Origin of the sequence: Streptomyces sp. NPDC058464 (genome assembly GCF_042721035.1) — a bacterium.
Classification (GTDB): Bacteria; Actinomycetota; Actinomycetes; order Streptomycetales; family Streptomycetaceae; genus Streptomyces.
On the sequence record NZ_JBHXMA010000004.1, the window covers coordinates 56,127 to 283,537 of the forward strand.

At 70.6% G+C, this 227,411-nt stretch carries 203 protein-coding genes, 5 tRNA genes, 1 pseudogene and 1 riboswitch (2 of these 210 cut by a window edge); of the genes and pseudogenes, 102 read left to right on the forward strand and 107 right to left on the reverse strand.

Annotated features, from left to right (window positions below):
* Positions 1–271, reverse strand: partial view of a tetratricopeptide repeat protein gene (locus ACFWPQ_RS07270; RefSeq protein ID WP_384030854.1) — the beginning only. Its footprint begins 1,226 nt before the window's first position; the window shows 271 of its 1,497 coding nt (coding positions 1–271); it begins with the start codon at positions 269–271; its stop codon lies beyond the left edge, outside the window.
* A gap of 92 nt (positions 272–363) precedes the next feature.
* Between ACFWPQ_RS07270 and ACFWPQ_RS07275 the strand changes: the two genes are divergently transcribed.
* The gene (locus ACFWPQ_RS07275; RefSeq protein ID WP_384030856.1) at positions 364–1,770 is read left to right on the forward strand and encodes an FAD-binding oxidoreductase; all 1,407 of its coding nucleotides are present in this window, start codon (positions 364–366) and stop codon (positions 1,768–1,770) included.
* Between the two features lie 49 nt (positions 1,771–1,819).
* On the opposite strand, the gene ACFWPQ_RS07280 is transcribed toward ACFWPQ_RS07275, so the two are convergent.
* On the reverse strand, positions 1,820–2,233 hold the full coding sequence (locus ACFWPQ_RS07280; protein ID WP_361288346.1) for an SsgA family sporulation/cell division regulator: 414 nt from the start codon (positions 2,231–2,233) through the stop codon (positions 1,820–1,822).
* Between the two features lie 242 nt (positions 2,234–2,475).
* Between ACFWPQ_RS07280 and ACFWPQ_RS07285 the strand changes: the two genes are divergently transcribed.
* Both ACFWPQ_RS07285 and ACFWPQ_RS07290 read left to right on the forward strand, forming a co-directional pair.
* Positions 2,476–3,885: an RDD family protein gene (locus ACFWPQ_RS07285; protein WP_384030858.1), complete on the forward strand. Its 1,410-nt coding sequence runs from the start codon at positions 2,476–2,478 to the stop codon at positions 3,883–3,885.
* Between the two features lie 200 nt (positions 3,886–4,085).
* Positions 4,086–4,835 carry an RDD family protein gene (locus ACFWPQ_RS07290; protein WP_384030860.1) on the forward strand — a complete coding sequence of 250 codons (750 nt, stop codon included), beginning with the start codon at positions 4,086–4,088 and terminating at the stop codon, positions 4,833–4,835.
* A 97-nt stretch (positions 4,836–4,932) separates the two neighbouring features.
* Here ACFWPQ_RS07290 and ACFWPQ_RS07295 read toward each other — a convergent pair whose 3' ends face one another.
* Positions 4,933–5,226 (reverse strand): hypothetical protein, encoded by a 294-nt coding sequence (locus tag ACFWPQ_RS07295; RefSeq protein WP_361288337.1) that lies wholly within the window; start codon positions 5,224–5,226, stop codon positions 4,933–4,935.
* Between the two features lie 424 nt (positions 5,227–5,650).
* On the opposite strand from ACFWPQ_RS07295, the gene ACFWPQ_RS07300 reads away from it, so the two are divergent.
* Positions 5,651–8,002 (forward strand): immune inhibitor A domain-containing protein, encoded by a 2,352-nt coding sequence (locus ACFWPQ_RS07300; RefSeq protein WP_384030862.1) that lies wholly within the window; start codon positions 5,651–5,653, stop codon positions 8,000–8,002.
* A 121-nt stretch (positions 8,003–8,123) separates the two neighbouring features.
* Entirely contained in the window at positions 8,124–8,453 is a 330-nt protein-coding gene (locus ACFWPQ_RS07305; RefSeq protein ID WP_361288328.1) for a hypothetical protein, read from the forward strand.
* 325 nt (positions 8,454–8,778) lie between these two features.
* On the opposite strand, the gene ACFWPQ_RS07310 is transcribed toward ACFWPQ_RS07305, so the two are convergent.
* Both ACFWPQ_RS07310 and ACFWPQ_RS07315 read right to left on the reverse strand, forming a co-directional pair.
* On the reverse strand, positions 8,779–9,363 hold the full coding sequence (locus ACFWPQ_RS07310; RefSeq protein ID WP_089106660.1) for a nicotinamidase: 585 nt from the start codon (positions 9,361–9,363) through the stop codon (positions 8,779–8,781).
* 148 nt (positions 9,364–9,511) lie between these two features.
* Positions 9,512–10,858, reverse strand: a complete 1,347-nt coding sequence (locus ACFWPQ_RS07315) for a nicotinate phosphoribosyltransferase (protein ID WP_384030865.1) — start codon at positions 10,856–10,858, stop codon at positions 9,512–9,514.
* Positions 10,859–10,997: 139 nt separating this feature from the next.
* Between ACFWPQ_RS07315 and clpS the strand changes: the two genes are divergently transcribed.
* From clpS to ACFWPQ_RS07360, 9 genes are all read left to right on the forward strand, one after another.
* Positions 10,998–11,315: an ATP-dependent Clp protease adapter ClpS gene (gene clpS, locus ACFWPQ_RS07320; RefSeq protein WP_217545442.1), complete on the forward strand. Its 318-nt coding sequence runs from the start codon at positions 10,998–11,000 to the stop codon at positions 11,313–11,315.
* 102 nt (positions 11,316–11,417) lie between these two features.
* A complete protein-coding gene (locus ACFWPQ_RS07325) occupies positions 11,418–12,023 on the forward strand; it encodes a DUF2017 domain-containing protein (protein ID WP_361288320.1) in 606 nt (201 codons plus the stop codon).
* Positions 12,024–12,355: 332 nt separating this feature from the next.
* Positions 12,356–13,804 (forward strand): amino acid permease, encoded by a 1,449-nt coding sequence (locus tag ACFWPQ_RS07330; protein ID WP_384030867.1) that lies wholly within the window; start codon positions 12,356–12,358, stop codon positions 13,802–13,804.
* 142 nt (positions 13,805–13,946) lie between these two features.
* The gene (locus ACFWPQ_RS07335) at positions 13,947–14,369 is read left to right on the forward strand and encodes a Mov34/MPN/PAD-1 family protein (RefSeq protein WP_384030869.1); all 423 of its coding nucleotides are present in this window, start codon (positions 13,947–13,949) and stop codon (positions 14,367–14,369) included.
* A 249-nt stretch (positions 14,370–14,618) separates the two neighbouring features.
* On the forward strand, positions 14,619–14,714 hold the full coding sequence (locus ACFWPQ_RS07340; protein WP_350784557.1) for a putative leader peptide: 96 nt from the start codon (positions 14,619–14,621) through the stop codon (positions 14,712–14,714).
* An 87-nt stretch (positions 14,715–14,801) separates the two neighbouring features.
* Positions 14,802–15,080 (forward strand): MoaD/ThiS family protein, encoded by a 279-nt coding sequence (locus ACFWPQ_RS07345; protein ID WP_089106666.1) that lies wholly within the window; start codon positions 14,802–14,804, stop codon positions 15,078–15,080.
* 7 nt (positions 15,081–15,087) lie between these two features.
* Positions 15,088–16,038 carry a PLP-dependent cysteine synthase family protein gene (locus ACFWPQ_RS07350; protein ID WP_384030872.1) on the forward strand — a complete coding sequence of 317 codons (951 nt, stop codon included), beginning with the start codon at positions 15,088–15,090 and terminating at the stop codon, positions 16,036–16,038.
* A gap of 245 nt (positions 16,039–16,283) precedes the next feature.
* On the forward strand, positions 16,284–18,362 hold the full coding sequence (locus ACFWPQ_RS07355) for a putative Ig domain-containing protein (RefSeq protein WP_384030874.1): 2,079 nt from the start codon (positions 16,284–16,286) through the stop codon (positions 18,360–18,362).
* 122 nt (positions 18,363–18,484) lie between these two features.
* Complete coding sequence (locus ACFWPQ_RS07360; protein WP_384030876.1) at positions 18,485–18,991, forward strand: hypothetical protein; 507 nt, start codon at positions 18,485–18,487, stop codon at positions 18,989–18,991.
* A gap of 3 nt (positions 18,992–18,994) precedes the next feature.
* Here ACFWPQ_RS07360 and ACFWPQ_RS07365 read toward each other — a convergent pair whose 3' ends face one another.
* A complete protein-coding gene (locus ACFWPQ_RS07365; RefSeq protein WP_384030878.1) occupies positions 18,995–19,453 on the reverse strand; it encodes a type II toxin-antitoxin system PemK/MazF family toxin in 459 nt (152 codons plus the stop codon).
* Positions 19,454–19,690: 237 nt separating this feature from the next.
* Between ACFWPQ_RS07365 and ACFWPQ_RS07370 the strand changes: the two genes are divergently transcribed.
* Positions 19,691–20,443, forward strand: a complete 753-nt coding sequence (locus tag ACFWPQ_RS07370; protein ID WP_361288296.1) for an MBL fold metallo-hydrolase — start codon at positions 19,691–19,693, stop codon at positions 20,441–20,443.
* 86 nt (positions 20,444–20,529) lie between these two features.
* On the opposite strand, the gene ACFWPQ_RS07375 is transcribed toward ACFWPQ_RS07370, so the two are convergent.
* A complete protein-coding gene (locus tag ACFWPQ_RS07375; protein WP_384030880.1) occupies positions 20,530–21,777 on the reverse strand; it encodes a PTS transporter subunit EIIC in 1,248 nt (415 codons plus the stop codon).
* Between the two features lie 132 nt (positions 21,778–21,909).
* A complete protein-coding gene (locus ACFWPQ_RS07380; protein ID WP_384030882.1) occupies positions 21,910–23,208 on the reverse strand; it encodes a PTS transporter subunit EIIC in 1,299 nt (432 codons plus the stop codon).
* A 200-nt stretch (positions 23,209–23,408) separates the two neighbouring features.
* Here ACFWPQ_RS07380 and ACFWPQ_RS07385 point away from each other — a divergent pair, with 200 nt between their 5' ends.
* From ACFWPQ_RS07385 to rdgB, 4 genes are all read left to right on the forward strand, one after another.
* Positions 23,409–23,642: a glucose PTS transporter subunit EIIB gene (locus tag ACFWPQ_RS07385; RefSeq protein ID WP_089106674.1), complete on the forward strand. Its 234-nt coding sequence runs from the start codon at positions 23,409–23,411 to the stop codon at positions 23,640–23,642.
* 84 nt (positions 23,643–23,726) lie between these two features.
* Positions 23,727–24,464, forward strand: a complete 738-nt coding sequence (rph, locus tag ACFWPQ_RS07390) for a ribonuclease PH (RefSeq protein WP_384030884.1) — start codon at positions 23,727–23,729, stop codon at positions 24,462–24,464.
* A gap of 128 nt (positions 24,465–24,592) precedes the next feature.
* A complete protein-coding gene (locus tag ACFWPQ_RS07395) occupies positions 24,593–25,000 on the forward strand; it encodes a hypothetical protein (protein WP_384030886.1) in 408 nt (135 codons plus the stop codon).
* Between the two features lie 36 nt (positions 25,001–25,036).
* On the forward strand, positions 25,037–25,639 hold the full coding sequence (rdgB, locus tag ACFWPQ_RS07400) for an RdgB/HAM1 family non-canonical purine NTP pyrophosphatase (protein ID WP_384030888.1): 603 nt from the start codon (positions 25,037–25,039) through the stop codon (positions 25,637–25,639).
* Positions 25,640–25,680: 41 nt separating this feature from the next.
* Here rdgB and ACFWPQ_RS07405 read toward each other — a convergent pair.
* The 4 genes from ACFWPQ_RS07405 to bcp form a co-directional block, all read right to left on the reverse strand.
* Positions 25,681–25,765, reverse strand: a tRNA-Leu gene (locus ACFWPQ_RS07405).
* A gap of 53 nt (positions 25,766–25,818) precedes the next feature.
* On the reverse strand, positions 25,819–26,472 hold the full coding sequence (locus tag ACFWPQ_RS07410; RefSeq protein ID WP_384030890.1) for an HNH endonuclease: 654 nt from the start codon (positions 26,470–26,472) through the stop codon (positions 25,819–25,821).
* Positions 26,469–27,122, reverse strand: a complete 654-nt coding sequence (locus tag ACFWPQ_RS07415) for an HNH endonuclease signature motif containing protein (RefSeq protein WP_384030892.1) — start codon at positions 27,120–27,122, stop codon at positions 26,469–26,471. The genes ACFWPQ_RS07410 and ACFWPQ_RS07415 overlap by 4 nt, the downstream gene beginning before the upstream one ends.
* 158 nt (positions 27,123–27,280) lie before the next feature.
* Entirely contained in the window at positions 27,281–27,748 is a 468-nt protein-coding gene (gene bcp, locus ACFWPQ_RS07420; RefSeq protein ID WP_384030893.1) for a thioredoxin-dependent thiol peroxidase, read from the reverse strand.
* A 96-nt stretch (positions 27,749–27,844) separates the two neighbouring features.
* On the opposite strand from bcp, the gene ACFWPQ_RS07425 reads away from it, so the two are divergent.
* The 3 genes and pseudogenes from ACFWPQ_RS07425 to ACFWPQ_RS07435 form a co-directional block, all read left to right on the forward strand.
* Complete coding sequence (locus ACFWPQ_RS07425) at positions 27,845–28,177, forward strand: DUF3618 domain-containing protein (RefSeq protein WP_384030895.1); 333 nt, start codon at positions 27,845–27,847, stop codon at positions 28,175–28,177.
* Positions 28,178–28,201: 24 nt separating this feature from the next.
* Positions 28,202–28,558: a co-chaperone GroES gene (locus ACFWPQ_RS07430; protein WP_189261159.1), complete on the forward strand. Its 357-nt coding sequence runs from the start codon at positions 28,202–28,204 to the stop codon at positions 28,556–28,558.
* A gap of 58 nt (positions 28,559–28,616) precedes the next feature.
* A riboswitch (guanidine-III (ykkC-III) riboswitch) is annotated at positions 28,617–28,685 on the forward strand.
* Between the two features lie 48 nt (positions 28,686–28,733).
* Positions 28,734–28,946 (forward strand): annotated as a pseudogene (locus tag ACFWPQ_RS07435) (DMT family transporter); the annotation flags it as partial.
* A 21-nt stretch (positions 28,947–28,967) separates the two neighbouring features.
* Here ACFWPQ_RS07435 and ACFWPQ_RS07440 read toward each other — a convergent pair.
* Positions 28,968–31,289, reverse strand: a complete 2,322-nt coding sequence (locus tag ACFWPQ_RS07440) for a transglycosylase domain-containing protein (RefSeq protein WP_384031365.1) — start codon at positions 31,287–31,289, stop codon at positions 28,968–28,970.
* Between the two features lie 779 nt (positions 31,290–32,068).
* On the opposite strand from ACFWPQ_RS07440, the gene ACFWPQ_RS07445 reads away from it, so the two are divergent.
* From ACFWPQ_RS07445 to ACFWPQ_RS07470, 6 genes are all read left to right on the forward strand, one after another.
* Positions 32,069–32,869, forward strand: a complete 801-nt coding sequence (locus ACFWPQ_RS07445; protein WP_384030897.1) for an ABC transporter permease — start codon at positions 32,069–32,071, stop codon at positions 32,867–32,869.
* Positions 32,870–33,044: 175 nt separating this feature from the next.
* The gene (locus ACFWPQ_RS07450) at positions 33,045–33,809 is read left to right on the forward strand and encodes an ABC transporter permease (protein ID WP_384031367.1); all 765 of its coding nucleotides are present in this window, start codon (positions 33,045–33,047) and stop codon (positions 33,807–33,809) included.
* Between the two features lie 4 nt (positions 33,810–33,813).
* Positions 33,814–34,821, forward strand: coding sequence for an ATP-binding cassette domain-containing protein (locus ACFWPQ_RS07455; RefSeq protein ID WP_384030899.1), 1,008 nt, complete (start codon positions 33,814–33,816; stop codon positions 34,819–34,821).
* A gap of 32 nt (positions 34,822–34,853) precedes the next feature.
* Entirely contained in the window at positions 34,854–35,627 is a 774-nt protein-coding gene (locus tag ACFWPQ_RS07460; protein WP_384030901.1) for a DUF1707 domain-containing protein, read from the forward strand.
* A gap of 522 nt (positions 35,628–36,149) precedes the next feature.
* Positions 36,150–37,412, forward strand: coding sequence for a DUF445 domain-containing protein (locus ACFWPQ_RS07465; RefSeq protein WP_384031369.1), 1,263 nt, complete (start codon positions 36,150–36,152; stop codon positions 37,410–37,412).
* A 61-nt stretch (positions 37,413–37,473) separates the two neighbouring features.
* Positions 37,474–39,063 (forward strand): MFS transporter, encoded by a 1,590-nt coding sequence (locus tag ACFWPQ_RS07470; RefSeq protein ID WP_384030903.1) that lies wholly within the window; start codon positions 37,474–37,476, stop codon positions 39,061–39,063.
* Here ACFWPQ_RS07470 and ACFWPQ_RS07475 read toward each other — a convergent pair.
* Positions 39,060–39,953, reverse strand: a complete 894-nt coding sequence (locus ACFWPQ_RS07475; RefSeq protein WP_384030905.1) for an MBL fold metallo-hydrolase — start codon at positions 39,951–39,953, stop codon at positions 39,060–39,062. The two genes, ACFWPQ_RS07470 and ACFWPQ_RS07475, sit on opposite strands and share 4 nt — an antisense overlap.
* A gap of 155 nt (positions 39,954–40,108) precedes the next feature.
* Here ACFWPQ_RS07475 and ACFWPQ_RS07480 point away from each other — a divergent pair, with 155 nt between their 5' ends.
* Positions 40,109–41,095: an SDR family NAD(P)-dependent oxidoreductase gene (locus tag ACFWPQ_RS07480; protein ID WP_384030907.1), complete on the forward strand. Its 987-nt coding sequence runs from the start codon at positions 40,109–40,111 to the stop codon at positions 41,093–41,095.
* A gap of 49 nt (positions 41,096–41,144) precedes the next feature.
* Here the strand turns inward: ACFWPQ_RS07480 and ACFWPQ_RS07485 are convergent, their stop codons facing one another.
* Positions 41,145–42,692 carry an alginate lyase family protein gene (locus ACFWPQ_RS07485; protein WP_384031371.1) on the reverse strand — a complete coding sequence of 516 codons (1,548 nt, stop codon included), beginning with the start codon at positions 42,690–42,692 and terminating at the stop codon, positions 41,145–41,147.
* A gap of 124 nt (positions 42,693–42,816) precedes the next feature.
* Complete coding sequence (locus tag ACFWPQ_RS07490; RefSeq protein WP_384030909.1) at positions 42,817–43,275, reverse strand: hypothetical protein; 459 nt, start codon at positions 43,273–43,275, stop codon at positions 42,817–42,819.
* Between the two features lie 144 nt (positions 43,276–43,419).
* Here ACFWPQ_RS07490 and ACFWPQ_RS07495 point away from each other — a divergent pair, with 144 nt between their 5' ends.
* Positions 43,420–44,373: a GlxA family transcriptional regulator gene (locus tag ACFWPQ_RS07495; protein ID WP_384030911.1), complete on the forward strand. Its 954-nt coding sequence runs from the start codon at positions 43,420–43,422 to the stop codon at positions 44,371–44,373.
* 6 nt (positions 44,374–44,379) lie between these two features.
* Here the strand turns inward: ACFWPQ_RS07495 and ACFWPQ_RS07500 are convergent, their stop codons facing one another.
* The 4 genes from ACFWPQ_RS07500 to ACFWPQ_RS07515 form a co-directional block, all read right to left on the reverse strand.
* Positions 44,380–44,682, reverse strand: coding sequence for a hypothetical protein (locus ACFWPQ_RS07500; protein ID WP_355711324.1), 303 nt, complete (start codon positions 44,680–44,682; stop codon positions 44,380–44,382).
* A gap of 166 nt (positions 44,683–44,848) precedes the next feature.
* On the reverse strand, positions 44,849–46,132 hold the full coding sequence (locus tag ACFWPQ_RS07505) for a hypothetical protein (protein ID WP_384030913.1): 1,284 nt from the start codon (positions 46,130–46,132) through the stop codon (positions 44,849–44,851).
* A gap of 41 nt (positions 46,133–46,173) precedes the next feature.
* Positions 46,174–46,695 carry a SigE family RNA polymerase sigma factor gene (locus tag ACFWPQ_RS07510; protein WP_384030915.1) on the reverse strand — a complete coding sequence of 174 codons (522 nt, stop codon included), beginning with the start codon at positions 46,693–46,695 and terminating at the stop codon, positions 46,174–46,176.
* Positions 46,696–46,791: 96 nt separating this feature from the next.
* Positions 46,792–47,361, reverse strand: a complete 570-nt coding sequence (locus ACFWPQ_RS07515; RefSeq protein ID WP_384031373.1) for a TetR/AcrR family transcriptional regulator — start codon at positions 47,359–47,361, stop codon at positions 46,792–46,794.
* 144 nt (positions 47,362–47,505) lie between these two features.
* On the opposite strand from ACFWPQ_RS07515, the gene ACFWPQ_RS07520 reads away from it, so the two are divergent.
* Positions 47,506–48,372, forward strand: coding sequence for an SDR family oxidoreductase (locus tag ACFWPQ_RS07520; protein WP_384030917.1), 867 nt, complete (start codon positions 47,506–47,508; stop codon positions 48,370–48,372).
* Between the two features lie 86 nt (positions 48,373–48,458).
* On the opposite strand, the gene ACFWPQ_RS07525 is transcribed toward ACFWPQ_RS07520, so the two are convergent.
* Positions 48,459–49,628 carry a serine hydrolase domain-containing protein gene (locus ACFWPQ_RS07525; RefSeq protein ID WP_384030919.1) on the reverse strand — a complete coding sequence of 390 codons (1,170 nt, stop codon included), beginning with the start codon at positions 49,626–49,628 and terminating at the stop codon, positions 48,459–48,461.
* Between the two features lie 149 nt (positions 49,629–49,777).
* Between ACFWPQ_RS07525 and ACFWPQ_RS07530 the strand changes: the two genes are divergently transcribed.
* Positions 49,778–50,482 carry a Clp protease N-terminal domain-containing protein gene (locus tag ACFWPQ_RS07530; RefSeq protein ID WP_384030921.1) on the forward strand — a complete coding sequence of 235 codons (705 nt, stop codon included), beginning with the start codon at positions 49,778–49,780 and terminating at the stop codon, positions 50,480–50,482.
* Positions 50,483–50,554: 72 nt separating this feature from the next.
* Here the strand turns inward: ACFWPQ_RS07530 and ACFWPQ_RS07535 are convergent, their stop codons facing one another.
* On the reverse strand, positions 50,555–52,450 hold the full coding sequence (locus ACFWPQ_RS07535; protein WP_384030923.1) for an N-acetylmuramoyl-L-alanine amidase: 1,896 nt from the start codon (positions 52,448–52,450) through the stop codon (positions 50,555–50,557).
* Between the two features lie 418 nt (positions 52,451–52,868).
* Between ACFWPQ_RS07535 and ACFWPQ_RS07540 the strand changes: the two genes are divergently transcribed.
* Positions 52,869–53,321, forward strand: a complete 453-nt coding sequence (locus ACFWPQ_RS07540; RefSeq protein ID WP_384030925.1) for a hypothetical protein — start codon at positions 52,869–52,871, stop codon at positions 53,319–53,321.
* Positions 53,322–53,724: 403 nt separating this feature from the next.
* On the opposite strand, the gene tgmC is transcribed toward ACFWPQ_RS07540, so the two are convergent.
* Genes tgmC through ACFWPQ_RS07560 form a run of 4 tightly spaced genes read right to left on the reverse strand, consistent with a single transcriptional unit; the run spans position 53,725 to position 56,714 of the window.
* Complete coding sequence (tgmC, locus tag ACFWPQ_RS07545; protein ID WP_384030927.1) at positions 53,725–54,927, reverse strand: ATP-grasp peptide maturase system methyltransferase; 1,203 nt, start codon at positions 54,925–54,927, stop codon at positions 53,725–53,727.
* The gene (gene tgmB / locus ACFWPQ_RS07550) at positions 54,911–55,909 is read right to left on the reverse strand and encodes an ATP-grasp ribosomal peptide maturase (RefSeq protein WP_384030929.1); all 999 of its coding nucleotides are present in this window, start codon (positions 55,907–55,909) and stop codon (positions 54,911–54,913) included. The genes tgmC and tgmB overlap by 17 nt, the downstream gene beginning before the upstream one ends.
* Before the next feature lie 3 nt (positions 55,910–55,912).
* Positions 55,913–56,179 (reverse strand): putative ATP-grasp-modified RiPP, encoded by a 267-nt coding sequence (gene tgmA / locus ACFWPQ_RS07555; protein ID WP_384030931.1) that lies wholly within the window; start codon positions 56,177–56,179, stop codon positions 55,913–55,915.
* A gap of 43 nt (positions 56,180–56,222) precedes the next feature.
* The gene (locus ACFWPQ_RS07560) at positions 56,223–56,714 is read right to left on the reverse strand and encodes a hypothetical protein (protein WP_384030933.1); all 492 of its coding nucleotides are present in this window, start codon (positions 56,712–56,714) and stop codon (positions 56,223–56,225) included.
* Between the two features lie 181 nt (positions 56,715–56,895).
* On the opposite strand from ACFWPQ_RS07560, the gene ACFWPQ_RS07565 reads away from it, so the two are divergent.
* Positions 56,896–58,176 (forward strand): transcriptional regulator, encoded by a 1,281-nt coding sequence (locus ACFWPQ_RS07565; protein WP_384030935.1) that lies wholly within the window; start codon positions 56,896–56,898, stop codon positions 58,174–58,176.
* On the opposite strand, the gene ACFWPQ_RS07570 is transcribed toward ACFWPQ_RS07565, so the two are convergent.
* The 6 genes from ACFWPQ_RS07570 to ACFWPQ_RS07595 all read right to left on the reverse strand — a co-directional run bounded on the left by ACFWPQ_RS07570 (position 58,157) and on the right by ACFWPQ_RS07595 (position 71,121).
* Positions 58,157–58,819 (reverse strand): HAD family hydrolase, encoded by a 663-nt coding sequence (locus ACFWPQ_RS07570; protein ID WP_384030936.1) that lies wholly within the window; start codon positions 58,817–58,819, stop codon positions 58,157–58,159. The genes ACFWPQ_RS07565 and ACFWPQ_RS07570 overlap by 20 nt on opposite strands.
* A 113-nt stretch (positions 58,820–58,932) precedes the next feature.
* Positions 58,933–60,801, reverse strand: a complete 1,869-nt coding sequence (gene drmB / locus ACFWPQ_RS07575; protein WP_384030938.1) for a DrmB family protein — start codon at positions 60,799–60,801, stop codon at positions 58,933–58,935.
* Positions 60,798–64,052 carry a helicase-related protein gene (locus tag ACFWPQ_RS07580; protein ID WP_384030940.1) on the reverse strand — a complete coding sequence of 1,085 codons (3,255 nt, stop codon included), beginning with the start codon at positions 64,050–64,052 and terminating at the stop codon, positions 60,798–60,800. The genes drmB and ACFWPQ_RS07580 overlap by 4 nt, the downstream gene beginning before the upstream one ends.
* Positions 64,049–65,953 (reverse strand): UvrD-helicase domain-containing protein, encoded by a 1,905-nt coding sequence (locus ACFWPQ_RS07585; RefSeq protein ID WP_384030942.1) that lies wholly within the window; start codon positions 65,951–65,953, stop codon positions 64,049–64,051. The genes ACFWPQ_RS07580 and ACFWPQ_RS07585 overlap by 4 nt, the downstream gene beginning before the upstream one ends.
* Positions 65,950–70,722, reverse strand: coding sequence for a DEAD/DEAH box helicase (locus tag ACFWPQ_RS07590; RefSeq protein ID WP_384030944.1), 4,773 nt, complete (start codon positions 70,720–70,722; stop codon positions 65,950–65,952). Before ACFWPQ_RS07590 ends, ACFWPQ_RS07585 begins: the two co-directional genes overlap by 4 nt.
* 192 nt (positions 70,723–70,914) lie before the next feature.
* Positions 70,915–71,121 (reverse strand): hypothetical protein, encoded by a 207-nt coding sequence (locus ACFWPQ_RS07595; protein WP_384030946.1) that lies wholly within the window; start codon positions 71,119–71,121, stop codon positions 70,915–70,917.
* A 535-nt stretch (positions 71,122–71,656) separates the two neighbouring features.
* Between ACFWPQ_RS07595 and ACFWPQ_RS07600 the strand changes: the two genes are divergently transcribed.
* From ACFWPQ_RS07600 to ACFWPQ_RS07610, 3 genes are read left to right on the forward strand one after another with little or no spacing between them, the layout of a single operon-like run.
* On the forward strand, positions 71,657–73,810 hold the full coding sequence (locus ACFWPQ_RS07600; protein WP_384030948.1) for a helix-turn-helix transcriptional regulator: 2,154 nt from the start codon (positions 71,657–71,659) through the stop codon (positions 73,808–73,810).
* A 3-nt stretch (positions 73,811–73,813) separates the two neighbouring features.
* Complete coding sequence (locus tag ACFWPQ_RS07605; RefSeq protein WP_384030950.1) at positions 73,814–74,809, forward strand: hypothetical protein; 996 nt, start codon at positions 73,814–73,816, stop codon at positions 74,807–74,809.
* Positions 74,806–75,684, forward strand: a complete 879-nt coding sequence (locus ACFWPQ_RS07610) for a DUF6339 family protein (protein WP_384030952.1) — start codon at positions 74,806–74,808, stop codon at positions 75,682–75,684. The genes ACFWPQ_RS07605 and ACFWPQ_RS07610 overlap by 4 nt, the downstream gene beginning before the upstream one ends.
* Before the next feature lie 24 nt (positions 75,685–75,708).
* On the opposite strand, the gene ACFWPQ_RS07615 is transcribed toward ACFWPQ_RS07610, so the two are convergent.
* From ACFWPQ_RS07615 to ACFWPQ_RS07630, 4 genes are all read right to left on the reverse strand, one after another.
* Positions 75,709–77,094 (reverse strand): DNA cytosine methyltransferase, encoded by a 1,386-nt coding sequence (locus tag ACFWPQ_RS07615; protein ID WP_384030954.1) that lies wholly within the window; start codon positions 77,092–77,094, stop codon positions 75,709–75,711.
* Positions 77,095–77,103: 9 nt separating this feature from the next.
* Positions 77,104–78,099, reverse strand: coding sequence for a DNA cytosine methyltransferase (locus ACFWPQ_RS07620; protein WP_384030956.1), 996 nt, complete (start codon positions 78,097–78,099; stop codon positions 77,104–77,106).
* On the reverse strand, positions 78,096–78,497 hold the full coding sequence (locus tag ACFWPQ_RS07625) for a very short patch repair endonuclease (protein WP_384031375.1): 402 nt from the start codon (positions 78,495–78,497) through the stop codon (positions 78,096–78,098). Before ACFWPQ_RS07625 ends, ACFWPQ_RS07620 begins: the two co-directional genes overlap by 4 nt.
* 404 nt (positions 78,498–78,901) lie before the next feature.
* A complete protein-coding gene (locus ACFWPQ_RS07630; RefSeq protein ID WP_384030958.1) occupies positions 78,902–79,912 on the reverse strand; it encodes a hypothetical protein in 1,011 nt (336 codons plus the stop codon).
* Between the two features lie 77 nt (positions 79,913–79,989).
* Between ACFWPQ_RS07630 and ACFWPQ_RS07635 the strand changes: the two genes are divergently transcribed.
* Positions 79,990–80,280 (forward strand): DUF1905 domain-containing protein, encoded by a 291-nt coding sequence (locus tag ACFWPQ_RS07635; RefSeq protein WP_350778096.1) that lies wholly within the window; start codon positions 79,990–79,992, stop codon positions 80,278–80,280.
* Between the two features lie 92 nt (positions 80,281–80,372).
* Here the strand turns inward: ACFWPQ_RS07635 and ACFWPQ_RS07640 are convergent, their stop codons facing one another.
* Positions 80,373–81,845 (reverse strand): beta-1,6-galactanase, encoded by a 1,473-nt coding sequence (locus tag ACFWPQ_RS07640; protein ID WP_384030961.1) that lies wholly within the window; start codon positions 81,843–81,845, stop codon positions 80,373–80,375.
* A 273-nt stretch (positions 81,846–82,118) separates the two neighbouring features.
* Here ACFWPQ_RS07640 and ACFWPQ_RS07645 point away from each other — a divergent pair, with 273 nt between their 5' ends.
* Both ACFWPQ_RS07645 and ACFWPQ_RS07650 read left to right on the forward strand, forming a co-directional pair.
* Entirely contained in the window at positions 82,119–82,898 is a 780-nt protein-coding gene (locus ACFWPQ_RS07645; RefSeq protein WP_384030963.1) for a class E sortase, read from the forward strand.
* 423 nt (positions 82,899–83,321) lie between these two features.
* Positions 83,322–83,927: a hypothetical protein gene (locus ACFWPQ_RS07650; protein ID WP_384030965.1), complete on the forward strand. Its 606-nt coding sequence runs from the start codon at positions 83,322–83,324 to the stop codon at positions 83,925–83,927.
* 81 nt (positions 83,928–84,008) lie between these two features.
* Here the strand turns inward: ACFWPQ_RS07650 and ACFWPQ_RS07655 are convergent, their stop codons facing one another.
* Complete coding sequence (locus ACFWPQ_RS07655) at positions 84,009–85,451, reverse strand: MFS transporter (protein ID WP_384030967.1); 1,443 nt, start codon at positions 85,449–85,451, stop codon at positions 84,009–84,011.
* A 68-nt stretch (positions 85,452–85,519) separates the two neighbouring features.
* Here ACFWPQ_RS07655 and ACFWPQ_RS07660 point away from each other — a divergent pair, with 68 nt between their 5' ends.
* Entirely contained in the window at positions 85,520–86,047 is a 528-nt protein-coding gene (locus ACFWPQ_RS07660; protein WP_384030970.1) for a winged helix-turn-helix transcriptional regulator, read from the forward strand.
* A 157-nt stretch (positions 86,048–86,204) separates the two neighbouring features.
* Positions 86,205–87,062, forward strand: coding sequence for a fumarylacetoacetate hydrolase family protein (locus ACFWPQ_RS07665; RefSeq protein WP_384030972.1), 858 nt, complete (start codon positions 86,205–86,207; stop codon positions 87,060–87,062).
* A 96-nt stretch (positions 87,063–87,158) separates the two neighbouring features.
* On the opposite strand, the gene ACFWPQ_RS07670 is transcribed toward ACFWPQ_RS07665, so the two are convergent.
* Positions 87,159–87,659 carry a heme-degrading domain-containing protein gene (locus ACFWPQ_RS07670; protein ID WP_384030974.1) on the reverse strand — a complete coding sequence of 167 codons (501 nt, stop codon included), beginning with the start codon at positions 87,657–87,659 and terminating at the stop codon, positions 87,159–87,161.
* A complete protein-coding gene (locus ACFWPQ_RS07675; RefSeq protein WP_384030976.1) occupies positions 87,659–88,735 on the reverse strand; it encodes a Gfo/Idh/MocA family oxidoreductase in 1,077 nt (358 codons plus the stop codon). Before ACFWPQ_RS07675 ends, ACFWPQ_RS07670 begins: the two co-directional genes overlap by 1 nt.
* A 48-nt stretch (positions 88,736–88,783) precedes the next feature.
* On the opposite strand from ACFWPQ_RS07675, the gene ACFWPQ_RS07680 reads away from it, so the two are divergent.
* The 12 genes from ACFWPQ_RS07680 to ACFWPQ_RS07735 all read left to right on the forward strand — a co-directional run bounded on the left by ACFWPQ_RS07680 (position 88,784) and on the right by ACFWPQ_RS07735 (position 101,450).
* Positions 88,784–89,944: an ROK family protein gene (locus tag ACFWPQ_RS07680; RefSeq protein WP_384030978.1), complete on the forward strand. Its 1,161-nt coding sequence runs from the start codon at positions 88,784–88,786 to the stop codon at positions 89,942–89,944.
* A 345-nt stretch (positions 89,945–90,289) separates the two neighbouring features.
* Complete coding sequence (locus ACFWPQ_RS07685; protein ID WP_384030980.1) at positions 90,290–91,300, forward strand: hypothetical protein; 1,011 nt, start codon at positions 90,290–90,292, stop codon at positions 91,298–91,300.
* 42 nt (positions 91,301–91,342) lie between these two features.
* The gene (locus tag ACFWPQ_RS07690) at positions 91,343–92,098 is read left to right on the forward strand and encodes a GntR family transcriptional regulator (RefSeq protein WP_384030982.1); all 756 of its coding nucleotides are present in this window, start codon (positions 91,343–91,345) and stop codon (positions 92,096–92,098) included.
* Positions 92,099–92,239: 141 nt separating this feature from the next.
* The gene (locus ACFWPQ_RS07695) at positions 92,240–93,364 is read left to right on the forward strand and encodes a TIGR03364 family FAD-dependent oxidoreductase (RefSeq protein ID WP_384030984.1); all 1,125 of its coding nucleotides are present in this window, start codon (positions 92,240–92,242) and stop codon (positions 93,362–93,364) included.
* Between the two features lie 23 nt (positions 93,365–93,387).
* Positions 93,388–94,059: a phosphonatase-like hydrolase gene (locus ACFWPQ_RS07700; protein ID WP_384030986.1), complete on the forward strand. Its 672-nt coding sequence runs from the start codon at positions 93,388–93,390 to the stop codon at positions 94,057–94,059.
* On the forward strand, positions 94,056–95,834 hold the full coding sequence (locus ACFWPQ_RS07705) for a 2-aminoethylphosphonate ABC transporter permease subunit (protein WP_384030988.1): 1,779 nt from the start codon (positions 94,056–94,058) through the stop codon (positions 95,832–95,834). The genes ACFWPQ_RS07700 and ACFWPQ_RS07705 overlap by 4 nt, the downstream gene beginning before the upstream one ends.
* The gene (locus tag ACFWPQ_RS07710) at positions 95,821–96,618 is read left to right on the forward strand and encodes an ABC transporter permease (RefSeq protein WP_384030990.1); all 798 of its coding nucleotides are present in this window, start codon (positions 95,821–95,823) and stop codon (positions 96,616–96,618) included. The genes ACFWPQ_RS07705 and ACFWPQ_RS07710 overlap by 14 nt, the downstream gene beginning before the upstream one ends.
* A 55-nt stretch (positions 96,619–96,673) precedes the next feature.
* Positions 96,674–97,729, forward strand: coding sequence for a 2-aminoethylphosphonate ABC transporter substrate-binding protein (locus ACFWPQ_RS07715; protein WP_384030992.1), 1,056 nt, complete (start codon positions 96,674–96,676; stop codon positions 97,727–97,729).
* 119 nt (positions 97,730–97,848) lie between these two features.
* Positions 97,849–98,628 (forward strand): HAD-IIA family hydrolase, encoded by a 780-nt coding sequence (locus ACFWPQ_RS07720; protein WP_217545503.1) that lies wholly within the window; start codon positions 97,849–97,851, stop codon positions 98,626–98,628.
* Positions 98,629–98,806: 178 nt separating this feature from the next.
* On the forward strand, positions 98,807–99,355 hold the full coding sequence (locus tag ACFWPQ_RS07725) for a hypothetical protein (RefSeq protein ID WP_384030994.1): 549 nt from the start codon (positions 98,807–98,809) through the stop codon (positions 99,353–99,355).
* Between the two features lie 12 nt (positions 99,356–99,367).
* Complete coding sequence (locus ACFWPQ_RS07730) at positions 99,368–100,039, forward strand: class F sortase (protein WP_384030996.1); 672 nt, start codon at positions 99,368–99,370, stop codon at positions 100,037–100,039.
* A 382-nt stretch (positions 100,040–100,421) separates the two neighbouring features.
* Positions 100,422–101,450 (forward strand): glycoside hydrolase family 6 protein, encoded by a 1,029-nt coding sequence (locus ACFWPQ_RS07735; protein ID WP_384030998.1) that lies wholly within the window; start codon positions 100,422–100,424, stop codon positions 101,448–101,450.
* 108 nt (positions 101,451–101,558) lie between these two features.
* Here the strand turns inward: ACFWPQ_RS07735 and ACFWPQ_RS07740 are convergent, their stop codons facing one another.
* The 4 genes from ACFWPQ_RS07740 to ACFWPQ_RS07755 all read right to left on the reverse strand — a co-directional run bounded on the left by ACFWPQ_RS07740 (position 101,559) and on the right by ACFWPQ_RS07755 (position 107,729).
* Complete coding sequence (locus ACFWPQ_RS07740; protein WP_384031000.1) at positions 101,559–103,496, reverse strand: galactose oxidase-like domain-containing protein; 1,938 nt, start codon at positions 103,494–103,496, stop codon at positions 101,559–101,561.
* Positions 103,493–105,487, reverse strand: coding sequence for a glycosyltransferase family 2 protein (locus ACFWPQ_RS07745; protein ID WP_384031002.1), 1,995 nt, complete (start codon positions 105,485–105,487; stop codon positions 103,493–103,495). Before ACFWPQ_RS07745 ends, ACFWPQ_RS07740 begins: the two co-directional genes overlap by 4 nt.
* A gap of 397 nt (positions 105,488–105,884) precedes the next feature.
* A complete protein-coding gene (locus ACFWPQ_RS07750) occupies positions 105,885–107,195 on the reverse strand; it encodes a Dyp-type peroxidase (protein ID WP_384031004.1) in 1,311 nt (436 codons plus the stop codon).
* Between the two features lie 75 nt (positions 107,196–107,270).
* Positions 107,271–107,729 carry a hypothetical protein gene (locus tag ACFWPQ_RS07755; protein ID WP_384031006.1) on the reverse strand — a complete coding sequence of 153 codons (459 nt, stop codon included), beginning with the start codon at positions 107,727–107,729 and terminating at the stop codon, positions 107,271–107,273.
* 85 nt (positions 107,730–107,814) lie between these two features.
* Between ACFWPQ_RS07755 and ACFWPQ_RS07760 the strand changes: the two genes are divergently transcribed.
* Positions 107,815–108,450, forward strand: a complete 636-nt coding sequence (locus tag ACFWPQ_RS07760) for a TetR-like C-terminal domain-containing protein (RefSeq protein WP_384031008.1) — start codon at positions 107,815–107,817, stop codon at positions 108,448–108,450.
* A 71-nt stretch (positions 108,451–108,521) separates the two neighbouring features.
* On the opposite strand, the gene ACFWPQ_RS07765 is transcribed toward ACFWPQ_RS07760, so the two are convergent.
* Positions 108,522–108,595, reverse strand: a tRNA-Lys gene (locus ACFWPQ_RS07765).
* A gap of 186 nt (positions 108,596–108,781) precedes the next feature.
* Here ACFWPQ_RS07765 and ACFWPQ_RS07770 point away from each other — a divergent pair.
* The 6 genes from ACFWPQ_RS07770 (at position 108,782) to ACFWPQ_RS07795 (ending at position 115,352) form a co-directional block, all read left to right on the forward strand.
* The gene (locus ACFWPQ_RS07770) at positions 108,782–110,083 is read left to right on the forward strand and encodes a peptidoglycan-binding protein (protein WP_384031010.1); all 1,302 of its coding nucleotides are present in this window, start codon (positions 108,782–108,784) and stop codon (positions 110,081–110,083) included.
* A gap of 55 nt (positions 110,084–110,138) precedes the next feature.
* A complete protein-coding gene (locus tag ACFWPQ_RS07775) occupies positions 110,139–111,269 on the forward strand; it encodes an SPFH domain-containing protein (protein ID WP_384031012.1) in 1,131 nt (376 codons plus the stop codon).
* A gap of 114 nt (positions 111,270–111,383) precedes the next feature.
* Complete coding sequence (locus ACFWPQ_RS07780) at positions 111,384–111,989, forward strand: lytic polysaccharide monooxygenase (RefSeq protein WP_361288083.1); 606 nt, start codon at positions 111,384–111,386, stop codon at positions 111,987–111,989.
* A 129-nt stretch (positions 111,990–112,118) separates the two neighbouring features.
* Positions 112,119–112,592 (forward strand): DUF3592 domain-containing protein, encoded by a 474-nt coding sequence (locus ACFWPQ_RS07785; protein WP_384031014.1) that lies wholly within the window; start codon positions 112,119–112,121, stop codon positions 112,590–112,592.
* Positions 112,593–112,684: 92 nt separating this feature from the next.
* Entirely contained in the window at positions 112,685–114,337 is a 1,653-nt protein-coding gene (locus ACFWPQ_RS07790) for a long-chain-fatty-acid--CoA ligase (protein ID WP_384031016.1), read from the forward strand.
* Positions 114,338–114,395: 58 nt separating this feature from the next.
* Complete coding sequence (locus ACFWPQ_RS07795) at positions 114,396–115,352, forward strand: DUF4331 family protein (RefSeq protein WP_384031018.1); 957 nt, start codon at positions 114,396–114,398, stop codon at positions 115,350–115,352.
* A 57-nt stretch (positions 115,353–115,409) separates the two neighbouring features.
* On the opposite strand, the gene ACFWPQ_RS07800 is transcribed toward ACFWPQ_RS07795, so the two are convergent.
* From ACFWPQ_RS07800 to ACFWPQ_RS07835, 8 genes are all read right to left on the reverse strand, one after another.
* Positions 115,410–115,483: transfer RNA gene (locus tag ACFWPQ_RS07800), tRNA-Lys, on the reverse strand.
* 110 nt (positions 115,484–115,593) lie between these two features.
* A complete protein-coding gene (locus ACFWPQ_RS07805) occupies positions 115,594–116,352 on the reverse strand; it encodes an IclR family transcriptional regulator (protein ID WP_384031020.1) in 759 nt (252 codons plus the stop codon).
* Positions 116,353–116,621: 269 nt separating this feature from the next.
* Positions 116,622–117,404 carry an ectoine/hydroxyectoine ABC transporter ATP-binding protein EhuA gene (gene ehuA, locus ACFWPQ_RS07810; RefSeq protein WP_384031022.1) on the reverse strand — a complete coding sequence of 261 codons (783 nt, stop codon included), beginning with the start codon at positions 117,402–117,404 and terminating at the stop codon, positions 116,622–116,624.
* Complete coding sequence (ehuD, locus tag ACFWPQ_RS07815; protein ID WP_384031024.1) at positions 117,394–118,044, reverse strand: ectoine/hydroxyectoine ABC transporter permease subunit EhuD; 651 nt, start codon at positions 118,042–118,044, stop codon at positions 117,394–117,396. Before ehuD ends, ehuA begins: the two co-directional genes overlap by 11 nt.
* Positions 118,041–118,688 carry an ectoine/hydroxyectoine ABC transporter permease subunit EhuC gene (ehuC, locus tag ACFWPQ_RS07820; protein WP_384031026.1) on the reverse strand — a complete coding sequence of 216 codons (648 nt, stop codon included), beginning with the start codon at positions 118,686–118,688 and terminating at the stop codon, positions 118,041–118,043. Before ehuC ends, ehuD begins: the two co-directional genes overlap by 4 nt.
* Positions 118,685–119,614, reverse strand: coding sequence for an ectoine/hydroxyectoine ABC transporter substrate-binding protein EhuB (gene ehuB, locus ACFWPQ_RS07825; protein ID WP_384031028.1), 930 nt, complete (start codon positions 119,612–119,614; stop codon positions 118,685–118,687). Before ehuB ends, ehuC begins: the two co-directional genes overlap by 4 nt.
* Before the next feature lie 173 nt (positions 119,615–119,787).
* On the reverse strand, positions 119,788–120,843 hold the full coding sequence (locus tag ACFWPQ_RS07830) for a tartrate dehydrogenase (protein ID WP_384031030.1): 1,056 nt from the start codon (positions 120,841–120,843) through the stop codon (positions 119,788–119,790).
* Positions 120,844–120,900: 57 nt separating this feature from the next.
* A complete protein-coding gene (locus ACFWPQ_RS07835; RefSeq protein ID WP_384031031.1) occupies positions 120,901–121,803 on the reverse strand; it encodes a LysR family transcriptional regulator in 903 nt (300 codons plus the stop codon).
* 105 nt (positions 121,804–121,908) lie between these two features.
* Between ACFWPQ_RS07835 and ACFWPQ_RS07840 the strand changes: the two genes are divergently transcribed.
* Positions 121,909–122,823 carry an alpha/beta fold hydrolase gene (locus ACFWPQ_RS07840; protein ID WP_384031033.1) on the forward strand — a complete coding sequence of 305 codons (915 nt, stop codon included), beginning with the start codon at positions 121,909–121,911 and terminating at the stop codon, positions 122,821–122,823.
* Between the two features lie 18 nt (positions 122,824–122,841).
* Here ACFWPQ_RS07840 and ACFWPQ_RS07845 read toward each other — a convergent pair whose 3' ends face one another.
* Entirely contained in the window at positions 122,842–123,795 is a 954-nt protein-coding gene (locus ACFWPQ_RS07845) for a D-2-hydroxyacid dehydrogenase (protein ID WP_384031035.1), read from the reverse strand.
* 229 nt (positions 123,796–124,024) lie between these two features.
* Between ACFWPQ_RS07845 and ACFWPQ_RS07850 the strand changes: the two genes are divergently transcribed.
* On the forward strand, positions 124,025–124,723 hold the full coding sequence (locus ACFWPQ_RS07850) for a decarboxylase (RefSeq protein WP_384031037.1): 699 nt from the start codon (positions 124,025–124,027) through the stop codon (positions 124,721–124,723).
* A 192-nt stretch (positions 124,724–124,915) separates the two neighbouring features.
* Positions 124,916–126,013 carry an LLM class flavin-dependent oxidoreductase gene (locus tag ACFWPQ_RS07855; RefSeq protein WP_384031039.1) on the forward strand — a complete coding sequence of 366 codons (1,098 nt, stop codon included), beginning with the start codon at positions 124,916–124,918 and terminating at the stop codon, positions 126,011–126,013.
* On the opposite strand, the gene ACFWPQ_RS07860 is transcribed toward ACFWPQ_RS07855, so the two are convergent.
* On the reverse strand, positions 125,983–127,824 hold the full coding sequence (locus tag ACFWPQ_RS07860) for a putative bifunctional diguanylate cyclase/phosphodiesterase (protein WP_384031041.1): 1,842 nt from the start codon (positions 127,822–127,824) through the stop codon (positions 125,983–125,985). The genes ACFWPQ_RS07855 and ACFWPQ_RS07860 overlap by 31 nt on opposite strands.
* Positions 127,825–128,196: 372 nt before the next feature.
* Between ACFWPQ_RS07860 and ACFWPQ_RS07865 the strand changes: the two genes are divergently transcribed.
* Entirely contained in the window at positions 128,197–129,417 is a 1,221-nt protein-coding gene (locus ACFWPQ_RS07865; RefSeq protein WP_384031377.1) for a M6 family metalloprotease domain-containing protein, read from the forward strand.
* A 68-nt stretch (positions 129,418–129,485) separates the two neighbouring features.
* Here ACFWPQ_RS07865 and ACFWPQ_RS07870 read toward each other — a convergent pair.
* From ACFWPQ_RS07870 to ACFWPQ_RS07905, 8 genes are all read right to left on the reverse strand, one after another.
* Positions 129,486–129,559: transfer RNA gene (locus tag ACFWPQ_RS07870), tRNA-Lys, on the reverse strand.
* Positions 129,550–130,149: a bifunctional DNA primase/polymerase gene (locus tag ACFWPQ_RS07875; RefSeq protein WP_384031043.1), complete on the reverse strand. Its 600-nt coding sequence runs from the start codon at positions 130,147–130,149 to the stop codon at positions 129,550–129,552. The genes ACFWPQ_RS07870 and ACFWPQ_RS07875 overlap by 10 nt, the downstream gene beginning before the upstream one ends.
* A gap of 105 nt (positions 130,150–130,254) precedes the next feature.
* The gene (locus tag ACFWPQ_RS07880; RefSeq protein WP_384031045.1) at positions 130,255–130,617 is read right to left on the reverse strand and encodes a hypothetical protein; all 363 of its coding nucleotides are present in this window, start codon (positions 130,615–130,617) and stop codon (positions 130,255–130,257) included.
* Between the two features lie 167 nt (positions 130,618–130,784).
* Positions 130,785–130,922 (reverse strand): hypothetical protein, encoded by a 138-nt coding sequence (locus ACFWPQ_RS07885; RefSeq protein WP_384031047.1) that lies wholly within the window; start codon positions 130,920–130,922, stop codon positions 130,785–130,787.
* Positions 130,910–132,247 carry an AAA family ATPase gene (locus tag ACFWPQ_RS07890; protein WP_384031049.1) on the reverse strand — a complete coding sequence of 446 codons (1,338 nt, stop codon included), beginning with the start codon at positions 132,245–132,247 and terminating at the stop codon, positions 130,910–130,912. Before ACFWPQ_RS07890 ends, ACFWPQ_RS07885 begins: the two co-directional genes overlap by 13 nt.
* Positions 132,244–133,833: a hypothetical protein gene (locus tag ACFWPQ_RS07895; RefSeq protein ID WP_384031051.1), complete on the reverse strand. Its 1,590-nt coding sequence runs from the start codon at positions 133,831–133,833 to the stop codon at positions 132,244–132,246. Before ACFWPQ_RS07895 ends, ACFWPQ_RS07890 begins: the two co-directional genes overlap by 4 nt.
* On the reverse strand, positions 133,824–135,056 hold the full coding sequence (locus ACFWPQ_RS07900) for a hypothetical protein (RefSeq protein ID WP_384031053.1): 1,233 nt from the start codon (positions 135,054–135,056) through the stop codon (positions 133,824–133,826). The genes ACFWPQ_RS07895 and ACFWPQ_RS07900 overlap by 10 nt, the downstream gene beginning before the upstream one ends.
* Positions 134,953–135,906, reverse strand: a complete 954-nt coding sequence (locus tag ACFWPQ_RS07905; RefSeq protein WP_384031055.1) for a phosphatase PAP2 family protein — start codon at positions 135,904–135,906, stop codon at positions 134,953–134,955. Before ACFWPQ_RS07905 ends, ACFWPQ_RS07900 begins: the two co-directional genes overlap by 104 nt.
* Before the next feature lie 223 nt (positions 135,907–136,129).
* Here ACFWPQ_RS07905 and ACFWPQ_RS07910 point away from each other — a divergent pair, with 223 nt between their 5' ends.
* Positions 136,130–136,726: a histidine phosphatase family protein gene (locus ACFWPQ_RS07910; protein WP_384031057.1), complete on the forward strand. Its 597-nt coding sequence runs from the start codon at positions 136,130–136,132 to the stop codon at positions 136,724–136,726.
* Positions 136,727–136,954: 228 nt separating this feature from the next.
* Here ACFWPQ_RS07910 and ACFWPQ_RS07915 read toward each other — a convergent pair whose 3' ends face one another.
* On the reverse strand, positions 136,955–138,379 hold the full coding sequence (locus ACFWPQ_RS07915; protein WP_384031059.1) for a hypothetical protein: 1,425 nt from the start codon (positions 138,377–138,379) through the stop codon (positions 136,955–136,957).
* A 255-nt stretch (positions 138,380–138,634) separates the two neighbouring features.
* Here ACFWPQ_RS07915 and ACFWPQ_RS07920 point away from each other — a divergent pair, with 255 nt between their 5' ends.
* Both ACFWPQ_RS07920 and ACFWPQ_RS07925 read left to right on the forward strand, forming a co-directional pair.
* The gene (locus ACFWPQ_RS07920; protein ID WP_384031060.1) at positions 138,635–139,039 is read left to right on the forward strand and encodes a hypothetical protein; all 405 of its coding nucleotides are present in this window, start codon (positions 138,635–138,637) and stop codon (positions 139,037–139,039) included.
* Positions 139,040–139,090: 51 nt separating this feature from the next.
* A complete protein-coding gene (locus tag ACFWPQ_RS07925; RefSeq protein ID WP_384031062.1) occupies positions 139,091–139,963 on the forward strand; it encodes a spermidine synthase in 873 nt (290 codons plus the stop codon).
* Between the two features lie 184 nt (positions 139,964–140,147).
* On the opposite strand, the gene ACFWPQ_RS07930 is transcribed toward ACFWPQ_RS07925, so the two are convergent.
* A complete protein-coding gene (locus ACFWPQ_RS07930) occupies positions 140,148–140,684 on the reverse strand; it encodes a hypothetical protein (RefSeq protein ID WP_384031064.1) in 537 nt (178 codons plus the stop codon).
* A 98-nt stretch (positions 140,685–140,782) separates the two neighbouring features.
* Here ACFWPQ_RS07930 and ACFWPQ_RS07935 point away from each other — a divergent pair, with 98 nt between their 5' ends.
* From ACFWPQ_RS07935 to ACFWPQ_RS07945, 3 genes are all read left to right on the forward strand, one after another.
* Entirely contained in the window at positions 140,783–141,493 is a 711-nt protein-coding gene (locus ACFWPQ_RS07935; RefSeq protein ID WP_089105154.1) for a response regulator transcription factor, read from the forward strand.
* Positions 141,490–142,929 carry a sensor histidine kinase gene (locus ACFWPQ_RS07940; protein ID WP_384031066.1) on the forward strand — a complete coding sequence of 480 codons (1,440 nt, stop codon included), beginning with the start codon at positions 141,490–141,492 and terminating at the stop codon, positions 142,927–142,929. The genes ACFWPQ_RS07935 and ACFWPQ_RS07940 overlap by 4 nt, the downstream gene beginning before the upstream one ends.
* Before the next feature lie 132 nt (positions 142,930–143,061).
* Positions 143,062–144,546 carry a cellulose binding domain-containing protein gene (locus ACFWPQ_RS07945; protein ID WP_384031068.1) on the forward strand — a complete coding sequence of 495 codons (1,485 nt, stop codon included), beginning with the start codon at positions 143,062–143,064 and terminating at the stop codon, positions 144,544–144,546.
* A gap of 27 nt (positions 144,547–144,573) precedes the next feature.
* On the opposite strand, the gene ACFWPQ_RS07950 is transcribed toward ACFWPQ_RS07945, so the two are convergent.
* From ACFWPQ_RS07950 to ACFWPQ_RS07970, 5 genes are all read right to left on the reverse strand, one after another.
* Positions 144,574–145,293 carry a hypothetical protein gene (locus ACFWPQ_RS07950; RefSeq protein ID WP_384031070.1) on the reverse strand — a complete coding sequence of 240 codons (720 nt, stop codon included), beginning with the start codon at positions 145,291–145,293 and terminating at the stop codon, positions 144,574–144,576.
* A gap of 167 nt (positions 145,294–145,460) precedes the next feature.
* Positions 145,461–146,894 (reverse strand): GH1 family beta-glucosidase, encoded by a 1,434-nt coding sequence (locus ACFWPQ_RS07955; protein ID WP_384031071.1) that lies wholly within the window; start codon positions 146,892–146,894, stop codon positions 145,461–145,463.
* A gap of 106 nt (positions 146,895–147,000) precedes the next feature.
* Complete coding sequence (locus ACFWPQ_RS07960; RefSeq protein WP_384031073.1) at positions 147,001–147,900, reverse strand: carbohydrate ABC transporter permease; 900 nt, start codon at positions 147,898–147,900, stop codon at positions 147,001–147,003.
* 10 nt (positions 147,901–147,910) lie between these two features.
* Positions 147,911–148,921, reverse strand: coding sequence for a carbohydrate ABC transporter permease (locus ACFWPQ_RS07965; protein ID WP_384031379.1), 1,011 nt, complete (start codon positions 148,919–148,921; stop codon positions 147,911–147,913).
* Positions 148,922–148,926: 5 nt separating this feature from the next.
* Positions 148,927–150,252, reverse strand: coding sequence for an ABC transporter substrate-binding protein (locus ACFWPQ_RS07970; RefSeq protein WP_384031075.1), 1,326 nt, complete (start codon positions 150,250–150,252; stop codon positions 148,927–148,929).
* A 340-nt stretch (positions 150,253–150,592) separates the two neighbouring features.
* Here ACFWPQ_RS07970 and ACFWPQ_RS07975 point away from each other — a divergent pair, with 340 nt between their 5' ends.
* The gene (locus tag ACFWPQ_RS07975) at positions 150,593–151,648 is read left to right on the forward strand and encodes a LacI family DNA-binding transcriptional regulator (protein WP_384031077.1); all 1,056 of its coding nucleotides are present in this window, start codon (positions 150,593–150,595) and stop codon (positions 151,646–151,648) included.
* Here the strand turns inward: ACFWPQ_RS07975 and ACFWPQ_RS07980 are convergent.
* From ACFWPQ_RS07980 to ACFWPQ_RS08000, 5 genes are all read right to left on the reverse strand, one after another.
* A complete protein-coding gene (locus tag ACFWPQ_RS07980; RefSeq protein WP_384031078.1) occupies positions 151,645–151,770 on the reverse strand; it encodes a hypothetical protein in 126 nt (41 codons plus the stop codon). The two genes, ACFWPQ_RS07975 and ACFWPQ_RS07980, sit on opposite strands and share 4 nt — an antisense overlap.
* Before the next feature lie 74 nt (positions 151,771–151,844).
* A complete protein-coding gene (locus ACFWPQ_RS07985; protein ID WP_384031080.1) occupies positions 151,845–152,639 on the reverse strand; it encodes an SDR family NAD(P)-dependent oxidoreductase in 795 nt (264 codons plus the stop codon).
* 88 nt (positions 152,640–152,727) lie between these two features.
* Positions 152,728–153,303 (reverse strand): TetR/AcrR family transcriptional regulator, encoded by a 576-nt coding sequence (locus ACFWPQ_RS07990; RefSeq protein WP_384031082.1) that lies wholly within the window; start codon positions 153,301–153,303, stop codon positions 152,728–152,730.
* 177 nt (positions 153,304–153,480) lie between these two features.
* Positions 153,481–154,314 (reverse strand): alpha/beta fold hydrolase, encoded by an 834-nt coding sequence (locus ACFWPQ_RS07995; RefSeq protein WP_384031083.1) that lies wholly within the window; start codon positions 154,312–154,314, stop codon positions 153,481–153,483.
* Between the two features lie 607 nt (positions 154,315–154,921).
* Entirely contained in the window at positions 154,922–157,102 is a 2,181-nt protein-coding gene (locus ACFWPQ_RS08000; RefSeq protein WP_384031085.1) for a LuxR C-terminal-related transcriptional regulator, read from the reverse strand.
* Positions 157,103–157,494: 392 nt separating this feature from the next.
* On the opposite strand from ACFWPQ_RS08000, the gene ACFWPQ_RS08005 reads away from it, so the two are divergent.
* The 15 genes from ACFWPQ_RS08005 (at position 157,495) to ACFWPQ_RS08075 (ending at position 172,232) form a co-directional block, all read left to right on the forward strand.
* Positions 157,495–159,102 (forward strand): phage tail sheath family protein, encoded by a 1,608-nt coding sequence (locus ACFWPQ_RS08005; RefSeq protein ID WP_384031087.1) that lies wholly within the window; start codon positions 157,495–157,497, stop codon positions 159,100–159,102.
* Positions 159,103–159,139: 37 nt separating this feature from the next.
* Complete coding sequence (locus tag ACFWPQ_RS08010) at positions 159,140–159,655, forward strand: phage tail protein (protein WP_384031089.1); 516 nt, start codon at positions 159,140–159,142, stop codon at positions 159,653–159,655.
* A 62-nt stretch (positions 159,656–159,717) separates the two neighbouring features.
* Entirely contained in the window at positions 159,718–160,185 is a 468-nt protein-coding gene (locus tag ACFWPQ_RS08015; protein WP_384031091.1) for a phage tail protein, read from the forward strand.
* Between the two features lie 13 nt (positions 160,186–160,198).
* Entirely contained in the window at positions 160,199–160,627 is a 429-nt protein-coding gene (locus ACFWPQ_RS08020) for a hypothetical protein (RefSeq protein ID WP_384031093.1), read from the forward strand.
* Entirely contained in the window at positions 160,627–160,803 is a 177-nt protein-coding gene (locus tag ACFWPQ_RS08025) for a DUF6760 family protein (RefSeq protein ID WP_384031095.1), read from the forward strand. The genes ACFWPQ_RS08020 and ACFWPQ_RS08025 overlap by 1 nt, the downstream gene beginning before the upstream one ends.
* 37 nt (positions 160,804–160,840) lie before the next feature.
* Positions 160,841–163,171 (forward strand): DUF4157 domain-containing protein, encoded by a 2,331-nt coding sequence (locus tag ACFWPQ_RS08030; RefSeq protein WP_384031097.1) that lies wholly within the window; start codon positions 160,841–160,843, stop codon positions 163,169–163,171.
* Positions 163,172–163,212: 41 nt separating this feature from the next.
* Positions 163,213–163,746 carry a phage tail protein gene (locus ACFWPQ_RS08035; protein ID WP_384031099.1) on the forward strand — a complete coding sequence of 178 codons (534 nt, stop codon included), beginning with the start codon at positions 163,213–163,215 and terminating at the stop codon, positions 163,744–163,746.
* Positions 163,747–163,782: 36 nt separating this feature from the next.
* Entirely contained in the window at positions 163,783–164,397 is a 615-nt protein-coding gene (locus ACFWPQ_RS08040; protein WP_384031101.1) for a phage tail protein, read from the forward strand.
* An 11-nt stretch (positions 164,398–164,408) separates the two neighbouring features.
* Complete coding sequence (locus tag ACFWPQ_RS08045) at positions 164,409–165,200, forward strand: hypothetical protein (protein WP_384031103.1); 792 nt, start codon at positions 164,409–164,411, stop codon at positions 165,198–165,200.
* The gene (locus ACFWPQ_RS08050) at positions 165,197–167,065 is read left to right on the forward strand and encodes a phage baseplate assembly protein V (protein ID WP_384031105.1); all 1,869 of its coding nucleotides are present in this window, start codon (positions 165,197–165,199) and stop codon (positions 167,063–167,065) included. The genes ACFWPQ_RS08045 and ACFWPQ_RS08050 overlap by 4 nt, the downstream gene beginning before the upstream one ends.
* A 9-nt stretch (positions 167,066–167,074) precedes the next feature.
* Positions 167,075–167,482, forward strand: a complete 408-nt coding sequence (locus tag ACFWPQ_RS08055; RefSeq protein ID WP_384031107.1) for a GPW/gp25 family protein — start codon at positions 167,075–167,077, stop codon at positions 167,480–167,482.
* Positions 167,482–169,482, forward strand: coding sequence for a putative baseplate assembly protein (locus ACFWPQ_RS08060; RefSeq protein ID WP_384031109.1), 2,001 nt, complete (start codon positions 167,482–167,484; stop codon positions 169,480–169,482). Before ACFWPQ_RS08055 ends, ACFWPQ_RS08060 begins: the two co-directional genes overlap by 1 nt.
* Complete coding sequence (locus ACFWPQ_RS08065) at positions 169,482–170,021, forward strand: phage tail protein (protein WP_384031111.1); 540 nt, start codon at positions 169,482–169,484, stop codon at positions 170,019–170,021. The genes ACFWPQ_RS08060 and ACFWPQ_RS08065 overlap by 1 nt, the downstream gene beginning before the upstream one ends.
* A 1,067-nt stretch (positions 170,022–171,088) precedes the next feature.
* Positions 171,089–171,772 (forward strand): discoidin domain-containing protein, encoded by a 684-nt coding sequence (locus ACFWPQ_RS08070; RefSeq protein ID WP_384031113.1) that lies wholly within the window; start codon positions 171,089–171,091, stop codon positions 171,770–171,772.
* 28 nt (positions 171,773–171,800) lie between these two features.
* Positions 171,801–172,232, forward strand: coding sequence for a hypothetical protein (locus ACFWPQ_RS08075; protein ID WP_384031115.1), 432 nt, complete (start codon positions 171,801–171,803; stop codon positions 172,230–172,232).
* Positions 172,233–172,294: 62 nt separating this feature from the next.
* Here ACFWPQ_RS08075 and ACFWPQ_RS08080 read toward each other — a convergent pair whose 3' ends face one another.
* From ACFWPQ_RS08080 to ACFWPQ_RS08105, 6 genes are all read right to left on the reverse strand, one after another.
* Positions 172,295–173,062 carry a Pvc16 family protein gene (locus ACFWPQ_RS08080; RefSeq protein WP_384031117.1) on the reverse strand — a complete coding sequence of 256 codons (768 nt, stop codon included), beginning with the start codon at positions 173,060–173,062 and terminating at the stop codon, positions 172,295–172,297.
* A gap of 41 nt (positions 173,063–173,103) precedes the next feature.
* Positions 173,104–175,329, reverse strand: a complete 2,226-nt coding sequence (locus ACFWPQ_RS08085) for a hypothetical protein (RefSeq protein WP_384031119.1) — start codon at positions 175,327–175,329, stop codon at positions 173,104–173,106.
* Between the two features lie 55 nt (positions 175,330–175,384).
* Positions 175,385–176,365, reverse strand: a complete 981-nt coding sequence (locus tag ACFWPQ_RS08090) for a hypothetical protein (RefSeq protein WP_384031121.1) — start codon at positions 176,363–176,365, stop codon at positions 175,385–175,387.
* A 66-nt stretch (positions 176,366–176,431) separates the two neighbouring features.
* Positions 176,432–177,187 carry a ferritin-like domain-containing protein gene (locus tag ACFWPQ_RS08095; RefSeq protein WP_384031122.1) on the reverse strand — a complete coding sequence of 252 codons (756 nt, stop codon included), beginning with the start codon at positions 177,185–177,187 and terminating at the stop codon, positions 176,432–176,434.
* Positions 177,184–177,825 carry a ferritin-like domain-containing protein gene (locus tag ACFWPQ_RS08100; RefSeq protein WP_384031124.1) on the reverse strand — a complete coding sequence of 214 codons (642 nt, stop codon included), beginning with the start codon at positions 177,823–177,825 and terminating at the stop codon, positions 177,184–177,186. Before ACFWPQ_RS08100 ends, ACFWPQ_RS08095 begins: the two co-directional genes overlap by 4 nt.
* Entirely contained in the window at positions 177,822–181,397 is a 3,576-nt protein-coding gene (locus ACFWPQ_RS08105) for a putative Ig domain-containing protein (protein WP_384031126.1), read from the reverse strand. The genes ACFWPQ_RS08100 and ACFWPQ_RS08105 overlap by 4 nt, the downstream gene beginning before the upstream one ends.
* Before the next feature lie 444 nt (positions 181,398–181,841).
* On the opposite strand from ACFWPQ_RS08105, the gene ACFWPQ_RS08110 reads away from it, so the two are divergent.
* Positions 181,842–182,471, forward strand: coding sequence for a response regulator transcription factor (locus ACFWPQ_RS08110; protein ID WP_384031128.1), 630 nt, complete (start codon positions 181,842–181,844; stop codon positions 182,469–182,471).
* Between the two features lie 24 nt (positions 182,472–182,495).
* On the opposite strand, the gene ACFWPQ_RS08115 is transcribed toward ACFWPQ_RS08110, so the two are convergent.
* The 6 genes from ACFWPQ_RS08115 to ACFWPQ_RS08140 all read right to left on the reverse strand — a co-directional run bounded on the left by ACFWPQ_RS08115 (position 182,496) and on the right by ACFWPQ_RS08140 (position 188,610).
* Entirely contained in the window at positions 182,496–182,696 is a 201-nt protein-coding gene (locus ACFWPQ_RS08115) for a hypothetical protein (protein ID WP_384031130.1), read from the reverse strand.
* A gap of 173 nt (positions 182,697–182,869) precedes the next feature.
* The gene (locus ACFWPQ_RS08120; RefSeq protein ID WP_384031132.1) at positions 182,870–185,035 is read right to left on the reverse strand and encodes a LuxR C-terminal-related transcriptional regulator; all 2,166 of its coding nucleotides are present in this window, start codon (positions 185,033–185,035) and stop codon (positions 182,870–182,872) included.
* A gap of 584 nt (positions 185,036–185,619) precedes the next feature.
* A tRNA-His gene (locus tag ACFWPQ_RS08125) sits at positions 185,620–185,692 on the reverse strand.
* A 124-nt stretch (positions 185,693–185,816) separates the two neighbouring features.
* Positions 185,817–186,419 (reverse strand): oligoribonuclease, encoded by a 603-nt coding sequence (gene orn, locus ACFWPQ_RS08130; RefSeq protein ID WP_089105167.1) that lies wholly within the window; start codon positions 186,417–186,419, stop codon positions 185,817–185,819.
* 287 nt (positions 186,420–186,706) lie between these two features.
* Entirely contained in the window at positions 186,707–187,879 is a 1,173-nt protein-coding gene (locus ACFWPQ_RS08135; protein ID WP_361288768.1) for a helix-turn-helix domain-containing protein, read from the reverse strand.
* Positions 187,880–188,256: 377 nt separating this feature from the next.
* Entirely contained in the window at positions 188,257–188,610 is a 354-nt protein-coding gene (locus ACFWPQ_RS08140; RefSeq protein WP_384031134.1) for a hypothetical protein, read from the reverse strand.
* A 351-nt stretch (positions 188,611–188,961) separates the two neighbouring features.
* On the opposite strand from ACFWPQ_RS08140, the gene ACFWPQ_RS08145 reads away from it, so the two are divergent.
* Complete coding sequence (locus ACFWPQ_RS08145) at positions 188,962–189,489, forward strand: universal stress protein (RefSeq protein WP_089105170.1); 528 nt, start codon at positions 188,962–188,964, stop codon at positions 189,487–189,489.
* A gap of 154 nt (positions 189,490–189,643) precedes the next feature.
* Positions 189,644–190,210: a GPR1/FUN34/YaaH family transporter gene (locus ACFWPQ_RS08150; RefSeq protein ID WP_361288774.1), complete on the forward strand. Its 567-nt coding sequence runs from the start codon at positions 189,644–189,646 to the stop codon at positions 190,208–190,210.
* Positions 190,211–190,450: 240 nt separating this feature from the next.
* Here the strand turns inward: ACFWPQ_RS08150 and glmS are convergent, their stop codons facing one another.
* A complete protein-coding gene (glmS, locus tag ACFWPQ_RS08155) occupies positions 190,451–192,268 on the reverse strand; it encodes a glutamine--fructose-6-phosphate transaminase (isomerizing) (RefSeq protein ID WP_384031136.1) in 1,818 nt (605 codons plus the stop codon).
* Positions 192,269–192,298: 30 nt separating this feature from the next.
* Complete coding sequence (locus tag ACFWPQ_RS08160) at positions 192,299–192,556, reverse strand: hypothetical protein (RefSeq protein WP_361288780.1); 258 nt, start codon at positions 192,554–192,556, stop codon at positions 192,299–192,301.
* A gap of 165 nt (positions 192,557–192,721) precedes the next feature.
* Between ACFWPQ_RS08160 and ACFWPQ_RS08165 the strand changes: the two genes are divergently transcribed.
* Complete coding sequence (locus ACFWPQ_RS08165) at positions 192,722–194,287, forward strand: purple acid phosphatase family protein (protein ID WP_384031138.1); 1,566 nt, start codon at positions 192,722–192,724, stop codon at positions 194,285–194,287.
* Between the two features lie 94 nt (positions 194,288–194,381).
* On the opposite strand, the gene ACFWPQ_RS08170 is transcribed toward ACFWPQ_RS08165, so the two are convergent.
* Positions 194,382–195,254: a DUF4429 domain-containing protein gene (locus ACFWPQ_RS08170; protein ID WP_384031140.1), complete on the reverse strand. Its 873-nt coding sequence runs from the start codon at positions 195,252–195,254 to the stop codon at positions 194,382–194,384.
* Positions 195,255–195,412: 158 nt separating this feature from the next.
* Here ACFWPQ_RS08170 and ACFWPQ_RS08175 point away from each other — a divergent pair, with 158 nt between their 5' ends.
* A complete protein-coding gene (locus ACFWPQ_RS08175) occupies positions 195,413–196,996 on the forward strand; it encodes a beta-N-acetylhexosaminidase (protein ID WP_384031381.1) in 1,584 nt (527 codons plus the stop codon).
* A gap of 81 nt (positions 196,997–197,077) precedes the next feature.
* On the opposite strand, the gene ACFWPQ_RS08180 is transcribed toward ACFWPQ_RS08175, so the two are convergent.
* A complete protein-coding gene (locus ACFWPQ_RS08180) occupies positions 197,078–198,847 on the reverse strand; it encodes an IucA/IucC family protein (protein ID WP_384031142.1) in 1,770 nt (589 codons plus the stop codon).
* Positions 198,844–199,395, reverse strand: coding sequence for a GNAT family N-acetyltransferase (locus tag ACFWPQ_RS08185; RefSeq protein WP_384031144.1), 552 nt, complete (start codon positions 199,393–199,395; stop codon positions 198,844–198,846). Before ACFWPQ_RS08185 ends, ACFWPQ_RS08180 begins: the two co-directional genes overlap by 4 nt.
* 123 nt (positions 199,396–199,518) lie before the next feature.
* On the opposite strand from ACFWPQ_RS08185, the gene ACFWPQ_RS08190 reads away from it, so the two are divergent.
* Positions 199,519–200,823 carry an RNA-guided endonuclease InsQ/TnpB family protein gene (locus ACFWPQ_RS08190; RefSeq protein ID WP_384031146.1) on the forward strand — a complete coding sequence of 435 codons (1,305 nt, stop codon included), beginning with the start codon at positions 199,519–199,521 and terminating at the stop codon, positions 200,821–200,823.
* Here ACFWPQ_RS08190 and ACFWPQ_RS08195 read toward each other — a convergent pair.
* The 8 genes from ACFWPQ_RS08195 to ACFWPQ_RS08230 form a co-directional block, all read right to left on the reverse strand.
* Positions 200,750–202,027: a lysine N(6)-hydroxylase/L-ornithine N(5)-oxygenase family protein gene (locus ACFWPQ_RS08195; RefSeq protein WP_384031148.1), complete on the reverse strand. Its 1,278-nt coding sequence runs from the start codon at positions 202,025–202,027 to the stop codon at positions 200,750–200,752. The two genes, ACFWPQ_RS08190 and ACFWPQ_RS08195, sit on opposite strands and share 74 nt — an antisense overlap.
* Positions 202,011–203,477: a lysine decarboxylase DesA gene (desA, locus tag ACFWPQ_RS08200; RefSeq protein WP_384031150.1), complete on the reverse strand. Its 1,467-nt coding sequence runs from the start codon at positions 203,475–203,477 to the stop codon at positions 202,011–202,013. The genes ACFWPQ_RS08195 and desA overlap by 17 nt, the downstream gene beginning before the upstream one ends.
* 127 nt (positions 203,478–203,604) lie before the next feature.
* Positions 203,605–204,477 (reverse strand): siderophore-interacting protein, encoded by an 873-nt coding sequence (locus ACFWPQ_RS08205; protein ID WP_384031152.1) that lies wholly within the window; start codon positions 204,475–204,477, stop codon positions 203,605–203,607.
* A gap of 61 nt (positions 204,478–204,538) precedes the next feature.
* Positions 204,539–205,585 (reverse strand): ABC transporter substrate-binding protein, encoded by a 1,047-nt coding sequence (locus ACFWPQ_RS08210; RefSeq protein WP_384031154.1) that lies wholly within the window; start codon positions 205,583–205,585, stop codon positions 204,539–204,541.
* A 171-nt stretch (positions 205,586–205,756) separates the two neighbouring features.
* Positions 205,757–206,830: a sugar ABC transporter substrate-binding protein gene (locus ACFWPQ_RS08215; RefSeq protein ID WP_384031156.1), complete on the reverse strand. Its 1,074-nt coding sequence runs from the start codon at positions 206,828–206,830 to the stop codon at positions 205,757–205,759.
* A 178-nt stretch (positions 206,831–207,008) separates the two neighbouring features.
* Positions 207,009–208,280: a sugar ABC transporter permease gene (locus ACFWPQ_RS08220; RefSeq protein ID WP_384031158.1), complete on the reverse strand. Its 1,272-nt coding sequence runs from the start codon at positions 208,278–208,280 to the stop codon at positions 207,009–207,011.
* Positions 208,273–209,067, reverse strand: coding sequence for an ATP-binding cassette domain-containing protein (locus ACFWPQ_RS08225; protein WP_384031383.1), 795 nt, complete (start codon positions 209,065–209,067; stop codon positions 208,273–208,275). Before ACFWPQ_RS08225 ends, ACFWPQ_RS08220 begins: the two co-directional genes overlap by 8 nt.
* Before the next feature lie 36 nt (positions 209,068–209,103).
* The gene (locus ACFWPQ_RS08230) at positions 209,104–210,192 is read right to left on the reverse strand and encodes a substrate-binding domain-containing protein (RefSeq protein ID WP_384031160.1); all 1,089 of its coding nucleotides are present in this window, start codon (positions 210,190–210,192) and stop codon (positions 209,104–209,106) included.
* 324 nt (positions 210,193–210,516) lie between these two features.
* Here ACFWPQ_RS08230 and ACFWPQ_RS08235 point away from each other — a divergent pair, with 324 nt between their 5' ends.
* The 5 genes from ACFWPQ_RS08235 to ACFWPQ_RS08255 all read left to right on the forward strand — a co-directional run bounded on the left by ACFWPQ_RS08235 (position 210,517) and on the right by ACFWPQ_RS08255 (position 215,966).
* Positions 210,517–213,045, forward strand: a complete 2,529-nt coding sequence (locus ACFWPQ_RS08235) for a SpoIIE family protein phosphatase (protein ID WP_384031162.1) — start codon at positions 210,517–210,519, stop codon at positions 213,043–213,045.
* Positions 213,046–213,062: 17 nt separating this feature from the next.
* Positions 213,063–214,148 (forward strand): sugar ABC transporter substrate-binding protein, encoded by a 1,086-nt coding sequence (locus tag ACFWPQ_RS08240; protein ID WP_384031164.1) that lies wholly within the window; start codon positions 213,063–213,065, stop codon positions 214,146–214,148.
* Between the two features lie 211 nt (positions 214,149–214,359).
* Positions 214,360–214,686, forward strand: coding sequence for a hypothetical protein (locus ACFWPQ_RS08245; RefSeq protein ID WP_384031165.1), 327 nt, complete (start codon positions 214,360–214,362; stop codon positions 214,684–214,686).
* Between the two features lie 211 nt (positions 214,687–214,897).
* Positions 214,898–215,305: an NUDIX domain-containing protein gene (locus tag ACFWPQ_RS08250; RefSeq protein ID WP_384031167.1), complete on the forward strand. Its 408-nt coding sequence runs from the start codon at positions 214,898–214,900 to the stop codon at positions 215,303–215,305.
* A 175-nt stretch (positions 215,306–215,480) separates the two neighbouring features.
* Positions 215,481–215,966 carry a cupin domain-containing protein gene (locus ACFWPQ_RS08255; protein ID WP_384031169.1) on the forward strand — a complete coding sequence of 162 codons (486 nt, stop codon included), beginning with the start codon at positions 215,481–215,483 and terminating at the stop codon, positions 215,964–215,966.
* A gap of 130 nt (positions 215,967–216,096) precedes the next feature.
* On the opposite strand, the gene ACFWPQ_RS08260 is transcribed toward ACFWPQ_RS08255, so the two are convergent.
* Entirely contained in the window at positions 216,097–218,100 is a 2,004-nt protein-coding gene (locus ACFWPQ_RS08260) for a YncE family protein (RefSeq protein WP_384031171.1), read from the reverse strand.
* Between the two features lie 35 nt (positions 218,101–218,135).
* On the opposite strand from ACFWPQ_RS08260, the gene ACFWPQ_RS08265 reads away from it, so the two are divergent.
* From ACFWPQ_RS08265 to ACFWPQ_RS08275, 3 genes are all read left to right on the forward strand, one after another.
* Positions 218,136–218,354 (forward strand): hypothetical protein, encoded by a 219-nt coding sequence (locus ACFWPQ_RS08265; RefSeq protein WP_384031173.1) that lies wholly within the window; start codon positions 218,136–218,138, stop codon positions 218,352–218,354.
* A 706-nt stretch (positions 218,355–219,060) separates the two neighbouring features.
* Positions 219,061–219,396 carry a hypothetical protein gene (locus ACFWPQ_RS08270; RefSeq protein WP_384031175.1) on the forward strand — a complete coding sequence of 112 codons (336 nt, stop codon included), beginning with the start codon at positions 219,061–219,063 and terminating at the stop codon, positions 219,394–219,396.
* Between the two features lie 179 nt (positions 219,397–219,575).
* Positions 219,576–219,953: a hypothetical protein gene (locus tag ACFWPQ_RS08275; protein WP_384031176.1), complete on the forward strand. Its 378-nt coding sequence runs from the start codon at positions 219,576–219,578 to the stop codon at positions 219,951–219,953.
* Positions 219,954–220,076: 123 nt separating this feature from the next.
* Here the strand turns inward: ACFWPQ_RS08275 and ACFWPQ_RS08280 are convergent, their stop codons facing one another.
* Positions 220,077–220,607 (reverse strand): PaaI family thioesterase, encoded by a 531-nt coding sequence (locus tag ACFWPQ_RS08280; protein WP_384031178.1) that lies wholly within the window; start codon positions 220,605–220,607, stop codon positions 220,077–220,079.
* 70 nt (positions 220,608–220,677) lie between these two features.
* Entirely contained in the window at positions 220,678–221,196 is a 519-nt protein-coding gene (locus ACFWPQ_RS08285; RefSeq protein WP_384031180.1) for a winged helix-turn-helix transcriptional regulator, read from the reverse strand.
* Between the two features lie 144 nt (positions 221,197–221,340).
* On the opposite strand from ACFWPQ_RS08285, the gene ACFWPQ_RS08290 reads away from it, so the two are divergent.
* Positions 221,341–222,933: an MFS transporter gene (locus ACFWPQ_RS08290; protein WP_384031182.1), complete on the forward strand. Its 1,593-nt coding sequence runs from the start codon at positions 221,341–221,343 to the stop codon at positions 222,931–222,933.
* Between the two features lie 113 nt (positions 222,934–223,046).
* Here ACFWPQ_RS08290 and ACFWPQ_RS08295 read toward each other — a convergent pair whose 3' ends face one another.
* The 4 genes in view from ACFWPQ_RS08295 to ACFWPQ_RS08310 are tightly spaced (at most 11 nt apart) and all read right to left on the reverse strand, a layout consistent with a single transcriptional unit that may run on beyond the window.
* On the reverse strand, positions 223,047–224,207 hold the full coding sequence (locus ACFWPQ_RS08295) for an acyl-CoA dehydrogenase family protein (protein ID WP_384031184.1): 1,161 nt from the start codon (positions 224,205–224,207) through the stop codon (positions 223,047–223,049).
* A gap of 5 nt (positions 224,208–224,212) precedes the next feature.
* The gene (locus ACFWPQ_RS08300) at positions 224,213–225,160 is read right to left on the reverse strand and encodes a hydroxymethylglutaryl-CoA lyase (RefSeq protein ID WP_384031186.1); all 948 of its coding nucleotides are present in this window, start codon (positions 225,158–225,160) and stop codon (positions 224,213–224,215) included.
* Complete coding sequence (locus tag ACFWPQ_RS08305; protein ID WP_384031188.1) at positions 225,157–227,133, reverse strand: acetyl/propionyl/methylcrotonyl-CoA carboxylase subunit alpha; 1,977 nt, start codon at positions 227,131–227,133, stop codon at positions 225,157–225,159. The genes ACFWPQ_RS08300 and ACFWPQ_RS08305 overlap by 4 nt, the downstream gene beginning before the upstream one ends.
* 11 nt (positions 227,134–227,144) lie before the next feature.
* Positions 227,145–227,411, reverse strand: the 3' portion of a protein-coding gene (locus tag ACFWPQ_RS08310; RefSeq protein WP_384031190.1) for a carboxyl transferase domain-containing protein. Its footprint extends 1,350 nt past the window's final position; 267 of the gene's 1,617 nt are visible here — the last part of the coding sequence; the start codon falls outside the window, past its right edge; it ends in the stop codon at positions 227,145–227,147.

The following is a 227,411-nucleotide window of genomic DNA, read 5'->3' on the forward strand; positions in this document are numbered from 1 at the left end:
CGGCGGGCAGGCCGTTGACGACGGCCGTCTGCGCCGCGGCCAGGGCCGCCGCCCGCGCGGCCGCCTGGGCCCGCGGCCCGGCGGCGGGGCCCGGTGCGGCCCGGTGCGGCTCGCGCGGCCACAGCATCAGCGTGCCGCCCGCCGCCACCCCGCCCGCCAGCGCCACGACCAGCAGTCGCCGCAGTACCCGGCCACGGCGGCGGCGCGGCGGCGCCGGTTCGAGGAGCAGTGAGGTGGCCGGTGGGGACGGTCGGTTATCCAGCGCGCACATGACGCACACTGTGCGTCAATACGACCAGCGCATCCGTGCGGCCCAAGGAGGGCACCTCTGGGGTTCACACCGATGGCCCCGGGTGCGACGCTGTGATCATGAGCCGTATCGAAGCGCCTCGGGACGAGGCCACCAGCAACCTCACCGACCGGCTCCTCGCGGGTCTGCCGGCCGACGCGGTTCTCGTCGACCCCGACGTGACCGCCTCCTACGCCAACGACATGGCGAGCTTCTGTCCGGCCGGCACCCCGGCCGTCGTCGTGCTGCCCCGCACCGTGGAACACGTCCAGCACGTCATGCGCGTCGCCACCGAACTGCGCGTCCCGGTCGTCCCGCAGGGCGCCCGCACCGGCCTGTCCGGCGCCGCCAACGCCACCGACGGCTGCATCGTGCTGTCCCTGACGAAGATGGACCGGGTGCTGGAGATCTCGCCGGTGGACCGCATCGCGGTCGTCGAGCCCGGCGTCGTCAACGCGACGTTCTCCCGCGCGGTCGAGGAACACGGCCTCTACTACCCGCCGGACCCCTCCAGCTGGGAGATGTGCACGATCGGCGGCAACATCGGCACCGCCTCGGGCGGCCTGTGCTGCGTGAAGTACGGGGTGACCGCCGAGTACGTGCTCGGTCTGGACGTCGTCCTCGCGGACGGGCGGCTGATGTCCACCGGCCGCCGTACGGCGAAGGGCGTCGCCGGCTACGACCTCACCCGGCTGTTCGTCGGCTCCGAGGGCTCGCTCGGCATCGTCGTACGGGCCGTGCTCGCGCTGAAGCCCAAGCCGCCGCAGCAGCTGGTGCTGGCCGCCGAGTTCGCCTCCGCGGCCGCCGCCTGCGACGCGGTGTGCCGGATCATGGCAGGCGGCCATGTGCCGTCCCTGCTCGAACTGATGGACCGTACGACCGTGAAGGCGGTCAACGAACTCACCCGGATGGGTCTGCCGGAGTCCACCGAGGCCCTGCTGCTCGCCGCCTTCGACACCCCGGACCCCGCCGCCGACCTGGCCGCCGTCGGCGCGCTCTGCGAGGCCGCGGGCGCCACCCAGGTGGTCCCCGCCGACGACGCCGCCGAGTCCGAACTCCTCCTCCAGGCCCGCCGGTCCTCGCTCGTCGCCCTGGAGGCTGTCAAGGGCACCACGATGATCGACGACGTGTGCGTGCCCCGCTCCCGGCTCGGCGACATGATCGAGGGCGTGGAGCGGATCGCGGAGAAGCACGGGCTGACCATCGGGGTCGTCGCCCACGCGGGCGACGGCAACACCCACCCCACGGTCTGCTTCGACGCACAGGACCCCGACGAGTGCCGCCGGGCCCGCGAGTCCTTCGACGAGATCATGGGCCTCGGTCTGGAACTCGGCGGCACCATCACCGGCGAACACGGCGTCGGCGTCCTGAAGAAGGAGTGGCTGGCCCGCGAGATCGGGCCGGTGGGCGTGGAGATGCAGCGGGCCGTGAAGCACGTCTTCGACCCGCTGGGCATCCTCAACCCCGGCAAGCTGTTCTGATCCCCTGTGGTCTCCACGCAGCTCCCCCACGGCTTCCGCCGCGGGGCCCTCACTGGGCGAGCAGCTGGTCGAGCGCCTCGTCGATCCCCAGCTGCCCGCCCTCAGTCCCCGGGGGCACCACCCGCAGCGTCCGCTCCAGCCAGGCGGACACCTGGGGGATCGGGGCCTCGAGCAGGGCGTCACCGTCGGGTGAACTCAGCGCCATCAGCACGACGCTGCGGCCCTCCGACTTCGTCGGCCACACCCGCACGTCCCCGTGCCCGCACGGCCGGAACACCCCCTCCACGAGCAGGTCGCGGGCGAAGGTCCAGTGGACCGGGAACTCGGAGTTGATGTGGAAGCTGACGTGGACGGCGTACGGGTCGTCGGAGCGGTAGGTCAGCCGGGCCGGGACCGGGATGCTCCGCTCGGGGGACAGGATGAGCCGCAGCTCCAGTTCGCGTTCCACCACGGTGTGATGCATGACGTCCGTTTCCTCTCTCGGTCGGTCGTGCGGGCGCCTGCGGGTGGGCCCGTACGAGTGGAGAGCGGCTGGGGCCGCGAGCATTACGCGGGTTCCGGGAAGTTTTTTTCGGATGCGGTGAAGCGGGTGCACAGGGCTGCCCGGAAAGGGGCGGGTCCTGCGGGACTGGCGGTGACGGGCACCCGGGTCTGATAGATGTGGAGGCTCCCACATGACCCCCGAGCAGATACGGGATGACGGACATGACCGCCCCAACCCCGGCACCCGGTGACGAACGGCCCCGCGAGGGCTACTACCCGGACCCGTCCATCCCCGGCTACGTCCGTTACTGGAACGGCGCCGCGTGGGTGCCGGGCACCAGCCGCCCGGCCCCGTCGGACGGCGAACCCCTCGTCGCGCCGCCCGGGTCCCACCCCGCGGCGCCCGCCGTCCCCGCCGCTCCGGCGGCACCCGCGGCCTCGGCGGCCTCGGCGGTCGAGGAGACCGGCCCGCACTTCTTCGACGAGGACCCGCAGCCGGGGGCCGCCGCCGGCTGGGCGGCCGCCGGGGGTGCCTGGGGCAGCGACCCGCGGGCGGCGGGCTCCCCGGCCCAGCCGGACGGCCGGTCCTCCCGCACCGACGGCACGGCGACGATCCCGCCGGCGGACCAGGGGGACGTCGACTCCGGCGGCACGTTCATCTTCCGCAGGCCGACGGTCGGCCCGGCGGGGACCCCGCCGGCCACCCAGCCGCCCCTGGACGACGGCACGATGACGTTCCGGCCGATCCGGGACGAGGGCACGCCCGGCCCCGGGTCCGGTGCGGCCGGCGGCCCCGGCCACGCCGCCCAGGGGCCGGTCGGTGCCCCCGGCGCCGGCGGCAGCGCGCGCCCCGGTTTCGGCGCCGGAAAGGCGGCCGCCGCCCGCGCCGCCGCGGCCCAGGCCCAGCCCGCCGCCCCCGCGCAGCCCGCCCCCCAGGCCGTCGCCCCCGCCGTCCCGCCCCAGCAGTCCGCCGCGCCCCGGTCCCCGATGGCCCCTGCCCCCGGCCCCGCCACCCCGATGGCCTCCGGCGCCGGTGGCGGGCAGTCCTCCTGGGCGCAGCAGGTGCACCAGCTCGCCGGTGACCCGCAGGTCGCTCCCTGGAAGCCGCCGGTGGAGGACGTCTTCCAGGCGGCCGCGCGGCGACAGGCGGCGGCCCGGCCCGCCGGGCTCGGCAAACGGTTCGCCGCACGGCTCGTCGACAGCCTGGTCGTCGGCGCGGTGACCGCGGCCGCCGCCGTACCGTTCGGGACCAAGGCCGCCGCCCATGTGCAGGACAAGATCGACGCGGCCAAGCTCTCCGGCCGTACCGAGACCGTCTGGCTGCTCGACGGCACCACCGGCCTGTACCTCGGGATCGTGCTCGCCGTCCTGCTCGTCGTCGGCGTCCTCTACGAGGTGCTGCCCACCGCCAGGTGGGGCCGCACGCTCGGCAAGAAGCTGTTCGGCCTGGAGGTGCGGGACATCGAGGGTCACGAGCCGCCGACCTTCGGCGCCGCGCTGCGCCGCTGGCTGGTGTACACCGTGCCCGGACTGCTCGGCATCGGGATCGTCGGCGTCGCCTGGTGCCTGTTCGACCGGCCCTGGCACCAGTGCTGGCACGACAAGGCGGCGCACACCTTCGTCGCCGGCTGAGCGCTTCGCTGGTGGCGCCGCGATGTGCCGTCGTTCGTCTGTGGCGCCGTTGTGGCTGGTCGCGCTCACGCGGCAGAGCCGCATATCGACTCGGCCCCGCGCCCCTTCGGGGCGCTACCACCCGGCCTGTTCGGAGCGGCCGTACCCCGTACGGCCGCTCGCCGGATGCGGGCCCGGCGGGTTCGCGGTCCACTCGGGCCATGAGCACCGAACCGCCCCCGCCCCCCGGCTCCGGAGAGCCGCCGGAGGACGATCCGTTCCGGAAGCAGCCCCCGCCGGGCCGGAACGGGGGCCAGAGCGGGGGCCAGAGCGAGGGCCAGGGGGCGGGCTCGCCGTACGACACCCCGTACGGCGGCTCGCAGCCCCCGCCCCCCTCCTACGGCGGCGGCCCCTACGGAGCGGGCGGCGACGCCCACGGGGGCGGTGGTCCCTACGGAGGCGGCGGGCCTTATGGAGGCGGCGGCGGAGCCGGCGGTTATCCCGACGATCCGCTCGCCGGGATGCCGCCGCTCGCCGACAGCGGCAAGCGCACCCTCGCGCGGATCATCGACATGATCCTGGTGGGCATCGTGGTCGCGTTGCTCACCTGGGCGTTCGGGGTGAGCGAGTACCAGATGGACGGGGACAGGATCTCGGCAGGGCGGTCGTTCGCCCAGTCGCTCGTCGCCGCCGTCCTGTTCGTCGCCTACGACACCCTGCTGATCGCCAAGTCCGGGCAGACCCTGGGCATGAAGTGGCTCGGTATGCGGGTCGCCAACCTGGCCGACGGCGCCACGCCCACCACCCAGACCTCGCTGCTGCGCGCCCTGGTGCTGTGGGTGCCGTTCGCCTTCTGCTGCGCCTGCATCTGGACCGTGATCTGCGGCGGTTGGAGCTTCTTCGACAAGCCGTACAAACAGGGGTTGCACGACAAGGCCGCGAAGACGGTCGTGGTCAGCACGAGCACGTAGCGGGGGCGGTGCAAGGGGGCGTGCAACAGGGGGGCGCACAAGCAGTCGGCGGGTCCGTCAGTCTCACGGACCCGCCGACTTCACTCGTGTGCGTACGTCAGGGCGCGGTGGGCTCCCGGACGGGCTCGGCCGTGGCGGCGGCCACGGTCTCCCGGTGCACGGGGATCCGCACCTCGGGCAGGGGGGTCGGGGCGGGCACGGACTGTGCGACCGTACGCGGCCGAGGGAGCGGGATCGTCATGGCGACCAGCAGTCCCAGACCGAGCGCGGCGAGCGCGATGACCGCGATCCCGATGCCCGAACTCGTCTGTGACAGCAGCAGCATGGCGAGCGTCGAGCAGATCACGGTGCAGGAACCGTAGACGAGCTGTGCCGGGGTCGGACGAGGCATGGCAATCGTGTCCTCGGGAGATATGGGGGTGAGACGGGGAACCGGCCTTGGTTTCCACCGGCTTCCGGGCGTTCCACCGTTCGACTCTATTCGCGTGCATGCCCGAGAGGAACGGCCGGTAAGCGTGACCTAACCCACGGTACCGGTGCACAGGGGGCGCACGGTCGCATGGCGTACGGCAACCGGAGGCATATGCGCGCCGGTTGGGCGAGACCCTTCCGGGGTACCTCCGTGCCCGGCGTCCGTAAAGCGAACTTCCGCTCCGCATAGTGCAGTTGAACTGTCCGAGTCAAGGTCTGTCTTTTCTCGTAAACCAGTAGTCAAATATCGTCACTTGAATCGACGCGTTGAACGTGCGCGCACGGACCCCCAAACCATCACCCGGTCCCCCTTGCCGTGCGCGCGGCGCGGGGGAGGAACTCAAGTGACCAGCAGACCCTGGACGTTCAGAGCACTCGCCGTCGGCGTGACGCTCGCTACCGCCTCCGTGGGCTTCGCCACCTTCGCGGTCGCGGAGGCCGCGGCCCCGGCGGCGACCACCAGCACCGTCGACCGGCACGACCCGTCGACGAAGCAGGAGGAGCACGACCTCGACGGCCCCCTGAGCAAGACCCAGGAGGCCCAGCGCCAGGAGGCCCTCGACCAGGTCATATCCGGCAAGGCCCAGGTCAAGGACCGCGACGGTTCCCAGGTCGTCCAGCTCAAGGGCAAGAAGGGCGACAGCAAGTACGTCGAACTCGGCCGCGAGAAGACGGACAAGATCTTCACGATCCTGGTGGAGTTCGGCGACCAGACCGACCCCCGCTACAACGGCACGGTCGGCCCGCTGCACAACCAGATAGCCCAGCCGGACCGCACCAAGGACAACTCCACGGCGTGGCAGGCGGACTACAACCAGCAGCACTTCCAGGACCTCTACTTCGGCACCGGCAAGAACACCGAGTCGCTGAAGAAGTACTACGAGAAGCAGTCCTCGGGCCGCTACTCGGTCGACGGTGAGGTCACCGACTGGGTCAAGGTCCCCTACAACGAGGCGCGGTACGGCAACAACGCCTGCGGCTCGACCACCTGCTCCAGCGTCTGGAACCTGGTGCGCGACGGCCTGACCTCCTGGGTCGCCGGCCAGAAGGCGGCCGGCGAGTCCGACGCCGCCATCAAGGCCGACCTCGCCCAGTACGACCAGTGGGACCGCTACGACTACGACGGCGACGGCAACTTCAACGAGCCCGACGGCTACGTCGACCACTTCCAGATCGTGCACGCCGGCGAGGACGAGTCCGCGGGCGGCGGCGCCCAGGGCACCGACGCGATCTGGGCGCACCGCTGGTACGCCTTCGGCACCGACGCCGGCGCCACCGGCCCCGCGGACAACAAGCTCGGCGGCACCCAGGTCGGCGACACCGGCATCTGGGTCGGCGACTACACCATGCAGCCGGAGAACGGCGGACTCGGCGTCTACGCCCACGAGTACGGCCACGACCTCGGCCTGCCGGACGAGTACGACACCAACGGCGGCGAGAACTCCACCGGTTTCTGGACCCTGATGTCCTCCGGCTCCTGGCTGGGCACCGGCAAGGAAGCGATCGGCGACCTGCCGGGCGACATGAACGCCTGGGACAAGCTGCAGCTCGGCTGGCTCAACTACGACGTGGCCAAGGCCGGCACCAAGTCCAGCCACAAGCTGGGCGTCGCCGAGTACAACACGAAGGACAAGCAGGCCCTGGTGGTCTCGCTTCCCGACAAGGCGGTCACCACCACCGTCGTCACCCCGGCCGAGGGCTCGACCCAGTGGTGGAGCGGCAGCGGCGACAACCTCAAGAACACGCTGACCCGTGACGTCGACCTCACCGGCAAGTCGTCGGCCACGCTGTCGCTCGACGGCTGGTTCGACATCGAGTCGGGCTACGACTACCTCTACACCGAGGTCTCCACCGACGGCGGCGCCAACTGGACCGCCCTGGACGGCACGGTGAACGGCGCCGCCATCCCGCGCGACGGCAGCGACAAGCCGGCGCTCACCGGTTCGGTCGACGCGTACACCAAGCTGGCGTACCCGCTGGACGCCTACGCGGGCCAGAAGATCCAGCTGCGCTTCCGCTACCAGACCGACGGCGGGGTCGCCCTCAAGGGCTTCGCGGCCGACGAGATCACCCTGACCGCGGACGGCTCGACGGTCTTCTCCGACAACGCCGAGTCGGCGGACGCCGCTTGGACCGCGTCCGGCTTCTCCCGCATCGGCGCGTCCTTCACCAAGGACTACGCGCAGTACTACATCGCGGAGAACCGCCAGTACGTGTCGTACGACAAGACCCTCGAGGTCGGCCCGTACAACTTCGGCTTCTCGACGACCCGTCCGGACTGGGTGGAGCACTACGCGTACCAGAACGGCCTGTTGATCTGGAAGTGGGACCTCTCCGAGGCGGACGACAACACCAGCGTCCACCCCGGTACCGGTCTGATCCTCCCGATCGACTCGCACCCGACGCCGCTGAAGTGGTCCGACGGCACGCTGATGCGCAACCGCATCCAGGCCTACGACTCGCCGTTCAGCCTCTACGCGAGCGACGGCATCACCCTCCACAAGGCGGACGTGGCGACGAAGATCAGGCAGTCCTCCGGGGTGTCGGTCTTCAACGACCACAAGAGCGACTACTACGACGCCTCGAACCCGGCCGGCGGCGTCAAGATCACTGACACCAACACGAAGATCAACATCGTGACGGAGGCCCGGGACGGATCGACGATCTCCCTCCAGGTCGGTCCCGCAGTGAAGTAATCCGCATCATTGCAGGTCAGACACGTATCGGCGGCGACCCCTTGGCGGGTCGCCGCCGCTCGTGTTTAGGTGCCTCCTGTGGCTTTCTTATTGACACCGACGCACACGGGGGTGTGACCGCATGGCCGCAGGAGGGTTCTGCAAGCTGCCGAACGGCAGGGTGGTGGTGGCGCTGAACCTACCCAGCCCCGCCACCGCGGACGGCTCGTCCGCCGTCCGGGTACTGGTCCACGCCCAGAACCGCGCCCGGGCCCTGACGAGGCTCCGCAACCTGGGCATGCGGGCCGTCTACCTGCGGGGCAACGCCGCCCCGCCGACCCCGGACGAGATCACCGCCGTCCTCCACCACCCCGACGGCCTGATATGGCGAACCGCCCCTGACAACGGTGTCACGGCCCTGGAACTCTGGAGACCGATCAGATCCCTCCTCCGAAGACCAACGGCGGCCTGACCAGCACTTTTCAACACCGGGCCGGGCGGCCGACTCAGGGGCGCGGGGCTGTATCGATGTGCGGCTCCGCCGCGTGGGTGCGACCGGCGAGGCGATGGATTGTTGCCGGGCCGGGCGGCCGACTCAGGGGCGCGGGGCTGTATCGATGTGCGGCTCCGCCGCGTGGGCGCGACCGGCCCCCACCGGCCGGCAGGTGCCCACCGGCCGGTCCGGCACCGCCGGAATCCGCCGTCGCGGCTGAGCGCCGCTGCGGCGGAAATCGATGTGACCGGCGGAAAAGGTCCGGGCGGGTCCGGGCGGGCAAAGGGTGAAGGGCCCCGGTCCCTCAGACCACCGGCTTGCCCGTCAGTTCCACGCCCGCCTCGCGGAGCTCCTCCAGGGCGCGCTCCGTCGTCGCCTCCGCGACGCCTGCCGTGAGGTCCAGGAGGACCTGGGTGCGGAAGCCCTCCCGCGCGGCGTCCAGGGCGGTGGCCCGCACGCAGTGGTCGGTCGCGATGCCCACCACGTCCACCTCGTCGATCTTCCGGGCCCGCAGCCACTCCGCCAGCTTGACGCCGTTCTCGTCGACGCCCTCGAAGCCGCTGTAGGCCGCGGCGTACGCCCCCTTGCTGAACACCGCGTCCACCGCCCCGGAGGCGACCGCCGGGGCGAAGTTCGGATGGAAGCCCACGCCCTCGGTGCCGGCGACACAGTGCGCCGGCCAGCTGCGGACGTAGTCGGGGTTGTCGGCGAAGTGGCCGCCCGGCGCGATGTGGTGGTCGCGGGTCGCCACCACGTGGCGGTAGCCGGCGGGCGCCTGCCCGATCAGCTCCGTGATCGCGGCGGCCACGTCCGAGCCCCCTGCCACCGCGAGGCTTCCCCCCTCGCAGAAGTCGTTCTGCACATCGACGACGATCAAGGCGCGGCGCATGGTCGGTGTCCTTCGCATTCGATATCGGGTCCGTCGACGGGAGAGACGCGGAAAGAAGGGGTGCGGGCCCGGCCTGAACCTATGAGCGTAGAGACTTACGGGGGCGTAGGGGAGGGGGCTTTGCGGGGCGCGTACGCGGGCACTCGCTCTAGCTACCCGAGCGCCCCTGCACGTACTCCGTCGGAATGACCGGTTCCCCGCGCGACAGCTGGGTCGCGGAGAGCGGCAGATTCGCACGGGCCGCCGCGTGCCGGGTGCGGGCCGCGTCCAGGGGTTCGCGGGCGACGACCTCCCCGGACTTCACCAGTTCGACCAGGAGCTGCCGGTCGACCAGGTCGGCCGGGACGTCGCCGATGCCGACCACCTCGGCCTCCGCCACCCCGTCGGCGTCCAGCCGCCGCGCCGCCCACTTGCGGCCGCCGACGGACGTCTTGCCGCCCGTCGACTTCTTCGCGACCGGCACCAGCGGCGCCCTCGGGTCGGCGGACTCGGCGCGGGCGACCAGCTTGTAGACCATGGAGCAGGTGGGGTGCCCGGAGCCGGTCACCAGCTGGGTGCCGACGCCGTACGCGTCCACGGGGGCGGCGGCCAGGGAGGCGATGGCGTACTCGTCGAGGTCGGAGGTGACGATGATCCGCGTGTTCCGGGCGCCGAGCTCGTCCAGCTGCTGGCGCACCCGGTGGGCGACCAGCAGCAGGTCGCCGGAGTCGATGCGGACGGCGCCCAGCTCGGGCCCGGCCACCTCCACGGCCGTCCGGACCGCCTCGGCGACGTCGTAGGTGTCGACCAGCAGGGTGGTGCCCCGGCCCAGCGAGTCGACCTGGGCCCGGAAGGCGTCGCGCTCGTGGTCGTGCAGCAGGGTGAAGGCGTGGGCACTCGTCCCCACCGTCGGAATGCCGTAGCGGAAGCCGGCCGCGAGGTCGGAGGTGGTGGCGAAGCCCCCGACGTAGGCGGCGCGAGAGGCGGCGACGGCGGCCAGTTCGTGGGTGCGGCGGGCACCCATCTCGATCAGCGGGCGATCCCCGGCGGCCGAGGACATCCGGGAGGCGGCGGCCGCGATCGCCGAGTCGTGGTTCAGGATGGAGAGGATCACGGTCTCCAGGAGCACGCACTCGGCGAAGGAGCCCTCCACCCGCATGATCGGCGAGCCCGGGAAGTAGACCTCGCCCTCGGGGTAGCCCCAGATGTCGCCACTGAAGCGGTAGCCGGCGAGCCACTCCAGGGTCGGCCCGTCGACGATCTTCCGCTCCGCCAGGAAGCCGAGGACGCCGTTGTCGAAGCGGAAGTTCTCGACCGCGTCCAGGACGCGTCCGGTGCCCCCCACGACGCCGTAGCGGCGCCCCTCCGGCAGTCGCCGGGTGAAGACCTCGAAGACACTCCGCCGCTCGGCCGTACCCGCCTTCAGGGCGGCCTGCAGCATCGTCAGCTCGTACTGGTCCGTGAAGAGCGCCGTCGACGGGACGTCCACCGGCAGCCCAAGGTCCGCTACATCCACGACAGCTCTCCTAGCTATGTCTCTCGGGGGTGCCCCAGGTCGGCCGGGGGTTCGGGGGTCGCCCCCCGATGTATGCAGCATGACGACAGATGCTACACCCCTTTGTGTCAGTGTGACGATTTAAGGGGCCCGTGGCAGCATGGGCCTTGTGACGTCACCCGCTCCCGTAGAGATCGAACGCACCGAGTCGGCGGAGGAGGCCTTCGCCGTCCCCGAGCCGGACGTCCCGTGGATCACGCTCGTGCACAACGACCCCGTCAACCTCATGAGCTATGTGACGTACGTCTTCCAGACGTACTTCGGCTATCCCAAGGACAAGGCCACCAAGCTCATGCTGGACGTCCACCACAAGGGCCGGGCGGTCGTCTCCAGCGGCAGTCGCGAGGAGATGGAACGCGACGTGCAGGCGATGCACGGCTACGGCCTGTGGGCGACCCTCCAGCAGGACCGGAAGTAGCCACACCCGCCGTTCGACCCACCGGCCGGCTCCCCGATCAGCCCCCCGATCAGCCCCCCCGATCGGCTCCTCGAACAGCTCCGGAAGCAGCGAATCCCCTCCATGCCAGGAATCTTCGAACCGCTCCCCGGCGGCGGCGCGGCCGTCGCGCTCGACGACGTCGAGATCTCCATCATCCGGTCGCTGGCCGTCCAGCTCCTGGAACTCATCGGCCCCGGCCCCGCCGAGGACGCCCCCGACGACCCGCTCGCCGAGCTCTTCGCCGAGGGGCCCAGCGAGGCGCCCAGCGACCCGGTGCTGCGCCGGCTCTTCCCGGACGCCTACTGCGACCCGGAGCGGCTGCCGCAGACCCCGGAGGAGGCGGAGGAGCGGCAGGCCCACTCCGCCGAGTTCCGCCGCTACACCGAGAACGACCTCAGGGCGGGCAAGCGGGAGACCGCCCTCGCGGTGATCCGCTCCCTGGACGCCCTCGTCCCGGAGGAGAAGGGCGACGCGGTCCTCAAGCTGACGCCCGAGGAGTCCCGGCAGTGGCTCGGCGCCCTCACCGACCTGCGGCTCGCGATCGGCTCCCGCCTCGACATCACCGACGAGGACGACACGGACCTGCTCTACCGGCTCCCGGACGAGGACCCGCGCAAGCCGATGGTGATGGCGTACCTGTGGCTCGGCGGCCTCCAGGAGACCCTGGTCGCGACCCTTATGCCGTAATCCGTCCAGATTTTGCGTTCGCTCAGAGGACGCTCAAATCCGGATAACGATCCCGTCACCGTTGCGGCCTGGTATGGCACTTTTGGTCGCGCTTTGTCCGCTTCTTCCAGTGGTGTGCGCCACAATCCCTCTCGGCGGAACCCGGTGATCAGTGTTGCGGCCGTGATAAATCTTCACGACCGCCCGGCGAACACCACCCATGTGTACGTCCGGGTGCGCCACCGAACCGGCCAACCGCCGGTCAGGCACCGCTCCATCATCCGGGGGGATCGAAACCCGATCCGAGGCCGACGAGAGGCCCGGGTCGGCATGGAGAAAGGCGCACACCACACATGACCTCCGCTCAGGTCGACACGTCGGGGAACTCCTCCGGGACCTCCGAAGCCTCCGAAGAGGGGTACGAGCGCGGGCTCGGCAGCCGCCAGGTCCAGATGATCGCGATCGGCGGCGCCATCGGCGTCGGGCTCTTCCTGGGTGCCGGGGCGAACATCGCCAAGGCCGGTCCCAGTCTCATCCTGATGTACGCCCTCGCCGGCGGCATCATCTTCTTCATCATGCGGGCCCTCGGCGAGCTCCTGCTCTACCGTCCGGTCTCCGGCTCCTTCGCCGAGTACTCCCGCGAGTTCCTCGGCCCGTTCTTCGGCTACTTCACCGGCTGGACGTACTGGCTGATGTGGGTCGTGACGGGCATGGCGGAGCTCACCGCCGCGGCGATCTACGTGAACTACTGGTTCCCGTCCGTCCCGCAGTGGGTGACCGCGCTGGTCTTCCTGGTGATCCTCTTCGGGGTCAACCTGATCTCGGTGAAGGTCTTCGGAGAGCTGGAGTTCTGGTTCTCCATGGTCAAGGTCACCGCCCTGATCGGCATGATCGTGATCGGTCTCGGCGTCCTCACCTTCGGCTTCAGCGCCGCCGGTGACACCGCCTCGGTCGCGAACCTCTACCAGTTCGACGGCTTCTTCCCCAAGGGCGTCGGCTCCTCCCTGATGACCCTTCAGGGCGTCATGTTCGCCTACCTCGCGGTCGAGCTGGTCGGCGTCACCGCCGGCGAGTCGGAGAACCCGGAGAAGACCCTCCCCAAGGCGATCAACACGCTTCCCTGGCGGATCGCCCTCTTCTACGTCGGCGCGCTCACCGTCATCCTCTGCGTCGTGAAGTGGACGGAGTTCGCCCCGGGCGTCAGCCCCTTCGTGGCCGCCTTCGCGAAGATCGGCATCCCGGCGGGCGCCGGCATCGTCAACTTCGTCGTCCTCACCGCCGCCCTGTCCTCCTGCAACTCCGGCATGTACTCCACGGGCCGCATGCTGCGGAACCTGGCCGACAGCGGCGAGGCCCCGGCCGTGTTCCGCAGGCTGTCCGCGTCGAAGACCCCGGCGCTCGGCATCACCGTCTCGGTCCTCTTCATGGGCATCGGCGTGATCCTCAACTACGTCGTCCCTGAGAAGGCGTTCGGCTACGTCACCTCCGTCGCCACCGCGGCCGGCATCTGGACCTGGCTGATGATCCTGATCAGCCACGTCCGCTACCGCCGTGCGGTCGACGCGGGCCGCCTGCCGGCCTCCGCCTTCCCGGCCCCCGGCGGCGCGAAGTGCAGCTGGATCGCGATCGTCTTCCTCCTCTTCGTCACCGGCCTGATCGCGTACGACGCCGACTCCCGCGTCTGCCTGTACGTCATGGCCGGCTGGGCCGCCGCGCTGGGCGTCGGCTGGCTGGTCCTGAAGAACCGCAACCCCGAGGTCGCCGAGCGCCGCGAGCCGGCACCGCTGGAAAAGGTGAGCTGACCCAAGGCCAACCCCTCCAGGACGCCCGCCGCAGGGGAGCACTCGTGGCGCCCCCCTGCGGCAGCCGCTCAGGGCGTCCGGCATCCGGGCCGTCCCGTACCAGCCTTCGGTACGGGACGGCCCTCTGCTTATCCTGGCGACCATGCTGACCATCACCCAGGCCCTCGTCGACCAGATCGTCGCCCACGCGCGCAAGGACCATCCCGACGAGGCGTGCGGCGTCGTCGCGGGCCCGGCGGGCTCGGACCGCCCCGAGCGGTTCATCCCGATGCTGAACGCGGCGATGTCCCCGACGTTCTACGAGTTCGACTCCGGCGACCTCCTGAAGCTCTACCGGGAGATGGACGACCGCGACGAGGAGCCGGTGATCGTCTACCACTCCCACACGGCGACCGAGGCGTACCCCTCCCGGACCGACATCTCGTACGCCAACGAGCCCGGCGCCCACTACGTCCTCGTCTCCACCGCCGACACCGACGGCCTCGGCGACTTCCAGTTCCGCTCGTACCGCATCGTGGACGGCGAGGTGACGGAGGAGGAGATCAGCATCGTCGAGGCGTACTGACTCCCGGCGGGGCGAGGCCTGCCTCTCTCCTCTCCGCCGCGCACCAAGACTTCTCCGCCGCGACGGCGCTCAGCCACGACGGCGGATCTCGGCGGTGCCGGACCGGCCGGTGGGCACCTGCGGGCCGGTGGGGGCCGATCGCGCAGTTCCCCGCGCCCCTAGGTCGGTCATCTCAGACCTCGGTCAAAAAGTGTCCGGCATGTGGAATCACACTCCGGAACCGGCACCGGGAATCGATACGATGACCCCATGGTTCTGAACGACGTGGGCGACAAGGCGCGGGGCACCCTGCTCGTGGCGCGGCTGCACGTCGATCTGTGCAGGCTGAACAGCGCCATCTGTTGACGTTTCCCTGCCGCCGTACGGCCATGAGCCGCGGTGTGCTGCTGTGCGCGCCCAACCACCCAGACTTCCCGACAGGAGCCCGCAACCATGGCCATCGAGGTCCGCATCCCGACCATCCTCCGCCAGTACACCGACGGTCAGAAGGCGGTGGAGGGCAGTGGTGACACCATCGCCGACCTCTTCAACGACCTCGAGACCCGGCACGCCGGCATCCACGCCCGCATCGTGGACGACGGCAAGCTGCGCCGCTTCGTGAACGTGTACCTGAACGACGAGGACGTCCGTTTCGTCGACGGCATCAACACCAAGCTCACCGACGGCGACACCGTGACGATCCTGCCGGCCGTCGCCGGCGGCATGGCCTGAGATCTCCATGCGCTACGACTCCCCGTTGGCCGCGGTCGGCAACACCCCCCTGGTGTGCCTGCCGCGGCTCTCGCCGTCCGCCGACGTCCGGATCTGGGCCAAGCTGGAGGACCGCAACCCGACCGGCTCGGTCAAGGACCGCCCCGCCCTGCACATGATCGAGCAGGCGGAGAAGGACGGCCGGCTCACCCCGGGCTGCACCATCCTGGAGCCGACGTCGGGCAACACCGGCATCTCGCTGGCGATGGCCGCCAAGCTCAAGGGCTACCGCATGGTCTGCGTGATGCCCGAGAACACCTCGCAGGAGCGCCGGGACCTGCTGGGGATGTGGGGCGCGGAGATCATCTCCAGCCCGGCCGCGGGTGGTTCCAACACCGCGGTGCGGGTGGCGAAGGAGCTGTCCGCCGAGCACCCGGACTGGGTGATGCTCTACCAGTACGGCAACCCGGACAACGCGGGTGCGCACTACGCGACCACCGGTCCGGAGATCCTCGCCGACCTGCCGTCCGTGACGCACTTCGTGGCGGGGCTGGGGACCACCGGCACGCTGATGGGTGTCGGGCGGTATTTGAGGGAGCACAAGCCGGACGTGAAGATCGTCGCCGCCGAACCCCGGTACGACGACCTGGTGTACGGGCTCAGGAACCTCGACGAGGGCTTCGTGCCCGAGCTGTACGACGCCTCCGTGCTCACCACCCGCTACTCCGTCGGCTCCGCGGACGCGGTGACCCGGACCCGGGACCTCCTCCAGCAGGAGGGCATCTTCGCGGGCATCTCCACCGGCGCCGCGCTGCACGCCGCGATCGGCGTCGGGAAGAAGGCCGTCCAGGCCGGCGAGAGCGCGGACATCGTGTTCGTCGTCGCCGACGGCGGCTGGAAATACCTGTCGACCGGCGTGTACACCGCCGCCACGACCGAGGAAGCCATCGAGACCCTGCAGGGTCAGCTCTGGGCATAGCGCTCATCATGCACGCGCCAACCCCCTCCTATGAGGGGGCTAAGCGCTGCCTATGACGCGGCAAAGATCTTCGTCCGGGGGAACCGGTCCCCGGAGAACCCGGCTAGGTTCCTCACCGTCCTGTCATGCCACGCTCATCGGCATACCAGGGTGTTCGAAGTGTCATGCTCATGACGCCGCACTCTGCCGCCGCTACGCGCGTCACGGGCCTGCCTTGTAACCCCACCGATGGAGGCAGTACCCCCATGCGTGAATCACGACGGAGCCTGCGAAGACTTCTGGCCTTCGCGTTCCCCGCCCTCGCCCTCGCCGTCTCCGGTTTCGTCGCGGCACCGACCGCACAGGCACAGGCATCGGCACAGACCATCGCCCCCAAGGCCACCGCCCAGACCACCCGGGCCGCCCAGAACTCCAAGGCCCTCACCGACCCCGCCCGGCAGGCCGTGCACAGCACCGGCAAGGCCGGGCAGAAGGTGCCCACCAAGCACCTGTGCGCCACCGTCTCCAAGCCCGGTGAGGTCAACTGCTTCGCGCAGCGCCGCACCGACATCAAGCAGCAGCTGTCCGCCGCGCTCGCCGCCGCCCCCTCCGGCCTGAGCCCGACCAACCTGCACAGCGCCTACAACCTGCCCTCGACCGGCGGCTCCGGCCTGACGGTCGCCGTGGTCGACGCCTACAACGACCCGAACGCCGCCTCGGACCTGGCCACCTACCGCTCCACGTACGGCCTGTCCGCGTGCACCGTCGCCAACGGCTGCTTCAAGCAGGTCAGCCAGACCGGTTCGACGACCTCGCTGCCGACGAACGACTCCGGCTGGGCCGGCGAGGAAGCGCTCGACATCGACATGGTCAGCGCCGTCTGCCCGAACTGCAACATCATCCTCGTCGAGGCCAACTCCGCGACCGACTCCGACCTCGGCACCGCCGAGAACGAGGCCGTCGCGCTCGGCGCCAAGTTCGTCTCCAACAGCTGGGGCGGCTCCGAGTCCTCCTCCCAGACCAGCGAGGACACCTCGTACTTCAAGCACCCGGGTGTCGCCATCACCGTCTCCGCCGGTGACGAGGACTACGGCGCCGAGTACCCGGCGACCTCCCAGTACGTGACCGCCGTCGGCGGCACCGCGCTCTCCACCTCCTCCTCCACCCGCGGCTGGACCGAGTCCGTCTGGAAGACCAGCTCCTCCGAGGGCACCGGCTCCGGCTGCTCCGCCTACGACGCGAAGCCGAGCTGGCAGACCGACACCGGCTGCACCAAGCGCATGGAGTCCGACGTCTCCGCGGTCGCCGACCCGGCCACCGGCGTGGCGGTCTACGACACCTACGGCGGCTCCGGCTGGGCGGTCTACGGCGGTACGAGTGCCTCCTCGCCGATCATCGCCGGTGTGTACGCCCTCGCGGGCACCCCGGGTTCGAGTGACTACCCGGCGAAGTACCCCTACTCGCACACCAGCAACCTGTACGACGTCACCAGCGGCAACAACGGCTCCTGCTCCACCTCGTACTTCTGCACCGCCGGCACCGGCTACGACGGCCCGACCGGCTGGGGCACCCCGAACGGCACCACCGCCTTCGCCTCCGGCACCAGCACCGGCAACACGGTGACCGTCACCAACCCGGGCAGCCAGTCCACCGCGACCGGCTCCTCGGTCAGCCTGCAGATCTCGGCCTCCGACAGCGCGGGCGCGACCCTCACCTACAGCGCCTCCGGCCTGCCCACCGGCCTGTCCATCTCCAGCTCCACCGGCCTGATCTCCGGTACGGCGTCCACCGCGGGCACCTACAGCGCCACCGTCACCGCGACCGACTCCACCGGCGCCTCCGGCTCGGCCTCCTTCACCTGGACCGTCAGCACCAGCGGCGGCGGCACCTGCACCTCGTCCCAGCTGCTCGGCAACCCCGGCTTCGAGTCGGGCAACACCACCTGGACCGCGAGCAGCGGTGTCATCACCAACTCCAGCAGCGAGGCCGCCCACGCGGGCTCCTACAAGGCGTGGCTCGACGGCTACGGATCGACCCACACCGACACGCTCTCCCAGTCGGTGACGATCCCGTCCGGCTGCACCGCCACCACGTTCACCTTCTACCTGCACATCGACACGGCGGAGACCACCACCAGCACCCAGTACGACAAGCTGACGGTCACCGCCGGTTCGACCACCCTGGCCACGTACTCCAACCTCAACGCGGCCTCCGGATACGTGCAGAAGTCCTTCAGCCTCGGGTCCTACGCGGGCTCGACCGTCACCCTGAAGTTCAGCGGTGTCGAGGACTCCTCGCTCCAGACCAGCTTCGTCGTCGACGACACCGCCGTCACGACCGGCTGACCCCTCCCGTGCACTGACCGGATCCCGCGCCCGGAAGCCGTCCGGGTGCGGGATCCGTACGAGGGGCGGATACGTCATATCGGCAGCAAGGGTCCGTTCCCCGACGGAAAGGCGGACACCCCATGCGCCGTACGACGTTCCACCGCGCGTCTCTCGCCGCGGCGAGCCTGCTCCTGCTGGCGGGCTGCGGCTCCCAGGGCGGAGGCGGCGACAAGGGCAGCGGCGCGGTGTCCCCGAAACCGACCCCGACCCCGAGTGCGACCTCGACACCCACCCCCTCCACCAGTGGGTCCTCCGCCGGCTGCACGCCCGTGACCTCCGAGCTCACCACCGCCGACAGCGGCCGTACCTTCTGCCTGGCCCAGGACGGCACCCTCCGGATCACCCTGGACGGGACCGAGCAGCGCCCCTGGAAGAAGATCACCGCGGCCGGGGACACGGGCGCCCTGAAGGAGATCAACTACGGGATCATGCTCCGCGGCGGCGACGCCGGATCCGCCTACCAGGCGACGGCCGCCGGGACCGTCACCCTCTCCGCCACCCGCCCGCTGTGCGCCGAGCCCACCGCGCCCGGCGGAGTCTCCTGCAAGGGCATCCAGGAGTGGCAGGTCACCGTACGGGTGAGCTGAACCTCAGCCGGCCAGGTGCCGCACCTGGTCCCACAGCACCGGGTCGACCACGCCCACCCGGCGCCGGAACTCCCACACCGCGATCTCCCGCAGCTCGTCCGTCTCCAGGAAACTCGGCCGGCCCTGGGCGTCCCCGACCGAGCCGGGCGGCAGCGGGATCACCCCGGCGCGCTCGTCGTGGTACTTGCTGGTGATCTTCGCGATGGTCGCCCGGTCGCCGCGCACGGCCAGCACCAGACAGGGCCGGTCCTTGGTGCCGGGACCGTCCTCGTAGGGCACGTTGGCCCACCAGATGTCCCCCGGATGGGGCCGTCCGAGCTGCCCGCGCGTGCCACGCGGATGCCCCGGCGGGCGGGTGCGGTGCCCGCGCGGCCGGTGGCCCCTGCCCCAGCCGTCCACGAGCGTGGCGACCAACGCCAGCAGGACGACTGCCGCGAGCGCGAGCCACCATGACGTGTCCATACGACGACGTTACCGGCGCGAGATAAACGACGCGCGCCCTTACGCGATCCTCATGCGCCCCCGGTCCAGCCGAACCGGTGACACCACAGGTGAGTTCGCCCACAACGGCCCCTGGCGGAGGAGCGACCGGCTCTTTTGCGCCTTACGCTCGACAAACCGCACGACCCCCGTCATGCCCTTTTTCCCGACTCCAGTTCCCAGCGCATCTGGGTTTCCGCCAACGGAGGTTTCTGCTTCATGAAGCTCACCGTCGTCGGCTGCTCGGGGTCGTTCCCGTCCGCGGAATCGGCCTGTTCGAGCTACCTCGTAGAGGCCGACGGCTTCCGGCTGCTCCTCGACATGGGCAACGGCGCCCTGGGCGAGCTGCAGCGCCACTGCGGTCTCTACGACCTCGACGCGATCTTCCTGAGCCATCTGCACGCCGACCACTGCATCGACATGTGCGCCTACTTCGTGGCGCGCTACTACCGCCACGACGGCGGACCGTGCCCCCCGCTCCCGGTCTACGGCCCCGAGGGCACCGAGCACCGCCTGACCACGGCCTACGCCGACACCCCGACCGCCTCCTCGATGAGCGAGGTCTTCGACTTCCACACGGTGAAGCCGTCCACGTTCGACGTCGGCCCCTTCACGGTCCACACCGAGCGGGTCCGGCACCCCGTGGAGGCGTACGGCATCCGCGTCGAGCACGCCGGGAAGTCCCTGACGTACTCCGGCGACACCGGGGTCACCGAGGCGCTGGAGGACCTGGCCCGGGACACCGACCTGTTCCTGTGCGAGGCCGCCTTCACGCACGGCAAGGAGAACATCCCGGACCTGCACCTCAACGGCCGCGAGGCCGGCGAGACCGCGGCCCGGGCCGGCGCCCGCCGCCTGGTCCTCACCCACATCCCGCCGTGGACCGACCCCGCCGTCAACCTCGCCGACGCCCGCGAGGTCTTCGACGGCCCGGTCGATCTCGCGGCGCCGAGGGTGACGTACGAGATCTGACACGTGTACGGCGTTCAGGGCCGTACGACGCGAAGAAGGCCCCCGCCGCCGCGGGGGCCTTCGTCATGTGCGCTGCCGGGAGGGACTCACGCCTTCGTGAGGTCCTCGATCTCCTCCTCGGGCTCGCGGCCCGGGGTGGGGAGGTTGAAGCGGACGATGGCGAAGCGGAAGACGAAGTAGTAGATCGCTCCGAACACCAGGCCGATCGGGATGATCAGCCAGGGCTTGGTCGCCAGGTTCCAGTTGAGTATGTAGTCGATGACACCCGCGGAGAAGGTGAAGCCCGCATGCACCCCGAGCGCCCAGGTGATCGCCATGGACAGGGCGGTGAGCACCGCGTGGATCACGTACAGCAGCGGCGCGATGAACATGAAGGTGAACTCGATCGGCTCGGTCACACCGGTCACGAAGGAGGTCAGCGCCATCGACAGCATCATGCCCATCACGGCCGCGCGCCGCTCCGGGCGGGCGGTGTGCGCGATGGCCAGGGCGGCGGCCGGGAGGCCGAACATCATGATGGGGAAGAAGCCGGACATGAACTGACCGGCGGTCGGGTCACCGGCGAAGAAGCGGGTCAGGTCGCCGTGGACGATCGTGCCGGACGCCGTCTTGTAGTCGCCGATCTGGAACCAGGAGACGGTGTTCACGAACTGGTGCATGCCGACCGGGATCAGCGCGCGGTTGATCAGACCGAACAGACCGGCACCGAGGGCACCCAGGCCCGTGATCCACTCACCGAAGTTGGAGATGCCCTCGCCGATCGGCTTCCAGACCAGACCGAAGAAGACGCCCATGACCGTGCCGACGAAGGCCATGATGATCGGGACGAGCCGGCGGCCGTTGAAGAAGCCGAGCCAGTCCACCAGCTTGGTCCGATGGAACCGCTGCCAGACCACCGCGCCGAGCAGACCCATCACCAGGCCGCCGAGCACACCGGGGTTGTTGTAGGTCGCGGGGATGTCCGCGCCCTTCAGGATCTGCGCGTCGGTGACGGGGAACGCGGTGAGCACGTTCTTGTAGACCAGGAAGCCGACCAGGGCGGCCAGCGCCGTGGAGCCGTCCGCCTTCTTGGCGAAGCCGATCGCGACGCCGATACAGAAGAGCATCGGGAGGTTGTCGAAGATCGCGCCGCCCGCCGTGGCGAAGACCGAGGTGACCTTGTCGGGCAGGTGCAGCTTGTCGTGGATGTCCTGCTGACCGAAGCGGAGCAGCAGACCCGCCGCAGGCAGCACGGCGATCGGGAGCTGGAGGCTACGGCCGACCTTCTGCAGGCCCTGGAAAAGACCGGATCCCCACTTCTTTGTGGGGGCCGCCGTCGCGGTGGCGGTTGTCATACTTCCTCCATCGGTGGTGGTCTACACCACTCAGTGGTGTAGACCTGTTGTACACGATGGGGGCGATATAAGGAACCCGTCAATTCCGCAACCGGAGCGCTACGCGCTGTACGCCATAGGGCGACAGGCTGCTTAAGCCTTGGTGACGTCCTCCACTTCGTCCTCCGGTTCCCTGCCCGGCGTCTTCAGGTCGAACCGCGTGATGGCGAACCGGAAGATCACGTAATAGACCGCCGCGAAGCACAGACCGATCGGGATGATCGCCCAAGGCCGCGTCGCCAGCTTCCAGTTGATGACGTAGTCGATCAGCCCCGCCGAGAAACTGAACCCGTCGTGCACCCCCAGCCCCCACGTCACCGCCATCGACACCCCCGTCAGCACCGCGTGCACCACGTACAGCAGCGGCGCGATGAAGAGGAACGAGTACTCCAGCGGCTCGGTGATGCCGGTCACGAACGACGTCAGCGCCACCGACAGCATCAGACCGCCGATCTCCTTGCGCCGGTGCGGCTTCGCGCAGTGCGTCATGGCCAGCGCGGCGGCCGGCAGCGCGAACATCATGATCGGGAAGAACCCCGACGTGAACTGACCCGCGTCCGGATCACCCGCCAGGAACATGTTGATGTCACCGTGCACCGTCTGCCCGTCGGGCGTGGTGTAACTGCCGAACTGGAACCAGATGGGCACGTTCAGGAACTGGTGCAGCCCGACCACCAGCAACGCCCGGTTCGCGACCCCGAACACCCCCGCACCCCACGCCCCCGCGTCCCGCAGCCAGTGACTGAAGCTCTCCAGACCCCCGCCGACCGGCGGCCAGACCCACAGACACAACGCGGCGAACACGATGGCCACGAACGACATGATGATCGGGACCAGCCGCCGCCCGTTGAAGAACCCCAGCCAGTCCACCAGCCGCGTCCGGTGGTACCGAGCCCAGAAGAACGCGGTCAGCAGCCCCAGCGCGATCCCCCCGAACACCCCCGGATTCTGGAACGTGAACGTCGACACCGACCCGTCCCGCACCTGACACCCGATCCCCGGCAGCGTCCTCGAACCGCCGGGGCAGTCCTCCGGGAACTGATGCAGCACCCCGTAATAGACGAGAAAGCCCGCCACCGCCGCCAGCGCCGTCGAACCGTCCGCCTTCTTCGCCATGCCGATCGCGACCCCGACACAGAACAGCAGCGGCAACCCGACCGAACCGTCCAGCAGCGCCCCGCCCGCCCCCTTCATCACCTTGGAGACCGCCGTCCAGCCCAGCCCCTGCTCGCCGAACACGTCAGGCTGGCCCAGCCGGTTGAGGATCCCCGCGGCCGGCAACACCGCGATCGGCAGCTGAAGACTGCGCCCCATCTTCTGCAGCCCCTGGAACAGCACGTGCCACCGCTCCCGCGCGGGACGTGCCGTACTGTCGGCGCTCTCGGCACTCATGGGCGCGTCCTCCGGGCCGCTCGGCTGCACCGCGGGTCGCCGCGGGGGGTTTGTCGACCGCCCACCAGCTGGTGTAGACCAGTCGACGACGGTTCCGCCGCGGTGCTCGCCATCATTCGGCACCCGCGGTACGGCCGCTCGCAAAGATGGGCCAACTGTGGGTTACTGCGACAAAGCGGTTCGGATCAGGGAGAAGGAACATGGCCAGCAAGGCTGAGAAGATCGTCGCCGGCCTCGGCGGAATCGAGAACATCGACGAGATCGAAGGCTGCATCACCCGGCTGCGCACCGAGGTCCACGACGCCTCGCTGGTCGACGACGCCGCACTCAAGGCCGCCGGCGCCCACGGCGTCGTCAAGATGGGCACCGCCATCCAGGTCGTCATCGGCACCGACGCCGACCCGATCGCCGCGGAGATCGAAGACATGATGTGAGCGACACCGCTCGCCCCGAAGGGGCCCCTCCCCTCCTGGGGAGCGGCCCCTTCCCATGCTCACGCTCCGGATAGGCTCGTCGCCATGTCTCGAATCGACGGCCGCACCCCCGAACAACTCCGCCCGGTCACCATCGAACGCGGCTGGAGCAAGCACGCCGAGGGCTCCGTCCTCGTCTCCTTCGGCGACACCAAGGTCTTCTGCACCGCCTCCGTCACCGAAGGCGTCCCCCGCTGGCGCAAGGGCAGCGGCGAGGGCTGGGTCACCGCGGAGTACAGCATGCTCCCCCGCGCCACCAACACCCGCGGCGACCGCGAGTCCGTCAAGGGCAAGATCGGCGGCCGCACCCACGAGATCTCCCGCCTCATCGGCCGCTCCCTCCGCGCCGTCATCGACTACAAGGCCCTCGGCGAGAACACGATCGTCCTGGACTGCGATGTGTTGCAGGCGGACGGCGGCACCCGCACGGCGGCGATCACCGGCGCGTACGTGGCGTTGGCCGACGCCGTCACCTGGGCGAAGGAGCGCAAGCTCGTCAAGGCCGGCCGCCAGCCCCTCACCGGCACCGTCTCGGCCGTCTCCGTCGGCATCGTCGGCGCGGTCCCCCTCCTCGACCTCTGCTACGAGGAGGACGTCAAGGCCGAGACCGACATGAACGTCGTCTGCACCGGCGACGGCCGCTTCGTCGAGGTCCAGGGCACCGCCGAGGCCGAACCCTTCGCCCGCGACGAACTCAACGCCCTCCTCGACCTCGCCGTCGCCGGCTGCACCGACCTGGCCGCGATCCAGCAGGCCGCGCTCGCAGAGGCCCTCAAGAAGTAAAGGAAAAGGAAAAACCCGAGGTACGAGAGGGCAACCCGAGCAGCCCACCCCGCGTCCCTATCAATACGGGCGCACGGCACGTACAACCGTGCGCCCGGCCAGTCTTACAACGGGGAGGGAACACCACTATGGCCGCCAGCCGACGCCGAGGACGCCGTCGCGTCACCGCCATCGCCGCCGTAGCCGCGACCACCGCACTCACCACCGCCCTGCTCACCGGCTGCGACAGCGTGAACAAGGCCCTGGACTGCGTCCAGACCGCCGACTCCATCGCCGACAGCGTCACCAGCCTCCAGCAGGCCGTGGAGAACGCGTCGAACGACCCGACCCGGATCGACTCGGCGATCACGGCCATCGGGGACAACCTCGACAAGATCGACAGCAGGACGGACAACGCCGACCTCGACAAGGCCACCCAGGACATGCGCGAGGCCCTGATCAAGGTCCAGACGGCCGTCCAGAACGGCGACAACACACCCGACATCAGCGGGGTCACCGACGCGGCCGGCGAACTGACCAAGGTCTGCCAGCCCTAGCCCGGGGCTCAGCGGGCGGCCGGGATACTGGTCCCCATGACGCGCCTGATTCTCGCCACCCGCAACGCCGGAAAGATCACCGAACTCCGCGCCATCCTCGCCGAGGCGGGCCTGCCCCACGACCTGGTCGGCGCGGAGGAGTACCCCGACATCCCCGACGTCAAGGAAACCGGCGTCACCTTCGCCGAGAACGCCCTCCTCAAGGCCCACGCCCTCGCCCAGGCCACCGGCCTCCCGGCCGTAGCCGACGACTCCGGCCTCTGCGTAGACGTCCTGGGCGGCGCCCCCGGCATCTTCTCCGCCCGCTGGGCCGGCAGCCACGGCGACGACAGGGCCAACCTGGACCTGCTGCTCGCCCAGCTCTCGGACATCGCCGAGGAGCACCGGGGCGCCCACTTCGCCTGCGCGGCGGCCCTGGCGTTGCCGGACGGCACGGAGAGGGTGGTCGAAGGCCAACTGCGGGGTGTCCTCCGGCATGCGCCGACGGGCACGAACGGCTTCGGCTACGACCCGATCCTCCAGCCGGAGGGCGAGGTACGGACCTGCGCGGAGCTGACCCCCGAGGAGAAGAACGCGATCAGTCACCGGGGGAAGGCGTTCCGGGCGTTGGTGCCGGTGGTGCGGGAGCTGTTGGGCTGAGAACGGAAGAGGGGCCGCCTATGAAGGTGGCCCCTCGTATGTGCGGTCGGTGGGACTCGAACCCACACGGGATTTCTCCCACGGGCACCTAAAACCCGCGCGTATCGCCTATTTCGCCACGACCGCCCCAAAACGGACATCCTCTGGAGCTGCCGTTTTGCTTGGCCCAGTGTACGGGGCTACGTCTTTCGGCGTGCGCCTCCTCGGCACCAGGTGCCCGTGATCGCATGGCAGTTCGGGCACAGCAATCGCAGGTTCTGCTGTCGGTCGTCGCTCCAGTCCCCGTTGATGTGATCGACCTCCAGGGTCATGGTCCTCCCGAGCCACTCGGAACCCACTCCGCATTCGGTACACGCCTCGGGGACCCCGACGTCCCGAAGCGCCCGACGCAACAGCACGGTCCTGGTGCGGCGCGTGCCGTCGTGCTTGACCAGGATGTCCTCCGGACGCCTGGCCTTGTCTGGCCGAGCCTTTCCCCGTTGGTGCGCCTGCCCCAGGAAATGCGCGGTCGACAGTCCCTCTTCGGTGATCCACTGCCGCAGCAGCGCACGCTGTGTACCGGTGTCCGGCCGCCGCAGCAGGCGCAGCGTCCCTGCGATGGAAACCGACTCGGCCACGGCCTTGCGCAACTCTTCGGACCCGGGCCGTCGCTGTCCACCGGAATCGTGGAAGTGTGAGATGTCGATCCCGAAGTGGGCGAAGCGCTTGCGGAGGTAGCGGTCGAGTTTGTTATAGGGCTCGTTGCCGAAGTAGGCGATCACCTCGTTGATGCCGGTGCACAGTCGGGCTGCCTCTGCCAGTCGCTCACGGGTGTACTGCACGCCTTTGCTCATGCGGCACCATCTTGCCCGCGGCCTTTGCCCCGCCCTCGGTAGTTGTCCGTCGTGGAATGGCAGTTCGGGCAGAGCAGGCGTAGGTTTTCGATCCGGTTGTCGCGCCAGTTGCCATCGATGTGGTCGACCTCCAGTGGGAGCGGGCGTCCTCGCCAGACCGCCTCCGTGCCGCACTGGGCGCAGAGCTCCGGCACGCCCATCGCCGTCATCGCCCACCTGAGCCGGTCGCTCGGAATGCGCCGGGCAAGGTCCTTCGACTGCTCGACGAGCAACCCTTCGGGGGTGCGTGGCCGTCGCGGCTTGCCCTGCCGCGTCGGCACCTGGAAATGCGACGTGTCGATCCCGTAGGCCCTGATCCTCCGGCTGATGTGCGTGTGATGCCCGCCCACCACTTCCAGCCCGAGTCGGCGCAGCACCTCGCACGTGTTCGTCGAAGCCGCCACCGCGCCCTCCAACACCTCCCGCGTCCACTTCACCCCCTCCCGCTCGAAGTGCGAGACATCCACCCCCAGCTTCTTCATTCGTCCGAGCACATACCGCCGCGTCGAACTCGCCGGATCCACCCCCAGCCTCCCCAACGCCTCCGACAGCGTCCGCGCCCCCCGAGCCGCCGCCTCCAGCCGCTCCTTGGTGTACGCACTGGCCCCCATCGAGCCCCCTCCGTTCCGGCCGCGCGTTCGCAGCCCGTACGGAGTAACGAACCGGTTATCGGACAGTCACGCACGGAAGCCGGAAAGAGGAAACGGCTCACGCCAGGTCGCCCCGGTGTGAGCCGTCAGTGTCGGCGGGTCGGTGGATCAGGAGGGCCTCAGATGCCCAGGTCCTTGATGATCTTGGCTACGTGGCCGGTGGCGCGGACGTTGTACAGGGCTCGTTCCACCTTGCCCTCCTCGTCCACGATGACCGTGGAGCGGATGACGCCCAGGTAGGTCTTGCCGTAGTTCATCTTCTCGCCGTAGGCGCCGTAGGCGTCCAGGACCTTCTTGTCGGGGTCGGCGAGGAGGGTGACCCTGAGGTTCTCCTTCTCGCGGAACTTGCCGAGTTTCTCCGGGGCGTCGGGGGAGATGCCGAGGACGTCGTAGCCGGCGTCGGCGAGGAGGGAGAGGTTGTCCGTGAAGTCGCAGGCCTGCTTCGTGCAGCCGGGGGTGAGGGCCGCCGGGTAGAAGTAGACGATGACCTTGCGGCCCTTGTGGGCGGAGAGGGACACCTCGTTGCCGTCGGCGTCGGGGAGGGTGAAGTCGGGGGCTACGTCCCCGGGCTGGAGTCGCTCGCTCATCGGTCTAGCGTAACGGGGGGTCCTGGCATGGCAGCGGTGGCGAGAACTGACAGACTGTCCAGAACAGGCAGTACGGCAGACTTCGGAGGGCCTACGGTGGCGGAGACGTCGGACACCAGATCCCCGGCGCAGATCGAGGCGGACATCAAGCGCCGCCGCGAGGTGCTGGCCGAGACGCTGGACGAGATCGGGGTGCGGGTGCACCCGAAGACCATCGTCGGCGATGCGAAGGCCAAGGTCGCGGCCAACGTCGATCACACGCTCGGGAAGGCCTACGTCCAGGTCAACCGGGTCGTGAGTGAGGTGAAGGCCCAGTTCGTGGATGAAGAGGGTGCGCCGCGGCTGGAGCGGGTGGTGCCGGTCGCCCTCGTCGCCGTGGGCGTGGTCGGGCTGCTGGTCTTCAGCGGTACCCGGCGGCGCAAGAGCTGATCAGAGGCGGGTAGGTTCAAGGGCGTGAGCGCCAAGAGAGACGAGCAGAGCAGCCGGCACGACAAGCTGCCGATCCGGATGCTGCACGACCGGGTCCTGGTCAAGCAGGACACCGGTGAGGGTGAGCGGCGGTCGGGCGGGGGCATCCTGATTCCCGCCACGGCGGCGGTCGGGCGCCGGCTGGCCTGGGCCGAGGTGGTCGCGGTCGGGCAGAACGTGCGGACGGTGGAGCCCGGCGACCGGGTGCTGTACGACCCGGAGGACCGTGCCGAGGTCGAGGTGCGGGGGGTGGCGTACGTGCTGATGCGGGAGCGCGATCTGCACGCGGTGGCCGCCGACCGGTTCGAGGGCTCGGAGGACTCGACCGGCCTGTATCTGTGATTCAGAGGACGGAAGGGGCCTGGTGACTGCGGTCACCAGGCCCCTTTGCTATTTCTTTGCCATGTTCGAAGGGGTCAGCCCGACGAGACGCGCCGTACCGGGACCGTGAAGGCAAAGACGACGCACCCCCCGCTGCCGGAGATACGTCAGCGAAGCTTCTCGGTGGTGCCGTCATGGCCTGGGTTCTGCTTGTCGTCGCCTGCTGTCGTACGCGGCGCGGACGCTTCCCATCGGTACCGCCTACGGCGTGTGGGTGGGGATCGGGGCGGCCGGGGCGGCGGTGTTCGGGATGGCGGTGCTCGGGGAGCCGGCCACCGCCGCCCGGATCTTCTTCGTGTCCCTGCTGCTGGTCGCCGTGGTGGGGCTCAAGGCGACCAGCGGTCAGTGACCGCCGGTCAGTGACCGGCGGTCATTGGATGAACCCGAACCCGCCTCCGTCGCCCGCTGTGGTGCCGGTACTGGTGCCGGTGTCGGTGCCCGAGGTCGTCGTACCGGTACTGGTGCCGTCGGTCGTGGTCCCGGTGGTGGTTCCGGTCGAGGTGCCGGAGTCCGTTCCCGAGGTCGTCGTGCCCGAGTCGGTGCCCGAGGTCGTCGTACCGGACGTGGTCGACCCGTCTGTGGTGGAGCCGTCCGTCGTGGAGCCGTCGGTGGTGGTGCCGTCCGTGCCGCCGTTGTCGGCGCCGCCGTCCGTGCCGCCGTTGTCCTGGCCCTGGTCGGTGGTGCCGCCGTTGTCCTGGCCGCCGGTGCCCGGGGTGGCCGGGGCCTGGGTGCCCGGGGCCACGGTCTCGGCGCCCGCCTGGAGCTCCAGGTCGAAGTCGGAGGCCGTGGTGCCCTTCAGGGCTGCCTTGGTGTACTGCGCCCAGATCTCGGTCGGGGCTCCGCCGCCGTTGATGCGGGCGAGGCCGAGCGCGCCGTACAGCGACTTGTGGGCGGCGGTGACCGGGTCCTGCCCCATCACGGAGACGACGGTGGCGAGGTCCGGGGTGTAGCCCGCGAACCAGGCCGCGGTGTCCTCCTCGGCGGTGCCGGTCTTGCCGGCCGCCGTACGGCCCGCGGCCTGGGCGGCGGTGGCGGTGCCGTTGTCGACCACGCTCTGCAGGATGGAGGTGGTGGTGTCGGCGGCCTGCCGGCTGACGGCCTGCTTGGTCGTCGACTTCGGCAGCTTGATCTCCTGCGTTCCGTCCTTGGTGATCTTGTCGACCATCGTGTACGTGCCGTGCTTGCCGTGGTTGGCGAGCGTGGCGTACGCCTCGGCCATGTCCAGGACGCTGGCGGTCGCGGTGCCGAGGGCGATGGACGGGTAGGGCTGGAGGTCCTTGGTGTCGGCGGGGATGCCCAGGTCGACGGCGGTCTGCTTGACCTTGGACGGGCCGACGTCGACGGCCATCTGCGCGTACACCGAGTTCACGGAGAGGTCGGTGGCCTTGCGGACGGTGATCTGGCCGTACGACCTCTCGTCCTCGTTCTCCGGCGCGTAGGCGCCGCCGGACCAGCCCTGGACGGCGCGCTTGTTGGTGCCGTCGTAGTAGGTGTTCGGGGTGATGGTCTGGCCGGACTGGGTGGTGGAGCCGTTGTCGACGGCGGAGGCGAAGACGAAGGGCTTGAAGGTGGAGCCCACCTGGAAGTCGCCGCGGGTCGCGCCGTTGGTGTACTGCTTCACGTAGTCGATGCCGCCGTACATGGCGACGACCTCGCCGGTCTTCGGGTCGACGGAGGCGCCGCCGGCCCGCACGTAGTTGTCGACCTTGTTGTTCTTCTTGTCCAGCTGGGAGATCAGCTTGTCGTCGACAGCTTTCACGAAGGCGTTCTGCTTGGACTTCTGCAGGGTGGTCGTGATGCGGTAGCCGCCGGCCTCCAGGGCGTCCGAGTCGACGATCTTGTTCTTGATCAGGTAGTCGTTGACCGCGTTGACGATGTAGCCGCGCTGCCCGGACATCCCGGTGGAGACGGTCTGCTCCTTGGGCATCGGGAACTTCATGCCGGCCCGCTTGGACTCGCTGAGCCAGCCCTTCTTGACCATGCCGTCGAGGACGTAGTTCCAGCGGGCGACGGCCGCGGCCTTGTTCTCGGGGTGGGCGACGACGTCGTACTCGCTCGGCGCGTTGACGAGCGCGGCGAGGTAGGCGGCGCGGGCCGGGTCGAGGTTGGTGGCGTCCATGCCGTAGTAGGCCTGGGCGGCGGCCTGGATGCCGTAGGCGTTGCGGCCGAAGTAGCTGGTGTTGAGGTAGCCCTCGAGGATCTGGGACTTGGACTCGCTGCGGTCCAGCTTGATCGAGATGAAGAACTCCTTCACCTTGCGGGTGACGGTCTGCTCCTGTGCGAGGTAGTAGTTCTTCACGTACTGCTGGGTGATCGTCGAGCCGGACTGGGTGCCCTTGCCGGTCGCGGTGTTCCAGGCGGCGCGCAGCATGGCCTTGGGGTCGACGGCGGACTCGGTGTAGAAGTCGCGGTCCTCGGCGGCGAGTACGGCGTGCTGGGCGTCCGCGGAGACCTGGGAGAGGTCCACGTTCTCCCGGTTGACCTCGCCGTCCCGGGCGAGTTGGGAGCCGTCGGCGTACAGGTAGACGTTGCTCTGCTTGGTGGCGAAGGCGTTGGCCGCCGGGATCTTCACCATCGAGTAGCCGAGGAAGAACAGGCCGATCACCAGCAGCACGCCGATGACGAAGGTGCCGAGCACCATCCGCCAGGTCGGGATGATCCGCCGCCATCCGGTCCGCTTGGGCCGCTTCATCTTCTTCTCGCCCCCGTTCGTCGGCACGGCGGCCGCGGCCGGTTCGGCCCCGGGTGCCGGGACCGCGGTGACCGCGGTGGGTGCCGGTGGGGCGGTGACCGCGGTGGGTGCCGGAGGCGTTGCCGCCTTCGGCACCCTGACCGCCGCGAGCTGCCGTGTCTGCGTGTCCTGCCTGTCTTGCCTGTCCTGTGTGCCTTGCCTGTCCTGCGCGTCCGGTGTGCCCTGCGTGTCCTGCCTGGTGGTCTCGGCCGCCGCGGGCGGGCGCGCCCTGGGCACCGTGACCGCCGTGAGCTGACGGGTCTGGGTGTCCTCGGCCGCCGCCTTCGGCGGTGCGATCTTCTTCTCGTCCGTTCTCTCGCCCGCTCTGCCGCCCGCCGGTGGCTGCTCCGTCCTCGCCTGCTCGGCCGCCGCGGGCGGCTCCGTCGTCCTCTCCTCGGCCGCCGCGGGCGGCTCCGGCTGCTTCGCCTCGGCCACCGGCTGCGGCGGGGTCTTCTTCTCCTCGGCCGCAGCCGGCGGCTCCGTCGGGCCTCCGCCGCCCTGGTTCGGCTGTTGCGGCTGCGGCTCGTCGCTCATGTCGTGCACGGACTCCTGTTTCGCGTCGTACATTCGTTCCCGTACGACCTCGTACGCTTCTGCGCCCCCTGTTGAAGACTCTCGCACCGCGCGTTCCGTTCCCGGATTCCGGCACGCTTCGGTCACGGAAATTGCGTGGCCTGCGATGTCGTCGGCGCAGTAGGCTCCTGCGCTTCGGTGTCGGGCGGTCCGGGAGGTCGGTTGGCGTGGGCGCGGGACGGTTGTACACGGCCGTCGCGGCGGGGGGTTTCCGACGGTACGCGACGTATCGGGCGGCCACCGCCGCCGGGGTGTTCACCAACACGGCCTTCGGGATCATCCTCGTCTACACGTACTTGGCGCTGTGGGACGAGAAACCGCACCTCGGAGGCTATGACCAGGCACAGGCGGTGACCTATGTGTGGCTCGGGCAGTGCATGTTCGCGACCCTCGCGATCCCCGGCGGGGGCGTGGAAAAAGACCTGATGGAGCGTATCCGTACGGGCGCGATCGCGATCGACCTGTACCGTCCGGCCGATCTTCAACTGTGGTGGCTGGCGACCGATTTGGGTCGCTCGCTGTTCCAGCTGCTGGGGCGGGGCGTGATCCCCTTCCTGGTCGGCGGGGTGTTCTTCCCGATGGCGCTGCCCGCGGACGCCGGCACCTGGGCCGCCTTCCTGGTCGCGCTGTTCCTCGCGATGCTCGTCAGCTTCGGCATCCGCTACCTGCTCGCGCTGAGCACGTTCTGGCTGCTGGACGGCATGGGCGTCAGCCAGGTCCTGGCGATCACGGGGATCTTCTTCTCGGGCATGACCCTGCCGCTGAACGTCTTCCCGGGCGCCTTCGGCGAGGTCGTCCGCGTGCTGCCGTGGGCGGCGCAGCTCCAGATGCCGGCGGACGTGCTGCTGGGGGAGACCGGCGTGGCCGGGGCGTTCGCCTTCCAGGCGGCGTGGGCGGTGGCGCTGCTGGCGGCGGGGCGGCTGCTGCAGTCGGCGGCGACGCGGCGGGTGGTGGTGCAGGGTGGGTGAGCGTGTTCCGGGCGGGTGGGGCGCGGCGGGTGAGCGTGTTCCGGACGGGCGGGGCGCGGTGGGTGAGCGTGTTCCGGACGGGTGGCGCGGGCCGGGCGGCGGTGTTCCGGACAGATGGCGTGCGGCGGGTGAGCGATCCCGGGACGGGCTGCGGGCGTACCGGCTGATCGCCGCGATGTGGATCCGTTCGACGATGATCTACCGGACCTCCTTCGCCCTCACGATGGCCGGGAACCTGCTGGTGACCGGGCTGGACTTCGCCACGATCCTGCTGATGTTCTCGCAGGTCGACTCGCTCGGCGGCTGGTCGCTGCCCGAGGTCGCCTTCCTGTACGGCCTGTCGGCGACCGCGTTCGGCGTCGCCGACCTGGTGCTGGGCTCGATGGACGTGCTGGGCACCCGGATCCGCGACGGCTCCTTCGACACGCTGCTGGTCCGGCCGGCCCCGGTGCTCGCGCAGATAGGCGCGGACCACTTCGCGCTGCGCCGCCTGGGCCGGATCACCCAGGGCGCGATGGTGCTGGGCTGGGCGCTGGTCTCCGTCGGCATCGACTGGACGCCGGCGAAGGTGCTGCTGGTCCCGCTGACGCTGGCGGCCGGCGCGGCGATCTTCTGCGCGCTGTTCGTGGCGGGCGCGGCCTTCCAGTTCCTGGCGCAGGACGCGGCGGAGGTGCAGAACGCGTTCACGTACGGCGGTACGACGCTGCTCCAGTACCCGCCGACGGTGTTCGGGAAGGACTTCGTGCGCGGGGTGACGTTCATGCTGCCGCTGGCCTTCGTGAACTGGGTACCGGCCGCGTACGTGCTGGGGCGGCCGTATCCGCTGCGGCTGCCGGCGTGGGCGGTGTGGTCGCCGCCGCTGGTGGCGTTGGTGTGCTGCGCGCTGGCGGGTCTGGCGTGGCGGGCGGGTCTCAGGGCGTATCGGAGTACGGGGAGTTGATCTGATGTCGGACGTGTTCATCGAGGTCGACCGGGTGGAGAAGGTCTTCGAGGTCCGGAAGAAGGCCGGGTTCCTGAAACGGGAACGGCGGCAGGTACGGGCGGTCGACTCGCTCTCGTTCACGGTGGCGCGCGGCGAGATGGTCGGCTACATCGGCCCGAACGGCGCCGGGAAGTCGACCACGATCAAGATGCTGACGGGCATCCTGACCCCGAGCGGCGGCCGGCTCCGGGTGGCCGGCATCGACCCGTCCCGCGAACGCACCCGCCTGGCCCACCGTATCGGGGTGGTGTTCGGCCAGCGCACGACACTCTGGTGGGACCTCCCCCTCATCGACTCCTACCGCCTGATGCACCGCATGTACCGCATCCCGGACGCCCGTTACACCGAGAACCTGGACCGCCTGGTCGAACTCCTCTCCCTGGAAAGCCTCCTGGACGTCCCGGTCCGCCAACTCTCCCTCGGCCAGCGGATGCGCGGCGACATCGTGGCGGCGCTCCTGCACGACCCGGACGTCCTCTACCTCGACGAACCGACGATCGGCCTGGACGTGATCTCGAAGGCCAAGGTCCGCGAGTTCCTCCGCGAACTGAACACCGAACGCGGCACCACGGTCCTGCTCACCACCCACGACCTCCAGGACATCGAGCAGCTGTGCTCCCGGGTGATGGTCATCGACCACGGGCGGCTGATGTACGACGGTCCGCTCACCGGCCTGCACGAGGCGGGGGAGAGCGAGCGCACCCTCGTGGTCGACCTGGAGCGGGAGCTCCCGCCGATCGACGCGGGCCCGGCGGCGCGGGTGGTGAGGGTGGAGGGGCCGAGGCAGTGGCTGGCGTTCCCGGCGTCGGAGTCGGCGGCGCCGCTGGTGGCGCGGATCGCGGCGGAGTACCCGTTGGCCGACCTGTCGGTCCGGGAGCCGGACATCGAGGCGGTGATCGCGAAGATGCTGCTCTCCATGGGGGACACCCCGGACACCCCCAAACCCCCACCGGACCTCGCCACCGCATAGTCCCGGGCGCCGCGAACTCGTAGTCTGCCTCCATGACCGACGATGCCCCGGAGTTGCGCGCCTCCGACGCCGATCGTGAACGAGTCGCCGAGGTCCTCAGGGACGCCCTCGCGGAGGGGCGCCTCGACATGGAGGAGTTCGAGGAGCGGCTGGAGGCGACGTACCAGGCCCGTACGTACGGCGAGTTGACGCCGATCACGAGAGACCTGCCGGCAGCGGGCGTGCAGCCGCCGGTGTCGCTCACCAAACCCCCCGCGACGAGCGGGACCTGGGGCGGCCGGATCATCGGCGGCGAGGGCACGTCCTCCTGGGCGGTGGCCGTGATGTCCGGTTTCCAGCGCAAGGGCCGCTGGACGGTGCCCAAACGCTTCAACTCCTTCGCGTTCTGGGGCGGCGGCGAGATCGACCTGCGCGAGGCGAACTTCGCGGACGGCGAGGTCGTGATCAACTGCGTCGCGATCATGGGCGGGATCAGTGTGATCGTGCCGCCGGGCGTCGAGGTGGTGATGCGCGGCATCGGCATCATGGGCGGCTTCGACGAACGCGAGCACGACATGTCGCCGGACCCGGGCGCCCCGAGGGTGGTCGTGACGGGCTTCGCGTTCTGGGGCGGCGTCGAGGTGGCCCACAAGGTGACGAAGGCGGAACGCCAGCGGCTCAAGGAGGAACGCCGCCAGCAGAGCCTCGACCGCAGGACAGCCCGCCACGAACTCCACGAGGCCCGCCACGAGTGGCACCAGCAGCGCCGCGAACACCGCGAGGAACGCCGCGAAAACCGGGACCACCGGAGACACGGCGACCACTGAGGGAACGGCGGGGCGTTTTGAACGCCGGTGGCGCAGCCAACCAAGGGGCGCGGGGAACTGCGCGATCAGCCCCACCGGCCCGCAGCTGCCCACCGGCCGGTTCGGCACCGCCGAGATCCACCGTCGTGGCTGATCGCCGTCGCGGCGGGGTGGGGAGATGCGGCGGGGTGGGGAAGAGCGGCGGGGCGTTGTGAGCGTCAGTGGTGCAGCCGACCAAGGGGCGCGGGGAACTGCGCGATCAGCCCCCACCGGCCCGCAGGTGCCCACCGGTCGGTTCGGCACCGCCGAGATCCACCGTCGTGGCTGATCGCCGTCGCGGCGAGGTGGGGTGAGGCGGCGGGGGGTGGGCGGGGCGTGGGAACTCCTCGCTCGTTTCGGGAGTAGGTGAGGTAGGGACAATGGGTGCGGGGTCACCGTGAGGGTGGTGCCGGCTGCGAACGGGTGGAGCCGATGGAGGAACGTACGGAAACGGTGGACGGGGAGGGAGAGCGGGTGGCGCAGGCCGCCCCTTCCTACAAGTCCATGAACGCCTTCACACCCGCCGACGAGGAGCGCCAACGCGGCGTCCGGCGTATGAAGCGCACGGCGACCGGTCTGCTGTTGATGGTCGCCCTGGTGTACGTGCTGGCGAAGTGGGCGTCCGGCGCCGGCGCCGGCACCTGGGCGGACTACGTGGCCGCGGCCGCCGAGGCCGGCATGGTCGGCGCGCTCGCCGACTGGTTCGCGGTGACCGCCCTGTTCCGCCACCCCCTCGGCCTCCCCATCCCGCACACCGCGATCATCCCGACCAAGAAGGACCAGCTCGGCGTCTCGCTCGGCGAGTTCGTGGGGGAGAACTTCCTCTCCCAGGACGTGGTGAGGCAGCGGCTGCGCGCTGTCGGCATCGGCAGCCGCCTCGGCGCCTGGCTCGCCGAGCCGAAGAACGCCGACCGGGTGACCGCCGAGCTCGCGACAGCGCTCCGCGGCGCGCTCACCGTGCTGCGGGACTCCGACGTCCAGGCGGTCGTCGGCGAAGCCATCACACGGCGGGCCGACGCTCAGGAGATCGCCCCCGGCATCGGCAAGATGCTGGAGCGGGTCGTCGCGGACGGCGGCCACAAGCGGGTCGTCGACCTGGTCGTGACCCGCGCGCACGACTGGCTGGTGCTGCACGCGGACTCCGTGATGGACGCCGTCCAGGGCGGAGCCCCCGGCTGGACCCCCCGCTTCGTGGACCGCAAGGTCGGCGAGCGCGTCTACAAGGAGTTGCTGCGCTTCTGCGCCGAGATGCGGGACATGCCCTCCCACCCGGCCCGCGGCGCCCTCGACCGCTTCCTCTCCGACTTCGCGAACGACCTCCAGTCCGACACCGACACCCGGGCCCGCGTCGAGCGGCTCAAGGGCGAGGTGCTGGGCCGCGGCGAGGTGCAGGACCTGATCGCGTCCGCCTGGACGGCCGTACGGTCCATGATCGTCTCCGCGGCCGAGGACGAGCGCAGCGAGCTGCGGCTGCGCGTCCGCGCCTCCCTGATCTCCCTGGGCGCCCGGATGGCCACCGAACCCAAGGTCCAGGACAAGGTCGACAGCTGGGTCGAGGGCGCGGCCGTGCACGTCGTGACGACGTACCGCAAGGAGATCACGTCCCTGATCACCGACACGGTGGCCGGCTGGGACGCGGAGCACACCACCCGGAAGATCGAGGCGCACATCGGCCGCGACCTGCAGTTCATCCGGATCAATGGCACGGTGGTGGGGTCGCTGGCCGGCGTGCTGATCTTCACGGTGTCCCGGGCACTGGGGGCCTAGCGCGCCCGGAGCGGGGCACCCGGCCGGGGTTGCGGTTCCCTTTCCCGGCCGAGGAGGCGCGATGGGTGCGGATGCGGATGCGGGCGTGGACACGACGGCGGGCGGCCGGACGATCACCACCCGTATCCCGGCCCGCCTGGACCGGCTCCCCTGGTCCCACTGGCACTGGACGATCGTCATCGGCCTCGGCACGGTCTGGATCCTGGACGGCCTGGAGGTCACGGTCGTCGGCAACATCTCCAGCCGCCTCTCCGAACCGGGCAGCGGCCTCGCGATCTCCTCCTCCCAGGTCACCGGCACCGCCGCGGCGCTCTACGTGGCCGGCGCCTGCGTCGGCGCCCTCTTCTGGGGCCGTCTCACCGACCGCCACGGCCGCAAGAAACTCTTCATGATCACCCTGGCGGTCTACCTGGCCGCCACCGCCCTGACCTCGCTCTCCTTCGCCCCCTGGTGGTTCTTCACCTTCCGCTTCCTGACCGGCTTCGGCATCGGCGGCGAGTACGCGGCGATCAACTCGGCGATCGACGAGCTGATCCCGGCGTACTACCGGGGCCGCGTCGACCTGATCATCAACGGCAGCTTCTGGGTGGGCGCGGTGGGCGGCTCGCTGCTGTCGATCGTCGCGCTGGACACGGACTTCCTGGCGAAGGACGTGGGCTGGCGTCTGACCTTCGCGCTGGGCGTCGTCCTCGGCCTGGTCATCCTGCTGGTACGGCGCAACGTCCCGGAGAGCCCGCGCTGGCTGCTGATCCACGGCCGGGAGCGGGAGGCGGAGGAGATCGTCACGTCGATCGAGCGGCAGGTGGCGGCCGAGAAGGGCGCCCCGCTGCCCGAGCCGGCCGGCGAGCTGGTGATCCACCAGCGCGAGAGCGTCACGTTCGCCGAGATCGCCCGCACGGTCTTCCACGACTACCGGCGCCGCGCCGTCCTCGGCTTCTCCCTCTTCGTCGGCCAGGCATTCCTCTACAACGCGATCACCTTCGGCTTCGGCGCGATCCTCACGAAGTTCTTCGACGTGCCGACGGGGGACACGGGCTACTACTTCGTGGTCATCGCGGTCGGCAACTTCCTCGGCCCGCTGCTGCTGGGCAAGCTCTTCGACACGGTGGGGAGAAGGGTGATGATCTCGTCGACGTACATCGTGTCCGGGCTGCTCCTCTTCCTGACGGCCTGGCTTTTCGGCCGGGGCGTGCTGAGCGCGGGAACCCTGACGGCGTGCTGGTCCGGGGTCCTCTTCTTTGCCTCGGCTGGGGCGTCCAGCGCCTATCTGACCGTCTCCGAGATCTTCCCGATGGAGACGCGGGCGATGTCCATCGCCTTCTTCTACGCCCTGGGCACGGCGGCCGGCGGCATCAGCGGGCCGCTCCTCTTCGCCGACCTGACGGGGACGGGCGAGGTGGCCGACACGGTACTGGCCTTCCAGATCGGTGCCGGGCTGATGTGCGCGGCGGGGCTGGTGGCGGTGGCGCTGGCGGTGAACGCGGAGCGCCGCCCGCTGGAGGACATCGCCCGGCCGCTGACGGCCGCCGCGCCGCCCGGCGGTGCGGCGGGCGGCGCGGCGGCGGGTGGCGCGCCGGGTGGTGCGTCGCCCGGTGGTCCGCCCGCGGGTGGTGCGCCCGGAGGCGGTGCGCCCGGGGGTGCCGCGGTCTAGAGCCAGCCGCCGGCGATGAACTGGACCGGGTCCTCGCCGGGGTGCTCCCGGATGCCGAACACGGCCTGGGACATCGACCACAGAACCGTGCGCCCGATCCGGTCCGGGTAGCGGGCGATCATCGCGTTGAAGAAGTCGACGGCGCTGTTCTCGGTGCCCATCAGCTCCTCGGCGACGTCCAGGTACTCCCGTGTCTCGGTGATCGTCCGCGCCGCGTCGTCGTCGAGCTCGGACTTCTTGTGGCCGGCGACGACCGAGCGCGGGCTCAGCGCCTCGACCTGGTCGATCGCCCGGCGCCAGGAGTCCAGGCCCGCGAGCACGGCCTCGCCGACGTACTGGTGGGCGCCGTTGTAGATGACGTCACCGGCCACGACGAGCGCGAGGTCGGGCACGTGCAGGACGCTGGTCGCCTCGGTGTCGGTGTGCCCGACCTCGACCATGACGAGATCCCTGCCCTCAAGGGTGAAGCGGTTGTCGGGCACGGTCACCGCGGTCACCGGGGAGGGCGGGATGTCCGAGTAGACCTTGTCCCAGACGTACGGGCGACCGGCGTTGTTGGCGTGCATCTGGGCGATCGTTCCCTCGGTCGCCACGACGCGTGCGCCGAACCGGTCCGCCAGCAGCCCGGCGGCGAACCAGTGGTCGCCGTGGCCGTGCGTGATGAAGATGTCCGTCACGTTCCGGTTCTTGGCGGCGACCCAGTCACCCAGCGCCTGCGCCTGCTCGGCGGTGAACCCCGGGTCGGTGAGCACGGCGTCCTCGGCGCCGGAGATCAGGGTGCTGGTGACGGGGGAGAAGAGCTTCGGTTCCCCGTTCGGAAGCAGGCCGTTGTCCTGCGCCGGAGGGTTGTTGATGAACAGGTCGTAGGTGAGTGCGTCGGTCGGGCTCATGGTTGTCGTCCCCTCGCGTTTCCCGCTGCTGTTGCGGGCGGCATCATGCGCAGGGGGAGCCGTGCGGGTGCATCACCTGAATGCGTGAGGCGCGGGTCGCTCTCACCTGTTCAGGTGAGAGACGGGCGGCCGACCAGAATCCAATAATCGCGACCATGAACAACAATCGTCGCATTAGCACACCGTTCGGAGAAGAATCGACCGCAGCCGAGGTGATCGAAGGCGTCGACCTCTCCGGCAATCACGCGGTCGTCACCGGTGCCGCCTCCGGGCTCGGCGCCGAGACCGCGCGGGCCCTCGCGGGCGCCGGTGCCTCGGTCACGCTCGCGGTCCGCAACACGGACGCCGGCGAGCGCACCGCGACCGACATCCGCAAGGCGACCGGCAACGACGACGTCCACGTCGGACGGCTCGACCTCGTCGACCGGGCGTCGATCGCGGCCTTCACCGGAGCCTGGGCCGGACCGCTGCACATCCTCGTCAACAACGCCGGAGTGATGGCGCTGCCCACGCTCGACCGCACCCCGGACGGCTGGGAGCTCCAGTTCGCCTCCAACCACCTCGGCCACTTCGCGCTCGCACACGGCCTGCACGACGCCCTCGCGGCAGCCGGCAACGCGCGCATCGTGTCGCTGAGCTCCAGCGGTCACCACGCCTCGCCGGTCGTGTTCGACGACATCAACTTCGATTCCCGCCCGTACGACCCGTGGCTCGCCTACGGACAGTCGAAGACGGCCAACGTTCTCTTCGCGGTCGGCGCGACCAGCCACTGGGCGGCCGACGGGATCACCGCGAACGCCGTCCACCCCGGCGTGATCATGGAGACCGACCTGTCCCGCCACATGGACCCGGAGCAGGCCGCGCAGCTGCGCGCCGCCGCGGCGGCCGGCGAGTCCAGTTCGATCCTCGGCATGTCGATCCGGTTCAAGACGACCGCCCAGGGTGCCGCGACGAGCGTGCTGGTCGCGACCTCCCCGCTGCTGGAGGGCATCGGCGGCCGCTACTTCGAGGACTGCAACGAGGCGGAGACACTGACGTCCGAGGCGATGCCGGGCGCCTCCGGCGGCGTGGCCCCCTTCGCGCTCGCCGCCGACGCCGCCGAACGCCTCTGGGCACTGTCGCTCGCCACCGTGGACGCGTGAGCGGGGCACCCTCCGGGGAAACCCCCGGAGAAGCCTCGGGAAGGCGCCGCTACTGACCGCCCCGCGCCCGCCTGCGCAGCAACAGCAACCCACCGGCCAGCGCCGTGATCCCCGCCCCCGCGCTCCACGCGACGATGTCACCGGTCCCGGTGCTGGCAAGGTCGCCGCCGCCCTTGCCCATGGCCGACGGCGCGGACGACGCCGAAGCCGATGCCGAAGCAGAGCCCGGGACCGGTGAGGTGGCGGATCCCGACACCGACGCCGAGGCGGACCCGGACGCCGCCGGGCTCGGCGAGGACGACGTCGACGTCGTACCCCCCGCCGCCGTCCCCCCGCTCGCCCGGTCCCGCGTGAACGTCAAGGTCCCGAAGCCCAGTTGGTCGTACCCGCCGCTGTTCGGCCCGTAGTCCCCGCCGCCGCCCTCCGGCGCCGCCTTGGCCGCGATCCGGGTGAGGTACGTCGCCGGCATGCCCCGCCGCTTGGTGTAGTGGTTGGCGATCATCGCCCAGATGGGCCGGATCATCGACGGGTCGACGCCGGCCGCGGCCGTCACCGTCTCGCTCCCCGACCACCCGCCGATCGCCCCCTTCCGCCGCGTGCTCGCGGTGAACGGCACCTGCCCGCCCAGGTTCCACTTGGCGACGTACTGCGCCCCCTTGAGGAACCGGCTGTCGTCGTACCCGTACAGGTCGATCCCCTGGTTCCAGGCCATCTCGCAGAACGTGCCCATGAGCCCGACCCCGAGCAGCGCGTGCCCCTGATCACGCCCGGCCTCCAGCCACTCGCCGAGCCCGCCCTCGTCCGCGTCCACGTCGTCGTACACGACGGGAACCGCGTTCTTGATCGCGCCGAGCCCGGCGCCGTGCTTGAAGTAGTCGACGGCGCGGGCGACTTGGGCGCGGTCGTCGCAGAAGACGCCGGTGGCGAGGACACAGGCCATGTTGGCCAGGTCCCAGTTGGTCCAGTAGTTGGAGACGACGGCGTTGTTGTGCCGGACGAGGAAGTCGTCGCTGACCGCGCCGAAGACCTTGCTCAGCATCTCCTGGAAGCGGGCGAGCTCGAAGTCCCCGTGGTCCCGGACGAGTTCCGCGGCGTTCGCGAACTGGTAGCCGTACAGGCCGGCGGCCAGGAACCGGTCGGCGGAACCGTTGACCGCGGTGAGGGTGGCGGACCAGGCGTTGAGGACGGCGACCGCGGTGTCGGCGTACGCGCTCTCGCCGGTCACGTGGTGGCGCAGGGCGTTCTGGTAGGCGGCGTGGATGTCGTTGTAGAGGAGCGAGTAGTTCTCCGGGGTGCCCGAGCCCCGGTACACCACGGCCTGCGGCCGCGCCTGCCAGCCGCTCTGCGCGTGCCGGTTGGCGGTGAGCCGGGCGAACCCGGCCGTGTAGGGCGCGGCGCCCGCCTTCACCTTGGCGGCCATGCGGGCGAGGTCGGTACGGGTGTGCAGCAGGCCGGGATGGGCGAACGCGGCCCCGGTCCCGGCGGCCTGGGCTCCGGCGACCGCGGTGCCGCTCCCCGAGACGGCCCCCGCGGCGGCCCCCACCGCCGCTGCTCCCGAGACCTTCAGCATGCTCCGGCGGCTGATCTGTCGAGTCATCTGCATGCCCTGGGAGACGAACCGGCACGGCCCCGATAACAGAAACCGCGGGAGCCGGTCAGACGCCGGTCAGACGCCGGTCAGACGCCGGTCGGACGTGGGTCAGGCGCTGGCCGGGCGCTGGTCAGGCGCCGGTCGTCGACCCCGGCCGCACGATCATCAGCACCGTCACGGCGGCCCAGAGGAGGTTGAACACCCCGGTGAACATGGCCAGTTGCACGGTGGCCTGCCGCGTCCGGGCGTCCGGGCCGCCCTCCACCAGCGCACTCTGCCGGGGCAGCACCAGCGCGGCGAGCACGACCGCCGCGAGCGCGGTGAGCGCGATCGAGGTGATCAGCCAGGCGCTGCCCAGGACGTGCATGTTGCTCGCCGTGGCGAACCCGAACACGGGGACGACGACGCCGACGACGGCGTACACCCGGCAGATCCGGTACAGCAGCCGAAGGGTCTCGGCGGCCCGGACGTCGTCCGGCGCTTCCAGGGCGCGCCGGGCGGCCGGCGGGAACATGCTGGCGGCGACGGCGACGGGGCCGATCGCGACGATCGCCGCGAGGACATGGACGGCGAGGAGGAACTTGGTCACGGCGTCGACCGTAGGCGGGCGGCGGATCTTGCAGAAGCGGCGATACTGCCACCCCTCGACGGATTCTCGCCACCCATCTCCATCATCCACCGTGGACAGGAACCCGTCGTTGGCGATAACCCGTCGAACGGCTACCTTCCTGCCATGCACACCGTCGCCGTACTCGTCCTGGACCAGGTCATCCCGTCCGACTTCACCGTGCCGATCGACACCTTCGGCTGGGCCCGGCTGCCCGACGGCCGGGACGCCTACCGGGTGCGGGTGTGCGGGCCGGCCGGCGAGGTGACCGCGGCGGGCGGCGCGTTCACGGTCAGGGCGCCGTACGGGCTGGACGCGCTCGCGGAGGCGGACACGATCATCGTGCCGGGCGTCGCGGACCCCGCCTGCGTCCTGCCGCCCGCAGTCACCGAAGCCCTGCACGCGGCGGCGGCGAACGGCACGCGGATCGCGTCGGTCTGCGTCGGGGCGTTCGTCCTCGCCGCCACCGGCCTCCTCGACGGCCTGCGCGCCACCACGCACTGGGCCGCGGCCGACACCCTGGCCGCGCTGCACCCGGCCATCGAGGTGGACCCGAACGTCCTCTACGTCGACAACGGCCAGTTCCTGACCTCGGCGGGCGCGGCCGCGGCCATGGACATGTGCCTGCACATGGTCCGCATGGACTACGGCTCGGCGGTCGCCGCGCACACCGCCCGGATGTCGGTGATGCCGCTGGAACGGGAGGGCGGCCAGGCCCAGTTCATCGTCCACGACCAGCCCCCGGCCCCCGCGGGCGCCACCCTGGAGCCCCTCCTGGCCTGGCTGGAGGACAACTGCGACCGGGACCTGACCCTGGACGAGGTCGCGGCGCGGGCCGGCATGAGCACCCGCACCCTCAACCGCCGCTTCCGCGACCAGACCGGCACGACCCCGCTGCAGTGGCTGCACCGGGCGCGGGTGCGCAGGGCCCAGCACCTGCTGGAGACCACCGCCCACCCCGTCGAACGCATCGCGACCCAGTCGGGCTTCGGCTCCCCGACGGCCTTCCGGGAACGCTTCCGCAGAGTGGTCGGCACGAGCCCGCAGGCATACCGGCGGGCGTTCCGCAGCACGACCTAGAAGGATTCAGCCCCGGCGGTCCGCGACGGCCCAGGACGCCAGTGCCACCGCGCCCGCCACCCCGAGGACGGACGGCCATGCACCGACCTTCTTGGCCAGCGGATGCGACCCGGCGAACGCGGCGACATACGCGGCGGACAGCGCCCCGGCGGCCTTCCCGCCCGCCCGCTGCCGCCACTGCTGCGCGGCGGCGGCCCCGGCGACGGCCAGCACGGCCCCGCCCAGCGGCCGCTTCTTCGTCCACCGGGCCACGCCGTACCCTCCGACGAGCCCACTCGCGGCGATCACCGAACTGGGAACCCTGGCCATGTGTGTCTCCTTCTGCCTCTGCTGCTTCTGCCTGGATTCCCCGAGGCTAACGCGGCCGCAGCTGGGAAGAAGCGCCGACTGTAGCGCCCCGAAAGGGGCGCGGGGCTGTGCCGATATGCGGCTCCGCCGCGTGGGCGCGACCAGCCCCCACCCACCCGCACCCGAACTACGGCCGCCACTTCGCGCTGAGCGCGATAGCGCGGAGCTGCTTCATCGTCAGCGCCGGCGCCTCGCGCGTCGCCGCACTCTGCTGGGACCCGGAGTTGAAGGCGCTGATCACCACACGGAAGCCGTCGGTGCGCATCGTGTCGACGGTCCACATGACGACCCCGGCGCCGCCCTTCTCCCCGGGCTGCTTCCGCTCGGCGACCATGGTCCCGTCGGCGAGGGTCTCGGACCCGGCCCCGAACAGCTGCCCCGCGACGTCGGACATGTCCGGCTGCACGTTGATCTGGACGAGACTCCGCCCCTTGCCGTCGTCGACCACGACGTAGGTGAACTGGTCGTCGTCATCGCTCCCGTGTGCCACCACCTTCAGCCCCTTCGGAACGAGCGAGGTGAGGGTCTGCCGGATCGCCTTGCCGTCCTCCTGCGCCATGGGCGGTTCCTGGGTCTGCCGGGGATCCTCCGGAATGGCGTCGACGACCCCACGCCACTCCTGCGCGGCCGCCAGCGTCTTCAACTGGGCGACGGACAGCGGCGGTTCGCCCCGGCTGATCGGCGCGTCCTTCTCGGCGGCGGCGTTCCACTCGCTCACGGTGACGTGATGGCCGTCCGGGGTGACGAGGTTCGCGGTCCACAGCTTGGTGTCCACCCGCCGGTCGGGATACTCGTATCCCTTCACCACGGTGACGACGGACGCGTCGGACAGATGGCTGGTGGTGCAACTGTCGTACGGCGTAAAGACCTTGTCCGGACACCGGACGGCCTGGCGGGCGTCGTACCCGCCCGGCAGCACCCGGTTCACGGAGACACTGATGGCGGACGCGCCGCGCCCGTCGTCGAACACGACCTGCGCGTACGGCGCCACCAACGGCTCGCTCGCATCGACACCCCGTCCCTCCGCCTTCCCGAACGTCCCCTTGGGCAGCAGCTTCTCCAGCGTGCTGATCATCTCGTCCGAGGTGACGGCGCGGGTCGCGGGGGAGGACGTGGGGTGCGGGGTGGTGCTCACGGAGGAGGGGGGCCGCGGCTGTCCCGCCGACGACCCGCTCCAGGGCACCAGCAGGGCCCCGCCCACACCGGCGAGCGCGACTCCGGCGGCGCCGCCGAGGACGGCCGTCCGCCGTCGCAGCCGTAGCCGCCGCCCCCGCACCGTACCGGCGGCGACGAGCGTGCCCCGGTCGGTGTCGAAGGTGTCGCCGGCGTCGTGCAGGGCGGCGGAGAGCCGCATCTCGAAGGCGTTGCCACTGCTGTTGTCGCTGTCGTTGTGCCGCTGCTCCACGGGCATGACGAACCACCGTTTCCACAAGGTTGAGGTCAGGAGCGAGGTCAGGAGCGGGCGTACTCGGCGAGGTCCTCGCCCAGCAGCTCGCGCAACCGCGCGAGGGCGCGCACGCACCGCGTACGGACGGCGGCCGAGCTCATGTTGAGCGCGTCCGCGGTCTCGTGCACCGACCGGTCCTCCCAGTACCGCAGGACGACCACGGCCCGGTCCTTGGCGGGCAGCCGCGCCAGCGCGTCGAGGAGGGTCAGCCGCAACGAGGGATCGGTGCCGCCGGTATCGGCGCCGGTGTCGGCCAGTTCCGGGAACGAGTCCCGGGCCCGCTCCCTGCTGCTGAACCGCCGCCGGTGGGCGAGGAAGGTCCGGGTGAGGACGGTCTGCGCGTACCCGGCGGGGTTCCCGACGCGGGAGACCCGGCCCCAGCGGACGTAGATCCGCCCGAGGGCCTCCTGCACCAGGTCCTCCGCGAGATGGGTGTCCCCGGCGGTGAGCAGGCAGGCGGACCGGTACAGATGCCCGGCGCGTGCCGCGGCGAACTCGGCGTAGTCCTCCCCAGCTCTCTGACTCATCCGCACGCTCCCCCGTCCCCCGCTCCCGGCGCTCTGCCGCTCACTTCATTGATGCGGTGGGCCGGGAAAATGTTTCAAAGGATTCTCAGGGGAGGCTCACTGGAGCGAATCGAGCCAGCGGAGGAGACGGTCACCTTCACGGATCATGACGTCCGGGTCGCGCAGGGCGTTGGCCAGAAGTGACATGCCCTGGTAGCCGGCGACGAGGGTGAGGGCCAGGTCATCCGGGCCGTCGACGCCGTCCGCGCCGTCCGCGCCGCCGTCCGCGCCGGACAGCCCCATCTCCCGGAACTGCCGCGCCGCCCAGTCGAGCAGCCGCCGGATCACCGCGCCGGTCTCGGCGTCGAGGGTCCCGTCGGTGCGCTTGCCGAGCTCGGCGGCCAGGGTCCCGGTGGGACAGCCGTACCGGGCGGCGACGTCACGCTGCTCGACCCACGCCCGGACCAGCCCCTTGAGCCGGTCGCGCGGATCGGGCAACTGGTCGAGTACGCCGGTGAGTTCGTCGAGATGCGCGGTGTGCTCGGACAGGGCGGCCTGGACCAGCTCGTCCTTGGTCTTGAAGTAGTAGTAGACGTTCCCGACGGGGACGTCGGCCTCCCGCGCGATGTCCGCGAGGGTGGTGCGCTCGACGCCCTGCTCGTGCAGGACCCGGGCGGCCGCCGCCATCAGCCGCTGCCGCTTCTGCGACGCCCGCGCCCGCCGGTCCACTGAGTTGGTCACCCAACTAACTATAGACAACGCAGGGTTGGACCGTGCTAGCGTCTGAGACAGCGATGTAAGTCAGCTAACTAACTCACTCAGGGGGATTCGATGATCACAGTGACGGGCGCGACCGGCAACATCGGCCGGACGCTGGTGGACCTGCTGACCGAGGCGGGGGAGGACGGGGCGGAGGCGGAGGAGGTAGTAGCGGTGTCCCGGCACCCCCGGCAGGCGTCCGGTGGGCGGCCCGGTGTCCGATGGGCCGAGGCCCATGTCGGTGACGCGGCGAGCATGCGGGCACCCCTGGCCGGCGCCCGGGCCCTGTTCATCGTCCTGGGCGGCGAACTCAACGCTCGGGGCGAGGACCCGAAGCTCCTGCTCCGGGCGGCCGCGGACGCCGGCGTCGAACGGGTCGTCCTGGTCTCCTCCCAGGTCAGCGCGACCCGCCCGGAGGCGGCCTCGCACGCCCGCCTGCGCGAGTTCGAGGCGGCGGTACGCGCGTCGGGCCTCGACTTCACGATCCTGCGCCCCGGCGGCTTCGCCTCCAACGCCTTCGCATGGGCCGACACGATCCGCGCCAAGCGCACGGTCTTCGCCCCGTTCGCCGACGTGGCCCTCCCGGTCGTGGACCCGGCGGACATCGCGGCGGTGGCGGCGACGGCGCTCCGCGAGGACGGCCACGGGGGCCGCGTGTACGAGCTGACCGGCCCGGAACTCATCAGCCCGCGTCAGCAGACGGCGGCCGTCTCCGCGGCGCTGGGCGAGGAGGTGACGCTGGTGGAGCTCCCGCGCGAGGAGGCCCAGGCGGCCATGGCCCGCTTCATGCCGGAGGAGGCGGTCACGGGCACGCTGGACGTCCTGGGGGCGCCGCTTTTGGCGGAGCTGCGGATCAGCGCGGACGTGGAGACCGTGCTGGGGCGCCCGGCGGGCGGGTTCGGGGGGTGGGTGGGGCGCAACGTGGCGGCGTTCCGCTGACGGGTGTCTCTGAAGGTGTCCTGGGCGCACGTACGCTCGTGCACCCAGGACGGTCGGGATGGGTCCCCCTGGGCGGACTCACCCGGTCACAACGCGGCTCGCACTGCCTCCACGAGAGCCGACGCCCGCGTGTCCTCGGCCCCCTCGACGATGCTGTTCATGACGTACCCGAAGGCGATGCCGTGCTCGGGGTCGGCGAAGGCCAGCGATCCGCCGCGCCCGGGGTGGCCGAAGGCGCGGGGCCCGGTCAGGGGGTTCGTCTCGACGGGCAGCATGTACCCGGAGGCGTACCGGATCGGCAGCATGATGACCTTGTCCACCCCGCCGGCCTGCTCCGCGGTCGCCGACGCAAGCGTCTCAGGGCTGAAGAGCCGTACCCCGTCCACGTCCCCGATCAGCGCGGCGTACATCCGGGCGAGGCTGCGCGCGGTGCCGATGCCGTTGGAGGCGGGCAGCTCCGCGGCCTGCACCTCGGCCGAGTTGAAGTCGATCTCGGCGGGGTCGGTGACGGTGAACGCCCTGTTGCTCAACGACTGCGGATCCTGCAGCGCGGCGACGAACTCCCTTGCCTCCGGCGGCACGAGGTCCAGCGGTACGGTGCTCAGATCGACCTCCGGCTTCGGGTACACCATCCGGCTGACCCGCCCGCGCTCGGCCGCCGGCAGCCCGATGAAGAAGTCGAGGCCCAGCGGCCCGGCGACCTCCTCGGCGAAGAACCGCCCCGGCGTACGCCCGGAGACCCTCCGTACAACCTCCCCGACCAGCCACCCGAAGGTCCGCCCGTGATACCCGTGCGCGGTCCCCGGCTCCCACTCCGGCCGCTGTACGGCGAGGGCGTCGACCATCGGCTGCCAGCGCAGCGCGTCACCCACCGGCACCGGCGGATCGACGGTCACCACCCCGGCCCGGTGCGACAGCAGCCACCGCACCGGAATCTCCGTCTTCCCCTCCACCCCGAACTCGGGCCAGTACTCGGCAACCGGCGCATCGAGATCCAACTCCCCCCGCTGGGCGAGCAGATGAGCAACGGTGGCGGTGGCGCCCTTGGTCGCGGAGTACACGAGCTGCAAGGTGTCCCGCTCCCACTCCCGCCCGGTGTCCGGATCGGCCACCCCGCCCCACAGATCCACCACGGGCCGCCCGTCCCGGTACACGCAGACAGCGGCCCCGACATCCCCCCGCTCCGCAAAGTTGGCGCGGAACGCCTCCCGCACACCTTCGAACCCGTCGGCCACTTCCCCGTGGATAGTCGTCATGCCCTCATCCTGACACCGGGGCCGCTCTCAAGCAGTCGATGCCGAAGACGAGTTGGAGCAGCGGGGGCCGACCCGTCCCGTGCGGCCCCTCCCGAGCAAATCGTCAATTACTAGTTGACGCTCACGGATCGTCAACTTAAGATTGACGCATGAGCCCACTCGACATCAGCCTGGCCGACTTGATCGCCCGTCTCGACGAGGAACTCCCCGAAGCCGGCGAACTGGCCCGCATCAGCGAGGCCCGCCTGCGCGCCCAGACCCTGTCCGACCTCGGTGACCAGCTCATCGACCACTACGTCAGCAAGGCCAAGCAGGTCGGCGCGTCGTGGACCCAGATCGGCGACGCGATCGGCGTGTCCAAGCAGGCCGCCCAGCAGCGCCACGCGCCCGCAGCGTTCGAGCGGTTCACCAACCTCAACCGGCACAGCATCGTGCTGGCCCAGGAGGCCGCCCGCACCCTGAAGCACGACTCCATCGGCACCGAACACCTCCTCCTCGGCCTGCTCGGCGAACCGCAGGGCCTGGCCTACGAGGTGCTGGTCGCCAAGACCGAGTCGGAACAACGCATCCGCGACGCCATCCAGGAAGCACTCCCGCCGGCCGGGGAGAAGTCCCTGCGGGGCCACATCCCGTTCCACGAGGAGAGCAAGGAGGCCATCAGTCAGGCCCGCCGCGCATCGACCGTCCTCGGCCACGACTGGGTCGGCACGGAACACACACTCCTGGGCCTGATCCGCGTCACGGAGAGCCCGGCCGCCCAGATCCTCCGCGACCTCGGCTTCACGCCGGAGGAACTCCACGAGACGGTCAAGACCGAGATCACCAAGCGGCTCGCCGCGCGCGACGACCGCTGACGCACGGTGCCCAGGAGGCCGGAACCTCCTGGGCACCACATGCGCGTGCGTCGGTGTGCGGTCGGCGGACCGTCAGCCGTCCGTAGCCGTGACGTCCGCGGCATACACCAGGGCGACCCGGTGGTTGTACTGGATGGTGTACATCGCCTTGGCGCCGGTGACGACCGTGCCGCTGGACGGGAAGAAGTCGTCCGTGAGGGACGGCGCCACGGTGGCCACGTACGCCTGACCGGCCGGGACGGAGTACATGCTCAGCGCGGCCTGCGTCGACGGCGACAGACCCGCGGGGTACTCGGCGGCATCCGGGTAGCTGGAGCCGTACACCGCCACCGATGAGGTGCCGGCCGCCTCGATCACCTTCACCCCGTGGGCGGGCGCGGTGTTGCACCCGTGCGGGTTGTAGAACCACACCTTCGAGCCGCCGTACCAGATGGCCGTCCAGTCGCCGTCCTGCCCGGCGACGACGAACTGCTGTCCGGCCGCCGCCGTGCTGCCCCAGTCATTGATCCGGTCGGTGCCGGCCGCGCCGGGGTGCAGCGCCTGGTCCCCGAAGAGGGGAGCGGTGTCGCTGGGTTCGGTGCGCAGGTAGACGAAGTCCGACGCCTGCTGCGTCTCGGTGCACGCGGTGGTGGCGCCGGTCGGGTCGTCGGAGGGGCAGATCTGCACGGTCTGCAGATTCTCGTCGAACCGGGGGGCGATGGTGACCACCGAGCCGACAGGACCGACGCCGTGCCGCCCGGTGTGCACGCCGAGCAGGCGCATCAGGTGGTTCCAGTCCCAGGACGGACCCGGGTCCCAGTGCATGCCGGAGACGAGGGACGACTTCGGCCCGGCGACGTTGTCGTGCCCGATGATGTGCTCGCGGTCCAGCGGTATGCCGAACCGGTCGGCGAGGTACTCGACCAACTCGGCCGTGGCCTCGTACTGCGCCTCCGTGTACCAGGTGCCGCCGTGCGCGGCGTAGCCCTCGTGCTCGATGCCGATCGAGTGCATGTTGGTGGAGTAGTTGCCCGCGTGGAAGGCGAGGTCCTTCGTGGGCACCATCTGCGTCACCGCGCCGTCGGAGGACCGCATGACGTAGTGCGCGGCGGAGCCCCCCGCCTGCTGGAAGAGGCTGACGGCGGTGTCGTACGAGGTCTCGGTGTCGTGGATGACGATGCTGTCGATCCGGATGCCGTTGGCGGGCCGGTTGGAGACCTGCCCGTTGGACGCCGCCGCCGGGACGAAGGTGCACGCGACGGTGGCCGGGCACTCGGTGTCCGTCGTGTCCGTCGACTTCAGATCCAGGACCTTCAACTGACCGGTGACCGGCTCGACATCGCTGTCGGCCGCCAGACGTACGTGCTCGCCCTCGGCCGTGGTGCGGCCGACCCCCTTCTCGATGGTGGCGAACACCCGCCCGGCGAAGGCCGCCGCCCCCTGCCGCTCGTCGGACTGGCTGTAACGGGCCACCGCCGCGTACCAGTTGCCGGGATCCGCCGAGACGGACCCGACGGCGGCCTTCTGGTACGACGCGAGCAGCGCCGCGCCGCCACGGATGTTGGCCGACGGATCCTCGCGCAACTCCTCGGCCGACAGCCCGGTCAGCTTCGCCGCGGCCTGCAGGGTGTGCAGCGCCGGATCGGCGGCCAGCTTCGCCAGATCCGCACGCCCCGCCGCGCCCGCGTCGCCGCCGGCCATCATCGCCGGAGTGACGTCCGTCAGATGCATCGGCCCGTAGCCGCCGTCCGTGCTGTACTCCCCGGCGTGCGTGTCCCAGGCCGACTCCTGGTACGCCACCGCCAGCAGCACCTGACGCGGCACGTGGTACGCGTCGGCGGCGGCCGTGAACTCCTGCTGCAACGTGGTCGTCGCGTCCGCGGCCCCACCGTCGGCCAGCGCCGGCACCGGCACGGCCGCTCCACCCGCGACAGCGAGCGTGGCGACGGCGGTCAACAGGACCGGACGTCTGGAATTCCTTGTGCTCATGAAAAAGTCCCCGAACCTCGGAGGATCGAATGGCGGAATGGAGGATGCGTACGACGGGACATCGGTTCATCAACCGCGCCGGTATGCGCACGGCTCCGCGACCTACGCGGGGCTCGGCCCGTCGACGCCCGGAAGCGGATGATCCTCCTCGGGGCGAACCGGAGTCAACCTCGGTTGAAAACAGGGCACTTGAGTGTACGGAGGATCGGTGAAGGACACCGTCGGGCGAACGAAGCTCCCGTGAACACCGCGTCCGCGTCCGCCGCCGCTTGCCTTCTCGTGCTGCCTGAGCGTCAATGTGGGCCACCACCTGACGACACGTCAGGACTGTGAAGTCTCCTTCAGGAGGAGCCAAGCCATGAGACTCGCGAGACGCACGAGATGTCCGAGCCGCACGAAGCGGAAGTTACGCGCAGCGGTGACCGCCACCACGGCCTGCGCCGCTCTGCTGGCCGGTACCGTGGCACTGGCCCCCGGGGCAGCCGCGGTCACCCCGACGCAGGCCATGACTCAGTACGACTGCGGCCTCCTAGGTTGGGCCGACGGCCAGTTGACGGCCACTCAGACCGGTACGTTCGTGACGATCACCATCGAGCTCTCCGTGACCGCCCCCCTCGCCGTCCCGTGGTACAGCATCTCCTCGACCCTGAAGCTCGACGACATCAACACCGGACGGCCGGTCTTCCTCGCGGGAACTGTGAACCCTCCCCTCTCCGCAGGCGACCCGATCGTCCTCGGCCCGCTCCCGGGCACGGTCGAACCCGGCGAGAGCCTGGACGCCTACGGGCAGGAGCTGACCTTCCAGATGTACGGCATTAGATTCTCCTGCGAGGCGGTCTTCCCGTTGTCCCCGGGCCCCTTCCAGTTCTGACCCGCCTCCTCCACGGCCCGGACGCCTGCCCCGCCCCCCACCACCTCATCGCGTCCTCCGCACCGGCCGGCCTCTTCCCAAGCAGCCCCAGCTTCACCCCGGCCCCGCCAACTCCCCACCCACGGCCCCTCGCAACCCGCCCAAGGGCCGTCCAACGCAAGCCCCACCCCGCCCTTCCCGGCCGCCCGCTCGCTTCTTCCCCGTGCTGGAGTGAGCTGAGTCAAGGGTCGGCCGAAGGCCGATCGGCGCCAGCCGACGCGGACGCGGAGCGCAGCGGAGCGGGAGCGCCCTTTACTCGGCTCACGGAAGCACGACACTGCCGAAGAAGCGGGCGGTCGGGGCACCTTGCAGCCAACAGTTCGGCACGTTCACCTCGATACCGGGCCCCACCCCCAGAAGCAGTTCAAGCCCCCGGCAACTCAAGACCGGACACCTGCGCGTGGACCAGTCTCTGCTCCCTCCCGCGCACCCGCAGCCTGAACGACTCCGGTCCCGGACACCCGGCAGAGTCGAAGGCGTCGACGACCTCCTCGACGCGCTCCCACAACCGCACAGGCCCGGCCTCCCGCACCTCCCACCCACCGTCGCAAGGCGTGAGCGACGCGGCAGAGCCATGGACGACGTCGACCAGGTGCACGACCTTTCCCACGGTCGTCATCTGGGCGTCGGGAACCGCGCACTGGGCAAGAAAACGCAGATGGAACGCCTCCGGATTCGAGGCCGTGATCCGCTCGGGACCGTACCGCGCCGCCCTGGCCTTCTCCGGCAACCCCGCTGTCCAGTGAGCGGGGTTCCCGAAGGCCGGAGCGGCGTGCGCCCGGACCGACATGAAGGAGACGGTGCCCGGCAGCAGCGGCCCCTCCGCCGTACCGTCATCCGCGACCGTGAGGAGGACGCGCGCATAGCCGTACAACCACCCCGACAGCGTGAGCAGGATCTTCCCGCCCGGCCGGGTCTGCGCGACGAGCGCGCCCGGCACGGAACGGAAGGAGCAGGCGGCCACGATCCGGTCGAAGCGTGCCTCGGGCCAGTAGCCGTACCGCCCGTCGGCCACGGCCAGGGTCGGCGTGTAGCCGCAGCCGTACAGCGCGTCCGCCGCGACCGCCAGCCGGTCCGGATCGACGTCGATGCTCGTGACGTCGGCGGACCCGAGACGCTCGCAGGCCAGCGCGGTGGAGTAGCCGCTGCCGGTGCCGATCTCCAACACGGTGTCTCCTTGCCGTAGTTCGGCATCGGCCCACATCCGCAGGACGAGCGAGGGCAGGGTGGCGGAGGAGGTCGGCGCCCCGCCGTGCCGCGCCCGGGGCGCACTCCAATCCGGCTCCGCCTCGTCGAACTGGGTGATCAGTGTGGCATCGGAGTACGCGGCGGCCAGCCACCTGCCGTGGTCGAGCTCGGCGGTGACCGGCTCCCACACCGTCAGCCCGTGCGCGTCGGTCTCGTCGACCGGCAGATAGAACCCCGGCACGAACCGATGCCGAGGCACCTCTTCCACCGCGGCCAGCCACCGCGGATCACTCACCGACCCGTCCCGCGCGAGTTCCTTCGCCAGCCTCCGCCGAAGCAGAACGGCATTGCCGCTTCCAAAGTCATTCGGCGTCGTCATGGTCCTCGACTTCCTCTCTACTCAGGATCTCGGCGAACGCGTCGGCGATGGCCGGGGCATCCGGCAGCCAGCCCCACTGCCCGTTCGGATTGCACTCGATCGCCCACCAGTCCTCCGCGGCCGTCCCGTCACCGGTGAGCGCGAAGTCGAAGCAGCCGAAGACCAGCCCGAACGAGGCCAAGTAGCTGTGCAGAGCGGCCCGAACGGACTCGGGCACGGCGACGACGGCGTGGACGAGAAGGCCCCAGTCCCCCCGCCGCCAGTCCAACGCACCGTCCGGCGTGCTGATCCGCTGAGCGAAGACACGACGCCCGACCACGGTGACCCGCACATCCCCGCTCTTGGGAATCTCGGCCTGAAAGAGATGCGCGGTCACCACGACCGAGTCGTCCAGAGCACCGGGCTCGATGCGCTGCGCCCAGATCGCCCCGGCACAGCCGTCCTCGCCCTCCGGCAGCCCACGGAACGACTTGTAGACGACGCGCCCGTGTTCGGCCGCGAACTTCCGAGCCTCCTCCACGTCATTGGTGACCAGGGTGGCAGGAACACGCAGACCGAGAGCTGCGAACCTCCGGAGCTGGGCGGGCTTGAAGTCGGCCCGGGCCACGGCGGACGGGTGGTTGACGTACAACGCACCCCGCAGACTGTGAAGCACACCCCCGAGCCCATGACGCGCCTCGGCGACGGCGAACTCCCGCGACTGCCGGGGCAACTGCTGGAAGCGAGCAGCGTACGGGGTCGGCCGGCGCCAGTAGACGGCCGTCACGGCCCCCACATCCACCTCCCGGCCGGCAGCAGTACGCAACCTCCCACCCCACGTCGAGCCACCGCTCGGCCCGAGCCGAAACCCGAAGACAAGGCCCGGCCCGACATCCCCCGGATCAACGCGTACGACAGCCGTACCGCGCTCGTTCAGAGCCTCGATGACCCGGTCCGCGGTGACGTCCTCCAACGCGGTGAGCACCAGAACGACGGACTCCACCGCTCAGTCCGACTCGTAGTCGGTGGTGCTGTCGTCCTGCGTCTGCGGCTGAGGCTGCTGCCCGTCCCCACCACCTGACACCGACGCCGTCCCCGCCGTCTTCGACGTCCCGTGCTTCCCCATCTCCACCACCCGACCGGCGGCGTCCGTGTACACGGCGGTCTGCGAGACGGCATCCAGCGTCACGGACACGTACGGAGGAGGCCCGACCGGCAGCCGATCGGTCACCAACCGCATGGCCCAGGGCGCCTGAACGGTCGTGGTCGTCATGTGATTGCCCACCATTCCTTTCGAGGTTCTTCGCGGAGGAGGATCAGACTTCCGAGCGTGCGGCCAGTCGTGACCGCCCCCTCTTGACCAGGGCTGTGATGGAACGCGGGGTGCACAGATCGCCCTCGTAGCGGGGCGGAATCAGCCAGTAGGTGCCCGGGGACTGCTGCCGGTCGAGCCGTGGCACGCCGAGATAAGTGCCATGCCCCAGACACGTGGCGATGTCGTCGTACGCCCAGACCAGACCGGCGTGTCCCTGGATCAAGGCGTAGTACGTGCCGCCGGCCACCCGGCGGTCGTAGATGATCGAGCCCCCGAGGAACAGGCCGAGGCAGACGGCGACCTGGTCCGGGTCGCTCGAATCCACGGCGGCGTGCACCTCGTCCGACGCCATCCGCACCGCTGCGAACCGGTCGCCGAGCGGTAACAGGGCGACGCCCTGAATCGCCCACTCGTGCCAGGCCTGCGCAGGCGTCGGATGGGCTCGCGCGAGCCATTCGGAGATCGCTCTGTCCAGGGCCTCTTGTGTGTCCACAACCTGCCTCCTGTCCTGGGAACAACACAAAGCCTCCAGTAACCATTTGTCAGATTCGAGGACTTGGAAGGGCCTCTGATAGGACTTGATAAGGGCCTCTACGACTCCTTAGGAGGGAGGTCATGCCTGAAACAGGGCCCTGTGTGGGAGAGTTGGAGAAGCCGCAGCAGGAGGTGCTCCAGTGCCCAGGCCCACCGGCAACGTCCGACTCAAGGCCGCCCGCGTAGCCGCGGGTTTCAACTCCCAGCAGCATTTGGCCGATGCGCTCACCCAGCACGCCAAGGAGATGGGCGTTCGAGGGTTGTCGATCGGTGTACGACAGGTCCGCCGCTGGGAGTCGGACAACCCGCCCTGGCCCCAGCCGGACTGCCAACGCGTTCTTGTGCATCTGCTCGGACAGAGCATGGAGGCACTGGGGTTCACGCCCCCGTGGGGTTCCGACGGGTCACAGCACGCAGAGCACGCCCGGCGTACCCTGGTAATCGGCGATCGGACAGTGCTGGGAGGCCGGGCCTCACTGCCCCGCAAAGTCGCCGTGACACGCCAACCTGCCACGGTCGGAGCCGATTTCATGGCGGTGACCCGCTCGCACCGTCGGCTCTACTGGTCGGTCGCACCGGCAGAACTGCACCCGGCCGTCGTCGCACACGCGATGCTGGGGTGCACCCTGTTGCCCGAGACGACGGACTCGTCACGTCGTGAGGTCGCTGCCGCCATGGCGGAGACCTACCTCCTCGCAGGCCGCATCGAATTCTTCGATCTCCGCGAGCCGAGTACCGCCAACGACACCCTTCTGCTGGCACTACAGGCGGCGGGAGAGGCGGACGACGCGCTGATCGGCTCGGCGATCATCGCGCACATGGCATTCGTTCCGGGGTGGGTGGCGGATCGCGACGGCGCTCTTGAGCGCATGACCGCAGCGCGCACCTACGCACGGCGCGCTCCCGCCTCTGCGGAGTTCCTTGCCTGGCTCGACGCCGTGGAGGCGGAGTGCGAGACGAGGTCGGGCAACACACGCACAGCGCTGCACCTCCTCGGCCACGCCGAGGACGTCCTGGCGACGGGCAACGAGTGCCCTTCGCCGGAGTGGCTGGACTGGTTCTCCCCGGCCCGCCTGGCGGCCTTCAAGGGCAACACGCAGATGATCGCTGGCCACCTCCCGCAGGCCCGCGAAAGCCTGCTGCGAGCCCTGGCCGCGATGACACCGGCCGAGGACAAGCAACGCTCGGTGGTCTACGGCGACCTGGCGGCCGTCGAGGCGACTTCCGGTAACCCGGAGCAGGCGTGCGAGTACGCGGGCAAGGCCCTCGACCAGCTGGCGGTCACCTGGTACGCGACCGGCATGGACCGGGTACGGGAAGTGCGCCGCGCGCTTTCGCCCCACCAGGCCGAGCGCTGCGTACGTGACCTCGACGACCGCTTGTACGACTGGTCGACGACGCTCAGTGCGCTGGGCCGTTGAACCGACTGATCAGGTCCGGCAGTTCAAGCAGTGACTCGACCCTGAAGGTCGGCAGTTCTCTGGCCTCGCGGTAATTCCACTGGATGGTGGCCCAGGGCCCGCGGCGCACGAGAGCGGTGAGCATGCCGGCCTGTAGGGCAGGTCGAATGTCGTTGTCGCAACGGTCTCCGACGTAAAGGATCTCGCCGACGTCGAACGGTACGGCGTCGCCGACCCGCTTGAAGAACTCCGGGTCGGGCTTGCTCGCCCCCCAGTCGTCCGACGTACCGATCAGGTCGACGTCGGCGGAGAACAGTTCCCGCAGAATCCGCCCCGCCCGCACCGTCTGGTTCCCGGCGATCCCTAGCCAGAGCCCGCCAGCTCGTAGCGCCGCGAGCGCAGGCCTGACGTCCGCGTAGAGATCCTCCTCCCCGAAGGACTCCGGCCGCCCGGCGGCGGCCCGCTTCTCCCGTTCCTGGTAGAGGTCGAACCCGGGTCGGAACTCCTGGAAGACCTCCCGGTAGTCCCGCCCCTGGGCGATCACAGCGCCGAACATCGCGTGGAAGGTGTGGCGGGGCACACCAAGCCAGTCGGCCCAGGTCCCGTACTCCCGGGTCTCGTCCACCAGGCACTCACCTACGTCGAAGACCACCGCGCGAATCATGGGGGCAGAGTAGTAGGCACGCAGATACTCAAAACTGCCACCGTTGCGAAGAGACCCGCTCCCGATCTCGGACGGTACTCGGGTGGTGCCTGCGTTCTGCGGCTCAGTGGACGTCAGTGGCCAACCAACTCGGCGAAGAAGCCTATGCCCGGGTCGTCTGGGGTGCCGACGAGCAGCGCGCGGTCCAACAGTATGTTGTTGTGCTCGCAACTTGTCTCCGGGAGCATCACGCAGGCGTGGCAGGCCGCCAGGTTGATGCCGCCGGCGCCGGACGCCTCGGTCTCCATGCAGAGTGGGTCCGAGGAACACCACTCGGCACGGCGGACGGCCGAACGGACCGTACGATCGAGAAGCTCTGGTTCACCTTGAGCTACCAGACCACCCAGGCTGCCCGCCGAGTCGCTCGTCGCGGTGTAGACGAGTACACCGGCCATGTCGTCGCCGGCGTACAGGCGCTCGCGCAGCGCCGCGGCCGGGTAGCCCGCCTCCAGGCTCCACTCGTTGATGAGGACGTGAGCCAAAGTGTGCAGCAGAACCATGCGAGGGGTGGCGGGAGAGGGGACGACGCGGCTCGGGTCGTCGGCCCGCTGCTCCAGCACCCGCTTGTGGGCGGTGCGCATCCGCTCGACCCGGGCGGCCACCGCCACGGTCTTCTCCCACGCGTCGAGCCGCTTTTCGTCCAGGCGGAGGAAGACTCCCTCACCCCGCACATCCATGGCCGGGAGCCAGCGCAGGGGGTGTTGGGACAGTGGCATCTCCTTGGAGTCGGACGTCGACTCGGCGTCGACGAGCCGGGTGAACGCCTTCAGAGCGCGCACCTCGCGAAGCTTCTTGACCAGCATCGGGCCGGTGACGCCGAGAGGGTCGAGCACGCTCTGGTTGCCCAGCGGGGTTTCGCAGACGAACTGCTCGTCGCGGGAGTGCTCGCTCTCGTTGTTGCCCGAGCGGAGACGCTCGTACTCCATGTTGCGCAGGATGCGGTAGCGGTGGTCGAAGGTGGGGGCGGACTCGCTGTCGGGGTCCTCTTCGCTTTCCGCGGCGAGGAGTGCCATCACCTCGTCCAGTGGCACCGGACACGGCTTTCCCTTGAAAGCACCTTTGAGATAGACCTCGACGTGCTCGCGCTTGTCGTACTCACGGAGAGCATCCCAGTGTTCGGCGAGCGGATCCTCGCGGCGGTTGCTCCACGGGGGGATGGACAGCGCCGACTTCAGCACCGGCTGCCACACCGCTGACGAACCGCGCTGCAAGGTGCGCAGAGGGAGTCCGCACCCCGGAGCCGGGGTGGACGAACCGAGCCAGGGGAGGGTGCCTTGGCATTTGAGGCCCAGGTCCTTGAGCGCCTTCCTGCGGAAGGAGCCCTCCATCGAGACCTCGGGAGCCTGCCCGCAGGTGCAGGAGACGAGGATGGAGCGGAGCGAGGAAGTACGCCCGGTCGTGCGCATCTTGAGTTTCCCCCCGCACTGTCCCACCGTCGTGGCACCACGATCCGTGGAGCGATGCACCCACTGCCAGTAGGGGAACTCGCCGAGGTGCCCGGCCTCACAGGCGACGACGAAACGGGAGGGGACCAGGTCGACCTCGCACGTACCACAGACGCTTCGCCCGGTGGGCGGATTGAAGTCGCGGTGCCGTTGTAGGTCATTGCACTCAGGGCAGGAGTGCATCAAGGGGAATCGCCGGACCCGGAGACCGTCCTTGCTGGTGTCGTCGGAAGCGGGCGGCAACCGGAAGTAGTCGACTTCGAGTACGCGGGCCAGGCGCCGTTCGTAGATTCGCGGGGACTCGTCACGGCTCCAGCTCTGCTCAGCGTCGTCGAGTCCCGAGACGATGAAGGACTCCTGGTCGACGGCGATGAGAGACCCGACGCCGTACGTGGTGATCGCCTGGGCGCGACGGACAGCACCGCGCCGCGGAAAGTTGTGGGCGGGGGCGGCGCCGTTCGCTCCGGTCCGGCGACGGCGGGCGGGGGGCGGGGTCATCGGGTTCCCTCCATGAAAAGCGCGGTCTCGGCGTCGACGTCGCGCAGGCTCCACAACGTGGGATATGCCTCGGCGTCCTGGGACTCGTCGTCGTACGCCTTCAGGACCGAAGGGGCACGATTGCCCCTCTGCGGCTCGAACAGCAGGTTGTTGTCGATCTCGGCCTCTTCGCACCACCAATCGACGAACTCGTCGAAGGCCCTGGAAACGGCGTCGGTCTCCTCCTTGGTGACCGCCTCCACGCGTTCCAGGAGGATCGACTTGATGCGGCCCCGGAGCACGCCTTCGTAGGACTCGACCTGGCCGGCGCCCTCGTTGGGGCGGGCTGCGGGGATCATGATGCGGGCGAGGGCGACGATCACCGCGTGCAGGCCCCGGTCACGGGCACGGGCGGAGAACGGGGTGACGGAGGTGGACTCGACCTCGCGGTACAGGGCCGAGTGGAAATGCTGGAAGCTCTCGTAGTGGGAACGGTCCCTGGACCGCGTCGAGTTGAGCATGACCGCGACCAGGCCGGGATGTGCGCGGCCGACCCGGCTGGTGGCCTGGATGTACTCGGCGGTCGTCTGCGGCTGGCCCATCACGGCCATGAGACCGAGGCGGTCCACGTCCACGCCGACCGCGATCATGTTGGTGGCCAGGAGGACGTCCACGGTGTCGTCGTCGGGCAGCCGCTTCTCGATGCCCTTGAGTCGGGTGGGGATCTCGCTGGCGTCGATACGGCTCGTCAACTCGGAGTAGTTGGCGACCGAGCGGACCTTCACCCCCTCTCGCTCGGCCAGCAGCTCCAGATAGGCCACCACGTCGTCATGGACCTGGAGTTCGGCCGCCGACAGCACCCGGAGGCTGTTGAAGTAGCCGACGAGGCTCCAGTACGCGTCGCGTACCTCTTCCTCGGTCCTTGCCTGACTGGCCCGGTGCAGCAGGGTGGCGTACGTGCGGATCAGCAGGGTGGACTGGCTGGTGCCGGGGGCCAGGAGGCCGACGTAGCGGCGGCTCGCCTTCTCCTCGCGGGGTGTCTCCACGGCGAACCACGAGTCACGGGCGTCCAGACCGGCGGGCGGGAACTGCCGTACTTCGCGGGCGAAGAGGTGGCGGCCCTGGTCGGCGGCGCGGCGGATGGTCGCTGTGGAGGCGATCACCTTCGGTCGGTCTGCCAGCGCGTCCACCGCGGTCTCGTAGAGGCCGGTGAGTGTCCCCAACGGGCCGGAAATCAGGTGGAGTTCGTCCTGGACGATCAGCTCCGGGGGAGGGGTGCCGCCCTCCGGGGCGTCGTCACGGTTGAAGAGAGCGGAGGTCGCCGGACGCCACGGCATCGAAGCGAACTTGTCGACGGTGGCGATCACCAGGGTCGGCCGTGCGTCGTACACCGCCTCGTCGATCAGATGGACGGGCAGGCCGTCGGCGAAGTCGCAGCCCGCGCCGGGGCATCGGACGTGCATCCGCTTGGCGTCCTCGTCGACTTCGTAGTTCCGAGCGTCGAGGCGGGTCCCGCACCAGGGGCAGGCATGCAGCTGGACGGGGTTCTCGGTGGCGAGGCGCTTGTCGAGGCTCCTCCGCAGCTCGTCGAGCTTCAGGCCTGCCACGGCAAGCGTGTTGGGGGTGGCCGATCGCCCCACCCACATGCCCACGGAGAACTCCTCATGGCCCAACTCGGGCGTCCGGCGCCGCATGTGTTCCATGGCACAGAGCAGGATCGCCGCGCGTTCGAACTGCTGGAGGGTGAGCAGCCGCAGCGTGTACCGCATGAGGACGGTGACACCGCCGCCGTCCGCACCCTTGCGGATGCGGCGCAGGAACGATGTGAAGGCGATCAGCCCGAGGTAGGCCTCGGTCTTGCCGCCACCGGTGGGGAACCACAACAGATCGGAGATCTTACGATCACGATGATCGGGGTCGTCGATACCCGCCAGGCACAGGAGCACGAACGCGATCTGGAAGGGGCGCCAGCGACCGGCGGCCGGGTCGGGGGCGCCGGCACGTCCGCCCTTCACCCAGGCACTGCGGGCGCGTTGGTCGGCCATGGCGTGATTGGCGAGCCGGAAAGCCCTCATCAGATCGGGCTTGGTCCGCAGCAACTCGACGCCCTCACGGATTCGGTCGAGCGCCTCGCGGCAGGCCCTCACCTGTTCCCGCGCGGGCTTCCCGTGAGGGCCGTCCGTCAGAGCGTTCGCTTCGGCCGACTTGCGGTCGATCCAGTGTTCGTACCCCGTGGCGAGCCCTTCCAGAGCGGCCAGGACCTCGGCGTCGGACCGCTCGGCCAGCCCCAGCATGGACAGCGCAGAGCTGTCGATCTCCGGGTTGGAGTCGGTGAGCAGTACCTCCACGGTGGGTACGAACTGGGTCCGCACCTCGCGGACGGCCGGCACCTCGGATTCCGTCACGCCGATCGGCGACGGAGTCCAGTCCCACTCGGCGGCGCACCCGTGGCCGACCGCGAAGGTCGGGGCGTGGCGGTGCAGCAGCCGACTGGTGGCGATCTCCGGGTCGTGGTCGGCGGCCGGGGCGGGACGCTCGACGAACGCGGTGGAGCCGTCGGCGGCCCGGATCGTCAGACCGCACTGGAACAGGGAGAAGGCGTCCTGGAGGTCCCACTCCCCGACCTTCTGAGTGTTGATCAACGTGACCGTGATCGTGACCGTGCCGTTGGCCTGGTCGAGACGCCGGACGTTGACGTGCAGCGCGGCTTCCGGGCTGAGCTCGATCCTCATCCTCGGGTCCGGCCGGTTCACGTCGATGGTCTGGTCGGGGAGGACGAGTTCCTTCCGCCGCCACCGCTCCCTCTGGTCGGCGGTGGTACGGGCCTCGGCGCGGCGGGCCGGGACGCGCTTGCCGTCGGCGTCGGTGGGCTCGTAGACGGCCGCACGGGCCGAGACCACGATCGAACCGCTTATGGCCGGGACCGCGAAGGTGAGCCCCATTGAGGAGGGACGCCTGTCCCCCGAGGCGCCGACCTCCTGCGCGGTGCCGGACTCCTCGGCGTCTTCGCGGGCGAGCAAAGGCGTGGCGTCCAGGCCTTGCTGTTCGCCGGCGTCGTCGTTCTGCTGCTCCTTCGCGGCCCTGTCCGCGGCACGCGGATACAGCACGCCGGTCAGATAGCGGTCGATGGGTGCGTCCTGAGCGAGCACCTCTCCCCGGTCGTCCGGCTCGGAGTCCTCCGCGGGACCCAGGAGTTCACGGCGGAGCCCCGCGAGGAGTTCCTCGTCCCGGACCCGATAGTGCTCGGAGTGTCGGCCTGCCACCTGCGTCATGCGCCCTGCTCCTCGTAGTTGTCGGCTCTCCGGTACCGGCCGATGCCGGTGATCCGCGGGACCATCCACACGCCTCGGTCCCCGAGTCCGGCGTTGGCGCCGGCGGCCGTGCTGCCCGTCACGGTCTCCAGGGTGTCGATCCGGAGGCCGTGGATCTCGTCGGGCCACCAGGGGTCCCAGGTGCGGTTCACCTTCTGCACTTGGAACAGCTCCTCGCGAAACCTCCGCGAGGCCTCGCCGATCTCCCGCCCTTCGTGCACCAGGGCGTACGGCGGGCTCTCCGTCTCGCCCATCGGCAGGTCGTGGCGCCTGCGCAGCAGTACCTCCTGGCCGGGACGGACCTGTTCCAGGAGATACACCTGGGTGGCGACGGCGTCCGTCTCCTGACCGGGCGGGTCGTCCCGGCTCACGTCGCCCGGCTCGGCGACGATCCCGTACCTGTCGTACGACCGCCACGATCCGAGGTAGCGCCGGCCATGCTGTCGACTCCCGGCCCGCCTGAAGAGCGGCAGTTCGGGAGGGGCCACGTGGTACAGGTCCTGGCGGGCACGTGTCATCGCCACGTACAGGGCACGGGCCTCGGCGGGGAGGTCCAGCTCGTCCTGGTACCGCTTGTGGAGTTCGGCGAGGGTCGGTGGTGTCAGGACGATCACCCGGTCGAACTCCAGGCCCTTGGCCCGGTGCACCGTCGAGACGACGACGTGGGCCGTCTCCGGGTCGGCCGCCTCGTCCGGGAATCCGCCTTGGGCGAGCGACCGGCGCAACCGATCCAGATCCAGCACGCCGCGTCCCGCTCCGCGCGCGGCCCGACGCAGCACCGTCCACAAGGCGGTGGCGTCGGGTTCGTACGGGAGTGGGATGTCCGCGAGGAGCGTACGGAACCGGTCCTCGGTGAGGGCGTTCGCCTCCGTGCGGCGCAGCAACTCGGCTACCCAGTACGGCACCGGGCGCTCCTCCAGGGGGCGCCGCAGCCGGTGGTTGATGCCGCGGGCATGCAGCAGGTCGGAGACCACGAGGGCCTGCTGGTTGTCACGGGTGAGGACGGCGCATGTGTCGGAGAGTTCCCGCAGTCCGTCCAGGGTGAACTCGTTGTCCAGGCCGCTCATGCCGTTCGCCGGATCCAGGAGGAGGTCGCGGAGTTCGTCGTAGAGCGTTCCTGCCTTGTCGGGATCGCTCAGCTGCTGGAGTCGGGGGCCGAGTGGAAGTGCGACCTGAGCCTCGGCGGTGGTTGCCCGGAAGTTCCGGTTGAGGCGCAGCTCCACCAGGTCGTCGGGGTAGGAGCAGCGCAGCCAGTCGAAGAACCGACCGGTCTCGTCGGCTCGTTCGCCCAGGTCCTCGATCTGGAAGCCGTACACGGACTGGGCCGCGTCGCCGACGACGGTGAAGCCGCAGCTGTCCTGATATCGGTCGAGAAGTGTCTCCACCAGCTCGCGGCGCCCACCCAGCAGGTCCTGCACCTCGTCGATCACGACATGGGCCGGCGGGACCGCGTCGCCGATCTCCAGCGCGCCTTTCTCGATCGCGCGGGTTGCGGCGGCGATTCGCTCGTCGAAGCCGGCCTCTCCCCACTCGCCGTCCGGATGCGCCTGGAGGAGCACCTCGTAGGCCCACGCGTCGAAGGTACGGGCGCGTACCCGGTGGGCTCGTTCCCCGTGCCGGGAGATCCGCTCGCGCAGTTCCCGGGCGGCGGCCCGGGAGAAGGTGAGCACCAGGATCTCGGCCGCCTCCAGCGCCTGTTCGGGATCCTCTTGTCCGCACAGCGCGTCGAGTCGGCGCACCAGGGTGTGGGTCTTTCCAGCACCGGCGCCCGCGGTGACCAGGACGCGAGCGTCCCAGGGCTGCTCGACCACGGCCAGTTGCTCGTCGGTGAGCTGAGGGCTGTCCTGGTAGACGTCGGTCACTTCCGGCTCCAGAGATGCTCGAACTCGGTGAAGGCGAGGTCGGTGTCGAAGTTGGTGATGTTGTCGCTGATGTTGAGGATCAGACAGCTGGCCTTGCCGCCGTTCAGCGGGCCGCGCAGTCCGCGACCGATCATCTGCTGGTACACGTTGGTGCTGTAGACCGGCCGGGCCACGACCACGGCACGAGTGGCCGGAGCGTCGAATCCCTGAGTGAGCACACCGTAGTTGGTGAGCACCCGGATACGGCCGCTTCGGAAGTTCTCGATGCGAGTACGACGGTCCTGCGCACTGGTCGTCGAGTCCACGGCGGCGGACCGGACACCCCGGTCGTTGAGCATGGCCGCCAGGTACTTGGCGTGGTCGACAGAAGTGGCAAAGAGCAACGTCGGCCAGTCGTCCGGCAGTTCGGCCACGGAGTCGACGATGCGCCGACTGCGCGCGTGGTCGTCGGCGAGCCGCTGTTCGGCGGATCGGGAGAGCATGGCCATGCGATCGGCATGCGTCTTCTCGTCCCGTGTGAGTTCGATACGGCCACCCTCAAGGGTGCGGTGCTCGACCTGGGCGAGCATGCCCCAGTCCTGGAGGTCGTGATACGGGTCGCCCGACGGGAAGACTCCTTCGTCGAGCCGTCGATTGCCGAAGCGGCCGGCCAGGCGGCGGGTCTCCTCCTCGTTGCGGTTCCGGAACGGGGTGGCGGTCAGGCCGAGGAGGTGCCGGCCGGTCTCGTACTGGGTCAGCCCCAACTGGCCCAAGATCTCCGTGTATCGCTTGGAGATGGCGGTGTGCGCCTCGTCCACGACCACCAGCGCGGCCTGACGCAGCCAGGCGTACTGGTCGGTGCCCAGGCACCGCTCCAGCTTGGCGTCGGTGGCGACCACCAGGTGCGGGTGGTCGACGACGTCACCGACCTCGTTGGTGCTCCACAGCCGGCTGACGGTGAGCGGGCGTTCGGCGCCGACCTTGCTCCAGACGAACTTCCAGCTCTGGACGGCTTGTTCACACAGTTCCTCGGTCTGTGCGATCCACAGAAGGGGACCCTTGAGGTCTCCGACCCGCTTCACCCAGCGGATCACGGCCTCGGCGGTGACCCGAGTCTTGCCGGCGCCCGTGGGCAGGGACAGCATGCCGCGCTGGGGGGCCAGTCGGTCGAGCATGGTGGAAATGTTCCGGACCAGGTCCTCCTGGTACTCGTGGAGGCTCGGGAAGTCCCGAGGGCCCTCGACGGTCTCGAACGGAGGCGGGGACGGAGTCCTCGAACCGGCGAACGCGACAGGCAGCTTCAGTTCCGAGACGAACGCGATGGCCGCCGACGAACCCCCGTATCCGACCGGGGCGTTGGGGAAGCGTGCCTGGATGTCCCGGGCGTGCTGCTGGAGCACTCCGTCACCGTGGGCGTTGAACGCCATCTGCGCGATCCGGCGCCCGGACGGCTCCACTCCGTCGGCCGCCTGTAGCTCGGCCTCCATCAATCCCTCGGGGAGGCCGGTCCGGAGCGCGTCCGCACCGATCAGCAGCTCGATCTTGGTCACCACGTCCTCGGCCTCACGTACCGCCTTCTGCGCCGCCTTCAACTCGCTGTCCCGCGCCATACGGTCCTGGTGCTCCAGGACCTGACGGCAACCGGCAGCACCGAGGCCCAGCCCGAGTTCGCGGTCGATCAGGCGCAGCATCGGTTCGGGGTCGAGAGGAACGCGGACCTTGACGTTGCTGTCCTGGCGCACGGCGTCCAAGGGGGAAGTACGCGTGCCGTTGGGCGTGCGGGTGACCTCCTCCAGTTCGTTGCACCGTTGCACCGTGCTGTTGCGGTTCCCGCTGTTCAGGCGCTGCCGCAGGGCGGGGAACAGCTCGACCAACGGGACCGGGTCGCCCTCCGTGACTTCACGGGTCTCCAGGCTGATCACGTCGGTGTAGCGGAGCATGCCCCACTTCTCGATCATCAGCTCAGCGTCGCCGGCGGTCGGCACGAGCAGTGCCGGGAGCTGCTCGGCGCGCAGCGCCTGGTACTGGGCGGTCCCGACGGCAACGGTGATCTCGCTGTCGGGCCGGGTCTCCCAGGTGTCGCCGGTCCGGCAACGGGTGAGCGAGTCCTCGGGGAAGTCCGCGCCGAATCGGGTCAGCATTACGTAGGTGGCGCCCACGAAGGAGTCGTCCTCGCTGCGGGTCACCTCGTCGAGGAGAGCGTCCCAGCGGTCGGCGGGGACCTCGTCGACGTTGGTCGGGAGCCGCAACTTACGGGCCTTCTCCGGAGAGATCTCGGCCACCGGCAACACGTCGCGGTAGGCGGCGAGCTGGGGGCCGACGGCTTCCTTCAGCGGCTTGATCCCCTGGGAGGTGACGGCCGTCCCGTACTGCCACAGCATCCAACGGATCGGTGAGGCGACCGGCTGCCGGGTGTTGGTCTGCGTACCGATCTGGCGCGTCCAGTTGTCCACCACGGCGTCGTCGGGCAGCACTTTCAGGAAGGCGGCGCGGGATTCCTCGGAGAGAGCGCGGAAAAGATGGAGAGGGCCGCCGATCGGGGCGCCGTCGGTCTTCATCCGGTTCAGCGCGGGGCGCGGGGCGCTGCTGTCCAGGCGGCGCAGGTAGGAGTTGTGGAGGGCTTCGCGGTACTCGTCGTACCACGCCTCGCCCTCCTGGGGCCGGATCCCGCCGGACGGTCGTTCCCGCAGACCGACCTGGGAGAAGAAGGGGGTGTCGTCGGAGTGGAACGCCATGTCGACGGCGATGCTCGGGTCACGCTTCGCGTCGACCACGACACCCGGCAGCATGCAGTCCTCGACCGGCCGGAACCGACCGTCGGCGGTCCGTACCCGGAGCGTCGAGCGTGCCGCGGGCACCCGCTCCAGGACCTTGTGGGTCAGGCGACGGACCCCCGCCTGACGGAACAACTCCCAGAACTGCTCCCAGTCCGACTGGCTGTAGTGGTCGAAGCCCTGGTCGAGAACGCTGTCGAACCGGCCCTCGACATCGGCTTCCCGAATGCCCAGGACGTCGAGCGCGTGCGCCAGCGAGGGGTCCTGGGCGAGTTCGTCGACCACGTACACCGTGGACTCACGCAGTCCGTCCTGGTCGGTGCGGCGGTAGACCTTGCCTTGCACAGGGGGGACGAGACCGTTCTCCTCGGTGAGGACGATGTGGGCTTTACGGGCCTCCTCGACGAACGGGGAGCCGACCTCGATCATGTCGGCGAGAATGCGGATCGCCGTCGCGGAGGCCTGCACGGTGCCGCTCTCGACGAGAGCCTCCAACCAGTCGCGAACGTCAGCTCGTTGGTGCTTGGCCGCACCGAGGATGTGCTCGACCTTGCCGGAACGTAGAGCATCCACTTCGACGCTCGGATGCAGCCAGTTCGACGGACGGTCCGGGCACTCGTGCCACCATCGCAGCCAGCGGAGGAGAGACTTCGACTCCTTCTTCGGCTCTTTGGTACGAGGGTGCACCCGCAGCTCGGTCGGCACGCACAGTACGCCGTTCTGGTCAGGAAGTGACGCGTTCACCGCGGCACTCGTCCAGATCTCTTCGGTCAGGAACTCGTCCGCCCAACTGATCGCTTCCTTCACGCGACCGGGCAGCAGGGGAAGGTAGGCGGCCGGGTCCTCGACGGGAGCCAAGGCCGGGAGCGACTCGACGACCAGTTTTGCCGCGGCTCGGATCATCTCCTGGTTGAAGGGGGAGGAGTCGAGGAGGTTCTGTCGGTCCTCGTTCGTCTTCCAGGCGCCGTTGAGGATGCCGCTCAGCGACATCTCGTACTTGGTCGGGAAGAAGGACCAGAACTTGCCGCGTCCGCGCGAGCGCGGGCTGACGTAAAGGCCGCTCTCCTGATCCTTCTCCAAGGTCGGAACACCCCAGGCGAGGTCGAGCGAGAGCCGGTCGTGCAGTTCTCCGGCATCGGCGCGGGCTGCCGGACCGGGCTCGTGGGTGGTGGTGAACACCCGCCACCGGTCGGTGGTGACGGCCTTACCGGTCCGCTCCTCGACCACGGTGTGCAGGTCGCCGGTCTGCTGGGTGGTCAGCGTCCGACGGGCCATGGGCCGCGGCCGGCGGTCCTCCAGTACGACCTTCGCGACGTGCGGGGAGAAGAGCTGGAAGCCGACCGGGAACTCCTCACGGGGTTCGCCGTGTTCCTTGGCGCGACCACCGTGCATGTCCCTGCCCAGCCGGTCGTCGGCCTTCGGGAGCAGGGGCAGGCGGACGACGGTGGTGGCCCAGCTCAGCAGCTCGTTCAGGACATGATCGGAGGCGCGCTCGGCCTGCACGTCCAGAGGTCGGGCCATCCGCAGCACGGGGGCGTCGAACTCCGGGCCGTAGCGTGCCGTCACGCCGGGCACGGCCTTGATCTGCTCGTACGACCAGGCGCGGTCGAATCCGAAACTTCCGGTGCTGCTGAAGAATTCCGGTGCGTCGGTCACCACGAGGACCGATTTGATGCCCACTCCGAATCGCCCGATCTGGCCCCCACGCTTCTTCGACATGCTCATCCGAAGAATTGTCTCGGCGCCTTCCGGGGTCACCGGCTCGCCCTCGTTCGCGCAGTACAGGTGGGTGTCCGTGAGGACGACATGGACTCGCTCACCCTGCTCGTCAGCCATCTCGTCCGCCGCGTTCTGAACGAGCTCGAAAAGCTGGCGATCGCCGTATCCGCCCTGGGTGATACGGCGCTCACCATTGGCGTGCTCGGCCACGAGACCGGGGTCCACGGCGTAAGTCTGCAGGACACGCGAGGACTGTTCGAGAACGGTTTGGATTACCAGTGAGGACGAAGACAGCACTGCTACTGCGCTCCTGGGGTGTCAAAGGTCCGGGCGAAAAATCGAACGACGGGCCGACCGCTGGCGTCGTCGGCCGGCCCGTGTTCGTCGTGGCGCTGGGCGTGATTTCCACAGTGCCTTCGGGAAGCGGTGAGTTCACGGGGAAGGCGTCGGTTGTTGCGAGACTGATACTTCGGCCCGTGACGTGCTGAATCAGGCCGGGGGAGCGGTCTCGTCCGGCAGCCCCTGAACCAGCTTGGCCAAGGAGGGGAACCGGTTGGCGAATTCCTCTTCGGGCACGTCGAAGCGGTGAAGAATACCCTGGACCTCGGCCATGCTGCTTGCCATCTTCATGCCCAACCAAAATGAACTCGAGTCCCGCTGAGAGTCCAACGACTCGTCGTCGTCCTGCTCATTCATCGAATTGATCCACCCCTAAAGTCGCATCCTGCAGTTGCACAGGGGTGTATTCGAGCACACGTCCCCCGTGTGAAATGAAATGGATAAAGTTGGAATTTTGAGCTGGACTTCATTCCGATGAATCAAGGTAGGGGGTGGAGTCCCGTATGGCCAGTCCTTTTCGGAAGGTAGTTCGGTGTAAGGTTTCGGCGGTGTGTGTAGCTGAATTTTGGGCGCACTTCTCCCCTTGCCGCCCAGTCCTCCCATTTCGGGTTTCGCGAGCGAGACGGGATCCCCATCGTCAACAACGGTATCGACCGTCACCCCGAATGCGCAAGCACAACTTCCGCCCACCCGAGGGGAGTTGATTGCTCCGTTTGAGGAAGTGGCGCATATGGGGTGGAAGTTGATCATTCGAGGCAACTTGGACACTAGGTCGAAGCGACTGGATGGTCGAGCTCGATCAACTGTTGGTTGACGCTGCCGCGCGTGTCAAATTAACCTCGTGGTCCACGACATGCGAGCAGCATGGGACCGAGGAAAGAGCAGGCGACGCGTGGATTCAGGTGAGGAGTTCGGGCCCTGGTTGGCCCGACAGCTCAAGCTCGCGGGCAAGACGCAGGCCGAACTGGCCGACGAGCTCAAGCTGACCCGGGCCGCTGTGTCCGCGTGGATCACCGGCAGGTCGACTCCGCGTCCGACCGTCATGACGGACATCGCCAGGGCGCTCGGCACGGATGTGGGGACGGTGCACACCCGTACCACCGACACCCAGGCCGGCCTCCCGGTCACCTGGTACCACCGCCCCGGCTACCCCGACGGCGGCCGTGAACTGGGCAATGCCGCCGCCTTCGCGTTCGACGCCGACGTGCAGGTACTCGCCCGAGAGACCTGCCAGAACAGCCTCGACGAGCGGTTGGCGGAGAACGGTCGACCGGTCCGGGTCCGTTACACCCTCCACGAGCTCACCGGAGAGGCCCTGGAGGCCTTTCGTGAGGCGATCCTCTGGAACGATCTCTTCCCGCACTACTCCGCCGTCTCGGAGACCGCCGGAAATCAGAAGGTCGGTCGGGTCGTGGACGCCGGGGTGCGCGACATGTACGAGAAGGGCCGATTGGTCCTACTGCGTGTGGACGACTACAACGCTTCCGGGCTCATCGGCGACGACTACGCGGACGGCAAGTTCGCGGCCGTGGTCAGGCGTCAACTGGAAAGCCTCAAGTCCGGGCCCGGCGCGGGTGGTTCGTACGGCCTGGGCAAGGCGACCCTGTGGGCCACCAGCGCGCTCGGACTCGTGCTCATCAACTCCACTCTGTCCGTGCCTCACGAGGGACGTACCGAGCGGCGGGTCATCGGCCGTCTGGAACTGCCCTGGCGCGAAGTGGACGGTGAGCCGTACGCGGGCCCCGCGTGGTTCGGGCGCCCCGATCCCGATTCGCCCGGTGCCATGGTCGCCCGTTCTTGGTGGGCGGACGAGGAGACCGTGGCACGCCTGCAACTGAGCAGGGAGAGCGACGAGCCCGGTACGTCTTTCCTCATCGTCGGTGCGCACGACGTAGCCAGCCTTGAGGGGAAGTCCGACGCCGACGACGAGTTCGTCGGCAACGAGGACAGCGACGACGAGGACACGCGTGACATCCGCAAGATGCATCGCCGCCTGGTCGAGGCGCTGGGACGTGACTTCTGGGCCGCGATGACCGGTGGAGGCAGCAGGCTCCCGCTCCTGGAGGTATCTGTCCGCGCTTTGCAGAACGGCAAGGAGGTCGTGCCGGAGAAGCAGGTGGACCCGTCTGCCGAGCAGCCTGCTCGGACTCGTGCCCTGAGGGCGCACTACGAGGGCACCACGGTGGATCGCCTCACCGAGGCCGGGCAGGTGGCGGCGCGGAGCGTTCCGCTGAAGCTGCCGCTCTCCGGTGGTGTCCATGGAACGCTCGGTACGCATCAGGCGGTTCTGCTCGTCACCGAGGCCGAGCGGGACAAGGACGGGGACGGGGGGAAGAACCAGGTGCACTCATTGCGCGGCAACCGCATGACCGTCAAGAGGTCCGGGGTCCCGAGGCTGCCGCTCAACACCAACCCTTTCCAGGCTGTTCTGCTGGTGGGCGAGGCGGCCGGAGAGACGGCCCCCTTCGCGAAGGAGGCCGAGGATTTCCTGCGTGCCGCGGAACCGCCCGAGCACGACCGCTGGGGGCAGACGGAGGAGCTGACCCTGCGCTGGTCACCGTCCGCATACCGGCGGATCAACGCGCTGACCGCCGACGTCAACAGCGCGGTCAGAGAAGTCGTGGCGCGGCCGAAGCGCAGCAGCGGCGAAGGCGGTGAGGCTGTGCGCAAGGCGTTGACCGTGAGAACGAGGCCCAAGGCCAAGGCACCCGCCGGGCCGGTGGTTCCGGTGCTGGACAAGTTGGATGCGACAGTCGGCGACGGCGGGGAGTGGCAGATCACTGCCGAAGTGAGCATTCCGCGTGGCGACGAGATCGTCCCGATGGTGCCGGTCGCGCAACTGGACGTGCGTTCCGGAGGCCGTCCGAAGCTGGACTGGGCGGAGCTCGTGGCGGTCGAGGGCTGCGAGGTGGAGGGCGGGACCCTGCGCTTCCTGCCCGGCACGCGTCGCGCGAAGTTCCGAGGCTCCACCGACGTCACCAGTCACCCGGTGAGGACGATGTTCACCCGCCTCGTCGTCGAACTCCGTGCCGGCAAGGGGGAATGAGGCGTGAAGTTCTACCCCTACAAGAGGCTCAACCGGCCGGTCTCCCTCAGGGTGACCTCGGTCTCCCTCAAGCTCTCCGACGGTACCCGCGACCAACTGGAGACCACCGCGTACTCGACCCAGCAGCAGACCGTCGCCCTCGGTATCGCGGGCCACACCGACTGGGTCAGCGCCACGATCGGCGTCTCTGCGACGCTGCCACCCGGCGCGAACGCTCCGGACGCGGCCTGGTCCGATCTGCGCGTCCTCGCCGTGCTGGCGGACGGCGAGACCAATGTCCACACCTCCGCCGAGCTCACGCGTGACGCGGCGGACGGCAGGGACTGGTCGGGCTCCGTGGAAGTGCTCCGCGACGACCACCTGGGGCGGGCCTCCCTCGCCGTGTACGCGGTCGGGACCGTGGACGGAGTGCGCGGACGGTCGATCGCCGAGACCGACCGGAGCTGGATCATCGACACGGTGTCCGACGAGCCGGTCCGAGGGCTCCAACTGGACGTTCAGACAGCATCGTTCAAGAGAAGCTCCCGGGAATGGCTCCAGGCATACGCCGACGCGCCCTGGATCGTGGACGCCTCGGCCAGAGTTCCCACCGTGTTCGTGAACACCGATGTCGAGGGTGTCGTCGGCCTGTTGGACAGCAACGGCTCGGGCGTGGAGAGCAAGGTGCGCGACCTCTTGGTCGCCCAGATGGCCACCGACGTCTGGACCGCGGTGTTCCACGGTGCCATCGGTGATCTGGAGGTGGAACCCGGCGGCGGCCCGGTCTTTCCGACCGACTGGCAGGGCGAGGTGCTGCGCGAGATGCTCCCGGACGTCGTTCCCGGCGTCCATGTCGAGGAGGCCCTCCGACAGGTCCATCGCAGGCGCACCGGCGACTCGGGATGGGTGGAGCTCCAGACGCGAATCCACTACGCGGCGGTCCGCCGCGCCGACGCCACCAAGGCGCTCGCCTATGCCATCCGTAGTCTGGAACAGATGAATCGCGAGAGTGACACGTGATCACCCACCCGAACCACGTACCGGAACGACTGGGGCTGCTCGCCACCTCGGCCGTCGATCCGTTCCTCACCGAGGAACTGCTCAGAGGCGAACAGGTTCATGGCGGCATCGAACTCGCCAAGGTCGTCGAGCCGCTCCCCGAGGACGACGCCAGGTGGTGGGTCGAGCCGATCCGGAGCCTGGTCGAGGACGCCATGTTCGAGTTCCGGCAGGACCGTACCCGAGCTGACGCGTGGCTAGCGCCGCGGCTCCACGCCACGCTGCGCCTGACACGGCGCGAAGCGGCGGACAAGCGCCTGTGGAACCATCTGGCCCTGGCGGTGGCCCCCGACTACGTCGCCTGGCGGCACTTGTCGGAGCCGACCGCGAACAGGCCGGAGAGACGTGTCGCTGCGGAGCGCTTCCGCGGTCCTGCGGACCGGCAGTGCTTCTCCCGTCTGTGGTGGGCGGCCGAACTCTTCCGGAACGGGCCGGACTACGGACCGGTCGAGATCGCCTGTGGAAATCAGGACCTCATCCACACCGTTCTCCGGAGTGGGCTGGTCGACCACCGTCCCACCGCCCAGGCCCTGGTACGCCTCCTGAAGAGCGGCCAGGTCTCAGGCGGGCGAGAGGTCAATGGCCTGAGCGTCGCGATCAACGCGGCCGGCGCGACCTTGATCTACGACATCCTCGCGCCGGACCAGCCTCGCGACCCCGTCCATCTGCGGGACTGGATCGCGGAAGCGGAATCGGCGCCACCGGTCGAGCGGTACGAACTTCCGAACGGGCCCGACGAGGACCCCGTCCCAGAGAAGTCCGTGGTCGCGCTCACCGACTACTTTGCTGAGCTGTTCGAGACCGCGCCGGTCAGGGGCAGGAAGAGTGGGGACTGACCAGGTGCAGGTGCCCTGCTTGGGCTACTTTGCCGACGCCTTCGTGGTCTTGGTCTTGCGCGGGCGCACGGAAGACGGCGGTGCCACCTGATCCTTGGGCTGCGGGCACCTGTCGGTGCAGGCGTCGGCGGCTCCGCAGCCGTTGCTCCGCAACTTGGCCCGCTGCTCCTCCGTGGCCGGCTGCCACGGCTTCCCCAGCGTCTCCGGTGCCGGCGTGGGAAGTCCGAGAGCGGCGCTCAGCAGGTGCGCACCGAACAGGGGCGGTACGGCGTTGCCCACCTGCTGGGCCTGAGCAGTACCGGACCACGGGTAGTCCGGCGGGAAGGTCTGCAGCATTCCCGCCTCGTTCATGCTGAACCGTGCGCCCTCGTGGACGACACTCTCGTCGAGGTGTTGGAAGACTACGAAGCGGCTGATCTTGCCGGTGACGGTGAAGGCAGGCTGTTGGTCGCTTCGCACGCCTCGTCGTCCGGAGTGGTTGGAGCTGCCGTAGTTCGAGCGAACCAGGAATGGAGTGCGGCGCCCCGGATGTGAGCCCACCTGGTTCGCGAGGGCATCGCCCATCGACCTCCAGGGCTGCAGGCCTTCGTCACCTGCCGGCTGGTGCCCATCAGTCTCCGGTTCGGTGCCGTCGTAGAGGGTCGCCTGATGGACCTGATCTGCGGCCCGGTGGTGTTCGTTCTTCCCGTTCTTTCGGCGCCATCCTTTGGCTTCGTAGGAATGATGGGTCGGCGAGGGAAGCGAGGGCTCACCAAGTCCTTCGCGCCGAGCGATCAGCACCGCGCGGGATCGCGTCTGCGGAACCCCGTAGGTCTCGGTGTCGAGGACATCGACGACGACCTTGTACTTGGTTCCGTCGGGCAGCCCTGTCTCCTCCAGCACCTTGGCATAGTGCTTCCAGAGTGCCTCGACCTCACGGACCTGCTCCAGGACGATGACGTCGTACGGGCGGTGCTCCCGGTTCGGGCTCCGGGTCGCCTGAATCGCGTATCGGAGGGGTTCGAGGACCAACGCGGTGCGGGGATCGGTGAGCGTCTTCAGGTCCTCGTCGATCTCCTGGTCGGAGACGCCCGCCATCAGCTGCTCGATGTACCCCTTGACCCTGTCCAGAGCTTGGCGCCCGGCGCCGTGCCCGGCCACCGAGTACGTCTGGCACGGCGGGCCGCCGGCGAGCACGTTGATCTCCGGCGGCAGTGTCTCGAAGGCGTCCCTGCGTACCGCGCTCACATCGGCGTGGAGGGTGTCCAGCCCGGCGGCGTACCGGGTCAGGCACGCGCTTCTGTCCCACTCGATACCGAGACTCGGGATGTCGAGTGAGTGACCGGCGACGTCCAGCCCTCCGGGCCCCGCGAAGAGGTCAAGGATTCGGGGCTGGTCAAGGACGTATTCGTGGGACGCCGTGCTGGTCATTAGCGGATTCTAGCCGGCCGGCGGGGCTGCTGGTTCCGGAATGAGGGCTGCGGCGACAGCCTGCCCCAGCGCCTTCCCTACGGGTGGTGGTGTCGCGTGGCCGATCTGGCGGTATCGGGCGGTCTTGCGCCCGGTGATCTCCCACGTCTGGGGGAAGCCTTGCAGCAGCGCAGCCTGCCCCGGCGTGATCTTCACCATGTGGTCCCTGCCGAGTGCGGGATCCCAGACGAAGTCCGCGTCGGGAACCTCATCGCCCACGGTGTGACCGTTGACACCCATGGTCGCCCAGGTGTTTTTGGCTCCTGTCGGCCCCAGGTCCGCGCCGCCCCGGTTCTTCGAACCACCGACCAGAGTCGGAGCCGGTCGATCGGCTTGGGCGGCCCAACGGGCGGCGTCCCGCCAACCGCGTGCGGCCATGGACGGTCCCAGAACGGCACCGACCGTCGTCGGCTGCCGCACGGTCGGTGCCGGCGGTCGGAACGCCGCGGCCCACTTCCGCTCGATGGCGACCAGGACGCCCTGTTTGCGGTTCTGGGGCACGCCGAAGTCGACGGCGTTCACGACAAACCAGCTGAACTCGTAGCCCAAGTGGGCCAGTTCGGCTCGGGCGAAGTCACGGAAGTGCTGGTAGGCGTCCGAGTGCGCGAGCCCGGGAACATTCTCGATGAGTACCGCACGAGGCCTGATCGCATGGACGAGAAAGATCGTGGCCTCCAGCAACCGCTCCTCCGCACGTGAATTCGCGCGTCCGACGGTCGCACTCGACTTCACCCGTGGCAGGCCCGCGGACAGAAGATCCACGTCGTGGCTCACGGTGTACTCGGCCGGGTCGAAGTCCATCAGGTCGGTCTGCAGCACGTTCCAGTGCGACCGGTTGGTCCGCAGAGTGCCGACGGCGAGCTCGTCGTCGTCCAGCAACAAGCGCGGCTCGAACCCCGCCTGCTCCAGTCCGAGGGCGAGCCCACCCGCCCCGGAGCACACGTCGACGAAGGTCAGTCCACTCATTCTTTTCTCCCCCGGGTCCCTTCCGTCCGACGCCGTTCCACAGCCGCTACCACTCGTAGCGCCACTTCCCCAGGAGCCTCGTGCTCCCAGAATCGCAGCACCGTCCAGCCTTCCGCGATCAGATGCTCGGTCGTCTCCCGGTCGCGGGCCATGTTCCGGTCCAACTTGCGGCGCCACCAGTCCGCGTTGGCCTTCGGGTGGGTGGCGTGCTGGGGACAGCCGTGCCAGAAGCAGCCATCGATGAGGACCGCGACCTTGGCCCGAGTGAAGGCCACGTCGATGCGTCGCCGGGGCATGCCCGGCACGGGGTACTCCACGCGGTATCGCAGACCGGCAGCGTGCAGCAGCCGTCGTACGGCCAGCTCAGCCTCCGTGTCTTTGCTCGCCTGCTTGCTCATGCGGGCGGAAACGGCAAGAGAGGAGGGGGTGACATCTGGCACGGGAGTATTTTGCCGGCGTTGCCGGATCGGCGTGCAGCCAGTGAAGTATCTGCCTCGCTGAAGCGGCGATCTTCGGCCTAGGAAAGCCGCCCACTTCTTTCTCAGTGTCGTGCCTCCGCGCCCCGCCTCAAGGGCGCTCCCGCTCCGCTGCGCTCCGCGTCCGCGTCGGCTGCGCCGATGGCCCTGCGGGCCACCCTTGACCCGGGCCGCTCCGGCACGGGGGAGAAGCGAGCGGGCGGCCCGGGGAAAGTGGGCGGCTTGGCGGGGTGGGCCGAAGGGGTCGGCTGCGTTCGGGGCCGGGGTTGGGGCGCGTCGGGTGCGTGGGGGCACGCCGGGTCGTCTTAGCGGGTGCGGAGGGTGGCTTACGAGCCGTGGCAGGTGTCGTACGGCTGGGTCTGGCCGCACCAGCAGTCGGAGGTGCGCTGTGGGGGCCAGGCCACTGCGCGGCCGCGGGCTGCGAGGGTTGTTGCGTATTGCGGGAGCAGGGTGGTGTCGCCGGGGGAGGAACCTTCGGAGGCCGCGAAGGCCTCGTAGGAAGGGACCGTGCCTGTGACGATGCCCAGGTTGCCAGTGCCCGAGGCTGAGAGTTCGCGGAGGGAGGACTCTATGGTCTCGAGGTGCTCGGGGTGGGAGGGGTATTCCGTGGTGAGGTCCGGGTACGCCGACAGGAGTTCTGTGAGTTCCTGCGCCGGCCAGTGCAGGACCGCTACCGGGAAGGGGCGGGAGAGGGCCTCGCGGTAGGTGCCGAGTTCGGCGCGCAGGCGGGAGATCTCTGCTTCCAGTTCCGCCGGGTTGTCCGAGCCCAGGGACCAGACGCGCTTGGGGTCGTGGAGTTCGTCCAGGGAGATGGGGGACGAGTGGAGGGTGTCGGCGAGGGCGTCCCAGTCGTCGTGGGGGAGGCCGAGCATGCGGCGGACCCGGTGGCGGCCGAAGAGGAGGGGGTGCGTGGCGTAGGGGGGGTCGGCGATGTTCGTGAGGAGGAGGGTCGCCGCCTCCGTGAACGTGTCGTGCGCCGCTTCCAGCTCGTCGTGGGATTCCAGGGACTCGGCGACGATCACCCAGGGGGCCGGGTCCCGGGGGGCGGTGGTGCGGATGCCCTCGATGATCGCCCGTGCCTCGGCCTCGTGGTCGTACTCCCACAGGTTCGACGCCTTGAGGGCCCGGACGAGGGGGGCGTTCTCCAGGGTGTCCGGGGTGGCGAGGAGGCGGTCGTAGAGCGTGGTGGCGGCGGGGCGGGCGTCGGCCAGTTCCAGGTGGGCCGCGGCCTGGAGGAGGAGGGCCTCGGCGTCCTCGGGGTAGCGGTCGGCGGTCCGCTCCAGGCGTGCCGCTTCGGCGGTGTGGTCGACGTTCTCGGCAGGCGTGTCGGGGCGCATGAACGACACCGTACTGCCCGGCGGTGACAAAGAAGAGATAGGGATAGGGGGCAGTCGGTAGCGAGGGGAGTCGTTCGGTGCGGTTCGAGTTCGGTGGGTGTGTCGTGGAGTGGCGGGGGCCTGCTCCGTACTACTTCGTGCCGGTGCCGGAGGAGGAGTGCGAGGAGGTACGGGCCGTGGCGGGCATGGCCTCGTACGGGTGGGGGGTCGTTCCTGTCGAGGTGACCTTGGGCGGGGTGGTGTTCGAGACCTCCCTGTTTCCCAAGGACGGGGGGTATCTGCTGCCGTTGAAGAGTGCGGTGCGCAAGTCGCAGGGGGTGGAGGCGGGAGACGAGGTGCGTGTGGAGATGCGGGTGCGGCTCGGGTAGTGGCGCCGGGGACACGGAAGGGGCCGCGTGTCCCCGGCGCCGGTCCGGGTCGGTTCCGGTCCGGGTCGGTTCCGGGCCAGGTCGGTGCCGGGCTAGATCGTCACGCCGTCGATCTGGAGGGTCTGGACGGCCTTCGCCGCCACCGACACCGCCACCGTCTTTCCGGACAGGTAGGTGTCGGAGTACGACTTGTACGCGTCGCCGCCCGTCGTCACCGTGTTCCAGCGCGGGACCAGGCCGTTCGTGCCGCCCGTCACCGTCGTGAACCCGGACAGGTTGAAGGTGAAGGTCTGGGCGGAGGTGGCGGTGTTGAGGGCCACTATCACCAGGCGTTTGGCCGAACTGTCGTAGGCGGCTACGGCGTTGCTCACGCCTGTGTCGAGGATCTTCATGCCGGGGCGGATGTGGCGGCTGAACTGGGCCATCACGTAGTACTTGGTGGTGATCGCGCCTGCCGCCAGGGTGTCGGCGTCGTACGCGATCATCGCCCAGTTCGTGGAGGGGTCCATGACCTGCCAGTAGACCCAGGCCGTGGGGTGCAGCCAGCGGAAGTCGTAGAGCAGGTTGAAGGCCATGGTGTAGCCGGTGCCGTCGTTGTCGCCGGTCTCGGAGTTCCAGAGGGCCTTGCCGGCCGTCGTCACGACGTCGGTGTACAGGAGGTCGCGGCGGCCGCCGGAGCCCTGATAGCCGTGGACGTTCACGCGGTCCACGTAGCCCTTCGTGGTGGAGGAGAAGGCGCTCCAGGTGGTGCGGGCCAGGTCGTAGCTGGTCTCGTCCGAGGCCGAGATCTTGGTCGAGGTCAGGCCTCGGCTGTTCAACTCGCTTCTCAGATAGGGCAGTACGGCCGCCTGGACCGTCGAGTCGATGTGGCAGCCCTCCTGGGTGCCGGTCGCCGTCCACCAGGAGGAGGACGGTTCGTTGAAGGCCTCCACCGTCGCGAAGTTCACGCCCCAGTTGTTCTTCGCGTACAGGGCCACCGAGGCGAGGTGGGAGGCGTGCTGGCGGTAGTTCCAGGACTGGAGGTTGTTGCCGCCGTCGGAGGCGCCGGACGGGTTGTGGTTCAGACACATCCACCACATGGGGGAGTTGGCGAAGAGCTCGGCCGTCGCGCCGCGGTTCACCGCCTTCACGAGCATCGCGCGCTGGGTGGCGTCCGCCGTCCAGTCCCAGGCCGAGGAGGTGGGGTCCTCGTTGTTCCAGTCCTGCCAGTAGCCCTCGATCTGTTTGAAGGAGGGGATGTTGGCGGAGGCGACCATCGATTCGCCGTTCACGCTGTTCCAGCTGCACGCGCCCAGGTTGTAGCGGGCGATGTTCAGGCCGAGGCCGGGGAGCGAGGTGCTGTTGTACGTCGTCGACTTGGTGGTGAAGAAGATGTCGGCGAAGTCGTCCCGGGTGCCGAAGACGTTGCCCCACCAGGCCAGCGAGGTGCCCCAGCCCTCCCAGGTGCCGTACGAGGTGGACGGGCTGACGGCGATCGTGGCGTCGGCGCGGGCCGTGCCGGTGGCCAGGGCGCTGCCCAGGAGGCCGCCTCCCGCGGCGGCCAGGAGTGTTCTGCGTCGGATCATGGCTGCTTCTCAACCTCTCCGTGCGGCTCAAACGCCGGTTCCCGAACCGGCATTGACTCGTCCCCCCGCATGCCAACAGGAAGCATCGGGTGTGGTGTGTGAGGTTGTCGAGGGGTGTGACCGTGCTTTCTTGTAGGGGTTTCTAAAACCCGTTGAGGAAGCAGGGAGGGGGAGGTTCGGGGACAGGGGGTCGCGCGACTCTGGTGAGTTGGCGATGGTCGCCTTATCGTGCGGCACCGACGCGGGGGCGGTGGGAGGTGCGCGGTGCGGGTCGTGGGGCACGGTGAGCGGCGGTGGCGGGCCCGGCGCCGGCGGGTGCTGTGGACCGGGGGCGAGCTCCTCGTCACGGTGGGCGTGGTGCTCATGCTCCTCGTCGTGCACCAGCTGTGGTGGACCAACAGGGAGGCGAAGCAGGGGGCCGAGCGGAAGGTGGCGGCGCTGGAGCGGGAGTGGGGCGGCGGGGGGTCGGACGGTTCCGGGAGCGCCGGCAGCGGAGAGAGGAGCGGTTCCGGTGCGGCCGGTTCCGGGGCGTCCGGCGGGGCGTCCGGCGACGGCCGGGGGCAGACGTCGTACACCACGCGGGTCGTCGCCTCCCAGGCGTACGCCGTCCTCGTCGTCCCGCGGCTCGGGCTGCGCGTCCCGATCGCCGAGGGCGTCAGCAAGCCGAAGGTGCTCAACCACGGGTACGTCGGCCACTACCCCGGCACCCAGCAGCCGGGCCAGGCCGGGAACTTCGCGCTCGCCGGGCACCGCAACACCCATGGCGAGCCGTTCCGGTATCTGCCGCGGCTCAGGCGCGGGGACACGATCGAGGTCGAGACGGAGGCGGCGACGTACACGTACGCCGTGGACCAGATCCTGCCGCAGACGTCGTCCCGGGACTCGGGGGTCGTCAGGGCCGTACCGCGGTCGATCGTGAAGCCGTCGTACGGGTACAAGGAGCCGGGGTACTACATCACCCTCACCACCTGTACGCCCGAATTCACGTCGCGGTACCGGATGGTGGTGTGGGGGAAGCTGGTGTCGATGCGGCCGCGGGCGGGGACCGGGTGACCGTCGGGGGAGAGGGAACGGAGGCCGGGGCGGATTCCGTTGGCCCAGAGGGGAGTTGAGGCGCTGGGGGAGGCCAGGGGGTGGGGAGGCGTCGGGGCCCGGTTCGGCCCGTGCGGTTCTCGGCAGGCGGCGGGCGACCGCATCGCCTACCGTGGAGAAGTTCAGTGAGCCCGTGGTCCTCGACCTCGGAGTACTCACGTCCGCAGTCGCGGACACACGCGGTGGGGCCGGGAGGACACCGGCCGCCCCGCTGTCTCGCCCTCGGCCCAGGCCCAGGACCTCATGGAGGGTTCTGGGAGTCACGTATGCCGAGGACATGTGGTGTCCGCGGCGCTACCTGCCGGCCGGTGCCGCCCTGACATGTGCCGTCGGAAAGGGCACGGCGGTCGCCGAGTCGCAGGCGACTCAAGAACTGGAGGGATCATGACCACGTCCCGCCTGTCTCTGAAAGCCACACTGTGCATGTTCGTCGCGTTGCTGACGGCAGCGCTGTGGACGCAGCCGGCGAGCGCGTACACCTGGGCCCGAAGGGTCACCGTGTACAACGCTTACGGCCTGTGCGTCCAGGGAAACGCAGGAATCGACCACAAGAAGCCCGGCGTGCTCTCCGGCAACCTCGCCTACTCGGAGACCTTCGCGCTGAAGCAGGGATGCGGTACGGGTCTGAACGAGCCCGACGGCTGGGCCGCCACGCGAGCGGTCGTCTTCAAGTGGAACGGGTCCGGCTGGGACGTCTGCCGCAGCAGCGCCTGGAAGTACGGTGCCACCGGCGTGAACCGATGGGGTCCGTGGGGGCCGGAGCAGGTCTTTGACTGGGGCGGATGGGCTTCGTGCGGGGCGGGCTTCTACGGGACGCAGGCCGCGGCCTTCGTCTGGGACGGGTCCGCATGGCGAGGGGGCGGTGTCTGGTCGGGGTTCGAACAGGCCACGCCGGCGGGAGTCGCGCGCATGCGGCAGCCCGCGACCGGTTCCGCTCCCGCTCCGCACGTCAGGCCGCCCGCTGTCCGGCCGGCGGCACACACCCGGTAACGGGCAGGAACGGGAAGCGCTTTGAGGAAGTGTCCGGCGTGTCCGTGAGGGCCCGCCGGACACTCCCGTCCCGGTGACCCGCTACTGCACCCGCTCCCGCAACGCAACCATCCCCGCCGCCCCCAGCACCGCCACCCCCGCGGAGACCACCATCGCCACGTCCGCCCCGTGTGCCAGGCCGGAGCCGGTCGACGTGGCCAGGGCGATGGTCAGGGCCACGCCCGCGCAGGAGCCGATGTAGCGGAAGGTCTGCTGGGCGCCCGAGCCCATCGCGGCCCGGGCTGCGGGGACCGACTCCACCGCCAGCAGGGGGAGCGCGGCGTTGAGGAGGCCGCTGCCCACACCGCCCAGGAACAGGCCCGGCAGCAGCCGGGGCCAGGAGCCCGCGTCCAGGGCGCCCAGCATGGCCAGCGCGCCGCCCGCGTGCAGCAGGAAGCCCGCCGCGAGCTGCCAGCGCGGTGAGACCCGGCCCGCGAGGCGCTTGGCCTGCAGAGCCACCGTGAAGGACAGGCCGGACCAGAGCAGGAACAGCCACGCCGTGTCCATCGCGGACATGCCCAGCGTCTGCTGGAGCAGCGCCGGCAGGTAGCTGAACAGGCCTATCACCGTCAGGCCCGTGACCAGGCCGCTGAGGGAGGAGACCAGGAAGCGGGGGGTGCGGAAGAGGGCCAGGTCGATCATCGGGGTCGAGGCGAAGCGGCGTTCGACGAGGGTGAAGGCCACCAGCAGGACGACCGTGGCCGCGAGCAGCAGGGCCACCGGTGCGCGCAGCCAGCCGTCCCGGCCCAGGGTCAGCGCCGCGACCAGGGAGACCAGTGCGAGGCCGAAGGTCAGGGCGCCGGCGACGTCCGGGCGGCCACCGCGCGGTGAGCGGGACTCCGTCAGGGTGCGGGCGGAGGCTGCGGCCACCAGCAGCGCGGCCGCGCCCAGTACGGCGTACGCCACCCGCCAGCTGGGCATCGCACCCGCGACCAGCGGGCCGAGTGCGATGCCGCCGCTCACGAACGCGCCCCACACGCCCGTCGCGTGCAGCCGGCCCCGCGGGCTCGGGAACGCGGCCACCAGCAGGCCCAGGCTGCTCGCCAGGATCGCCGCGCTCGCCGCGCCCTGCGCCACCCGGGCCAGGGTGAAGGCCCAGGTGGAGGTCGTCAGGCCGCCGAGGGCGGTGGTCAGGCCGAGGGCGAGGGTGCCGGCGACGAAGACCCGGCGGCGGCCGTAGTCGTCGGCCAGGCTGCCCACGACCAGGAGGAGGGCGGCGAGGCCGAGCGGGGTGCCGTTCAGCAGCCAGGCCTGGGCGGAGAGCGGGGTGTGCAGGGCGGCGACCGTCTCCGGGAGCGTGACCACCGGGGCGGTGTACGTCATCAGGGCCACGGCGGTCGCGGCGCTGGTGAGGGCCAGGGTGGGGCGGCCGCTGCGGACCGGGGCGGCCGTGGCGCCTGTGGCGTCTGTGTCCGTCGCAGATGCAGGTGCGGATTCCGGTTCCGGGCTCGCACGCTTCATGGTTCTTTCATTGAACCTAGTCATGGGGGTACCGTAGCATTGTTGGTTCGTTCATTGAACCCATGACAGGGAAACTGACTAAGGTGGTCCGCATGGCACTGGGCAAGGACTACGCGACACAGGAGTGCTCGATCGCCCGCGCGCTGGAGGTCGTCGGCGAGCGCTGGACCCTGCTCGTCGTCCGCGACGCGCTCTACGGCGTCCGGCGCTACAACGACTTCCTGGCCCACCTGGGCATCCCGCGCGCCGTCCTGTCGGCCCGTCTGAAGGCGCTCACCGAGGAGGGGATCCTGGAGAAGCGCCGGTACCAGGACTCGCCGCCCCGGGACGAGTACGTCGTCACCGAGCGCGGGATCGCGCTGTTCCCCGCCCTGCGCGCCCTCGGAGTCTGGGGGCGCGAGCACTTCATGGAACGGCAGCTGCGCTACTTCCGGCACGTGGACTGCGGGACCGAACTCGGTTCGTACGGCGAATGTCCCGCCTGCGGAACCGTCGTACCCGTCGCGGACGTTCTCGTCACACCGGGGCCCGGACTCGACCCCGACCCGGCGGACCCGGTCAGCCGGGCGCTCCTCAAGCCCAAGCGGCTGCTGGAGCCGCTGGAGACCGATCACGTGTGAGCAGCCGAGCAGCCGGGCAGCCGCCCGTGGCCCGGGCTACGGTCCAGTACGTGAACAGGCTCTTGCCCGCTGCACGCTCATCTTGGAGGATCGACCAGTCCTCCGATGGCTGCACCCATCGGTCGGGCGACTGCTGTCAAGGGAGATGGTGACGACCATGAAGCTGCTGCGAGTCGGTACGGCGGGGGCGGAGCGGCCCGCGCTGCTCGACGCCGAGGGTGTCCTGCGGGACCTGACGGGGATCGTCGACGACATCGACGGGGCGCTGCTCGCCGACGACGCGGCGCTCGGGCGCGTCCGCGCCGCCGCCGACGCCGGGGAGCTGCCCGCGCTCGACGCGACCGGGCTGCGGATCGGACCGCCGCTGGCGCGGATCGGCAAGGTCGTCTGCATCGGGCTCAACTACCACGACCACGCCCGCGAGACGGGGGCCGAGCCGCCGGCCGAGCCGGTCGTCTTCTTCAAGGCCGCGGACACGGTCGTGGGGCCGAACGACACCGTGCTGGTGCCCCGCGGGTCGGTGAAGACCGACTGGGAGGTGGAGCTGGCGGTCGTCATCGGGCGTACGGCCCGTTATGTGGCCGACGACGAGGACCCGTTGGCGTACGTCGCCGGGTACGCCGTCGCGCACGACGTGTCCGAGCGGGAGTTCCAGATCGAGCGGGGCGGGACCTGGGACAAGGGGAAGAACTGCGAGACGTTCAACCCGCTCGGGCCGTGGCTGGTGACCGCGGACGAGGTCGGCGACCCGCAGGAGCTGTCGCTGAAGCTCTGGGTGAACGGCGAGCTGAAGCAGGACGGGACCACGGCCGAGCAGATCTTCTCGGTCGCCGAAGTGGTCAGGTACGTCAGCCGGTTCATGGTGCTGTACCCCGGGGACGTGATCAACACCGGGACTCCGGCGGGGGTTGCGCTGGGGGCGCCGGAGCCGAAGCCGTTCCTGCGGGCCGGGGATGTGGTGGAGCTGGAGATCGGTGGGCTCGGTCGGCAGCGGCAGGAGCTCAAGGACGCCTGAGGGGCGGGGGGTTCCGGTGTGCGAGCGGCTGCGGGTCGTCCGTGGTTGCTCGCGCAGTTCCCCGCGCCCTTGAAGGGGCGCTGCCCCTGTCGGCGCCTACAGCTTCAGGAAGCTTTCCAGGGCCTCCACCACGAAGCGGTGGTCGTCCAGTTGGGGCAGGCCTGAGACCGTCACCGTTCCGATCACGCCGACGTTCTCGACGGTGATCGGGAACGAGCCGCCGTGGGCCGCGTACTCGTCCGGGTCCAGGCGGGAGGACTCCTCGAACGTCGTGCCCTTGGCCCGGAAGCGGGCGCCGACCAGGTAGGACGCCGAGCCGTAGCGCTCCACCACCCGGCGCTTGCGGGCGATCCACGCGTCGTTGTCGGGGGTCGAGCCGGGCAGGGCCGCGTGGAAGAGCTGCTGGCCGGCCCGGTGGATGTCGACGGCCACCGGGGCCTGGCGCTCCCGGGCCATCTCCACCAGCAGGGAGCCGAGGGCCCACGCGTCGTCGTACGTGAACTGCCGGAAGACCAGGAGGCGCTCCTGCTTCTCCAGGTCCTCCACCGACGGGGTGAGTTCGGGAGCGAATCGCGGGGTGATCTGCGGGTGCTGCATCAGAGGGTCACCGTCACCTTGTCTCGTGCCGAACGGCGGGCTGCTTCCAGTACGTCCAGGGCGGCGGCCGCCTCCAGCGCGGTCACCGGGTTGGGGCCCTCGTCGCGCAGGGCCTCGGCCACGGCCGCGTAGTACGCGGGGTAGTCGCCGGGACGGGTGGGGACGACCCGGCCGCCGCCGGTGACCGGGGACTCGCCGGCGCCGATACGGCCGTACAGCGACTCCGGTTCGAGGCCCCAGGCGTCCGCGGCACCGGGGCGCTCGCCCGTGCGCAGGGCGTCCTCCTGCGGGTCCAGGCCGTACTTGACGTAGCCGGCCTTCGAGCCCAGCACCCGGAAACGTGGGCCGAGCTGGGCCGTCGTCGCCGAGACGTAGAGGTGGGAGCGGACGCCGTTCGCGTGGGTGACGGCGATGAACGTGTCGTCGTCGGTCTCGGCGCCCGCCCGGCGGATCACCGACTCGGCGTAGACCTCGGTGGCGGGGCCGAAGAGGACCAGGGCCTGGTCGACGACGTGGCTGCCGAGGTCGTAGAGGAGACCTCCGATCTCTGCCGGGTCGCCGGACTCGCGCCAGCCGCCCTTGGGCTGCGGACGCCAGCGTTCGAAGCGGGACTCGAAGCGCCAGGGGTCGCCCAGCGAACCGTCCTCGAGGAGGCCGCGCAGGGTGAGGAAGTCGTTGTCCCAGCGGCGGTTCTGGAAGACCGAGAGCAGCAGGCCGTGCTCCTCGGCCAGGGCTGCCAGCTCGCGCGCCTCGGCGGCGGTGCCGGCGACCGGCTTGTCGACCACGACCGGGAGGCCCGCCTTGAGGGCGGTCGTCGCCAGCGGCACGTGCGTCCTGTTCGGGGACGCGATGACGAGGAGGTCGAGTTCGGCGGCCCGGTCGAACAGCTCGTCGGGGGTCGCGACCGTCCGGACGTCCGGGAACTCGGCCTTCGCCTGCGCCTGCCGCTCGGGGTTCGAGGTGACGACCGTGTCCAGGGCGAGGCCCTCGGTGGCGGCGATCAGGGGGGCGTGGAAGACGGATCCGGCGAGGCCGTAGCCGATGAGGCCGACGCGCAGGGGAGTGGCAGCTGTCATGCGTCCTACTTTCGCAACGCTGTTGCCAAAGTGCAAGTGGCAGGGAGAATGAGTGGCGTGAACAGGACGAGGAGCGGACGGCCGGGTGCGGCAGTCGGGCGTGCTGGTGTGGCAGGCGGGCGGCCGGGTGCGGTCGGAGCCAATCTGCCGGCCATGCGCAGCCACAACAGCGCGCTGGTGCTGGACCTGCTGCGTACGGCGGGGGAGGACGGCATCAGCCGCCTCGAACTGGCCGAGCGGACCGGGCTCACCCCGCAGGCGGTCAGCAAGATCACCGCCCGGCTGCGGGAGGAGGGCCTCGCCGCGGAGGCCGGGCGGCGCGCCTCCACGGGCGGCAAGCCGGCCACCGTGCTGCGGCTGGTGCCGGACGCCGGGCACGCGGTGGGGATCCAGCTGGACCGGGACGAGCTGCGTGCGGTGCTCGTCGATCTCGACGGGACGGTGGTGGCGGCGCGGCAGGCGGAGGTGGACCTGGGGGCGGGGGCGGAGGCCGTCCTCGGCGCGGTCGTGGAGCTGGCCGGGGAGCTGGTCGAGCGCGGCGGTGACTCGCTGCTCGGGGTCGGGGTCGGGGCGCCGGGGCCGCTCGACCACATCCACGGGGTGCTGCACCGGGTCACCGGGTTCCCCGAGTGGGACGGCTTCCCGTTGCGGGACGCGCTCGCGGAGCGGTTCGGGGTGCCGGTCGTCGTCGACAAGGACAGCAACGCGGCGGCCCTCGGACTCGCCGTCGGCGGTGAGGGCGGGTCGTTCGCCTGCCTGCTTCTCGGCACGGGGCTGGGCGCCGGTCTGGTGATCGGCGACACCGTGCACCGGGGGGCGCGCACCGGGGCCGGGGAGTTCGGGCACCAGGTGGTCCAGCTGGACGGGCCGCCCTGCCACTGCGGCAACCGCGGCTGCATCGAGGCGCTGTGCCTGGCGGCGGTGGCCCGCGGCGACGTGGCCGAGGCCGCGCGGGTCCTCGGCGTCGGAGCGGCGAACCTGGCCGGGCTGCTCGACATCGACCTCGTGCTGCTCGGCGGCCGGACGATCGCGGCCGCGCCGGAGCCGTTCGTACGGGGGGTCGCCGCCGTCCTCGACGACCACACCCGGCGGGAGGGGAGCCTGCGTACGACGGTCCCCGTCCGCCTCGCCCCCGGCGGCGGCCGCGGCGTCGCAGAGGGCGCGGCGCAACTCCTCCTCGCCCCACTGTTCGGCCGCGCAGACGGCTGACCGCCGTTCGGCCACCGGCCCACCCGGGGGTGCGGGGCTGTATCGATGTGCGGCTCCGCCGCGCGGGCGCGACCAGCCCGCCGGTTCGGCACCGCCGAGATCCGCCGTCGTGGTTGATCGCCGTTGCGGCGGGGTGGGGGGGAAGCGGCGGAGTTGGGTCGACTGTTAAGGGGCGGTGGGGCTGCCCACCCAGGGGCGCGGGGAACTGCGCGACCAGCCCCCACCGGCCCGCAGGTGGTCACCGGCCGATCGGGCGGAGGGGAGCGGCCGATCGGGGGGAGTGTGGACGCTTTCGCGGAGTGGCGTTCGGTGACCCCGGTCCGCCCCCGGCAGAGTCACCTGTCCATGCGCATGCGACTGAGCATCCCCCTGTCCCTCTGCCTGGCCGCCGCAGCCGCCGTACTCGCCCCCTCGCCCATGGCGACGGCCGCCGTCGCCGGGACGTCCTGCGCGGCCGCCGACGAGCAGGGCTTCCCCCTCACCACCCGCCTCCACGACGGCCCCTCGTCCTACGAGCCCGGCGGCGGCTTCGGCACCTGGTACCTCGACCTCACCAACACCACCGGCCGCATCTGCGCCGACGTGCACCCGGTCCTCGTCCTCGTCGACGACAAGCGTGCCCTCAAGCCGTCCCAGACCGAGCTGGAGTTCTACGACGGCCCACGCACCCGCCCGGTCCCGCTGACCGTGACCGACGAGTCCGAGCTGGTCGGCGTCCTCGACGGGACCGACTTCCCGGGGTTCACCGTCGCGCCCGGGGCGACCGTCTCGGTCAAGCTCAGACTCGCCGTCACCTCCGACGCCGTACGGAACGGGGTCACTGTCAATGCGGCCGTCGTCCAGCGGCAGGGGGCCGACGGCGCGTGGGTGGGGGAGTCGAACGACTACCGCTTCGGCATCGGCGGCGAACCGCCGCCTCCACCCGCGAGCATCGCCCCCGCCGTCCCTTCCGGCGGCGCGCAGGTCGGCCCGCGGACGCCCCCGGGAGCCAGCCCGGCCAGCCCCGACAGTCCCGACAGCCCCGACGGTTCCGAGAGCCCCGCCGACCCCGACATCAGCCCGGGGGCCACCCCCGGAGCCACCCCCGGGGGCACCCCCACCGCCTCACCCGGCGGGAGCGACCGGGCCTTCACCGACGAGGCCCGGGGAGGCGGGGACGGCTGGGGAGGCGGGAACGGCAGGGATGGCGGGGACGGTGGAGGAGCCTGGGGTGCCGAAGGCGCCTGGGCGGCCGGGGAACGTGCCCGCGAACTGGCCCGCACCGGCCTCGGCCTGGCCCACGGCCTGTTCACGGCCGCCCTCGCCCTGCTCACCGTGGGAGCGGGCGCGTTCCTGCTGGCGCGCCGACGGCGGTGACCCTCGTCCGGTGCGGGAGGCGCCGTCTGCGACGATCCCCGGGTGGACTACCCGAACGACCAGGCCCCCGGCGCCCCCGTCCGCTCCGGCATCCCCGAGCACGGCCGCATCCCGAAGTACTACGCGGTGAAGGCGCGGATCGACCAGCTCGTCGGCGCGCTGGGGGAGGGCGCTCTCATCCCCACCGAACGTGACCTTTCGGAGGAGTACGGGGTCGCCCGCGAGACCGTCCGGCAGGCGCTGCGCGAACTGGTGCTGGAGGGCAAGCTGCGCCGGCAGGGGCGGGGCACGGTCGTCGCGGGGCCCAAACTGGAGCAGCCGCTCTCCCTCGCCAGCTACACCGAGGGGGTACGGCGGCAGGGCCGTACCCCCGGCCGCAGTCTGGTCACCCTCGACCGCTTCCCCTGCCCGGCCGCCCTCGCCGCCGAGACCGGCCTGGAGCGCGGCGAACCCGTCTGGCACCTGGAGCGCGTGCTGCTCGCCGACGACGAGCGGGTCGGCCTGGAGAGCACGTACGTCGCCGTCGCGAGGGTCCCGCACCTCGACACCGACTTCCACCCCGACTCCTCCTTCTACGGCTACCTGCACGAGCAGGGCATCGCCTTCGGGGACGCCGACGAACGCATCGAGACCGTGCTGGCCACCCCGCGCGAGGCCCTCCTCGTCGGCACCCCGCCGGCCCTTCCGATGCTGCTGATCCACCGGGTGTCACGGGACACCGAGGGCCGGCCGCTGGAGCGGGTGCGGTCGCTGTACCGGGGGGACCGGTTCTCGTTCACGACCCATCTGCGCGGCTGAAAGGTACCTATTTCGGCCGCTTCCGAAGGTCTTTTCGCATAACGGAAAGGTAACGGGTCTAGCCCAAACGTGATGGCCAGTTCACGCTCTCGTTGTCAGCCGGACCTTTCCGGTTCCCCGGTCGCGAGGAGCGTGACGGTCGTGAGAGTGACAGTCGTCGGAGCAGGCGTGGTGGGCACCATGCACGCCTGGCAAGCAGTGGAACGCGGCCACGAGGTCGTGCAGATCGAGCGCGAGGCCGAGGCCCGCGGCGCCTCGCTGCGCAACTTCGGGCAGATCTGGGTGAGCGGGCGCGCGGGCGGGGAGGAACTCGAAACCGCCCTGCGGGCCAGGGAGTTGTGGGAGGAGATCGGCAACCGGGTGCCCGCGCTCGGCTTCCGGGCCAACGGGTCGCTGACCCCGGTGCGCGGCGCGTACGAACTCGCCGTCGCCGAGGCCGCCGTGGCCCGCGGCGACGCGGCCGCCCGCGGCCACAAGCTGCTCACCCCCGCCGAGGCCCGCGCCCTGAACCCCGCCCTGCGCGGAGCCTTCGACGCCGCCCTGTACTGCGAGCGGGACGCGGCCGTCGAACCGCGCACCGCCCAGCTCGCCCTCCGCGCCGAGCTGCTGAAGTCCCCGAACTACACCTTCCTGCCGGGCCGCGAGGTGCGCGAGGTGACCGCAGCGGGCACGGTCCGCGACGACCACGGAGACCTGCACGCCGCCGACGTCGTCGTCCTGTGCACCGGCGCCTGGCTCGGCGGTCTGGTCCGCGAGCTGGCCGGCCCCGACCTGCCGGTGCGCCGCGTCCGCCTCCAGATGATGCAGACCGACCCGCTCGGCGAACCCCTCCCCACCTCGGTCGCCGACGCCGACAGCTTCCGCTACTACCCGGCGTACGCCTCCCCGGCCCTGGACGAGCTCAACGCCCGCTCGCCGCAGCCCGAGACGGCGGCGGCGCATCGCATGCAGCTGCTCATGGTGCAGCGCGCCGACGGCGGCCTCACCATCGGCGACACCCACGAGTACGCACACCCCTTCGCCTTCGACACCGTCGAGGAGCCGTACGAGCACCTCACCGGCGTCGTCGAGTCCCTCCTCGGCCGGCCGCTGCCGCGCGTCCGGCGCCGCTGGGCCGGGGTGTACGCCCAGTGCACCGACCCCTCGCGGGTCGTGCACCGGCAGCAGGTGGCCGACGGGGTCTGGCTGGTCACCGGGCCCGGCGGGCGCGGCATGACCTGTTCGCCCGCGATAGCCGAGACAACCGCGCACGAACTGGGCTGGTGAGAGAGATGACCGACAGGATCGATATGGCTGAGACCGAAGACATCCGCCTCGTCGTGCTCGACATGGCCGGTACGACCGTCGCGGACGGCGGGCTCGTCGAGCACGCGTTCACCGCGGCGGCCCGCCACCTGGGCGCCGCCCCCGACCGGATGATCGACCACGTCCGCGCCACCATGGGCGAGTCCAAGATCTCCGTCTTCCGGCACCTGTTCGGCGAGGAGGCCAGGGCCCGGGAGGCCAACGAGGCCTTCGAGGCGGCGTACGCCGAACTCGTCGACGCGGGCAGCGTCGAGGCGCTGCCCGGGGCGCGCGAGACCATCGAGGAACTTCAGGGGCGGGGCCGTACGGTCGTGCTGACCACCGGTTTCGCCCGCGCCACCCAGGACGCGATCCTCGCCGCCCTCGGCTGGCAGGACCTGGTGCCGCTCACCCTGTGCCCCGCCGACGCCGGGGGCCGCGGGCGGCCCTGCCCCGACATGGTGCTCACGGCGTTCCTGCGGACGGGGGCCGCCGACGGGGTCGGGCAGATCGCCGTCGTCGGCGACACGTCGTACGACATGCTCAGCGGGGTGCGTGCCGGGGCGGGGCTGGTCGCCGGCGTCCTGACCGGGGCGCACGACGCGGATGCCCTGCGGGCGGCCGGTGCGACCCAGGTGCTGGAGTCCGTGGCCCAGTTGCCGGGAGTGCTCGCATGAGCAGCGGGATCGGCAGCGGCATCCGCTTCGACTCGGTGAGCGTCGCCTACGACGGGAACGTGGGCAGCCTCGCTCTCGAATCCCTCGACCTCACCGTCGAGCCCGGCGAGGTGATGGCCCTGCTCGGGCCGTCCGGCTCCGGCAAGACCACCGCGCTGCGGGCGGTCGCCGGGTTCGTACGGCCCGTCTCCGGACGGGTGTTCCTCGGGGACCGGGACGTCACCGACCTGCCGCCCCACCGGCGCGGGATCGGGATGGTGGTGCAGCAGTACGCGCTCTTCCCGCACCTGCGGGTCGCCGACAACGTGGCCTTCGGACTGCGGGCGCGCAGGACACCCAAGGCCGAGATCCGGGAGCGGGTCGCCGAGGCACTGGAGATGACCGGGATGGCGGCCTACGCGCGCCGCCATCCGCGGGAGCTGTCCGGCGGCCAGCAGCAACGGGTCGCCATCGCACGGGCGTTGGCCATCCGGCCGCGGGTGCTGCTCCTCGACGAACCCCTGTCCGCGCTCGACGCGCAGCTGCGGTCCGGGATGCTGGCGGAACTGGGCCGACTGCACCGGGAGTTGCCGGACGTCTCGATCCTCTACGTCACCCACGATCAGGTCGAGGCGCTCACGCTCGCCGACCGGATCGCGGTGATGGACCAGGCACGGCTGCGGGCGTGCGGGACGCCGACGGAGCTTTACCGGGCGCCCGCCGACGAGTTCACGGCGTCCTTCGTCGGCGGGGCGAACCTGCTGCCGGTGACCGTGGGGGCGGGGGGTGTCGACTTCGCGGGGGTCGCGGTGAAGGTCTCCACGGCGGGTGCCACCGGGGCTCGGGCCACGCTGTGTGTGCGGCCGCACCTGGTGGGGCTGGGGCAGGGGCCCAATCAGCTTGTGGGTGTCGTGAAGGACATCCAGTGGCGGGGGGCCACGCATCGCCTGTACGTCGAGGTGGGTGGGGGCTTGTCGCGCCCACGCGGCGGCAGCCGCAGATCAGATACAGCCCCGCGCCCCTTCAGGTGGGCATTGTTGCCGCCCGTTGCATTGCTCGCCCTCTTCTTTCTCTATCCGCTCGCCCTCGTCGTCCGGCAATCCGTCCACCCCGACACCGGAGGTACTTCCCTCCAGCCCTACGCCGACGTCTTCGCCTCCGAGTCGTTCCGGAAGGCTCTCTGGACCACCGTCTGGATCGCCGCCGCCTCCACCACCGGTTGCCTGGTCCTCGGGTTTCTCCTCGCGCTCGTCATCGCCTTCGTCCCCTTCCCGGGAGCCAAGGCCGTCGCCCGGTTCGTCGACGTATACCTCTCCTTCCCGTCCTTCCTCATCACGCTCGCCCTGCTCTTCATCTACGGCACGACCGGGATCGTCGGGTCGTTCCAGTTCCTGACCACGCCCTGGGGAGTGCTGCTCGCCGAGGTCACCTACTTCACGCCGTTCGTGATGCGGCCGGTGCTCGCCGCCTTCTCGCAGGTGGACACCGCGCAGATCGAGGCCGCGTCGAGTCTCGGTGCGCGGGCACCCCGGATCGTCGCCCGGGTGATCCTGCCGGAGGCGCTGCCCGCGCTCGCGGCCGGCGGGAGCCTGGTGCTGGTGCTCTGCCTGAACGAGTTCGGGATCGTGCTGTTCACCGGTGCCAAGGGGGTCACCACCCTGCCGATGCTCGTCTACAGCAAGGCGATCCTGGAGTCCGACTACCCGGGCGCCTGTGTCGTCGCCGTCGTCAACGTCCTGATCTCCGCGGGCCTCTACGGCCTCTACCGGGTGGTGAGCCGTCGTGCTGGTGCATAGCCGCGGGGCCAGGTGGGCGGTGTGGGCGGTGTTCGCCGTGCTCTTCCTGCCGCTCTTCGCCCTCCCTCTGCTCGTCGTCCTCGGCGCCTCCTTCGCCACCCACTGGTCCGGCGTGCTGCCCTCGGGGGCGACGGTGGCCAACTTCCGGTCCGCCACCCGCGGCGACGCCCTGCAGGCACTCACCACCAGCCTCGTCACGGCCGTCACCGCGAGCCTGCTCGCCCTGGCCGTCGGCACCTGGGCCGCGCTCGCCGCGGCCGGGCTGCGGAAGCGGTACCGCAGGATCGTCGACGCCCTGTTCGTGCTGCCGGTCGCCGTGCCGTCGGTGGTGGTCGGGCTGTCGCTGCTGGTCGCCTTCTCCAAGCCGCCGATGCTGCTCAACGGCACCCGGTGGATCGTGATCATCGCGCACACCGTGCTGGTGACGGCCTTCGCCCACCAGTCCGTGTCGGCCGCGATCACCCGCCTCGACCCCGCCTACGAGCAGGCCGCCGCCTCCCTGGGCGCCCGGCCGGCATATGTGCTGTGGCGGGTCCGGCTGCCCCTGCTGCTGCCCTCGCTCACCGCCGCCACGGGGCTCTGCTTCGCCCTCTCCATGGGCGAGCTGAGCGCCACGATGATGCTCTATCCGCCCGACTGGACCCCGCTTCCGGTCCTGATCTACTCGGCCACCGACCGCGGCGCCCTGTTCGCCGGCTCCGCCCTCGCGGTGGTCCTGATGGCGGCGACCCTGATCGTCCTGTTCGCCGTCTCCCGCGTCCGCAACAGAGCCTCGTACCGCTGACCCCTCGAAACGTCTCGCCTCAAGTCTCTTTTCTCAGCCAGGAGTTCGTCTCGCCATGCCCAGAAACACGCTCAAGATCGCCATAGCCGTCTCCCTCCTCGCCACCCCGCTGCTCTCCGCCTGCGGCGGCTCCTCGGCCGCCTCCGACGAGAAGGCCGTCACCGTCTACAGCGCCGACGGCCTCAAGGGCGAGAACAACGACGGCTGGTACGACAGGGTCTTCGCCGACTTCACCAAGGAGACCGGCATCAAGGTCAAGTACGTCGAGGGCGGTTCCGGTGAGGTGGTGCAGCGCGCCCTGCGGGAGAAGAGCAACCCGCAGGCCGATGTGCTGGTCACGCTCCCGCCGTTCGTCCAGCAGGCCGACGGCAAGGGGCTGCTGCAGAAGTACGAGCCCGCGGGCTCGGCGCAGGTCGGCGCCGCAGACAAGGCCGCCGACGGCACCTGGACCTCCGTCGTCAACAACTACTTCGGCTTCGTCTACGACAAGAAGGAGCTGAAGCAGGCGCCGACGACGTGGGAGGAGCTGCTCGACGGCACGTACAAGAACAAGCTGCAGTACTCCACCCCCGGGGTCGCCGGTGACGGAACCGCCGTACTGATCAAGGCGATCCACGACTTCGGCGGGGAGAAGCAGGCACTGGACTACCTCGGCAGGCTCCAGGCCAACAACGTCGGGCCGTCCGCCTCCACCGGCAAGCTCGCCCCCAAGGTCGACAAGGGCGAACTGCTGGTCGCCAACGGCGACGTCCAGATGAACTACGCCCAGTCCAAGACCATGCCCAACCTCGGCATCTGGTTCCCGGCGGCCGAGGGCGGCAAGCCGACCACCTTCGCGCTGCCCTACGCGGCCGGCCTGCTCACCGGCGCCCCGCACAGCGAGAACGGCAGGAAGCTCCTCGACTTCATGCTCGCGCGCAAGCAGCAGGAGGAGGTCAGCTCGATCGGCGGCGGCTTCACCGCCCGCACCGACGTCAAGGCCACCGACGCCAACGCGGCCGCGCTGGCCGAGCTCATGGACGGCGTCGACGTGTTCACGCCGGACTGGAACGACATCGGCAAGAACCTGACGTCCTACGTGGAGGCGTGGAAGTCGGCGACGGGCAGCTGACCGGGAGGTGAGCCGGGCGTTCCCGGGTGATCCCGAGTGTGTCTAGTCTGGGGGCGTCGGTACGCCGTGGTTCCGGCGCCCCAGCTCACGCAAGACCCGCACGCCAGGAGACGCACCACATGGCAGAGCGCAAGCCCATCGAGTCGTGGCTCACCGACATGGACGGGGTCCTCATCCACGAGGGGGTGCCGATCCCCGGAGCGGACGCCTTCCTGAAGAAGCTGCGGGAGTCCGGCCGGCCCTTCCTGGTGCTCACCAACAACTCCATCTACACGGCCCGCGACCTGCACGCACGGCTGCGCCGGATGGGTCTTGACGTGCCGGTGGACAACATCTGGACGTCGGCGCTGGCCACCGCCCAGTTCCTGGACGACCAGCGGCCCGGCGGCAGCGCCTACGTCATCGGCGAGGCCGGCCTGACCACCGCGCTGCACGACATCGGGTACATCCTCACCGACCACGAGCCCGACTTCGTCATCCTCGGCGAGACCCGCACCTACTCCTTCGAGGCGCTGACCAAGGCCGTGCGGCTGATCAACGACGGCGCCCGGTTCATCGCCACCAATCCCGACAACGTCGGCCCGTCAGTCGAGGGCGACCTGCCCGCCACCGGCTCGGTCGCCGCGCTGATCACCGCCGCGACCGGCAAGCAGCCGTACTTCGTCGGCAAGCCCAACCCGCTGATGATGCGGGCCGGTCTCAACGCGATCGGCGCCCACTCGGAGACCTCCGCGATGATCGGCGACCGGATGGACACCGACGTCCTGGCGGGCCTGGAGGCCGGGATGCGTACCTTCCTGGTGCTGTCCGGCGTCACCCAGCCGGCCGACGTCGACCGCCACCCCTTCCGGCCCTCCGAGGTCGTGGACTCGATCGCGGACCTCGTCGACCGGATCTAACCGGATCTGACCGGATCTGACCTGATCGAAACGGGTCTAACCGGATCTGAACCGCCGTTGAACCGCTTCCGGCCGGCCGGTACCAAACCTGTCACCACCCGTACGGAGCAAGAAGGCGCCCCCCGAGGATGCGGGGGCGCCCGGTGCGGGGGAGCCTCCAGATATCTGGAGGTTCACGATGGGCTCAATTCGCCTCACTCTCTGTACCGGATTCCTGGCCTGCGCCGCCGGTCTCTCCCCGGTGGCCGCCCGTGCGGCGGACGGCCAGGGCGTCACCGTGACCCCGGCTTCCCCGCCCGCCGGGTCCGTTGTCGCGCTGCGCGTGAGCGGCTGCTCCGGTACGACCGGCACCGCCGCCTCGACGGCCTTCGTCTCGGACGCCCGCCTCGGCGGCACCGGCGGCGCGCTGACCGGCCAGGCCCAGGTCCGCTCCACGATCGGCGCCGGCACCTACGACGTGCGGGTCAGCTGCGCCGGCACCGCCGTCACCGGCAGCGTCGCCGTCGTCGCGCGGTCGTCGTCCCTGCTGGACGCCTCCGGCGAGCTGCCCGCCTCGCCGGTCGCGCCCGTGCACGCCGGCGGTGGGGGCACCGCTCCGCTCGCCTCGGTGGAGTCCCGCTCCACCGGTCCCGACACCGCGCAGGCGGTGACCGGCCTGCTCCTCGCCGCGTTCGCCGCGGCCGCCGTCGGGCTGCTGAGGGCCCGCCGCGGCCGCGGTTCGCGCTGAGGACGGGACCACATGTCCGACGACACCGAACGTTCCCCCGGCACCGGACGGCTGCTGACCGGGGTGGCCTGGGCGATCCTGCTGCTCGGGCTGTGGCTGTGGGGCCGCGGCGTGACCGAGGTGCCCGACGGCATGACGGGTCCGACCACGGGTGACGTGGCCGCCGTCGGCCGACCCCCGTCCGACCCCGAACTCCCGCCCGCCGCCAAGCCGTTGACCTCGGCCGTGCCCGAGCGCATCGACATCCCGGAACTGGGCGTGCAGGCCCCCGTGGTCGCCCGCGGCCTCGACGATGACGGCGGGGTCGACCCGCCGCCCTTCGACCAGCCCGGCGTGGTCGGCTGGTACGGCGCCGGGACCGGCCCCGGCGCGGCCGGCACCGCGGTCCTGGTCGGGCACGTCGACACCGAGACCCGGCCCGCCGTCTTCTACAAGATCAGCACCATGCGCCCGGGCGAGACGATCCGCGTGGTCCGCGCCGACAACACGGTCGCCGAGTTCACCGTCGACGACGTCCGGGTCCTGCCCCGCGACCACTTCGACGCCCAACAGGCCTACGGCGTCCGGGAGTCGGGCCGTGCCGAGCTCCGCCTGATCACCTGCGGCGGCACCTACGACCGGACCACCCACGGCTACACGGCGAACGTGGTCGTCTCGGCATACCTCACCGGAACCGCCGCATAGAGCCGCATAGGGCCGCATAGAGCCGTACCGAGCCGTATGGGACCGCCGCACCGGACCCACCTGTCACCCGGTCGACGGCCTGCTCCCCTGAGGCCGCCGACCGGGCCGGTCCTCGACCGCGCGCGCTCGGGCCGCGGGAGTAACCCGGCGTCAGGCGCGGGAGGCTGGGAAGGCGGACCGGGGCCCGGGCCGCCCGCAAGCGACTCTAGAGGGCAACGGGTGCCCGGGCCTAGGTTCGCGCCCGCCAAGCCTCCCCGACTCGTCAACTCGCCCGTCAACCCGGGCTGTAACAGCTCACCGACAAGGGTTGGGCGATCTCGTGACGAGTGCGGCTGGTATGTCACGATTGGGCTCTGGCCAAGTGCACCCAGGGGGGAATTGGATGTACGACAGCAGGGGGGCCCGCTCGGCGGCCCGGGCCGGGGCACTGGGAGCGGCGCTGCTGCTCGCCGGCTGCTCCTCGGGCGGTGGCGGAGGCGGGGACGAACCGGCCGCGAATCCACAGGCGGCGATCACCCAACAGCCCAAGGAGGCCGACCCGTTCTGGGTGAACCCGGACTCCAACGCGGCCCGCCAGGTGAAGGCCTACGCGAAGGCCGGCAAGAACGGCGACGCCGAGCAGATCCGCAAGATAGCGGCACAACCGACCGGGGAGTGGATCGGCCCGGAGAACCCGGAGCAGGAGGCGCGCGGCTTCACCGAGGCCGCGCAGAAGTCCGACCGCACGGCCCTCCTGGTCCTCTACAACATCCCGCACCGCGACTGCGGCCAGTACAGCCAGGGCGGCGCGGCCGACGGCGACGCGTACCGGGCCTGGATCGACGGGGTCGCGAACGGCATCCAGGACCGCCCGGCCACCATCGTCCTGGAACCGGACGCGGTACTGCACCTGGTGGACGGCTGCACCCCGTCCCGGTTCGCGGAGGAGCGCTACGACCTGTTACGCGGCGCGATCACGAAGCTCAAGTCCCTGAAGAACACCAGGGTCTACCTGGACGCGGGCAACGCCGGCTGGGGCCACCCCGACCAGATCTACCAGCCCCTCCAGGAGGCGGGCGTCACCCAGGCCGACGGCTTCGCGGTCAACGTCTCCAACTTCTACTCCACCCAGGACTCCATCACCTACGGCAAGCAACTGTCGGAGAAGGTCGGGAACAAACACTTCGTCATCGACACCAGCAGAAACGGCAACGGCCCGTACGCGGGCGGCAATCCGGAGGAGCGGTGGTGCAACCCGCCGGGCCGGGCACTCGGGGAGACGCCCACCACCAAGACGGCGGACCCGCTGGTGGACGCCTACCTGTGGGTCAAGCGCCCTGGGGAATCGGACGGCACCTGCAAAGGCGGCCCCCAGGCTGGGGATTGGTGGCCGACTTATGCCTTGAAGCTGGCGGGGGCATCAACCCCCTAGGGGCGCGGGGCGGAGTCGATTTGCGGCTCCGCCGCGCGGGCGCGACCAGCCACCACGCTCCCGCACCCAAAGGACTTGCCTGCGGGAGCGCGGCGGCAGCGCGGAGCGCTACGGCACCTTCACCCACTGCGCCACACTCGGCGTCCCCTGGTCGTCATCCACGAAAATCATGTACCACCCTGACGGCACCAGATTCCGATTCCCCGGCACGGTCACAGTGATCCGATTCCCCGACGTCTTGAAGTCCAGGGCGATCGACCGCTGGTCCACATCCGTCACATGCGTAGTCGCACTGGGCCGGATCAACCGCACCTTCTTGATCGTCGCCGCATGCTGCGAGGTGAACGTCCCCGACCCGCCCCGGGCGATGGTCTGCGGCCCCCCGCTCAGCGACGGCCGTGAGTCCCGGTACAGGTACGGCGGCGTGTAGATCTCGATCCGCTGCTCGAAGACCCCCGGCTTGGTGTTCGCCTTGTCCGCGAACAGCGGGTTGGAGCCGAAGAACATGACCCGACCGTCGGGCAGCAGTATCGACCCGGAGTGGTAGTTCCGGCCCACCAGCGGATCGGCCACCCTCCGGAAGGAGTTCGTCGCGGTGTCGTAGATCCGCGCCTGCTTGATGTCGGAGTCGCCGCGCCCCCGGTAGTCCTCGGAGCCGCCCGACACCAGGACGCTGTCGTCCGGCAGGACCGAGATCTGCGGGTACCGCGTCCCCTTCTCCAGCGAGGGGCCGTCCGTGAACTTCGGGTCGGGGTCCTTCAGGTCGATCAGCCGCGTCTTCTTCGTGGAGAGCGCGGACTCGCCGACCCCGCCGCCCCCGACCACCAGGTACTTCTCGTCCTGCGCCGGAGGCAGCAGCACCGTCCCGGACGTCTCCAGCATGTTCGGGTCGCTGAGCCCGGACAGCTTGGTGAACTGGTTGGTGTCGACGTCCCAGATCCCCGGGTCGCGCCCCACGTTGTCCGGCCCGTACCCGGCGTTGGATCCCGAGTAGAAGAGCTTGCCGTTCTGGAGCAGGAACAACGCAGGATAGGTGGGGAACTGCCGCTTGTACTTGGTGTACGTCCAGGTCTTCGTCTTCGGGTCGAAGACCTCGTTCTTGCCCGGCACCAGCTGACCGATGTCGTCGAGCCCCGAGACGCTGAGCACCTTCCCGTCCGACAGGGTGGTGAGCGTCGGATACCAGCGGGCCTCGTTCATCGGGTCGACCTTGATGTACTTCTCGGCGACCGGATCGAATTCGTAGGTGTTCTTGATGCCCTCGAAGTCCCGCTTGTCCATGCCGAGTTTGTTGGCGATGCCGTAGGTGTTGCGGGCGTCGGCGCCGGTCAGTCCCGCGATGCTGTAGTTGTCCTGGGTGCCGGTCTCGTACTTGGTGCCCTGCTTGGGCGCCTCGACGACGACCCGCGCGTAACCGGGGTTGTTCCGCAGGAACCTGCCGGTCTTCTTGTCGAAGACCTTCGTCGCGCGCGGGATCAGCACCGAGTCGTCGGAGAGGAACGTCTTGCCGTTCTGCTTGCCGGTGAACCGGGTGCCCTTGGGCAGGGTCATCGGTTTGTCCGGGTTCTCGTTGTAGAGGATCATGACGCCGCCGGCCTTCTTGACGTCGCCCTTGAGCTTCTCGTACTGCTTGGTGCCGCCGGCGATCAGGATGTTGCCGTTGGCGAGCTGGGTGTGGCCGGTGCAGAACAGGTCGGCCGGGGTGGGCACCTTCTTGATGGTGCCCTTGACGGGATCCCAGATCCGGCTGTCGTAGATCTTGGCGTCGAAGTTGTCCTGGTTGTTGCCCGAGCCCGCGACCAGCAGCACCTTCCCGGTGTGCAGGAGCACCGCGTGGATGGTGTCCTGGCGGTACTCCTTCGGGAACTCGATGATGTCCCAGTGGCCGTTCTCGGCCTTGTACTCCGGTCTGTTGATCTTGTACTGGTGGTAGCGCTCCGTCCCGAAGCGGTACAGCCACGGCCCGTTCATCCCGGCCAGGGCGAGCACGACCACCGTACTGATCGCGAGACGACGAGCCCGGCGGCGGCCGGCACTGTCGTTCATTCCTTACGTCCCCCCAGTCCGCTGCTCCCGCCCAGCCCGCTGCCTCCGCCCAGTCCGCCGAGCGCGATCCGCATGGTCTGTTCCGCGGGGGTGCCGGCGGGCGGCGTCCAGGTCGGCCGCTGCTGCGGCGCGTGGCCCGCGGGCAGGTACCCCGCGGGTACCGCGTCCTCCGGTTCGACGGCCGGCTCGGACGCCCTGCTCTCCTTGCGCAGGGTGTACTGCCAGGCGAAGATCGGGGCCGCCGTGATCAGCAGCGCCAGCGTCGCCCAGGTCAGCATCGCGGGGTGCGAGTGGCCGTCGAGGAAGCCGGCGAGCAGGGAACCGCCGAAGACGACGATGAAGAACCAGTGGATCCGGAACGTCCCGAAGAGGGTGTCCGGGCTGGCCGACTCGCCCTTCGGCGTGACCACGAACTTGCTCTTGCGGCGCAGCACCGCGTCCATGAGCGAGCGGGCGTAGATCGGCGCGGACAGGGCCGACATCACCATGCCGGCGACCCCGCCGGAGCCCTCCGGTTCGTGCGGGGAGACGTTGTGCCGGCGGTTCCAGACGTAGAGGCCGATCTGGAGCGCGGAGGCGTTGCCGTAGAGCATCAGCCACACGGTCGGGTCGATGTTCACGCCCGAGGCGCCCAGGCCCAGGAACAGGGCGCAGCTCAGCGCCGCCAGGATCCAGTTGATGGCCGACATCGGGTAGAAGATGATCATCATCGTGTAGTTGAAGAGCTTGCCCGGACCCAGGCTGAACAGGCCCTTCCAGTACTGCTTGAGGATCGTCTCGTACGTGCCCCGGGACCAGCGCAGCTGCTGGGTGAAGAAGTCGGTCCAGGCGTTGGGGCCCTCGCCGACCGCGAGTACGTCCGGGGTGTAGACCGAGCGCCACTTGCGGCCGGTCGCCGGGTTCTTGGCGCGGTGGATCTCGAAGCCGGTGGCCATGTCCTCGGTGATCGAGTCGTACAGGCCGCCGATCTGCTTGATCGCCCTGATCCGTACGGCGTTGGAGGTGCCGACGAACATGGGGGCGCCGTAGCGGTTGCCGGCGCGCTGGATCAGGGCGTGGAAAAGGAACTGCTGGGACTCGGCGGCCTTGGTGACGAACGTGTCGTAGTTGCCGTACACCTGCGGGCCGATGACGAAGCCGACGTCCGGGTCTCGGAAGTACCCCAGCATCCGCTCCAGGTAGTTGGGCAGCGGCACGTGGTCGGTGTCGACGGAGGCGAAGAAGTCGTACTCGTCGCCGTGCGCCTCCAGCCAGGCGTTGTAGTTGCCGTGCTTGGTCTTCGCGCGGTGCGGGCCCTTGGGCCGGTTCCACTTCTCGACGCCCTTGCGGGTGAAGTGGTGCACGCCCAGGCGCGCGCAGACCTCCTTCACCTCCGGGTCGTCGCCCTCGTCGAGCAGCCACACGTGCAGCAGGCCCCGGTGGCGCAGCCGGACGGCCGCCTCCAGGGTCCGGGTGACCATGTCGAGGGGTTCCTTGCCGGGCACGAACGTGGTGATGAAGGCGACCCTGGTGCCGGTCTCCGGGATCACCGGGACCGGGTCGCGGGCGACCAGGGTGGCGTGCGCGTTGGACAGCACGTTCATGCAGCGGAAGAACTCGATCAGGCCGATCGACACCAGCATCACGATGTCGAGGGCCGGCAGGAAGTCGTACGCCGGGTAGTCCCGCTGGGTCCAGTGCTCGGGCTGCAGCAGCCAGGTCAGCAGCACCAGCGAGAGCAGCGGGGCCGCGCCCAGCATCAGCGCGGCGCGGACGCGGTGCGGTTCCTGGGAGAGCAGCGAGCGGTACTGCACGGTGTACGGCCTGCTCGGGTCGGGCTGGGTGAGGGGGCCCGCGAGCCGGCTGTAGTGCTCGTAGTCGTATCTGGGCAGTGTCTTCTTGATGCGGCCCAGAGCGCCGGCGGTGGTGCGGTGCGCGGGCACCCGGAGTTGTGCGGTCTGTGACGGGTCGTATTCCTGTTCCTGCCGGGCGCCCATCGGCGTCGACGTCATGAGTCATCCCCCCACACGCAGTTCAGCGCGTGTTTCATCGATCCAACCGCCCGCTCGGGTCCCCCTCGACCCTGCCGGACGCGGCAATGACGAAGCACAGTCGTCCCACAGATATGGACACGGACCGTGACCGTCCGGTTGCATGATGCCCCCCTCGGCACCGATTCATGACGGGGCCCCTCACCCCGCAGATCTGGCAACCGGCTATCTACCCCCCAAGTGCCGCGAAACACCGGCACTTTGGACATCCAGGGTTCTACGGTGCTCATCATGATCGCAAGAGCGAAACAAGGTGTTTACCGCGCATACGCGTTCATTGTGGAGCATGTGGGGATGGTGTGGATGACCGCGACGGACCGCCGGCCCCTCCCGAGGGGCCGGCGGTCCGTCCGTGTGTTCAGAGCCTGCTGAGCCAATCGATGGCGGAGAGGGACGGCATGAGGCCGTACTCCCCGCCGTGGGTGCGGGTGAACGGGGTCAGCGCGTGGAGGCGGCGGCGGACGGGGTGCTGGGGGATGGTGAAGGTGTCGTCGTGGAGGTGGCGGCCGGCGATGGGGTCGCTCTCCTCCCCGAGGCCGGTGAAGGAGCCCTGGTCGAGCCACTCGCTCTTGAGGAATTCCAGGGTGCTCGTCGCCCGGGCGCTCATGAAGAGGAGATAGATGCCGCGCGCCTGCCCGTCGTCCTCGAGGACCCCCTCCGGCAGCGGGGGCCCGAAGGTGGTGCCCTGCCGGATGAGGCGGTGCAGGTTGACGTCGGTCAGCCGCTCCAGCCTGCTCGCCCGCGGGTTCACCCGGCGGATGTGCGCGCCGTGCGGGCAGAGCAGTCCGTGCGGGTCGTCGCCGTAGTCGAACGCGTTGTTGCGGGTGAGGTCGTCGGCGAGTGCGGGGTCGTCGTGGTCGGGGGCGAGGGCGAGCGGGGCGCCGCTGCGCCAGCGGCCCACCATCTTGGCGGCCAGCAGCTCCCGCCCGGCTTCGTCCGGGGCGTTGTCGTGGAGGAAGCGCCGGAAGGCCGCGACATCCGTGCGGACCTTGCGGACCCCGACATAGGTCCCGTTGCGGCCGAGGACGTCGGGCCGCGGCATGGGCAGCGGTGTGCCGGCCTCTCCCGGGTGGCCGAGGACGAACTCGCCGGCGGCGACGGTGTCCTGCCCGGGCAGTTTCGGGCGCGGGCCGCCCGCGATGTGCGGGTAGCCGATGCCGTCGCGGTAGCCGAAGGTGGTCCGGCTGTCCTGGTGCGTGGAGAAGTCGTGGCTGTCGAGCAGTTCGACGCCCTCGATGCCGGCGACGACCTGCGCGGCGGTGGCGCGGGCCGCGTGCCAGGCCTCCTCCGTCGCGGCGACGAGGGACACCGCGGCATGGGTGCGGCCGCTGCCCCACGGCCGGTCCCAGTGGGCCGGGTCGCTGTCCCCGACATCGCTGAGCCGTGCGGCGCGGGCGGCCATCCCTTCCCGGAAGGCGTCCGGGAAGGTGGCCAGGTCCGCCTCGTCGACGCCCAGGGCGCGGAGCCCGGCGTGGGTCAGGATCGGGGACACCCAGGCCCGGCCGGCGTCCTCCTCCGCGGCGCTGCGGACATGGGGGAGGACCTGGCGCAGAAAGGCCCTTCCGGCCTGTGCCGTGGTGAAGTGCAGCAGCACCATCGTGCCCCAGTACGGGGTGGGGCGGCGGTGCAGGATCGGTGCCTGGATCTCGCCGAGATCCAGGGCGGTCACGAAAGGACCTCGCCGGTGTCGGACGTCGCCGGCGGGTGGGCCTCGTGAGCGGGGCAGGGCGTGTGGTCCATGCGCTCAGCCCGCCTGGTCCAGCAGCTCGTCCAGGGCGTTCTTGGCCTTCAGGCCCTTACGGACCTCGGACACGGTCGCGTCGTACGCGGTGTACCAGGCGTGGGCGGGGATCTGGCTGGCGGCGATGAAGTCCTTCACCTCGGGGGAGCGCATGCCGGGCCAGCCCTCGACCACGGAGAAGAGCAGGTCCATGATGTCCGGGATCTTCGTGGCGAAGTCGTCGATGTAGGTGTCCCAGTCGCCGTCGTACGTCGTCGCGAAGAGGATCCTGGTGTCGTTGTCGAGGAAGGTGAAGCGCGCGTCGTGGACGGTGCCGATGCCGTCCAGGGCCTCGAAGCCGTTGATCGTGCTGCCCGCGATCACCGCCCGCAGCTTCTCCGCGCCACCGGGCACCAGCGGGGCGATGACGGTGAGCTCGCTGACCTTGCCACGTCGCTGACCGATGCGGTTCTCGTTCGTCATGTTCTGCTTCCTGTCTCTCGTGTCGCCGTGCGGCCGTGGCCGGGCCCGGCAGCCATTGCGAGTGGTCTCGCATTAGGGTTGACCCGTGGACGCGCCAGACATGCCGGACGCCGCCGGCGCTGCCCGGAAGCCCGCGGACGCTGCCCGGAGGGGCGACGTCGAACCGCTGCGGCAGCGCGGCGAGCGCATGCGGGCCGCCGTCCTGTCCGCCGCCGTACGGCTGCTGTTCGAGGAGAAGCCCGAGGACATCACCGTGGCCGGGATCGCCGCGGCGGCCGGCGTCAATCCGGCCTCCCTCTACCGCAACTGGGGCACCCGCGCGAACCTGCTGCGGGAGGCCGTGGGGACCTACACCGAGCAGTTCCTCGCGCTGCCCGACACCGGCTCGGTCGAGGAGGATCTGCGCCAGGTGCTGCGCGGACTGACCAGACTCCTGTCCACGAGCCAGGGCCGCACCCTGCTGCGCATCGCCGTGCTGCCCGACGACCCGGAGCGCGCCGACGCGCGCCAGGCCTACTGGGTGAAGCGCCTCGCCCGTATCGAGGTCCTGATCCGGCGCGGCATCGACCGCGGTGAGCTGCGCGCCGACACCGACCCCCGGCTGGCGCTGGAACTGCTGGTCAGCCCGGTACAGGCCAAGGTCCTGATCTACGGCGAGCCGCTCACCGACGACCTGCCGGACCGGCTCGTCGAGAGCGTGCTGCGGGGTATCCGGGCCTGACGTCCCGTCATCCGGGCCGGAACACGCGAAGGCCCCGGCCGCACGAGGTGCGGCCGGGGCCTTCGGTCATGTGCGCCGCCAGGGACTCGAACCCCGGACCCGCTGATTAAGAGTCAGCTGCTCTAACCAACTGAGCTAGCGGCGCCTGCTGACATCGAGAACTCTACCCGACAGGCGACCGTGCTCCCGACCATCGGCCACCGGGGCGACCTCTGTCCGCCCGATGCCGTACATCATTCGGACCGTCAGCATGCGCACCGGGACGACAGTTGGGAAACTGATCAACGTGCACAGTTCCGGACATATCCACCCGAAGTGTGAGGGGAATCGCATGCCGGCCCCGGTATTCGAGGAATTCGACCCCGCGAACAACTGCGAATGCCCCGGATGCGTCCACTGGCGACGGGTGGGCGCATCGCCGCTGCCCGGCCGTTTCGGTGGGCACCCGGCCGCCCGGGGCGTCCTGGTCGTGGCCGCCGCCGCGTCCGCCGCCCTCGCCGCCGCCGCCCCGACCGCCGCCGCCCACAGCACCCCGCCCGCCCCGCACCGGTCCGCCGCCCCCGTGGACCCGGTGCCCGAGACCCCGCAGGGCGCCAAGGCCCCCCTGCACGGGTCGGGCGGCAAGCCCGCCCAGGGCCCCGTCACCACACCGCCCATCACCCGTACGCAGATCATCAACCGGGCCAAGACCTGGATCGCCGCCCAGGTGCCGTACAGCATGACCCTCTACTGGACGGACGGATACCGGCAGGACTGCTCGGGCTATGTCTCCATGGCCTGGGGGCTGACCGGGAACGAGTGGACCGGGAGCCTCGACCAGTTCGGCACGAAGATCACCAAGGAGGAGCTCGAACCCGGCGACATCCTGCTCTTCCACAACCCGGACAATCCCGAGAAGGGCTCCCACGTCGTGATCTTCGGCGGCTGGACGGACTACACCCACACCGCCTACACGGTGTACGAGCAGACACCCCCGCGGGCCCGCACCCAGCCCACGCCCTACGCCTACTGGACCAACTCCGCCAAGTACGTCCCCTACCGCTACAACGGCCTCATCGCGGACCCGACCACGGCGGGCGCCGAGACCGGGAAGACCTCGGTGCCGTTCCCGGGGGCGGTCTACTTCGGTCCCGGCGCCGACAACAAGTACGTCACCCTCCTCGGGCAGCTGCTGATCGCCCGGGGTGCCGGCGGCGACTACGCCAAGGGCCCGGGACCGGTCTGGGGCGCGGCGGACCAGCGGGCCACCCGGGCCTTCCAGCAGGCCCAGGGCTGGACCGGCGCCGCCGCCGACGGCCTGCCGGGGCCGCACACCTGGGAACTCCTCGCCACCGGCAAGGGCAAGAGCATCAAGCCGGCCGTCACGGGCACGCCCGCCCCCGCCTCGCACGGGGTACCGGGCTACCCGGGCAAGAACTACTTCCGCCCCGGCGCCACCAACGACCACGTCGCCCGGCTCGGCAGGCAGCTGGTCAAGAAGGGCTACGGCCGTTTCTACCCCAAGGGCGCCGGTGCCGCCTGGAGCGAGGCGGACCGCAGGGCCGTCGAGGCGTTCCAGCGCGCCCAGGGCTGGCGCGGCGGCGCGGCCGACGGCTACCCGGGCCCGGAGACCTGGCGCCGCCTGTTCCTGTGACGACCCCGACCCCGAGGACCACCTGAAGCATCTGGCGCGGAGGCTGGAGGCAGGCATGAGTACGACCACGGCACACACCCCTGATTCGGACGGGCCCCCGGACGGCGGGCCGCCGGCCCGTCCGGCTCCCCGGCTGATCCAGAACGAGATCACCACCGAGATCCCCGTCCATCTGCTGTTCCGGGACGACCCCGACCCGGTGTCGGTGCCGCTGCGGCCCGCCGTGGTCGGCCGCCGCCAGGGCACCGGCGAGCAGCCCCGGCTGCGCCGACCGGCCGTGCACAAACCCCGGCCGGTCGCCGCCGTCGATCCCGAACTGGCGGAGCGCCCGGCCCGGGTGCTGCCCGGCGTGGCCGGGGTGGCCGCCGGGCTCGGCGGCGTGGCCGGGGGCTTCGCCACCTCCTGGTGGGCGGGGGTGCTGCCGCCGCTCGCGGCGCACGCGCTGCACCTGCCGGCGTACGCGGGCGCGGAGCTCGGCCCGGCGCAGTGGGCCGCGTACGCCGGAGCCGGCGCGCTCGGCCTGTTCGGCTTCGGAGGGCTCGTGCGCGGGGCGACCGGCCGGGCCTGGGTGCTCGGCCTGTTCGGCCGCTACCGGGGGACGGTACGGCGCACCGGCCTGCTCTGGGTCAACCCGCTGCTGCGGCGCCGCCGGGTCGACGTCCGGCTGCGGCACTGGCGCAGCGAGGCGATGCCGGCGGCGGACGGCAACGGGGTCGCGCTCCGGGTCGTCGTCCTGGTGGTGTGGCGGGTGCGGGACACCGCGCGGGCGGCGCTCGGCGTCGAGGACCACGAGACGTATCTGCGCGAGTGCGTGGAGGCCGCGCTGGCCCGGGTGCCGGTGGAGCCGCCGGGTACGGCCCGGGGGTCGGTGGAGATGGCCACGGACGCGCTGACCCGGCTGGTCGCGGCGGACGCGGCGGGCATCGGCCTGGAGGTGTTCTCCGTACAGCCGGTCCGGGTGGAGTACGCCCCCGAGGTCGCCGAGGCCATGCACCGCCGCAGGATCGCCGCGCTCGACGCACGGCAGCGGGCCACCATGCTCACCTCCGTCGTGGACTCGGTCGAGGACACGGTGACCCGGCTGACCATGCGCGGACTCGTCGAACTCGACGACTACGAACGCAAGGTGCTGGTGCGCGACCTGACGGTGGCGTTCTGCTCGGGGCGCACCGGGGCCGCGCCGTGATTGGTATGGACATGTCTTTGATATAGACACGGTCAATTCGCGGCAATAATCTGGGACTTGGTCTAGACCTGCACGGCTCACCGAACTTCCCCCACGTTCTCCAGGAGCGGCAGCATGCGTAAACGGACCAAGGTGTCGGCCGTCGTGCTCGGCGTGGCGACCGCCGGAGCCTTCGCACTCTCCACCGGCGGCGCCAGCGGACACGGCTACACCGACCTCCCCATCAGCCGGCAGAAGCTCTGTGCCAACGGCACGGTGACCAACTGCGGCGACATCCAGTACGAGCCGCAGAGCGTCGAGGGCCCGAAGGGCTTCCCGGCCTCCGGTCCCGCCGACGGTCAGATCTGCAACGGCGGGCTGAGCAGGTTCGCCCAGCTCAGCTCGCCGAAGACCCCGTCGGGCGGGGCCTGGCCGACAACGAAGGTGACGGGCGGTCAGTCGTACACCTTCCGCTGGCAGTTCACGGCGATGCACGCCACGACCGACTTCAAGTACTACGTCACCAAGCAGGGCTGGAACCAGAACCACGCCCTCGCCCGTTCGGACCTCAACACCACCCCGTTCCTCACCGTCCCCTACAACGGCCAGCGCCCGCCGGCCACCCTCAGCCACAGCGGCACCCTGCCGTCGGGGCTGAGCGGCCACCACGTGATCGTGGCGGTCTGGACGATCGCCGACACGACCAACGCGTTCTACGCCTGCTCGGACGTCACGTTCTGACCGGCGTTGTTCGACGACTGGGTAACACCGGGCTGATCTGAGCTTCGCTTGAGGACCTGCCGCGGGCCGCGAGGGTACGTTCCCGCCACACCGGTCAGTTCGACCGGTGTTCGGAAACGGGGGACTCTCATGGGCCTGATGGAAGTGTTCTTCTACGCCCTTCCCGGCATCCTCGTCGTCTTCGGTGTCCTCGGGCTGGTCAGGACGCTGAAGCGGTCGAGCGAGATCAGCCGGGCGTGGCGTCACGGGCGTACCGCCGAGGCGCGCTGTCTGCGGTCGTACACGACGACCAGTGGCGGCGGCGGGGACACGTCCGTGACGACCACGCTGCACCATGTGTTCGAGTTCACGACGGCCGAGGGGCGCACCGTCCGCATCGACGAGCGGAACGGGCGGTCCACGGTCGTCGAGGGCGACTTCGTCACGGTGTACTACCTGCCGGAGAACCCGGAGGGAGCGACGGCGCAGCCGCCCGCGCAGGGGAAACTGGCCGTGGGGACCGGGTGCACGGTGGCGTTCTTCGCGGTGTTCATCGGGTTCGCGCTGGTCTTCATGGGGGTGGCGCACTTCTTCTTTTCGGTGGCGGACGGGTTCGGGCCGTGAGTGGTGCGCTGCGGGTGCGTCGTGGTTGCTCGCGCAGTTCCCCGCGCCCCTAGGGTGTTGATCTGACGGGGTGTCAATTAATCTGCTTCTCCATGGCCGTACAAGGGCGCACGATCGCTGAAGCAGTGGCCGCCCGATGGGGGGATCACCGGCCCGGGCTGTGGTTCGAGGAGCAGGTGCTGACGCACCACGAGGTGGCCGCCGGGGCCGCTGCCCGTGCGGCTCTCCTCGCCGACCTGCTGCCTCCCGGTGCCGTGCCGCACGTCGGTGTGCTCCTCGACAACACGCCCGAGTTCCCGCTCTGGCTGGGGGCCGCGGCGCTCGCCGGGGCCGCTGTCGCCGGGGTCAATCCCACGCGGCGGGGGTCCGAGCTCGCCCGGGACATCCTGCACACCGAGTGCCCGGTCCTGGTCACCGAGCGGGCCCACCTTCCGCTGCTCGCCGGGCTCGAACTGCCCGGGGTCCGGCTCCTCGTCGCCGACGAACCGGAGTACGGCGCCCTTCTCGCCCCCTACCTCGGCGCGTTTCCCGACGCGTCCCGCGCCACCCCGGCCGACCGGATCCTCCTCTACTTCACGTCCGGGTCCACCGGTGCCCCGAAGGCCGCGCTCTGCTCCCAGGGCAGGCTGGCGGCGGCCGGGCGTTCGCTCGCCGGGCAGTTCCACGTCGGCCCGGACGACGTGCACTACATCTGCATGCCGATGTTCCACGGCAACGCAGTGATCGCCGACTGGGCGCCCGCGCTGGTGGCGGGCGCCGGGGTGGCGTTGCGGCGGCGGTTCTCGGCGTCCGGGTTCCTGGACGACGTACGGCGCTACCGGGCGACCTACTTCACCTACGTCGGCCGGGCCGTGCAGTACGTCCTCGCCACCGAGCCGCGCCCCGACGACCGGGACAACCCGCTGCGGCTCGGGTTCGGGACGGAGGCGGGGGCCGTGGACGCGGCGGCCTTCGAGGAGCGGTTCGGGGTGCGGCTGGTGGAGGGGTACGGGTCCTCGGAGGGCGGGGCGGCGATCCAGTGGTCGCCCGGAACGCCGGCCGGGGCGGTGGGCCGGGCGGCGCCGGGGCTCGTCGTGCTCGACCAGGAGTCGGGGGAGGAGTGCCCGCCCGCCGCCTTCGACTCCGGCGGGCGGCTGCTGAACGGGGAGCGGGCGATAGGGGAGCTGGTGAACCGGGCGCCGAACCCGTTCGAGGGGTACTGGCGGAACGCGGCGGCGGAGGCCGAGCGGCGCAGGGGAGGGTGGTACTGGACCGGGGATCTCTTCTACCGGGACGGCGAGGGGTACCTGTACTTCGCGGGGCGTACCGACGACCGGATCCGGGTCGACGGGGAGAACCTGGCCGCCGCGATGATCGAGAACATCCTGGCGCGGTACGGGGGCGCGGACGCCGTCGCCGTGTACGGGGTGCCGGATCCGGTGACCGGGGACCAGGTGATGGCGACGGTCGCCGGGCGGTTCGAGCCGCTGGACTTCGCCGAGTTCCTGCTGGCCCAGCCGGATCTGGGGACGAAGATGGCACCCCGGTTCGTGCGGGTGGTGGAGCGAATGCCGGTGACGGCGACCAACAAGATCCAGCGGGCGGCGCTGCGCCGGGAGGGCGTGCGGTGTGCGGACCCGGTGTGGTGGCGGCCGCCGGGGGAGCGGACGTATCGGAGGCTGTCGCCGGAGGACGCCGGGACCTGGGGGCCGCCCGGCGACGGTATGCCCGAAAGCCCTTGGATACGTGCACACTTGGGCAATTGACCCCGTGTTAGCGTGCGCGAAAGTCGACCTGGACGGCTACCCGAGAGGAGCCATCGACATGGCGCACCACGTCTCCGGCCTGGGCATCAGCCCCACGAGCATGGACCCCAGGAGTCACATCACCGACATCTACGTCTTCCAGAATCCGGCGGACGCGGACCGGACGATCCTGGTGATGGGCATCAACCCGCACTCGCCGATCACCGCCGACGCCGTCGACTCGGAGTCGGTCTACGAGTTCGGTGTGGACAACGACGGCGACGCGGTGAACGACGTGGCCTTCCGGGTGCGCTTCTCGCCGGTGGTGGCGGACTCGCAGAGCGCCAGTGTGCAGCTGGCGGTCGGCCGGGGCCCCGCGGCCGACGTCGAGGCGGGGGAGACGATCATCTCGGACGCCCCGGTCACCTTCGGGTCGAAGCCGGAGGTCACCACGGCCGGCGACTTCCGGTTCTTCGCCGGGCTCCGCAGCGACCCGTTCTTCGCCGACCCGATCGGTGCCGGGAACGACTTCCAGTGGACCGGCCAGGACTTCTTCCTCGACAAGAACGTGTTCGGCATCGTGCTGGAGGTCCCGAACAGCGTGCTCGGCCCGGATCCGCAGGTCGGCGTCTGGGCCCGGGTCCTCGTTCCGCACGACGGCCGCCTGGTCCAGGGCGACCGGGCGGGGCGGCCCGGGATCGACAACAACTTCAACCACAGCGACGACGACAAGCGGATATGGAACCAGCAGGAGCCGGTCAAGGACCGGGAGCTCTTCCTCGACAAGTTCGCGCACGTCCTCGAGCACGGCGGCTACTCCGCGGACCAGGCGGTCTCCCTCGCCGAGGGTCTGCTCCCCGACCTCGTGACGTACGACTACTCGAGCGCCGCCGGGTACCCGAACGGCCGCAACCTCACCGACGACGTCATCAACGACGGGATCGCCCTGCTGACCAACGACGCCGCGCCCCACGACGGGCTGCGGCCCCATGACGACCTGAGCTCCGAGTTCCCCTTCCTGGGAGACCCGCACTAGGCCGTGCCAGAGGGCAAAAAAATGACCTGAGGTGGTGAAACCCCAGGTCATCAAAGGTGCGCCGCCAGGGACTCGAACCCCGGACCCGCTGATTAAGAGTCAGCTGCTCTAACCAACTGAGCTAGCGGCGCATGACTCACGCCGACCGTTCGAACTGTCTTTCGACTACCTCTCGCGGCGGGCGACGAAGAAAATACTACCTGGTCCGGCGGGGTGCTTCCGACCACCGCCGGACGGCGCGCTAGATGGCGAGGGACAGCAGCACCGGAGCCGCGCTGCGGTTCAGGGCGTCGGCGGCCTGGCGGAGCCGGTGCGCGTGCTCGACCGGCAGGGACAGCGCCAGACAGCCCACGGCCGAGCCGGCGGTGATCGGCACCGCCGCGCACACCGTGCCGATCGCGTACTCCTGGAGGTCCAGGACGGGGACCGTCGGCGGCTGTGCCTCCAGGCGGGACAGCAGCAGCTTGTCGCTGGTGATGGTGCGCGAGGTGAGGCGGGCCATCTTGTGCCGGGAGAGGTGGTCGCGGCGGGCGTTGTGGTCGAGCTGGGTGAGCAGGCTCTTGCCGATCGCGGTGGCGTGCGCCGAGGAGCGGAAGTCCACCCACTCGTTGACCGCTGGGGTGGTCGGGCCGGCCGCGTACTGGCCGATCTTCACCTCGCCGTCGACGTACCGGCTGAGATAGACGGCGGCGCCGACCGAGTCCCGCAGCCGGTCGAGGGTCTGCTGGAGCTGCTCGCCGAGGGCCTGCTCCCGCTCGTGCGTGGAGGCGAGCCGGCGCAGGGTCTCGCCGGTCACGTACGCGCCGTCGGCCACCTGCTCGACGTAGCCCTCGCGGCGCAGCATGCGCAGCAGCGCGGTCAGCCGGTCGGGGTCCAGGCCGGTGCGGCGGGCCAGTTCGGTGTCGGTGACGCCACTCGGATGCCCTGCCACCGTCTCCAGGACCCGCAGGGCATCCTGGGCGGAGTGGTACGGGGCGGTCGGCTCGTGCATCAGCGCCACGGTGGTCCCCCTGCGCTCGCTCGGCGATACTGCTTCGGCAGCACTGCTTGGGCCGCGATCCGGACAACGGATCCTCTCCACGATAACGGGCAAGCGCCGGAAACGGAGGGGGTGTTGGCGACATTCCGGCCCTCCGATCTGCGGCTGAGACCCTCTGGCATATGCCAACGGAATGACCCGTGCGCCGGACCTCGGATGATCGAGCATTCACTTCCTGTAGCCGGGCCGCTGCGTGGGGGAAACTTTTACGGCGCCGGCGGTGGAATTATCTACAGCACCGCGCCGAGGAACTCCCGGGTCCGCTCGTGCTCGGGCTCGCCGAAGATCCGCTCCGGCGGGCCCGCCTCGACGACCCGGCCCGCGTCGAACATCAGGACCTGGTCGGATATGTCACGGGCGAAGTTCATCTCGTGGGTCACGCAGAGCATGGTGATGTCGGTGCTGCGGGCGATGTCCCTGAGCAGGTCGAGGACGCCCGCGACCAGCTCCGGGTCGAGCGCCGAGGTGACCTCGTCCAGGAGCAGCACCTTCGGCCGCATGGCCAGCGCCCGCGCGATGGCGACCCGCTGCTGCTGGCCGCCGGAGAGCTGCGTCGGCCGGGCGTCGGCCTTGCCGGCGAGGCCCACCAGGTCGAGCAGCTCCCGGGCCCGCGCCTCCGCCTCGTCCTTCGACAGGCCGAGCACGGTCACCGGGGCCTCGGTGATGTTGCGCAGCACGCTCATGTTCGGGAACAGGTTGAACTGCTGGAACACCATCCCGATCTGCTTGCGGACCTCCCGCAGCTCCTTCTCGGGCGCCGGGAAGAGCCGCTGCCCGTCGACGGTGATGGTGCCCGCGTCCGGTTCGGTCAGGGTCATCAGCAGCCGCAGGATCGTGGTCTTGCCGGAGCCGGAAGGCCCTATCAGGGTGACGTGCCGCCCCGCCCGCACGGTGAGATCGAGGCCGTCGAGGACGGTGTTGTCCCCGAACCGCTTGGTCACCCCCTCGATGCGGATCAGTTCACCGGACGTCGTACCAGAAGTGCTCGGCTGCTTGCTGGTCTCAACGGACAAGGCGACGCTCCAGGGTGCGCAGGAGAAGGGAGGCGAGGTAGGAGACGACGATGAAGGCGACGCCGATCACCGTCACCGGCTCGGTGAACCGGAAGTGCTGCTGGGAGAAGAGCCGGGCCTGGCCGAGCATCTCCAGCACGGTGATCGACATCAGGACCGGTGTGTCCTTGAGCATCGAGATCACGTAGTTGCCGAGCGGCGGCACGACCCGGCGTATCGCCTGCGGCAGGACGACCGCGAACCAGGTCCGGCGCGCCGGCAGGCTGAGCGCCGTCGCCGCCTCCCACTGGCCCACCGGTACCGCCTCGACACCGGCCCGGTAGACCTGCATGGTGTACGTCGAGTAGTGCAGGCCGATCGCGAGGACGCCGGTGGTCAGCGCGGAGAACGTCAGCCCCCACTCGGGCAGCACGTAGAAGAGGAAGAACAGCTGCACCAGCAGCGGGGTGTTCCGCACGAACTCCGTGACCACCCCGACCGGCCAGCGCACCCACCTGGTCGGTGTCCGCATCAGCAGCGTCCACACCAGCCCCAGCGAGAACGAGATCAGCGACCCCAGGACCAGCGCCTCAAGGGTGACCAGCAGGCCGTCCCAGAAGTGCGGCATGAACGCGCGTACGGCACTCCAGTCCCACGTCACGTGACACCACCGGCCTTCAGCCGCTTCTCCAGACCGCGCATCAGCCGGGTGATGACGAACGCGATCACGAAGTAGACGACGAGCAGATACGTGTAGATGTGCGCGCTCTCCTGCAACGCCAGCCGCACCAGGTTCCCGCTGAACGCCAGGTCGCCCATGCCGGTGACGGACACCAGGGCGGTGCCCTTGAGCAGCTCCACCAGCAGGTTGCAGTAGGAGGGGATCATCTCCGGCACCGCCTGCGGCAGCAGGATCAGCCGCAGCCGCTGCCAGGGCGTGAAGCCGAGCGCGATCCCGCCCTCCCGCTGTGCCGGGTCGACCGCGTTCAGCGCCCCGCGCACGATCTCCGCGCCGTACGCGCCGTACGTCAGCCCGAGCGCGAGGGTGCCCGCCCACAGCGGCACCAGCTGCCAGCCGAGGGCGACCGGCAGCACGAAGAACACCCAGAAGATCATCACCAGCGCCGAGGTGCCGCGGAACACCTCGGTGTAGAGACCGGCGAGGAACCGCACGATCCAGTGCCGGTCCGTCCGCGCCACGCCCACCACCAGGGCCACGGCCGTCATCAGCAGCCCACTGAGCACCAGCAGCTGGATCGTGGTCCAGGCGCCCTTGAGTACGAGGTCCCAGAGTCCGGAGGTCATCCGCTCTTCCCTCCCCCGCACAGCTCCTTCGCCGTCAGGTCGGTCATCTCGGCCTCGGTGAAGCCGAACGGCCGCAGGATCCGGAACAGCTCGCCGCTCTTCTTCAGCTCGCGCAGCTCCGCATTGAAGGCGTCCCGCAGCTTCGTCTCTGCCGACCGGAACGCGAACGCGCCCCCGTCCACATGCGGTCTCCCGTCCACGAGCGGCGCGAACGCCCTGGTCGCCTCCGCCTTCGCCGACTTCCCGACGACCGCACGCGTGGTGACCGCCGTACCGGCGAAGACGTCGACGCGCCCGGCCTCCACGGCGTTCAGCCCGGCGACCTGGTCGGGCACGATCAGGATGTCGCTCTCCTTGTACCCGGCCTCCACGGCGTACTGGATCTCTGCGTAGCCCGTCCCCGTCGCGAACTTCGCCTTCTTCTCGACGACGTCCTTGTAGTCGTGCAGCCCCTTGGGGTTCCCCTTCCGCACGACGAACGAGTCGAGCATCCGGTAGTCCGGATCCGCGAAGATCACCTGCTCGCACCGCTCCGGATTGACGTACATCCCGGCGGCCACGACGTCGAACTGCTGCGAATTCAGTCCGGGAATCAGCGAACCGAACTCGGTGGGCACCGGCTGCACCCTGCCGACCCCGAGCCGCCCGAAGACCGCCTTCGCCAACTCCGGTGCCTCACCGGTGAGGCGGCCGTCCTTGTCGATGTACCCGAAGGGGATCTCACCGGCGATCCCGAGCCGTACGACACCCTGGGCGCGCAGCCGTTGCAGCAGGTCACCGCCGTCGGTACCGGCCGCGGCGGACACCCGCGTGCAGCCGGCCGCGGCGAGTGCGCCGACGGCGGCGACACCGGCGAGCACCGCGCGCCGAGTATGTCTGGATTCGTACGTGGATATGTCTGCGTCGTTCCCCTGTGGTGGAGCCATGGCGGCGCGGCTACCCGGCCCCAACCGACTTATGCACGATGGATTGCAGGGGCAATCGGGGGGCGCGGTTCGAACAGGGGCGAGCGCCCCTTCAGGGGCGCGGGGAACTGCGCGACAAGCCCCCACCGGCTCGCGGCCGACCGACGACCCGGTGGGCCCGGGCGCACCCGCAGTCAGAGGAGTTCGACGAGAGCCTCCGTGAACTCGCGGGTCGTCGCCGTGCCGCCCAGGTCCGGTGTGCGGACCGGGGCCGTGGCCAGCACGGCCGCGATCGCGTCCGTGATCCGCGCGGCGGCCTCGGCATGGCCGAGGTGGTCGAGCATCAGGGCGGCCGACCAGATCGCGCCCAGCGGATTGGCGATGCCGCGTCCGGCGATGTCGGGGGCCGAGCCGTGCACCGGCTCGAACATGGAGGGGTGGTCGCGCTCGGGGTTGAGGTTGGCCGAGGGCGCGATCCCGATACTGCCGGCGACCGCCGCCGCGAGATCGCTGAGGATGTCGCCGAAGAGGTTGGAGGCGACGACGACGTCGAAGCGGCCGGGATCCAGCACGAACTTGGCGGCGAGCGCGTCGATGTGCTCCTGGTCCCACGTCACCTCCGGGTGCCCGGCGGCCCGTTCGGCGACGAGCTCGTCCCAGAAGGGCATGGTGTGCACGATGCCGTTGGACTTGGTCGCGGAGGTGAGGCGCCCGCCCCGCCGCCCGGCCAGAGCGAACGCGTGGTCCAGGATCCGGGTGACGCCCCTGCGGGTGAACACGGCTTCCTGGACGGCCATCTCCTCCGGGAACCCACGCCCGAGGCGGCCGCCGATCTCGCCGTACTCGCCCTCGACGTTCTCGCGGACGACCACGAGGTCGACGTCACCGGGCCGGGCGTCCCGCAGCGGGCTGGGGACGCCCTCGAAGACGCGGACCGGGCGAAGGTTGACGTACTGCTGGAAGCCGCGGCGGATGGGGATCAGCAGCCCCCACAGCGAGACGTGGTCGGGGACGCCGGGGTGGCCGACCGCACCGAGCAGGACCGCGTCGTGGCCCCGCAGCCGACGCAGTCCGTCCTCGGGCATCATCGAGCCCAGGTGCGCGTAGCGCTCGCAGGACCAGTCGAACGACTCGTAGGTGAGCCGGATGCCGTGCCGGGCGGTGACCGTGTCCAGGACGTGGCACGCGGCGGGGATCACCTCGGTACCGATGCCGTCGCCGGGGATCAGTGCGATGCGGTGGTTCGTCATGACTGGGATTGCAGCAACCCGGTCCCGGCGGCGTCCAAGACGCATCGTCCATGTGCCTTATAGGCGATGCTTATCGATGGCGGCGACAGCGGCGACCGCGTTGTCCAGGAAGGCCGCGGCCGCCGGCGTCAGCGGGGCCTTCCGGCTGACCAGGGCGATGCGCAGGCTCGTGCCCGGTTCGAGGTCCAGGACCACGGCCCCCGACCGCTCGGCCCAGCCGCGCCAGGACTCGGTGACCACGGCCAGGCCGACGCCGCCCAGGACGAGCGGCAGCACGGCGACCCGGTGCTCGGTCTCGACCGCCACGGTCAGGGCGACGCCCTCGGACCGCAGGTCGTCGACGTACTTGCGCATCCCGGTCCCCTGCTGCCCCACGATCAGGCGGTGGCCGGACAGCTGCTCGTGCCGTACCGGAACCCCCGGTGGGAACGGGCCGTCCGGCGGGGACAGCAGCACGAGCCGCTGCGCGGGCAACGGATAGGTGCGCACGTCCGCGTTCGGCACGTCGGCCGGGGACGCGAGCAGCCCCAGTTCGGACGCGCCGGTCCGCACCAGCTCCGTCACGTCGCGCGGGGTGAAGGCGGCCTGCACCCGGACGGACACGGCAGGATGGGACCGGGCGAAGGAGCGGATGAACCCCGTCAGCGGCTCGATGGCCTGCGAGGGCATGGCCGCGATGTCCACCCGCCCGCTGTGCAGGCCGTGCACCGACTCCACGCTGGCCCGCGCCAGTTGCAGACTGCGCACCGCCTCCCTGGCCGGCCCGATCAGCGCCCGGCCAGCCTCGGTGAGCACCGCCCGGCGGCCGATCCGGTGGAACAGGTCGCTGCCCAGATCCCGCTCCAGGGCCCGCACGGCCTGGGACAGGGACGGCTGCGACAGGTACAGCGCGGAAGCCGCGCGGTTGAACCCGCCGTGATCGACCACGGCCAGGAAGTACTCCAGCTGCCGTACGTCCATCACCCACCGCCTCTCCACCCCCGCCGACCCTTATAGGTCCAGCCTATAAAGGTGGCCGTCATCGGGTCTTGGACGCGGGCCGCACCCGGCTGCTGGGATCAGGGCATGAGCACTCCGCTGCTGTCCGGCTTCGACCGCCGTACCGTCCGTGCCGACGGCGTCGGGATCAACGTGCGTACCGCGGGGGACGGGCCGCCGGTCCTGCTGCTGCACGGCTATCCGCAGACCCATCTGATCTGGCACCACGTCGCCCCGCTGCTGGCGGCCACGCACACCGTGGTCCTCACCGACCTGCGCGGCTACGGCGACAGCGACAAGCCCCCGTCCGACGCCCGGCACACCCCGTACGCCAAACGCGCCATGGCACACGACCAGCTGCTGGTGATGCGGGAGCTCGGTTTCGAACGGTTCGCGGTCGTCGGGCACGACCGGGGCGGCAGGGTCGCCCACCGGCTGGCGCTCGACTTCCCGGAGGCGGTGTCCGCGCTCGCCGTGCTCGACATCGTGCCCACCCGCCACGCCTTCCGGCACGCCGACGCCGACTTCGGGAAGGGCTACTACCACTGGTTCTTCCTGGCCGCGGGCAACGGCATCCCCGAGCACCTCATCGGCCAGGACCCCGAGTTCTGGATCCGGGCCCGGATGGGGGCACGCCACCACGGCGGCACCCCGTTCAGCGAGGAGGCGATGACCGAGTACGTGCGCTGCTTCTCCGACCCGGCGGCCGTCCACGCCTCGTGCGAGGACTACCGGGCCGCCGCCTCGATCGACCTGGTCCACGACGACCGGGACGCCTCGGCCGGCCGCCGGATCGGCGCCCCGGTACTGGCCCTGTGGGGAGCGCACAGCTTCGTCGGCCGCCACTACGACGTGCTGCGGGCCTGGCGCGGCTATGCCGACGACGTGCGCGGTCAGGCACTGCCCTGCGACCACTACGTCCCGGAGGAGGCGCCCGCCGAGACCGCACAGCAGCTGCGGGCGTTCCTCGGCGACGTGCGCCGGCGCCGGACCCGTGCCTGACGGGCCCCTCCCGAGGGGTCAGTGACCGGGCACGTATCCGCGCTTCTTGTCGACCACGTTCAGCAGGGACCTGCCCGCCGCCCACCGCTCGTACAACTCCACGAACTGCGTGCCCAGTTCGTCCCGCCGGCCGACCGTGTCCCCGCTCATGTGCGGGGAGAGGACCAGGCCCGGCACATCCCACAACGGGCTGTCGGCGGGCAGCGGCTCGGTCGCGAGGACGTCCAGGGCCGCGGCGGCGATCCAGCGCCTGGTCAGCGCCCGGACCAGGGCCTCCTCGTCGACCAGCCGGCCCCGGCCGACGTTGATGAAGCAGGCCGACGGCTGCATCACGCCGAAGCGGTGCGCGTCGAACATGCCGTACGTCTGCTCGGTCAGCGGAGCGGCCGCGATCACCCAGTCCGCGCGGGACATCAGCCGGTCCAGGTCGTCCGGGCCGTGGATACCGGTGCGCGGGACGCGGCCGACCAGGGCCGTGGTGACGCCGAGCGCCTTGAGGGTACGGACGATCGCCCGGCCGACCGGCCCGGAGCCGACCACGCACGCGCGCGTGCCGGCGACCCGGCGCGCCTCGCGGTGCTGCCAGGTCCGCTCCCGCTGCAGGTCGAGGGTCCGCGGCAGGTCCTTCGCGATGGCCAGCACCAGCGCGGCCACGTACTCGGCGATCGGCGCGTCGAAGACCCCGCGCGCGTTGGTGACGACCGTGTCGGACGCGGCCAGCTCCGGGCACATCAGATGGTCGACGCCCGCGCTCGCCGTGTGCACCCAGCGCGGTCGCGGCCCCTCGCCCGGCCAGGCCTCGCGGACGGCGTGCGAGGCGAAGTCCCAGACCAGGAGCACGTCGGCGGTCGGCAGCCGGGCCGCCAGGCCCGCCGCGTCCGTGTGCACGATCCGGGCGCGGCCGGTGAGCCGGCCCAGCCGCGGCGGCGGGTCGGCGTCGAGGACCAGCAGGGTGGGCACGGGCGGTGTCATTCGGGGTGGTCTCCCGGATCCGACAGCGTCTGACAAGGGCGGACGGAACATCGCAGAGGCACGGATCGACCACGCTGGCACCCGAACCCACCTTCGTCAACACGGGTGTGTCCGGTGCGGCAGCGGCACCCCGGGCAGCCGTTGGGCCTTATCGGGCACTGGTCAATAAGATGGACATACTTACGCCTGACTGGCCCGCACTGCCGGAAGAACAGCAGGAAGGGTGGACATGACAGCGCTCGGACTCCTCTATCCGGGGCACTCCGCGGAGGACGACTACCCCCGTATCGAGCAGCTCCTCGGCAGCGACATCCGGGTGGACGTCGTCCACATCGACCCCGGCGGGACGGAGGCCGGGGAACGGCTGGCGGCCCGGGTGGCGGAGCTGCGGCTGGCGGGTGCCGACGCGGTGGTGTGGGCGTGCACCGGCGGCTTCGGGTACGACTGGGAGGGCGCCCAGCAGCAGGTCCGCGCCCTCGCCAGGGCGGCCGGCCTGCCGGCGTCGGCCACGTCCTTCGGGTTCGTGCACGCGGCGCGGGAGCTCGGGGTACGGCGGGTGGCGGTCGGCACGGCCTGCCCCGACGACGTGGCGGCCCTCTTCGCCGACTTCCTGCGGGCCGGGGGCCTGGAGGTGACCGGCGTGCGGTGCTCGGGGGGCGTCACGGCGGCGGAGGCGGGGACGTGGGGGGAGGAGGAGGTCCTCACGCTCGCGCGGGCGGCCGATGTCTCCGGTGCGGAGGCGGTGGTCCTTCCGGACACGGCACTGCACACGGCGGCGCACCTGTCCCTGCTGGAGAGGGCGCTGTCGAAGCCGGTGCTCACGGCGAACCAGGTGACGGTCTGGGAGGGCCTCCGCCTGGCCGACCGCCGCGTGAACGCCCCGGCACTGGGCACGTTGTTCTCCCGCGAACCCCTCGTACAGGCCTGACCGGACGGGCCGTACCAGGGGGCTCCGCCCCCTGGACCCCCGAAAACCCTCGCCCACCCACCACCCGACTCGGTAGGGAAAAGGGAACCGCGGAAAACACCCGCACGGAACAACCCGCACGGAATAAACGGAGACCTCCTCCTGTTACCCCCTCCTACAAGCTCACGGCCGTGAAATCAGGAGGCTCTCACCGTGTCGGCAGACGAGATCCGGGGCACTACGCACGGGACCGCCCCCGTCCCCCTCTCCGTACTGGACCTGGTGACCGTCGGCACCGGTAGTACCGCCACCGACGCCCTGCGCACCAGCGCCGCGCTCGCGAGGCTCACCGAGGCGCGCGGGTTCCACCGGTACTGGGTCGCCGAGCACCACTCGATGCCGGGCGTGGCCTCCTCCTCGCCCGCCGTGATCCTCGCCAACCTCGCCGCCCACACGGACCGGATCCGGCTCGGGTCGGGCGGCGTCATGCTGCCCAACCACGCCCCGCTCGTGATCGCGGAGCAGTTCGGCACGCTGGAGGCGCTGGCGCCGGGGCGGGTCGACCTGGGGCTCGGCCGGGCACCGGGGACCGACGGGGCCACCGCCGCTGCCCTGCGCCGTACCCAGACCCTCAACGAGGGCGCCGACGACTTCCCGCAGCAGCTCGCCGAGCTGACCCGGTTCCTGGACGACGACTTCCCGGACGGGCACCCGTACCGGCGGATCCACGCCATCCCCGGGCCGATCCAGGCCACCACCGCCGGCGGTGTGCAGTCGCCGCACCGGCCGCCGGTCTGGCTGCTCGGCTCCTCCGGGTTCAGCGCCCGGCTCGCCGGCATGCTCGGGCTGCCGTTCGCCTTCGCGCACCACTTCTCCGCGCAGAACACCGTCCCGGCCCTCGACCTGTACCGGGAGTCCTTCAGCCCGTCCGCGGTCCTCGACGAGCCCTACGCCCTCATCGGCGTCTCCGTCCTCGCCGTGGACGAGGAGCGCGAGGCGCGGCGGCAGGTGCGGGCGGGCGCGGTGAACATGCTGCGGCTGCGCACCGGGCGGCCCGGTCTGTTCCCCGACCCCGACGACGTCGAGCAGCACGAGTTCTCCCCGATGGAGGAGGAGTTCGTGCACTCCTGGACCGCCAACATCGTGCACGGCACCGCCGACGAGGTCCGCGCCGGCCTCGACGACCTGCAGAAGCGCACCGGCGCCGACGAGCTGATGCTCACCACGCACGCCCACCGCGGCGAGCTGCGCCTGCGCTCCTACGAACTGGTCGCCGACGCCTACGGCTTGCCGACCGGGGTGTCCGCGTAGGTCCGGGTGTCCAGCAGCTCGGAGATACGATCCGGCGTCACCGGCCGGGAGTAGAGCCACCCCTGGCCGGTGTCGCAGCCGATGTGGCGCAGCCGGGAGGCCTGCGCCGAGGTCTCGACGCACTCGGCGGTGACGGTGAGGCCGAGGCGGTGGGCGAGCTGGATCATCGCCTCGACCACGACCTCGTCGGCCGGGTTCGGGCGGTCGCCCGGGTCGTCGTACTGGAAGCCCCGGACGAAGGAGCCGTCCAGCTTGAGGACCGAGACCGGGAGCCGGCTGAGGTAGGCGAGGTTCGAGTAGCCGGTGCCGAAGTCGTCGATGGCGATGCGGACGCCCATGTCGCTGAGGGCCTGGAGGGCCTGCAGCGGGCGGCCGGCCGAGCCCATGACGGCCGATTCCGTCAGCTCCAGCTGGAGCAGGTGCGGGGCCAGGCCCGTCTCCGCCAGGGTCTCGGCCACGTCCGCGACCAGGTCGGAGTCCCAGACCTGGCGGACGGCCACGTTCACGCTGACGAAGATCGGCGGTTCGCCGGGGTGGTCCAGCTGCCAGCGGCGGGCCTGCCGGCAGGCGGTGGTCAGGGCCCAGCGGCCGAGCGGGACGATCGAGCCGTCCTCCTCCGCCAGTCCGATGAACCGATTCGGCGTCAGTGTGCCGAACTGCGGATGGTGCCAGCGGACCAGGGCCTCGACACCGCTGAGCCGGCCGTCCTCCATACCCACCAGCGGCTGGTACTCGAGCACGAACTCGCCGCGTTCGATGGCCGGGCGGAGGGTGGAGGAGAGCGCCTGCCGGGTCACCAGGTGGGCGTTGCGCTCCGGGTCGAAGAGCGTCCAGCGGGACTTGCCGTCGGCCTTGGCCCAGTAGAGCGTCGTGTCGGCGGCCTGCATGAGACCGGTGGCGGTGGTGCCGGCGGCGTGCCGCTCGACGACCCCGATCGACGCCGACAGCGACAGCCGCTGGCCGGCCAGGTCGAACGGTGCCTGGAGGGCCGCGAGGGCGGACTCGGCGAGGTCGGCCAGCTGTTCGGTGCCCGTCGAGTCCTCGACCAGCAGGGCGAACTCGTCCCCGCCGAGCCGGGCCACCAGCGGGGCGCCGGCCCGCGCGAAGCCGGCCTCGTCGGAGACCCGGGTCAGCCGTTCGGCGACGGCGGCCAGCAGGCGGTCGCCGACCCGGTGGCCGAGGGTGTCGTTGACCGCCTTGAAACCGTCGAGGTCCAGGTAGCACAGGCCGATCCGGCCGGTGCCGCTCTGCTCGTACGACTCCGCCTCCAGCGCGGCCGACAGCCGCTCGAAGAACAGCGTGCGGTTGGGCAGCCGGGTCACCGGGTCGTGCATCTGCAAGTGCCGCAGCCGGGCCTGGAGTTCGCGGCGCTCGCTGATGTCGGAGACCGAGATCAGCACCCCGGGCGCCGCCTTGTCCAGCGGGGAGATGGTCACCTGGACCCACACCGAGTGCCCGTCGGGGTGCTTCAGGCGGCGGGTGCAGCGCAGCTTGGCCTGCCGGCCGCGCAGTACCTCGCGGTAGGCGTGCCAGGTGCGGGCGTCGGAGGCCAGGTCCACCAGGTCCGCGGCGACCCGCCCGGGCAGCCCGGCCGGATCGGCGCCGATCAGCGTGGCGAACGCCTCGTTGGCGGTGGTGACATGCCCTTCGCGGTCCACGACGGCCATGGGCAGCGCGGCGGACGCGAAGGCGTACTCGTAGGTCTTCGGTTCTGTCTTCTCGTACGACTTCCGGTAGGTCTTGTCACTCTCTGTGACGGCGGACCGGTCGAGGTCTGCCGCGGGCGTCGGCCCTTCGGACGTTCCGCTCACCGCTCGCTCCCGCAGTGCACTCGATCTCTGTCCGTGCAGGAAAGTGTGCCGATCATAGATGCTGGCCCGAGGGCCTTCCAGCCACTGTCCAGTGTCCACGATGAACCGGCGGTTCTGACAGATCGTTTCTGCCCGCACCTGGACGGGTTCTTGGGCCGCCCGACCGCTTGTGACGTTCCGTGAGTGACTCGGGGTGTCGGCCGTTCGGGTCTGCGCGTGGTGAGCAGGGGGTTCCTCACCCTTCTGGTGCAGATAAACAGGTCATATGGCGAAAAAGTCACACAGGCTGGGTGCGGTGTCCCGCGAACCGCCCCCGGAGGTCCTTCCGTGCCGCGTCTCCTGCTGCGCAGCTCCGCCGCCGTGTTCACCACGATGTCGGCGCTCGTCGCAACGACGATCCTGACCGGACCGTCGGCCGCCGAGCCGTTCTCCACGGCCCCCTGCGCCCTGCACCGCACCGACGCGCACCACTCCGAGGGCGTCGACACCTGGAACGCCGACTACACCCGCCCCACCCATCCGCTCTCGGCCGTGATGGTGTTCCTCTCCTTCCCGGACGCCGCCCCGCAGACCACGACCGCGGAGCTCGCCGCCGACCACTTCCCGGCCACCAGCCGCTACTACGAGCAGGCCTCCTACGGGAAGTTCACCATCCGCCCGCACCCGCTGGCCCACTGGCTGCGGATGCCCCGGCCCTCGGTCGCCTACGGCATAAGGCGCGACTGGAACGTCACGCTGCGGGCCGCCTACCTGCGGGACGCGTTCGCGGCGGCCGATCCCGAGGTCGACTTCGCGCGCTACGACGTCGTGTACTTCGTCGCCGACCCGGACGCGCCCGGCGTCGACTCCGACGCCACGAAGGTGGTCAACCTCGACACCCCGGTGCACGTGGACGGCACCGACGTCCGCCGGGTCGTCACCGTCTTCGAGAAGCACCCGCCGGACCGGCTGGTTCTCGCCCATGAGACCGGACACGTCTTCGACCTCCCCGACCTCTACCACCGCCCGGTCGACGGCAAGGGCGACTGGGACACGTACGTCGGCGACTGGGATCTGATGGGCAGCCAGTTCGGGCTGTCGCCGGACTTCTTCGCCTGGCACAAGTGGAAGCTCGGATGGCTGGATCCGCGCCAGGTGGTGTGCGTCCGGGGGGCCGGGCCGACCCGGCTGACCCTGGAGCCGCTGTCCGCCGGGCCGGGGGTGCCGGCGCAGGGTGCCGCGGGCGCCCCGGCCTTCGGGCTCGGCGACGGCACCAAGCTGGCGGTGGTGCGCACCGGGCCCGACACCGTGCTGGCCTTCGAGGCGCGCGGTGCGTCCGGCAACGACAGCGCATCCTGCCGGCAGGGCATCCTCGTCTACCGGGTCCGCGACGAGACGGCCTCCGGCAGTGGCCCGATCGAGGTGATCGACGCCCATCCGCGCACCGAGGCCTGCTGGGAGAACTCGGTCTACCCGCCGCTGGCCGACGCCCCGGTCGCCCTCGGCGAGAGCTTCACCGTGCCGGGGGACGGCGTGCAGGTGGCGGTGGAGGGGCGGACGGCGTCCGGTGCCTGGAACGTGCGGATCACGCCGGGAAGCCCGGCCGAATCCTGACGGGGGCACTGCCGACGGAAAGGCGAAAGGCCAAGCTCATATGAGCTTGGCCTCTCACCTACTTCGCGTGCGCCGCCAGGGACTCGAACCCCGGACCCGCTGATTAAGAGTCAGCTGCTCTAACCAACTGAGCTAGCGGCGCCTGCTGACGTCGTAGACCTTAGCATCCTGATCGGCGGGAGGAAAAATCGATATCCGCACGGTCGAGCGGGCCGCGCGGACGGCCGCCCAGAGCAGGATTTCCGGGCCGGGGAGCCATGGGTGCCGGGTGTCCGGGGCGACCAGCCAGCGGGCGCCGGCCGGGGCGGGGGAGGGGTCGGCGCCCGGCGCCGGGACGGTCACCGCGTCGCCGGTGCCGTGGCACAGCAGCGGCGGTACGGCCTGGCCGCGGCCGCCCCACTCCTCCCAGCCCAGCAGCGACGGCAGCCGGGCGGCGGTGCCGGGGGCGGCGAACAGGAGCATCCGGCCCCGGAACACCGCGACCGGCCCGGACCCCGGCCCCTCGTCCCACAGCCGGTCCAGCATGCGGCGGCCGAACAGCGCCGGGGCGTTCACCACGTCGAAGGCGGTCCCGCAGGGCAGGACGACCGGGGCGTCCGGCCGCTCCTCCCAGAGGGCGAGCGTGCTCCGCGGATACGTTCCTGCCGAGGCCAGCCAGGCGGCCCCGTCGGAGGTGACCGCGGCCGCGTCGCCCGGACCGCCGGGGAAGGTCTCGTACGGTGTGCTGCTCATGGGAGATTGATACCCCCGGTGAGCACCCGCTCTCCCTGAGTTGCGGGAAACCGGGACGGGACGGGGCGGAGGGGCGTATCTTGCCCGCCCGGCATATGCCATGTGCTAGATCTGCTCCGGCCCCTGGCCTTCCCTCCCGTGCATCAGATCCCGGCCGAACTCGACCATCTTCTTCGCGTAGTCCTCGGTCCACCCGGCCCGCTCGGCGATGTCCGCCGGGGTCAGACGGTCGAAGCGGCGCGGGTCGGCGAGCTGGGCGGCGGCCATGGCCTGGAACTCCACCGCCCGGTCGGTGGCCACCCGGAACGCCTGGGTCAGCTCCGTGGCACGGGCCAGCAGCACCCCGGGGTCGTCGACCGACTCCAGGCCGAAGAAGTGCTCCGGGTCGGCGACCGCTTCCACAGGCTCGAAGAGCAGGGGCGCGGGGCGTAGCCGCGGTTCGTTCCGACGCGGCGTGGGCTCCGCCATGTCTGGTCCTCCTCGTACGGTGTCGATGACTGAGGTCCGAAGACCACCGTCCATTCTCCCGCGCCCGCGCAAGGGGACCCTAAGGCCGATGGCTGACTCTGCGCTCGGCCGGTTGGGTGGCGCTGGTGCCGGTGCGTGTGCAGGGGCGCCACGTCACCCGGTGCGTGTCAGGGGCGCCATGTCACCCGGTGCTCCGCCAGGTGTGCCAGTACCGCGTGGTTCGCCTCCCAGCCGTCCGGGCTGTATCCGTTGGCGGCCTCCGGCGGGTGGACGGTGGTGGTGCCGGTGCGTGTCAGGGGCGCCATGTCACTCGGTGTTCGGCCAGGTGTGCCAGTACCGCGTGGTTGGCTTCCCAGCCGTCCGGGAACTTCACGAGGGTTCCCAGCTGCACCGGTTCTGTCGACGGGTAGTCGTCGAGGAGGTCGGTCACGCCGGCGCGGCAGATCATGATGCAGGCGTGGCGGTGGCGGGAGGCGAGGACGCAGAGGCGGCCCGTCTCCAGGTGGAAGGCGGTGGCGTCGGGGCGGCCGGAGAGCGGGTGCAGGACGACCGTCACGTCGTACTCACGGCCCTGGAGGCGGTTCGCCGTGTCGACGGTGACCTCGGGCACGCCCAGCTCCGCCAGGGCCGCGCGGACGGCCGCCGCCTGGTCGCGGTGGGCGGTGCCGACGGCGATCCGGTCGGCGGTGAGGGGGGCGGGGTCGGGGGAGCGCTCCGAGAGGGCCGCGCCGCCGCGGTCGAGGACGCGTCGTACCACCGTCGCCACCGCCCGGACCGCTTCCGGGTCGGTGCGCGGGGTGTGCCGGGCGGGGAGTTCCAGCAGGCCCCAGCCGGACTCCGCCGCCTCGTCGATCACCCGGTCGGGCCCTGAGCCGTCGGAGGGGACGGCGAAGGTGAGGCGGCGGTCGTCGTGGCCGGTGCCGCTGCGGAAGGGGGTGTACGGGTAGAACGCGCCGGAGACGAGAGGGGCCGCGGAGGCCGGGAGGCGCCAGGAGACCGGGAGGCGGTGCTGGGGCAGGCCCGGGTTGTGGGCGAGGAGGGTGGAGACGGCGGAGGCCGACGGGTCGTACGACAGGCCCGCCCACTGCTCGCTGCCGACGATCGCGAACGGGTCCAGCTGGCCGGGGTCGCCCACGAACAGCGCCCGTTCGAACAGGCCGGCCACGGCGAGCAGCGAGTCCGAGCGCATCTGGTACGCCTCGTCGACGATCGCGTGCCGCCAGGGCTCGTCCACCTTCACGTGCGCCCACTTCGCGGCGGTGGACAGCACGACCTGCGTCTGGCCGAGGTCGGCCGCCTTCGCGGACTTGCGGACGTTCGGCAGGTCGTCCAGCGCCTTGTCGTACGGGTCGGCGTCGCTGCTGTGCAGGCGGCCGACGGGCAGCTCCGGGTTCTTCTCGGCGAGCCGCAGGACCAGGTCGTCGACCTGGGCGTTCGTCTGCGCGACCACCATCAGCGGGCGCCCGGCGTCCGCGAGTTCCAGCGCGGCGCGGACCACCAGCGTGGACTTGCCGGCGCCCGGCGGGGAGTCCACGACCACGCCCCGGTCGGTGCCGTGCAGGGTGTCGTGCAGGATCGCGGCGGTGGCCTGCGCGGCCGCCGTGCCGGGATCGAAGTCCGTGGTCGTCACAGGACGTCCTCCGCCGTCATGGTGTCGGCCGCCTCCGGTGCCGTCTCGCCCGGCGGGCCGCCGTGCGTCCACGGGGTGTCCTCCGGGTCGGGCAGCTTGGCGCCGCCGCGCTGCTCGTGTTCGAACAGGGTGAAGACGAGCCGGTCGCCCTTCTCCGGCACGGAGCCCTCCTCCGGTTCCCTGCCGCGGCCCATCTTGTCCAGGACGCGCAGCACCAGGACCCCCTCCGCCTCGTACCCGACGAACTCCGCCGACTGCGGCTTGCCGCCCAGCGAGCGGTACGCCTTGGCGCGCTCGCCCAGCTGCGGCCGGTCCTCCGTGCGCACGGTCACCAGCGGGCGCGGGCTGGGCCGCTTGCCCTCGCTGTACGCCATGACGACATCGAGGACCTCGCCCGCGAACGCCTCCCCGGACAGCCGCCGCCCCGCCATCACCAGCGGGTCGTCGAGCGCCTCCTGGGCGTCGAGGCGGGCCTGTTCGCGCTCGCGCGTGGCCAGCTTGTTGGCGGCGGTCACCGCGTCGTCGCGGCGCGGCTGCGGGGGCTCACCGGCCAGCACCCGGTCGCGGTGACCGGTGAACGACCAGCGGTCGCGCGTCCACCGCTCCTCGGCCCTGGCCCCCTCCGGCAGCCCGCGCAGCAGGTCCAGGCCCTGCCAGACCGCGTCCCAGGTGGGCCGGGTACGGCTCTCCACCAGGGCGCGGATCTCCCGCTCGGCGGCGGTGAGGATCGCCAGCCGGTCGTCGGCCTGGAGGCCGTCCTCCGCCGCGGCGAGGGCGGTGCGGGCCCGGTCGTAGCGCTCGAAGGCGGGCGCCAGCAGCTTGTTGTCGAAGGCCGGGTCGGTGGCGGGACCGGCCGGCGGGCACAGCAACTGCCCGTCGCCGTCCCGCGCCAGCTCGGCCACCCGCGCGGCCGCCGCGCCCGTACTGCCTTCCGGAGGGGCGATCCAGGCGAGCAGCGCGCCCAGGTGCTGGTCCTCGATGCCGGACTGGCCGGTGGCCCAGTGCCGGGACAGCAGGTCCGTCATGGCGAGGAGCAGGGACGAGCCGGGGACCCGGGCACGCTCGCCGAAGTGGGTGAGCCAGCGGCCGAGCAACGGCACCCGGGGCGGGGCCGGGTAGGGCGTCTCCGGGTCCTGCTCCGCCGTGCGCCGGAACCGCATCGACCGCCCCAGCAGCCGTACGTACTCGACGCCCGCGCGGCCCGGGACGATCAACTGGGGTGCGTCCGCGCACAGTTCGACCTCGACCTTGACCCGCTTGCCGGTCTCGGGGTCGGTCTCGGTGCGCTCGGCGGCCTCGACACTGTCCGCGTAGGAGTCCAGGTACGGCAGGACCACGTCGGCGAGCTCGGCGAGGAACGCGAACCGCAGGTCCCGGTCGCGCGGCTGGGGTACGACCAGCAGGCGCGGCGCGTCCCGGTCGGTGCCGACCAGGGCGCCGAGCGGGGCACCGGCCTCACCGGCGGTGGTCAGCGGGACGAACACCAGCGGGTGCTCGGAGAGGTGCCGGTGGCGGACGGTCGCGGCGGGCTGCGCGGTGCCCGTGCTCACCGCCTCGAGGCGGGCGAGGGTGGTGATCAGGGACACAAGGCCCCCTGCACGTCGGCCCCCTGCACGTCGGCCCCCTGCACGTCGGCCCCCTGCACGTGGGCGCTCAGCGCTTCGGCGCGCAGGGCCGCCGCCCGGCGCAGGGCCGCCACCGCCGGGTCGGCCGGGTCGCCGCTCTCGCCGCGCGCCGCCGCCAGCACGTCCTCGACGGTGGACAGCCCGCCCAGCTCGGCGCGGGCCGCGCGGCCCAGCGCGGTCACCTCGTCGGCCGCGCGGGCGCGCTGCCGGCAGTGGAAGGCCAGTTCGCAGGCGGACAGGCACTCGGGCGCGTAGGCCGCGGGGACGGCGTCCACGGCCGCCGTGAGCTGCTCCGCCGGCAGGTCCGGGGCGAAACAGGTGCCCGCCGGGAGGGTGTCGGCGATGTCCTGGATGCGGGTGAGCCGGGCCAGCTGGCGGGCGGTGACCGCGCGCTGCTTGCGGACGTCCACGGCGGCGGCGGTCGGCAGGTTGGCGAAGTCCTTGGGGCAGACCAGGAGCACGTCGTGGCGGACCCGCGGGGCCGGGGTGAGCCGGGCCGCGACCTGCTCCAGGGCCAGCACGTACACCGCGGCCTGCCGGGCGGCCGCGCCGACCTTCGCCGGGTCGGCGGAACCGTCCAGCATCGGGAAGGACTTGATCTCCACGACCGTCCAGCTGCCGTCCGGGTGCACGACCACCGCGTCCGGCTCCAGGAACGCGGGGGAGCCGGCCACCTCCAGGGCCAGCATCGGGTGGTCGAACAGCGCCCAGCCGCCGGCCTCCACGGCCTCGCGCAGTGCCAGCGCCGTACGGGCCGTACGCCCCTCGGGTCCGATCGCGGAGAGATCCGGCACGGCGGCCCGCTCGGCCGGCTCGGCGCCCGGGTCGAGGTGGGTGCGCACCAGCCGCAGCAACTCGGCGCCGCCGTCCGCCTTCACCTTCGCCTCGAAGGCGTTGCCCCGGGTCAGCGCGAACTGCGACTGGCCGAAGCCCGACGGCGAGCCGAGGGCGCCCGCCAGCGCGGTCTTGTCCACCCCGGCGCCGTCCAGGATCGCCCGCCGCCTGCACCCCGGGTTCGCGGCGAGCGCCGCGAGGGCACGCGCGTCGAGGGCCTTGGCCGGGACGTCGGGGCCGCGCAGCTCAGCGAGCCGGTGCCGGAGCGCCGTCCCCCGCGTCGGTGGGGGCGGCGTCCGGTTCGGCTGCGGTGGCAGGCCGGGACTCGCGCTGCGATGGAATTCGCTCACCCGCCGAAGTCTGGCATCCGGCACTGACAATCGGGGAGCCTGCGCCGCCGGAGCGCGCTGCGACGAGGGAGGCGCGCGGGGTGATCCGCACCCTGACGAGATCCGCGACCCGCATCACGTACGGCGCCAGCAGGTAGCCCACGCCCATCACGAACACGCCCGCGACCGCGTCCAGGAAGTAGTGGTTGGCGGTGCCCATCACGACGAGCACGGTCAGCACCGGGTAGGCCACACCGAGCACCTTGGTCAGGCGGTTGCCGCCGTGGCGCCAGAGCATCACCCCGCACCACAGCGCCCAGCCGCAGTGCAGGCTCGGCATCGCCGCGTACTGGTTGGTCATGCCGCCCAGGCCGCGCGGGGCGCTGGCGTCGCCGCCCCACCAGCCGTACGAGCTGTACTGGGCCATGGTGTCGACGAAGCCGTACTTCACGTCCAGCAGCCGGGGCGGGCAGGTGGGCAGCAGGGTGAAGCCGATCAGGCCGATGAACGTGGACGTCATCAGCCAGGTGCGGGCCCGCCGGTAGACCTCGGCGCGGTTGCGGAACAGGAAGACCAGGATCGCCGGGGTGACCAGGTAGTGCAGCGAGGCGTACCAGAAGTCCGCCGGTACGCCGAGCCATGCCTCCCGTGTGAAGAGGCGGTTGAGCGGGTGCTCGGCGTTGAGGTGCAGGGCCTTCTCGATGCGCAGGACCGCCAGGCCGTGGTCGACGGCGGTGGCGGTGTCCCCGCGGGCGAGCAGCCGGCCGGCCGTGTAGCAGCTGTACACCAGCAGGATCAGCGGCAGCTCGGTCCACCAGCGCAGCCGGGTTCGCGCAGCCACCTCGGTGCCTGGTTTCTCGGTCTGCGGCATCCGACTGCCTCCCCCTTCTCGTCCCGGTCGGCGCGGCGCCCGGCGGGCCGACCGTGACACTTTACGTTGCGCGCCTTCCCGCCCATGCGGTGCGCTCAGCCCTCAAAGACGCGGAGAGCGCGCGCCGGGTTGCCCGCTCCCCGGCCCGTTCCCGGCGCGTTCCCAGCCTGGGCGATGATGGAGGTGTCCCGCTCCCGAATTTCTCCCGAAGGGTTCTTCCTCCATGGCACCGCGCATCCTGCTGGCCCGGCACGGACAGACGGAGTGGTCCCTGTCCGGCAAGCACACCGGCAGGACCGACGTACCGCTCCTGGAGGAGGGCCGGCGGGGGGCCAAGTCGCTCGGCGAGCGCCTGCACCGGCCGCCGTTCGACGGCCTCGCCGACGCCGAGGTACGCACCAGCCCGCTGGCACGCGCGCGTGAGACGTGCGAACTCGCCGGGTTCGGCGAGCGGGCCGAGCGGTGGGACACGCTGATGGAGTGGGACTACGGGGCGTACGAGGGTCTGACCCCCGCCGAGATCCAGTCCGCCCGCCCCGGCTGGCTGATCTGGCGGGACGGGGTGCCCGGGGGCGAGTCCCTGGCGGAGGTGACCGCGCGGGCGGACGAGGTGGTGTCCTGGGCGCGGTCGGCGGACCGGGACGTCCTGGTGTTCGCCCACGGGCACATCCTGCGGTCGATCGGGGCGCGGTGGCTGGGCCTGCCGCTGGACTTCGCGGCACGGATCAGACTGAACCCGACGTCGCTCTCCATCCTTGGCTGGGCTTACGAGGAGCCGGCCATCGAGAGCTGGAACGACTTGGGGCACTTGGCGGGGTGACGGCGGGGGGTGGGGGACGCTTACCGGCGCTGGCCGGGTGCCTCCCCCAGCCTTCGGCCGGGGGGACCCCCAGCGCCCACCCGTGCCGCCCTGCGGCACGCCTGCCCGCAGCTGAGTGGCCGTGAAAGGGGCGGCTGCGCAGCGCCCCGTCAGGGGCGCGGGGAACTGCGCGATCGGCCCCCACCGGCCCGCAGCCGACACTCGGCCCCCGCGACCCCGGTCTCGGCCCTACACAACCCTCGGCGTGGACGCGTGCCGGTCCAGGAACTCCTGGACCCCGCTCGCCCGGCGGTGCGGCAGCAGCACCCGGGCCGTGCCCGCCAGCATCCCCTGGATCCGGGACGACTGGACCTGGTCCAGCAGGTCCAGGACCCGCATGCCCGCCGTCGCCGCCTCGTCCGGCAGCCCCCCGCGCGCGAGGTCGTCGGCGAGCTCCGCCGTGTACAGCGCGATGTTCCTGGTGAAGTGCGGATCCTGCAGGTCGGCGGCCCGGCGTGCGTGCCGCGCGGCCCGTGGCCAGTCGCCCAGCGTGGACCAGCACTGCGCCTCCAGGCCCTCCAGCTCGGCCTCTCCGTAGAAGCTCATCCACTCGGGGTCGGCGTCCGAGTGGCCTCGCTCGAAGAGGGCCTGCGCACGGGCCAGCGCCTGCTCCGTGCCGGTGCGGTCGGCGAGCCCGGCCCAGCCGCCCGCCTCGCGCAGGGCGAGGAGGGACATCAGGCGGGCCGAGCCCAGGGGCCGGCCGACGCGTTGCGCGGCCTGCGCCGCCCGTACCGCCTCCCGCGGCCGCCCGGCGTCCCGCGCCAGGAACGCCGTGTTGCAGAAGGCGTGCGCCTCCAGTCCCGGGTCCCCGGTCATCCGCGCGGTCGCCAGCGCCTCCGCGTAGTGCGAGCGGGCGTCGTCGAAGCGGCCGGAGTCATGGGCCAGCCAGCCCACCGAGATGGCCAGTTCACCGGCGCCCGAGTGCAACCGCTCGGCGGTCGTCTGCCGGGTCGCGCCCGCGTCGAGCAACGCGTACGCCGCGCGCAGCGGAGCCGCCGCGCGCCGGTACAGCCCGTCCGCGCCGTGCCGGTCGTCCAGCAGCCGGATCCGGCGTACGGCCTCCTCCAGGGCGGCCGCGTGCGAGGACCCGGCACGGCGCACCGGCCGGTCCGCCGCCACGGCGTCGATGGTGAACCCCAGGGGGCCCAGCGTGGCGGCGGCCACCGTGGCGCCCCCGCCGGTCATGAATAGGCGACGCAGCACGTCGCTCTCCTCGTAGTTGTCGTGCGTCTCGTACGGGTCCTGCGGGTCATACGGCTCGACGGACCCTTGCGTCTCACCTCCGGCGAGAGCCGGGGGCACCTCCTCCGGCGGCCGCGTCGCGCGTCCGCGGACGGACGAGCGGGGCGCGAAGCCGAGGTCGGCGAGCGTGCGACCGGGGAACATGTGCAGGAACACCCGTTCGTACGCGTAGTTCGGGCAGCGGATCTCGCCCGCCTCGACCCGGCCGATGTAGCGCGCGTCACAGCTCACCCGCTCGCCGATCTCGCGGGCGGCGCGCCGTACCAGCGCGGCGAACTCGGCCGGCGAGTGCCGGCCGCGCAGCTGCCGGAAGGCGAGGTTCGGCCGTACCGGCCGATCGGGCTGTGGCGAGCTCGTGGATGACGACGCCATGGCCGGGTCCTCTCGTGCGAACCGTCGAACCATGCCGGACTCGTGGTGAGTTGTCCGAGTGGACCCTTGATTCCGGCGGGCAAGAACGTACCTGCTGTGTCGGACCCGTGACGCAGGGTTTGGCTACAAACCGGATATCTCATCCACGATCTGCCATGAACTGCCATCCTTTGCGGCTGACTTCCGCCGTAGCCGTTGACGCGGTGGCGCGTTGGACGTCATGGACTGCAAGAGGGCTGCGTGGTGGAGGCCGGGATGGAGACCAGCCAGAGCAACGATCCTTGTATGCCGTCGATGCCTTCGGCGGCAGGCGATGCGGGATGCGACCTTGTGACGGTGCCGGCCCGGCAGGGTCTGGAGGCGGTCGACATCCTGCGCCGGGGGGCCGGGGACGCGGTGGGGCCGGTACTCCACGACGACGGGGGCGACACCCTCGGCTTCGTGGTGCCGGCCGGTACGGCGGCGGGCTGGGACGTTCCGGGCAGCACCTGTACGGAGACCGAGGGGCGCGGGCTGCGGCTCAGCCCCGAGCCGCCGGTGGAGGGCTCCGACTGGCTGCTGCCGCCGGGCGAGGCCGACCTCGCGACCGACCCGGCGGTGCTGCGCCGGGCGCTCGGGGAGGCGGCCCGGCTGATCGAGGCCGCGGACAGCTGCCGCTGAATTTCCCGGCGCTGAATTTCCCGGACGGCCGTCGCCTGGGAAAATGGCGGCATGGGCAAGTCCAGGAACTCACGGCGCCGGTCGGCTGCCGCCGCCGACGCCGTGGTCGAGGCCGTCGACGGCGGCCTCGCCCAGCTCATCCCCGACCCCGACCGGGGCCGGGCCTGGACGCTGCTCATCGACGGCGCCCCGCAGTCGCACGTCGACCTCGACGACCCGGAGTACCTCTTCTTCGAGTACCAGCGTCGGCTCGGCCATGTGATCGACCTCGTCGCGCCGCCGGGCAGGCCCGTGCAGGTCGTGCACCTGGGGGGCGGCGCGTTCACGCTGGCCCGGTACGTCGCGGCGACCCGGCCCCGGTCCACGCAGCAGGTGGTGGAGCGGGACGCGGCCCTCGTCCAACTGGTGCGGCGGGAGCTGCCGTTGGATCCCGGTGCCCGGATACGGGTGCGGTCCGTGGACGCCCGGGAGGGGCTGGGCAAGGTCCCGGAGGCGTGGGCGGACCTGGTCATCGCGGATGTGTTCAGCGGGGCGCGCACTCCGGCGCATTTGACGTCCACGGAGTTCCTGGACGAGGTGCGGAGGGTGCTGCGGCCGGGCGGTGTGTACGCCGCCAACCTCGCGGACGGGCCGCCGCTCGCCCATCTCAGGGGGCAGATCGCGACGGCGGGGGCGCGGTTCGCGGAGGTCGCGGTGGTCGCGGACGCGGGGGTGTGGCGGGGGAAGCGGTTCGGCAACGCGGTGCTGGTGGCGGCCGACGTACAGCTGCCGGTGGGGGAGCTGACCCGGCGTTGCGCATCCGACCCGCACCCTGGGCGGGTCGAACACGGGCGGTCTTTGAGGGACTTCACGGGCGGGGCAGTGGCCGTGACTGATTCAGTGGCCGTGGCTTCGCCGCCTCCGCCGCCTTCGGTTTTCAGGTGAGTCTGCGGGCCGGTGGGGGCTGGTCGCGCAGTTCCCCGCGCCCCTAAAAGACTAAAGACGTAGCTGCGGGCAGGCGTGCCGCAGGGCGGCACGGGTGGGCGCTGGGGGTCCCCCCGGCCGAAGGCTGGGGGAGGCACCCGGCCAGCGCCGGTAAGCGTCCCCACCCCCGGCCCCAGCCGACGGCTCAGTACGTCTCCACCTGCACCTGCGGTGCGCTGTCGTGCCAGGTGCAGAACACCGACACGCGGTCCGTGCTCTTGCTGAACTCGATGCGGATCCACGTCTCCGTCTTCCAGACCTGCATCGACCAGCCCGTCCCCGGCGTCGCCGACACCAGCGTCGCGCTGGTGTCGCCCAGGTCGAAGACCGCCCGGCCGCCGTCCGTGTCGTACGCCTTGACCTGGCCCGAAGCGGAACCGGAGGCGGTGGCCGTGGCGGTCGGGCTCGGGGTGGCGGCCGGTGTCCGGGACGGCGTCGGTGCGGGGGTCGCCGACGGGCGCGGGGCGGTCGTACGCGAGGGTCTCGGTGTGCGCGATGCCGCCGACGCCAGGGACTTGGAGCCCTGGGTCGTCGGGTCGTCGTCCGCCGCCGTGACGGGCAGGGCGCGGGGCGGGTCGTAGGCCGTGGCCGCGATCACCGTGTGGACGCCCCACCACGACAGCGTGACCGCCGCGCCCGTGGCGAGCAGCCAAGCCAGTACGTGTACGAGTCCTCTGCGCATCGCGGGCCATACTGCCTCAGGGGTACCGCCGTGCGCACTCGACCCGAGTTATCCACAGGCCCCGACCGGCGTCGGCCGCATGGCGTACGGTGCGGCGCATGGCAAGTGTGCTCGTCGTCGAGGACGACCAGTTCGTCCGCTCGGCGCTCATCCGGCATCTCACCGACGCCTCGCACACGGTGCGCAGTGTCGGCACGGCACTGGAGGCGCTGCGCGAGGTCGCCCATTTCCGTTTCGACGTGGTCGTGCTGGATCTCGGACTGCCGGACCTGGACGGCTCCGAGGCGCTGAAGATGCTGCGCGGCATCACCGACGTGCCCGTCATCATCGCCACCGCCCGGGACGACGAGACGGAGATCGTCCGGTTGCTCAACGCCGGTGCGGACGACTACCTGACCAAGCCGTTCTCCGTCGAGCACCTGTCGGCGCGGATGGCCGCGGTGCTGCGCCGGGCGCGGTCGGGCGGGGGCGAGGCGGCGCCGTCGAGCGTGCTGCGGGTGGGCGGGCTGGCCGTCGACCCGCTGCGCCGGCAGGCCGAGTTGGACGGGGTGCGGCTCGACCTCACCCGGCGGGAGTTCGACCTGCTGGCCTTCCTCGCCGGGCGGCCGGGGGTCGTGGTGCCGCGCAAGGAGCTGCTGGCGGAGGTGTGGCAGCAGTCGTACGGGGACGACCAGACCATCGACGTGCATCTGTCCTGGCTGCGGCGGAAGTTGGGGGAGACGGCGGCCCGGCCGCGGTATCTGCACACACTGCGCGGGGTCGGCGTGAAGCTGGAGCCGCCGGGCGGGGAAGCGAGGCCGGTCGGATGAGATGGGCTCTGGTCAAGGTCTGTCTGGCGGTCACCGCGATGGTCGTGGTCGCCTTCGCCGTTCCGCTCGGCCTGGTCGTCAAGGAGCTGGCCCGCGACCGGGCGTTCTCCAACGCCGAGCGGGAGGCCGCCGCCGTCGCCCCGGCGCTGTCCATCACCACCGACCGGGACAAGCTGGAGCGGGTGGTCGCCGCGGCCGGTGCCGACCGGGGCATGGCCGTGCACATACCCGCCACGGACGGCGGCCCAGCCGTCGACATCGGCCGGCAGCGTGCCGCGGACCGGGACATCGCGACCGTACGGAAGCTGGGGCGGGCCTCCACGACCGGGGTGGCCGGCGGGTCGACCCTGCTGCAGCCCGTCGCGCTGAGCTCCGGTGCCATCGCGGTCGTCGAGGTGTACGTGCCCGAGTCCGAGGTGACCAACGGCGTCGGCACGGCCTGGGCGGTGCTCGCCGCCGTCGGCCTGGCGCTGATCGTCGGCTCGGTCGCGGTCGCCGACCGGCTGGGCGTACGGATGGTGCAGCCCGCGCAGCGGCTGGTCGAGGGCGCGCACGAACTGGGCGAGGGCAAGCTGGGGGCGCGGGTGCCCGAGGACGGCCCGAACGAACTGCGGCTGGCGGCGGTCGCGTTCAACTCGATGGCCGATCAGGTCGTCCAACTGCTGGCGAACGAGCGGGAGCTGGCGGCGGATCTGTCGCACCGGCTGCGTACCCCGCTCACCGTGCTGCGGCTGAACGCCGCCTCGCTCGGGGACGGAACCGCCGCCGAGCAGACCCGGGCCGCCGTCGCGCAGCTGGAGCGCGAGGTCGACACCATCATCCGGACCGCCCGGGAGGCCAAGCCGCAGACGGCGGCCGCCGGGCCGGGCGCCGGGTGCGACGCGGCCGAGGTGGTGCGGGAGCGGATGGGGTTCTGGTCGGCGCTCGCCGAGGACGAGGGCCGCAAGTGGCGGGTGGCCGGCGCGGACCGGCCGGTGCGCATACCCGTCGCCCGCGCCGACCTGGCCGCCGCGCTCGACGCGCTGCTGGGCAACGTCTTCCGGCACACCGCGGAGGGCACCGCCTTCGCGGTCGACGTGCACAACGCGGAGGACGCGGTGATCGTGCTGGTCTCGGACGCGGGACAGGGCATCCGGGATCCGGAGGCGGCGATGGCCCGGGGGCGGGGGTCCGGGGCGGCCGGGTCGACCGGGCTCGGCCTGGACATCGTGCGCCGGCTCGCCGAGTCGACCGGTGGCGACGTGCGCATCGGGTCGTCGGTGCTCGGCGGGACCGAGGTGCGGATCTGGATCCAGCTGGACGGCCGGAAACCGGAGCGCAGGGGGCACCGGGGAGCGGTCCGCAGACGCCGTTCGCGCAGGCAGCCGGGGGATCCGGGCCGGAGAGGAACCGGCGGAACCGGGGGAACCACCGGAAAAATTGGTCTCGACCTTTAATCGCTCCCGATGCCTTCCTTAAGCGCACCCTAAGATCCGCAACGGCCGTCCCGATCAGGCCGTTTGTCCGAATCCTGGCCGCTAGCGTGCTGCCGCACCCCACCCCCTCCGGCAGGCGAAGGCAGGCACGGCATGAGTACGCACCGGCGCAGAATCAGTGGCAGGAACAAGGTGATAGGCGGTCTGGTCGCCGCGGCCGTGGTCGGTGGCGGGGCGGTCCTGTTCACCGGGATCGCGCAGGCGGCCGGGATCGGCGCCGCGTACACGAAGACGAGCGACTGGTCGACCGGGTACACCGCCCAGTACGTCGTCACGAACAACAGCGGTGCCAGGGAGCAGGACTGGACGCTGGAGTTCGACCTGCCGGCCGGTGCGAAGCTCAGCTCGCTGTGGAACGCCGAGTACACCGTGAGCGGGCAGCACGTCACGGTGAAGCCGCCGAAGTGGGACACGGACGGCCTCGCGGCCGGCGAGTCGGACACCGTGGGCTTCGTGGTCAACGGCAGCGGGGACCCGACCGGCTGCCGTATCGACAACGCGAGCTGTTCGGCGGACGGTACGGCGACCCCGGAGCCGAGCGGCCGCCCGACGCAGTCCGCCACCCCGACCGCGACCCCGACGGCCACGGCGACCCCCAAGCCCACGGCCACCTCCACCCCCACCGCGACGGCCACCCCCACCGCCTCCCCGACCCAGAGCACCGGCACCGGAGGCGGCACCACCACCTCAGCCGGTTTCGCCCCCTACGTCGACACCTCCCTCTACCCGGCGTTCGACCTCCTCGCGGCGGCGAACGCGACCGGCGTGAAGAACTACAACCTCGCCTTCGTCACCGACGGCGGCGGCTGCACGCCCAAGTGGGGCGGGGTGACGGACCTGGCGAGCGACGGTGTGGCGTCCCAGATCGGCGCCCTGCGCGCCAAGGGCGGCGACGTCCGGGTCTCCTTCGGCGGTGCGTCGGGTTCCGAACTCGCCACCACCTGCTCCTCGGCGGACGCGCTGGCGACGGCGTACGGCAAGGTCGTGGACGCGTACAGCCTGACCAAGGTCGACTTCGACGTGGAGGGCGGCGCGCTGCCCAACACCACGGCGAACACCAACCGCGCCAAGGCCATCGCCAAGCTCCAGGCGAGCCACCCGAACCTGGACGTCTCCTTCACCCTCCCGGTGATGCCGGAGGGCCTCACCCAGGACGGCGTGAACCTCCTCTCCAACGCCAAGGCCAACGGCGTGAAGATCAGCGCCGTCAACATCATGGCGATGGACTACGGGGCCTCGTACAACGGCGACATGGGCACCTATGCCATCCAGGCGGCCACCGCCACCCAGGCCCAGATCAAGAGCGTCCTCGGCCTCTCCGACTCCGCCGCCTGGAAGGCGGTCGCCGTCACCCCGATGATCGGCGTCAACGACGTCTCCTCCGAGGTCTTCAAGGTGGACGACGCCACCCAGCTCGTCGACTTCGCCAAGTCCAAGGGGATCGGCTGGCTCTCGATGTGGTCGGCCACCCGCGACCAGCAGTGCGCCGGCGGCGCCAAGTCCACCGCCGACGCCACCTGCAGCTCGATCACCCAGGACAAGTTCGCCTTCTCGAAGGCCTTCGCGGCGATCGGCTGACGGCCCCCCGGAGCCCCGGAGCCCGGCTCAGAAGGCGCCGGGCCCGCCGGGGCCGCCGAACCCCCCGAACCCGCCCGGCCCGCCCATCGGCGGGCCGTGGTGGTGGAAGCCGTCGAGGAGGGCGTCCGCCAGGAGCATGCCGCCGACGCCTGCCGCGCCCGCGACCAGGGCCGTCTTCCACCAGGGGGTGCTGTACCAGCCGCCGGGGACGGTACGGCCGGCGACCGTTCCGCCCGGGTAGTAGTAGGGAGTGCCGGCGCCCGGGCGGTCCGAGGACGTGTACGTCTGGCCGCCCACCGTCACCTGCCGGCCCGCCGCGGCCGAGCCCGTCGTGGGCAGGGCCGGACCGGGATCGAGACCCAGGGCGGTGCGGGCCGCCCGCACGTAGTGCAGGCCCTCGACGGCGGTCTGGGTGACCAGGGCGTACTGCGCCGGGGTGTACGCCGTCGCCAGCTGCGCCTGGGCCGCGCGGTGGCGTTCCGTCGCGTCGGCCAGGGCCTGGCGGGCCGCCCGGTCGTCGCCCGCGGCCAGGGTCGCGATGCCGCCGCCCAGCCGGTCCACCCAGCGGGTGGCCTCCGCCCCCGCGTCGGCGGTGAGGTCCTCCTGTGTCATCGACCCGGCGCCGGCCGCGGCCCGCTGCCGGTTCCGGCCGACGGCAGCCACCACCGACCCGATGACCAGCGCCAGCAGCACCAGCGCGATGAATCCCATGACGTCCTCCGGTGTCCACGAGGATCGCTCGGTCACCTCGTACCACCCATGAGACGCCGGGGAGTTGAGAACCCCCTTGCCGAACCCTGAGCACCCCCTGTGAGCCGGGCGCGGCACTCCGCGCCCCGCCCATCAGCGCCCCGTAAGGGGCGCGGGGAACTGCGCGACCAGCCACGACGGCGCCGCGCCCGAACAACGGCGTGTCAGGCAGCAGCCGACCTCGCCGGCGGCAACGTCCCCGTCCGGGCCGCCTCCGCATACCACCGGGCGCTCGACTTCGGCGTCCGCGCAAGCGTCGCGTAGTCGACGTACACCGCCCCGAACCGCTTCCCGTACCCGTACGCCCACTCGAAGTTGTCCATCAGGGACCACAGGTAGTAGCCGCGCACGTCCGCGCCGTCGGTGATGGCGCGGCGCACCGCCGAGAGGTGGCCGTGCAGGTAGGCGATGCGCTCCGGGTCGTGGACGTTGCCGTCGGGGTCGGGCTTGTCGTCGTAGGCCGCGCCGTTCTCGGTGACGTAGAGCGGCAGGCCCGGGGCCTCGACGGTGTAGCGCATGATCAGGTCGTGCAGGCCCGTCGGGTCGATCGTCCAGCCCATCTCCGTGCGCTCGCCCGGCGTCTGGTGGAAGGCGACGTCGTCCGCTCCCGGCCAGGGGGAGTGGGCGCTGGCGCCGTGGCCGTCCGCACGGGGGCTGTCCGACGTGTCGGACGCGGCCGACACCAGGGTGGGCGTGTAGTAGTTCAGGCCGAGGGCGTCCAGCGGCTGGTGGATGGCGGCGAGGTCGCCGTCCAGGACGTACGACCAGTCCGTCACCGACGCGGTCGCCGCGAACAGCGACCGGGGGTACGTGCCGTGCAGGATCGGGCCGTGGAAGACGCCGTTGGCCAGGTCGTCGATGGTGCGGGCGGCGACCAGGTCGGCCGGGCCCTGCGACAGCGGCCGTACCACCGAGGAGTTGAGACTGATCGCCACCTGGTTGCGGGCCGGCATCACCGAGCGCAGCGCCGACGTGCCCAGTCCGTGCGCGAGGTTGAGGTGGTGCGCGGCGCGCAGGGTGGCCGCCGGGTCGGTACGGCCGGGGGCGTGCACGCCGGAGCCGTAGCCCAGGAAGGCGCTGCACCAGGGCTCGTTGAGGGTGATCCACTGCTCCACCCGGTCGCCGAGCGCCTCGCCGACGATCTGCGCGTACTCGGCGAACCGGTACGCCGTGTCCCGCTCCGGCCAGCCGCCCGCGTCCTCCAGCTCCTGCGGCAGGTCCCAGTGGTAGAGGGTGATCGCGGGCTTGATGCCCTTGGCCAGCAGTTCGTCCACCAGGCGGCGGTAGAAGTCGAGACCGACCTGGACGGCCGGGCCGCGGCCGGTCGGCTGGACGCGCGACCAGGAGACCGAGAACCGGTAGGCGTTCAGGCCGAGGTCCGCCATCAGCGCCACGTCGTCGCGGTAGCGGTGGTAGTGGTCGACAGCGATGTCACCGGTCTCGCCGCCGGCCGTCCTGCCCGGCGTATGACTGAAGGTGTCCCAGATGGAGGGGGTGCGGCCGTCCTCCCGCACCGCCCCCTCGATCTGGTACGCGGAGGTGGCGGCGCCCCAGAGGAAGGCGGGAGGAAAGGTCACGGAGGTCATGGGCTCAGGCATGGAAGCGCTCCCATAGGAGGTCGTGGAGACCGACGGGTGAGTGGATGAGGAGGGGGAGGGGAGGGGGCCGGGACGGCGGTGACCCGGCCCCCCGTCCTGACGGCGGTCAGCCCTTCACGGCGCCCTGCATGATGCCGCCCACGATCTGCTTGCCGAAGATCGCGAAGACGAGCAGCAGCGGGAGGGTGCCGAGCAGCGCGCCCGCCATGATCAGGGACTGGTCGGGGGTGTAGCCGCGGCCCAGGCCCGCCAGGGCGACCTGCACGGTCGGGTTGCCGGTCTGGGTGAGGACCAGGAACGGCCACAGGAAGTCGTTCCAGGCCTGTACGAACATCAGCATGCCGAGCACGGCCATGGCCGGGCGCGCCGCGGGGAACACGATGTGCCACACCACCCGCCAGCTGCTCGCGCCGTCCACCCGGGCCGCCTCGATCAGCTCGTCCGGCAGCGCCTGGAGCAGGTACTGCCGCATGAAGAACACACCGAACGCGCTCACCAGGGACGGGAAGATGACCGCCTGCAGCTGGTCCGCCCAGTTCAGCTTGGCGACCATCATGTACAGCGGGATGATGCTCAGCTGCGGCGGCACCATCATCGTGCCGATCACCGTCAGCATCAGGATGTTGCGGCCCCTGAAGCGCAGCTTGGCGAAGGCGAACCCGGCGATCGTCGAGAGCACGACGATGGTCACCGCCGAGATGCCCGCCACGATCGTGGTGTTGAGGAAGGCCTGCCCGAGGTTGGCCTCGTTCCACGCCACGTCCAGGTTGTGGAAGAGGTTCCCGCCGAACCAGAACGGCGGCGGGGTCTCGGCCAGCCGGTTGTTGTTCCGGGACGCGGCGATCGCCGTCCACACCAGCGGGAACAGCGAGCCGATGGAGAAGAGCGCGAGGATCGTGTACGCGATCGGGCCCGCGTGCATGGTGCCGCCGGCGCGCGCCGACTTCGAGCGCCGGGCCCGCTTGGGCTCGACCGCCTCGGAGGGTTTGGTCAGGGTCGTCGTCACGGCCGGTCTCCTAACTACTGGCGCGCAGCCGGCGCGAGATGACGTAGTTGACGATCCCGATCACGATGAGGATCAGGAACATCGTCCAGGCGATGGCCGAGGCCCGGCCCAGGTGCTGGTTCACCCAGCCCTGCTCGTACAGGTACAGGCCGAGCGTCTGGAACTGGTGCTCCGCACCGCCCGACGCGCCCTTGTTCGCGTCGAAGATCAGCGGCTCGCCGAACAGCTGGCTCGCGCCGATGGTCGAGACGACACAGGTGAACAGGATCGTCGGGCGCAGCTGCGGCAGCGTGACATGGACGAACTGCCGCCAGCGCGAGGCGCCGTCCAGAGCTGCCGACTCGTACAGGTCCGTCGGGATCGCCTGCATCGCCGCCAGGTAGATCAGCGCGTTGTAGCCGGTCCAGCGCCAGATCACGATCGTCGACACGGCTATCTGGGACGGCCACTTGTCGTTCTGCCAGTCGATCTTGCCGACGCCGAAGAAGTGCAGCGCCCAGTTGATCATCCCGTAGTCGCGGCCGAAGAGCAGCACGAAGACGAGCGAGGCGGCCGCGATCGACGTCGCGTAGGGCGCCAGCATCACGACCCGGTAGAAGGTCGAGGCGCGCAGCCGGTAGTTGAGGATGTGGGCGAGCCCCATCGCCATCAGCAGCTGCGGGACCGTCGAGATGATCCCGATGGTCAGGGTGTTCTTCGCCGCGTTCCAGAAGAAGTCGTCGCCGAAGATCCGGGTGTAGTTGTGCAGCCCCGCCCACTGCATGTCGGTGGGCGCGGTCAGCTCCACCGTGTGCAGCGAGGCCCAGCCCGTGTAGACCAGCGGGAAGAGCCCGAAGGCGAGGAAGAGCACGAAGAACGGCGAGATGAACCCGTACGGGCTCCACTTGATGTCCCGCTGCCAGCGGCGCGAGAGACGGGCGCGGCGCCGCCGCTCCGCTTCCGTGGGAGGCGCGGGCGAGTGGACCGGGGCCGCGCCCCCCTCCTTCGCGAGGGGGGCGGCGGTGTCGTGCCGGGTGGCCATATCGGTCACTTGTCCAGGCTGTTGTCGATGGTCTTGGTGGCGTTCGCCCAGGCCTCCGCGGCCGTCTTGCCCTTGGTGACGAGGACGACGCCGTTGTTGGCCAGACCGTCCTGGATGATCTGGTCCTTCGGGCCGATGACCTGCACGGGGCTGCTCTTGGCGGCCTCGGCGAAGATCGTGCCGATCGGGGCGTCACCGGTCATGTCGTTCTTGGCGCCGGTCACCGCCGCCGAGGTGTACGTCGAGGGCGCGCTCGGGAAGGAGCCCTGGACGCTGAAGAGCTTGGCCTGCTGTTCGGGTGCGGTCAGCCAGGCGACCAGCTTCTCCGCCTCCGCGACGTTCTTGCCGCTCTTGGGCACGGTCAGGAAGGAACCGCCCCAGTTGCCGGCCTTCGGCGCCTGGGCGACGTCCCACTTGCCGGCCGCGTCCGCCTTCGACTGGCCCTTGATGTAGCCGAGCATCCACGGCGGGCAGGACATCGCCGCGAACTTGTTGTTGGCGATCGTGCTGTTCCAGGACGCCTGGAACTGGGTCTGCGCCTGGACCAGCCCCTCCTGCGCGGCCTTCGCGGTCGTGTCGAACGCGGTCTTCACGGCCGGGTTCGTCTTGTAGATGATCTTGCCGGAGGAGTCGTAGAACTTGGTGCTCTCACTGGACAGGATCGCGTTCAGCAGACCACCGGGGGAGTCCATGAAGGTGGTCCCGGAGGGCGCCTTCTTCTTGTACTGCTCGCCGACGCCGATGAACTTGTCCCAGCTGCCCGCCCACAGCTTGCTCACCGCGTCGCGGTCGGTGGGCAGGCCGGCCTTCTTGAACAGGTCCGTGCGGTAGCAGATGGCGAGCGGGCCGACGTCGGTGCCGAGCCCGATGGTCTGGCCGCCGCTGGTGGTGGCCTGCTTCCACTTCCAGTCCAGCCAGTTGCTCTCCGAGACGCCGTCGACCTTGGACAGGTCCTCCAGCTTGTCCGCGAACGTGCTGGTGACCTCGGCGATGTTGCTGACCTCGACGGCCTGGACGTCCATCAGGCCGCTGTTGGTGGTCAGGTGGTTGACCAGCGCCGGGTAGTAGTTCGCGTTCTGCTCGACCGAGGTGTCCTTGATGGTGATGTTCGGGTGGAGCTTCTCGTACTCCTTGTAGAGCCCGGCCTCCTTGAAGCCGAAGGTGCCGAACAGGCCGAGGGTGATCGTCGTCTTGCCCTTGCCGCCGCCACTCGTGTCGTCGCTGCCGCCACCGCTGTCGTCGGCGCAGCCGGCCAGCAGCGCTCCTCCCAGCGTCACAACGGCCGCCAGGACCACCGCCTTGCGCGAGGCGGTTCGGGTACGTGCTCGCATTACGTCCTCCTGTTGCCCTGACGTGCCGACCCCCCGGCCAACTGCATTGTTGGGCCCGTTAGTTCTCGCTGCGGCTCGGGCGGGGAACGTGCGGGATGTGTATGTGTCAGGTACTGTGGGAGCGCTCCCACCGGTGATGTGTTGAAGAGTCGTCGGTTCGGAGCGGGGTGTCAAGGGAGCGGGCGCGGCGAACCGCGTTCAGTTATCCGGCTGTTAACAAACTCGGTTCGGCGTCGAGAAAATCGTATATGTCATGACAAAACGGCTGCGGTAACGACCGCAGGTGGCACTGTTAGATTCCAGGCCAGCGAGTTGTACGTCGGCGAGGAGGGCGGAGCCCATGGCAAGCCACGGAGCGCGGGGGCGTAGCGGTGGTCGGCCCACCCTCGAAGAGGTGGCGGCCCGGGCCGGGGTGGGGCGCGGCACCGTGTCCCGGGTGATCAACGGTTCGCCGCGGGTCAGCGACGCCACCCGGGCCGCCGTCGAGGCCGCCGTCGCGGAGCTCGGCTATGTCCCGAACACGGCCGCCCGCGCCCTCGCCGCCAACCGGACCGACGCCATCGCCCTGGTCGTCCCCGAGCCGGAGACCCGGTTCTTCGCGGAGCCGTACTTCTCGGACATGCTCCGCGGTGTCGGTGCCGAGCTCTCCGACACCGAGATGCAGTTGCTGCTGATCTTCGCGGGCAGCGACCGGGAGCGGCAGCGGCTCGCCCAGTACCTGGCCGCGCACCGCGTCGACGGCGTCCTGCTGGTCTCCGTGCACGCCGACGACCCGCTGCCGGACCTCCTCGCCCAGCTGGAGATCCCGGCGGTGATCAGCGGCCCGCGCTCCGCCGCCGAGACGCTGACCTCCGTCGACTCCGACAACTACGGCGGCGGCCGCTCGGCCGTGGAGCACCTGCTCGCCTCCGGCCGCCGGACGGTCGCGCACATCACCGGCCGTCTCGACGTGTACGGCGCCCAGCGCCGCGTCGACGGCTACCGCGACGCCCTGCGCGACGCCGGCCACAAGGTCGACGAACTCCTCGTCGAGCCGGGCGACTTCACCGAGGAGGGCGGCCGGCGGGCGATGTCCGTGCTGCTGGACCGGCACCCCACGCTCGACGCCGTCTTCGCCGGCTCGGACGTGATGGCGGCGGGCGCCCGCCAGGTACTGCGCGAGGTGGGCCGCCGGATCCCCGACGACATCGCGCTGGTCGGGTACGACGACTCGGCCATCGCCCGCCACATGGACCCGCCGCTCACCAGCGTCCGCCAGCCCATAGTGGAGATGGGCCGCGCGATGATCGACCTCCTCCTCGCGGAGATCGCCGACCGCCGCCCGGCCGCGTCCCGGGGGCTGGAGCGACGGCACGCGGTACTGCCGACGGAGCTGGTGGTTCGCGCGTCTTCCTAGGGGTCCTGGCTGAGTGTCGCGCAGAACGGGGCACCGCTGTGCGCGACCTCGTTCTGCGGGGTACCGGTCCGCAGCGCGTCGGAGGCGTTGTTCCAGAAGCCGAAGAGACGCGCGTCGGCCATCTCGCGGATGCCGCCCGCGTACGACGGCTTGGCCCGGTCCAGGATCGCGTCCGCGGCCGTCCGGCCCGCCGGGCTCAGAGCGTCTTGATCTGGCCGCCGTCGATGACGGTCTCCGTGCCGGTGATGTTCCCGGCGAGGGGGGAGGCGAGGAACAGGGTGAGGTCGGCGACCTCGTGCGCCTCGCTGATGCGTCCGGAGGTGATGCCCATGCTCTGCGGCACGACGACGTCCAGCGCTTCCTGCGCGGTGGTCCCGGCGGCCGCGGCGGTGGCGTCGGCGAAGCCGCCCGGCGCGGTCCAGAACGGTGTGCGGACCGGGCCCGGGGCGATGGCGTTGACCCGCACGCCCTGCGGCGCGAACTCCTCGGACAGGGACTTGTTGAGGTTGGTCAGCGCGGCCTTGGCCGCCGAGTAGTCGACCACCATGGGGAACGGCAGCCGGGCGTTGATCGAGCTGATGTTCACGATGGCCGCGTCACCGGTCGCGGTCAGGTGGGGGAGGGCGGCGCGGCTGACGCGCACGGCGCTGAAGAAGGTCAGGTCGAAGATCCGCTGCCAGTCGGCGTCGTCGACCTTGAGGAACGACTCGCGGGGTTCGGCGGCGCCGACGTTGTTGACCAGGATGTCCAGGCGCCCGTGGCGCTCCACGGCTTGCTGGACCAGGGTCTCCGCCCCCGCCCTGGTGGACAGGTCGACCGGCACGATCGTGACGTCGTGTCCGGCTGCCAGGGCGTCCAGCTCGGGAGTGGAGGAGCGGCTGCCGGCCACGACCTTGACGCCCTCGCGGGCCAGCTTCTCGACCACGGCCAGGCCGATGCCCTTGCTGGCTCCGGTGACGACGGCGACCTTGTCCTTGAGGTGCAGTTCCATGACGGGTCCTTTCTGGATTGATCAATACACAATTTGGGTGCGGCGAACCGCGGATGCGGGCGCCGCGGGGAGGGCTCTCCGCGGTGTCTCAGTCCAGTGAGCGCATCGCCGTGGACAGGGCGTCCTCCATGAACTCCCGCCCCACGCGCGCTCCGCCGACTATGCGGATCCCCTGGATGAACGTGGTCAGGAACCTGGCCAGTTCCCTCGGGCTCTTCTCGGGGGAGATCTCCCCTCGCGCCTGCGCCCGCTCCAGGGCGCCGGCGAGGGAGGACTCGACCTGCCGGATCGCGGTGTTGACGCGGTCCGCCGCCAGGGGCTGGTCACCGCACTGCGTGGTGGTGTTGACCACGAGGCATCCGCGCGTGGGGTCGGCCAGGTCCGCCTCGATCAGGGAGGTGAGCACCCTGCGGATCGCGGGCCGGATCCCGGGCGTCTCGTCGAGGGTCGCCTCCAGGTCTCGGCCCTGGAGCGAGAGGTAGCGGTCGAGGGAGTGGATGTAGAGCTGCTCCTTCGAGCCGAAGGCCGCGTAGAAGCTGCCGCTGCCTATCGACAGTTCCTTCAGCAGGTCCTGCAGGGAGGTCTCGGCATAGCCCTGGCGCCAGAACAGGTCCATGGCGCGGTCCACCGCCTGGTCGATGTCGAATTCCCTGATGCGTGCCATGGGGAGAGCGTACCGCGCTTTGTGGAATAGTCAATCCACAATGGAGGGTGCGACGCGCTCGGTGGTATCCGTGCAGGTGAGGGGGCGTGCGCCAGGAGCCGCGTGTGCTGGGAGCCTGCCGCCGAGGGCCCGCGCCGCAGCACGGTCCGGGTCCTCGGCGGCAGCCGGGCCGCGCGACTACTTGGCCAGGAACGCCAGCAGCGCGGCGTTGACCTCTTCGGCGTGCGTCCACAGCAGGCCGTGCGGGGCGCCCTCGATCTCGACGTACTCCGCCGAGGGCAGCAGCGCGTGGAAGGGCCGCCCGGTGGCGTCGATCGGCAGGATCCGGTCGGCCGTGCCGTGCAGGATCAGTGCCGGTACGTCGATCTTGGCGACGTCGGCACGGAAGTCGGTGATCCAGGTGGGCACGCAGGCCACCGACGCGTACGCCGACGCGCCCGCCGCCACGTTCCAGCCGGCCCGCACGGCCTCCTCGCTGATCCGGCTGCCGAGCGTCTCGTCGAGGTTGTAGAACGCCTCGTAGAAGCCGGTGAAGTAGGCGTACCGGTCCTTCGTGACCGCCTCCAGGATGCCGTCGAAGACCGACTGGTCGACGCCGCCCGGGTTGTCGTCGGTCTTGACCAGGAAGGGTTCGAGGGAGGCCAGGAAGGCGGCCTTGGCGACCCGCTGCGAGCCGTACGTCCCCAGGTAACGGCCGACTTCCCCGGTGCCCATGGAGAACCCGACGAGTACCACGTCGGTGAGGTCCAGCTCGGTCAGCACCGCGTCGAGATCGGCGGCGAAACCGTCGTAGTCGTAGCCCGTGGTCGGCTGCGACGACCGGCCGAAACCGCGCCGGTCGTAGGTGATGACCCGGTGGCCCGCGTCGAGCAGGGCCGGGAGCTGCTTCTCCCACGAGTGGCCGTCCAGCGGGTAGCCGTGGATCAGCACGACGGGCTGCCCGCTCCCGTGGTCCTCGTAGTACAGCTCGATGTCGGCGGAGTTCTCCTGGCCGACGGTGATGTACGGCATGTCGTCTTCCCTTCGTGGGCTGGGTGAACCAGGGGCACATCGCCCGACGCGGCTGACGTCGGGTCAGGAGGTGGTGCGGCCTGGTGGCCGTGCTCTTCGGCAGTGGTTCAGGGGTGGCTGCCGACGGCCCCGGCGCTCCTGGCCGCGCAAACCCTGATCGCCGACCACGTCAGGACAGCACTGCGTGAGCGGCGTTCGCACCGGGGCTCCACCCCAGCGGGACGCACCCGCCGGCGGCGGGACCCCGGCGCCGGTCACGGCCGAGTGCGGCCACAACCCGCAGGAAGCGGGCGGGAATTGAGGCATCCACGGGGTTCCGCCGGACCGGGAGAACGAAAAGGTCCCTGGCCCGCGTTTCCGCGGGCCAGGGACCTTTTCCTACAAGGGTGAGTGACGGGACTCGAACCTGTTTCGTATCGCTATCGTGACCTGCGGCTTTACTGGGCAGGTAGGTAAATCAGGGCATACAGGTGACGGGTGATGCCGCTGGATGACGCTGTGCGGCATCCGGTTTGGCCATGGCCAAACACCCCCGTTACCACTCGTGCGACGCTCCGCCGGTGGGCGACGGGCGTCGCGGCGCCCGCTGCAGGCCGCATCGAGGACCTCATCTGCGCCATCTGCTCGCGAGATCCCCGCGCGTGCGCACTCCGAGTTTCCGATAGATCTTTCCCAGGTGGTACTCCACTGCCTTCGCACTGATCAGCAGCTTCTCCGCGACCTGGCGGTTGGTCAGCCCGGACGCGACCAGCCCGGCCACCGTCACCTCACGTTCTGTCAAGGCGACGTCGGGGCGCGGCGACGCTCCTCGGGTGACGGCCTCCCGGTCCTGGACGCAGTTCCGGACGAACGCGCGGGCGCCGAGCGAAGCGAAGTCGTCCTGGGCCCGCTGGAGCCGACCGAGGCCGGTCGCCGTCCGCCCGAGGGTGCACATGAACCGGCCGTACGCATGGTCCAGTTGCGCGCGATGCACGGGCGGCACCTGGGCGCGGTCCTCCGCGGCCAGCAAGCCCGCCTCGTACTCGTCCTGGGCCGTGGTCGGGTCGCCCCGGAGTTCGGCCGCCCGACCCGCGAGCCGATGGAAGGTGACCATCAGGTACGGGCTGTGCCGCGCGTGTGCGCGCAGCTGTGCCAGGCCTGCCTCGGACGCGGTGCTCGCCGCGGTCTCGATCGCCGCTTCCACGTACACCGGCAGCCACAGCGGGGCGAACTTGGCCGGCGCGTCCTCCAACCCGGCGGAGTCGGAGGTCAGCCGAGTGATCGCGGTCAGGACGTCCGCGTGGCGACCATGCGCCAGCATGGCGACGGCGTCCGCACACGTGGCGATGGTGAGACGGTCGGGTTCCGCCGAGCCGGGCCCCCTTCCGATCGCCGACGCAGGCGTTCCGGGCCGCGGTGCCGCGCCCGCCGCGCGAACGGCCGAGAGCATGGCCCGGAGCGCCGGCCCCGCCGTATCGCCGAGGGTCCTGTCGATGCCGTCCACCGCGGAATCGGCCTCCCGCCAGCTTCCCAGCAGGAAGTGTGCGATCGCCAGCCGCTCCAGCGCTCGCAGCCGGTCCGGATGCCCGAGAGGCGTGTCGTGCCGTCGGACAAGGGAATCCAGGTCACGGGCACCCGCTTCCAGATCGCCCGCCAGCATGCGGCACTCACCGCGCAACAGCAGCAGTCCGGAGTCCCGGATCTCCGGTAGGGGAGTCCGGTGCCCCGGCGACGTGGTGTTCGTCCCGGCGGCCGCTGCGGATGCGTCGAGGGAGCGCAGTACCCCGTGCGGGCCATACTTGTAAGACCGGCCCACCAGCAGCAGACGCCGAGCCGTGTGGATCTGGACCGCGTCACCGCTCGCGGCGTCCAGCGCCCCGGTCGCCGCGTTGACGGCGATTGCGCCCCGTGCCGTGCGGCATGCCACAGCGGCCTCCATGGTCTCGATCGCCGCGGCGGCCGACAGGTCCCGGTCCCCGCGCGAGCGTGCGGAAGGCACATGGTCCGCATCCGCATCCGCATCCGCGTCCGTGCCCGCATTCGTATCCGCATTCGTATCCGTGTTCGCACGGGCGTTCTCGGCGGCGAGGGCGCGGGACGCGGCTCGCAGGTGGTCGACGGCGGTACCGAGACGGTGTTCGAGCAAGGCCCGGCCCGCCAGCGCGCAGTACCGCAGCGGCGAAGGAGGCAGCGCCTCGACCCGCGTCCACAGACCGTCGTTCCCGGACTCCTCGGCATACACCTCGTGCATCGCGGCCAGGAGCAGTCGCCGCTCCCGCTCTCCCCGGTCCGCGGTCAGATCTGCCGCCCACAGCAGCAGTTGCCGACTTGGCACGCCGACCTCGTCCGCCAGCGCGCTTCCGCCGAAGGCGGCCTCCTCCAGGGCGGCGGCCAGCGCGGGATCGGGGCGGTCGGCCGCCCGAGCACGGTGGGCCAACGCCGGACGCGCGTCGAGCGCCTCCGCGGCGGCCCGGTGCAGGGCCCGCCATCTCGTCGGGGTCAGCCGCGCGCGCACCCGGCGGTAGTCGCTCTCTCGTGCGAACGCTATCCGGCCCGAGCCCTGCGGGCCACCGACCGACACGACGAGTCCGAGGCCGAGCAGCAGGTCGAAGATCTGTGCGGCCGCCGGAACCGCGGCAACGCGGGCCACCGTGGCCAGCGGGTACTCCCCGGCCAGCACGCACAGCGCCTCCAGGAACGCGTTGCCGTCCTGGCACAGGCTGTCCGCGGCCGGCAGACGTCGTCCGGTGTCGTCGTCGGACACGACCTGCTCGCCCGGTTCCCGGAGTTCACAGGGTTCCCGGTACATGTCGGGTGTGAACCTGCCTCTCAAACCCGCTGGGAACGGGAGTGCGCGGATGCGCTCACCGCCGCCGCCTTCGGCACGGCTCCGGGACACACGCGGGTTTCATGGTGTCGGAGCCCCCGCACAGGACGCTGACCGGCTCGGTCGTCAGCTGACGGAAGGGACCGGTCCTCGACTGCGCTCGTCGTGTTGCATCATCGCGCACCGGAACCTGCTCCGTTGCCCGCTCTCGCGCGCACGTCGACCGGAGCCGGCGGGACGAATACTGATCGTCGACGGCCGAGTGATCACCTCGTGGACCATTCGCGGTGCCCTCGGCCGCACCTGACATCTCGGTGTTCGTCCGACACCTCAGTGTTCGTTCCCGGCGGTTCTGAAAGAGGGGCAGAGGGGCAGTGCCTACCTACCATTCCCCTGGCGTCTACGTGGAGGAGGTCTCCTCGGGCTCGCGGCCCATCGAGGGCGTGGGCTCCGCGTTGTGCGCCTTCGTGGGGTTCACCGAGCGCGGGGTCTCCAACCAGCCCACGCTGGTGACCAACTGGACGCAGTACACCAAGGCTTTCGGCGGCTTCGTCGACGGTGCGCACCTTCCGCAGTCGGTCTACGGGTACTTCCTGAACGGCGGCGGGGCCGCGTACGTCGTGCGCATCGGCGCCACCGACACGCACGACGAGGAGCAGGCGTCCCCGAACGGCCGAGCGGCTGGGAGCGCGGGGGCGCTCGACTCCGTCGCCCGGGGGGAAGTGCCCGCGGCGGGAAGCGGCGAGCGTCCGGCCCTCCAAGCCAGGGCGCTGGCCCTCGGGGAAGCGGGCAACGAGTTGAGCGTGGAGATCGCCGACGCGAGCGAACCCGGCGAAGAACTGTTCAAGCTGGTCGTCCGCAGGGAAGACCGCGAGGCGGAGGTCTTCGACAACCTCTCACTGCGGCGCGGACCGCGGAACGCCGCCACGGTCGTCAAGGAGTCCTCGGAACTCATCGCCCTGGACGAGGTCAAGGGCGCGTCGGCACTGGTACCGGCGAAGGGCGCACGGGTCGTGCTGAGCGGGGGAGCGTCCTCGGCGGCGGCCGTCGTGCCGCAGGGGCCGATCCCGGCCCGGATCACCCCGGCCGACTATGTCGGGGACACCGCCGACCGCACGGGCTTCGCCGGGCTTGAGGCGATCGAGGACGTCACCATGCTCTGCGTCCCCGACCTGATGGCCGCCTACCAGCACGGGGCTGTGGACCTCGACGGGGTCAAGGCCGTGCAACTCGCCATGATCGCGCACTGCGAGCTGATGGCGGACCGGGTGGCGATCCTCGACCCGCCGCCGGGGCTCGGCGCCCAGCAGGTCAGGGACTGGCGGATGGACGCCGCCGGCTACGACTCCAAGTACGCGGCACTGTACTGGCCCTGGTTCAAGGTCGTGGACCCGGTCACGGGCAGTCCGACGCTCATTCCTCCCAGCGGCTACATCGCCGGGGTGTGGGCGCGCAGTGACGAGACCCGCGGCGTGCACAAGGCCCCGGCGAACGAGGTGGTCCGCGGCGTGATCGACCTGGAGACCAACATCACCCGGGGCGAGCACGACCAGCTCAACCCGGTGGCCGTCAACTGCATCAGGTCCTTCCCCGGTCAGGGTATCCGGGTGTGGGGCGCGCGGACGCTCTCCAGCGACCCCGAGTGGCGCTACCTGAATGTGCGCAGGCTGTTCAACTTCGTGGAGAAGTCCATCCTCGACGGCACCAACTGGGTCGTGTTCGAGCCCAACGACCGCTTCCTGTGGGGTTCGGTACGCCGCACCATCACGATGTTCCTGCGCCGGGTCTGGCGCAGCGGGGCGCTGTTCGGCCGTACCCCGGAGGAGGCGTTCTTCGTCAAGTGCGACGAGGAGAACAACCCCCCGGAGAACCGGGACGCCGGGATCCTCACCGTCGACATCGGGATCGCCCCGGTCAAGCCGGCGGAGTTCATCGTCTTCCGGGTCTCGCAGTACGCGCAGGGCGCGGCCCTGGAGGAGTGAGTCAGAGCCTGCCCGCGCCGAGAGGAGACCGCACACCGTGGCACAGAGTTTCCAGCCCGCACCGACCTCGCGACCGTTTTCCACCGTCGCGTCCGCACCGATCTTCGTGGTCTCCTCGAACATCCAGATCACCGGTGGATTCCAGCTGCAGAACATAGCGTTCCAGGAACTCGCCGGCATCAGCAGCGAGATCGGCATCGAGCAGTACATCTCGGTGGACACGGCCGGGTTCATCAACCACACCAAGCAGTTCGGCCAGACCAAGCCGCCGACGGTCACGCTCAAGCGCGGCCTGGACAACAGTCTGGCGCTCTGGGCGTGGCATCAGATGGCCCTCAACGGCAATCCCGCGGCCCGCGCCCAGTACCTGAGCCTGGACATCTTCGGCGGCGGGCTCGCCGGCATGAAGGACCAGGAGCCGTTGATGAGCTACACGCTCATCAACGCCTGGTGCGCCAAGATCAACATCTCCTCGGCCAAGGCCGGGGAGGGCGTCGTCACCGAGGACGTCACCATCGCCTGCGACGTGATCACACAGGGCGACGGCGGGTGAGCCGCCCGGCGCGGCGCAGACGAGCACGACAGTGAATTTCGAGTCGAAGGGAGGACAGTCACATGGCGATCGCCAGCGGCAACCCGGCGGTGATGAGCGCGTCGACCTTCGTGATCCAGGTGGACGGGATCAAGGTCGCCACGTTCAGTGAACTGTCCGGAATCAACACCGAGGTCGAATCGGTCGAGTACATCTCCAGCGGCCCGGAGGGAGTCCTGCACACGAAGCAGTACGGCAAGACCAAGCCGCCGACGGTCACGCTCAAGCGCGGCCTCGACCCGGAGACGTACATGTGGTTGTGGCACCAGGCGGTGCTGCAGGGCGATCCGCTGGCCCGCAAGACCTGCTCGCTGCAGTTGTTCGCGGCGGCTTCGTCCCCGAAGTCGGGTCAGCCGATCATCACCTACCTCCTGGAGAACGCCTGGCCGTCGAAGCTGGAGATCGGCGGGATGAAGGCCGGCGCGACCGAAATCGTGACCGAGACCGTGGTGCTGCACTGCGATCAGATCCTGATGCAGCCGGCCGGATGACCGAGGAGAGGTCATGCTGACGCAACCGTCCGCCGCCGGCGTCGAGGGCGTACCGCCCGGCTCGGCGGCCGGGCTGACGACCCGTTACCCGTTCGTGCTGCCCCGTGGCTACGTGGACGAGCAGGGCACATTGCACCGGGAGGGCGTGATGCGCCTGGCCACGGCACGCGACGAGATAGCGAGCCAGAGCGATCCGCGGGTCAGGCAGAACCCCGCCTACCTCAGCGTGCTGCTTCTCGCACGTACGGTGACCCGGCTCGGCTCGGTCCCCGGGGTGGACAACCTGGTGATCGAGAACCTGTTCGCCTCCGATCTCGCCTTCCTCCAGGATCTGTACCGGCGGATCAACCAGGAAGGACACACCGAGGCCGACGTCGACTGTCCCGCCTGCGGGCACGGATTCGCGGTGGACATCGCCGGTGATGTCCCGGGGGAATCCTGATGTACACGGCCGACCGGCTCTGGGAGGAGGCCGTGTACCTCGCTTACTACCTGCACTGGCCGCTGCGGGAGATTCTCGATCTCGAACACCCGGTGAGGGCCCGGGTGATCGAGGAGATCGGCCGGATCCACGGCCGCCTCGACAGCGGCGCGGCGGGACCTGCCCAGACCTTCTAGCCCTGGTCCCGGCCTCGGTGTACGGAGAGGAAACGAGATGCGTTGGCTGCCTCGACGGTGGCGCCGCGAGACCCGCGACGCGCGGCCCGGCCTCGGTCTGCCGCCCGGCAACACCCACTGGCGACGGCTGCCGCCTCTCGTCCCGACCCTCGGACGGCCGCCGCTGACCGCGGCCGCCTCGATGGGCGTGGTCGCGGCCGACCGGTCCAGGCCTCTGCTCCACGCGCCGCTTCGCACTCGTCCGGCAAGCCGTCGGGCTACGGGCACCCCGGGGCACCTGGCCCCCTCTCACCGGGGTGTGGTTCCCGCTGTGGAGCCGGTCGCCGGACAGGTGACGGGACTGGTCGCAGTCCGCGCCGAAGCGCCGCCCGAGCAGGAGACGGTCGTGCTGCCCTCGGCACGTGGTCGGCGGTGGGCGCCCGTACCGGAACGCGGCCCCAGCCCGAGGACGCCGCCTGCGGGGCCTCGGTTCGCCCCGCGGGTACTCGCGTCCGCCGGGCCCCGGCCGAACCTGGTGGCGGCCGCGGACGAGTACGTGGGCGATCCCACGTCCGACGAGGCACCCAAGGGCTCCGCGGCTCCTGCGCCCGACGACGTGCCCAACGCCCCCTCGGACTGGCTGCGCATGCTTGAGTCCTACCGTCCGCCGTGGGCGACCGAGGCCGGAGCCGCCTCACCTCCGCGGCAGGGTGCTGAGCCGCCGATGCCCGGGGGCGGCACCTCGTGGTCGAGCGAGGCGACGGCCGCACCGCCCCGGCCGTCGCGGGAGCCGCGTACGGGAGGGCCGAAGGCGGCGCGCCGCGCCTCCCTCGCCGAGAGCCGACGGCTCGGCCTCGGCAACCCGCTTCGTCGGCCGGTCTCTCCGGACGCGCGGATGCCGGTGGAGTCACCCGCCGACTCCCTCGATGCTCCCGAGTCCGAAGTCCAGGACGAGCGGCCCGGGCGCACTCGTGCCGCCGAGGCCGGCTCGTCGCTCGCTCCGGTCGCCGACGCCAACGCCGACGCGGACACCGACGCCGATGCGGACGCCGACGCGGAAACCAGCGCGGACGCGGAAACCAGCGCGGACGCGGTCGCCGACGCGGACCGGTCGCCACGCCTCGCGGATGGCGGTCCGACGCCACACCTCGCGTCAGACGTCGCCCCGGATGCGCGGCGTGGTACCGCCGACCCCGAGGCGCCCGTGCTCGGCCTCGCGGCCCCGATCGACAGACCGCAGTGGCCTTCGCACGGCGCGGCGTCCGGTGCCCGGTCGCCGCGCGAGCGCACGTCGCCGGAGCCGAGGGAACCGGAACCGCACGCGCAGACCCCGGCCGGCAGCGGGACAGAGGTTCAGGGCGGGGCCGTCGACGAGGAGGACGTGCGCCCGTCGACGCCGCTTCCGGCCCGTCCGGTCTACCGTTTCGTTCCCGGCGAGCGGTCGACTCCACCGGTGGCCGGGACATCCCGCCCGACCGGCGCCGCACCGACGCCGACCACCCCCGCGACCACTCCCATGGGCAGACCCCTGGTACGTCCGCGTGCGCGGCGTCGGCCGGACGGCGTCCGCCCCGAGCCCGAGCCGCAACCGCCCGCACCCTTCCCGCCGCCGGACCGGACGGCCCCGAGCGAACTCGTCCACGCCGTGCGGCGGGCGCACGGCGTGGACGTCTCCGACGTGCCCATCCACCGCGGTCCCGAGGTGGCGGCCGAGGCACGGTCACTCGGTGCCCGTGCCTTCACCCGGAACGGCGAGGTGTTCCTGCCCGCGGACGAGGGGCCGTTCGACCAGCCGGTCGCGCGCGGACTGCTCGCGCACGAACTCACCCACGCCGCCCAGCAGCGCACCCTCGGCCCTGCTCTTCCTCCTGAGGACTCCGACAGCGGCAGCGCTCTGGAGGCGCAGGCCGTGGCGACCGAGCGGTGGGCGCGCGGCCTGGAGGCGGAACCGGCGGAAGCCGGCGCGGCACCCGCGGCATCGTGGACCGCACCGTGGCACACGGCGCCCGCGAGCAGGGTGCAGCGGCAGCCCGGTGACGTGACGGCCATGGTCGGGCCACGCGCGGTCGAGCCCCCGCAGCCGCCGACGGCGACGACCGAGCCCGGGGACGGGACGCCGTCCGGGTCCCCGGCGTCCCAGGCACCGGTGACCGGGGCACAGACGGCCCGGACGCCGGTGCCCTTCGACGAGGAGCTGCTCTCGGTCAGGGACAGGCTCATCGAGCTGAGCGGTCGCCGTCCGCTCGACCTCGACGACCCGGGCGACATCGAGGAAGTGGCCGTCCAGGTCTACGAAAAGATCCACAGACGGCTCCGGCGCGAGCTCCTGGTCGACCGCGAACGCGCGGGCCGGCTCGGTGCGGCCGGGCCGTTCGGCTGGGCGAGATAGACGAGATCCAACGGACGAGACGGACGGGAGTCAGGGGAACCATGAGCATGATGGGATCGCTGCGCGGCGCGGCCGAGCAGGCCCAGAACATCGCCGGTCCACTGACGGTCGGCATGAGCCACCGGTACTCGGTGCTGATCGACAACGTCGCCTACCACTTCGGCGACTGGTCCAGGGTGACGGGCCTGTCGGTGTCCTGGCAACAGGTCGAGCACCGGGTCGGAGACAGCGGCAACCAGGTCTGGCTCTTCCCCGGAGCCACCAGGTACGAGCCGATCACGCTCAGCCGGGCGGCCGGGCCCTACTCGCGAGTCGTGCAGCACTGGCTGACGCAGACCTCGAAGAACCCGCAGCCGCAGAGCGGCACGATCCAGCTCGTCGACTTCGCCGGGATCCCGATGGTCCAGTGGCGCCTGAGCGAGTTCTTCCCCATCGCCTGGTCCGTCGATTCCTTCGACGCGGCCGGTGCCAAGCCCGCGGTCGAGACGCTCAGGCTCGCCCACACCGGCTTTCTCGAGGACGACCTGAACTCCTCGGCGCTGTCCCCGACTTCGCCGATGATCTCGCCGTTCTGACCACCAGGACCAACGCACCAGAAAGGCATCCCGTCAGTGAGCATCGCGTCCTTCGCCTCCGCAGCCGGGCAGGGCGGCGGCCGACTCGGCCTCCCCCTCGCCCAGGCCGGCGGCACAGCCGCGTCCACCGCGGCCTCGGCGGCGCGCAGCGCGGCCGCCGACAGCGCGTTCCGGTACTACGGCCTGTCCATGCGCTTCACCGTCGCCTTCTCCAACGGCGACGGTATCGACCGACTCGGTGAATGGTCCTCGTGCAAGGGCCTGAAGGTCGACTTCCGGACCGAGACGATCAAGGTCGGCGGTGACTACAGCGGCGAGGTGAAGCTGCCCGCCCAGGTGTCCTACTCCCCGGTCGTCCTGGAAAGGGCGATGGAGAGGCAGCCGTCACAGGCGTTGCAGGGCTGGCTCGGCAAGCTGGTCACGACCTGGATGAACTGCGACGAGAAGAGCGCCAGGGCGCCGAAGGGGACCGTGGACATCGCCCTCCAGGACGTGCACCAGAACGTCGTCGCCTCCTGGAGCTTGCGCAACGCGTACCCGGTGTCGTGGAGCGGCCCCGTCCTGGACGCGAAGCAGAACGCGGTCGCGATCGAGACGCTGACCCTCGAACACGAGGGCTTCCTGCCGGCCTCCGCCGCCGTCCACACATAGGAGCCGGACTCATGAGCGTCACCCCCGAGATGGTGCAGAAGCAGCGCGCGGCCATGGCCGCGCGGCGCATCCCACGGGCCCCGGCACCCCCGCTGGCCCCGGACGGCAACGCCAAACTCGGCCCGGCGAAGTCCACCGCCGCCGCCGACTACGTCGAGTTCGACTTCAACCCGGCGACCATCGTGATCTCGCACTCGGCGCCGGTGGCACCGACCGCCGGTCTGCAGAAGAAGGGCGAGAAACCCGCCGGGATCTCCGACCCGAGGGCGAAGGTCGAACTGTCCGCCATATCCGTCGAGGAGGTCGAGAAGGCGAAGGGCACCACGAGCATCAACCTGCGCTCGCTGACCTTCGACGGCACGAACGTGGCGCGCACCTGCCTGCGCCTGCTCACCTGGTCCCACTTCGTGGACAGCAGAGACAAGACGTCCACGCAGCGGAGCGAGCTGCCCCGGCTGAAGTTCATCTGGGGCTCTCAGGTCTACCTCGTCCACCTCAACCAGGTGACGGTCACGTACACCCGGTTCAGTCCGTCCGGGACGCCCGTACGGGCCACCGTCGACCTGACGCTCCATTCGATCCCCGACATCCCGGGGCCGACCAATCCGAGCTCGGGCGGCCTCGCGGGGCGCCGCACCCACCTGCTCTCCGGTGCCGAGTCCCTGCCCGAACTCGCCACGCGGTGCTACGGCGGGCCGGAGCACTGGCGGGAGATCGCCGCGGCGAACCGGTTCGACGACCCGCTGCGCGTGCGGCCCGGGACGCGCGTGTACCTGCCGAGCACGCAGGAGAGTGAGCGATGACCGTGTCGTCGGACCTCGGCGCCACCGTGTGGCCGACGGTACTGGTCGGCGCCGGTCCGGGCCGGGAGCTGTCCGGCGCCGCCGCGAGGTCCCTGGTGCGTACCGAGGTCAGCACCCACCTGCTGCTGCCGTCGATGTTCGCGCTCAGCTTCGCGGACCTCACCGGTGCCGCGCTGGACCAGGCCGGTCTCCGGATCGGGACGCGCATCGAGGTGCGCGTCGGGTCCGGGCCGGGCGGCCGACTGGTCGTCGGCGAGGTCACCGCGATCGAGGGGTACTACCAGGGCACGGTGGGGCGGACCGTGGTACGCGGTTACGACCTGTGCCACCGGCTGCAACGGGCGCGCAGGACAAGGTCGTTCGACGATGCGACCGACTCGGACATCGCCCGGCGGATCGCCGAGGAGGCGGGACTGCCGGTCGGCAGGATCTCCGGGACGCAGACCGTCCACGAGCACCTGCTGCAGTGCAACCAGAGCGACTGGGAGTTCCTGGCCCAACGGGCACGCGAGATCGGCTTTGAATTCGGCATGTCCGAGGGGGACTTCTACTTCCGGAAGGCCTCCACGCTCGCAGACTCCCACAAAGGTCTGCCGGAGCTGGCCATACCCGGCCCGCTGCTGCGCTTCGAACCGCGCGTCACAGCGGGGAACCTGGCCCCCGAGGTCGAGGTGCGGGTCTGGGACCCGCTGCGGGCGACGCTCTCCGCCGCGCCCTCGGCACCGGCGCCCTCCGCCACCGCCCCCACCGAGCGCCCGCGGGGCCTGACCGAGGTCACGGCGCTCTTCAGCGCGGCCGCCGAAGGTCCGCTGGGCGCCGTCGCGGCGGGCGGGCAGGGCCTGGAGCCCGGGGACGGCCTCGGGGGCGGGGAGGGCCTCGGCCCCCCACCGAGCCCGACCGCCCATGTCGTGGGCACCTTGCCGGTCGCGGACGTCGAGGCCGCGTCCGCGGCTCTGGCCGCGTCCGTCGGCGGGACCTTCGCCGAGGCGGAGGGGGACGCGATGGGCGACCCCGCGATCCGCGCCGGCGCCTCCGTCAAGGTCTCCGGAATTCCCGGACACTTTCCCGCCGTCTGGCTGGTCACCCGTGCCCGGCACGTGTTCGACCTGGCGGAGAACGGCTACCACACCGAGTTCGCCGCGGGCGGCGCGCACGACCGCTCCCTGCTCGGCCTGACCGCGGCCGACGGCACCGACCCGGTGCGGATCCCCGGTCTCGTCTGCGCCATCGTCGACGACATCGGCGGCGACCACGCCCGGGTGCGGCTGACGCTGCCGTGGTTGTCCCCGGACGTGCGCACCGACTGGGCCCCGGTCGTGCAGTTCGGCGCCGGCCGGCGCAGCGGCGCGATGTTCCTGCCCGAGGTCGGCGACGAGGTCCTGGTCGGGTTCGAGTTCGGCGATCCGCGCCGTCCCTACGTGCTCGGCGGCCTCGTCACCGAGCACAGCGCCTACAGCCTCGGCGGCAGCGCCGTCCGGCAGGGGCCGGGCGGCGCGGACTCGTCGGTCGCGCGCCGCGGGTTCGTCTCGGCCTCGGGCAACCGGCTGGTGTTCCAGGACGAGATGGGCGAGGGGCCGAAGCCGGAGCAGTCGCGGATCGCGCTGGGCACCGGCGACGGCGGGCTGGGGCTCGGCGTCGACGTGGTACGGGGGGCGGTGGAGCTCACCTGCGCGCCCACCGACCCGGCGGGGCAGCTCACCATCAGGTGCGGCCGGGCCGGGACCGTCAACATAGTGACCGGCGAGGGCGGAACGGTGACCATCGACGGCGGGAACTCGCTGACCCTGAAGTCCGCCGGCTCGCTCACCATCCAGAGTCAGGGCACCGTCTCCCTCTCCGGCGCGTCCGTCTCGCTGGGCGGATGAGGGACGGCGATGACCGACTTCACCGGCACCGGCTGGTCGTTCCCGTTCGGCTTCGAACCCACTGGGGCGCCGACCATGGTTTCCGGGACCGCCAAACTGGAGCAGTCGATGCGGCTGATCCTGGAGACCTATCCCGGAGAGCGCCCGATGCGGCCGCGGTTCGGCAGCACCCTGCGGGACTACATCTTCGACGGGGCCGGCGTCCACAAGGCCTCCGAGATAGCCGACGTGGTCAAGGACGCGATCGAGCAGTGGGAGCCACGCGTCGACGTGGCCGAGGTGGACGTGTACCCCGACGAGGAGCAGCCGGGCCTGCTCTACATCGACATCCGCTACGTCGTGCCCGGCACCAACAGCCCGCGCAACCTCGTCTTCCCCTTCTACACCATCCCCGAGCACGAAGAAGGCGAGTACTGATGCCCCTGCCGGCCCCCGATCTCGACGACCGCCGGTTCCAGGACCTCGTCTACGAGGCCAAACACCTGGTGATGCAGCGCTGCCCGGAGTGGACCGACCACAACGTCTCCGACCCGGGCATCACCCTGATCGAGACCTTCGCCCATATGACCGACCAGCTGCTCTTCCGGCTCAACCAGGTGCCCGACCGGCTTTATGTCACCTTCCTGAACCTGATCGGCCTGCGCATCCTCCCGCCCACCCCGGCGCGCGTACCCGTCACCTTCTGGCTCTCCAGTCCCGCACGCGCGCGGCTGACGATCGCCGCGGGCACCCGCGTGGGGACCCTTCGTACGGCCACCACCGAGTCGGTCGTCTTCACCACCCGGGCGGACCTGGCCGTCGTGCCCTGTTCGCTCGCCAGGATCAGGACCGCGGTCGAATCGGAGTCCGAGGGCGGACAGACCGGCACGGCCACCGAGGACGGCCGGCCGGCCGGGACCGCGGACCGCTCCCGGCTGCTCTCGGACGGCAGGCCGTTCCCCGCGTTCCGCCGACGCCCCGGGATCGGGGACGCGCTGATGATCGGTCTCACCGACCCGGTGCCCGGGTGCGCGATCCGACTGGGATTCCGCGGCCGGGTCGAGGGGGTGGGGGTCAATCCGAAACACGCCCCGCTGATCTGGGAGGCATGGACGGGCGACGGCTGGACGGAGTGCGAGACGGGGCTCGACGAGACCGGGGGCCTGAACACCTCGGGCGCGATCGTGCTGCACGTGCCGACCGCGCATCGGGCGAGCGTGGTCGACGGCGACCGCGCCGGGTGGATCAGGGCCCGGGTCACCGAGCCCGAGGAGGGACAACCCCCGTACACGGACTCGCCCGTGGTCGACGGACTGACCGTCTGCACGATCGGCGGCACGGTCGAGGCCATGCACGCCGAACCGGTCGCTCTCGAGAAGCTGGACCGGGCGGAGGGCGTGCCCGGGCAGCAGTTCCCGCTCCGGCACTCTCCGGTGCTGGCCGGTTACGGCCCGCCGGTCGTGGAGACCAGCTCACCGGACGGCTGGCTGGAGTGGACCGAGGTCGAGCACTTCGCGGACAGCCGGCCGGAGGACCGGCACTTCGCCCTGGACGCGGTCTCGGGACTCGTCCTGTTCGGCCCGGCGGTACGCGAGACCGATGGGAGCCTGCGCCGGTACGGTGCCGTACCCGAGAAGGGCGCCGAGGTGCGCATCCGCGGGTACGCGACCGGAGGCGGCGCCCGTGGGAACGTCGCGGCCGGGTCGGTCTGCCGGCTCAAGTCCTCGGTCCCGGCGGTCTCCGCCGTGGAGAACCGGCGCCCGGCTCATGGCGGGGTGGACGGGGAGACCCTCGGCGAGGCGAAGGACCGCGGGCCGCTGCTGCTGCGTACCCGCAGCCGCGCGGTGACGGCGGAGGACTACGAGATCCTGACCCGCGAGGCGGCGCCGGAGATCGCCCGGGTGCGCTGCGTGCCGACCGGCGAGGACCCCGCCGAGGCCGGGGGAGTCCGGGTGCTGGTTGTCCCGGCCGCGGCCATGCAGGACGGCCGGATCCTGTTCGAGAACCTCGTCCCGCCGGAGCCGACGCTGCGCCGGATCGCCGAACGGCTCGACCGCGCGCGGGTCGTGGGCACCCGCGTCATGCTCGAACCGCCGCTCTACCGCGGCGTCACCGTGGTCGCCCGGCTGGTGGCCCGACCACGGGTGAACGCCGAGCGGGTGCGCGAGGACTCGCTCGAAGCCCTCCACCGCTATCTCAATCCGCTGCCCGGCGGCGGGCCCGAGGGTGCCGGCTGGCCGTTCGGCCGTCCGGTGCAGGCCGGCGAGATCTTCGGCCGACTGCAACAGATACCCGGGGTCGAACTGGTCGAGGACGTACGGCTGTTCTCCGCCGACCCGGTCACCGGCGTGCGCGGCAAGGAGGCCCGCCGGATCGATCTCGACGCCAACAGCCTGGTGTTCTCGTACGAGCACCAGGTCAGAGTGGAGGCACACTGATGCGCGCGGCCGTGGTGGGGCTGGACACGCCGTATCCGATCGGCACGCTGCTGCCCGCGGTCTTCCAGGAGGACCCGGTGGCGATGCGGTGGACCGGAGCCCTGGACGAGGTGCTCGCCCCGGCCGTCTCGACCCTGGACTGTCTGGCGGCCTATACCGACCCGATGCTCGCGCCCGGCGACTTCGTGCGGTGGCTCGCCGGCTGGCTGGGCACGGTCCTGGACGAGAACTGGCCTCTCGACCGGCAGCGGGCGGCCGTGGCGCACTCCGTGCTGCTCCACCGGCTGCGAGGCACCGCCGAAGGTCTGCGCACGCTGGTCGAGCTGGTGACCGGCGGGGAGGTGGAACTCGCCGAGAGCGGCGGGGTCAGCTGGTCGACGGTTCCGAACACCCCGCTACCCGGCGAGGCGGTGCCCCGGCTGTCCGTCCGGGTGACGCTGCCGAGGAGCGCGTCGGTGGACGTCACCGCGCTGGAGGAACTGATCGCCGCCGAGAAACCCGCGCATGTCCCGCACGGGCTGGAGGTCGTGGAGAGATGATCGTTTGTCGTAAGTGCGGGTTCCGCAACGGGGAGGACGACGCCTTCTGCGGCTCCTGCGGCGGTTTCCTCGAATGGACGGGGGAGAAACAGACGTCGCAGGTCGCGCAGGAGGTGGTCCAGGAGATCGAGCAGGAGCAGACGGCCTCCGAACCGCGGGTCGGCGTGCTCCAGCGCGTGCTCCAGGGGGCGAACACCTTCATCGCCGGGCCCAGGCCGGAAGCCTCCGAGGCCACCGTGGGGGAGCAGCAGGCACCGCCGGCCGGGCCACGACCCCCTGCGGGGGCGCCTTCCCCGCGTCCCGGCGCGCCCGCGGCGCCGCGTCCCGGAGCCGGCGCGCCCCCGCCTCCCCCGCCGCCGAGGCCGAGGGCGGGCGCGACCACGCCTCCGCCGCCCGCCCCGCCGGCTCCGGCAAGGAAGAGTGCGGCCGTCGCTCCTCCACCCCCGCCCCAACCGTCGGCCCGGAGGGCTTCTGCCGCGCCGCCTCCGCCGCCCCCACCGCCGGCCCGGAGGGCCTCTGCCGCGCCCCCGCCCCCTCCGCCCCCGCCGCCGCCCCCGCCGTCGGCCCGGAGAGCCTCTGCCCCGCCGCCTCCGCCGCCCCCACCGTCGGCGGCTCGGACGGGCACGGCTACGCCCCCTCCGCCTCCTCCGTCTCCGCCCCGGAGGAGCGCGGCCGCTGCTCCATCACCTGCGCAGACACCCCGGCCGCCGGCACCCGCGGCCCGGCGGAATGACGCCGCGGCCCTGGTCGCGCCCGTCGAGCACCCCGAGTCCGCGTCCGCCCCCGGGGCCGACGCGCCGGATGCGCGGCCCACCGGTCCGGCGTCCACCGGAGTCGACACCGCCCCGGTACGGTCGCCCGGGGAGATCCGCGAACAGGCGCCGCAGATCGCGCGGGCTCGGGCGGTCGCAGTGACGAGGACCGCGCCGACCCGTCGGCTGCACCCGGGCGACCTGGTGTGCGGGGCGTGCGGCGAGGGCAATCCGAGCACTCGCAGCTTCTGCAGCCGGTGCGGCGCCTCGCTGGTCGAGGCGGTGAAGGTCAGGCAACCGTGGTGGCGAAGGTTCGTGCCCAGGCGCGGACCACGCGTCGTCCAGCTCGCGCAGGCCGCGGGCGGCGGCCAGGCGGACGGCACGTCGGCCGCGCACCTCGCGCGACCCGGCTTCGATCCGAAGTCGGCGCTCCGGCAGATCTACCGCAAGGGCCGCATCGTCGTCGCGGTGGCGCTGCTCTTCGGCGGCATGCTCTACGGCACGTACCCGCCGTTCCGCGACACGGTCGACAGCAGGGCGCGGAGCCTGAAGGCCAGGGTCACCGGGGCGGTCGCCCACGACCTCTCGCCGATCCACGCCGTCAGCGTGACGGCGAACGCGTCGCAGCACGGACATCCCGCGCTGAACGCCGCGGACGAACTGCTCGACACGTGCTGGCTGGCACCCTGGTCGACCTCGGCCGAACCGGCCCTCACCTTCAAGTTCGCACACCGCGTGACGCTGATGAAGATCATCCTGCACTCGGGCGCGAGCACCGCCTACGTCCGGGACGGCAGGCCCAGCCAACTGCGGCTGACGTACTCCAACGGCGAGTCCTTCACGATCGTCCCGAAGGACACCTCGCAGGAGCAGGAGTTCTCCATCCGCCACGCGGAACTCGTCAGCAGCGTGCGGATAGAGGTCGGCGCGGTGTATCCGGGCAGCAGCGGGTCCACCGTCGCCGTCTCCGAGATCGAGCTGTTCGGCTTCACGACCTGACAGGGCACGACACGGCACAGGAGGACGCGTGGCGGATTTCGTCATCAGAACCGGGGACCTGCTCGAAGTGACCATCCCGGTGCCCACGGTGGTACCGGCACTGGCGGCGCCGCTGCCACTGACCGGTTCGAGCTCGAACGTGACCGTCGGCGGAACGCCCGTCTGCCTCCAGGGAGACGAACTGCCGATGGTGCTGCGCGCGCCGCTGGCGTACACGGCACCGCCCTTCACCCAGCCCGGCACGGGCAAGCTGGTACTCACCCTGCTGCCGGAGAACCTGACGCGGAAAACCACCAACGGCGGCAAGCCGATCCTGATCAGGGGCGGCACGTTCACGGCCGTGTTCACGGTGGAGACGCCCGCCACTCAGCCGCCTCCGACCGCCCTGCCCGACCCGCTGCTGGCGAAGCCGGGCACCGCGCGGTTCATCACCACCAACATCTCGGTGACCGCGGGCTGAGGGCGCGGGCAGCACGGCCGGTCCGGCGAGGCAGGACAGGCGTACGCGCCGCGACCGCGGCGCTACGGCTCGTCTCCCGGCCGGGGCGCGGCCCGGCGGGACTCGGTGATCGTGCGCCGCTCCCAGCGCCGCACGGTTCCCGCGGCCCCGGCCGGTGCCGGGCCGGACGGGGCTGAACCGGCCGTCGCCGCGGCCTCGCCGGTCGGGCCGGGGGCGGGCAACCGGGCCGCGCCGAGCACGATCCCGCGGGCCGGCGGCGCGAGGTCGGTCACCATCGGCGGCACCACGGGCGCTACCAGTTCCAGTACGAGATGCGCGCGCGGCGCGATCCCGAGGCCCGGCCACAGGCCCTGCGTCGAGCGCCCCGGCTCGTCGCCCCCGCAGCGCACGAAGGACGGGAGCCCGGCCTCGGCCAGGGCTCCCGTCAGATGGTCGTCCGGGAGGGTGTCGGTGTTCGTGCAGGCGTCGATCAGCAGGCCGAGCAGGTCGTGCTCCTCGATCGCCCGCCGGGACGCCTCCTCGGACGCCTCCTGGCCGGCGCCCGCCGCACCGGACCACACTGTGACCGTGTAGGAGATCCGGTAGTGGCGAACCGCGGGCTGCCTGCCCACCAGCCGCCCGTCGGCGTCGCGAACCTCCGACCATCCGGAGGGCGGCAGGTCCTGCCCGCCCCTGCGGACGTCGCTGAGGAACAGGCTGACGAAAGGAGCGCCGGACACCGGCCGCTCCCAGTCGGCGCGCGGCGCGTCGAACCTGACGCCGGTACCCGGCGGCAGAACGCTCTCCAGCCAGTTGGCGAGTGAGAGGTCCGCGTCCCGCAGCGTGCTCATCGGTCTCCTCGTGTGCCGCTCCGGCTGTCGGTCACGCGGACTCAGGCCCGGAAGACGTCTCCGATGTCCCGCGTCCGAGTCCGGGTGACGTTCTCCGTCTGCCGGCCGAGTCCGTACTCCGGGGTGCGGGCCCCCTTCGGCAGATCCATGAAGTGGCCGATCCGCCACTTACCGTCCTCTGCCTGGAACCCGATGTACGTGGTGGCCCGTTCCGGGCTCACGATGGCGTGCCATGTGCCGCGCAGAACGGTGTCGTTCTCCTTGATGCGCATGGCGTTCTCCAGGGCGTTGTCCACGGTGTTCTCCATGGAGATCCCGCTCCATCTGGTGAACGAGTCCCGGTGGATGTCGCGCGCCTGCCATGTCCGTTTCCCGGGGTTCCAGTCTCCCCAGACCTGGATTCCTCCGAAGTCCAGTGCGACGTACACGAGATGGGACTCCGCAGGGCCGTCCAGCCTGCTCCGGGTGCGGTCCGTCGTCGTCACCCGGTGGCCGTTGACCTCGTCGGGAACCACGCCGGGGTGCGCCGTCCGGTCGACCGGAAGCGGCGGCGGGCTCTTCTTCCAGGACTGCTTCAACACGAAGCCGAGGGGCAGTTGGGCGAGGTTGATGGCGGTCAGCTTGCCGGCGAGCTCGTCTCCGGAGAAGAACTCCGCAGGTGTGATCTCGCAGTGTTTGACCACCACGCCCACGATCGGCTGGACGATCATGCGCTGCAGGACATGGGCGAGATCGCCCGGGTCGATCGGCCCGTCCTCGCCCTCCTCCTCGGCCGACCCCGGAGAGTAGAGGAACCCGAGAATCTCCGTGGGGGTGCTCAGGGAGGCCAACTCGTCGGCCACCCCCTTCGCGAATTCCGTGGCCTTCTCGCCGATCGCCTTGTTCAGCGGGGGTTCGAGCTTTTCCCGGACCCAGTCGGCGCCGTTTTCATAGCAACCTTCGACCTTCGTCCAGAACGCCTTCTCGCCGCCCTCCTGCGGCAGCGGAAGCTTCCCCTGACTCCTTGCCTCCTCGATCTTCTTCCCGGCCAGCTCCGCGCGCTGGTCGAGGACCTTTCCGACAACGTCCTTGACGAAGTCGGCGACCGGGTCGAACACCGCCATGACCAGCTCGCCCGCCCCGGGGGGAGCGGCGAGCAGTCCCCCGGCGACCGCCACCTGCAGTGTGCCGAGGAAGATGTCGAGCGCCACCTTCTGGTTGTCCTGCAGCCTCTTGAACAACATGTCAGGATTTTCGTTGTACGCCGTGAAGAGACTGCCCTTCACGTCCACCCGCTTGAACTTGGCGGCCCCCGCCTTCACCGCTGCCTCGGTAGCCAGCTTGTTGCTCACGATGTTGAAAAGGTCGGCGACCCGCAGGAAGAATCCCGAGAGGTTGGTCTCTTCGAGGACCGTCCCGACGACGCTCGTACCGGCTCCCGCCAGCGTCTGGAGACCCTCAAGGCTCTGGGCGGTGAAACTGTTCGCATATATATAGGCGTCGAGCATTTTCGTGTCGATCGTGAGCGTCATGCCCTTGTAGGCGGCGGCCGTCGCCATGGACTTGCGCGCCATGTCGGGGAAATACCCGGCGATGACCTGGTGGGCCTCACGCATGGCCTTGAGGATCTTCTTTTCGTCGGCGTCAAGAGCATCCTCGACGGCGGTGCGGGCCTTGTCGAGCGCGAGGTCGTACTTCTCGAACGTCGGCTTCAGCCGTCGCAGTTCGCCTTCCCCTGTCACGGACAGGCCCCCGGTGTTCAGGGCACCCTTGACGAATTCGAGTTCCTTGAACTTGTCGACCTCGGCCAGGATGCTGTCGATGGCATTGACCTGCTGGGGGATGCCGTCGATGAGGACACCGATCGAATCGCAGAGCTCGCGAGCCTTCTTCCGCAGGTTCTCGCCGGTGTAGTCGTCCTTGGCTCTGCGGATTCGCTTGTCGAACAGCTCGGCGACCTCCAACTGCGCCTGCTCCGCCGCCTTCTTGCTCACCTCGACCGCGATCTGACCGGTGAGCTGCTCGGAGATCCGGCTGGCATGCGTGTCGAGCATGATCGCGGCGCACTTCTTGCTGAGTACGTCCCAGATCTTGGGGTGGATGACCAGTCCCTGGCTCTTGTCCTGCAGTTGGACGACCCGCTCGCCGAGTGTCGCGATGTCGTCCTTGAGGACCTCCTGGTCGATCAGTCTGTCGAGCGCACCGATCGTGCGCTCGAAGCTCTCGACCATATTCTCCCGGTCGGTCAGGGGTTTCTTCCGGCCTTCGATCGCGCCGTCGAACGGCATAATGCACACTCCTTGGAACAGCTGGGGAATTCATCGCCGGATCCGGCGCCGTGCGTCACGCCTGATGGGAAAGGACCAGCTCCAGCAGCTCGCTCAGCTCTTCCGCGCTCAAGTCCTCGGGCGCCGCGAGCAGTTCTTCGAGCTGCGCTTTCTGTGCGTCGGCCATCAACTGCGTGACAGTCCCGAAGAACATCTCTCCGGCCTGGCTGCTCAGGATCTCCTCGGCCTCTTCGGCCGTGAGTTCAGCCTCCGGGTCGAAGACCCGCGCGTCCAGCCCGTCCGCTACGGCCTCCAGGATGGCCACCTTCTGGGCATGCGGTGCGGGCTCCTCGACCACCGCCTCGGCCGGTTCTGGCTGGGCCGGTTCTGGCTGGGCCGCAAGCAGGCCCTCCTGCGCCAGCAACTGCTCGTACTCGTCGTGCCAGACGGCCGCGTCCCGGGAGGCGCCGAACACCCACCGCCCGTCGACGGCCTTCATGAAGTGGTCGCCGTAGGGTTCGATGATCTCCGCGTGCCCATAGGCGGCGTCGGTCGCGTTCTGCTCGTACTGGTCGTACCGGACCTGCAGGACCTGCCAGTCGGCCGAGTCCGGCCCCGAGGCGTAGAGCCAGTGGAACTCATGCGTTCCCGGGAGCTTGGCGTACTTGTAGTACTGAGTGCCCTCGACGGGCTCCGCGGGATCGAAGTCCGGATTCGGCTGCGGCTGGGCCTGCTCGTTCTGGACCCGCCACTGCTCGACGACGCCCCCGAAGGTGTCGACGAACATCTCCAGTTCGCTCTGCCCGGCGTCCTCCCGCAGCGAGGAGTGGAACAGGCCCTCGGTGTCCGGGTCCGCCCATTCGGCGAGACATTCGGCGACCCAGCTGTCCTCCTGCTCGAACCACGCACGGTCCTGGTAGAAGACCAGCGGCACCAGGACCTCGTTGAGCCAGTCGACGTCACCGCGTTTCGCGCCGTTCGCCAGCTGGACCGGGCTCTCCGCCTCCTCCTCCGGGACGGCCTGCGCGGGAGCCAGGAGCGCCTTGAACATCGGCATCAAAGGGATTGTCTGCTGCAAAGAATCCTCCTGGGGAGATCGCTCGTGCGCGTTCGCGGCGAGCCTTCATGCCGTCAGTTCCGTGGTCCGCAGGACCTCGTTGGTACCGAGGAAGTTCGCGGTCCAGGGCTGTCCGCCGAGCACATAGCCGAGCGTCGCGGCGTGCATCGCCTCGACGGGCGCGATCGTGGCGGCGGCGGTCACGGCCGGCCCGACGCCCGCCAGGCTGCCGGCCGCGGCCATGTGGGTCTGCGCCGCCTGGTACTCCAGGTCCTGCACCGCGGACACGACCTCGTCCACGTTCGACGCCGCTTTGATCCGGTCCAGCAACCGTGTGTGGCCCGAGAGCGGGACCCCGGTGACGACCGGCTTGCGCGCCTCGCGCAGGATCGCGTTCCAGGTCGCGGCGTGCTGGGTGTGATGGGCCGCCGCGGTCCGTACGAACGCCGCGAGCGCGGGTACCTCCGGGCCGAGCCGCCCGGCGCGCAGCACCGCGTCGACCGCCCGGTAGGCGCTCACCGCCTGGTTCTCCAGCGCGGCGGCCAGGGCCACGGTCCGCAGGTCTCCGGAGTACGGCGACGACGCGTGCCGGCCGCTGCCGCCCCCGTCCATCGCGAGGCCCACCCCGATCCCCGCGGCGCCCAGGACGACACCCCCGGCCCCCAGGATCAGGGACCGGCGGGACGGCGCCCTCTTCGTGTTCTCCGCGCCGGGTGGTGCCTCCTCCGCGACGAGTGCCTCCTGCCCCGGGTCGGGGGGCTGCTGCCCCGGGTCGGGGGGCTGCGCGCCGTCCACGTCGGGCACATGCTCGGTGCCGGTCACCGCACCGCTCCTTCGTTGATCGCGGACGCGGCCGTGGTGGGATAGACGGCGTGCGGAACGCCGACCGTGCCCGCCGCCGCCGGGACTGCTCGCGCCGTGGCCCCCCGCGCGTGCGCCGCCGTGGTGCCGTTCTCCGGCAGCATCCGGAGGATCAGCAGCTCCGCACCGTGCTGCGCCTCGACCGAGGCGACGTTCACGAACAGCGAGCGCAGGCCACCGCGCTCGGCCAGGCTCGCGTAGCGGGTGCAGGTCCCCGCGTTGTTGCCTTCGAGTTCGGTGAGCAGGCTGACCAGGGTGTCCGGATCGGTCATGGCGGCCAGCCGCCGGCGCACCGTCGTGGCGTACAGGGGGTCCGCGGCATGCTGCGGGGCCCCGCCGGCCCTGACCACCGCCTGGTTGAACGCCCGCGCGTGCGCCAGGTGGTGAGCCCGGTTGCGGGTCACCAGAGCCCGCAGCCGAGCGCTTCCCCGGACCACGAAGGGCAGTTCGGCCGCGGTCGAGTAGGACTGGACGGCGAGGTTCTCCAAGGACGCGGCGGTCTGCAGCACCAGCACGTCCAGCGGGGGCACCGGCGGGGCCATCGCGGCAGACGACCCGGTGGGCGGGCTGTCGGGCGACCCGCTCGGTGATCCGGTCACTGGGAGCCTCCACCGGTCGCACCGCCGCCGGAAGCCGGCGGCGTGGGGGCGGGCAGGGTCCTGATCGACTCCGAGTAGGTGGCCGTGACCTTGTTGTCGCTGTCGTGGGGGTCGGTGGAGGTGACCGTCACGGTGAAGGTCGCCGTCCCGTCGGTGAGATCGTCGATCTCTCCGCTCATCGTTCCGGTGGAGGTGTCGAAACTGTCGCAGTCGAGGCCGGATTCGTCGCACACCGCGGGGCTGACGTCGTACGAGTACGTGCCGGCGCCGTAGCCGCCGCTCGGGCTGCCGACGGTCACGTCGAAGTCCGTCAGCGGGGTACCGCCGGTCTGGGTGTGCGTGCTCCTGTTGAACTGCACGGTCAGCGCCGGCACGGCGGCCTTCACGTGCACCGTCGTGGTCACGGACTCGTCCAGGGCGTCCTTGACCGTGACCTGCCCCGTGTAGTCGGTCGCGGCACAGCTGACCGTCACGGTTCCGGTGGGCGGTCCGTCCGTGGCGGCGGGGTTCGCGCACGTCCCGTCCGGGGTTCCGGTGACCTCACCCGTCGACGCGTCGATCGACATCCATGCCGATCCCGGGCCGGGGACCAGGGTGAACCTGTAAGGCGCCAGACCGTCGGCCGGCTGGACGGTTCTGCCCTGGAAGCGCGTCCCGACCGTACCGTTCCACGGGTCCGGGGTCTGTACGGTCAGGGGGTTGACGACGGTGATGGAGATGCTGGTCTTCGCGGTCACCGTGTAGTCCGTGGTATCGCTCACCGTGACCGTGAACTGGTACGTCCCGGCGCTGGCGGGCGACCGCACGGTGCCGGTGACCGCCCCGGTGGTGGAGTCGAGCCCGAGGCCGTCCGGCAGCGCTCCCTCGGTCACCGACCAACTCCGCTTGCCGGAGCCGCCGGTCACGTTGGTCGGCGCGAATCCCTTGTACGGGAATCCCAGGGCCGCCTCCGGAATCGTCGAGGGCTCCTGGAAGCCCAGCGGCAGCACGACCGTCAGCGACAGACCCGACTTGGTGTCCGTCTGGGGCGTGGGACCCGAGTCGGTCACGGTGACATCGAGCGTGACATCGCCGGTCGACTCCGGTGTACCGCTGATGACACCGGTGACGGGGTCCAGGCTCAGGCCGTCCGGCAGCGGGGTGTCCTTGGACAGGGCCCAGGTGTACGGGGCCGTGCCGCCGACCGCCTTGAGGGTCTGCGCGTACGGTTTCCCGGTCAGCGCGTGGGGCAGCGGTGAGGTCGTGATGATCCCCAGCGAGGCCACCACCGTCAACGTCAGGGTCTTGGTGGTGGTCAGCGGGGGCTTGCTCGAATCCGTCGCCTGCACACTGAACGGGAAGCTGCCCGTCGCCTGCGGCCGGCCGGTGATCGAGCCGTTCGACCCGAGCGTGAGATCGTCCGGCAGCGTACCCATCAGCGTCCACACGTACGGCGCGGTGCCGCCCGCCGCGGTCAGCTGCGCCCCGTAGTCCTTGCCGAACGTCGCCTGGGGCAGGCTCGACGTCGTGGCGGCGAACCCGGACACCACCTCCAAGGTGAACGTCTGGGACTTGGTGTGGGCGGGCATGGCGGAGTCGGTGACGTACACGGTGAACGTCGAGGAGCCGGCTGCCTGCGGTGTTCCGCCGATCACACCGGTCTTCGGGTTGAGCGTCAGCCCCGCGGGCGCCGAACGGGGCGCACGGGAGATCGACCACGTGTACGGCTCGACGCCGCCGGAGGCGCTCAGCGGCTGCGAGTACAGCGCCTTGGTGACCCCGTCCGGCAGGGACAGGGTGCCGATCCCCAGCGGGTTGGAGACCGTCAGGGACAGTGCCTGGGTGGCCGACTGGTTCGGCCTGGCCGAATCCGTGACCTGGACGGTGAAGTCGAAGACGCCGGCCGTGGTCGGGGTACCGGTGATCGCCCCGGAGCCCGGGTCCAGGCGCAGCCCGTTCGGGAGCACCCCCTTGCCCGCGGCGAGCGCCCATCGGTAGGGGGCGGTGCCGCCGATCGCCTCAAGTGTCTGCGAGTACGGGCTGCGCGTGGTCCCTCCGGGCAGCGTGGAACTGTTCACGGCCAGCGAGTTGCGGACGGTCACCTTGAACGTCCTGGTGGCGAACTGGGCGGGCGGCCCGGCATCCGTCACCCGCACGGTGAACGTGCTCGTCCCGGCCATGGCCGGGGTTCCGGTGACGGCTCCCGTCTGGGGCGAGAGCGAGAGGCCCATCGGGAGCGCCCCGGACTTGACCTGCCAGGTGTACGAGCCGGTGCCGCCGGTGGCGCCGAAGGACTCGGAGTAGGGCTTGCCGCGCGCCGCCTGGGACAGCGAGGTGCTGGTGACCGACACCGGGCTCACCACGTTGACGGTCACGGAACCGGTCAGGATCGCCGGGCTCGTGGGGCTCGGACTCGCGGTGCCCGCCGTCGGATCGGGCGTCGCGCCGGCGGCGGACGGGGACCCGGACGTGGCGGCGTCGGGGGAGTGCGTACTGGCGGCGGGGGACGCCGTGTCGGTGGCGCCGGTCGCGGTGATGATCGCCGTGCCCGGGTTGTGCGCGGTCACCACGCCGCTCGACGAGACCGTGGCGACATGCGGGGCGGACGAGGTCCACACGAGCTTGGGGTGTGCGCCGGTGCCGCCGGAGAAGTCGCCGGTCGCCGGGACGGTCGCCCCCGTGACGACGGTCGGCGAGGCCAGCTTGACGGTCAGCACGGTGGGCGGCGCGGGCTTGGCGGCTTTGGCGGCCTTGGTGGGCTTGCCGCTCGCCATGGCCTTGGCCGCGGCCGACTTCGCGGCGCCGGCCGCGTCCTGCGCGTCGGCGGCCGCCGACGCGGCGGAGTGCGCGACGGGCTGGAGCACGGTCATCCACAGCGCGAACAGCAGGCCACAGGCCACCACCGTGATCCCGAGCACCGGCAGCAGCCATTCGGGCAGCGTCTGCTTCTCCAGCATCACGCCCTCGGCCCTCGCGGCCTCGCCCCGCTCCGGCAACGCGGAGACCTCGAACGGCAGCGTGCGGTTGGGCCCCTTCAGGAACGTCTTGCGGGGCACGGCCTTCAGGCGTACGAAGGTCGCCGTGCCCGGTCTGGCCACGAACAGGGCGGGCTTCGTCCTGAAGCCCAGCTTGACCTCTGGGTCGAGCGCCTCGACCCGCACCTGCTCCGGCCGGTTGCCGCGGTTCTCCACGACAAGCTTGAAGCGCGCCGAACGCCGTCCCGTCGAGCTCTTGGGCACCAACTGTGCGCTGAGGTCGCCGAACTCCCCGACCCTGACGGTGCCTTCTTCGATGCACGAGCCCGCGGAGTCCTCGGTCGACATCGCGCGCAGCCCGAACCGGACCTCGCCCGGGGCCTGGGAGGCCGTGCGCGGCGGCCGGAAGCGGACCCGGACCTGCTCGACCGCGCCCGGCAGGAGATTGGCCTGCGCGGGTTCGACGTCGGTCCACTCGGCGGCCTCGCCGAGCACGTCGAGCAGGATCCGGTCGACCACCATCCCCGTGTTCTCCACGCGTAGGACGCACACGGCTTCCTCGCCCGGCACGACCTCGACCGCGTCGTTGTCGTCCGCGAAGACGACGGAAACTCCCATCGGCCCGGTCCCCCCTTCCTCGTTCCTCGTCCACGTTCCTCGGGAATCGCGCTGCCGGCCGTTCTGCGCACCCCGGGCCGTTCGGAGGAGAGCGCGCGTCAGTACGGCACGCGGCGCGAAGCGTCCCGGCGTGCCGGAACAGAGTGGCATCGGGCGTGGCCCGGCGCCTGCGTGAACGTGCAGCAAAAAGCGCAGCCTGGACGCGAGCGCCGGCTGCTCGCGGAGAGCGCGGTACTGCCGCTCTCCGCGACACCCGGTGCGCGATTAGGCACCGCCTAGGAGCTTCCCTAGTCGACACCCCCAGCCGGGATGTGGTCATTTTGTGAAGAGGCCGCACACGTAGCGCGCACTTCACGGCGAACCAGCCTCCTGGAGTGGCACCGGATCCGGCCGCAGCGGCCGGCGTATCCGCCTCGGCCGGCCATCTGACCCTGGGAGGTCGTTTTGGAACGTCGGATACCGGTGTCGATCCACGCGGACGACCCCATCACGCGGGCGGGGCTGACGACCGAGCTGCGCCAGCGCGCCGAGGTCGAGCTCGTCGACTTATCGCCCTTGGGCGGACCGGCCAGAGTGGTGGTGTTCGCGCTCGACGCGCTGTCGGCGTCGGCCCTGGAACTGATCAGGGCGGTGCGCTCGCGCGACGGGGCGCAGGTCGTGCTCGTCCTCTCCGCCCTGTCGGACGACGAACTGCTGGCGGTCGTCGAGTCGGGAGCCTACGCGGTGCTGTGGCGGTGGGAAGCCACCGCCACCTCGCTCACCGAGGCGGTGATCAGGGCCGCTTCGGGCAACGCGGCCCTGCCCTCCGATCTGCTGACCCGTCTGCTGAAGCAGGTGGGACGGCTCCAGCAGCACGTGCTGCGTCCCCAAGGCCTGAGCCTGACCGGACTCTCCGACCGCGAACGCCGGGTGCTGCGCCTGGTGGCAGACGGCTTCGGCACCGACGAGATCGCGGGCGAGCTCGCCTACTCCAAACGCACCGTGGCCAGTGTGCTGCATGACGTAACGGTCCGTTACCGGCTGCGCAACCGCACACACGCGGTCGCATTCGCCATCCGCGAAGGTCTGATCTGAGGACTGCGGCTGAAGGATTCAGGGCTACGCCAGGATTCTCATGGAGTGGGACTCCTGACGATTCGAGGGATTCTGGTTGAGGAAGAGCCGACTGCTGCACAGCGGCGTGCCGGTGACCGGAGAGGTCGTGCGGGTCAACACCTCGGTGACCGACTTACGTCGACCGCAGACGAGGAGAGTGACGAACTCCTCCACCACGATGCGCCCGGTAGTGCGCTTCCCCATGACGACCGGTGAGCAGATCACCGCCTCACCCCTGCGCAGCGGCGTCGACGAACTCCTGATTCCCGGTGCGTCGGCCGACCGGAGAACGACGCCGGTGCGCCGCCCGGGCGAGCCCGCGACCCGAGTGTGCCAACGGCCCGGTACCGCGGCGCGGGCCGGCCAACCCCGCTGCCTCACTGCCGTGGCCGAGCGGTCGGCTCGGTCGCGGGCCCCTTCGCGCCGTCACCTTCGGTCAACGCGTCGAGTTCGGCGCGGAGTCGGCGGCGCGAGGTGATGCCCAGCTTGGCGAAGACGTTGCCCAGGTGGTACTCGATCGTCTTGGCACTCACGAACAGGGCCCGTGCGATCTGCGGGTTCGTCAAGCCCTGTGCGGCCAGCTGTGCGATGCGGTACTCCTGTGGAGTCAGGGAGACGGGCGAGCGGCCGGCCGTCTCGACGCCCCCCTCCACACCACCGGTTCCGGCCCAGGGGATGTGCGCGCCGACATCCTGCAGTTGTCGGAGACACTGCTCCGCGAACGGACGCGCACCGAGCTCGACGTAGCGGCCGTGTGCGGACAGCAACCACCTGATGGCCGACCTTCGTCGCCGCGTGCCCAGCAGCAGCCTGCCGTAGTCGTGTTCGAGCTGAGCGAGGGTGAACGGCGAGTCCTCGTCGGCCGGCTGCTCGACCGCCGCGGCCAGCCGCTCGGCCGCGGCGGCCAGGTGACCCTCGGCTGCTTCGAGCATGGCTTCGAGCCGGGCCATGGCCGTCGTCTGGCGGGCACCGGGCTCGACGGCGGCGCGCAACGGGGCGAGCGCGGCGCGCGCCGTGGCGAGCCGACCGGTGTCGATCAACGCCGCGATGTACAAGGGGCGCCACAACAACTGCTCGGTCGAGAACAACCCCAGCTGGGCGGCCAGGGGGGTGAGCGCAGCCAGTACGCGGCCGGGCTCCCCGCGTGCATGGGCCAGTGTCGCCGCGGCCAGTGCCGGAAACACCGCGTAGCGCGCCGGACCCAGTGTGTGCTGGTCCCTGGCCAGGGAGTCCACCCGCTCCGCGGCCACCTGCCAATCGCCGCGCAGAGCGGAGATACTGGCCGTAAGCGCGGCCGCCGGGATGGCGTGGCGCCGGTCGTTGCGAGCCTCGGCCACCCGGATGCCCTCGTGGGCGTCGCGCAACGCCGCTTCCCAGTCGCCGAGTTGGAACTGGGCGAAGCCGAGCAGGGCGTACGACAGCGGAAGGACCGGTCCGACCGGGCCGTCGTACGAGCGCACTACCCATTGGAGATCGTTCATGGCCTCGCTGGGCCTGCCGCTCTGCAGCAACCACATGCCGCGAGCCCACCGTAAGATCCCGTGCCCGGGCCCGTCGGCATCCGACGCACCGAGCTCAGGCGCGAGCAGCTCCAGTCGGCGAAGCGAAGCGTCCGCCGAACGGTGGATCCTGCCGTGCGCGTCCGCCGCGAACCACACCGACCATTCCCTGAACTCCTCCGGGAGCCCTTCCTGCGCCAGCAGGGCCAACGCGACCCGCTGCTCGGCCTCGTGGTCCCCGCTGTCCGCGTGCAGGGTCGCGGCCGCGAGCTCCAGGGCCGCGCGCTCCGCAAGGGGCCGGCCGTCGACGAGTCTCCTCGCCTGATCGAAGAGCGACTGTGCGGCTTCGAACCTCGCCTCACGCGCGGCCAGCTGACCGAGGAACAGGTTGCGCTCCACACTGGGCTTCAGAAGGGCGAGCCGTTGTCCGAGCGCCGCCGCCCATCCGGCGGTGGGCATGAGCTGACCCCACATGGCCGCGATGAGCAGCCTTCGTTCCTGCTCGCCCCTGTCCACCGAGACGTCGGCGGACCACAGCAGGAGGGTTCCGGCCCGTTCCGTGTCCCCGGCCTGGTGATAGCGCGTTGCCTCGTTCTCCAGCCGCGTGGCGAGTTCGGGATCGCTCCGGCCGGTGCCGAGCAGCGCGTGCTGGAGCCCGTGGACGCCGCTGACCTGCTTGGCCGAGGCGAGGTGCATCGCCCGACGCAGGGGTGCGGGCAGGTTCCAGTACACGACGCCGTGCAAGGACGGGGAGCTGATGCCGACCGGTTGGGCGAGGCCGCGCGGGAACCAGGTGACGAACCCGGCCTCGATCAGGTCGTGGAGCGCGGCGCTGGGATCGGCCACGTCCGCGATGACGGAGAGGATCGGCAGCGGGGTCTCCTGATCCACCACGGCCATCGCCGCCAGCAGACGCAGACTCGGCTCGGGTAATTCGTCGAGCGTGCGCGCGATTTCACGGTGAAGCGTCGCAGCGGTCTCCGCTGCCGTGCCGAGGCCGTCTGCTGCGGCCGTGGGCTGCGGGGTGGGAGAGAGAGCACTCATGCGATGGCCTGCTTTCCGGTGTCGACCAGCAGAATGTGCATGACGACATCTCTCCTTCTTGCGTGCTCATGACAACTCGGAGTTCCATGGGCACCCTTGCGTCAGGTGGAATCCAATGATACGAGCTTCGAAAGGTTAACCGGGGCGCCGTAAGGGCCGGATCAAAATGACGCCTTGGTCGTCCGGCGCCCGCTGCCCGGCCTGAATGCCCGGATCGCCTGCGCCGACGGGCGCCTGGAGGCAAGGACGTCCTGTGGACGCGCGGGTCAGGGTCTGGGGGCGCGGACCCCGGCCCGACCGCTCGTACCGGGGCAGAGTTGCCGGGCTTCCGCCCGGTACGGAAGCCGACGCTGACGCTCGTTCAGACGCGTCGAAGTATCCGCAGCACCCTTTCCCTCCTGGCGGAAGGGCCCATGAGTGTGTGACCGGATGCATGCACTGAGTGAGGTTCTGTGGCGGACTTGCGGCTGCCGCTCCTTCCCGGACGGTTCGAGTCGCGGGTGGATCGGCAGCGGTTCGGCCGTGGCCAAACGGCGAACAGGCCCGTGATCTGCTTTTCCGCAGATCACGGGCCTGTCCCTAAGGGTGAGTGACGGGACTCGAACCCGCGGCATCCTGGACCACAACCAGGTGCTCTACCAGCTGAGCTACACCCACCACGACCGGTGGTGACTTTGTGGTCTCTCCGACCGGCCGAGAAAAAGTGTACAGGGTCCGAAGGGGTGCTCGCGCACGGCTTTCCCGGGCCCCTCCGGAGACCTCCTGGACCGCTCCTCGGCGCCTATTCCGCAGGCAGGACGTGCTTGGCCGCGATCGTCCGCGCGGTGTCCGAGTCGGGGCCGGGCTGCGGTACGAAGATGGCCTCGCGGTAGTAGCGCAGTTCGGCGATCGACTCGCGGATGTCGGCGAGGGCGCGGTGGTTGCCGTTCTTCTCCGGGCTGTTGAAGTACGCCCGCGGGTACCAGCGCCGGGCCAGCTCCTTCACGCTGGACACGTCGACGATCCGATAGTGCAGCCAGCCCTCCAAGGCCGCCATGTCCCTGGCCAGGAAGCCGCGGTCGGTGCCGACGGAGTTGCCGCACAGCGGCGCCTTGCCGGGTTCCTTCACGTGTTCCCGTACATAGGCCAGGACCTGCTCCTCGGCCTCGGCGAGCGTCGTGCCGCCGGCCAGCTCGTCGAGCAGGCCGGACGTGGTGTGCATCTGCCGCACCACCTCCGGCATCGTCTCCAGTGCCTTGGCCGGCGGACGGATGACGATGTCCACGCCCTCGCCGAGCACGTTCAGCTCGGAGTCGGTGACCAGTGCGGCCACCTCGATGAGCGCGTCGTCGGACAGCGAGAGGCCGGTCATCTCGCAGTCGATCCACACCATGCGATCGTTCATGCGACCACCCTAAAGCTGACGTCGGTGTTTGGGTGCCCCTGGTGCGACGCCGACGTCTCCGGGGGCTGCCGCCCCCGTACCCCCGCATCATCGGCCTACGGCCTCGTCCTCAAACGCCGGACGGGCTGGGTGGGTGGCTGAGCGTGGTTGTCTTCAGAGGAGGCGGCACGCTATGGGCTGCCTCGCGGCATGGTTTCGGCCTCGCTCTTCTGTCCCACCGAGTCGGGTGGTGGGTGGGCGAGGGGTGGGCTCGGCCCACCCGAGGGTCTCGGGTGGGCCGGGGTGGGTCAGCTGCCTGTGCGGGGGCCCGGGAGGCTGGCCGAGAGGCCTACCGAGGCTGTCCTGCGGGTCTGCATCGGCAGTACGCCCTCGGGGTACTGGACCGACAGCGGACCCGTCGGCGGCAGCGGTGCCGGTTCCGGGGTGTCGGAGCGGTCGGACTGCGGACGGCGTGCCCGGTACGCGGCCCGGTACGCCGCCGGGGACGAACCCAGCTGGCGGCGGAAGTGGCCGCGCAGGGCGACGGGGGAGCGGAAGCCGCAGCGGCCCGCCACCTCGTCCACCGAGTAGTCCGACGTCTCCAGGAGGCGCTGCGCCTGGAGGACCCGTTGCGTGATCAGCCACTGGAGCGGGGCCGACCCCGTGAGTGAACGGAAACGGCGGTCGAAGGTGCGGCGCGACATGTAGGCGCGCGCCGCCAGCGTCTCCACGTCGAACTGCTCGTGGAGGTGCTCCAGCGCCCAGGCGACGACCTCGGCCAGCGGGTCGGCGCCGATCTCCTCTGGTAAAGATCGATCGAGGTAGCGCTCCTGACCGCCAGAGCGGCGCGGCGGGACCACCAGGCGGCGGGCGAGCGCGCCGGCCGCCTCGTTGCCGTGGTCCGTCCGCACGATGTGGAGACAGAGATCGATTCCGGCCGCCGTACCGGCCGACGTGAGGACGTCGCCGTCGTCCACGAAGAGCTCTCGTGGGTCGACGTGTACCGACGGGTAGCGCTTGGCCAGCGTCGGTGCGTACATCCAGTGGGTGGTGGCCGGGCGGCCGTCCAGCAGGCCTGCGGCGGCCAGCACGAACGCGCCCGTGCACAGCCCGACTATGCGGGCCCCCTCTTCGTGGGCGCGGCGCAGCGCGTCCAGTGCCTCTTCCGGTGGCGGCGCGGTGATCGAGCGCCAGGCCGGTACGACGACCGTGCCGGCGCGTGAGATCGCTTCCAGGCCATGCGGCGCGGTGAGTTCCAGGCCCCCTGTGGTCCGCAGCGGGCCTTCCTCACCACCGCACACCAGCAGTCGGTAGCGCGGTACGCCGGCGTCCTGGCGGTCTATCCCGAACACCGACAGCGGTATGGAACTCTCGAAGATGGGGCCGCCGCTGAACAGCAGCACCGCGACGATCTCCTTGCGGCGTCGCCCGGAGAGTTTCCGGGCCGCGGCTTCCGGCGCGGCAGTGGAGTCGTGGCTCATCCTGCTAAGCCCCCCTCGGTGGTCGCGGCTCCTCGGTTGTGTCGCTCCTGCACGTTTCCCCTCGGTCCTGCACGAGTCCCCCGCCGTAAGACGTCAAGATCGAATCTACTGGTTTCCGCGGTGTCGCGTTGACCAGTTCGACACGCCGTCGATTGTCGACATGACAACTTGGCGTGAAGCATTCGATCACGAAGGGTTGCACTCACGGGCCGTGCAGGGAAGTGCGCCTCGTGGCAGTGGCCAAACCGCGTAGGGTGCAGAGGGTCCCACAGACCCTTTCCGTGCAGGTGGAACGGGGGTTGGGGGGTAGTTGGTGCCCCCCCTGCACAGGCCCGCCAAGTTGGCTGAAAAGAAGCGTTCGTGTGCGCGGAAACCGGTCAGTCGACCGGTGTAGTGCCTCTGGTGTGACGTCCGCCTCCCCGGGCCGTCGTTCCGCGCTCCGAGCGGCGCAGCAGGAAGCGGCAGGCGGCGGTGACGGCGGCGAGGCCGAGGGCGGTGCCGGCCGCGCCGACCGCCGAGGTGCCGTAGCAGAGGAGCACCGCGGGGACGAGGACACAGGAGAACACGGCCCAGCGGACCACGTCGCCGGCGGTGTCCGGAGCGGGGTGCGGGGCGCGGTGTGGGGCGCGATGTGGGGCGCGGTGTGGGGCGCGGTGCGGGGCCGAGGACGGGCGTGGTGCCGGGGGCGGGACGGGGCGCGGATCGGGGGTGGTGGGGCGCGGTCCGGACATGGTCGTACTCCCTCGTCGTACTCCCCCGTGCTCCCTCGTGATGCACTCGTACCGGGATCAACGCGCGTTCGGGCGGTCGGTCACCGTGCGTGGGGCCCTGGTCCTGTCCGAATCCTGTGCAAACCGCCTGTACGGGGCAGCAACCATTGCGTTACGGGCGCGCCTCGTGCATGCTCCCTGGAACCCCTAACCGACTCCGGGGAAGGTCCCCTACGGAGAGTGCGCGGGATCTGGGCTGAGGAGGCGTGCCGCCGTACCCTTGGGGGTATGGGGTTGGGAAGATGTTTCCCGGACACAGCTCCGCCGCACACTGTCGTCCCTCCCACAAAGGATCACAACGCCGAGACAGCCATGGCCGGTCACGAATTCTTCGATCCAGCGGACCGCAAGCGGCCGGTCGCCGACCCCACGGCGGCCGATGCGCTGGCGGCGGAAGAGTCACGCCCTTCCTGCGATCCCGCCTTCAAGCACGGGGTGGTCGTCGGCTTCGACGGCTCCACCTCCAGTGAGCGCGCTCTCGCCTATGCGATCGGGATGGCACACCGCTCCCGCGCAGGGCTGATCATCGTCCACGTCGCCAACCGACTGCCGACCACCGTGTGGGCCGGCTGCGAGCCACCCGTCTTCGTCGACGTGCCGGATCACCGGACAGAGGTGCTCGGGCTCGAGCTCGCCTGTGCCGAGTATCTGGCCGAGGTGCCCTGGATCCTCGTCGAGCGCGGCGGTGACATCTGCCACGAACTCGAAGAGGTGGGGCGGGAGTACGAGGCCGACGCGATCGTCGTGGGGTCGACCCACGGGATCGTCGGGCGGATCTTCGGCTCCGTCGCGGGGCGGCTCGCCAAGCGGGCCAAGCGCCCCGTCGTTGTCATTCCGTAACTCCGCGTTCTCCCAGGTGAGATGTGGAGTGGGAACGGTCCGGCTCCCTTCGTGCAGTGCCTGAAATTCCTGGCGTGCAGAGGTGTTTGTGCCCTTGTGAAGGGCATATATCGGTCACCGCGCACAACTGCACAAAGCATGAAGGGAGCCCGCCGTGGACAACGACGTCTCTGCGGGAAGCGGAACCACTACCGTGGCCGGCCGACTCGCCCTGGGGATCACCCTGTTGGCGTTCGGCCTCGGCACCACCGGTGTCATCGACGACGTGACCACGTCCGACGCCGTGTCAATCGCCCACTACGTGGGCGGAGTCGCCCTCTTCCTGGTCGGCCTGCTGGCCTTCCGTGACCGTGACACCGCGAACGGCACGGGCTATGTGGCCCTCGGCGCCCTCTGGTTCACCTGGGCCGTCGGGGCCGGTGGTCAGGGTTCGGCCAACGGGGCCGGGCTCTTCCTGCTCCTCTTCGCCCTCGTGGCCCTGTCGTTGACCCTCGCGGGCGGCGACCAGCTCGGACAGGCCATGCACGGGCTGCTGTTCCTGGCGATGCTCGTGCTCGCCGTCGCGCAGTTCGCCGACAGCTCGTCACTGACCAAGGTCGGCGGCTGGGTTGCGGTGGCGGCGGGGGCGGTGGCCTGGTACGCCGCGACGGCCGCGCTGGCGCACTGGCCGACGGTGCTTCCGGGACGGGCTGCCGGTCGGGGGGTGACGGCCCACGGCTGATATGGCAGCCGACGCCGGGGAGTTGGGCGTCCCCGGCGACAAATAGAGCGGACCCCCCGTGGCTTGGTGGCACACGTGGGGGTCCGTTCGGTTTCGTCGGCCCGTGCGGGTGCGTGGGGGTTGCTCGCGCAGTTCCCCGCGCCCCCAAAAGCAAAAGAAGGGGCGCCGCAACGAGCGTCCCTTCAGGGGCGCGGGGAACTGCGCGACCAGCCCCCACCGGGCCCGCACAGCCGAACGGCGCTACTCCACCGTCACCGACTTCGCCAGGTTCCTCGGCTTGTCGATGTCGCGGCCCAACGCCTTCGCCGTGTGGTAGGCGAGGAGTTGGAGGGGGATGCCCATCAGGATCGGGTCCAGTTCGTCCTCGTTCTTCGGGACGACGATCGTGCGGTCCGCCTTCTCCTGGTGCTGGTGGGCCACCGCCAGGATCTTGCCGCTGCGGGCCTTGATCTCCTCCAGGGCCGCGCGGTTCTTCTCCAGGAGGTCGTCGTCGGGGACGATCGCCACCGTGGGGAGGGCCGGCTCGATCAACGCCAGCGGCCCGTGCTTGAGTTCGGACGCCGGGTAGGCCTCCGCGTGGATGTAGGAGACCTCCTTGAGCTTCAGGGAGGCCTCGCGGGCCACCGGGTAGCCCCGCACGCGGCCGATGAAGAGCATCGAGCGGGCCTCGGCGTACTCCGCGGCCATCTTCTCGATCTCCGCCTCCTGGGCGAGGATCTCCGAGATCTGGGCCGGCAGCTTGCGCAGGCCGTCGATGATCCGCTTGCCGTCGCGGACCGAGAGGTCGCGGATGCGGCCCAGGTGCAGGGCGAGCAGCGCGAACGCGACCGTCGTGTTCGTGAAGCACTTCGTCGAGACCACGCAGACCTCCGGGCCCGCGTGCACGTACGTGCCGCCGTCCGCCTCCCGCGCGATCGCCGAGCCCACCACGTTCACCACGCCCAGCACCCGCGCGCCCTTGCGCTTCAGCTCCTGGACGGCGGCGAGGACGTCGTACGTCTCACCGGACTGGGAGACGGCGATGTAGAGGGTGTCCGGGTCGACCACCGGGTTGCGATAGCGAAACTCCGACGCGGGCTCGGCGTCGGCCGGGATGCGAGCCAGCTCCTCGATCAGCTGGGCGCCGATCATGCCCGCGTGGTACGAGGTGCCACAGCCGAGGATCTTCACCCGGCGCACGGCACGCGCGTCGCGGGCGTCCAGGTTGAGGCCGCCGAGGTGCACGGTGGAGAAGCGGTCGTCGATCCGGCCGCGCAGCACGCGGTCGACCGCGTCGGGCTGCTCGAAGATCTCCTTGTGCATGTAGGTGTCGTGGCCGCCCATGTCGTACGACTCGGCCTCCCACTCCACGGTGGTCGGCTCGGCCGTCGTGCGGGTGCCCTCGGTGGTGTAGGTGCGGAAGTCGTCGGCCTTGAGGGTGGCCATCTCGCCGTCGTCGAGGGTCACTATCTGGCGGGTGTGGGTGACCAGGGCCGCGATGTCCGAGGCGACGAACATCTCCTTGTCGCCGATGCCGAGGACCACCGGGGAGCCGTTGCGGGCGACGACGATCCGCTCGGGGAAGTCGGCGTGCATGACCGCGATGCCGTAGGTGCCCTCGATCACGCGCAGCGCGTGACGGACCTTCTCCTCCAGGGTCTCCGCCTGGGAGCGGGCGATCAGGTGGGTGAGGACCTCGGTGTCGGTCTCGGAGAGGAAGACCACACCGTCCGCCTCCAGCTTGCGGCGCAGCTCGGAGGCGTTGTCGATGATGCCGTTGTGGACGACGGCGACCTTCTGGTCCGCCGACATGTGCGGGTGGGCGTTCACGTCGGAGGGGGCGCCGTGGGTGGCCCAGCGGGTGTGGGCGATGCCGGTGGTGCCCTTGAAGCGCGCCGGGACCTTGGCCTCCAGGTCCCGGACCCGGCCCTTGGCCTTCACCATCTTCAGACCGGCCGTCTTCGGGGCCGAGACGACGATGCCCGCCGAGTCGTAACCGCGGTATTCCAGCCGCTGCAGACCTTCGAGGAGGAGGGGGGCGACGTCGCGCCTACCGATGTATCCGACAATTCCGCACATATATAGGTGTTCCGTATTCCTAGGTCGTAGTCAGCCGTAGACCAAGCGGCGCAGCTGCCGGAGAGTGAGCTCCGGCGGGGCGACCGCCCTGTACTTCAGATCCGCCTCGATCCGTTCGAAGATCTCCGCGTTCACCAGGCCTTCCGCCTGGAGTTCGCGGTGGCGGCGCCGGACGTAGTCCCCGGCCGTCTCGTCGAAGTAGGCGAGCACGTCCTGGATCACCCGCAGCGCCTCGCCCCGGCTGAGGGGCGTGGACCGCGTCAGGTGATCAACAAGTTCATCGTGCACCCGGTTGATCCTGGGGTACGGGAGCCGGTTTCGCAAGAATCCTGCCCGATTCCGGGCAACGGACTGTTGAATCTCTTATGGGGTGCTGTTCGCAGCCTGTCCATCCTGTGTCTTGCGCCACGTCGCTTGTGGAGACGATTTTCAGACGCCATGGACATTCCTCGTATGGGCGTACCCGATGAGCTCGCCGAGCGCATGAGCATGGCCGAGCAGCACGAGTACCTCCGCGCCAAATTCTCCCGGCGCTCCATGATCAGAGGCGGTGCCGTGACCCTCGGCGCCGTCACGGGCGGCTCGCTGGTCATGGGCGGCACCGCCCAGGCCGCCGTCCCCACCCAGTCCTCCGCCCCCGCCACCCAGTACGTCGACGGCGCCTTCGTCGCCCCGTTCGGCCGCCACCTGGCCTTCGGCAACGACGCCGGCACGGAGATGACGATCTCCTGGCAGGTCCCGGTCGCGGTGAAGAAGCCCTTCGTCCGCATCGGCACCCACGCCTCGCACCTCTCGGTCAAGATCGACGCCGAGATCCGCACCCTGTACACCCCGGCCGGCATCGGCGCCAGCGGCGACCACACCCAGTACTACGTGCACGCCAAGCTGGCCAACCTGAAGCCGGGCCGCACCTACTTCTACGGCGTCGGCCACGACGGCTTCGACCCGGCCTCGCCGAAGTTCGCCAGCACCATCGGCACCTTCACCACCGCCCCCCGCAACAAGGAGGCGTTCACCTTCACGGCCTTCGGCGACCAGGGCGTCAGCTACCACGGCCTGGCCAACGACAGCCTGATCCTCGGCCAGAACCCCAGCTTCCACCTGCACGCCGGCGACATCGCCTACGCGGACCCGGCCGGCGCCGGCAAGACCGCCGACACCGGCTTCGACTCCCGCGTGTGGGACCAGTTCCTGGCCCAGACCGAGTCGGTCGCCAAGTCCGTGCCGTGGATGGTGTCGTACGGCAACCACGACATGGAGGCCTGGTACTCGCCGAACGGCTACGGCGGCGAGGAGGCCCGCTTCTCCCTGCCCGACAACGGGCCGGACAAGAAGAACCTGCCGGGCGTCTACTCCTTCGTCCACGGCAACACGGCGATCATCTCGCTCGACCCGAACGACGTCTCCTTCGAGATCCCGGCCAACCTCGGCATCTCGGGCGGCACCCAGACCAAGTGGTTCGAGGCGCAGCTGAAGAAGTTCCGCGCCTCGAAGGACATCGACTTCATCGTCGTGTTCTTCCACCACTGCGCCTACTGCACCTCCACGGCGCACGCCTCGGAGGGGGGCGTGCGACAGGAGTGGGTGCCGCTGTTCGAGAAGTACACGGTGGACCTGGTCATCAACGGCCACAACCACCAGTACGAGCGCACCGACGTCATCAAGGGCAACACCGTCGTCAAGAAGCTCCCGATCGGCGAGACGGCCTACTCCGAGACCGAGGGTGTCGTCTACGTCACCGCGGGCGCGGCCGGCCGCAGCCTCTACGCGTTCACCGCCCCGGACTCCTACGAGGGCCACCTGAACGAGGTCGACTCCGTCGCCTCCTTCATCAACACCAAGGACGGCAAGGTCAACGAGACCGTCGCCTGGTCCCGGGTGCGCTACCTCAACTACTCCTTCCTGCGCGTGGACGTCGAGCCCGCCCCGCGCGGCCAGTACGCCAAGCTGAAGGTGTCGGGCATCGCCGAGACCGGCGACCGCATCGACCACTTCACGGTGGCCCGCAAGGCCAAGTAAGGCCAGGCGAGAAACAAGCAGTAAGGCAGTAGGGCAGTAAGGCCGTACGCCCCGAAGACAGGGCGCACGGCGGCAAGGCACCCGCAGGCGGTCCTCACATGCGTTTGAGGACCGCCTGTTTGGCCATCGTGAACTCCTCGGCCGTGAGCACCCCCTCGCGGTGCAGCTCACCCAGCTCGCGCAGCCTGCGCAGCAGCGCGTCGTGATCGGCCTCGGCCTCGGCCGCCTCCGGCACCGGCGCCGGTGCCACCTCCGGTACCCCGTCCGCCGACGGATGCGGCAGCCGCGCCTGGACCGCCGCCGCGACCAGCGCCATCAGCGGATCCCGCTTGAACCCCCACAACTCCACCGCGTGCGGGTCGTACTTGGCCCGCTCCCGGACCGGCGCGCCGGCCACCCGGAACCGCAGATGGCCGTTCTCCAGCCCGGCGGACGGCTGCCACTCCACGCCGAGGATGTCCGCCAGGGCCAGCGTGCGCGGCCCCGCGGCGGCCTTGACGTCCTCCGTCTTCCAGTTCCACTCCAGGCGCACCCGCTCGCCGTCGAACGACGCCGTGCCGTCCCCCGCGGAGACCGACAGCGGCAGCGGCGGCCCCGGCAGCAGGTACTCCTTGACCGGCGTGCCAGGCACCTGTTCGAGGAGCAGCGCGTCGCGCACCTCGTCCGTGAAGTACTCGGCGACCCCGTACCGGTCCGACTCGACGGTCAGCCGATAGGGGTCGTGCGGTTCGGCGAGGCGGCCGCCGGTGGCGTGCAGCAGCGGATCGGCGCCGTCCCGCAGCCGCAGCCTCAGCCGCCCCTGCTTGCGGCCCTGCTCGAACGAGATCCCCGCCAACGCGCCCAGCGGCACGACCAGTTCACCCAGCGCCCGGCGCAGCACACCGACGTTCCGGTCCCGCCCGGGAGTCAGCCGCAGGGCGTCTCCGTCGAAGACCCAGATGCCGTCCTTCTGGATGATTTCCGCCATGCGGGGATTGTTCCACCGGAAGTGCGGGAGAGTGGTCTCGACCAATCCAGGTTCGGTCTCACCCCCCGCTGAAGGGAGCGCATGTGCGAACGCACCACAGAACGACTCCCCGAACTGTCCGAACTCCCCGAACCCTCCGGGTTTCCCGAACTCCCCGGCTGGCCCGCGTCCTCGGGTCGCTGCTGCTCGTCGCGGCGGCCGGTGCAGTCACGGCCGGTGCCACCCCGACGGCACCCGCGCCCGTGCCCGCGCCCGTGGCGGTCCCGCTCGGCCGTATCGTCCCGGCGCCCGCCTCGGTCACGCCCGGCGGAGCGCCGTACCGCATCACCCGGGACACCGCCATCCGCGTCGACGGCTCCGGGGCGGCCCGCCGGGTCGCCGAGTACCTCGCGGAGCTGCTGCGCCCGTCGACCGGCTACCGGCTGCCCCTGACCACCCACGGCACCGCCGGCATCCGGCTGCGCCTGGCCCCCGGCCCGTTCGGCGCCGAGGGCTACCGGCTCGACAGCGGCCGCGACGGCGTCACCCTGACCGCCGCCGAACCCGCCGGCCTCTTCCACGGCGTCCAGACCCTGCGCCAGCTGCTCCCCGCGGCCGTCGAGAAGGACACCGTGCAGCCCGGCCCCTGGCTGGTCGCCGGCGGCACCGTCACCGACCGCCCCCGCTACGCCTACCGCGGCGCGATGCTCGACGTCTCCCGGCACTTCTTCACCGTGGCCCAGGTCGAGCGCTACATCGACCAGCTGGCCCTCTACAAGATCAACGAGCTGCATCTGCACCTCAGCGACGACCAGGGCTGGCGCATCGCCGTCGACTCCTGGCCGCGGCTGGCGAGCTACGGCGGCTCGACCCAGGTGGGCGGCGGCCCGGGCGGCCACTACACCAAGGCCCAGTACGAGGAGATCGTCCGGTACGCGGCCGCCCGCTACCTGGAGGTCGTCCCCGAGATCGACATGCCCGGTCACACCAACGCCGCGCTCGCCTCCTACGCCGACCTCAACTGCGACGGCACCGCACCACCGCTGTACACGGGCACCGAGGTCGGCTTCAGCTCGCTGTGCGCCGGGAAGCAGGCGACGTACGACTTCGCCGACGACGTCATCCGCGAACTGGCCGCCCTCACCCCCGGCCGCTACCTCCACATCGGCGGCGACGAGGCGCACTCCACCAGCCACGCGGACTACGTCACGTTCATGGACCGGGTGCAGCCGATCGTCGCCAAGTACGGCAAGACGGTGATCGGCTGGCACCAGCTGACCGGCGCCCACCCGGCGCCCGGGGCGATCGCCCAGTACTGGGGACTCGACGACACGAGCGCCGACGAGAAGGCCCAGGTGGCCGCGGCCGCCCGGAACGGCACCGGGCTGATCCTCTCGCCCGCCGACCGGGTCTACCTGGACATGAAGTACACCGAGGACACCCCGCTGGGCCAGGACTGGGCGGGCCTGGTGGAGGTGCGGCGCTCGTACGACTGGGACCCGGGCGGCTACCTCGCCGGTGTGCCCGGTTCGGCGATCAGGGGCGTCGAGGCGCCGCTGTGGACCGAGACGATCGTCACCGGCGCCGACATCGACTACATGGCCTTCCCGCGGCTGCCCGGTGTGGCCGAGCTCGGCTGGTCCCCGGCCGCCACCCACTCCTGGGACGCCTACAAGGTGCGGCTCGCCGCCCAGGCCCCGCGCTGGGACGCCCTGGGCATCGCCTACTACCGCTCGCCGCAGGTGCCCTGGCCCGCGCACTAGGGTGAAAACAGGGTGAAACTAGAGTGAAGCGACCGACGGGGTCCCCCGAGGACCGTACTCGGGGGACCCCGTCCGCCTGGATCAGAACCCCGCGACGGGATTTTTCAGGGTTCCGACCAGCTGGAGGGCGCCCGACGGGTCCGCCAGGTCCACCATCTGCCGGTTGTCGCGCAGCTGGAGCCGGTTGAGGCAGGACAGCGCGAACTCGGGCGCGAACATGTCGTACTGCGCGAACTTGTCGGCGAGTTCGGGCGCCGACTCCTGGTACTCACGGGTGACCTCGGCGACCGTCCGCCAGAAGTCGTCCTCCGCCAGGACCCCCTCGGTCGCGAGGTTCGCGGCGAGGAAGCGGAAGAAGCAGTCGAAGACGTCCGTGAAGATCGAGAGGAGTTTCATGTCCTCCGGGACGTCGACGCGCAGCCGTTCGACCGTCGGCGGCAGCACCGCGTCCGGGTCCATGACCGCGATCTCCTCGGCGATGTCCTTGTAGACCGCCCGCCGTACGACCCCGTCCTCCAGGACCAGGATGACGTTCTCGCCGTGCGGCATGAAGACCAGGTCGTAGGCGTAGAAGCTGTGCAGGAGGGGCGTGAAGTAGGCCCGGAGGTAGGCGCGCAGCCACTCCCGCGCCGGCAGCCCGCTCCGCTCGACCAGCGCGGCCGCGAAGGAGGCGCCCTCGTGGTCCACGTGGAGGAGGGAGGCCATGGTCGCCAGGGACTCGCCCTCCCGGAGGGACGGCACGGGGCTCTCCCGCCACAGCGCCGCCAGCATCTTCCGGTACGGCGAGTAGCGGTCGGTCGCCTTCTCGTACTCCAGGTGCCGGTAGCCGACGGCCGCCCGCTCGCGGATGATCGACAGGCCGGTGGACTTGAGTACCGGGTCGTTGTCGACGAGCTGGGCCAGCCAGTCGTTGATCGCCGGGGTGGCCTCCATGTAGGCGGCCGAAAGCCCGCGCATGAAGCCCATGTTGAGGACCGAGAGAGCGGTCTTCACGTAGCGCTTCTCGGGGCTGGAGCTGTTGAAGAAGGTCCGGATGGACTGCTGGGCCAGGTACTCGTCGTCGCCCTCGCCCAGGCAGACGAGGTATCCGCGGGCGACCTCGGCGGCGAAGGTGACGGTGAGCTTGTTCCACCACTGCCAGGGATGGACCGGGATGAGCAGGTAGTCGGCGGGGTCCAGGCCCCGGTCGCGCAGGACGCCGTCGAAGCGCTCGACGGTCGCCGTGCCCAACTCGTCCCGTACGAACGACTCGTACTCGATCCCCACCCCCGCCGTGAACGCGGCCCGCGACCGGTGCGCCGCCAGCCACACCAGCCGGACCGGGCTCGCGGTCTCGGGGGCGTACGACAGGTACTCGTGGACGCCGAAGCCGAGCCGCCCGTTGTTGGCGACGAAGCAGGGGTGGCCCTCGGTCATCCCGGTCTCGATCGCCTGGAAGCCGGCGCGGACGAGCTCGGCGACGGGGATCTGCGGCTTGGTGAGCTTGTAGCAGGTGCCGGAGAGGGTGGAGGAGATCTCCTCCAGGTAGACCGGCAGGACCTCGTCGCCGAGCCCCAGGGCGTCCTTCAGCTCGATGAAGAAGTCGAGGGCGGCGAGGGGGAGTTCGGCGCCGTCGCGGCTGCGGGTGATGGAGTCGGCGTCCACCTGCCAGTGGTCCAGGGCACGGCGGACGGCGGTGAAGCGGTAGCGGGTGAGGCCGTCGTCGCTGCGGACGACGTACGACGGACCGTCCGCCTCCGGGGTGATCAGGCGCTCGTGGGCGAACTCTGCAAGGGCCTTGCGTATGAGCAGCCGGTTGGCCTTCTCCCAGCGCTCGGGGGACAGGTGGGCGACCGCGTCGGCGAGCGTCATACGGCGGCCACCGCCTTCTCGAACCGCTCCCGCGTACAGAAACTCAGCAACGCCTTCTTCTCCGGCTTCCGTATCTCCCGTACGGGCACGAACCCGACGGCCTCGTTCAGTGCGTGCACGGCCGTGTTGCCGACGTCCGGCTCGACGACGATCCGGCGGGCCGCCGGGTCCTCGAAGAGACGCGCGACCACGGCCGTGATGACGGCCCGGGTGAAACCGTGCACGGGCGTGCCGGTGGCGGGGGTGAGGAAGTGCATCCCGACGTCCCCCGGCTCGGGCTCGTACAGCCCGACCAGTTCGCGCTGGGCCGGGTCGTAGTGCTCCATCAGGAAGGCGGGCGCGCCGTCCTCCCCGATCCCCAGCAGCGCGTGATGGTGCTCGTCGGCCGCGATCTCCATGTACGCCCGCTCGACGTCCTCCAGTCTCGCGTCCTGCATCATCCAGTAGGCCGCCTTGGGATGGGTGACCCAGGAGTGCAGGAGTTCGGCGTCCTTGAGCGGGTCGAGGGGCCGGAAAGTGAAGGTGCCCACCTGTGGGGCGGTGGTCATTGGTGACTCCTTGGGTGCACGGCTCGGTCGTCGAGGACGAGCGGGCCGATGCGTTGATTTTTTTCTGGCGCGAGTTTCACGAAACCACACCATGATTCTCCGTTGACTACTACCTTTGGGTGCATGGGGGAGCAAGGAGTGAAACGGGCCTTCAAGTACAGGTTCTATCCAACAGTCGAGCAGACCGATCAACTGCAGCGAACTTTTGGATGTGTTCGCAAGGTTTACAACCTGGCCTTGGAGGCGCGCAGCCGAGCATGGGCTGACGAACGTCGCAGAATCTCCTACGCTCAAACGTCGGCGATGCTGACAGAGTGGAAGAGAACTAGCGAGTTTTCCTACCTCGCCGAGGTTTCTTCGGTTCCGCTCCAGCAGGCTCTTCGGCACCTGCAGTCTGCCTTCGCAAGCTTCTTCGCCAAGCGCTCCCATTACCCACGATTCAAGTCGAGGAAACACTCGCGTGCTACTGCTGAGTACACAAGGTCGGCGTTTACCTGGCGAAACGGCCTGCTGACGCTGGCAAAGATGAGCAGGCCACTCGACATTCGCTGGTCGCGACCGCTGCCCGAGGGTGCCGCCCCCTCCACTGTGACGGTGTCCCGCGACGCGGCGGGGCGATGGTTCGTGTCCTTGCTCGTCGATGTCCGGGTTGGTCAGATGCCTCCACCCGGCAACTCGGCGGTTGGGATCGACCTCGGGTTGAGCAGTCTCGTGATGCTCTCCACAGGGGAGAAGGTCCCCGCTCCGGGATTTGGGAAGCGGGACCAAGCGTACCTTGCGAAGGCGCAAAAGGGACTGGCCCGTAAAAAGAAGGGATCGAGGAACCAGGCCAAGGCTCGCAGTAAAGCAGCCAGAATCCACGCCAGGATTGCTGACCGGCGGCGGGATTTTCTGCACAAGCTGTCCACTCGAATCGTCCAGGACAACCAACTGGTCGCCATCGAGGATCTGGCAGTCCGTAACCTGATGGGCAATCGGAGTCTGGCCCGCGCGATTTCCGATGCCTCGTGGTCGGAGTTGCGTTCCATGCTGGAGTACAAGTGCGCATGGTACGGACGCGAACTGGTAGTTGTTGACCGATTCTTTCCGAGTAGCAAGACATGCTCGGAATGTGGTCTGGTCCGCGACGCGTTGCCGCTTGCTCTCCGCGCGTGGACATGTGAGGGCTGCGGTGCCCAGCATGACCGAGATCACAACGCCGCACAGAACATTGTGGCCGCCGGGCTGGCGGTATCGGCCTGTGGAGGCCGCGTAAGTCCTCAACGGAGATCCTCCGGACGGGCAGCGGGCGATGAAGCAGGAAGTCTCATGGCGCGAGCCATGGGAGTCTCCGCCCCGGAAGGGCAGAGAGATGTCAAACGGCGAACTCCTGGAAGGCGATCGTCTTCTCCACCGGGTAGTACTCCGAGCCGAGCAGCTCGCGGATGATGTACGCGTTCCGGTAGGGGCCCATGCCCAGGTCGGGGCTGGTGATGCTGTGGGTGTGGACGCCGGCGTTCTGGAGGAACACGCCCCGGCCGGTGACGTCGATCGCGTAGTTGCGGGCCACGTCGAAGTTGCCGTGCGTGTCGTAGCGCAGCCGGTCGCGGACCGGCCCGAGGAACTCGGGCTCGGCGTACTGGTAGCCGGTGGCCAGGACCAGGCCCTGGGTCTCGATCTCGTAGTCCTTGCCCTGCTCCTCCTGGCGGAGCTTCAGCGTGTAGCTGCCGTTGTCGTAACCGGCCGCTTCGAGCGAGGAGTTGGTGAGGAGCCTGGTCGGGACCGGACCGCCGAGGTTCTTCCGGTAGAGCAGGTCGAAGATCTCGTTGATCAGGTCGCCGTCGATGCCCTTGAAGAGGCCCTTCTGCTCGGCGGTGAGCCGGTAGCGGGTGTCCTCGGGGAGGGCGTGGTAGTAGTCGATGTACTCGGGGCTGGTCATCTCCAGCGTGAGCTTGGTGTATTCGAGCGGGAAGAAGCGGGGGGAGCGGGTCACCCAGTTCAGCCGGTAGCCGTGGACGTCGATCTCGCTGAGCAGGTCGTAGTAGATCTCGGCGGCGGACTGGCCGCTGCCGACCAGCGTGATCGACTCCTTCGACTGCAGCTCCTCCTTGTGCCGGAGGTAGCGCGAGTTGTGGATGAAGTCGCCGCCCAGGCCCTGGCAGGCCGCCGGGATGTGCGGCGGGGTGCCGGTGCCGAGGACCAGGTGACGGGCGCGGTACGTCTCCCCGGCGGCCGTCGTGACGACGTACCGCCCGTCCTCGTACCGGACCTCCGTCACCGTCGTGTTGAAGCGGACGTTGGTCAGCCGGTGCGCGGCCCAGCGGCAGTAGTCGTCGTACTCCACCCGCAGCGGATAGAAGTTCTCGCGGATGTAGAACGAGTACAGCCGGCCCTTCTCCTTCAGGTAGTTGAGGAAGGAGTACGGCGAGGTGGGGTCGGCGAGGGTGACCAGGTCCGACATGAACGGGGTCTGGAGATGGGCGCCGTCCAGGAACATGCCGGCGTGCCACTCGAAGTCGGGCTTCGAGTCCAGGAAGACGCCGTCCAGTTCGGCGATCGGCTCGGTCAGGCAGGCGAGGCCGAGGTTGAAGGGCCCGAGCCCGATCCCCACGAAGTCATAGGTCTTGGTCGGGTTGTCAGGACGCGCGGTCAAGGGACTCTCCCAGGTACTGCTCGGCGTGGCCGGCGATCAGGTCGAGGACGGCGGCGATGTCGGCCGTCGTGGTCTCGGGGTTGAGCAGGGTGAACTTCAGGTAGTGGCGGCCGCCGACCTTGGTGCCCGCGACCACGGCGTCGCCGGAGGCGAACAGGGCCTTGCGGGCGTACAGGTTGGCGCGGTCGATCTCGGCCGGGTCGGTGACGGCCGCCGGGATGTAACGGAAGACGAGGGTGGACAGGGACGGCTCGACGACGACGTCGTAGCGCGGGTCGGCCGCGAGGAGCTTCCAGCCCTCCGCGGCAAGCTCGCAGACCTCGTCGAAGAGTTCGCCGATGCCGTCGGCGCCCATGGTGCGCAGGGTCAGCCACAGCTTGAGGGCGTCGAAGCGGCGGGTGGTCTGGAGGGACTTGTCGACCTGGTTGGGGATGCGTTCGGTGACCATGCGGCGGGGGTTGAGGTAGTCCGCGTGATATGTGACATGGCACAGGGTCGCGGCGTCCCGGACCAGCACCGCGGACGAACTCACCGGCTGGAAGAAGGACTTGTGGTAGTCGACGGTGACCGAGTCGGCGCGCTCGATGCCGGCGATCCGGTCCCGGTGCTTCAGGGAGGCGAGCAGCCCGCAGCCGTAGGCCGCGTCGACGTGCATCCACACGCCGTACTGCTCGCACAGCTCGGCGATCTCCGGCAGCGGGTCGATGGAGCCGAAGTCGGTGGTGCCGGCGGTGGCGACGACCGCCATGGGCACGAGACCGTCCTCCTTGCAGCGCTCCAGCTCGCGGGCGAGGGCGACGGTCTGCATCCGCTTGTCGGCGCCGACGGGGACGGAGACCACCGCGTCCGGGCCGAGACCGAGCAGTTTCGCCGACTTCTTCACGCTGAAGTGGCTGACCTCGGAGGCGAAGATCCGCAGGTCGGCGAGGGAGGCAGATCCTTCCCACCCACTCGGCCCTGGCTTGGCCTCCTCCCGCGCCAGCAGCAGCGCCTGGAGGTTGGACTGGGAGCCGCCCGAGGTGAACACGCCGTCGGCCGCGGCACCGAAGCCGATCCGCTCGGCCGTCCAGTCGACCAGTTTCCGCTCGATGAGGGTGCCGCCGGCCGACTGGTCCCAGGTGTCCAGGGAGGAGTTGACGGCGGAGAGCACCGCCTCGCCGAGCACCGCCGGGATGACCACCGGGCAGTTGAGGTGGGCGAGGTAGCGGGGGTGGTGGAAGTAGACGGCGTCCCGGAGGTAGACGTCCTCCAGCTCGTCCAGGGCCGCGGTGGTGTCGTGCAGCGGCCGGTCGAGGTCGATGCCGTCGATGAGGGGCGAGAGGGCGTCGACGGTGACGCCGGTGAACGGACGGTCGGTGGTGGCGAGTTTGGCCGCCACCCGCTCTACTCCTTCGGTCACGGAGCGGCGGTACTGCTCCGCGGTGAGGTCATTGAGCAGGTGCGAGCGCATGAGGGGGGCCTCCGGGACGATCCGTGCGGGGGAGGGGAGCGATCGGCTCCACTTAGGTTAGCCTAACCTAAGTAACGCGGGCGAAATGCTGCCCCTCCCGTGACAGCCGTCACGTCGGCGGCCGCAACTACTCGCCGGACTCCCGGAGCTGCTCCTCCGTCAGGCCCTGCCGCCAGTACCCGACGAAGGTGACCCGGCGCCGGTCGATCCCGCGCTCGCCGACGAGGTGCCGGCGCAGTTCCCTCACCCGCCCCGACTCCCCGGCGATCCAGGCGTACGGGTGCGTGTGGGAGGGGAGTTGTGCGGCGCGGATCTCCGCCGTGGCATCGCGGCCGCCCACCAGCCAGGTGATCTCCGCGTCCGCCGCGGTGGCCACGTCCTGGACGTCCCCGGCGCACGGCACCTCCAGCCAGGCGCGGGCGCGGGTGCCGGCGGGGAGCGATTCGAGGACGGCGGTAGCGGCGGGAACGGCCGTCTCGTCGCCCCAGACCACCACGAGGTCGGTGTCCTCGGGCGGGCGGAAACGGATCGCCCGGTTGTCGGCGACCGCCGGCCCGAGCAGGACCACCCGGTCACCGGCGGCGGCCCGCGAAGCCCAGCGGGAGGCGGGCCCGGCCGGGGATGGGGGTCCCCCCGCTCGAGCGGAGCCGAGAGTGGGGGAGGCCCCCGGCTCGACCCCGTGCAGCACGAAGTCGATGTCGATCTCGTCGGGGTCCCGGCGCAGCGCCCGCAGCGTGTACGACCGCATCACGGCCCGTACGTCGTCCGGGAGTTCGCGCCAGCCCTGCCACCAGCCGTCGCCCAACTCGATCGGGACCGCCGGCTCGGTGTGCCCCTCGGCCGGGATGAACAGGGAGAGCGACTGGTCGCGCCCGTGGGAGTGGAAGTGCGCCAGGTCGGCGCCGGCGAAGGTGACCCGGGCCAGAGACGGACCGAGCCGCCTCGTCCGTACGACCTGGAGGGAGAAGAAACGGAACGGGGCGGCTACGGCCGTCGTCATATGTGCTCCTGAGACTCAGGAAGTTGTCTGGGCGTGCTGGGGATGGGCCGGGGCCTGCGGGTCAGCTGACCTTCTTCGCCGTCTCCAGCGCCTTGGCGAGGTTCTCCACCATCGCGACGCACTTGTCGTAGGAGAAGATCGGCTCGGGGGAGCGGGCGATGACCTGGCCGGCCTTGACGGCGGGGAGCTTCTTCCAGGTGGCCTGGGTGATGTCGGCGGGCTGGATGGTCGCCGTACGGTCGTCCATCATGATGATGTCGGCCTTGTACTTGTCGACGTTCTCCCAGCTCAGCGACTCGTACCAGCCGCCGCTCGCCTTGAGCACGGACGCCGAGGGCTCGACGAAGTTCACGCCGAGGGCCTTGAAGTACTCCAGGTCCACGGAGAGGTTGGAGCCGGAGACGTAGAACAGGTCCTGGGCGGCGGAACCGGCCATCACCGTGATGTCGGGGTGCGCCTTGGCGGCGGCGCGCAGCCGGGACGACGCGTCCTCGAAGCGCTTCTTCGCGTCGGTCACCTTGCTCGCCGTCATGTCCGCGCCGAGCGACTCCGCAAGGGCCCAGACCCGCTGGAGCGGGACGGTGAGCTGACGGTCGTAGGCCGAGATGCCGACGCTCGGGGCGAGCTTGGCGATCTTGTCCTTGGACTCGTCCGGGACGTACCAGAGGGTGCCGGCGGCGTCGAACAGGGTGGTGATGAGCACGTCGGGGGCGAGCGCCGCGTACTTCTCGACGTTGAACTGCCCCCACTCGTTGCCGAGGACGGTCAGCTTGCTGACGTCCATGTCGCCGGCCTGGACGTCGGCCTTGCCGGCCTTGGTCCTGGTCGGCCCGAAGACACCCTTGACGCTGATGCCGTAGTCGTACAGCGCGGCGGCGACCCCGACGAACGCGACGATGTTCGCCGGGACCTTGTCCAGCTTCACCGTGGTGCCGCGGTCGTCCTTGAACGTCCAGGGGCCGGACTTGGCGGCCGTCGTCTCCTTGTCGGAGGAGCCGCTTTTCGCGTCGTCGTCACCGCAGGCCGCGAGCGCGGCGCCGAGACCGAGGGCGCCACCGGCGGCGAGGATGCCACGGCGGGTGAGGTGGGCTGCTCTGACGTTGGACATAGGTGTGGCTGCTTTCGGACGTGCGGAAACACCGCCGGACGGGATGGAGATTAGGTTAGCCTAACCTCAGATCTTGTCCAGGTCCGGGCCCTGTGGCTTACGCCCGGGGGCGGCCCGCCGAGGTCAACTCCCGTGTGAGCGGCGCTCATCGGCCCTTGCCGCTCCCGGTTCTCACTGTCGGTCGAGACTGTTGCCCCACAGGGACGTGTCGGTGCTCTTGAGGCTGGGGACGCCGCCGTACGTGCCGCCGTCGGCGGTGACGAGCGGGGCGGAGAGCTGGTCCTCCAGAAGTCCGTCGCGGACCCGCACGATGGTGCTGTCGTGGTCGGTCCGGCCCGGCTTGAACGTCTGCCCGTCGATCGCGGCCTTCAGGTAGCTCAGGGCGTACTTGGCGTAGAGGTCGACCGGCTGGGACACGGTGGCGTCGATGGTGCCGTCGGAGATGTACTTGAGCTCCCTGGGGATGCCGTCGTTGGAGACGACGGACACGTGCTTCGGGTCCCCCGGGCCGACCAGCAGCCCCTGCTGCCTGAGCACGTGGAGCGTGCTGGAAAGGGCGAAGCTGGCCTGCATGTAGATGCCCTTGATGTCCGGGTGGGCGGTCAGGTCGGTCTGGAGCTTCTGCGCGGCGACGTCCTCGTCCCAGTTGGTGACCTCTCCGAACACCTTGATGTCCGGGTAGTTCGCCTTCATGCATGCGTTGAACCCCTCGGTGCGATCACGGCCGTTGATCGACGAGAGGTCGCCCTGGAGCATCACGACCTTGCCCTTGCCGCCCAGCTTGGTGCCCAGGTACCTGCATGCCTTCTCGCCGTAGGCGCGGTTGTCGGCGCGGACCACCATGTAGACCCTGCCCCTGTCGGGGCGGGTGTCGATGGTGACGACCGGGATCTGCGCCGCCTGCAACTGCGCCAGGATCGGCGCGACGGCGAAGGTGCTCTGCGGGGCCATCGCGATGCCCTCGGCGCCCTGGAGAATGAGTGTCTGCGTGTTGGCGGCGAGCTTGGCGACGTCGTCCTGCGAGTTGGTGGTCCTGAGCGAGAGGCCGAGTTGTTCGGCGTACTCGGGCGTGTACTTGATGTACGCGTTCCAGAAGTCGGTGTCGGAGCGCGGGTAGTCGACGCCGACCAGGGGCTTGCCGCCGCTCGACGCGGCCGTGCTGCCGGAGCCGCCGCCGCAGGCGCTGACCAGCACGAGTGCGGAGAGGGCGAAAGCGGCGGAGCAGAGGACGGGTCTGGACCTCATCGGTACTTCCTCGCGGTGGTCCCGAAGCGCCTGCCGTCTCCCCCGGGCTCACCTGACCGACAGAGACATGCCACCCGGTCGGCACCAAACTATCTCATCAGCCAATATACCTGGACAGAATTCCCTTCCTGTCCGGCCCGCGCCCCGGGGCTCGGGCGCCCGGGCGCCCGGGGAAGTCTCAGGCGCGCCCGTGCGCCTGCTGCGTATGCCGGGACAGTGAGTCGATGACCACGGCGGCGAAGAGCACCCCGCCCGTGATCACCAGTTGGGCGGCGGTGGGTGTGTCGGTGAGGGCCATGCCCGAGGCGATCGACTGGATGACCAGGATGCCGAGCACCGCGGACCAGGTCGTGCCCCGTCCTCCGAACAGGCTGGTGCCGCCGATGACGGCGGCGGCGATGGCGTTGAGCAGCAGGACGCCGGAGCCGGAGTTCTGGCTCACCGACGTGATGCGCGAGGCCAGGACCAGGCCGCCGGCCGCCGCCAGGGTGCCGGAGACCGCGAGCACGGCCGTCTGTACGCCGGTCACGCTGAGGCTGGCGCGACGGGCCGCCTCGACACTGCTCCCCAGCGCGTAGACCTGCCGTCCGTAGGACGTGCGCCGGAGCACGATGTCCAGGCCTGCCACCGTGGCGAGGAAGATCAGCAGGGCCAGCGGCAGGCCCTGGAACTGATTCAGCAGATAGGCGGAGCCGAACGCGATCACCGCCACTGCTCCCGTGCGCACCCCGATGGTGCGCAGCGTGCGGTGCGGCATGCCGACGGCCCTGCGACGGCGCCTGTTCAGGTAGGAGGACAGGAAGACCAGAGCGGTGGCGAGCGCCGCCACCGCGTAGGCGACGACCGCGTCGGTGAAGTAGTAGCTGGTCAGGTGGGCGACGAGCCCGTTCTCGTCGAGGTTGACGGTGCCGCTGGTGCCGAGGATGGCCAGCATGAGGCCGTTCCACGTCAGCAGCCCGGCGAGGGTGACCACGAAGGCCGGTACCCGGGTCCTGGCGATGGAGTATCCCTGGACGGTTCCCGCCACGGTGCCCGTCAGCACGGCGGCGATGAGAGCGAGCCATTCCGGCACGCCGTTGTTGACGTTGAGCACCGCGAAGACCGCGGCGGCGAGCCCGCTGATCGAGCCGACCGACAGGTCGAGTTCACCGAGCAGCAGCACGAAGACGATGCCGACCGCGATGAGGCCCGTGCCCACGATGTCCACGCTGAGGTTGGAGAGGTTGCGGGGCGAGAGGAAGGCGGAGTTCAGGCCCTGGAAGATGATCCAGACCGCGGCGAGGACGAGGGAGACGGGAAGGTAGCCGAGCTCGCCGGCGGTCAGCCCGCGCCGTCGGACGGCGATCCAGCCCGCCAGGGCACGGGTGACGGCCCGCCCGGTACGGCCGTGACGGGCTTTCGCGGTGGCTGCCGCGGGATCGGTCCGCGTCTTGTCCGGCATGTCACGCATCCCTTTCCCCACTCCCGTCCTCGTGGTGGGCCGGCCGGCGGGGCACGTTGTCCGTGGCGCCCGTGATGGAGGAGATGATCTGCTCCTGGGAGGTGGTGCTCACGTCGAAGAAACCGTTGTTGCTGCCGAGCCGCAGCACGGCGGCCCGGTCCGCGAGGGCCTTCACGTCGCCCATGTTGTGGCTGATGAGCAGGATCCCCAGGCCGTGGTCGCGGAGACGGTCGACGAGGTCGAGGACCTCGGTGGTCTGCTCGAACCCCAGCGCCGCGGTCGGTTCGTCCAGGAGGAGGACGCGCGGGTCGCCGAGCAGCGAGCGGGCGATGGCGACGGTCTGCCGCTGGCCGCTGGACAGTGACACCAGGGGACCGCGCAGATCGGGGACGCTCCGGGTCAGACGCTTCAGCAGTTGCGTGCTGCGGAGCTCCATCTCCACCTCGTCGAGGAAGCCGAACCTGCGGATCTCCCGCCCCAGGAAGAGGTTGCCGACGACGTCCAGGTTTCCGCACAGGGCCAGGTCCTGGTAGACGGTGGCGATGCCGAGGTCCCGGGCTTCCTGGGGACGCCGGATGTGCACGGGCCGGCCCTCCCACTCGATGCTCCCCTGGTCCGCGGGAGCGACCCCGGAGATCACCTTGACCAGGGTGGACTTGCCGGCTCCGTTGTCGCCGAGCAGGGCAAGGACCTCGCCGGCGTAGATCTCCAGCTCGATGTCCCGGAGGACCTCGATGACGCCGAAGCGCTTGCACACGCCGCGCAGGGCGAGCAAGGGGGGCGGCAAGAGAATCAGCTCCTTCCCGGGTCTGGGGTCGGCCGCTCCCGCCTGTCAGGTCAGCCCGGCCTTGCGGCAGTCGCCCGCGAGCGGCGGGGGGCAGAGTTGTTCGAGCGTGTACACGCCGTCCCGCACCAAGGTGTTCTCGATGGTGGCAAGGATCACGGGCACCGGAGTGAGCAGCACGGCCGGAACCTCCGCGCCGCTGCGGGTTTTCACCCGCCTGGTGGCCACCCCGTCGAGGCGCTGACCACGGGCGGCGGCCACGGCCATGGCGCCGCCGGCGGCGGCCTCGGGTCCGAACGGCTTGTAGACGGTCATGTACTGATCGCCGCTGACGATGCGCCGTACGGCTGTGAGCTCGGCGTCCTGCCCGGTGACAGGGGGCAGCGGGGTGACCTTGTCGGCCTTGAGAGCGGCGATACTGCCGGCGGCGAGGCCGTCGTTGGCGGCGTAGACGCCGTCGATGCTGTCGGCCCCCAGGGCGGAGAGGGCTCCGGACATGTTCCGGTTCGCCGCCTCCGTGGCCCACTGGGGTGTGTCGTACTCCTTGGCGATCGTCACCTTCCCCCGGAGCTCGGACAGTGCGCCCTGCTTGAACAACAGCGCGTTGGGGTCGCCGGGGTCGCCGTTCATCATCACGATCCGGCCGCCGTGTGCCTTGGCGCCCATGGCCGTCAGCAGCGCCCGGCCCTGGAGCCTGCCGATCTCGTGACCGTCGAAGGAGACGTAGCCCGCGATCGGGCCCTCGACGAGGCGGTCGTAGGCGATGACCGGGATGTGCGCGGCAGCTGCCTTTCCGACCGAGGCGCCCATGGCTCTGGCATCGACGGCCGTCAGCACGATGGCATCGACCCCCTCGGCGATCGACGAGTCCATCTGCTCCTGCTGGATGGCCACGTCACCCTTGGCGTTGGCGTGCTCGGTAGAGCAGCCGCCGCACAGCTGCCGGATCCTCTGCTCCAGCAGGGGTTCGTCCTGTGTCTCCCAGCGGGCCGTGGTGGAGTCCGGCATCAGCACGCTGATCTTCCGTGCGCCCCCTGCGTCGGAGGTGCCCCCGGAGCCCGATCCGCAGGCGGTGACGGACCCGACCGCCGAGACCGCGGCCAGGGCAAGGGCGACGTCCCGAACGCGGGCTTTCATGCGCGAGACCTCCCTCCGCCCTGGAGCGCCGTGGCTGCAACCGCGGCGCGGCGGCGTGGCCGGCCAGGGCGGGGCGGGGTTCCGGCCGGTGCAGCCAGGGCGGGACGGGGTTCCGGCCGGTGCACGCCCAGGGCAGGCGAAAATCGCACGACGACCACCTCGCCAGTCTGGCACCGGCCCTGGTGAACCGCGAACCCGGTGCCACGCAGCCGACACGACATCAGCCTGTCCGTTTCATCCCTCCATGCGCCCTCTATGCGACTCTGGTATGGGGGGTCACCAGCGGTAGCGGCACCCCGGCACGGACGGGAGGTGGATGCGGAGATGCCTCACCACGGCAGTGCCGGGGCCGGACTCTCGCAGCCGGGAGCGGCCGGGGCCGGCGTCGCGGACACCGGCGCACCACCGGGGCCGCGGACCGCGAGCGTCCGCGCCCTGACGTTCGCCGGAGCGGCGTTGGCGGTGCTCTATGTGCCCGACGCGGGTTCTGACGACCTTCGGTCGGTGGACACGGCCGGACGCTCCCCTGCCGAGTACGGGCTGCCGGAGCGCCTGGCCCTGTCCGGCGGCTCGCCTGCGGCCCGCGCCTTCCGCGCCCGCCACCCCGTGTGGCTGACCCCCGCGGCACTCGCCTCCTGCCCCGAGGGATGTCCGGCGCCGCCGCGAGCCCGGACATCGCTCGGTGCGTTGCCCCTGGGCGCCGAGGGCGGACGGCTCGGCTGCCTCGTCGTCGTGGGCGCCGGCGAGAACGGCTTCGAAGCCGGGCAGCGGCGCTTCCTGGAGCGCTATGCGGACGCGGTCGCCGCCGTGCTGGAGGCCGGGGCCGGAGGAGGGCCGGCGCCGGCCCTCCTGAGTTCCGCACTGCGCCGGATGCGCGTCGGCTCCTTCGTCCTGGTGCCGGAAACCGGCATGCTCGACGCGGACGAGATGCTGCGCGAACTGGTCGGCATCGGGCCGGGCGACTTCGACGGCGGGGCGGACTCCCTGCTCGCGCACGCACTGCCGGAAGACGTGCACGCGCTGATGCCGGTGCTGGAGCCGTCCACCGGCACGTCCGGCCGACGGGAACTGGACTTCCGCGTCCGATGCCCCACCGGTGAGACACGCTGGCTGAGCCTGAGCTGCCGCGTGGCTGCGGGTGCGGACGACCGGCCGGAGCAGGTGCTGGGGGTGGTGACGGCCACCTCGGTCCTGCACCGTGGCGCCGACGACGTCTCCCGCATCCAGTGGCTGACCGCGGCACTCGACGAGGCCACCACCGTGCGCGACGTCAGCCACGTGGTGGTCACCGCCCTGCACGCGTCCCTGGGCGCCGACCGGGTGGCGCTCGCCGAGCTGCGGCACGAACGGCTCCAGGTCACCGGGCTCGACCCGCCGCAGCCCGCCGACTGGCCACGGACCTGGCGTCTCCAGCGACGTTCGGAGTGGCCCGACACACCCCTCAGCGCCCTGCCCACCCTGCGGACGGCCCTGCGCGACGGACGTATGGACCTGTGGCCCGCGGGCACCGCCTTCGAACCGGGACTCGACGGCATCGGCCCCGGAGGCCTTGCCGTCCTGCCGCTGCCCGCCAAGGGCCGGGCCGCCGGCGTGTGCCTGATCGGCTGGGACCGGCCGCACGAGTTCGCCCCCAGGGAACGTTCACTGCTGACCGCCACCGCCTCACTGGCCGGTCAGGCCCTCACCCGCGCCCACGCCCACGACGCCGAGCAGGAACTCGCGACGATGCTGCAGCGCAGCCTGCTGCCGCGACGCCTGCCCGAGCTTCCCGGCGGGATCGCCGTCGCCCGCTACCTGCCCGCCCGGCGAGGGCTGCAGGTGGGCGGCGACTGGTACGACGTGATCGCCCTCTCCGAGGACCGGGTGGCGCTGGTCATCGGCGACGTGCAGGGCCACAGCGCCGCAGCCGCGACGGTCATGGGACAGATGCGCACCGCGGTCAGGGCGTACGCGGTGGAGGGCCATCCGCCCGACGTGGTCGTCTCGCACGCCAACCGCCTCCTCGTCGGCATGGAGACGGATGTGTTCGCCACCTGCTGCTACGCCGAACTGGACATGGACGAGGGCGACGTCCTGTTCGTCCGGGCCGGGCACGTCGCACCGCTGCTGCGCCATCCCGACGGCAGCACCGAGGAGGTCGACGTCGAGGGCGGCCTTCCGCTGGGCATCTCCATGGAGGCGGACTTCCCGATGACCGCGGTGGCACTGGCACCCGGGATGATGCTGGCCCTGGTCACCGACGGGCTGGTCGAGGCCGCCGATCTCTCCATGGACGAGGGCATGCGCCGCGCACGCGCCACCCTCGCCACGGCCGACCCGTCGGATCCCGGGCGGGTGGCCGACGACCTGCTGGGCGACTACGGCCGCCGTGAGGACGACGTGGCGCTGTTGCTGCTGCGCTACGACGGCATGAAGACCCGGCCGATCCGGTCGGGCTGGGTGGTGTGGCGGCTGCCCGACGCCGTCATGCACGCCCGCCGCTTCACCGCACGCACGCTGCGCCGCTGGAAGGTCGAGGAAGCCACCGATCCGGTGCTGCTGGTGGTGTCCGAACTCGTCACCAACGCGCTGATGCACACCCAGGGCGCGGTCCGTCTCGAACTGGTGCTCCGCGGGGACCGGGTACGCGTCTGCGTGAGCGACTCCTCTCCACGAGCGCCCGCCAAGCCCGTGATCGTGGACTGGGAGTCGACCGGCGGCCGGGGCCTGCTCCTGGTCGAGGCGGTGTCGGAGTCCTTCGGCACGGTGCCGGTGGCCGGCGGCAAGCAGGTGTGCAGCGAGATAGCGGTACCGGGTCGTGAACCGGCTGCTGCGGGCGCAGCACCGGGCACCGAGGACGGGGACCGGACATGAGGTGTCGTAGGCCATGCGTGACGTCTCGTACGCGGTACGTCGTGGGCGCGCTTGTCGCGGGCCTGCTGACCATGCCGTCGGCCGCCTGCAGCGGAGGCGGAACGACCACCACGGACAGCTTCACCGTCGGCGTGCTGCTGCCGAGCCGGGTGGTGCCACGCTGGGAGCACTCCGACAAGCCGCTGATCGAGCAACGGGTGAAACAGCTCTGCCCGCACTGCCATGTCACCTATGCCAACGCCAACGACGACTCGACGACCCAGCGGCAGCAGATGGTCGCCATGATCACCAAGGGGGTCAGGGTCCTCATCCTCGGCGCCACCGACAACCGGGCGCTGCGCTCCACCGTCCAGGAGGCGCACAACGCGGGCGTCCCCGTCGTCGCCTACGACAGGCTCGCCGAGGGGCCGGTCTCGGGCTACGTCAGCTTCGACGGCGCCAAGGTCGGAACGCTGCAGGGCCAGGCGCTCCTCAAGGCCATGCACGTCCCGGCCGGGGCCGGGACCACCGTCGTCATGATGAACGGCGACCCCACCAGCCCCAACGCCGCCTGGTACAAGAGGGGCGCGCTGTCCGTGCTGCAGGGCAAGGTGCGGATCGGCCGTTCCTACGACACCCCGGGCTGGAGCACGGACAACGCGAACGCCAACATGTCCGCCGCCATCTCGGCGCTGGGCCTGGGCCGGATCGACGGCGTCCTGGCCGCCAACGACGCCATGGCCGCAGGCGTCATCTCCGCGCTCAAGACCGCCCATGCCAGGCGCCTTCCACCGGTCACCGGCCAGGACGCGGACCTCGACGCGGTGCAGCGCATCGTCGACGGTGAGCAGTCCATGACGGTGTACAAGTCCTTCCGCGCGGAAGCCGAAACAGCCGTCGCCATGGCCGTGGCCCTGGGCCGCGGCGAGAAGCTCCACACCATCGCCACGACGACGACCGACAGCCCCACCACCCGCGACATCCCGTCCGTGCTCCTCACTCCGGTAGCCGTGACAACCGCCAACATCGAGCAGACGCTCGTCAAGGACGGCGTGTACACCGTCGCCCAGATCTGCACACCACGGCTACAAGCCGCTTGCGAGAAGGCAGGGCTGACTCCTTAGCCGGACGGGGACCGGCGTGGCGGGCCTTGACCGGGAGTCGAGGCACGTCGACAGGGTTGATGTCGAGGAGCTCATCGACGTCGCCGTCGAGCGGACCGGAAGTCAGCAAGCGAGGACCCCCATCACGACGCGGGGAGTGACCCCGGCCGCCGCGAGGTGGTGCCGTGGCGGGTGTCGCGCTGACGTACGGCAGGAAGGCCGGCCACGGGAGGTGCTCTTCGAGGCGTTGCAGAACCAGGATGGTGTAGCGGTAGTGGCGATGGCTCACGTAGAGCCAGCAGAGAGTGAGGACGATGCCGAAACCCGCCATGATGTGCCGGGCGTCATCGGATCGCACGGTGGCGTAGGCCACGGCCATCAACGACTGCGCCACCAAAAACAGGTTCCCCCTCTGAAACAGCATGGTGTCGACGTGGATGCCGTGCTGGAACATGCGCTCTTGTTGAGCGCGCCGGTCTGCTTCTTCGCTGTCCGCATCGCTCATACCGTGAGTTCTGCCCTGAGCAACCGGAGGCATCCAGGTCAGTTGGCTTCGTGATCGTCATGCTGTCGTGTGATGGCGCGTGGCACGTGCCAGGTCGTGTGGGGAACCATGGGGAACCGTGGGGGTCGGGGCCAGGAACACGCAAGCTCCGGCACGGTGCCGCCCCGGGCCGGCGGGACACCTCCCCCAAAAAGCCTCAAGTTTCCCAAGCTCAGTGCGCGGATGGTGCTGACGCAGACGGTGCCCTCCGATACGGTCCCGAACCATGGCGGATGGCAACCGTGTGCCGGAGAAGGTGGCGTGGATCCTGGTTCGGGACGACCGGGTATTGGTGACGCGTAGTCACGGCAGAGTTCGCTTCTACTTCCCCGGCGGTCATCGTGAGCCGGGCGAGTCCGACGGCGAGACCCTGGTGCGGGAGATCGACGAGGAACTGCAGGCGTCGATCGACCCCGGTTCCATGGTGCACTTCGGCACCTTCGAGATCGGCGAGGGCCATCCGGATCACGGCCCTTTCAGGATGATCTGTTACACCGCCGATCACCGCGGTGAACTGACCCCGTCGAGGGAGATCGCCGAGAAGGCATGGTTCCGCTATGCCGATCGGGACCGGGTCTCGGCCGTCGACGAGATGGCCTTCGACGCGCTTCACAAGGCCGGCCGGCTTCCTTGATTCCGTGACCGCGGGTGGGGCCGGCGCGCTTGGCGACCCCGACGATCGCTTGCGACCACGCCCCGGCGACCGGTGGCCGCCCCCCGAATGGCACACCCCGGATGCTGTGCACAGGATGGAGAGGTACGCGCGGCCTCTAGCTCTGGCCTCCGGAGCACCCAAGGGGATGGTTTGCATGTCGTACCCGAAGCAGGTGTACTTCGGCGACAGAGGCGAGATCAACGCGCACTTCCTGCCGGCCGACACTGCGACGGATGTCGGCGAACCCGGAGCCGACATGCGCATCCGCTACCTCGCGACAAGCGACATCACGCACGGTGAGTTCGGCCTCTACCGGGTCATGCTGGGGGCGAAGGCGGGTGGCCCCCAGACCCACTTCCACCGGACTATCTCGGAGTCCTTCTTCATCCTCAGCGGAACCGTCCGCCTCTTCGACGGCGAGAAGTGGGTCGACGCGCGGGAGGGCGACTTCCTGCTCGTTCCGCAGGGCGGGCTGCACGCCTTCCGCAACGACTCCGACAACCTCGCCGAGATGCTGCTGCTCTTCACGCCGGGCGCACCGCGCGAGGAGTTCTTCGAGAAGATGTCGGAGATGGGCAACGCCACGGAGGCGGAGCGCGCCGAGTTCTTCGACAGACACGACCAGTACTTCGTCGACTGACCCAGCTCCGCCCCGCCCTCCGTCTCGGTTTCCGTCTCATTCAGCGCCGTTCACGGCCGTTCATGCCCATCGGGGCTGAGGAGACGAGCCGGCCTTGAACCGAGGATTCGGCGCGGCCCGCTCCGCGGCCTCAGCTGGTGAAGGTGAAGTACTTCCAGGAGCCGTGCGTGGTCGAGTTCACGCTGTCGTTCGAGGAGTTGTTGATGTAGGACGACCGCACGCGCATCGTGTAGCCGGTCTGGTGCGTGCCGCCCAGCTGCACCACCGACTTGCCCGTGGAGTCGAGGTTGAAGTAGTCGTATCCCGCCGACCGCCAGGCTCCGCCGGAGTAGATCTGGAACTCCAGCTTCTGCGCGCGGCCGGGGTAGGCCGTCATCGTGGTCGTGAGAAGCGGGTTGGTCTTCTTCCGGAAGTAGTACTTGGTGTACCCGTTGATCTTGGCCGTCTTGTAGTAGCGGCTCAGGCTCAGCGACACCTTGACCTTCGCGCCCACCCGGCTCGTGGCCGTCTTCGGGGCGGTCCGGGCGTCGCCGGAGAAGGACGCGCTCACCGTGGTGTCGCGCTTCAGGGGCAAGGTGACCGCCAGGTTGCCCGCGCTGTTGACCGTGCCGGTCTTGACCAGGTACTTGCCCTTGCCGTCGCCCGCGGTGTCCGCGTAGAGCGAGAGCGTCCGGTTCTTGTACGTCGTGCCGAGGTGGGCGGTGAACGTCACGTTGCTCGCGTAGTCGTAGACGGTGCCGTTCTTGTTCACGGTCAGGGTCGGCGAGGTCCGGGAGACCTCGACCGTGTCCGAGGCGGAGGCAGCCGTGCGATCGGTGTCGCCGGCATACGAGACCTTGTAGGTGACCTTGCTGCCTGCGGGCGGGGTGTCGGTGAAGGAGAAGGTCCCGTCCGCCTTCACCGTCGCGGCCGGGAGCGCCTTGCCGTTCGGGGACTCCAGGTCCGTCCGGGTCACCGCGACGGTGGTTCCCTCGGGCAGCCCGAGCGTGTTCGTGACCTTGCCGGAGACGGTCAGCGACTTGGCACGGACCGCAGTCTCCGGGGCGTTCACCGTGAGGGTGGTGACGGCCTTGGCGGGGTCGGTGACGACGCGCAGGCTGTACTTGCTGTTGAGGCCGTGTGTGACCGCGAAGAGCCGGCTGCTGTCGGGCGCGAACGCGAGGTCGCCGTGGTCGAGCAGGGACTGCTGGGAGACTCCACCCACTTCGTCGGTGAAGTTCGCGGTCCGCCTCGGGGTCGTGCCGCCCGGCTCGTAGATGGACACATGGGGGGAGAAGTTGGCGTAGGTGTCCGTGCCCACCGCGACGAGGCCGTCCGGCGCGACGTCCACCGACCGTTGTGCCCAGTAGCCGCTCGGATACCTGATGGTCTCCGACAGGTCCGAGGTCCGATAGACCTGCTGGAAGTCACCTGCCGTGGTGGCCACCACGAGTTCCGTGCCGTCCGGGGTGAGCGCCAGGTCCTCCGCGGTGTTGCCGATGGTGGCGTCCTGCCCGCCGAGGAACGCGGTCCGGTCGGCCGTGCCGGACGACACGTCGTAGATGCCGAGGGTGAAGTAGTACTGGCGCGAGCCGGCCGCCAGGGTGTCGGGAGCGCCGGGTGCCGAGTCCAGCAGGGGAGCGTCCTTCCACGTCCCCTCGGCCTCCTGGGCGAGGGAAACCTGCGGCTGCCCGCCGGACAGGTCGAGAGAGCCGATGTTGCCGTGGCCGACGCTGCCGTAGCCGAACCAGAGTCTGCCGCCGGCGAGCGCCAGGTGCTGCGGATCTGTGCCGTCACCCGTCGCGTACCGCCCGGCCTCGGTGAGCGTCGCCGTGTCGATGGCCACGATCTCATCGGCTCCCGGCACAGCGACGTAGACCGTCGCCGAGTCGGCGGAGAGCTCCAGGCCGTCAGCCTGCGGCAGCGAGGTGATCGTCCCGATGACGGTGCCGTTGTAGTCGGTGACGACGACCTTGCCTCCCGACGGGTCACTGATGAAGACCCGCTGGTGAACGCCGTCCACGATGATGTCGCCGCTGGACGTGATGGGCAGCGCGGCACTGCTGTCGGCGACAGCAGAGCCCGCCGCCGACCCGATCAGGGCGACAGAACCGAGAGCGACCGCGAGCGCTGTTACGGCCGAAATGCTGCGCACACGCACAGTGATGCAACCCCCACTAGGAAGACAGGATGCCCACAAGACACCTGGAGCCCCTTCAGGGTTGTACGGCACACCTGCGCAAGTTTCCGCAGGTCCCACCGCATGCCGCCCAGGAGATGCCGGCCGGCCACCTCCTCACTCTCGCTCAGGACGGCACGCCGGACGGGGCTCACCACCACCTGGCGGAGAACAACGGGCTCGAACAAGGCTCCGCAGGGCTGGTCTTGGAGAGCCGCGACGACGAATGACGCGTGCCAGACGTGTGCCAGATCGTGCGGGGAACCACGGGGAACAGCGGGGAAGCAATCGACCGTCCACCGCGTGCTCGCGTCCCTCCGCCGCAGGTCAGGCCGGGAGCAAGCGCTAGATGCCCTTGGCTTCCCAAGCTGAGGGCTTCGGCCACCGGATACGCGGTGGCCACCGAACACGTCGTTCTGTACCTTGCCCTCATGACCGACAACCGAAGGGGCGATGCCGCGTAGGCGCCCGTCAGCCCTGCGAGGCGACCTTCCTGCCCGCCGGCCGAGGCGGCGACGGTATCCGTTCATCGACCACCTCTCAGGATCTTGCACAGCTGACCTGCGTCGGCTTGAGCGGACCCGCTTCTGGCCCGAAGCCACGGAAGAAGCGTTCTGGCATTGGAAGGCCCTGGCCCACGGCCCTCTCAGACAACTTGCGACGCCACTCGTAGGTCCTGACTGCGGCATCCTTGAGTGCGGTTGCTACGGCATCGACTTCCGCGGCCACCTCGAAACCGTGCTCCACGCCCTGCCGAGGAAGAGCGCGCGTGAGCTACGCGCCCTCGTACGGGCCCTCGACCGGAAGATCCTGGCCAGAGCCAAGGTGATCACGGCTGACAGCCTGGACGTGCCATGGTGGCGAAGTCGGCTCTAGGGCCATGGGCGGCCGGCACAGTGCGGGCGCGTTGTCAGAGGCTGGTGGCATCGTGCCTGCATGGACAAGCCCTTTGATCTTCCCGAACCGGAGACGGCGGAAGAAGCCGTCATTGCTCACTACCGGCTGAGCGACGACCAGTACGGTTCGCGTGCCGAGCGGGAGGCGGTCTTCGACGCTGAGCGCACCATGACGGCCGCCGTCGAAGAGGCGGGGGTCGGTGAGGTGGACGGGAACGAGTTCGGCGGTGGTGAAGCCGTCCTGTACGCCTACGGGCCTGATGCTGAGGCGCTCTTCAAGGTGATGGAGCCGACCCTTCGCGGTCTGCCGTTCAGGCCGGCCCACGTCGTGCTGCGGCAGGGGAGCACGGAGACGGTGACCCGAGTGGATCTGTGATGCGGTACAGCAGCCCAGCCGCTAGCCCGAATCCCTGCGCCCGGCCTTCCGAGGCCGCTCGGCAGGCTCCGGGAGAACGACGGCCGGGGCGCTGTGGAGGTGTCCGGTCGGCATGCCCGATGCCCGATGCCCGAGCTGTTCCGCTGACGTCCATGCGCCGTCGTTGAGAGGCTGGGGGCATGCTGCTGCCGCCCACGCACGGGCAGACCGAACTCATCGAGGTCGTCCGCATCACCGACCCCGTCAGGCACCTCGGTTCGGAGGACCTGGCCGGCGACACTGCCGCGGTCTGGGAGGGAGACCAAGCCCGGCAGGCCCTGTCCCTGATCGCCGGCCTGCCGGGAAGCGAGCCGTACCGCTGCTTCCTACCGGGCTGGGGAATCCGGGCGCACAGCTCCACCGATCCGCTCTTCGAGATCGCCTTCTGCTTCCGCTGTCACGGTGCCCGCATCTGGGGCCCGGGTCTCCCTGCCGAACAACAACGCCAGACCTTCGACGCGGCGAGCCCTGCGGCACTGGAGCTGCTCCACCGATTCCGCTCCTGCCTGCCGGACTGATGAACGGTCCCGGCAGGTTCGGGACGAAGGCGAAGAGGCCGCCGTGCGGGGGCGCGCTGGGATGTGCGTCGGCCCGCGAGAACTTCAGTCGGTGGTTCCCGCAGGTCAGCACCGCCCCCAGGCTCACGTGCCCTGGCCGCCCCCGACCGGGAACAGCATGCAGCTGCTGGTGGCGTGGGCCAGCAGTCGGTCCTCGGAGTCGCGGAGTTCCGCCTGGGCGAGGGCGGTGCGGCGGCCGCTGTTGAGGACGGTGCCGATGGCGCGGATCTTGCCGGTGTCGACGGTGATGGGGCGCAGGAACTTCAGGGTCAGGTCGATCGAGGTGTACCCGGTGCCCTGGGGCAGCACGGACTGCACCGCGCAGCCGGCCGCCGAGTCGAGGAGCGTGGCGTAGACGCCGCCGTGCACGCTGCCTATCGGGTTGTAGTGCTCCTCGCCCGGCACCAGCGCGAAGACCGCCCGGCCGTACTCGGCCTCCTCCAGGGTGATGCCCAGGGCGGCGGTGATCGGCGGGGCGGGCAGCCGCCCGGCCAGGATCTCGCGGAGGAAGCCGAGACCGCTGTGGTCCGGGACGGCGCCGGCGGACACGGCCGGGTCTCCCCAGCTGAACGTACGTGACCTGGACGTCTGTCCGGGCTGGAAGTCGAGCGTCAAGACAACTCCTCGTAGTGCTTCCTGTGGCGTGTGACGGGCTGTCGCCCGCCGTGTCGTCCTGCCGGGCGTCTCAGTCGCCGTCGCCGCCGCCGTCGGGTTCGTGGCTCTCCGGGGCGACGCGGATGAGGCCCGGGCCCGCGTCGACGAACGACTCCCCGCGCCGCACGTCGTGGCCGTCGTCGCAGCGCAGCACCGCGTGCACCGCGGCGCCGCAGTCCCGGTGGCGTACGACCACCGGGGGCCCCTGTTCGTCCGCGGCCCAGGTGTCGCCCCACTGCCGCAACGCCGTGAGGACGGGGAGGAAGTCCCGTCCCTTGTCGGTCAGCCGGTAGGCGTACCGGGTCCGCTGGCCGGGTTCCTGGTACGGCACGCGTTCCAGGAGTCCGGCGGCCGTCAGCTCCTTCAGGCGCGCCGCGGCGGCGGGTTCGCCGATGCCCACCCGCCTGGCGAAGTCGTCGAAGCGACGGGTGCCGAAGAACGCCTCGCGCATGATCAGCACCGCCGTCCGGTTGCCGGCGATCTCCAGAGTCCGGGCGACGGAGCAGTTGGCCATGGACCAGGCGTCCCGTTCCCGCACCAGGTCCGTCATCTCTCCGACCTCCACCCTCCGCCTGACTTGCCTCATACGAAGTCAGCCTATAGCGTCACAGCTGACTTCTGCAATCGTAAGTCAGCTCGGGTCTTCGAGGGCACTGCCGCCCGCTGCCCGCAGCTCGGCCGAGACGAGGACACGATGGCTTCCACCCCCACCCCCGCACCGGGCCGGCTCAAGCGGACCGACCGGCAACCCGGCGACCGGCTCCCCTCCCGCTCCGACCAGCCCTCCCGGCGCGCGGCGGCCGTCACCCTCGTCGCGATGTGCCTGGGCGCGATGACGACCTTCCTGCTGATCACCGCATCGGTGTCGGCCCTCTCGGCCATCCAGGACGACCTGCACGTCTCCCCGACCGGCCTCGTCTGGATCCCCTCCGCGTACACCCTGCTCGTGGCCAGCCTGGTGATGTCCGCGGGCACCATCGGCAACCTCTACGGCCGCAAGCGCGCCTTCCTCGCCGGCGCCGTGGTCATGATCATCGGATCGCTCACCGTGTACGCGTCGGGTTCGACCGGGGGCGTCATCGCCGGCCAGCTCGTCTCCGGCCTCGGCGGCGCCCTCATCCTGCCCAACAGCCTGGCCATCCTGGGGGCCGCCTTCCCGGACCCGCACCGGCGCACCGAGGTCGTCACCGCCTGGGCGGCCGCCTCCGGCATCGGACTCGCCGCCGGACCGCTGATCGCGGGCACCCTGCTGGACCACTTCCACTGGAACACGGTCTTCCTGTCGACCGCCGCCCTCGCGGTCGTCACCATGGCCGCCGCCGTCTTCGTCGCCGAGTCGCGCGGCCCCGCCGGCAAGCTCGACATCCCGGGCCAGGTGCTGGCCGCCCTGGGCATAGCCGCCCTCGTCTACGCCCTCATCGAAGGCGGGCACGACGGCTACACCAGCCCCCGGATCCTCGTCGCCTGGATCGTCGCGGCCGCGGCGCTGAGCGGCTTCGTCCTCGTCGAGCGGGCCGCCCGCACCCCCATGCTGGACATGAGCCTGTTCCGGTCGCCGTCGTTCAGCGCCGTCATGTTCGTCGCGGCCGTCTCCCTGTTCGGCTTCACCGGGGTGGCCATCCTCTCGGTGCTCTTCTACGAGCGTGTCCAGCAGCTCTCCGCCCTGGACGTGGGCTGGCGGCTGCTGGCCTTCTTCGGCGTCTACGTCGTCGTCGCCTACGCGACCGGACGCGTGATCCGCCGTACCGGGTTCAAGCTGCCGCTGACCCTGGGCTTCCTCGTCGGAGCCGCCGCCACGGCCGGGTTCACCACGGTGGAGCCGACCACCCCCTACGCCCGGGTGTGGTGGCTGTACGTGCTCTTCGGTGCCGCGTCCGGGATGGTGGCCGCGCCGAGCACCGCCGCCGCCCTGGTCAGCGTCTCCCACGAGCACGCCGGCATGGCCTCCGGAGCCGTCAACGCCTTCCGCCAGATCGGGTCGGTCACCGGCTCCGCCCTGCTCGGCGCCCTGCTCGCCAGTCGGCTCCAGTCCCGGCTGCCCGACCGGCTCGACGCGCACCACGTCCCCCGGGCCGCCTGGCCGGCCGTCGAGCACGCCGTCTCCACGGGCACCGGCGGCGGCCACGGGGCGACGCCGCCGAACGTGACCGCCGCGATCGGCGACGCCTTCACCTCCGGCGTCCACGCCGGCATGACCGTCGTCGCCGCCGTGTTCCTGTGCGCGGCCGTGGCCTCGGCCCTGCTGGTACGCAACCGGCCGCACCACACCACGGCCACGGCGAACTGACGCTGCACCAACACCACCGTCACGGCGAACTGATGCCGCACCGCACCACCACGACGGCGAACTGACGCGCGGCCCGGCAGGAATCCCGTGGCCGGGGAAGCCGCCGGCCGGCCTCAGCTCACCAGCCCCAGCTCCCGCGCGATCAGCATCCGCTGCACCTCGCTCGTGCCCTCCCCGATCTCCAGGATCTTGGAGTCGCGCCACATCCGGGCCACCGGGTACTCGTTCATGAAGCCGTAGCCGCCGTGGACCTGGGTGGCGTCGCGGGCGTTGTCGACGGCGACGGTGGAGGAGTACAGCTTGGCCAGGGCCGCCTCCTTCTTGAAGGGTTCGCCGGCGACCAGGCGGCTGGCCGCGTCGCGCCAGGCCAGGCGGGCCGTGTGGGCCTTCATCTCCATGTCCGCGATCTTGAACTGGATGGCCTGGTTGGCGCCGATCGGGCGGCCGAAGGCGTGCCGTTCCTTCGCGTACTTCACCGACTCGTCGACGCAGCCCTGGGCCAGGCCGGTCGCGAGGGCCGCGATGGCGATCCGGCCCTCGTCGAGGATGCGGAGGAACTGGGCGTAGCCGCGGCCCTCCTCGCCGAGCAGGTTGGCGGCCGGGACCCGGACGTCGGCGAAGGACAGCTCACGGGTGTCGGAGGCGTTCCAGCCGACCTTGGAGTAGGGGGCGGCGACCGTGAAGCCGGGGGTGCCGGAGGGGACGATGATCGAGGAGATCAGCGGCTTGCCGTCCGGCTTGCGGCCGGTCACCGCGGTGACGGTCACCAACCCCGTGATGTCCGTGCCCGAGTTGGTGATGAAGCACTTGCTGCCGTTGATCACCCACTCGTCGGTGGCGGGGTCCAGGCGGGCGGTGGTGCGGGTGGCGCCCGCGTCGCTGCCGCCGTCCGGCTCCGTGAGGCCGAAGGCGCCCAGGAGCTCGCCGGCGCAGAGGCGGGGGAGCCATTCGCGCTTCTGCTCGTCCGTGCCGAAGAGGTGGATGGGCATGGCGCCCAGGGAGACTCCGGCTTCGAGGGTGATGGCGACCGAGGAGTCCACTCGGGCCAGCTCCTCCAGGGCGATGCCGAGGGCCAGGTAGTCGCCGCCCATCCCGCCGTACTCCTCGGGGAACGGCAGCCCGAACAGGCCCATGCGGCCCATCTCGCGGACGATCTCGTACGGGAACTCGTGCCGCTCGTAGAAGTCGCCGATCTTCGGCGCCACGACGTCGTGCGCGAACTCCTCCACCGTACGGCGGAGTTCTTCCAGTTCGGGGGAGAGGCGGTGGTCCATGGTCGTCACTCCTGGTGGGAGAGGGCGCGGACGGTGCGGGACGGGCTGGGTCGGCCCAGTTGTTCGGCCATCCACACGCTGGTGGCGGTGAGTTTGCCGAGGTCTACTCCGGTCTCGATGCCGAGGCCCTGGAGCATCCAGACCAGGTCCTCGGTGGCGAGGTTGCCGGTGGCGGACTTGGCGTACGGGCAGCCGCCGAGCCCGCCGGCGGACGCGTCGACCGTCGTCACGCCGTGTTCCAGGGCCGCGTAGGTGTTGGCGAGCGCCTGGCCGTAGGTGTCGTGGAAGTGCACGCCGATGACGTTCGTCGGCACGCCCTCCTCGTTGAGCAGGGACAGCAGTTCGAGGACGTGGCCGGGGGTGGCGACCCCGATCGTGTCGCCCAGGCTCAGCTCGTCGCAGCCCATGTCGCGCAGCGCCTTGCAGACCCGGACCACCTGGTGGAGCGGGACGGCGCCCTCCCAGGGGTCGCCGAAGCACATCGAGACGTAACCGCGGACGTGCACGTCGGCGTCCTTCGCCTGCCGGACGACCGGGTCGAAGACGGCCAGGGACTCGTCCAGCGAGCGGTTGAGGTTGGCCCTGGCGAAGGACTCGGTGGCGCTGGCGAAGACGGCGACCCGGCGGGCGCCGAGGCCGAGGGCGCGGTCCAGGCCGCGCTGGTTGGGGACCAGGACGGGGAGGGCGACGCCCCGCAGGTCGGCGAGCTGGGGGAACAGGTCCTCCGCGTCGGCCAGTTGGGGCACCCACTTGGGGTGGACGAAGCTGGTCGCCTCGATCGTCGTCAGGCCGGCGTCGGCCAGGCGGTGCACGAACTCGGCCTTCACCGACGTCGGTACGGCCGTCTTCTCGTTCTGCAGGCCGTCGCGGGCGCCGACCTCGTGGATGCGGACCCGGGCGGGTAGATCCGTGGCCGGTACGACCATGGGGAGGCCGGACTCCTGGGCGGTCATGCCGTCTCCTCCTCGTCCTCGTGCGGGGCGATCACGGCCAGCACCTGGTCCATGGCGACCGTGGCGCCGGGCTTCACGTCGAGTTCGGCGACCGTGCCGGCGTGCGGGGCGGAGATGACGTGCTCCATCTTCATCGCCTCCACCACCAGCAGGCTCTGACCGGCGGTGACCTCGTCCCCGACGGCGACCTTCACGACGGTCACCGTGCCGGGCATCGGCGCGGTGAGGGAGTCGGCACCGGCGTGGACGCTGCGGCTCAGCGAGGCGGCGACCGGGTCGTGGTCGCGGACCTGCCAGGCGTCGCCGTCCCGGCCGAGCCAGTCGGCGGCGCGGTGGAAGGTGTGCCGGACGCCGTCCAGGTTCACCGACACGCGGTCGGCGGTGACGGTGTGCGTGCCGCGCGGGACGTACTCCACCGGGTCCTGCACCCGGAGGTGGAAGCCGACGGGCCTGGGAGTACCGCCGATGCGCCAGCCGCTGGGCACGGAGAAGGGGTCCGTCCAGCGCCCGTCCGCCGCGACCGGCTTCAGCGCCTCCAGGCGTACGGCCGCCGCCGCCTCGTACACCTCGTCCGGTACGTCCGTGGAGACCAGGTCGTCCATCACCCGCTCGACCAGGCCCGTGTCCAACTCGCCCGCCACCACGGCCGGATGGGCGAGGAGGCGGCGCAGGAAACCCGCGTTGGTCTGCACGCCCAGCGTGACCGTCTCCGCGAGGGCCCGGCGGAGCTTCCGGAGCGCGGTCGCGCGGTCCGGGCCGTACGCGATCACCTTGGACAGCATCGGGTCGTACAGGCTGCCGACCTCGGTGCCCTCGTGGAGCCCGGAGTCGGTGCGGACGCCGTCGCCGTGCGGCTCCCGCAGCAACAGCACCGTGCCGCCGGTGGGCAGGAAGCCGCGCGCGCCCTCTTTGACCGACACGGTCTCGGCGCAGATCCGGGCCTCCACGGCGTGCCCGGTGAGCGTGATGTCGTCCTGGGCGAAGGGCAGCCGCTCGCCGGCCGCCACCCGCAGCTGCCACTCCACCAGGTCCAGGCCGGTGACCAGCTCGGTGACCGGGTGCTCCACCTGGAGGCGGGTGTTCATCTCCATGAAGTAGAACGACGAGACGGGGGGTTCGGGGGGTGTCCCCCCGACAGGTACAGTGCCGCCCGGCACGATGAACTCCACCGTGCCCGCGCCGACGTACCCGCACGAGCGCGCCGCCTGCACCGCGGCCTCGCCCATCGCCGCCCGGGTCTCCTCGTCGAGCAGGACCGAGGGCGCCTCCTCGATCACCTTCTGGTGCCGGCGCTGGAGCGAGCACTCGCGCTCGCCGAGGTGGACGACGTTCCCGTGGCCGTCGGCCAGGACCTGGATCTCGATGTGCCGGGGGCGGTCGATCCACCGCTCGACGAGGAGGGTGTCGTCGCCGAAGGAGGCGCGGGCCTCGCGGCGGGCGGCCGCGATCTCCTCGTCCAGGAGGGCCAGGTCCCGCACCAGCCGCATGCCCTTGCCACCGCCACCGGCGGAGGGCTTGAGGAGTACGGGGGCGCCCAATGCGCGCGCCGCGTCGGCCAGTTCGGGATCGCGGCCGCCGGGCACCACCGGTACCCCGGCCGCCTGCACCGTCTCCTTCGCACGGATCTTGTCGCCCATCAGCGCGATCGCGTCCGCGGGCGGGCCGATGAAGACCAGCCCGGCCTCCTCGCACGCCCGCGCGAAGGCGGCGTTCTCGGCGAGGAAGCCGTACCCGGGGTGGACCGCCTGGGCACCGCTCACCGCGGCCGCCTCCAGCAGCCGCGCCACCGACAGATAGCTCTCGCCCGCCGGCGCCGGACCGATCCGGACCGCCGTGTCGGCCTCCCGGACGTGCCGGGCGTCCGCGTCGGCGTCGGAGTACACGGCCACCGAGCGGACGCCCAGCGAGCGCAGCGTACGGATGACCCGGACGGCGATCTCGCCCCGGTTGGCCACGAGTACGGTGTCGAACACGAGTCCCCTCCTCACATCCGGAAGACGCCGAACTGGGGCTCACCCAGCGGCGCGTTGCCACAGGCCGTCAGGGCCAGCCCCAGCACCTGCCGGGTGTCGAGCGGGTCGATGACCCCGTCGTCCCAGAGGCGGGCCGTCGCGTAGTAGGCGTTGCCCTGGCGCTCGTACTGGGCGCGGACGGGCGCCTTGAAGGCCTCTTCCTCGTCGGCGGGCCACGACTCGCCCCGCGCCTCCAGCTGGTCCCGCTTGACCGTGGCCAGCACGCCGGCGGCCTGCTC

Coding starts and splice junctions, on each gene's coding strand:
- ACFWPQ_RS07280 (WP_361288346.1), bottom strand. CDS start 2,233: ATGCATCACACCGTGGTGGAACGCGAACTGGAGCTGCGGCTCATCCTG.
- ACFWPQ_RS07285 (WP_384030858.1), top strand. CDS start 2,476: ATGACCGCCCCAACCCCGGCACCCGGTGACGAACGGCCCCGCGAGGGC.
- ACFWPQ_RS07290 (WP_384030860.1), top strand. CDS start 4,086: ATGAGCACCGAACCGCCCCCGCCCCCCGGCTCCGGAGAGCCGCCGGAG.
- ACFWPQ_RS07295 (WP_361288337.1), bottom strand. CDS start 5,226: ATGCCTCGTCCGACCCCGGCACAGCTCGTCTACGGTTCCTGCACCGTG.
- ACFWPQ_RS07305 (WP_361288328.1), top strand. CDS start 8,124: ATGGCCGCAGGAGGGTTCTGCAAGCTGCCGAACGGCAGGGTGGTGGTG.
- ACFWPQ_RS07310 (WP_089106660.1), bottom strand. CDS start 9,363: ATGCGCCGCGCCTTGATCGTCGTCGATGTGCAGAACGACTTCTGCGAG.
- clpS (WP_217545442.1), top strand. CDS start 10,998: ATGGGCCTTGTGACGTCACCCGCTCCCGTAGAGATCGAACGCACCGAG.
- ACFWPQ_RS07325 (WP_361288320.1), top strand. CDS start 11,418: ATGCCAGGAATCTTCGAACCGCTCCCCGGCGGCGGCGCGGCCGTCGCG.
- ACFWPQ_RS07330 (WP_384030867.1), top strand. CDS start 12,356: ATGACCTCCGCTCAGGTCGACACGTCGGGGAACTCCTCCGGGACCTCC.
- ACFWPQ_RS07335 (WP_384030869.1), top strand. CDS start 13,947: ATGCTGACCATCACCCAGGCCCTCGTCGACCAGATCGTCGCCCACGCG.
- ACFWPQ_RS07340 (WP_350784557.1), top strand. CDS start 14,619: ATGGTTCTGAACGACGTGGGCGACAAGGCGCGGGGCACCCTGCTCGTG.
- ACFWPQ_RS07345 (WP_089106666.1), top strand. CDS start 14,802: ATGGCCATCGAGGTCCGCATCCCGACCATCCTCCGCCAGTACACCGAC.
- ACFWPQ_RS07350 (WP_384030872.1), top strand. CDS start 15,088: ATGCGCTACGACTCCCCGTTGGCCGCGGTCGGCAACACCCCCCTGGTG.
- ACFWPQ_RS07355 (WP_384030874.1), top strand. CDS start 16,284: ATGCGTGAATCACGACGGAGCCTGCGAAGACTTCTGGCCTTCGCGTTC.
- ACFWPQ_RS07360 (WP_384030876.1), top strand. CDS start 18,485: ATGCGCCGTACGACGTTCCACCGCGCGTCTCTCGCCGCGGCGAGCCTG.
- ACFWPQ_RS07365 (WP_384030878.1), bottom strand. CDS start 19,453: ATGGACACGTCATGGTGGCTCGCGCTCGCGGCAGTCGTCCTGCTGGCG.
- ACFWPQ_RS07370 (WP_361288296.1), top strand. CDS start 19,691: ATGAAGCTCACCGTCGTCGGCTGCTCGGGGTCGTTCCCGTCCGCGGAA.
- ACFWPQ_RS07375 (WP_384030880.1), bottom strand. CDS start 21,777: ATGACAACCGCCACCGCGACGGCGGCCCCCACAAAGAAGTGGGGATCC.
- ACFWPQ_RS07380 (WP_384030882.1), bottom strand. CDS start 23,208: ATGAGTGCCGAGAGCGCCGACAGTACGGCACGTCCCGCGCGGGAGCGG.
- ACFWPQ_RS07385 (WP_089106674.1), top strand. CDS start 23,409: ATGGCCAGCAAGGCTGAGAAGATCGTCGCCGGCCTCGGCGGAATCGAG.
- rph (WP_384030884.1), top strand. CDS start 23,727: ATGTCTCGAATCGACGGCCGCACCCCCGAACAACTCCGCCCGGTCACC.
- ACFWPQ_RS07395 (WP_384030886.1), top strand. CDS start 24,593: ATGGCCGCCAGCCGACGCCGAGGACGCCGTCGCGTCACCGCCATCGCC.
- rdgB (WP_384030888.1), top strand. CDS start 25,037: ATGACGCGCCTGATTCTCGCCACCCGCAACGCCGGAAAGATCACCGAA.
- ACFWPQ_RS07410 (WP_384030890.1), bottom strand. CDS start 26,472: ATGAGCAAAGGCGTGCAGTACACCCGTGAGCGACTGGCAGAGGCAGCC.
- ACFWPQ_RS07415 (WP_384030892.1), bottom strand. CDS start 27,122: ATGGGGGCCAGTGCGTACACCAAGGAGCGGCTGGAGGCGGCGGCTCGG.
- bcp (WP_384030893.1), bottom strand. CDS start 27,748: ATGAGCGAGCGACTCCAGCCCGGGGACGTAGCCCCCGACTTCACCCTC.
- ACFWPQ_RS07440 (WP_384031365.1), bottom strand. CDS start 31,289: ATGAAGCGGCCCAAGCGGACCGGATGGCGGCGGATCATCCCGACCTGG.
- ACFWPQ_RS07450 (WP_384031367.1), top strand. CDS start 33,045: ATGTGGATCCGTTCGACGATGATCTACCGGACCTCCTTCGCCCTCACG.
- ACFWPQ_RS07455 (WP_384030899.1), top strand. CDS start 33,814: ATGTCGGACGTGTTCATCGAGGTCGACCGGGTGGAGAAGGTCTTCGAG.
- ACFWPQ_RS07460 (WP_384030901.1), top strand. CDS start 34,854: ATGACCGACGATGCCCCGGAGTTGCGCGCCTCCGACGCCGATCGTGAA.
- ACFWPQ_RS07465 (WP_384031369.1), top strand. CDS start 36,150: ATGAACGCCTTCACACCCGCCGACGAGGAGCGCCAACGCGGCGTCCGG.
- ACFWPQ_RS07470 (WP_384030903.1), top strand. CDS start 37,474: ATGGGTGCGGATGCGGATGCGGGCGTGGACACGACGGCGGGCGGCCGG.
- ACFWPQ_RS07475 (WP_384030905.1), bottom strand. CDS start 39,953: ATGAGCCCGACCGACGCACTCACCTACGACCTGTTCATCAACAACCCT.
- ACFWPQ_RS07480 (WP_384030907.1), top strand. CDS start 40,109: ATGAACAACAATCGTCGCATTAGCACACCGTTCGGAGAAGAATCGACC.
- ACFWPQ_RS07485 (WP_384031371.1), bottom strand. CDS start 42,692: ATGACTCGACAGATCAGCCGCCGGAGCATGCTGAAGGTCTCGGGAGCA.
- ACFWPQ_RS07495 (WP_384030911.1), top strand. CDS start 43,420: ATGCACACCGTCGCCGTACTCGTCCTGGACCAGGTCATCCCGTCCGAC.
- ACFWPQ_RS07500 (WP_355711324.1), bottom strand. CDS start 44,682: ATGGCCAGGGTTCCCAGTTCGGTGATCGCCGCGAGTGGGCTCGTCGGA.
- ACFWPQ_RS07505 (WP_384030913.1), bottom strand. CDS start 46,132: ATGCCCGTGGAGCAGCGGCACAACGACAGCGACAACAGCAGTGGCAAC.
- ACFWPQ_RS07510 (WP_384030915.1), bottom strand. CDS start 46,695: ATGAGTCAGAGAGCTGGGGAGGACTACGCCGAGTTCGCCGCGGCACGC.
- ACFWPQ_RS07515 (WP_384031373.1), bottom strand. CDS start 47,361: ATGGCGGCGGCCGCCCGGGTCCTGCACGAGCAGGGCGTCGAGCGCACC.
- ACFWPQ_RS07520 (WP_384030917.1), top strand. CDS start 47,506: ATGATCACAGTGACGGGCGCGACCGGCAACATCGGCCGGACGCTGGTG.
- ACFWPQ_RS07525 (WP_384030919.1), bottom strand. CDS start 49,628: ATGACGACTATCCACGGGGAAGTGGCCGACGGGTTCGAAGGTGTGCGG.
- ACFWPQ_RS07530 (WP_384030921.1), top strand. CDS start 49,778: ATGAGCCCACTCGACATCAGCCTGGCCGACTTGATCGCCCGTCTCGAC.
- ACFWPQ_RS07535 (WP_384030923.1), bottom strand. CDS start 52,450: ATGAGCACAAGGAATTCCAGACGTCCGGTCCTGTTGACCGCCGTCGCC.
- tgmC (WP_384030927.1), bottom strand. CDS start 54,927: ATGACGACGCCGAATGACTTTGGAAGCGGCAATGCCGTTCTGCTTCGG.
- tgmA (WP_384030931.1), bottom strand. CDS start 56,179: ATGACGACCACGACCGTTCAGGCGCCCTGGGCCATGCGGTTGGTGACC.
- ACFWPQ_RS07570 (WP_384030936.1), bottom strand. CDS start 58,819: ATGATTCGCGCGGTGGTCTTCGACGTAGGTGAGTGCCTGGTGGACGAG.
- drmB (WP_384030938.1), bottom strand. CDS start 60,801: ATGACCCCGCCCCCCGCCCGCCGTCGCCGGACCGGAGCGAACGGCGCC.
- ACFWPQ_RS07580 (WP_384030940.1), bottom strand. CDS start 64,052: ATGACGCAGGTGGCAGGCCGACACTCCGAGCACTATCGGGTCCGGGAC.
- ACFWPQ_RS07595 (WP_384030946.1), bottom strand. CDS start 71,121: ATGAATGAGCAGGACGACGACGAGTCGTTGGACTCTCAGCGGGACTCG.
- ACFWPQ_RS07615 (WP_384030954.1), bottom strand. CDS start 77,094: ATGACCAGCACGGCGTCCCACGAATACGTCCTTGACCAGCCCCGAATC.
- ACFWPQ_RS07620 (WP_384030956.1), bottom strand. CDS start 78,099: ATGAGTGGACTGACCTTCGTCGACGTGTGCTCCGGGGCGGGTGGGCTC.
- ACFWPQ_RS07625 (WP_384031375.1), bottom strand. CDS start 78,497: ATGAGCAAGCAGGCGAGCAAAGACACGGAGGCTGAGCTGGCCGTACGA.
- ACFWPQ_RS07630 (WP_384030958.1), bottom strand. CDS start 79,912: ATGCGCCCCGACACGCCTGCCGAGAACGTCGACCACACCGCCGAAGCG.
- ACFWPQ_RS07640 (WP_384030961.1), bottom strand. CDS start 81,845: ATGATCCGACGCAGAACACTCCTGGCCGCCGCGGGAGGCGGCCTCCTG.
- ACFWPQ_RS07650 (WP_384030965.1), top strand. CDS start 83,322: ATGACCACGTCCCGCCTGTCTCTGAAAGCCACACTGTGCATGTTCGTC.
- ACFWPQ_RS07655 (WP_384030967.1), bottom strand. CDS start 85,451: ATGACTAGGTTCAATGAAAGAACCATGAAGCGTGCGAGCCCGGAACCG.
- ACFWPQ_RS07660 (WP_384030970.1), top strand. CDS start 85,520: ATGGCACTGGGCAAGGACTACGCGACACAGGAGTGCTCGATCGCCCGC.
- ACFWPQ_RS07665 (WP_384030972.1), top strand. CDS start 86,205: ATGAAGCTGCTGCGAGTCGGTACGGCGGGGGCGGAGCGGCCCGCGCTG.
- ACFWPQ_RS07670 (WP_384030974.1), bottom strand. CDS start 87,659: ATGCAGCACCCGCAGATCACCCCGCGATTCGCTCCCGAACTCACCCCG.
- ACFWPQ_RS07675 (WP_384030976.1), bottom strand. CDS start 88,735: ATGACAGCTGCCACTCCCCTGCGCGTCGGCCTCATCGGCTACGGCCTC.
- ACFWPQ_RS07680 (WP_384030978.1), top strand. CDS start 88,784: ATGAGTGGCGTGAACAGGACGAGGAGCGGACGGCCGGGTGCGGCAGTC.
- ACFWPQ_RS07685 (WP_384030980.1), top strand. CDS start 90,290: ATGCGCATGCGACTGAGCATCCCCCTGTCCCTCTGCCTGGCCGCCGCA.
- ACFWPQ_RS07700 (WP_384030986.1), top strand. CDS start 93,388: ATGGCTGAGACCGAAGACATCCGCCTCGTCGTGCTCGACATGGCCGGT.
- ACFWPQ_RS07705 (WP_384030988.1), top strand. CDS start 94,056: ATGAGCAGCGGGATCGGCAGCGGCATCCGCTTCGACTCGGTGAGCGTC.
- ACFWPQ_RS07715 (WP_384030992.1), top strand. CDS start 96,674: ATGCCCAGAAACACGCTCAAGATCGCCATAGCCGTCTCCCTCCTCGCC.
- ACFWPQ_RS07720 (WP_217545503.1), top strand. CDS start 97,849: ATGGCAGAGCGCAAGCCCATCGAGTCGTGGCTCACCGACATGGACGGG.
- ACFWPQ_RS07725 (WP_384030994.1), top strand. CDS start 98,807: ATGGGCTCAATTCGCCTCACTCTCTGTACCGGATTCCTGGCCTGCGCC.
- ACFWPQ_RS07730 (WP_384030996.1), top strand. CDS start 99,368: ATGTCCGACGACACCGAACGTTCCCCCGGCACCGGACGGCTGCTGACC.
- ACFWPQ_RS07735 (WP_384030998.1), top strand. CDS start 100,422: ATGTACGACAGCAGGGGGGCCCGCTCGGCGGCCCGGGCCGGGGCACTG.
- ACFWPQ_RS07740 (WP_384031000.1), bottom strand. CDS start 103,496: ATGAACGACAGTGCCGGCCGCCGCCGGGCTCGTCGTCTCGCGATCAGT.
- ACFWPQ_RS07745 (WP_384031002.1), bottom strand. CDS start 105,487: ATGACGTCGACGCCGATGGGCGCCCGGCAGGAACAGGAATACGACCCG.
- ACFWPQ_RS07755 (WP_384031006.1), bottom strand. CDS start 107,729: ATGACGAACGAGAACCGCATCGGTCAGCGACGTGGCAAGGTCAGCGAG.
- ACFWPQ_RS07770 (WP_384031010.1), top strand. CDS start 108,782: ATGCCGGCCCCGGTATTCGAGGAATTCGACCCCGCGAACAACTGCGAA.
- ACFWPQ_RS07775 (WP_384031012.1), top strand. CDS start 110,139: ATGAGTACGACCACGGCACACACCCCTGATTCGGACGGGCCCCCGGAC.
- ACFWPQ_RS07780 (WP_361288083.1), top strand. CDS start 111,384: ATGCGTAAACGGACCAAGGTGTCGGCCGTCGTGCTCGGCGTGGCGACC.
- ACFWPQ_RS07785 (WP_384031014.1), top strand. CDS start 112,119: ATGGGCCTGATGGAAGTGTTCTTCTACGCCCTTCCCGGCATCCTCGTC.
- ACFWPQ_RS07790 (WP_384031016.1), top strand. CDS start 112,685: ATGGCCGTACAAGGGCGCACGATCGCTGAAGCAGTGGCCGCCCGATGG.
- ACFWPQ_RS07795 (WP_384031018.1), top strand. CDS start 114,396: ATGGCGCACCACGTCTCCGGCCTGGGCATCAGCCCCACGAGCATGGAC.
- ehuC (WP_384031026.1), bottom strand. CDS start 118,688: ATGACCTCCGGACTCTGGGACCTCGTACTCAAGGGCGCCTGGACCACG.
- ehuB (WP_384031028.1), bottom strand. CDS start 119,614: ATGGCTCCACCACAGGGGAACGACGCAGACATATCCACGTACGAATCC.
- ACFWPQ_RS07830 (WP_384031030.1), bottom strand. CDS start 120,843: ATGACGAACCACCGCATCGCACTGATCCCCGGCGACGGCATCGGTACC.
- ACFWPQ_RS07835 (WP_384031031.1), bottom strand. CDS start 121,803: ATGGACGTACGGCAGCTGGAGTACTTCCTGGCCGTGGTCGATCACGGC.
- ACFWPQ_RS07840 (WP_384031033.1), top strand. CDS start 121,909: ATGAGCACTCCGCTGCTGTCCGGCTTCGACCGCCGTACCGTCCGTGCC.
- ACFWPQ_RS07845 (WP_384031035.1), bottom strand. CDS start 123,795: ATGACACCGCCCGTGCCCACCCTGCTGGTCCTCGACGCCGACCCGCCG.
- ACFWPQ_RS07850 (WP_384031037.1), top strand. CDS start 124,025: ATGACAGCGCTCGGACTCCTCTATCCGGGGCACTCCGCGGAGGACGAC.
- ACFWPQ_RS07865 (WP_384031377.1), top strand. CDS start 128,197: ATGTCGGCGCTCGTCGCAACGACGATCCTGACCGGACCGTCGGCCGCC.
- ACFWPQ_RS07875 (WP_384031043.1), bottom strand. CDS start 130,149: ATGAGCAGCACACCGTACGAGACCTTCCCCGGCGGTCCGGGCGACGCG.
- ACFWPQ_RS07880 (WP_384031045.1), bottom strand. CDS start 130,617: ATGGCGGAGCCCACGCCGCGTCGGAACGAACCGCGGCTACGCCCCGCG.
- ACFWPQ_RS07885 (WP_384031047.1), bottom strand. CDS start 130,922: ATGGCGCCCCTGACACGCACCGGCACCACCACCGTCCACCCGCCGGAG.
- ACFWPQ_RS07905 (WP_384031055.1), bottom strand. CDS start 135,906: ATGCCGCAGACCGAGAAACCAGGCACCGAGGTGGCTGCGCGAACCCGG.
- ACFWPQ_RS07910 (WP_384031057.1), top strand. CDS start 136,130: ATGGCACCGCGCATCCTGCTGGCCCGGCACGGACAGACGGAGTGGTCC.
- ACFWPQ_RS07915 (WP_384031059.1), bottom strand. CDS start 138,379: ATGGCGTCGTCATCCACGAGCTCGCCACAGCCCGATCGGCCGGTACGG.
- ACFWPQ_RS07920 (WP_384031060.1), top strand. CDS start 138,635: ATGGAGACCAGCCAGAGCAACGATCCTTGTATGCCGTCGATGCCTTCG.
- ACFWPQ_RS07925 (WP_384031062.1), top strand. CDS start 139,091: ATGGGCAAGTCCAGGAACTCACGGCGCCGGTCGGCTGCCGCCGCCGAC.
- ACFWPQ_RS07930 (WP_384031064.1), bottom strand. CDS start 140,684: ATGCGCAGAGGACTCGTACACGTACTGGCTTGGCTGCTCGCCACGGGC.
- ACFWPQ_RS07935 (WP_089105154.1), top strand. CDS start 140,783: ATGGCAAGTGTGCTCGTCGTCGAGGACGACCAGTTCGTCCGCTCGGCG.
- ACFWPQ_RS07940 (WP_384031066.1), top strand. CDS start 141,490: ATGAGATGGGCTCTGGTCAAGGTCTGTCTGGCGGTCACCGCGATGGTC.
- ACFWPQ_RS07945 (WP_384031068.1), top strand. CDS start 143,062: ATGAGTACGCACCGGCGCAGAATCAGTGGCAGGAACAAGGTGATAGGC.
- ACFWPQ_RS07955 (WP_384031071.1), bottom strand. CDS start 146,894: ATGCCTGAGCCCATGACCTCCGTGACCTTTCCTCCCGCCTTCCTCTGG.
- ACFWPQ_RS07965 (WP_384031379.1), bottom strand. CDS start 148,921: ATGGCCACCCGGCACGACACCGCCGCCCCCCTCGCGAAGGAGGGGGGC.
- ACFWPQ_RS07970 (WP_384031075.1), bottom strand. CDS start 150,252: ATGCGAGCACGTACCCGAACCGCCTCGCGCAAGGCGGTGGTCCTGGCG.
- ACFWPQ_RS07975 (WP_384031077.1), top strand. CDS start 150,593: ATGGCAAGCCACGGAGCGCGGGGGCGTAGCGGTGGTCGGCCCACCCTC.
- ACFWPQ_RS07980 (WP_384031078.1), bottom strand. CDS start 151,770: ATGGCCGACGCGCGTCTCTTCGGCTTCTGGAACAACGCCTCCGACGCG.
- ACFWPQ_RS07985 (WP_384031080.1), bottom strand. CDS start 152,639: ATGGAACTGCACCTCAAGGACAAGGTCGCCGTCGTCACCGGAGCCAGC.
- ACFWPQ_RS07990 (WP_384031082.1), bottom strand. CDS start 153,303: ATGGCACGCATCAGGGAATTCGACATCGACCAGGCGGTGGACCGCGCC.
- ACFWPQ_RS07995 (WP_384031083.1), bottom strand. CDS start 154,314: ATGCCGTACATCACCGTCGGCCAGGAGAACTCCGCCGACATCGAGCTG.
- ACFWPQ_RS08000 (WP_384031085.1), bottom strand. CDS start 157,102: ATGTACCGGGAACCCTGTGAACTCCGGGAACCGGGCGAGCAGGTCGTG.
- ACFWPQ_RS08015 (WP_384031091.1), top strand. CDS start 159,718: ATGGCGATCGCCAGCGGCAACCCGGCGGTGATGAGCGCGTCGACCTTC.
- ACFWPQ_RS08020 (WP_384031093.1), top strand. CDS start 160,199: ATGCTGACGCAACCGTCCGCCGCCGGCGTCGAGGGCGTACCGCCCGGC.
- ACFWPQ_RS08025 (WP_384031095.1), top strand. CDS start 160,627: ATGTACACGGCCGACCGGCTCTGGGAGGAGGCCGTGTACCTCGCTTAC.
- ACFWPQ_RS08030 (WP_384031097.1), top strand. CDS start 160,841: ATGCGTTGGCTGCCTCGACGGTGGCGCCGCGAGACCCGCGACGCGCGG.
- ACFWPQ_RS08035 (WP_384031099.1), top strand. CDS start 163,213: ATGAGCATGATGGGATCGCTGCGCGGCGCGGCCGAGCAGGCCCAGAAC.
- ACFWPQ_RS08045 (WP_384031103.1), top strand. CDS start 164,409: ATGAGCGTCACCCCCGAGATGGTGCAGAAGCAGCGCGCGGCCATGGCC.
- ACFWPQ_RS08050 (WP_384031105.1), top strand. CDS start 165,197: ATGACCGTGTCGTCGGACCTCGGCGCCACCGTGTGGCCGACGGTACTG.
- ACFWPQ_RS08055 (WP_384031107.1), top strand. CDS start 167,075: ATGACCGACTTCACCGGCACCGGCTGGTCGTTCCCGTTCGGCTTCGAA.
- ACFWPQ_RS08060 (WP_384031109.1), top strand. CDS start 167,482: ATGCCCCTGCCGGCCCCCGATCTCGACGACCGCCGGTTCCAGGACCTC.
- ACFWPQ_RS08065 (WP_384031111.1), top strand. CDS start 169,482: ATGCGCGCGGCCGTGGTGGGGCTGGACACGCCGTATCCGATCGGCACG.
- ACFWPQ_RS08080 (WP_384031117.1), bottom strand. CDS start 173,062: ATGAGCACGCTGCGGGACGCGGACCTCTCACTCGCCAACTGGCTGGAG.
- ACFWPQ_RS08085 (WP_384031119.1), bottom strand. CDS start 175,329: ATGCCGTTCGACGGCGCGATCGAAGGCCGGAAGAAACCCCTGACCGAC.
- ACFWPQ_RS08090 (WP_384031121.1), bottom strand. CDS start 176,365: ATGCCGATGTTCAAGGCGCTCCTGGCTCCCGCGCAGGCCGTCCCGGAG.
- ACFWPQ_RS08105 (WP_384031126.1), bottom strand. CDS start 181,397: ATGGGAGTTTCCGTCGTCTTCGCGGACGACAACGACGCGGTCGAGGTC.
- ACFWPQ_RS08115 (WP_384031130.1), bottom strand. CDS start 182,696: ATGGGGAAGCGCACTACCGGGCGCATCGTGGTGGAGGAGTTCGTCACT.
- ACFWPQ_RS08120 (WP_384031132.1), bottom strand. CDS start 185,035: ATGAGTGCTCTCTCTCCCACCCCGCAGCCCACGGCCGCAGCAGACGGC.
- orn (WP_089105167.1), bottom strand. CDS start 186,419: ATGAACGATCGCATGGTGTGGATCGACTGCGAGATGACCGGCCTCTCG.
- ACFWPQ_RS08135 (WP_361288768.1), bottom strand. CDS start 187,879: ATGAGCCACGACTCCACTGCCGCGCCGGAAGCCGCGGCCCGGAAACTC.
- ACFWPQ_RS08140 (WP_384031134.1), bottom strand. CDS start 188,610: ATGTCCGGACCGCGCCCCACCACCCCCGATCCGCGCCCCGTCCCGCCC.
- ACFWPQ_RS08145 (WP_089105170.1), top strand. CDS start 188,962: ATGGCCGGTCACGAATTCTTCGATCCAGCGGACCGCAAGCGGCCGGTC.
- glmS (WP_384031136.1), bottom strand. CDS start 192,268: ATGTGCGGAATTGTCGGATACATCGGTAGGCGCGACGTCGCCCCCCTC.
- ACFWPQ_RS08165 (WP_384031138.1), top strand. CDS start 192,722: ATGGGCGTACCCGATGAGCTCGCCGAGCGCATGAGCATGGCCGAGCAG.
- ACFWPQ_RS08170 (WP_384031140.1), bottom strand. CDS start 195,254: ATGGCGGAAATCATCCAGAAGGACGGCATCTGGGTCTTCGACGGAGAC.
- ACFWPQ_RS08180 (WP_384031142.1), bottom strand. CDS start 198,847: ATGACGCTCGCCGACGCGGTCGCCCACCTGTCCCCCGAGCGCTGGGAG.
- ACFWPQ_RS08185 (WP_384031144.1), bottom strand. CDS start 199,395: ATGACCACCGCCCCACAGGTGGGCACCTTCACTTTCCGGCCCCTCGAC.
- ACFWPQ_RS08190 (WP_384031146.1), top strand. CDS start 199,519: ATGGGGGAGCAAGGAGTGAAACGGGCCTTCAAGTACAGGTTCTATCCA.
- desA (WP_384031150.1), bottom strand. CDS start 203,477: ATGCGCTCGCACCTGCTCAATGACCTCACCGCGGAGCAGTACCGCCGC.
- ACFWPQ_RS08205 (WP_384031152.1), bottom strand. CDS start 204,477: ATGACGACGGCCGTAGCCGCCCCGTTCCGTTTCTTCTCCCTCCAGGTC.
- ACFWPQ_RS08210 (WP_384031154.1), bottom strand. CDS start 205,585: ATGTCCAACGTCAGAGCAGCCCACCTCACCCGCCGTGGCATCCTCGCC.
- ACFWPQ_RS08215 (WP_384031156.1), bottom strand. CDS start 206,830: ATGAGGTCCAGACCCGTCCTCTGCTCCGCCGCTTTCGCCCTCTCCGCA.
- ACFWPQ_RS08220 (WP_384031158.1), bottom strand. CDS start 208,280: ATGCGTGACATGCCGGACAAGACGCGGACCGATCCCGCGGCAGCCACC.
- ACFWPQ_RS08230 (WP_384031160.1), bottom strand. CDS start 210,192: ATGAAAGCCCGCGTTCGGGACGTCGCCCTTGCCCTGGCCGCGGTCTCG.
- ACFWPQ_RS08235 (WP_384031162.1), top strand. CDS start 210,517: ATGCCTCACCACGGCAGTGCCGGGGCCGGACTCTCGCAGCCGGGAGCG.
- ACFWPQ_RS08250 (WP_384031167.1), top strand. CDS start 214,898: ATGGCGGATGGCAACCGTGTGCCGGAGAAGGTGGCGTGGATCCTGGTT.
- ACFWPQ_RS08255 (WP_384031169.1), top strand. CDS start 215,481: ATGTCGTACCCGAAGCAGGTGTACTTCGGCGACAGAGGCGAGATCAAC.
- ACFWPQ_RS08265 (WP_384031173.1), top strand. CDS start 218,136: ATGCCCACAAGACACCTGGAGCCCCTTCAGGGTTGTACGGCACACCTG.
- ACFWPQ_RS08270 (WP_384031175.1), top strand. CDS start 219,061: ATGGACAAGCCCTTTGATCTTCCCGAACCGGAGACGGCGGAAGAAGCC.
- ACFWPQ_RS08275 (WP_384031176.1), top strand. CDS start 219,576: ATGCTGCTGCCGCCCACGCACGGGCAGACCGAACTCATCGAGGTCGTC.
- ACFWPQ_RS08285 (WP_384031180.1), bottom strand. CDS start 221,196: ATGACGGACCTGGTGCGGGAACGGGACGCCTGGTCCATGGCCAACTGC.
- ACFWPQ_RS08290 (WP_384031182.1), top strand. CDS start 221,341: ATGGCTTCCACCCCCACCCCCGCACCGGGCCGGCTCAAGCGGACCGAC.
- ACFWPQ_RS08295 (WP_384031184.1), bottom strand. CDS start 224,207: ATGGACCACCGCCTCTCCCCCGAACTGGAAGAACTCCGCCGTACGGTG.
- ACFWPQ_RS08300 (WP_384031186.1), bottom strand. CDS start 225,160: ATGACCGCCCAGGAGTCCGGCCTCCCCATGGTCGTACCGGCCACGGAT.